Consider the following 230,686-nt stretch of genomic DNA (forward strand, 5'->3'; position numbering starts at 1 on the left):
GCCTGCCAGTCCTGGATCTCCAAGGTCGGCATTGCCCTGGGCACGGGCGCCTCGGGCTGGATCCTGCAGTTCACCGGCTTCGATGCCAAGCTGGAGGGCGCGCAGGCCCCGGACGCCATCTTCATGATCCGCATCCTGCTGTCCACCATCCCGGTCATCGGCCTGGTGCTGGCGCTGTTCTCGCTGCTGCGCTTTGAGCTGACCGAGGCGCGCATGGCCGAGATCCGCGGCAAGCTGGAAGCCACCCGGGGCAAGGTATGACGAAGCCAGCGTTCGGAACATTCTGGCTGGCGTCCTGCCTGGCATTGAGCCCCCTCGCCCACGCCGCGGAATCCGCCAAGCAGGCCGTGGCGTTCGAATGGAAATCCAGCGAGCCGCTGATCAGGCCGCCGGCCGACGCCAAGCACATCTTCGGCGTCAAGGACCCGTCCATCGTCTACCACGATGGCCGCTACCACGTCTTCATGACCACGGCGGGCAAGAACGGCTGGGGCATGGCCTACACGAGCTTTGCCCGCTGGGAAGAAGCGCCGCAGGCGCCGCTGTTCATGCTGGACAAGTCGCCCATCGGCCCCGGTTACCGCGCGGCACCTCAGGTCTTCTACTTCGCGCCGCAGAAGCTCTGGTATCTGATCTACCAGGGCGGCGACCCGCTGTATTCCACGACCCGTGACATCAACGATCCGCGTTCGTGGACGGCGCCGAAGCCCTTTTACCCGAACGTCCCGGAGTCGGTGAAGAACGCCAAGGGCGAGGCCGGCTGGCTGGACTTCTGGAACATCTGCGACGACCGCAACTGCCATCTCTTCTTCACCAACGACGGCGGCAGTTTCTTCCGCGCCGAAACGGCGATCGAGCGTTTCCCTCAAGGCTTCTCCGAACCCGTCGTCGTCATGAAGGAAAAGACCGAGGACCTGTTCGAAGCCAGCAACACCTACAAGATCGCCGGTACTGGCCAGTACCTGACGCTGATCGAGGCCATGCGGCCGGGCGGCCGCTACTTCCGTGCCTGGACGGCGGATCGTCTGGACGGCGCGTGGAAGCCCGTCCCCGGCGAGATGAACGTGTTCGCCGGCGCGGACAACGTCAAGTTCCCCGGCCGAGCCTGGTCCGAAGGCGTGTCCCACGGCGAAATGATCCGCGACGGCGTCGACCAGACGCTGAGCATCGATCCCTGCAAGCCGCTGAGATTCCTGTACCAAGGCCTGGACATGGAAAAGGACAGGAAATACGACTACATCGAACTGCCCTATCGGCTCGGCCTCATCACCGCCACGGCGCCCAACGTCATCAGCCAGATGTGCCGTAAATGAACGACCGTCCCGCCAACCCAGGACCGAACCCATGACCTTTTCCAACCGCCGCCAACTGCTGGCCGCCGCCGCTTCCCTGCCCCTCATGTCCACTGCCATCGCCGCCGCACCGCAGCGCCGCATCGTCTTCGACCTCGCGCTGGCCAAGCAGCCGCTGGACCGCTTCTTCGACCACTGCGTCGGCGCCGACTACCCCGGCACGACCTACCGCGAGGATGCGCTCGCGCAGTTGAAGACGGCCGTGGACGAGCTGGGCTTTCGCTATCTGCGCTTTCACGCCATCTTCCACGATGTCTTCAAGACGGTGACCCGCGACGCCAGCGGCCAGCTGGTCTTCGACTTCAGCGGCATCGACAAGCTCTACGACGCGATGCTGGCCCGCCGCATCAAGCCTTTCGTCGAGCTGGGCTTCACGCCACTGGCGCTGAAGACGTCCGACCTGAAGATCTTCTACTGGGCCGGCAACACCTCCCATCCCGAGCCTACCGGCTGGGTCTCACTGATCGAGGCCTTCACCCGCCACATCCTGCAGCGCTATGGCGCGGCCGAGGTGCACAGCTGGTACTTCGAGGTCTGGAACGAGCCCAACCTGGATGGTTTCTGGGAGAAGGCCGACCAAAAGGCCTACTTCGACCTCTACACGCGCACGGCCAAGGCCATGAAGGCGATCGATGCGCAGCTGCGCGTCGGCGGCCCGTCCACGGCCGGCGCGGCCTGGGTGCCGGAGTTCCTGGCCCACGCCAAGGCGACGGACACGCCGGTGGACTTCATCACCACGCACACCTATGGCGTGGACCACGGCTACCTGGACGAGTTCGGCCAGGAGGACCGCATGCTGTCGCCCAACCCCGACGCCATCGTGGGCGACGTGAAGCGCGTGCGCCAGCAGATCGAGGCCTCGCACCTGCCCGGCCTGCCCCTGTTCTTCACCGAGTGGAGCACCAGCTACAACCCGCGCGACCTCGTGCACGACAGCTATATGAGCGCGCCCTATGTGCTGACCAAGCTCAAGCAGAGCCAGGGCCTGGTCCAACACATGAGCTACTGGGTCTACAGCGACCTCTTCGAGGAACCCGGCCCGCCGGACGCGCCCTTCCATGGCGGCTTCGGCCTGATGACGCGCGAGGGCATCCGCAAGCCGGTGTGGTTCGCCTACCGCTATCTGGCCGCCCTGCAGGGCAAGGAAGTGCCGAGCAGCGACGGCTTCAGCTGGGCCGCGACGGACGGCCAGCAGGTCCAGGCTCTGGTCTGGGACTGGCGCAATACCGAGCAGAAGGTCAGCAACCGCAGCTTCTTCGGCAAGCCGCGGCCGGCGCATGACGTGGGCACGACTACGGTCGAGCTGCGCCACCTGCCGCCGGGCCGCTACCAGCTGACGCAGCGCCGCACCGGCTTCGAGATCAACGATGCCCACACCGCCTACTTGAAGATGGGATCACCGAAGAACCTGGACGCCAGGCAACTGGCCGAGCTGCAGGCGCTGACGACCGACAAGCCCGAAGTGCAGCGCGAAGTGAAGGTCGGCGCCAATGGCAGCGCAACGGTCACGCTGAAGCTGCGCAGCCACGACGTCGTGCTGCTGAGCCTGAAGAAGGTAGCCGCATGAAGCGCCGTGCAGCCCTGCTGGCCCTGTTGATCACCACGGCTGCACAGGCCCAGCAGGCCGACGGCCAGGCCGAAGCCCGGGCCAACTTCAACCGCACCGTGGTGCTGGCGGCAGACGACGTGCGCGCCTTCCCCAAGCCGCCCGCCGGCTTCGATGATGCCAACCCGGCCCTGCCGCAAGGCCAGGTCGTCGAGTTCGGCTATGACTCGGCCGTCACCCGGACCCAGCGCCAGGCCCTGGTCTATCTGCCGCCCGGCTACTCGCCGCAGCGCCGCTACCCCGTGCTCTATCTGCTGCACGGCATCGGCGGCAACCAGCACGAGTGGCGCGGCTATGTGCGCGGCACGGCCGTGCTGGACCGGCTGCTGGCCCAGGGCCAGGCCCAGCCCATGATCGTCGTCATGCCCAATGGCCGGGCCCGGGCCGACGACGCGCCGCCGCCGGCCGAGCGCACCTTCACCCCCGATCACATCGCGGCCTTTGCCAGCTTCGAGGCCGATCTGCTGAATTCGCTGATCCCGGCCATCGACGCGAAATACGCCACCCTCGCCAACGCCGACCACCGCGCCATCGCCGGCCTGTCGATGGGCGGCGGGCAATCGCTGAACTTCGGCCTCAGCCACCGCGAGACCTTCGCCTGGGTCGGCGGCTTCTCCTCGGCCCCCAACACCCGCCCCGCCGCCGAGCTGCTGCACGGCAAGGGCGACTTCAAACTGGTCTATCTGTCCTGCGGCAACCGCGACGGACTGATCAACGTCTCGCAGTCCATGCATCGCGAGTTGAAGGCGCTGGGCGTCGCCCACGTCTGGAACGTCGACGAGTACGGCCACGACCGCGAGAGCTGGGCCGAGAACCTGTACCACTTCGCCCAGCGGCTGTTCCGCTGAGCGCACACACCACAAGGAGACGACATGCGCCGCACCACCTTCCTCGCCCTCGGCCTGCTGCTGAGCCTGGCCCCGTCCGCCGCCGTGCTGGCCCAGGGCAAGGGCACCGTCGGCATCGCCATGCCGACCAAGAGCTCGCAACGCTGGATCGCCGATGGCGAGAACATGGTCAAGGCCTTCAAGGCCTTGGGCTACAACACCGACCTGCAGTACGCCGACGACGAGATCCCCGTCCAGCTGTCCCAGGTCGAGAACATGGTGACCAAGGGCGTCAAGGCCCTGGTCATCGCGTCCATCGACGGCAGCACGCTGTCGAGCACGCTGCAGAAGGCCGCCGAGAAAGGCGTCAAGGTCGTCGCCTATGACCGCCTGATCCGCGGCAGCAAGAACGTCGACTACTACGCCACCTTCGACAACTTCCAGGTCGGCGTGCTGCAGGCCAACTCCATCGTCGACAAGCTCGGCCTCAAGCAGGGCAAGGGGCCGTTCAACCTGGAGGTGTTCGCCGGTTCGCCCGACGACAACAACTCCGGCTTCTTCTACGACGGCGCGATGAGCGTGCTCAAGCCCTATCTGGACAGTGGCAAGCTGGTGGTGCGCAGCAAGCAGCTGGGCGCGATGAAGGTGGGCATCCTGCGCTGGGACGGCGCCACCGCCCAGGCCCGCATGGACAACCTGATGTCGGCCTTCTACGGCAAGGACAAGCTGCACGCCGTGCTGGCGCCGGCCGACATCCTGTCCATCGGCATCATCTCGTCGCTGAAGGGCGTCGGTTATGGCACGCCCAGCCAGCCCATGCCCGTCATCACCGGCCAGGACGCCGACCTGCCCTCGGTCAAGGCCATCCTGCGCGGCGACCAGACCTCCACGGTCTTCAAGGACACCCGCCAGCTCGCCAAGGTGACGGCCGACCTCGTCGACGCCGCGCTTTCGGGTCGCACGCCCCAGGTCAATGACACCAAGACCTACAACAACGGCGTCAAGGTGGTGCCGTCCTATCTGCTCAAGCCGGTGGCCGTCGATTCGACGAACCTGAAGTCGGTTCTCGTCGACAGCGGCTACTACAAGGAAAGCCAGCTGAAGTGATGCAAGCCCCTGTGCAGCCGGGCGCGCTGCTCGAGATGCGCGCCATCGGCAAGAAGTTCCACGGCGTGGTGGCGCTGCGCCATGTCGACCTCGCGGTGCGGCATGGCGAGATCCATGCCGTGATCGGCGAGAACGGTGCGGGCAAGTCGACGCTGATGAAGGTGTTGTCGGGCGTCTATCCGCATCCCGAATACGAGGGCGAGATCTGGTTCGACGGCGAACTGCAGCAGTTCGGCGGCATCCGCCACAGCGAAGCCCGCGGCATCGTCATCATCCACCAGGAGCTGGCGTTGATCCCGCAGCTGTCGATCGCCGAGAACCTCTTCCTCGGCCACGAGCAGGCCCGCGCCGGCGTCATCGACTGGCAGCGCACGCATCGGCGCGCCGTCGAACTGCTCCAGCAAGTCGGCCTGCAGGAGTCGCCCAACACCCTGGTGGGCGACATCGGCGTCGGCAAGCAGCAGCTGGTCGAGATCGCCAAGGCCCTGGCCAAGGACGTGCGGCTGCTCATCCTGGACGAGCCCACGGCCAGCCTCAACGAGGACGACAGCGCGGCGCTGCTGGAGCTGCTCAAGCGGCTGCGCGCCAGCGGCGTGGCCTGCGTGCTGATCTCGCACAAGCTCAACGAGATCGCCGCCGTGGCGGACGCCATCACCGTGCTGCGCGACGGCGCCACCGTCACGACGATGGACTGCCGCCATGCGCCGCCGGCCGAGGCCGAGATCGTCCGCGCCATGGTGGGCCGCGAGATGCAGGACCGCTACCCCCGGCGCCAGCCCAACCCGGGCGAGCTGCTGTTCGAATTGAAGGACTGGTGGGTCGAACACCCGCTGCACGTTGGCCGCGAGGCGGTCAAGGGCGTGAACCTCAACGTGCGCCGCGGCGAGATCGTCGGCATCGCCGGCCTGATGGGCGCCGGCCGCACCGAACTGGCCATGAGCGTCTTCGGCCGCTCCTGGGGGCGGCGCATCCGCGGCTCGGCCTGGATGAAGGGCCGGCAGGTCGATGTCTCCACGGTCCGGCGCGCCATCCAGGCCGGCCTGGCCTATGTGACCGAGGACCGCAAGGCCCTGGGCCTGGTGCTGCAGGACAGCATCGCCCACAACACCAGCCTGTGCCGCCTGGAAGGCATCTCCCGCCTTGGCGTCATCGATGAACCCGGCGAGCATGCCGTGGCCAATGATTTCCGGCGCCGCATGGCCACGCGCTGCGCCGGCGTCGAGCAGCCGGTGGGCGACCTGTCGGGCGGCAACCAGCAGAAGGTCGTGCTGTCCAAGTGGCTGTTCACCGACCCCGACCTGCTCATCCTCGACGAGCCGACGCGCGGCATCGACGTCGGTGCCAAGTTCGAGATCTACAGCCTGATCGCCGAACTGGCCGCCCAGGGCCGCGCCATCCTGATGATCTCCTCCGAACTGCCGGAACTGCTCGGCATGTGCGACCGCCTCTACCTGATGAACGAGGGCGAATTCGTCGGCGAGATGCCGACCGCCGGCGCGACCCAGGAAACCGTCATGCACGCCCTGTTGGGCACCCACTGAATCCCGCCATGCTTCCCTCTTCCCTGCGCAACTTCCTGGCTTCGCATCTGCGCGACTACGGCATGCTGCTGTCCCTGGTCTGCATCATGGGCTTCTTCCAGGTGCTCACCGACGGCACCCTGCTGCAGCCGCTCAACCTGACCAATCTCTTCCTGCAGAACAGCTACATCGTCGTCATGGCGCTGGGCATGCTGCTCGTCATCGTGGCAGGCCACATCGACCTGTCCGTCGGCTCGGTGTGCGGATTCATCGGTGCGCTGGGCGCCGTGCTGATGGTGCAGATGGAATGGCCGGTGCTGCCCGCCATGCTCGCCTGCCTCGTGGCGGGCGCCGTCATCGGCGCCGTTCAGGGGGCCTTCGTGGCCTGGCTGAAGATTCCCTCCTTCATCGTCACCCTGGCGGGCATGCTGGTCTTCAAGGGTCTGGCGCTGGCCCTGCTCAGCGGTCAATCCATCGGTCCCTTCCCCGACAGCTTCCAGGGCCTGGCCAGCGGCTTCCTGCCGGAGCTGGCCGGCACGGTGGGGCACCCGGCATCCCTGGCCCTGGGCCTGGGCGGCGTGGCCCTGCTGGCGCTGCGTGAGCTGCTGGCTCGCCGCAAGGCCGCTTCACTCGGCGCCGCGGCCGAACCCCTGCCCCTGTTCCTGCTGCGGCTGCTCGCGCAGAGTGCGGCGCTGGCCGCCCTGGTCTGGCTGATGGCCTCCTACAAGGGCCTGCCCAATGTGCTGCTGCTGATGGTGGTGTTGATCGCCGTCTTTGTCTTCATCACCCGGCGCACGACGCTGGGACGGCGCATCTACGCCCTGGGCGGCAATGAACGCGCGGCCCGCCTGTCGGGCATCCCGACGGAAAGGCTGACCCTGCTGTGCTTCATCAACATGGGCGTGATGGCGGCTTTGGCCGGCCTCGTCTTCGCTGCGCGGCTGAACACGGCCACGCCCAAGGCCGGCCTGGGCTTCGAGCTCGACGTCATTGCCGCCTGCTTCATCGGCGGCGCCTCGGCCTCGGGCGGCGTCGGCAAGGTGACGGGCGCCGTCATCGGTGCCTTCGTCATGGGCGTCATGAACAACGGCATGTCCATCCTGGGCATAGGCATCGAGTGGCAGCAGGTCATCAAGGGCGTGGTGCTGCTGGCTGCCGTCGTCTTCGACGTCTACAACCGCCGCAAGGGCTGAGGGCCTCAGCGTCGTGATGCAAGCCTGCCGACGGCTGATGCTGGCCGCCGCGCTGCTGGGCGGCGCGACTGCCCAGGCCGCCGACCCGGCGGTGCTGCGCATCGTCGCGCCCACCAACCAGTCCATGCCCTTGCTGAGAATGGCCGGCGCACAGCCCGCCGAAGGCCTGCTCAAGGATGTCGGCGAAGCCCTGGCCGAGCGCGTGGGCCTGAGCGCCCGCTTCATTCCCCTACCCAGCAAACGCGCCGGGCCTGCAGTGGCTTCTGGCGCGGCCGACCTGCTCTGCTATGTCAAGCCGGGCTGGCTGGAGGACAAGGTGCTCTGGACCCATGCCTTCCTGCCGGGCACCGGCATCGTCGCCGCCCATCCGACCGCCCCGCCGGTGACGATGCTGCACGAGTTGAGGGACGAGCCCCTCGGCACGGTGCTGGGCTATCGCTACCCCATCCTCGACCAGGCCTTCATGCAGGCCATACGCCGCGAGGACGTGGCCGACGCAACCACCAATCTGCGCCGGCTGGCCCTGGGCCGCATCCGCTACGCCGTCACCGACCGCGCAGCCCTCGACTATTTCCTGAGAGACAACCCGGACAGCGGCCTGCGCGAGGCCATCGAGGTCGAACGCTACCAGCTGGGCTGCGCCCTGTCTCCCGACAAGGCGGCCCTGCTGGCGCCCCTGAACCGCGCCATCGACCGCATGCAGGCCGACGGCACGCTGGAAGCCCTGGTCAACCGCTACCGCTGAACACACTGACAAGCAACAAGATGGAGACGACATGTCCGAACTGAGCAAACGCACTTTCCTCGCCACCCCGCTGCTGGCGGCCGCCGGCCTCGGCGCCGCACGCCTGGCGCAGGCCCAGGCCTGCGAGCGCCCGGCGCCCGCGGCTTACAAGCCGCCGCCCGCGTCGGCCGGCCCCTTCTCCGCCGCGACCGACTCCCTGCGCTCGTCCGTGGTGCCCACGTGGTTCCGGGATGCCAAGCTGGGCATCTGGTCGCACTGGGGCCCTCAGGCCGTGCCGGGCCAGGGTGACTGGTATGCCCGCTTCATGTATGTGCCCGGCCATCCGCACTACGACCACCATGTGAAGACCTACGGCCACCCCTCGGAGGTCGGCTACAAGGACATCATCCCGCGCTGGAAGGCCGAGCGTTTCGAGCCCGAGGCGTTGATGGACCGCTACGTGGCAGCGGGCGCGAAGTACTTCGTCTCGATGGGCGTTCACCACGACAACTTCGACCTGTGGAACTCCAAGCACCACCGCTGGAATGCCACCAAGCTTGGCCCCATGCGCGACGTGGTGGGCGACTGGGCCCGGGCCGCACGTAAGCGCGGGCTGCGCTTCGGTGTGTCGGAACATCTGGGTGCCAGCCACAACTGGTGGTGGACCAGCCATCAATGCGACCAGTTCTGGCCCAAGCTCGGCGTGGCCTATGACGGCGCCAAGCCGGAGAACTTCGACCTCTACCACGAGCCGCACGACACGCCCTATCTGAACCGCGGCGGCGATTGGTACACGACCAACCCGAAGTTCCACGAGATCTGGTACCGCCGCATCGTCGACCTGATCGACAGCCACCAGCCGGACCTGCTGTACTCCGACGGCGGCATCCCGTTCGGCGAGGTCGGCCGGGCCGCCATCGCGCATCTCTTCAACACCTCGGTGCGCCGCAACGGCGAGATGCAGGCCGTGTACAACCACAAGGCGCTGGGCTCCGGAGATTTCATCCGCGAGATCGGCGTGCAGGACGTCGAGCGCGGGGTGCTCGAAGGCATCAACCCCCTGCCCTGGCAGACCGACACCTCCAACGGCGACTGGTTCTTCTCCGAGCACGACCGCTACAAGACGCCGGCCCAGGTGCTGACCATGCTGGCCGACATCGTCAGCAAGAACGGCAACCTGCTGCTCAACGTGGTGCAGCGCGCCGATGGCTCGCTGGCACCCGAGTCGGATCGGCTGCTGACGGAGATGGCCGCGTGGATGAAGGTCAACGCCGAGGCCATCCACGGCACGCGACCGTGGAAGGTCTACGGCGAAGGCCCGACCCAGGCCGCCAGCGGGGCCTTCCAGGAAGACACGGCCTACACGGCGCAGGACATCCGCTTCACGACCCGCGGCGGCGCGCTGTACGCGCTGACGCTGGGTGAACCCAAGGGAAGCGTGAAGATCGCGTTGCTGCATCGCGGCAATGCCCACGAGCCGCGCCCGGTGCGCCGGGTCGAGTTGCTGGGCGCCGGGCCGCTGCGCTTCCGCCAGGACGCACAGGCGCTGGAGGTCGACATGCCCGAACGGCTGCCCAGCCGCCACGTCAGCGCGCTGCGCGTCACCTTCGATTGAAGGGCACGGTCGCCGCTGACACGCAGCGGCGGCCGTCCCCAAGGCTTCAGCGCCTCACTTCACGAAGCGGGCCAGCAGCCGGATGTAGTTGGTCTGGTAGCCGTTGGACGGCTCGCTGATCGGCCACGATTGCAGCGGCCAGCCATCGTTGAAGTCCAGGTAGGACTTTTGCGGCGGCTGACCGTAGGGCGGCGTCGGCCGGGTCGAGCCGCAGGCCGCGGAGATGCCCGGGCAGCGCGAGTCCCAGTCCCACTGGCCGTAGTTCGGGCCGCCGACGAGATAGCCGGGCGCCGGGCCGTAGGTGGAAGTGGCGGCGCTGTCCCACTGCGCACTGCCATCGGCGAACCAGGTGTGGAAGATCTGGTTCACCGAGTTCTCGGCGCCGAAGCTGACCATGTTGGTCAGGTAGGCCTTGCCGAGAGGATTCACGCCGTGCAGATAGTGCAGATAGTCCAACGCCGCGTTGGACACGTCGTCGGCCGTATGGCGGCTGATGCCGTAGTAGCCCTCCTCGGTGAACAGCGTGCCCGCATTGGCCTTCACGGCATTGCTGCCCCAGGTGTAGCTGTCGATGTAGGCGCGGTAGGGGTCCTTCTTCGCGTCGATGGCGCCCCAGCCGCCGTAGTCGCTGCGGCCCCACAGGTCGAGGTAGCGCGTGCGGATGGCCGTGGCGATGCTCGACGTGGCGCCCGGCAAGGCGGCGTAGTACAGCAGGTTGCGCGCATTGCCGGCGTTGAAGGCCGAGAGGTAGTAGGAGGCGAACATCGGTGCCTCTGTGTAGTGGGCGTCGACGTAGTTGCGGTAGCTCGTGTCGCCGGTGGCGGCGAACAACTTGATGGCGGCGATCAGGCGCAGCTCGGCGCGGCCGGCATCGTCGGTCTCCTGCTGGCCGGCACCCAGGCCGCTGGTGCCATTGGCGGCGTCGTTGTTGCGGAAGACGACGTTGGGGTTGGCCAGGGCCCAGGTCCAGGCGCGCTGGGCGCGCGTCTTCAGGTCGGCGGCATAGGTGTTCATCGCCGTGTTGTTCAGGCTGGCGAAGACCTTGGCTCCTTCCGCATAGGCCGCCGCGCTGGCCAGCGTGGCGGAAGTGCTGGCATCGCCGTAGTAGCTCGGCGCGGTGGCGGCGGACGGCGGGCTGGCGCCGGCCAGGCCGACGATGGACAACACCGAGCCGTCGCTGTTCTGCATGCGCACCAGCCAGTCGAGGCCCCACTTCGCTTCGTCCAGGATGTCGGGGATGCCGTTCCAGGACTCGGGGATGTTGAAGTCGTCGGTGAAGACCGTCGGGTTCTGGACGTAGGCCTCCACCAGGTCCTGCGCGTAGGCCGCTGCCCAGCTGGTGTACTTGTTCAGGTCGCCGGCGTCGTACCAGCCGCCGCGCAGGTCACGTGCCGTGTTGGCGTTGTTGGGGTCGAGGAAGCGCCGCGCCTGCGTGTCCTGGCCGGCTTTCAGGTGGCTCGCAGCATCGGCCCAGCCGGCACCCGCGTTGTTGGCGCTCTTGGTCTGGCCGGCGCGCTGGTAGAAGAACATGCGCACGGCCTGGATCAGCACGTTGCGGTAGATGTTGTCGCCGATCTCGAAACGGGCCGAGCGCTGGTTATTCGTCGAGTCGACGATCTCGTAGGTGCCCGGCGTCGTGATGCTGCTGAAGTCGAAATGCCAGACCTGGTCGCCCGAGGAGGCGTCGGTCTGCAGGCCGTTCCAGTCCTGAGGCCAGGCGGTGTAGACGACGGCGCTCGTGGCGGCATTCACCACCTGGAGCTGCTGGGGCCAGTAGCTCTGGTTGCTGTCATAGCCGACCTTGGGGAAGCGCAGCACGGCCACCTTGCGCGAATTCGGCAAATAGCCAAACTGGTCGACCATGATGAACTTGCCGGCGTTGGAGGCCATGGCCGGCCAGACGGTGAAGTTGTACGACTGGGTAGTCTTGGCGCCGCAGCTGTTGGTGTAGGTCGCCGTGGCGGTGCAGCTGGCGGTGAGCTTGAGGGTCTGCTCGCGCGAGGTGCCGGAGGCGCCGCAACCGCTCCAGGACCAACTGCCCGAGACGGGCTGCGGCCCCAGCACGACGCGGGAGCCGGCGTTCAGCGAGGCTGAGGCTTTCACGGCCCAGGAGGTCGTGCCATTGATGTTGAGATAGGGCGTGGTCGCGCTGGGTTGACATGTCTGCGCCCAGACGGGCGCTCCCAACGTGGCCGCTGCGAGCAGCAGGCTTTTTCTGATGTCCAAGGCTTGTCTCCTGTTTTGATGAGCGTTCCAGGGAACGGCAATTGGTCTTACCAAATTGCAGGCGCAGGATAGGGTTGAGCCCCTGAACGGCTGTGAGAGGGTTTACACTGGTCAGACCAATAACAAAGTGTGTCAAAGTGGAATTACCAAAACACAGGTTCAAAAAGAGATCATGAGTACCCCCTTGCCCGACGATTGGCGGGCGCCGCTGCTGCGCACCCAAGGCGTCTGCAAGCGCTTTGACAACGTCGTGGCGCTGTCCGGCGTGGCGCTGGAAGTGCGCCGCGGCGAGGTGCACGCCATCTGCGGCGAGAACGGTGCCGGCAAGTCCACGCTGATGAAGATCCTCAGCGGCGTCTACACGCCAGACGACGGCGAGATCCACTTCGATGGCGAGCCGGTGCGCATCGGCGGCCTGCGCGAGGCGCAGGCGCTGGGCATCGTCATGATCCACCAGGAGCTCAACCTGGTGCCCCACCTCACGGTGGCCGAGAACATCTGGCTGGGGCGCGAACCGCGCCGCGGTTGGTTCGTCGATCGCGAACGCCAGCGCGAAGGCGCGCGCGCCTGCCTGCAGCGCCTGGGCGTGGACATCGATCCCGACGTCGAGGTCTCGACGCTGTCCATTGCCCAGCAGCAGATGGTCGAGATCGCCAAGGCACTGTCCATGCAGGCTCGCCTGCTCATCATGGACGAGCCGACCTCCTCGCTGGGCGAGGCCGACACCCGGCGCATGCTGCAGGTGGTGCAGGACCTCAAGCGTGAAGGCGTCGGCATCCTCTACATCTCGCATCGCCTCGACGAGCTGGAGCACATCGTCGACCGGGTCACGGTGCTGCGCGACGGCCAGTACATCGCCACGATGGACTGGAAGGACACGAGCATTGCCGAGATCGTCAGCCTGATGGTGGGGCGCGAACTCAACCAGCAGTTCCCTCAGGCCAACCGCCAGCCCGACGACCAGGTGCTGCTGCGCGTGCGCCAGCTGAAGCGGGACGGCGTCTTCGGACCGGTGGATTTCGAGTTGCGCCGCGGCGAGATCCTCGGCTTCGCAGGCCTCGTCGGCGCCGGCCGCACCGAAGTGGCCCGGGCCATCTTCGGTGCCGACCGGCTCGACTCGGGCTCCATCGAACTGGACGGCCAGGCCCTGGCCATCCGTTCGCCGGGCGACGCGATCGCGGCCGGCATCGCCTACCTGTCCGAGGACCGCAAGGCCCACGGCCTGGCGGTGAAGATGAGCGTGGCCCACAACATCACGCTGGCCAATCTGGGCGCGCTGTCCAGCCGGCTCGGCTTCATCGATGCGGCGCGCGAGCACGAGACGGCCGACACCTTCATCCGCCGTCTGAACATCCGCACGCCGTCGCCAAGCCAGATCACCCGCCTGCTGTCCGGCGGCAACCAGCAGAAGATCGTCATTGCCAAGTGGCTCTTCCGCCAGGCGCGGGTCATCCTGTTCGACGAGCCGACACGCGGCATCGACGTCGGCGCGCGCTACGCCATCTACGAGCTGATGGACGAGCTCGCCGCGGCGGGCATCGGCGTCATCATGATCAGCTCGGACCTGCCCGAGATCATGGGGCTGACCGATCGCGTCGCCGTCTTCCGCCAGGGCCGGCTTGCCGCCATGCTCGAGACTCGCCACTGCAGCCAGCAGCACATCATGCACCACGCCTCGGTCGGCCCGGCCGAGGTCTCCGAGCCGCCCCACGCGGCCCTTGCTACCACCGGCCCATGAACGACCGCCAGAAAGACCTGATTCAGAAATTCGCCGCGCTGGCGGGCCTGCTCATCCTCATCCTCGTCTTCTCGATGACGAGCAGTGCCTTCTTCAGCCTGGGCAACGCGATGACGGTGGCCCTGCAGGTCACCTCCATCGTCTACCTCGGCATCGGCGCCACCTTCGTCATCCTGACCGGTGGCATCGACCTGTCGGTGGGCTCCGTGCTGGCCCTGTCGGGTGTCGTGGCCGGCCTGCTCGTCAAGGCCGGCATGCCGGTGGCACCAGCCATGGTGCTGGGCATCGTCGTCGGCGCGCTGTGCGGCGCCGTCAATGGCCTGTGCGTCACCAAGCTCAAGCTGCCGCCCTTCATCGCGACGCTCGGAATGATGCTGGTGGCGCGCGGCATCGCCCTGCAACTCACCGATGCGCGGGCCGTCTCGGGCCTGGGTGAAGCGTTTGGTGCGCTGGGCAACGGCGCGCTGTGGCGCATCGAGGAGATCGACGAGCAAGGCTTTCCCAACGTCGTCTTCCCCGGCATCCCCTATCCGGTATTGCTGATGGTGGCATTGGCCGTCGTCGCCGGCGTCCTGCTGCGGCGCACGACGCTGGGCCGCCACATCCATGCGGTCGGCTCCAACGGAGAAGCGGCGCGCCTGTCCGGCGTGAACGTCGGCCGCGTCGCGATGTTTGCCTACGTCACTTCGGGTGCCCTGGCCGGCCTGGCCGGCTGCGTGCTGATGTCGCGCCTGGTCACCGCACAGCCCAACGAGGGCGTCATGTATGAGCTCGATGCCATCGCGGCGGCCGTCATCGGTGGCACCTCGCTGATCGGCGGCGTCGGCACCGTCTCGGGCACCGTCATCGGCGCCTTCGTCATCGGCGTGCTGCGCAACGGGCTGAACATGAACGGCGTCTCATCCTTCACCCAGCAAATCATCATCGGCGGGGTCATCCTCGTCACCGTCTGGATCGACCAACTCCGCAACCGGCGCTGAAGACCGGTTCCATCCCAGGAGACAAAACATGCCCCATCTGCGCCATGCGCTGCTCAGCGCCTGCCTTGCCCTGCTCGGCACCGCCCATGCCGGCGAGATCGCCGTCATCGTCAAGACCACCAACTCCACCTTCTGGCAGAACGTCAACAAGGGCGCCGCGGCCGGCATGAAGGAGGTGAACGGCCACACGATGACCTTCTCCGGCCCGGCGAGCGAATCCGCCATCGCCGACCAGGTCAACCTGGTCGAGAACGCCGTGAACCGCCGCGTCGCCGGCATCGTGCTCGCCCCCTCCGACCCCGACGCCCTGGTGCCGGCCATCAAGAAGGCCTGGGAGGCACGCATCCCGGTCGTGCTGATCGACTCCCAGGTGTCCGACGCCGGCAAGACCTACTACCAGTCCTTCCTGACGACCGACAACCGCGCTGCCGGCGAGCTCTGCGCCAAGGAGCTGATCGCCAAGGTCGGCACAACGGGCAAGGTGGCCGTGATGTCCTATGTCGCCGGCTCCGGTTCCGAGGTGGGCCGCGTCGGCGGCTTCACCAGCTATCTGAAGGCCCATTCCAAGCTGGAGATCGTCGGCCCCTTCTATTCACAGTCGCAGATGGCCACGGCGCTCAACCAGACCACCGACGTGCTAGCCGCCCATCGCGACCTCAAGGGCATCTTCGGCGCCAACGAGCCGACCGCCGTCGGCATGGGCCGGGCGCTGGTGCAGAGCGGACGCGCAGGCAAGGTGGTGGCCATCGGCTTCGATGGCAACCAGGACCTGCAGAAGTTCGTGGACGACGGCAGCCTCGCGGGCATCGCCGTCCAGGGCTCCTTCCAGATGGGCTTTCTGGGTGTCAAGACCATCCAGGACGTGCTGCAGAAGAAGCCGGTGCCCAAGTTCCGCGACACCGGTGTCGTCTGGGTCACCAAGGGCAATCTGAAGACGCCCGAGGCGCAGGCGGTCCTGTACTGAATGAGCCCGCGACGATCGTCCCTCCTGCGCATGAACAAGTTTTCCAGTCGCCCTCTCGGCCGCACGGACCTGCGGCTGAGCACGCTCGGGCTGGGCGCCGCGGCGCTGGCGGGCCTGTATGACCCGGTGGACGACGCGACCGCCGCGGCGACCCTGCAGGCGGCGTGGGACCAGGACCTGCGCTTCATCGACACCGCGCCCTTCTATGGCTATACGCGCAGCGAAAGGCGCGTGGGTGCCTTCCTGGCAGGCCGCAGGCGCGCCGGCTATGTGCTCGCCACCAAGGTCGGCCGCCTGATGACGCCGGACCCGAGCGTGCAGTGCGGCAGCGACGGCTGGGCCAACCCCCTGCCCTACCGGCCGGTCTTCGACTACAGCTACAGCGGCGTCATGCGCTCCTTCCAGGACAGCCTGCTGCGGCTGGGCGTGGAGCGCATCGACATCCTGCTAGTGCATGACATCGGCCGGCTCACGCACGGCGAGCTGCACGAGGTGCACTGGCGGGCGCTGACCCAGGGCGGCGGCTTTCGAGCCCTCGAAGAGTTGCGCAACCAGGGCCTGGTGCGGGCCATCGGCCTGGGCGTCAACGAATGGGAAATTGCCGAGGAGGCGCTGGCGGCGGCGCCGCTGGATTGCGTCTTGCTCGCCGGGCGCTACACGCTGCTCGAACAGGGCGCCCTGCATTTCCTCGACGCCTGCGCCGCAGCGGGCGTTGGCGTGATCGTCGGCGGCCCCTTCAATTCCGGCCTGCTGGCCGGACAGGCGAAATACAACTACGGCAGCGTGCCGCCCGATGTGATGGCCCGGGCGCGCGCGCTGGCGTCGGTCTGCGCCGAGTTCAAGGTCCCGCTGGAGGCCGCTGCGCTGAACTTCCCGCTCGCACACTCCGCAGTCACCAGCGTGCTGGTCGGCATGCGCTCCCCCGAACAGGTGCAAGCCAATGCAGACTGGGCCCGCCGCCCCTTGCCTGCGGAACTCTGGCAGGCCCTGCGCGCACGCCACCTCATCCACCCCGAAGCGCCGCTGCCGGCGGGCAGCGTGAAGGAGGGTTGATGAAAGTCGACGCGCATCAGCATTTCTGGCGCCTGGCAGACCGCCAGGGCCAATGGCCTCCGGCGTCGCTGGCGGCCATCCACCGCGACTTCGCGCCCGACGACCTGGCGCCGCATCTGAAGGCAGCGGGCGTCGAGGCGACCGTGCTGGTCCAGTCCTTGCCCAGCGTGGCGGACACGCACTGGATGTTGGCGGTCGCGGCCGAGACGCCCTGGGTGCGCGGCGTCGTCGGCTGGGTGGACTTCAAGGCCTCCGACGCCGCCCAGCAGATCGAGACACTGGCCCGCAATCCGCTGCTCAAGGGCCTGCGACCCATGCTGCAGGACCTGCCGGACACCGACTGGATCGCGGACCGGGCCTGCGACCCGGCTGCCGAGGCCATGCAGCGCCATGGCCTCGTCTTCGACGCCCTCGTGCTGCCCCGACATCTGCGCGCCCTGAGGCGCTTCGCCAGTCGCCACCCGGATCTCCCCATCGTCATCGACCACGGCGCCAAGCCCTTCATCGCCCGCGGCGAGATCCAGCCCTGGCACGCCGACATGGCCGCCCTCGCCGTGCTGCCCAACGTCCACTGCAAGGTCTCCGGCCTGTTGACCGAAGCCGGCGAGCGCGGTGATGCGGCCGCGCTGCAGCCCTATGTCCAGACCATGTGGCTGTTGTTCGGCGCCAGCCGCCTGCTGTGGGGCAGCGACTGGCCGGTCCTCAACCTGGCTTCGGACTACGCCGGCTGGTGGGAACTCGCCCACGCGCTGGCCCAAAGACTCTACCCAGCTCCCCAAGCTGACGACCTACGTGCGCTCTTCGGGGGCAATGCCGCCCGCCTCTACCACCTCGACCCATGCTGACCGTTACCTGCGAATCCCCCGGCCGCCTCGTCGCTCTGGACCGCCCTCGCCCCACCCGCCTTGCTGGCGAGGTGCTGCTGCGCGTCAAGCGTGTCGGCGTCTGCGGCACCGACCTGCACATCTTCACCGGCCACCAGCCCTATCTCGAATACCCCCGCGTCATGGGGCATGAGCTGTCGGGCATCGTCGAGGAAGCGGAGCCCGGCAGCGGCTTCACCTCGGGCGATCCGGTCTATGTGATGCCCTATCTGTCCTGTGGCGACTGCGTCGCCTGCCGCCAGGGCAAGACCAACTGCTGCACGCGCATCCAGGTGCTGGGCGTGCACCGCGACGGCGCCTTCACGGAGTTCGTCAGCGTGCCGAGCCGCTTTGTCGGCAAGGCCGAAGGCATCACCCTGGACCAGGCGGCCATGCTGGAGTTCCTGGCCATCGGTGCTCATGCCGTGCGGCGCGGCGAAGTGCAGCCCGGCCAGCGCGTCCTGGTCGTCGGCGCCGGACCCATCGGCCTGGGCGTCATGCTGTTCGCCAAGCTGCGCGGCGCCGTGGTGACGGCCATCGACGGCCGCCCGGATCGGCTCAGCTTCGCGCGCCAGCACATGGGTGCTGACAGCGCTGTACCCCTGGGCGAAGGAGACGAGGCCGAGCTGTCGCGCCTGACGGGCGGCGAGTTCTTCGACCTGGTGTTCGACGCCACCGGCAGCCGCCAGGCCATGGAGCGCGGCTTTCGCTTCATCGCCCACGGCGGGCGCTATGTCCTCGTGTCCATCGTGCAGGGCGAGCTCTCCTTCTCCGACCCGGAATTCCACAAGCGCGAAGCGACGCTGCTCGGCAGCCGCAATGCCACGACCGAGGACTTCGAGACCGTCATGCAGGCCATGCGCGAAGGCCTGGTACCCGATGCGGCCCTCGCCACGCATCGCCTGGCCCTGGTCGACGTGCCCACGGGTTTCCCGAACCTGCTGGACCCCGCCCAGGGCGTGATCAAGGCCTTAGTCGAGTGCTGAACGCCGGCCATCCCATCCTGCAGTTCGGCACCAGCCGCTTCCTGCAGGCCCACGTCGACCTCTTCGTCAGCGAAGGCGATGACGCGCTGGGCGGCATCACCGTCGTGCAGGGCACCGACAACCCGAGCAGCACGCGCCGCCTGCAGGCGCTCGCCGAGGGCTATGACGTCATCATCCGTGGCCTGAGCCAGGGCGAGGCGGTGGAGGTCCGCAAGACCTGCCGTTCGGTGCGCGAGACCCTCCACGCCCGCGCCGACTGGGGCACGGTGCGCGAGCGCGTGCGCGGCCCCGTGCAGGTCATCGTCTCCAACACCGGCGACGGCGGCTGGGTGCTGGACCCCCGCGACAGCGCCGCATCGCTGCGCGAAGGCGCGCCCGCGCCAGCATCCTTTCCGGCACGGCTGCTGGCACTGCTGCATGACCGCTGGCAGGCTCAACCAGCCGCCGAGCTGACACTGCTGCCCTGCGAACTGGTATCCCGCAACGGGGACGCGCTGCGCGATCTGGTCACCGGCCTCGCCGCCGACTGGCGCTGCGCGCCGGCATTCACCGACTGGCTGCGCCACCACGTCGTCTGGGCCAACTCGCTGGTGGACCGCATCGTGTCGGAGCCCTTGGAGCCGGCCGGTGCCATCGCGGAGCCCTACGCCCTCTGGGCCATCGAGGTCCAGCCCGGGCTGCAACTTCCCTGCAGGCATCCATCCATCGTGTTGACCGACGAGCTGGTCAAGTACGAAAGGCTGAAGCTCTTCCTGCTCAACCTCGGCCATTCGCTGCTTGCCGACCTGTGGCTGCGAGGCCGTCTTGGCGCCGACATGACGGTGCTGCAGGCCATGCGCGAACCCAGCCTGCGCGAGCCCCTCGAGCAGGCCTGGCAGCAGGAAGTCCTGCCGGTGTTCGAGGCACTCGGCCAGGGCAAAGACGCGCGCGACTACCTGGTGGATCTGCGGGATCGCCTGCTCAACCCCTTCCTGGTCCACCGCCTCGCCGACATCGCGCAAAACCACGAGTTGAAGAAGCAGCGCAGGCTGCAACCCGTCGTGCAGCTGGCCCAGGTGTATGCCCCTGGCCTGGCCCAGCCGAGGTTGACGGCCGCCCTGGCTCCGTACTGAACAAGGAAAACGCTATGCAACGCATGGGCATGGTCATCGGCATCGCACCGGAACACATCGGCGAGTACAAGCGCCTGCACGCGGCCGTCTGGCCGGGCGTGCTGGCCCGCCTGGCGCAGTCCAACATCCGCAACTACAGCATCTTCCTGCGCGAGCCGGAGAACCTGCTGTTCGGCTACTGGGAATATCACGGCAGCGACTTCGACGCCGACATGGCCGCCATCGCCGCCGACCCCGAGACCCGCCGCTGGTGGACCTTCTGCGGTCCCTGTCAGCGCCCGCTGGAGAGCCGCGCGGCCGGCGAGCACTGGGCCTCGATGGAGTGCGTCTTCCATGTCGACTGAAGCCCTGCCGGCGCATGCGCTGATCCAGCTGCACGGCCGCGACAACGTCGCCGTGGCGCGCGTGGCGCTTGATAAGAATGCCGAGGTCGCACGGCCCGACGGCACCGTGCTGCTCGTCAGCGATGCGGTGCAAGCCGGCCACAAGATCGCGCTGCGCGCCATCGCGCCGGGCGAGCCGGTGTTGAAGTACGGTCAGCCCATCGGCCTGGCGAGCCAGCCCATCGCGGCGGGCGCCCATGTCCATGGGCACAACCTCGAGATGGCGCGCGCCCTCCCCGCCCAGGCCGTCGACGCGGCTTTGTCAGTGCGCATCGAACCAGGCCAGGCGGCCACCTTCGAGGGCTATGTCCGCGCCGACGGGCGCGTCGGCACGCGCAACTACATCGGCGTCGTGTCGTCGGTCAACTGCTCGGCCAGCGTCTGCAAGGCCATCGCGCGCGCCTTCGAAGGCCCGGGCGCCCTGCCCGGTGTCGACGGCGTCGTCGCGATCACGCACGGCAGCGGCTGCGGCATGAGCGACGGCGAAGGCCTGGCCCTGCTGCGCCGCACGCTGCGTGGCTATGCCAGCCATCCCAACTTTGCGGCCGTCCTCGTCATCGGCCTGGGCTGCGAGGTCAACCAGGTCGGCGCCCTCCTCGACGGTGTGGAGACAGGAGGCCGCGTGCACGGCCTGACCATCCAGGCCGAAGGCGGCACGCGCGAGACCATCGAGCGCGGCCAGGCCCTGGTGCGTGAACTGGCGGCCGAGGCCGCCAAGGCCCGGCGCAGCACGGTGCCGGCCTCCCATCTCGTCGTGGGCCTGCAATGCGGCGGCTCCGACGGCTATTCCGGCATCAGCGCCAACCCGGCGCTGGGCGCCGCCGTCGACCTGCTGGTGCAACACGGCGGCACGGCCATCCTGTCGGAGACGCCGGAGATCTATGGCGCCGAACATTTGCTGATCGCGCGCGCCACCCGCCCCGAGGTGGCCGAGCGCCTGCTGGCGCGGCTGCGCTGGTGGGAGGACTACGCGGCCCGCAACGGCGCCGAGCTGGACAACAACCCGTCGCCGGGCAACAAGGCCGGCGGCATCACGACCATCCTCGAGAAGTCGCTGGGCGCCGTTGCCAAGGCCGGCAGCAGCCCGCTGACCGATGTGCTCGGCTATGCCGAGCCGGTGCGCGGCCAGGGCCTGGTCTTCATGGACACGCCGGGCTACGACCCCGTATCGGCCACCGGCCAGGTTGCCGGCGGCGCCAACCTGATCTGCTTCACCACCGGGCGCGGCTCGACCTATGGCTGCAAGCCCACACCCTCGCTGAAGCTGGCCACGAACACGCCCTTGTTCAGGCGCATGGCCATGGACATGGACTTCAACGCCGGCGGCATCGTCGACGGCACGCAGAGCGTTGCCGAGGCCGGCGAGGCGCTGTTCCGCTTGATGCTGGAGACCGCCTCGGGCCGGCCCACGCTCAGCGAGGAACACGGCCTGGGCGACAACGAGTTCGTGCCCTGGCAACTGGGCGCGGTGATGTGATGGCTGTCATGACCGACCGCTGCGGGCGCCGCGCTTTCCTCGGCGGCCTGTTGCTCGCGCCGCTGGCCACGATCGCCGCTCCCACGGGGTGGACAGCCGGCCGGGGCCCTTACCAGGTCGGCAGCAGCTGCCTGCTGGCCGAGCCTGCCTCCGCGGCACCGTCGGAGCATTACCTCATCGGCCGCTGGCAGCCGCAAGGCTCGCTCTACCTTGACCAGCTGATCAAGGACCGCAGCGCCACGCTGGTGATCGACGTGAAGGTGCCCGCGGACTGGCCCGGCGCGGGGCGCCTGGCCGGCTGCAGCCTGCCGGTAGTGCTGTCGGTGCTCTACCCGACGCCGGCCACCAACGACCGACCCGACTACACCTTCCCGGAAGAGCATGGCTGGTACCGCCTGCCGCATATGCAGCGCCCCGGCGAAACGCCCCTGTTCGCCGACGAGAAGGCGCGCTACCCCCTGGTCATCCACTCGGGCGGGCAGAATACGCATGGCCTGTGGCATCTGTCGAAGCTGCAGCACCTGGCCTCGCGCGGCTACATCACGGTCGACGTCTATCACGGCGACGGCCGCACGCCGGGCTTCGGCGAATCGGTGGGGCTGCGCAGCCTGGCCGTGCGCGCGGCCCTGGACCATGTGCTGGCCCACCCCCACTACGCCGACCACATCGATGCCGAACGCATCGGCGCCACCGGCAGCAGCGCTGGTGGCCTGACCGTGCTGACGCTGCTGGGCGGATCGAATCCGGCGCGGCCCGGTCTCTCCCTCGCCGACGAGCGCATCAAGGCCGGCTTCGGAACGGTGCCCTTCGCCGGCTTCTCCGCGGCCGCTGCACGGGCCATGGGCATCCCGCCAGGCGCGAGGCTGGATTTCTGGAACTTCGGCGAAGACTTCGCCGGCCTCGCCGCCGTCAAGCGGCCCTGGTTCGCCGTCAGTGGCGAGCTGGACCGCAACGTGCCCGCGGCCGACGTGCTGGCCGCCGCCCGTGCCATGGGGGGGCCCGCCTGGGTGGTGGAGATGAAGGGCCAGACCCACGGCTTCAACGACGCCGCCAACGCACAGACCTATGACTGGGAGGCGGCCTTCTTCGACGCCCATTTGCGCGGCGACGCGGCCGCCCGCGACCTGCTGCGTCCCGGCGCCGACCCGGCCGGGCCCGGGGCTCTCGGCCGCATGCGGCTTCAGCCGGCCTGATCACGGGCGACCAGCGCGGGGTTGCGGTCGGGCAGCTCCAGGCTGGTCACGAGGACGCATTCCTCGCCGAGATAGGGCATGGGCACCGCGTTGAGGAGGGCCTCGCGCACCTCGCCGTGCACGTCCCGGACCCGCAGCGCGAGGTTGCTGACCCGGCCTTCGGCGCTCAGCACGGCATAGAAGCGCTCACGGTCCTCGGGCAGCAGGCCATAGGCATGCAGGGCCGTGGTTGACCCCAGCAGCGCAGCGCGGTCCAGACTGTAGAGGTCGCACAAGGTCTGGTTGACCTCGACGATGCGGCGCTCCTGGATCGAGACGATGGCCATGGGCAGCGGCGCGCCGAAGAAGAGCGCGCTGAAGCGATCCCGCCCAGCCGCGATCTCCTGCTGGGCGGCCCGCTGGGCCCGCTTGGCGTCGATGTTGTCGAGGGCAAAGGACAGGTCGTCGCCGAGTTCATCCAGCAGCGCCAGCAGCTCGGCGTCGAAGAAGCCGGGCTGGCCGGCACAGAGCATCAGCACGGCGCTGACCTCGCCGGCGCGGCGCAGCGGAATCCAGGCGATGGCGCGCACGCCCTGGGCCACGGCCTCGCTGCGCCAGCGGCCGGCCAGGGGGTCCAGGACATAGTCGTTGCTGACGAAGCGGCGCCCCTCGCGCAGCGCGCGGGCCGTGTAGGAGGCCTGGACTTCCGGCTGCGTCAGGTCCAGCGGGTCGGGCACGTTCTCCAGCACCTGGGCCGCCGGCCCGGCCGTGGCGCCGCGGCGGGCCAAGCTGCCGTCACGGACATAGACGCAGGCCAGCACCGCATGGCCGGTCTGCACGCAGAGCTGGCAGGCCTCGCGCCACAACGTGGCCTCGTCCTCGATGCGCAGTACGGCGCGGTTGGCGCGCGACAGCGTCAACAGGAAGCCGGACAAACGCTCCGCCCGAGCCCTGGCCGCCCGGCCCGCGCGCCGCTGTCGCAGCAGCAAGCCGAGCAGGCCCGCAAACACTCCCGAGATGACGATCGCTGCCACGGCGTCGACCATGCGTCCTCCTCGTAGACCCTGCCGGCTCCCGCCTGGCATTGTGGTCCCGTCAGCGACGCCAGTCTGCGCTCCTTCGCGCATCTAGCGAGGTGCGGGCCCGCTGCCGCAGAACCAACCCAGCGGCCGGGCCGAGCGACTCGTCAGCTGAGCAGATAGAGACCGGCGCCGTGCGACGGCAGGACCGCAGCGAAGCGCCCGGCGGCCGGGGCCAGCGGCCCTCTGGTCCACAGGTCGCGCACCTGGCGCACGCCGTCCAAGCCCAGGTCCCGCAGCGCAACGGAGACCTCACGCGCCTTGTCGGTCGGGTTGAACAGCGCGACGTAGCGGCCCTTGCCGTCGGCCGGCCGTGCCGACCAGATGCGCACGAAGTCCTCGACGAAATGCGGCCGGTTGTCCGAGCTCGACTGGTCCACGGCCAGCACCTCGGGGTTGGTCAGCAGCGCCAGCGTCGCCTCGTCCAGGTGGCGCAGGTCGCCGCCCATGATCAGCGGCGAGCGGGTGATGGCCCACAGCGTCATCAGCGTGCGCTGTTCGTCGGGGGTGAAGCGGGTGTCGCGCTCACCGAGGGCCAGGCGGCCCAGCGGCAGCATGTCCGGGTCCGGCCAGGCGCCAGGCTGCCGCCAGGGGTTCCAGTTTTCCAGGCGGGTGAACTGGGCCTCCAGCATGTGCCACTCGTCCCAGAAGTCGTCGGAGATGCGCCACATCTGCGCATGCCGGCGCACATGCTCGGCGCGGCTCACCGGTGTCTCGCCGGGCGACAGGCTGAGCACCATGGGCCGCTTGGTGCGCTGGATGGCGCGGTGGGCGGCCTCGATCTCCGGCGCATGGGCGTCATAGGGGCGGCTCATGTCGTCCATCTTGATGAAGTCGACGCCCCAGGAGGCATAGAGCGCAAAGACACTGTCGTAGTAGGCCTGGGCGCCGGGCTTGCGCATGTCGACGCCGTACATGTCGGGGTTCCAGGTGCAGATGCTGGTGGTGTCGGCGATGTCGGCGGCGCGATAGGACGTGCCCAGGATGGGCAGGTTGCGCTTCACGGCCAGGCGCGGGATGCCGCGCATCAGGTGGATGCCGAACTTCAGGCTCATGGCGTGAACGTCGGCCGCCAGCGCGGCGAAGCCCTTGCCACCGGCGCTGGACGGGAAGCGGTTCTCGGCCGGGATCAGCCGGCCGTAGCCGTCCAGCGCCGGCTCGGGGTTGGCGGCATAGGTGTAGCTCGACGCCCCGGGCTCGTACCACTGGATGTCGATGGTGAAGACGCTGTAGCCGGCCGGCAGCAGCCTGTCAGCCATGATGCGGGCGGTCTCGCGGGCCTGGGCCTCGTTGATGGTGGTGGCAAAGCTGTTCCAGCTGTTCCAGCCCATCGGCGGCGTGGGCGCCAGCAAGCCCTTGGCGGATGCTGCTGCGGAGGAGGCGGCCTGGGCGGGCAGCGTGGACGCCGCGATGCCGGTGAGGCCTGCGCCGATCAAATTCCTGCGGTTCAATGACATGGGAGGTTTTCTTGTCTCGGTGTTGTCGTGGCTTGCGGTGTACGGGCTTGCGTTCAAAGGTGCCAATCGTGTTTTCGGTCGAGTCGATGCCGGTTTTCGTATCCCCTGGTGGGACGGCCGCTGTTGCTGCTGTGGCTATTCGGCAGCCGCGATGGTGGCATTGGGCGGACGCCCGAACAGGCCCAATAAGGCTATCGAGATGACGATCGCAGCCGCGGTGCCAACCCTATGCCCTCCTCGCCAGGCCGCGCTGGCTGATGCCAGGCATTCCGGCCTCATCCTCGTCGAGGCCGCGTTTCGTCTCCTGCGTCAAGGCGCGCACATGAACGGCTTGGCCGGCAATGCCGTGACGACCGCGGCTGCCTCGACCGCCGGTGCCAGCTTCGGCAAGGCCTGCGTCAGCGCTGCGCGGTCCTGGTCAAGTTCGCGGCGTAGCGCCACCCTGTCGCCGTCCAGCACGAAGTTGCCGATGTAGACGGTGTGGCCGGCGGGCAACTGGAAGGCTTGGTCGATACCATCGAAGCGCACGCCGCTGACCTCGTGCATCCTGTTGAAGGCGCTGTAGATGTAATGCCCCGCCGGCAGTTCGAAGGCGAAGAAGCGGATCGGCGCGCCGGCCCCGGGCACCGCAGCCTCGATCCGGTTGTAGGTCCAGCAGCCGCCGGTGATCGCCTGCCGGGCGATGTCGTATTGGTCCAGGACCACCCTGAAATCCTGGAGGCGCGATGCGCGGTCGACTGTCAGGCCGACGATGGCAATGGCTCGACTGCTGCCGGGGGCGGGTGTCCCGCCGGCATAGAGCCTGGTTGCGTTGACGATGCAGCCGGCCAAGCCGAGGCAACCCGCGGCGAGGGCGAACTTGCGGATGTCGTTGAGAGGGGATCGATGGGCGATGGTCATCGTGAGACTCCGGAAAACGGCTCGTCCGGCCAAGCCGGTACAACGGGGCTATCTCTTCTCGGCGCCACCACCGGGGTTGTTCTGCGGCTGCAGGCCTTGGCTCTGCCGCTGCTGCTCCTTGATGAAGGATTCCGCCGCCTCCAGGCCTGAATTGCGCTCCACCTTCTGCAGCACGCTCTGCTTGTCGATGGTCCATTCCTTGAGCGGGACATCGGGTGCATCGATGCTTCGCATCTCCGCGAGGATGTCAGCGCGGCTGACACCGGTTTCGAGGCGGGCCTGCCATTGCCTGGCCCACTGGACCATGGGCGGGTCGCGCGGGTCCTGTACCAGTGAACCGAGGGTCCGGTAGGCCTCGTCCGCGTTGCCGGCATAGGCGTGGGCCAGTGCCGCGGATCGGCCGACGGCATCGACGTCGCGGGCGGCCTGCCAGGCCGAGATGACGCCTTGCAGCGCGGCGTCGTCCGGCGTCTCGCTCGCGGCCACCTCGGCCTTGAAGAGGGCCAGGGTCGCCTCCGGCGATTGCCGGCTCAGCCCGCTCGCGCGTTGGAGATGGCGCTGCGCGGCCTGCAGCTGCCCGCGCCGCGCCTCGCCCTCGCTGCGCCCGGCCAGACGCAGCCGGGCCATGCCGGCCAGGTACTGGGCCTCGAGGTTCGCGTCGTCGTCCCGCAGGACGGCTTCCAGCCTTGACAGGGCCTGCTGCGCATCGCCCCAGTCGATCTGGGCCCGGCTCAGCGTCAGGCGGGCCGCATCCGAGTCCGGGAACCGGTCCGCCAGGCGGGCGACCTTCTTCAGCAGCGCCTGCCCGGTCTGCCGGCCCGGGCAGGACTTCAACGCGGCGTCGGCCAGCAGCAATTCGCCTGCCGCGAGCGGCAGCGTTCGGAAGCTGACGCGGGCCGCCGGCAGCGCCGGGTGCTCCACCCGCAAGACCTGCGTGCCGCGCAAGCCATAGCGCCACAACACCGCGCCCATGTCGGCCGTCTTCATGTCGAAGGCGCGTTCGAACGCGACCGTTGGCGAAGCCCCGCCGCCGACGAACTGGAGGTAGCGGCCCATGCGCTTGCGGTTGTCCTCCGACGACATCATGTAGTGCGTCAACAGCCAGGATTTCGCCTCGAACTCGAGGCGCACGCCGGCGTCGCCGGCGTAGTTGCGCGCGTTGGCCAGCCTCCCCTCCAGCACGTCCTCCCATTCCAGGCTGTATTTGTGGCCGTCGCCGAGGAATTTCAGGTAGCGGGCGATGGCATGCGGCGACCGGCCCAGCGCCATCTGCTGCTCCGAGAAACGCACGCTGGAAAAGTACTGCGCGAAGCCTTCGATGAAAGACGCCGGCGCACGTATGTCCGTGTGGCGGTAAAGGAAGTGCCGCGCATAGGCCTCGAAGACATGGCTCAGGCTGTCGTTCAGCGGGGACTTCTCGAGCTCCCGGTCGGCCAGGTTGGGAATGCGTTCCAGATGAACCCCGAACCCCTGCACGCCGCAGGCGCTGCTGCTGTACAGGCCGACGGCATCGGCCGGCCCGCTGTCGTCGACCTCGCGCAGGCCCGAAAGGCCGGCGTGGTAGTACAGGGTCAGCTTCGCTTGCTGCGGCTCGGATGGGCGGACCGGCTGGGTGTAGATGCGCAACAGGTGGTCGAGCTTCTCCAGGTTGCCGAGCAGCGGGGTGACGTCTTCTTCCCGGGTGTCCGAGTAGACGACGAAGCGCTGGCTTTCGGCGCGGAACCAGCTGGAGACTTCGGCTCTCCTGCCGGCCACCGCGACACGCTCGAGGTTCGCCGCGCCCGGTTGCTGGGCGTCGGCAGAACCGGCCGAAAGCAGCAGAAAAGCCGTGGCCAGCGTGGTCCAGGGCGCATTGAACATGGGCTTCCTTAGGGGTTGGTGACGGGGCGTCAGTGTGTTCGCGAATGATTGCAGGCGCCGTAGCGCCGCGACCAGGGCGTCCTCGGCGGCGATGAGCCAGCGCAGGCGGCGATGGATGCCGGCCATCCTGTCGGAGTGCGGTTATTGCTCAACTGGAGGTCGCGGCGAGGATCCTGGCATGGAAGTCGTGGATGGAAACCAGAGGGATCAGCGCCCGTTTCTGCGGCGCCAGGCGTCGACCATTCGTGTCGTCAGCGCGTCGGCCTCGCTTTGTTGCGCGGCGGTGAGGGGCGCTGAAGGTGGGAGCTGCGCATCAATGGCCTTTCGCACCTGCGTGGTATCGCCGGGCACGCCATCCACCAGCATGAGCAGCCACGCCTCCTTGAATGCCTGTTGCTGCACGGGTGTGATGCCCAACTGGCGCCCAGTGTCGCCGTCGGCGAAGGCCAGGACGGGCAGCAAGCTCATGTCCCCCGCCTCGGCTGCCAAGCGCACCTCGGCTTGCAACCTGCCCACCAGCGCCGGATCGTCCTTCCCCCGGGCCCTGTCCGAGACTTCGTCGACGGACTGCAACCATTGCAGGTAGGCCAGAGCCGATCCCTGCGCACCCCCCTCATAGGCTTTTTGGAACAACTCGCCGCGGCGCGCCAACGTGGCGGCGTCGAAGACCTGGCAGCGCCGCTGCTCCTGCTGGGCTTGCTCGATCTTCTCTTGGGTCACGTCGCTGGGGCCGTCCACCCTCTGTCTGATCACAGGTGGTACCTCGCGCTGCTGATCGCGGACGATGAACAGCGCATCGACAATCCTGGACGCTTGCACGCAATCGGTCAGCGCATGCGCCGCCCGCAGCGCATCGGCTGCGCTGCCGCCGCTCAGCGCCAGCTGGACCTTGCGTAGCGCCACGCCAGGCAAGTCCTTCGGCGGGAGGAAGGGAGCAGCTGGGCGCGCTTGCGGCGCGAGGGCGCTTGCGGTCGATGCCGGCGTCGGCGAAGCCAATTCGGCGGGCGCCGCCGCCTGTTGGGATGCCGGAACCTGCAAGGCAACCGGCGCGCGGCTGGCCGCGGCGCGGCCGCGCAGCCAGGCCGCGCCGCCGGCCAGCAGCAGCAAGGCTGCTACCGCATATGCGGTGCGGCTGGCACGACGAGTGGGTGCTTTGTTCATCTTGTGCACTCCCTTGGATCGAATCGCCGGCGACGGCCTTTCCTACTGCGGTGCCGAAGCGGCAGCCGGCGGACGCCCGAGCAGCCGGGTCGGGATGGGCTGGTAGTCGGCCTCGCCCGGCTTCTTCCAGCCCAGCATCAAGGCGCCGTCGCCAGGCCCCTGGAAGTAGCGCACGCGCACGTGATGGATGCCCTTGCCGAGGTTCACGGTATCCATCAACGCACGGGGCTGGTGAAGCCCGTCGTTGTTGACGAGGGGCACATCGTCCACGAACAGCACGGCGCCATCGTCACTCAGCAGCAGGAAATCCCGGGGGCCGTCCTGCGGCACGTTGACGGTGAAGCGGATGTCCAGCCCGTACCACTCGCTGAGATCCAGCCCCGGAATGCCCAGGCCCATGTTGCGCGGGGCGAAGTTCAGCTGGGCCAGGCAGACCGTGCGGATGGGCTTGCGCCGGTTCATGTCCTTCACCGACTTGTCGCTGCTGCTCAGCCGGTACACCTCGGCCACCATCATGCGGTCTGGCGCATCGGTGCAGTCCTCGACCAGCTTGGTGCTGCCCACGGCCTTGGCCACGGGCGCAGCGGCAGCACTGGCCGGCGCCGCGGCCACCGGCGCAGCAGCGGGCGCGGCGGTCGGCGCGGCGGCTAATGGCGGCGCCACCACAGTCGCTGCAACCGGCGCGGGTTTCGGGGTCTCCACCACGACGATGGGTGCAGGCTCGGGAATGGCGGGGAGGCTGGGCGGCTGGAACTCCGGCTTGGGCGCAAGCACCGGCGGTGGGAGAGGCTTGGGCTGCTCCTTCAGCGTGATGAGGGTCATGTCGGTGTTGCGCGGTTTGGGGGGCGGCACACGCGTACGCCAGCTCAGCACCACCGCAAGCAACAGCAGGTGGACGAGCACGGTGATGAGCAGCCCGTAGCCGTTGAATCCTCGCCGCCAAGGCGATGAGCCCAGGGTCGGGGCTGCGGCGAAGCTGGGCGAGAGGGCGGGCAAGTTCATGGCAGTTAACAAGAAGGGGCGGCTCAAGGGGTGGCGGAAGGCTTCAAGGCGTCGCCTGGCCGAGCACCTGCTGCAGCAGCTGGTGGTGCAGGGGCATGCGCTCCACCGAAGCCTCGATGGCCCGGCCGCGGCCCTGCAGGGCCTGCAAGGCCCGTTCGCGCGGAATCTCCGCGACCACGGGATCCTCGCGTTCCGGCCAGGAGTCCATGCCGGCGTAGATGGCCAGCCAGCTGTTGGCGTCGGCACATTCCTCGTCGTACTCGTGCAGCACGCCGAAGCGGCGCCACAGCTCCAGCTTGAAGGCCAGCGTCTCGGGCAGCGGCATCGAGGACACGTGGCGCCACAGCTCGCTATCGCGGCGACGGCTCAGGCAGTAGTGCTGGATGATGAAGTCGCGGGTGCGCTCGAAGCGGCGCGTCGAGCCGGCATTGAATTGGGCGCGATCGCCCTCGTTCAGCGGCCGGCCGGCCAACAGCGCCGCCATCAGCCGGCCGATGCCGTCCTGGATGAGGTAGATGCTGGTGGATTCCAGCGGCTCCAGGAAGCCCGAGGACAGGCCGATGGCCACGACGTTGTGGACCCAGAAGCGCTGGCGGTGGCCGGTGGTGAAGCGCAGCAGGCGCGGCTCGGCCAGCGGCTTGCCGTCCAGGCGCGCCAGCAGTTGCTCACGGGCGCGGTCCACGTCGACGAAGCGGCTGGCAAAGACATGGCCGTGGCCGGTGCGGTTCTGCAGCGGGATGCGCCAGGCCCAGCCGCCCTCCAGCGCCGTGGCGGTGGTGTAGGGCGGGATCTCCTCGCCGCTGCGCTCGCAGGGGCAGGCCCAGGCGGCGTCGACGGGCAGCCAGTGGCTGAAGTCGACGAAGGGCTCGGCCAGCGCACCGCCCAGCAGCAGCGAGCGGAAGCCCGAGCAGTCGATGAAGAGGTCACCCTCGATGCGCCGGCCATCGGCCAGCTGCAGGGCAGCCACCCCGCCATCGGCGCGGCGCACCACGTCGACGATATGGCCCGGCGTGTGCCGCGCGCCGCGCTGCATCGCCAGCTTGCGCAGGAAGGCGACGTACAGCACGGCGTCGAAGTGGTAGGCGTAGCGGAACTGCGACTGCTCATCGGGCAGCGTGAAGCGGCCCTTCATCGCCATCACCGTGGGCACGCACTGCAGGCCCAGCGGCCCGTCCTGCTGCGTGCGCCGGTACTGGCCCCACAGCGCCTGCGAGCCGGACAGATTGCCCAGCGGGCCGAAGGTGTGGAAGTAGTCCTGGCCGACCTCCAGCCAGTCGCGAAAGCGGATGCCGAGCTTGAAGCTGCCATGGGTGGCGCGCAGGAACTCGGCCTCGTCGATGCCCAGCGACTGGTTGTAGTTGCGGATCGATGGCAAGGTGGCCTCGCCGACGCCGATGATGCCGACCTCCTCGGCCTCGACCAGCTCGACCGTGGCCCGGCCTTTCAGGCCGCTGGCCAGCACGGCCGCCGTCATCCAGCCCGCGCTGCCGCCGCCCACGACGACGATGCGATCGACCTTCTGCGACATGGGTGGTCTCCTTCAGCCGGCGCAGTTCATCGCCCCAGCACCTGCTGGAGCAAGCGATGGTGGGGCGGCATGCGCTCCACCGAGGCGGCGATGGCGGCGCGCCGGTCGCGCAGCGCGGATGCGGCGAGCTCGGGCGGGACTTCGGCGAAGACCGGGTCCTCCCGCTCGGGCCAGTGGTCCATGCCCGCATGCACGGCCAGCCAGCTGGTGGCGTCGAAACCCTCCTCGTCGTACTCGTGCAGCACGCCGTAGCGCCGCCACAGTTCCATCCGGAAGTTCAGCGTTTCGGGCAGGGCCATCGACGACACATGACGCCACAGCTCGCTGTCGCGGCGGCGGGTCAGGCAGTAGTGCAGGATGATGAAGTCGCGGATGCGCGAGAAGCGCCGCACGGCGCCTTCGTTGAACAGCGCGCGGTCGTTCTCGTGCAGCGGCCGTCCCGCGGTGAGCAGCACCATCAGCCGGGCGATGGCGTCCTGGACCAAATAGATGCTGGTGGACTCCAGCGGCTCCAGGAAGCCGGACGACAGGCCGATGGCAATGACGTTGTCGACCCAGAAGCGCCGGCGGTGGCCGGTCTTGAAGCGCAGCAGGCGAGGCTCGGCGACGGGCTTGCCGTCCAGCTGCGCCAGCAACTGGTCGCGTGCGCGGTCCACGTCGATGAAGCGGCTGGAGAAGACATGGCCGTGGCCGGTGCGGTTCTGCAACGGGATGCGCCAAGCCCAGCCGCCCTCCAGCGCCGTGGCCCGGGTGTAGGGCGTGAGCTCCTCGCCGGCCCTTTCGGTCGGGCAGGCCCAGGCGCCGTCGACGGGCAGCCAGTGGCTGAAGTCGACGAAGGGCTCGGCCAGCGTGCCGCCCAGCAGCAGCGAGCGAAAGCCCGAGCAATCGACGAAGAGGTCGCCCTCGATGCGCCGCCCGTCATCCAGCTGCAGGGCGGCCACATTGCCGTCGGCGTGCCGCGACACGTCGACGATGCGCCCGAGGGTGTGGCGGGCGCCGCGCTGCAGCGCCAGCTTGCGCAGGAAGGCCGCGTACTGCACGGCGTCAAAGTGGTAGGCGTACTTGAACTCTTGCTGCTCCGAGGGCAGCACGAAGCGGCCCTTCATCGCCATCACGGTGGGCACGCACTGCAGGCCCAGCGGTTCGGTCAACCCCAGGCGACGGTGCTGGGCCCACAGGGTCTGCGAGCCGTAGAGGTTGCCGAAGTGGCCGAAGGTGTGGAAGTAGTCCCGCCCCACCTCCAGCCAGTCGCAGAAGTGGATGCCGAGCTTGTAGCTGCCGGTGGTGGCGCGCAGGAACTCGGCCTCGTCAATGCCGATCAACTGGTTGTAGTTGCGGATGGAGGGGAAGGTCGCCTCACCGACGCCGATGATGCCGATCTCCTCGGACTCGACGACCTCGACCGTCGCCCTGCCCTTCAGCCCGGTGACCAGGGCCGCGGCCGTCATCCAGCCGGCGCTGCCTCCCCCGACGACCACGATGCGCTCGTACTTCTGCGACATGACTCTGCTTTCGATGCTGAACCGGTGAGCACCCTGGGGTGGATGCCGCCATGTTCCATGAAACGTCCGAAAAAGGCCAAAAGGCCGGCCGCATCTGCCGGCCGGCCTGCCAACGAGCCGGGGCGGCTGCCCCGGTCCTCATCAGAAGTCGTAGCGACCGGTGAGGTAGTAACTGCGGCCGGGGAAGTTCCAGCTCGTGCCCATGAAGCCCGGCGCCTGCAGGTTGGAGTAGCGCACCGTCACGTTGTTCAGGTTCGTCACGCTGAGCGACATGCCGAACTTGTCCGTGAAGTTGTACGACACGCTGCCGTCCCACTGGCCAAAGCCCTCCTGGTACTGGGGCAGGCCCCACCAGGTGTCTTGCGCACCGATGCGCGCCGGATCGGCGCTCGTGCCGTTCTGGCCGTTCGGGCTGTTGTCGTTGCCGACATTCTTCAGCACGCGGCTGGTCCAGTTGTAGGCCAGGCGGGCGGAGAAGCCATAGCGGTCATAGCGCAGCGCGAAGTTGGCGGCATTCTTCACCAGCCCGGGCACCGGCAAGGCCCCCAGCGGCATGCCATTGGTGTCGCAGCCGTAGACCTTGAGCGCGTCGCTGGTGATCGTGCCGTTGGCCGGGCAGTACTGCACCTGGGCATTGCGATAGAACCTCTGGGCGCTGCCGAGGTAGGTGTAGTCCGCCGAGACGCCGAAACCCAGGGCCCAGTCGGGCAGGTTGTTCTTCAGGAAGTTGAAGTGGTCGAGGTAGGTCTCGGCCTTGAGTTCGATGCCATACACCCAGGCCCGGGCCGCGTTGCGCGGGCCCGTGATCAGGAAGGTCTGCGGATTGCCCGCAATGCTCATGTAGTCGCGGGTGTAGGAGGACTTGTAGATCAGGTCCTTCACGTCCTTGTAGAAGGCCGTGGCGGAGAGCATCTGGCCACTGCGCGGATACCACTCCAGCCCCAGGTCGAAGTTGTCGGCCGTCAGCGGCTTGAGCTTGGCATTGCCGGTGTTCTCGCCGGTGTAGGTGATCTGGTTGTTCGCGGTGTTGATGTTCTGGCTCAGCTTCACCGACTCCTGCAGCTGGTTGAAGCCCGGGCGGTAGACGCTCCTGGCCATGCCGATGCGCCCCAGCAGCTTGTTGTCGCCGCTGAGGTTGAACTTCAGGTTCATCGAGGGCAGCGCATCGACATGGCTGGCGTCCACATCGAGGTCTTCATTGATCGCCGCGAAGCGCGGCGCATCAGGCGGAGTGCGGTTGTCGTACTTGGCGTCGAAGGTGGTGTGGCCGTGCGAAGCGCGCGCCGTGTAGACGAAGCGTACGCCGATGTTGCCTTCCATCGGCACCTTCCAGTCGTCGAAACCGAAGCGCAGGTTGCCGTAGACGGCATGCGTACGCTCGGAGACGTCGCTGATCATGTTCGGGTTCAGGCCGTAGCGCAGCGTGGTATCCCAGATGTAGTCCGACTGATTGCAGGTCGCAACGTTGATCGGCTGAGTCGGATTGTTGGTGTTCCAGTCCCTGGCCCACTTCTGCCCGTCCAGGCACTGGTTGTAGCGCACATCTCCCAGCAGCTTGGCGTAGGTGTTGTAGTCCTTGAGGGCGCCATAGGTGGGAAACACGACGCTCGGCAGGGTGTTGCCTCCCGTGGCCTTGTAGTTGTACACCTCCACCGGTGCAGCGGCCGCATAGCGCGGATCGCTCAGGTAGGCGAAGTTGGCGCGCGACTGCCAGCCGCCGTTGTCCGACCCGTTGGCCAACTGGCCGGGCGTCCTCGTCTGGGTCACGACCCAGGGCTCGGCGATCGACTTCCAGCCCACGCTGCCCGTATCACCCGCATAGACCCCCACTTCCCGCACCGAGGTGCGGTAGGTGGTGCGGAAACCGAACCTCAGGTCGCGCAGCACCGGGTTGTCCTCGAAGAGGAACTTGCCATCGGCCTTCCAGGCGTACAGGTTGGCTTCGCCCTTGTAACGGCCAGGCATCACGGACAACCAGTAATAGTTGCCAGGATCCGCCAGGAAGGTGCGCGACTTGTCGTCGAAACCGAGCTGCACCGGGCTGGTGCCGGAGGTGGTGATGTCCATGCTCGGCAGCGAGGTGGCCGTCTGCACTTCTTCGCCGCGGGTACGGAAGGTGGATTTCACCCACTGCAGATCATTTTGCAGTGCGAAGCGCTCGTTGACGTTCCACTGGAAATTCCAGGCCAGTTCGCTGGTTTTCGTGCGGTGCTGGTTGAATGCACGGCTGGTGCCCATGCTGATGCCGCCATCGGCGAACTGGGCAGCGCCCTTGCCGCCACGACTGAAGTCCGTGATGTTGCCGTTGGCATCACGGGGCAATCGCAACGGATAGCTGTAGTGGCCCGACACCACCACACCGCGATCATCGACCACCGGGTTCTCGACCAGCACGTTGTACGGCGACGCGTTGAAGTTGCCGTCCGAGAAGTTCGGGTAGATGTTCGAGCCGGTGTTCTCCTCTTTGGACTTCGAGACGAAGGCCGTCAGCGACGACTGCATCTCGTTCTTCTTCCACTGCAGGGCACCGTAGAACCCCTGGCGGTCGCTGGTGCCGAGGTTCTGGCCCCAGTTGGCCCCAGTGGGCATCCACACCGTCTTGCCCGCCACGATGTCGGTGCGCGGGAAGTAGGCCCCGACCTGGAGGTTCTGTTGCTCGTAGGTCGAGTGGTTCATCGCCAGATCGACCAGTGCCCCCCAGCGGCCCGAATCAGTCTCCCACCGGGTCGAATAGAGGCCGGAGAGCGCCGGCGACGCCTTCTTCGTCCGCTGCTCGTAGTTGCCGCCGAAGGCGATGGAGCGCTTGGTGCCGGGGAAGTCGAACGGCAGCCAGGTGCGCAGGTCCACCTGACCCGCGACGCCGCCCTCGATCTTTTCCGCCGACGGGTTCTTGTAGACGTCCACGCCAGCCATCAGTTCCGAGGGAACCGCACTCCAGCTCAGGTCGCGCCCCGGCCAGCCGGCAGAGAAGATTTCGCGCCCATTGAGCGTGGACGATCCCCAGGACAGGCCGCGCACGTTGATGCGGTCATCGCTGCCCTCCGAGAAGTGCTTGGGGTCGTTGTTGGTGGAACGCAGGCGCTCGACAGTGACGCCGACGATGCGTTGCAGCACTTCGGTGATGGACTTGTCGGGCAGCTTGCCCGCGTCTTCGGCCGTCACCGAGTCGACGATCTCCTCGGAGTTCTGCTTGATCTTCTGCGCGCTCTGCAGGGCGGCGCGCTGGCCCTTGACGACCACCGTCTCCAGCGCGGTCGGGGTCTTGTCCGCCGCTGGCTGCGTTTGCGCAAACGCGCCCCCACCTGCGCTCAGCAGCGCCAGGTGAATGACACCGCGATAGATCGCGGTGGTCTGGAATTCTTTTTTCATAAGGTGTCTCCGTTGCTTCGATGTTCTGGCGACGCCAGGAAAGCGTCACGAATGCTTGGCACCGTGTAGCCGGCGGCGGCTGTTCGCCCGCTGATGGCCGCCCCGACTGCCGGTCACGAGGGACTACTGGATGGTGATAGCCCCGGTGAGGCCGATGGAGGATGAATAGAACGCCGTGCCCGGATTGGTGTCGTTGATGTCGAAGAGCTTCAACCGCATGCGCACGATGTCGGAGGAGCCCATCAAGGTCATGGCCGAGGTGCGCGCATCCTTGAAGCCATCGAGGGCCGTATTGAAGGCACCGATGTTCGTGGGCATGCCGGTCGCATCCCAGGGGTTGGGCAGCTTGCGGATGTTGTCGTCCACCGAAGCGGCGGTCACGCCCGCGATGCCGCAGTTGTTCGTGACGGCAAAGTTGCTCAGCGGGATGTTGTAGGCCGCAAAGCCAGGCGCCCGCGGCCAGACCAGGGTGGCCAGCTCGACATTGCAGCCGCCGTTGTTCTTGCCCAGATCAAGATAGAGCACGACGGGTTTGCCGGCGGCGTACAGGCCTTGGGGCACGCCCATGGTGAAGCCCAGGGACGTCTCGGTCGTGACCCGAAGGCCACCGGTCGTGTCACCACCGCCGTTGAACGCCGTCTTGCCCGGCGCGAAGATGTCGATCTGGTTCAGGCCGGTGTGCCAGCCGGTCGGGAAGTTGGCCTTCGGCACCTCCAGCGCCGAGACCAGCGTCTTGCCGTCGGACGAGACGGTGTGATAGCACCAGTCAGGCCGATCACTGCCGCACCATTGCCAGCCCGAGTTCAGGGTGCTGTCCCAGGGATTGACCGCGACCCCGCCGCCTTGCGCCGTGCGCAGATCGCTCGAAGAGCCCGCGCCGTTGCCGGTCGCGACATCGAAGCCATCCGCCAGCAGCAGGGGGTCGACGGCGATGAAGCGCTGCGTCGACTGCGCCGCATAGGTGTCGTTGCCAGCTTGAGTGGCCGTCACTGCGCAAGTGCCCTTGCCCAGCAGCTTGAGCTGGTCGCCGGTGATGGAGCAGTTGGCGGGCGTATCTGCCGTGAACGTGACCGGCCCCTTGGATTCCGCCGTTGCAGTGAGGGTGACCGAAGTGGTCGCCTTGCTGAGGACGTAGTCAGGCGGCGCAAACGCGATCTGCTGGGTGTGCTTCAGCACGTTGAACAGCTGGCTGACGTCGTCCGCGGGAGCCCACTGCACGCCATCGGCAGACTTGCCGCCCTGCTGCGTGGCCACCACACGGCACTCGCCCGCCTTGACCAGCGTGAGCTTGTTGCCGGCGACCGTGCAATAGTCGGGCGTGCTGGACTTGAAGGTCACCTCCAGACCTGAGCTCGTGGTGGCTGACAGCGTTGTCGGCGGGTCCAGCAGCATGCCGCCGCCGGGATACTGGAAGGTGATGAATTGCTGGCGCCCGCCAGAAGTCGCTCCCCCTTCACCACCGCCGCCGCATGCGGCCAACAAGGCGCACGTTGCCAACAGTGTCAATTTGCGGGCGTGCGGAACCATTTTCTGCTTCACGGATCTGTCTCCTGGTTCTTCGAAATAGTTGCGGCATCGGGCGCGAGCACCTGCCAGGGCCCCGACCACCGTCCGCAATGCCGCTGAGGACTGGTCGAACCATCATAAATCTGGTCGGACCAGTTTTGACTAGGGCAAACTCCCGGTCTGACCAAACTGGCCTGACCAAAACACACCGGAGGGTTCTTTTCATGGAAAGTCGCGCTCTAAGAAGAGTCGTCATCGTCGGCGGCGGCAGCGCCGGCTGGATCACCGCGGCGCCGCTGGCCCGCATGCTCTGCAGGCCTGATCTGCCGGACCACTGCGACGTCACCGTCGTCGAGTCGGCGGAGATCGGCACGGTCGGCGTGGGGGAGGCGACGCTGCCCACCATCAGCTTCTACAACCAGATGTTGGGCATCGATGAAGCCGACTTCGTGCGCAAGACCAAGGCGAGCTTCAAGCTGGGCATCGAGTTCTGCGACTGGGGCCGCGTCGGTCACCGCTTCTTCCACGGCTTCGGCGGCTTCGGCCCGGCCATCCATAACCGGCCGCTGTGGGCCTTCTGGCTGCGCCTGCGGGAGCTCGACCCCCACCTGCCCTCCTACGAGGAGTGGTCGACCGCGACGATGATGGCGCGCAGCTCGCGCTTTGTGCCACCCCAACCCGGCGAACCGTCACCGGCCAACGCCTTCAACTACGCCTACCACTTCGACGCCTCGCTTTACGGCGCCTATCTGCGCGACTACGCCCTCCGCCATGGCGCCCAACGCATCGAAGCCACCATCGTGCGCGTGGAGACATCCGAGCAGGATGGCTTCGTCACGGCGGTTCACCTGAGCGACGGGCGACGTATCGAGGGCGACCTCTTCATCGACTGCTCGGGATTCCGGGCGCTGCTGATCGGCGGCGCGATGAACTCCCTCTACGAGGACTGGAGCCACTGGCTGCCCTGCGACCGGGCCCTCGCCGTGCCCTGCGAGCGCGTCGATCCGATGACGCCTTTCACGACGTCGACCGCGCGCAGCGCGGGCTGGCAATGGCGCATCCCCTTGCAGCACCGCACCGGCAACGGCCTGGTCTACTGCAGCAGCCACCTCAGCGACGACGGCGCCGCGCAACTCTTGTTGAGCCACCTCGACGGCAAGGCCCTGGACCAGCCGCGCCAGCAGCGTTTCGTCACGGGCCGGCGCAAGCAGGGATGGGTGAAGAACGTCGTCGCCATCGGCCTGTCATCGGGATTCCTCGAGCCGCTGGAATCGACCAGCATCCAATTGATCATGGACGGCGTCGGCCGGCTGACCTCCCTGCTGCCCGACCGGGACTTCGCTCCCAAGCTGGCCGACGAGTTCAACCGCCAGATGGCCTATCGCTACGAGTCGGTGCGTGACTTCATCATCCTGCACTACAAGCTCGGCGAGCGTCGCGACAGCGAGTTCTGGCGGCAATGCGCCGCCATGAGCATTCCGGATGCGCTGGCCCACCAGATCGAGCTGTTCCGCCAGACCGGGCGGGTGGCCATCCTGGAGCCGGAGGGATTCGCGGAGCCTTCCTGGGCCTCGCTGTTCTTCGGCCTGGGCCTCACGCCGCAGCGCTATGACCCCTATATCGACCTGGTCGACCTGGAGCAGATCCGGCGGCACCTCTGGGGCGTTCGTGACGCCATCCAGCACGCGGTGCAGCTCATGCCGTCGCACACCGAATTCGTCGCGAAGCTGGCGAGCAGTCAGCGCCCCTGATCTCTGTCCCGGCGCCGGGGCCGTTCAGAGGCTGGCAGCGCCACTGAGCAACAGCTCGGCGGGCTCGCCAACCCAGCGCCCGTGAGAGGCCAGCAGATGACTGCACAGGGCGGCCGCAGCCGCCTGCGGGTTGCGCGCCTGCAGCGCACGGTAGATCGCCTCATGCTCGCCAAGAGCGACTTGCCAGGCCTGCTGCGAGGACTCGACTTCCCCGCTCATGCGGGCCGCAATCGCGCCATGGCGGCCATCGAAAAGCGCGCCCACCATGTCCACCAACAGGGAATTGCCAGCCATCTCGGCAATGCAGATGTGAAAGCGCCGGTCCGCCTCGACCGGCTTGTTGCCGCGGGCGTGTTCTGCTTGCATTGCAGCCAAGGCATCTCCCAACCGCCGCAGCCCCTCGGCGGTCACGCGGGCTGCCGCCAGCATGATGACAGCCCCCTCGAGCACGACGCGCGCCTGCATGAGCTCGGCGGGACTGTCGCCCAGCGATGACGTCGCGCCGGCGCCTTCATCCGCAGGCGTGCACACATAGACACCCGAGCCGCCGCGGATCTCCACTCGACCATCGATCTCCAGGGCGATGAGGGCCTCGCGCAGCGAGGGCCGCGAGACACCCAATTTTGCCGCCAGCTCCCGCTCGGCGGGCAGGCGCGCGCCGGGCTTCAGCCCCTCCGCTTCGATGAGGGCACGGATGCGGTCGGCGACCAGCTGATATTGGCGGCGACCTTCATCGCCACGATGTTGCGGATTGGACATGACGGTTGAACTTTCTCGCACCGTGGACGCGCTCAACAGCCAAGCCCGGATTCCGGCAGCGCCCGAGGCGGCCGATCCCGACCGATTCGCGCAACCGATGCCTTGTTTACGAGCCGCTGCCGGTTGCCTTGCTGGACCCGTCAGCCGGTTCACCGGTCCAGCGCCCATGCGAGGCCAGCAAATGGCTGCACATCGCCGCGGCCGCGGCCTGAGGGTTGCGTGCTTCCAGTGCGCGGTAGATGGCCTCGTGCTCGCCCACGGCAGCCTGCCAGGTGTGGGTCGACTCCACCTGGCCACTCATACGCGCAGCGATGGGGTCATGGCGGCCGTCGAACAGCGTGCCGACCATATCCACCAGCACGGAATTGCCTGCCATTTCGGCAATGCTGAGATGAAAGCGCCGGTCCGCATCGACCGGCTTGCGGCCACTGGCATGCTCCTCGCGCATGGCTGCCAGTGCCTCTTCGACGCGCTGCAGACCGGCCTTGGTCACGCGAGCGGCGGCCAGCGTGATGACGGCTCCTTCCAGCACGACGCGCGCCTGCATCAATTCGGCCGGACTTTCGCCGAGCGTCGACGTGGCCGCATCACCGGCACCCGCCGGCAACGCACAGACATAGACGCCCGACCCACCGCGGATCTCGACGCGGCCGTCAATCTCCAGCGCGATCAGCGCTTCGCGCAACGAGGGACGCGACACCCCGAGCTGCAATGCGAGTTCACGCTCGGCCGGCAGTCGCGCACCGGCTTCGAGTTCCTCTTCGTCAATCAGGGCGCGGATTCTGTCGGCGACCAACTGATATTGCCTGCGCGATTCGCTGGCGCGGTGATGACTGGGCATGTCCGCTGAGCTCCCTAACAATTGGACTGACCAAATGGTAACGCAACCAGTCGGTCCATTCTGATGTTACCGCGCAAAGCTCTCAAATTGAGTATTGGGGTATGCACTGGTCTGACCACAATCGCCATATGGCAGAGTGGCATGACCAAATTGGTTTGACCAGCGATCGGATTGATGTACGCGCATTGACAGCGCTGCCAATCGCCCGTCAGGCCCGCTTGGTCATCGAATCCGATGCCCATCAAAAGCCCTCGAGAGCTTGAAAGGAGACACAGTGAACAACTATCGGAGAACCGCGATCTCGCTTGCCGCCGCGCAAGCGGCCCTCCTCAGCACGAGCATGGCCTGGGGCCAGGCTGCTCCGGCGCCCGCCTCGGCTGCGTCGGCCCCTGAAGCCAAGCCGCAGAAGATCGAGACCGTCGTCGTCAGCGGCCAGCGTGCGGCCCTGCAATCGGCCCAGAAGATCAAGCAGAACGCCGACGAAGTCGTCGACTCCATCGTGGCCGACGACATCGGCAAGCTGCCCGACAAGTCCGTCACCGAAGTGCTGCAGCGCATCGCCGGCGTCAGCATTGACCGCACGATGAACCGCGCCGATCCCCAGCAGGGCGTCGGCGACGGCGTCATGCACTTCGCGGCCGAGGGCACCGGCGTGAGTGTGCGCGGCTTGAGCTATGTGCGCTCCGAGTTGAACGGGCGCGACTCCTTCTCCGCCAATGGCGGGCGCTCGCTGAGCTTCGAGGATGTGCCGCCGGAGCTGATGGCCGGCGTGGACGTCTACAAGAACCCGTCTGCGGAACAGATCGAAGGCGCCATCGGCGGCCTGGTGAATCTGCGTACCGCCCTGCCCTTCGATTTCAAGGGGCCCAAGGGCGCGTTCTCGGTCGAAGCCTCCCAACAGCAACTGCGTGGCGGCAAGGCCGAGCCCTCATTCTCCGGCCTCGTGTCCAACCGCTGGAAGACCGACCTCGGCGAGATCGGCGCCCTGCTCGACATCGCGCATTCCAAGATCGCCACGCGCGCCAACGGCCTGTTCGTCGAGCCCTATTACCCCCGCACCGACGCCCTCATCGGCGACACCAGCGGGCAGCTGCGCTGGATCAGCAAGGGCGGGTCCTGGACTTCCAGCGACTTCGACCGCACGCGTGACGGCCTGTACGGCGCGCTGCAATGGCGCAAGGACGACATCTCTTCCTCGCTCACGTACTTCCGCTCGAAGTACAAGATGGACACGCGGGAAAACGCCATGTCCGTGGGCGGCACCAACACGCAGTTGACGCTCGACCCCGGCGCGACCTTCGACGCCAACGGCGCCGTGCTGACCGGGACGCTGCGCGCCCCGGGCGATGGCGCGCCAGACCGGAACGTGAGGGGCATCGGCTTCGCCACGGTCGCGCGCCACGCCGGCCGCACGGCGGACACCCGCGACATCGCATGGAACGTCACCGCGAAGGTGTCGCCCAGCCTGACCCTGCGCTCCGACCTGCAGCACATCAAGGCCGTCAGCGACGGCACCGACTACCTGATCGGTACCGGCGGCTGGATGCCCAAGCAGCAGATCGACTTCACGACGTCGACGCCGAGCTTCAACTTCGACGCCGCGGACCGTGCCTACCTCGCCGACGCGAACAACTACTACTGGGGCTCCACGCAGGAACACCGGGACCATGCGACGGCCCATGAAACCGCATGGCGCGTCGATGGCAAGCTGAACTTCGATCATGCGGTGCTCAACGACCTGCGCTTCGGCTTGCGCGTGACCCATCGCGGCGCCCTGACCGAATCGACGCATGACTCCGACTGGGCCCAGATCACCCAGCCGTGGGCCGTGGGCAAAGATGGATGGCAGCCGTTCAGCCAGCTCGCCTGGATGAGTGATCCACGCTTCAAGGCCGACACCCACATCCAGCCGTTCAACGGCTTCTTCAACGGCAAGGGGGCGATACCGCCGTCGGTGGTGATGCCGGACATGAGCCTGCTCAACGACGCCGGCTTCAGGAAGGTCCACGGCTATGCCGACCAGGTCTGCCAGGTCGACCCCTGCTGGGCGAAATGGAACCCGGCCCAATACGGCGACGACAAGGGTCGCAACGAGCAGAACGAGCGCACCCAGGCGATCTACGGCCAGCTGCGCTTCAGCTTCGACGACCTGGCCTACCCGGTGGACGGCAACGTGGGCGTGCGGGCGGTGTACACACAAGCAGATGCGGTGGGCAACACCGTCCTCTCGGTGCCGAACTACCAGCAGAACCCCGGCATTCCCGTACTCGTGCCCAGGGCCGACCTGCAATCCTTCCACAACGCCTACTCCGACGTCTTGCCCAGCCTGAACCTGCGCATGAAGGCGAGCGACAAACTGCAATACCGCCTGGCGCTGTCCAAGGGCTCCTCGCGGCCGGACCTGTACCAGATGCAGGCCTACACGACGATTTCCCAGACCGTGCAGACGCACCAGGAAAATGGCCAGACGGTGATCGACTCGGTCTCCTACACCGGCTCGGCCCGCGGCAATCCCATGCTCAAGCCGGTCAAGTCGAACAATCTCGACCTGACGGGGGAGTATTACTTCGGCCCGACCAGCTCGTTCACGGTGGCGGTGTTCGACAAGCGCATCAAGGACGTCGTCATCGGCCAGACGGGCTACTACCGGGTCGCGGACACGGCCGGCCAGCCGCATGATTTCGCGATCACCGCGCCGGTCAATGGCGCCAAGGGCAAGACGCGCGGCGTCGAGGTGGGCTACCAGCAGTACTTCGACAAGCTGCCGGGCTGGCTGTCGGGCTTCGGGGTGTCGGGCAACTTCACCTACATCGACAGCAAGATGACGATGTACGACAAGATCAACCTCGAATGGTGCACGCCACGGGGCACGGTCGAAACGGAGCTGGCACGCAACCTCTATGGCTGCGATACCAACGGCCACGTCCTCGGCAACCTGCCATTGCCCGGCATGTCGCGCAAGGCGTTCAACATCGCCCTGCTCTACGACTACGGTCCCCTCTCGGCACGCATTGCCTACAGCTGGCGCTCGAAGTATCTGCAGGCGGCCAATGCCTTCGGTACGAACGACGACTTCGGCAACGGCTGGGACTACAACCCCAACAGCCCGAACTACAAGAAGCCGTTCTCGTCGAACTTCTCACTGCCGACCTGGGGTGGAGCCTACGGCCAGGTCGACATGGGCGTGCACTACAAGGTCAACGAAGACCTGGGCGTCTCGTTCGAAGCGCAAAACCTCAACGACGCCCTGTACAAGCAGTACATGCAGCAGGGCATCGGAATGATGCAACGGTCGGCCTTCTACACGGGCCGGCGCTACACGGTGCAGATGCGCTATTCCTTCTGAGCCTTCTTCCCGACCGCGCCACGGCGCGGTCGGGCACGACGACCTATGCCCAAGCCTCATTCCCACCGCCTGTGCCTGGCGGCGCTGGTCCTCCTGTGCTCCCTGTCCCTCGCCGTCGCCGCCCCGGCGCAGCGGCCGCAGCTGGCGCACAAGGAAGGCCGCCACACCCTGCTGGTGGATGGCCAGCCCTTCACCATCCTGGGGGCCCAGGTCCACAACTCCAGCAACTATCCCAAGGCCCTGGACAAGGTCTGGCCGGCCATCGCCGACATCCACGCCAACACCGTCGAAGTGCCCGTGGCCTGGGAGCAGATCGAACCGGTTGAGGGCCGCTTCGATTTTTCCTTTGTCGACACCCTGCTCAAGCAGGCGCGCGAGCACCAGGTGCGCGTCGTGCTGCTGTGGTTTGGCACCTGGAAGAACACCAGCCCGCAGTACACGCCGGCCTGGGTCAAGTTCGACAACCGGCGCTTCCCACGCATGGTCGACGAGGCCGGCAAGGACAGCTACTGCCTGTCGCCCTTCGGCGAAGAGACGCTCAAGGCCGACCGGCGCGCCTTCACGGCGCTGATGACGCATCTCAAGCAGGTCGACGACCCGCAGCACACCGTGCTGATGGTGCAGGTGGAGAACGAGGTCGGCACCTTCGGCCTGGTGCGTGACTTCGGCCCTGCCGCACAGGCCGCCTTCGAGCAACCGGTGCCGGCCGCGGTCATCGCGCACAAGAAGCCGGTGGCCAAGGCCTCGGGCAGCTGGCGCGAGGTCTATGGCGACTACGCCGACGAATACTTCCACGCCTGGGCCATCGCCCGCTACATCGAGGAGATCGCCAAGGCCGGCCGCGCCGTCCACGACCTGCCGATGTACGTCAACAACGCCCTGCGCGACCCGCTGGAGCAGCCGCCCAAGCCCTGGAACAAGGACTTCGCCAGCGGTGGCCCGACCTACGACGTCATCGACATCTACAAGGCCGCAGCGCCCCATATCGACATCGTCGGCCCCGACATCTACCACCCCGAGTCGGCCAAGGTCGCGGCCCACCTCGACAAGTTCCAGCGCCCCGACAACCCGCTGTGGGTGCCCGAGCTGGGCAACGCCTCGACCTATGCCCGCTACCTCTATCTCATCCTCGGCCGCGGCAGCCTGGGGGTGGCCCCCTTTGGCATCGACTACTTCGACTATGCCAACTACCCTTTGGGCGCCAAGACCAACGATAAGGCCACGCTCGAGCCCTTCGCCAAGGTCTACGCCGCCTTCCGTCCCATGCAGCGCCAGTGGGCGCGCTGGGCCTTTGAAGGCCGCACCTGGGGTGTCGCCGAGCCCGACGACCATGCCGACCAGTTCGTTGCGATGACGGGCTGGAAGGCCCACGTCACCTTTGGCCAGTGGCAGTTCGGCGAGCGCGAGTGGCCGGGCAACCAGAAGGAAAAGCCCGCCCATGCCGGCACGCCGTCCGGCGGCGTGGCCATGGCCCAGATCGCCGACGACGAGTTCATCCTCGTCGGCCAACTGGCCCGCGTGCGCATCGACGACGCCGAGGCCAGCGGCAAGGCCCTCATAGCCCACGTCGAGGAAGGCCGCTTCGGTGCCGACGGCCAGTGGGTGATGGAGCGCCGCTGGAACGGCGACCAGGTCGACTGGGGCCTGAACTTCACCGCCAATCCTCGCGTCATCAAGGTCAAGCTCGGCCGCTATCGCTGACTCCGTCCCTCGTTCCCATGCAGTACCGTCACCTCCTCGCATCCACCTTGCTCGCTGCCGCCGGTTTCGCCCAGGCCCAGGACCTCGTCATCCTTCCCGCTCCGGCTGACGCTTGGCGCGTCACCGTCGGCCACTGGGAAAGCCAGGCTGAGCTCAAGGGCGGTGGCGTGGTCGCGCCGACGCCCAAGGCCGACTACGCCAGTGCCAGCCATGCGGGCGCCAGCGCCCATGTGACGGCCGGCAGGCGCGACGCGCTGACCTTCGAGTGGCGCGACCTCTGGCAGTCCATGCTGCGTGTCGAAAGCCGCAGCCCCATGGACCTGCGCCCCTTCGCCGGCGGCACGCTGGAGTTCGACCTCCACGTGGCCGAGTTGGACAAGGGCGGCCTCAGCGTCAAGGTCGGTTGCGGCAGCGGCTGCGAGCGCGCCGTCAACCTCATCGACCCGGCACGCGGCTGGACGGGCAAGGGCTGGCAGCACGTCGCCCTGTCCATGAGCTGCTTCGTCCGCGACGGGGCCGACTTCTCCGCCGTCACCCTGCCCTTCGCCCTCGAAGCCACCGGCAGCGGCCGCGTCAGCGTCGCCAATGTGCGCATCGGCCGCGCCGCCAAGCCGGGTCTGGCCTGCCCCGACTACCGCAGCGAGTCGGTCACGCCGGCCCTGCTGAACGAGTCCTGGTCCATCGACTGGTGGCGGCCCCGCCACGAGCAGAAGCTGCAGGAAAAGCGCCAGCTCGTCGCCGCCGGCACGCCGCCCGAGGTGGTCTTCATCGGCGACTCCATCACCCAGGGCTGGGAGAAGGAAGGCCGCGAGGTCTGGCAGCGCCATTTCGCGCCCCTGCACGGCCTGGCCCTGGGCTTCGGCGGCGACCGCACGGAGAACGTGCTGTGGCGGCTGCAGCACGGCGAGATCGACGGCATCGCGCCCAAGGCCGTCGTGCTGATGATCGGCACCAACAACACCGGCCACCGCGCCGAGAACCCCGAGACCACGGCCGCCGGCATCAAGCGCCTGCTCGACGAGATCCGCCAGCGCCTGCCGCAAGCGCAAGTGCTGCTGCTGGCCGTCTTCCCGCGCGGCGAGAAGCCGGACGATGTCCTGCGCGGCATCAACCAGCGCGTCAACAACATCATCCAGGGCTACGCCGATGGCCGCAGCGTCCACTTCCTGGACATCGGCGCGGCCCTGCTGCAGCCCGACGGCACGCTGAGCAAGGCCGTCATGCCCGACCTGCTGCATCCCAACGAGCGCGGCTACGAGATCTGGCAGCGCGCCATGGCGCCCACGCTGGACAAGCTGATGGGGACCGCGCGATGAGCACCCGTCGCAGCTTCCTCGCCGGCAGCACGCTGGCCTGCAGCCTGGCCGCCCTGCCCGCCTTCGCGCGCAGCGGCGCTGCCCACCTGGCCGACGACGCGCTGACGCTCTGGTACGACCAGGCGGCTGGCCCGTGGATCGAGGCCCTGCCGCTGGGCAACGGCCGTCTGGGAACGATGGTCTTCGGCCGTCCGGCCCAGGAGCGCCTGCAGTTCAACATCGACACCCTCTACGGCGGCGGCCCCTACGTCCCGGACAACCCGAAATTCCGCGAGGCCCTGCCCGAGGTGCGCCGCCTGATCGACCAGCAGCGCTGGAAGGAAGCCAACGAGCTGGTCTCCAAGGCCTTGATGGGCACGCCGATGAAGCAGATGCCCTTCAGCGGTGCCGGCGACCTGCTGCTCGACTTCCCGGGCCTGAAAGGCGTGGAGCGCTACCGCCGTAGCCTCGATCTCGACAGCGCCATCGCGCTCACCAGCTTCTTCGACGGCAGCGCGCGCCATCAGCGCGAGGCCTTCTGCAGCGCGGCCGACCAGGTGACGGTCATCCGGCTGGAGATCGTCGGCGAAGGCGTCATCGACCTCGACCTCGGCTACCGGCACGCTGACTACCAGCCCTATGGTGGCTTCGGCGACACCAAGTACGACGCGCACGGCGTGGTCTACGTCGGCGCGCCCTGGGACCACCGCGAATCCCTCAATGCCGAGAAGCGGTCCGCTTCGCTGGCGATCCGCGCCGATGGCGGCGACGCGCTGCTGATCGAAGGCCGCAATGTGCAGGCGTTCGGTATCCCTGGCCAGCTGCGCTACGCACTGCGCGTACAAGCCGTGGGCGATGGGCAGATCGAGGCCAGCGGCGACCAGCTGCGCGTGCGCGGCGCCCGCCGCCTGACGCTGCTTGTGGCCGGCGAGACCAGCTACGTCAACTACCGCGACACCAGCGGCGACCCGGTCGCAGCCGTGCGCCAGCGCACAACGGCGGCCGCGCGCAAGCCCTTCGCCCAGCTGCGCGACGACCACGTCAAGGCCCACCGCGCCCTGTTCCGCCGCCTGCACATCGACCTTGGCGGCCAGGAGGCCAACGCCCGGCCCACCAACGCGCGCATCCAGGGCGTGCCCCGCCAGCCGGATGCGGCCCTGACGGCCATGTATGTGCAGTACGCGCGCTATCTGCTGATGTCGTCGTCGCGGCCCGGCAGCCAGCCGGCCAATCTGCAGGGGGTGTGGAACGAAGTCCTGCACCCGCCCTGGGAAGGCAAGTACACGATCAACATCAACACCGAGATGAACTACTGGCCCGCCGGGCCGGCCAATCTCGGCGAATGCCTCGAGCCGCTGGTGAAGATGGTCGAGGACCTGGCCGTCACCGGCGCCCGCACCGCCCGCGACAGCTATGGCGCGCGCGGCTGGATGGCCCATCACAACACCGATTTGTGGCGGGCCACCGCCCCCATCGACGGCCCGCTGTGGGGCATGTGGCCCACGGGCGGCGCCTGGCTGTGCACGACGCTGTGGCAGCAGTTCCAGTACCAGCCCGACCCGGCGCTGCTGCGGCGCCTGGTGCCGCTGCTCAATGGCGCCACGCAGTTCTTCCTCGACACGCTGGTTGAAGACCCGCAGGGCCGTGGCCTGGTCACATCGCCCTCGCTGTCGCCCGAGAACGAGCACCATGCCGGTGTGGCCCTGTGCGCCGGGCCGGCGATGGACCGCCAGATCCTGCGCGACCTTTTCGACGCGACGCTGGCGGCCCTGCAGCGCCTGGGCGCATCCGATGCCAGCTTCTCGGATGCCGTTCGAAAGGCGCGCGAACGCCTGCCGGCCGACCGCATCGGCGCCCAGGGCCAGCTGCAGGAATGGCTGGAGGACTGGGACGCGGGCGCCGCCGATCAGCGCCATCGCCACGTCTCCCACCTCTATGCCGTCTATCCCAGCGAGCAGGTCAACGTGCGCGACACGCCCGAACTGGCACAGGCCGCTCGCGTGACGCTGAACGCGCGCGGCGACGAGAGCACCGGCTGGGCCACCGCCTGGCGGCTGGCGCTGTGGACGCGACTGGGCGACGGCGAGCGCGCCTACAAGATCCTGCAAGGGCTGCTGGGGCCGGCGCGCACCTACCCCAATATGTTCGACGCCCACCCGCCCTTCCAGATCGACGGCAACTTCGGCGGCGCGGCGGCCATCCTGGACATGATGGTGCAGTCCTGGGGCGGCGAGATCCATCTGCTGGCCGCCCTGCCCCAGGCCTGGCCCCAGGGCCGGCTGCATGGCGTGCGCGCCCATGGCGGCGTGGAGGTCGACATCGACTGGCAGCAAGGCAAGCTCGCCCGGCTGCAACTGCGCGGACCGGCCGGCGCCCAAGTCGCGCTGCGCTACCGCGGCAAGCGCCTGGCCCTGAAGCTGGACGCACAAGGCCGCGCCCGCGTCATGCCGGCCAGCTTCGGAGGCGCCGCCTGATGTTGTCTCCAGCCACGCCCCTGCAACGCGCCACCTCGGCGTCGCCGCTGCGTGGCCCGCGCCAGGCCGACCGCGGAGACGGCAGCTTCTGCAACCCCATCGTGGCCGGCGACCACCCCGACCCGACGCTGCTGAAGGACGGTGCCGACTACTACATGACGGCCTCATCGCTGCAGTCCTGCCCCGGCGTCGTGATCCGCCATTCCCGCGACCTCGTGAACTGGACGCCCATCGCGGCGGCGCTGTCGCAGCCCCTCGGCAGCGTCGCGGCCGTGGACCTGGTCAGGCACGGTGGCCGCTACTTCGTCTACCTGTCTGCGCTGCAGGGCCGCCGCAGCGCCGTCTACGTGCTCCACGCGGACGACATCCGCGGCCCCTGGAGCGAACCCATCGACCTGGGACTGCCGGACTGCTTCGATCCCAGCCACGTCGTCGGCGAAGACGGCCGGCGCCATCTCTTCGTCAACGGCGTGCGCCGCGTCGAGCTGACGGACGACGGGCTGGCCACTCGCGGCGGGCTGGAATTCGCGCACAAGATCGGCCAGCAGCTGCGCGAAGGCGGCGCCGACCTGCTCAGCTCCGAAGGACCGCGGCTGCTGCGCCGGGGCGAGTTCTTCTACATGATTTCGGCTCTCGCCTCGGCGGACAGCCATGTGCTGGCGGTGGCGAGGTCACGCTCGGTCTTCGGTCCCTGGGAGGACTGCCCCTCCAACGCAATCGCCAGCGCCGGAGGCGCCGACGCGCCCTGGTGCACCAGCGGCCATGCCAGCCTGGTGGAAGGCCCCGGCGGCGACTGGTGGATGGCCTGCCACGGCCACGAGAACGGTCATCGCATCCTCGGCCGCCAGGCCCTGCTGCAGCCCATCGAATGGACCCGCGACGGCTGGTTCCGCACCGCCGGGCTGCGGCTGGACCGGCCGATGCGCAAGCCGCGCGGCGGCATCGGCACCTTTGCGCCGCCGACGCTCTCCGACGACTTCAGCCAGAACCGCATCGGCCTGCAGTGGAGCTTCTTCGACGCCGCACCGGATGAGCTGCGACGCGCGCACTACGACGACCGGGGCTTGGTGCTGCGCGGCAAGGGCATGGGCCTGCAGGACTGTTCGCCGCTGACCTGCCTGGTCGGCGACCACAGCTATGTGGCCGAACTCGATTTCGAACTGGACGGCGCGGTCCAGGGCGGCCTTGCCCTCTTCCACGACGCCCGGGGCTTCGTAGGCATCGGCATCGGCGAGGGCCGCGTCCACACCTACAGCTACGGGCAGGAACACCGCTGGATGCAGCAGCCCACGCAAGGGCGGCGCCAACGCCTGCGCGTGACCCACCGCCGCCATCTCGTCAGCTTCCACCACGCCGTCGGCGACGGCCCGTGGATGCAGAACCCCTGGCTGCGGGACATCTCGGCCCTTCACCAGAACGGTTTCGGCACCTTGCTGAGCCTGCGCCCGGCCCTGTTCGCCGCCGGTGCGGGCGAGGTGCGGCTGCTGCATTTCGCCTACCAGAGGCTGGGCGCATGAAGCCGCGCCCGAACGCCAAGGTCTTCGTCGAGGTCGAGCCCAGACATTGAGCCGATCTCTCCACAACGCCCGCCACCGGAGGAGACAACCGGCCGGGCACCTTCCCCTGAAAGGTAGAACCGTGAGACTGAAGTTGGGAACCCTGATGATCGCCATGAGCGCCGGCTCGGTGGCGCTTGCACAAACCTGCACGCCGACGGCGATCACGCCGTACATCAACGTCAACGGGACGTGGACGCAAACCTCGTCAGCCACGCTCAAGCTCGGCAATTCGGCCATCTTCGGCCCGCAGCCTGTGTCCGGCGGCTCCTGGAGCTGGGCCGGCTGCGGCACTGGCGGCGCCTCGCGCGAGCAGACCATCACGCCGGCCGCGGCCTGCACGGCCACCACCACCTACACCAACAGCTGCGGCGCCAAGACGCAGCAGACGTTCTCGATCAAGGTCGGCACCTGGGCCAGCGTGAAGTTCGGCGGCGGCGGCTACGTCACCGGCCTGGTCTTCCATCCGACGACCGCGAACCTGCTCTACGCGCGCACCGACATCGGCGGCGCCTACCGCTGGAACCCGGGCAGCTCGACGTGGACGCCCATCACCGACGGCCTGGGTTTCGGCGGAGCCGAGGGCTCCTTCCACGGCATCGAGAGCATGGCGGTCGATCCGAACAACGACCAGCTCGTCTACATGGCCGCCGGCATGTATGTCTCCGACAAAGCCGACGCCCGGCTGTACATCTCCAGCAACCGCGGCGACACCTGGACCTACGTCCCCCTGCCCTTCTCCACGGGCGGCAACAACCCCGGACGTGCGATGGGCGAGCGCCTGATGGTCGACCCCAACAAGCCCTCGACGCTGTTCTTCGGCTCGCGCACCGCGGGCCTGTGGAAGAGCACGGACTCGGGCCGCAACTGGGCCCAGGTGACATCGCTGTCGAGCGCCAAGATGACCGCCGACCAGATCAAGGCCGCGGGCGGCAGCGCGATGGGTGTCGAGCTGGTCGTCTACGACACCGGCAGCAAGGGCAGCGGCAACGCCACGCAGACGATCTACACAGCCGTCGCTCCCGACTACGCCGGCGTGGCCGGCCTGAGCGCCAACCTGTACAAGTCCACCAACGGCGGCACGTCCTGGACCCCCGTGTCGACGCCAGTGACGGGCTATCACATCCCGCACATGGTGCGCGCCGCCGACGGCATGTTCTACGTCGTCTTCACCCAGGGCACCGGGCCGGGCGCCGGCGGCCCGGGCCGCCTCTACAAGTTCGACGGCAGCACCTGGACCCTGCTCAAGAGCGAAGACCCGAACGGTGGAACGAACTTCGGCCTCGGCGGCGTTTCCGTGCAGGGCAGCGGCTCAACCACGCGCATCGCGCTGGGCGTCACCAACTCCTGGGGCAACTACAGCGGCCAGCAGATCGTGCAGCTGTCCGACAACGCCGGCCTGACCTGGCGCGAGATCGAGGCCGCCACCCCCGGCGAGACCGCCTCGGGCTGGGTCGACGACGTCGAGATCGATCCGTCCAACCGCGATCACATCCTGCATGTGCACGGCGGCGGCATCATCGAGACCAAGAACGCCTCCGCGACCTCGCCGACCTGGAGCGGCAACATCAACGGCATCGAGGAGACCGCCACCCAGGCCCTCGCCGCGCCGCCGGCCGGCGCGACCTACAAGTTCATCAACAGCGCCGGCGACGTCGGCACCTGGGTGGACACCGACCTCGCCGCCAAGCCCACCCTGAGCCCCGGCCTGGGCTGGAGCAACGGCAATGCGGCCGACATGGCCTGGTCCGATCCGCAGTACATCGCCGCTTCGGGCCTCATCAACTCGAGCGGCGTTGCCGCCGGCTACTGGTCGGGCGATGGCGGCAGGACCTGGGCCAATTTCGCCAGCCTGCCCAGCGGCGCGTCGAGCAACACGAGCGCCGAAACCAGCTTCGCGGTCACGGCGCGCAACAGCGTCGTCTGGGCGCCGGCGAACTCGGTGCCGTCCTACACCACCAACAACGGCGCCAGCTGGACCGCGACCAACCTGCCGGCCTTGGCCGCCGTCGGCTGGAACCGCGGCTACCGCCTGGTCGCCGACCGCAGGAACGCGAGCAAGGTCTATGCGTATGACTCGGGGGGTGCGTGGTGGGCGTCGGCCGGCCGGGTCTACGTCTCGAGCGATGGTGGCCACAGCTTCGCGCTGAGCCAGGGCTCGGTGTCGGCCAATCTCGCCCCCAATGGCTGGTGGGCGACGTCCATGGCCGTCAACCCCAACGCCGAGGGCGACCTCTGGCTGGCCGATGGCAATGCCGTCTACCACTCGGTGAACTCCGGAGCGAGCTGGACCAAGCTCGGCGGCTTCGCGTCGGTCTTCGGCAGCAACGCCTGGCCCGACCTGCAGGGCGCGAGCGCCATCGCACTGGGCAAGGCCAAGACCGGCGCCCCCTACTCGGCCGCGGTCTACGTGGTGGGCACCATGAACGGCGTGTGGGGTGTTTACCGTTCCGACGACGGCGGCGCCAGCTGGGTGCGCCACAACGATGACGCCCACCAGTTCGGCGGCATCGGCGTGATGGCGGCCGACCAGGGCGTCTATGGGCGCATCTACGTCAGCGGCACCGGCCGGGGCCTGCTGTACAGCAACTGATTCAAAACGCCCGGTCCGGTGGAGACAACCGGCCGGGCCCTTCCTCAAGAGTTGAAAGGCAAAACCCCATGAGAACGCTTTTGTCGACCCTGCTGCTGGCCCTCGGCGCCAGCGCCGGCTCGGCCGCCCAGGCCCAGAACTGCGGCAGCGGCGGCGGCGCCACCGTCTGCCTCACGGCCAACGGCACGGCCAGCAATGTGCAGCTGAACTGGACCATCAGCGGTGCCGTCAAGTCGCTGGAGGTCTACCGCGACACCGATGCCGATCCCAACGGCCGCAGCCGCATCGCCATCGTCGACAAGGCCGCCACCAGCTATGCCGACGCGTCGGCCAATACCGGCACGCCCTACTGGTACTGGGTCAAGTTCACGACCGCCGCGGGCAGCTACAGCTCCGGAGCATCCTCGGCCACGCGCGGCGCCAGCTGCACACCGACGGCCGTGACGCCCTGGATCAAGGTCGACGGCAACTGGAACCAGACCGCCAACGCGACAGTCAGCGCCGGAGACTCCGCCGTGCTCGGCCCGCAGCCGGTGTCCGGCGGCATGTGGACCTGGAACGGCTGCGGCACCGCTGGCGGGGCGCGCGAGCAGACCATCCGCCCCACGGCCGCCTGCGCAGCCACGGCCACCTACACCAATGCCTGCGGCGCCAAGACGCTGCAGAGCTTCTCGATCGGCCTCGCTGGCGCGATGCGCAACATGACCAGCCTGCAGATATCCAAGGAGATGTCGCCGGGCTGGAACCTCGGCAACTCGCTGGATGCGCCGACCGAGACCGGCTGGGGCAACCCGCTGGTCAACCAGGCCCTGCTCAACGCGGTCAGGGCCGCCGGCTTCAAGAGCGTGCGCATCCCGGTCACCTGGACGACCCATGTCGACGCCAGCGACAACATCGACCCCGTCTACATGGCCCGCGTGACCGAGGTCGTCAAGTACGTCCGCAACACCGGCATGTACGCCGTCATCAACCTGCACCACGAAGGGCACTGGCTGAACAACGTCTTCTACGCCAGCCAGGCGGCCAACAACGCCCGCCTGGCCAAGCTGTGGACGCAGATCGCCAACAACTTCAAGAACCACGACGACTACCTGCTGTTCGCCGGCCTCAACGAAGTCGGCAAGGAAAACGCCCCCTGGGGCGTGCCACCGCAGCAGGAGTGGGTGGACGTGCAGAACGGCTACCACCAGGCCTTCGTGAACGCGGTGCGCGCCACCGGCGGCAACAACGCCAAGCGCCACCTCGTCGTGCAGGGCTACTTCACGGGCATCGATCCGATCAACCAGACCGTGCTGCCCACCGACACGATCGCCAATCGCCTGTTCTTCGAGTTCCATTTCTACGACCCCTGGACCCTGGCGCTGAACGCCGAAAGCCCGATCTGGCAATGGGGCGCCAAGACCACCGACCCGAGCAAGGCCGACAACTGGGCCGACGAGGCCTATGTCGACGCGCAGTTCCAGAAGGTCAAGTCGCGCTTCGTCGATGCCGGCGTGGCGGTGATCATGGGTGAGTACGGCGTCATCCTGAAGTCCGAGTACGACCCGGCGGGCTTCTACCGCAATGAATGGGCCAAGTACGTGACGAACTCGGCGGTGCGCCACGGCATCGTCCCGATGTGGTGGGACAACGGCTACCAGGACAACCACCAGTTCGGCCTGTTCAACCGCACGACCGGCGCCCAGTACTTCCCCGACCTGGTCAAGGCCATCGTCGACAGCGCCAAGTGACCGACAAGCAAACACCACCATGAGACAAGCGATATGAAATCCGTTGCCTCCCTCTCCTTCCTGCTGGCCGCGCTGAGCGCGGCGGCTCCTTTGGCCCAGGCCCAGAACTGCGGCAGTGGCGGCGGCGCCACTGTCTGCCTGACGGCCAATGGCACGGCCAGCAACGTGCAGCTGAACTGGACCGTCAGCGGTGCCGTCAAGTCGCTGGAGGTCTACCGCGACACCGATGCCGATCCCAACGGTCGCAGCCGCATCGCCGTCGTCGACAAGGCCGCCACCAGCTATGCCGACGCGTCGGCCAATACCGGCACGCCCTACTGGTACTGGGTGAAGTTCACGACCGCCGCCGGCAGCTACAACTCCGGCGCGTCCTCGGCCACGCGCGGCGGCGGTTGCACGCCGACGGCCATCACGCCCTACATCAACGTCAGCGGCAACTGGACCCAGACCGCCTCGGCCTCCGTCCCGGCGGGCGAAGCGGCCATCCTCGGCCCGCAGCCCACAACGGGCGGCATCTGGACCTGGAACGGTTGCGGCACCGCTGGCGGGGCGCGCGAGCAGACCATCCGGCCCACCGCCGCCTGCACGGCCACGGCCACCTACACCAATGCCTGCGGTGCCAAGACGCTGCAGAGCTTCTCGATCGGCCTCGCTGGCGCGATGCGCAACATGACCAGCCTGCAGATGTCCAAGGAGATGTCGCCGGGCTGGAACATCGGCAACACGCTGGACGCCACGCCCACCGAGACCTCCTGGGGCCAACCGCTGATCAACCAGGCGTTGATGACCGGCATCAAGAACGCCGGCTTCAAGAGCATCCGCCTGCCCGTCACCTGGACGCCGCACGTCGACGCCAACGACAACATCGATCCGGTGTGGATGGCCCGCGTGACCCAGGTCGTGAAGTACGCGCGCAACGCCGGCCTCTACGTCGTGCTGAACCTGCACCACGAGGGCGGCTGGTTGAACAACACCACCTATGCCGCCCAGCCGGCCAACAACGCCCGGCTGACCAAGCTGTGGACCCAGATCGCCAACAACTTCAAGGACTACGACGACTACCTGCTGTTCGCTGCCATGAACGAGATCGGCAAGGAGAACACGGTCTGGGGCGCGCCCAAGGACCCCGAGTGGCTGAACGTGCAGAACGGCTACAACCAGGTGTTCGTGAATGCGGTGCGCGCCACCGGCGGCAACAACGCCAAGCGCCACCTCGTCGCCCAGGCCTACGAGACCAATATCGACATCTCCTACGCGTCGGCCGTGCTGCCCACCGACACCATCGCCAACCGCCTGTTCTTCGAGATCCACTACTACGACCCCTACGACTTCACGATCAACGGCCAGAGCAATATGTGGCAGTGGGGGGCGACCGCCACCAACCCGACCGAGACCTGGGCCGATGAGCCTTATGTCGACGCGCAGTTCCAGAAGATGAAGACGCGCTTCGTCGACCAGGGCGTGCCGGTCATCATGGGTGAGTACGGTGCCTACAACAAGCCCAACTACCCGGGCATGCCCCCGTACCGCAAGGCCTGGGCCCAGTACGTCACGCACTCGGCCTGGCTGCACGGCCTGGTGCCCATGTGGTGGGACACCGGCGAGATGATCGACCGCAACACCGGCGCGGTGAAGACGCCTGACGAGATCAGCACCATCGTCAACGCCACCAAGTGAAGTGAACAGCGGGCCCGGTGCCCGCACTTTCCCCAAGCGCGGGACGCCAAGGCCTCCCGCGCATTTCTCCTTCTGACTGCCATGACCGCAAAACTCGCCGGCCCCTGGACGCGCCGTTCCTTCCTCAGCGCTGCCGCTGCCTCTGCCGGCACCACCGGCCTGACAACCGCCCAGGCCGCGCCCGCCCCTTTCCAGCCCACCTGGGATTCCCTCGTCGACGGCTACCGCACGCCTGACTGGTTCCGCGACGCCAAGTTCGGCATCTGGGCCCATTGGAGCGCGCAGTGCGTGCCCGAGATGGGCGACTGGTATGCCCGGCGCATGTACATCCAGGGCAACTGGCAATACGACCACCACGTCAAGACCTACGGCCATCCGACCCAGGTCGGCTTCATGGAAATCCAGAACCGCTGGAAGGCGGAGAACTGGGATCCCGATGCCCTGCTCGACCTCTACGTGAAGGCCGGCGCCAAGTACTTCGTCGCGCTGGCCAACCACCACGACAACCAGGACAACTACGACTCCAAGTACCACGCCTGGAACACCGTGCGCGTGGGCCCAAGGAAGGACCTCATCGGCATCTGGGAGAAGGCCGCCCGCAAGCGCGGCCTGCGCTTCGGCGTCAGCAACCACAGCGCCCACGCCTGGCACTGGTACCAGCCGGCCTACGGCTACGACCCCGAGGGTCCCCACGCCGGCCAGCGCTACGACGCCTACCGCCTCACCAAGGCCGACGGCAAGGGCAAATGGTGGGAAGGCCTGGACCCGCAGGACCTCTACACCGGCCGCAACATCGTCATGCCCGACGGCTTCAAGACCATCCGCAGCGTCGAGGCCTGGCAGCAGGAGCAGACCGCCCACTGGGACGAGAAGCCGCCGCTGCACAACCCGGCCTTCACCCGCCAGTGGTTCCTGCGCTGCCGCGACCTCATCGACAGCTACCGGCCCGACCTGGTCTATTTCGACAACACGACGCTGCCCCTGGGCCAGGCCGGCCTCGACATCACCGCCCACTACTACAACGCCAGCATGGCCTGGAACGACGGCAAGCTCGAAGCCGTCGTCAACGGCAAGGTGATGCCCACGGAATGGCGCCCGGCGCTGGTGGAGGACGTGGAGCGGGGCTTCCGCGAAAACATCGAACCCCTGCCCTGGCAGACCGACACCTGCCTGGGCGACTGGCACTACAGCCGCGGCATCTTCGACAACCACCAGTACAAGCCGGCCAGCACCGTCATCCATCGTCTGTGCGACATCGTCTCCAAGAACGGCAACCTGCTGCTGTCGGTGCCGCTGCGCGGCGACGGCACCATCGATTCGGACGAACGCAAGATCCTGGAAGACATCGCCGCCTGGATGGCCCGCAACGGCGAAGCCATCTACGGCACCCGCCCGTGGCGCACTTTCGGCGAAGGCCCGACCAAGGTGAGTGGCGGCATGTTCAGCGAAGGCAACTCCAAGGCGCTGACGCACGAGGACATCCGTTTCACGACCAAGGGCGGCGCCCTCTACGCCATCGCCCTGGGCTGGCCCAGGGACGGCGTCATGCGCATCCAGACCCTGGCCGAGGATTCCGCCGTTGCGCCCGGCTCCATCGACAGCGTGCACGCCGTGGGCGCGGCCGACGGCCTGACGTTCAAGCGCACGCGCCGCGGCCTGGAGATCAAGCTCCCCGAAGGCCTGGCCGGCTCGCCGGCCGTCGCCGTGAAGATCCGCGGCGCCGGCGTGGCATGAAGACAGCAGCACAGACAGTGACCATGAAGAAGACCACCCGCATCGCCACAGCCCTGCTCGCCCTGGGCGCCTGCGCCGCCCAAGCCGCCGATCTCGTCATCGTCTCTCCCAACGGCAGCATCGCCCTGCGCATCGCCGACGACGCCAGCAGCTTCAGCATCGTTCGCAAGGGCGAGACCGTCATCGCCCCATCGCCGCTGGGTCTTGAGCTGGACGGCCAGCCCGCCTTCGGCCTGCTGAAGCTGGAGTCGCGCCAGGACACCCAGGTGGATCGCGTCATTCCGCTGGTCGCCACCAAGGCCGCCACCGCGCGCGACCACTACCTCGGCGCAACCCTGGCCTTCCGCGAAGCGGGCGGCGGGCGGCGCCGTGTCTTCCTCGATGCCCGCGCCTACGATGACGGCGTCGCTTTCCGCTACCGGCTGGACGGCACCGAGCCGGTGAAGCTGCGCGGCGAGCACACCGCCTTCGTGCCGGCGGGCGACCCGTCCTGCCTGGTCGGCCCTGCCGACGGCGCCCACGAGGTGCAGTTCGAGCGCCTGCGCATCTCGCAGCTCAAGGCCGACGCCGCCTACGACGTGCCCGTCGTCTGCGCCACGCCGTCGGGTCGCACGCACTACGCCATCACGCAGGCCCATCTGCAGGGCTACACCGGCGCCTCCTTCCACCGCGACGGCGAAGCGTTGCGCCTGCAACTGTCGGGCGTGCCCGGGCGCCAGGGTCCCGCCTTCGTCTCCGCCGGCGGCCTGACCACAGCCTGGCGCGCCGTCATGATGGCCGATCAGGCCGGCAAGCTCATCGAGAGCCAACTGGTCGGCAACCTGAACCCGCCGCCGCAAGGCGACTTCGCCTGGGTCAAGCCCGGCAAGGCGGCGTGGGACTGGTGGTCCGGCCCGCTGGTGGGCATGAAGCCCGACATGACGGCCTACAAGCGCTTCATCGACTTCGCCGCCGAGTCCGGCTTCCCCTACTACCTCATCGATGCCAACTGGGCGTCGGGCCCGAGCGGCTGCTGCGACGCCCACCCCAAGACCGACATCACCCGCCCCGCCGACGGCATCGACATGCCCGAGCTCGTGCGCTATGCCCAGGCCAAGGGCGTGAGCCTGCTGCTGTGGGTCCACTGGGTGCATCTGGACGCACGCATGGACGAGGTGCTGGATACCTACGTCCGCTGGGGCATCAAGGGCATCAAGGTCGACTTCATGAACCGCGACGACCAGCAGGTGGTGGACTTCTACCACCGTGCCGCCGCCGCCACCGCCCAGCGCCAGCTGCTGCTGGACCTGCATGGCGCCTACGTGCCCGCTGGCCTGCAGCGCACCTACCCGAACTTCATCACCCAGGAAGGCGTGCTGGGCGCCGAATGGAGCAAGATGGACCGGCGCGTGACGCCCAAGCACAACCTGAACCTGCCCTACACGCGCATGCTGGTCGGCCCGATGGACTACACGCCCGGCGGCTTCCGCAACGAGACGCCTGCCACCTTCGAGGTGCGCGCCGAGATGCCCATGGTGCAGAACTCGCGCGGCCAGACGCTGGCGATGTACGTCGTCTACGACAGCCCGCTGCAGATGGTGTCCGACGACCCGTCGGCGTATCGCGGCGAAGCCGGCTTCGACTTCATCCAGCGCGTGCCGACGGCCTGGGACGAGACCCGCTTCATTCAAGGTGAACCGGGCCAGGACATCGTGCTGGCTCGCCGCAGCGGCAAGACCTGGTACCTGGGCGCGATGACGGCCGACGAGGCCCGCACCGAGAAGGTGTCGCTCGCCTTCCTGCCGCCCGGCCGCTGGAAGGCCACCGTCTGGCAGGACGGTGAAGGCGTGCGCCAGGTGCAGCGCACCCAGCGCACCGTGACCCGCAAGGACACGCTCAGCCTTTCGCTGGCCGCAGCCGGTGGCGCCGCCGTCGTGCTGGAGCCGTTGACCCCGAACTGAACCCAGGTTTCCCTCATGAAGTACAGCAGACAACTCAGCGCCCTCTCCCTCGTCGCCGCGACCCTGGTGGCCGGCTGTGGTGGTGGGGGTGGTGGTGGCAACGCGCCGGCCCCCGCCCCAGCGCCGACTCCCGCGCCCGCCCCGGCTCCTGCCCCAGCTCCTGCCCCCGCGCCGGCTCCCGCACCAGCTCCCGCACCAGCGCCAGCCCCCGCGCCAGCTCCGGCCCCCGCTGCAGCCGCGAGCTGGACGAGCGTGAAGTTCGGCGGCGGCGGCTACGTCACCGGCCTGGTCTTCCATCCGACGACCGCCAACCTGCTGTACGCCCGCACCGACATCGGCGGTGCCTACCGCTGGAACGCGGCCACGTCGTCGTGGACGCCCATCACCGACGGCCTGGGCTTCGGCGCTGCCGAGAGCCGCTTCCATGGCATCGAGAGCATCGCCGTCGACCCCAACGACGACCGGCTGGTCTACATGGCAACCGGCATGTACACCTTCGAAGACAACGGCCGCCTGTACATCTCCAGCGACCGGGGTGACACCTGGACGCACGTTGACCTGCCGTTCAAGCTGGGCGGCAACAACCCCGGCCGCGCCATGGGCGAACGCCTGGTGGTCGACCCCAACAAGCCCTCGACCCTGTTCTACGGCTCACGCACGGCCGGCCTGTGGAAGAGCACGGACTCCGGCCAGACCTGGGCGCAGGTCACGTCGCTGTCCACGGCCAAGATGAGCTCCGACCAGATCGGCGCCGCAGGCGGCGGCATGGGCATCGGCGTGGTCGTCTACGACACCGGCACCAAGGGCAGCGGCTCGGCCACGCAGACCCTCTACGCCGCCATCTCGCCCGACTACGTCAATGTGGCAGGCCTGAGCTCCAACCTCTACAAGTCCACCAACGGTGGCAGCTCGTGGACCGCAGTCACGACGCCCGTCTCCGGCTACCACATCCCCCACATGGTGCGGGCCGGCGACGGCGTCTTCTACGTCGTCTTCACCAAGGACGCCGGGCCCGGCGCGGGCGGGCCCGGCCGGCTCTACAAGTTCGACGGCACGACCTGGACCCTGCTGAAGAGCGAAGACCCCGGCAACGGCATCAACTTCGGCCTCGGCGGCGTGTCCGTCTACGGCAGCGGCGCCACCACCCGCATCGCGCTGGGCGTGACCAACTCCTGGGGCAACTGGAACGGCCAGCAGATCGTGCAGCTGTCCGACGACGCCGGCAAGACCTGGCGCGAGATCGAAGCCCAGACGCCCGGCGAAACCGCCTCGGGCTGGGTGGATGACGTTGAGATCGACCCGTCCGATCGCGACCACATCCTGCATGTCCATGGCGGCGGTGTCATCGAAACCAAGAACGCCTCCTCCGCCACGCCGACCTGGAAGGGCTCGGTCAGCGGCATCGAGGAGATCGCCGCCCAGGCCATCGTCACGCCGCCGGCCGGCGCCACCTACAAGTTCATCAACAGCTCGGGCGACGTCGGAACCTGGGTGCACACCGATCTCGCGACGACGCCGACGCTGAACCCCGGCCTGGGCTGGAGCAACGGCAACGCCGCCGACATGGCCTGGGCCGATCCGCTCTACATCGCCGCCGCTGGCGTCATCAACTCGAACGGCGTCGCCGTCGGCTCCTGGTCGGGCGACGGCGGCAAGACCTGGGCGAGCTTCGCCAGCCTGCCCGCCGGCGCCAAGGAGAACACCGGCAGCCAGGGCGGCATCGCGGTCACGTCGCGCAACAACCTGGTCTGGGCGCCGGCCAACTCCGTGCCCTCCTACACCATCAACAACGGCGCGAGCTGGACGGCAACCAATCTGCCGGCCCTGCCCGTCGTCGGCCAGGGCTGGGGCCGCGGCTATCGCTTGGCCGCAGACCGCAAGAACCCGAACAAGGTCTATGCCTACGACTCGGGTGGCGCCACCTGGAGCGGTTCGCCGGGCAAGGTCTATGTGTCCACCGATGGCGGCCACAGCTTCTCGCTGAGCGCCGGCTCGGCAGCGACGGGCATGGCCCCCGACGCCTTCTGGACCACTGCCATGGCGGTCAACCCCAATGCCGAGGGCGACCTCTGGGTGGCCGACGGCAACGCCGTCTACCACTCGGTGGATTCGGGCGCGAGCTGGACCAAGCTCACGGCCTTCGCGTCGGCCAATGGCGTGTCGGGCGCCAGCCTGATCGCGCTCGGCAAGGCGGCGCCCGGCGCCAGCTATTCGGCGGCGGTCTACGTGGTGGGCGTCGTCAAGGGCGTGTGGGGCGTCTATCGCTCCGACGATGGCGGCGCCACCTGGACCCGCTTCAACGACGACGCCCACCAGTTCGGCGGCATCGGCGTGATGGCGGCGGACCAGAGCGTCTACGGCCGCATCTACGTCAGCGGCACCGGCCGGGGCCTGCTGTACAGCAACTGAGCGCCATGTCCGTTTTCGCCAATGAAAGCCTGATGACCCGCTTCCGTCCCCTCACGGCGGCCCTGCTTGCCCTCGGCCTCAGCGCCGTGGCCCAGCAGGCCGGCTCCAGCCCGCCCCTGAGCTCCTCGATGCAACAGGCCCGGGCCCTGGTGGCGCAGATGACGCTGGCCGAGAAGGCCAGCCAGCTGCAGCACGACTCCCCGGCCATCCCGCGCCTGGGTATCCCGGCCTACAACTGGTGGAGCGAAGGTCTGCACGGCGTGGCCCGCGCCGACGTGGCCACCGTCTTCCCGCAGGCCATCGCCCTGGCGGCGACCTGGGACACACCGCTGGTGCAGCGCGCGGGCGACGTCATCGGCACCGAGTTCCGCGCCAAGTTCCTGAACACGGTCGGCCCTGACGGCTCGTCCGGGCTGTACCGCGGGCTGACGGTGTGGTCGCCCAACGTCAACATCTTCCGCGACCCGCGCTGGGGCCGGGGCCAGGAAACCTATGGCGAAGACCCCTTCCTGACCTCGCACATGGGTGTGGCCTTCATCCGCGGCCTGCAGGGGCCGGATCCCAACCAACCCCGCGTGTCGGCGGCAGTGAAGCACCTGGCCGTGCACAGCGGCCCCGAGGCCGACCGCCACAAGGAGGACGTGAAGGTCGCGCCTCGCGACCTGGTAGACACCTATCTGCCGGCCTTCCACGCGGCCGTCACGGCAGGCCGGGCCGAATCGGTCATGTGCGCCTACAACGCGGTGGACGGCGTGCCCGCCTGTGCCAACCAACCCTTGCTGCAGCACTATCTGCGCGACGAGTGGAAGTTCCAGGGCCATGTGGTGTCCGACTGCGGCGCCGTGGCCGACATCCATGGGGACGGCGCCCACCACTACGTGAAGACGCCCGAGGAGGCCGTGGCCGCGGCCGTCCGCGCCGGCACCGACGTCATCTGCGACTTCGGCAGCAACAAGACCGCCCAGCCCGCCACCACCGTGGCCGCCGTGCAGCAGGGCCTGCTGAGCGAGGCCGAGCTCGACCGCGCGCTGCAGCGGCTGTTCGACGTGCGCCTGCGCCTGGGCCTGCTCGCGCCGGCCGGCCAGCGGCCTTTCCCGGAGATCACGGCGCGTGACTTCGACACCCCGGCGCACCGCGCCCTCAATCTGGAAACCGCCCGCCGCTCGCTGGTGCTGCTGAAGAACGACGGCCTGTTGCCGTTGAAGAGCACGCCGCGGCGCATCGCCGTCATCGGCCCCAATGCCGACAGCGTGGATGCGCTGGTGGGCAACTACAACGGCACGCCGTCCAAGCCCATCACGCTGCTGGCGGGCCTGAAGGCGCGCTATCCCGACGCGCGCGTCGATTTCATCGAGGGCACGGGCTGGGTGGCGCCGCCGCTGGACGACGTGCCGGCGTCCAGTCTTTGCGCCGATGCCGCCTGCAGCCACGCCGGCCTGAACTTCGAGCGCTATGCCAACCTCAAGCTGGAAGGCGCGCCCAGTGCGGCAGCCGTTGCGCCGCAGGCCGTGTTCAAGTGGGGCTGGCCGGATGCCCATGACCGCCAGGAGTCGGCGCGCTGGACCGGTTTCCTGCGCGCCAGCGAGAGCGGCGAGCACCTGTTGCGGCTGAAGGGCAACCGCGGCTACCGCATCTGGATCGATGGTGAACTGGTGGTGGACCTGTGGGACATCGCCTGGCCCACCAGCACCCGCGGCGTGACGCTGAAGGCCGGCCAGACCTATGCACTGCGCGTAGAGGCGCTGCAGACCGGCTGGGACGGTGAGCAGCGGCTGCAGTGGAGCCGCCCCGGCGCCAGCGACGAGGCCGCCCTGGCGGCCGCGCGCGAGGCCGACCTGGTGGTGTTCGCCAGCGGCCTGACCTGGGAGCTCGAAGGCGAGGAGATGACGGTGCTGGCCCCGGGCTTTGCCGGCGGCGACCGCGCGCGCATCGACCTGCCGGCGCCGCAGCTGCGGCTGCTGGAGCGCCTGGCGGCTCTCGGCCGCCCCTTGGTGCTGGTGAACTTCAGCGGCAGCCCGATGGCCTTTGGCGCGGTCACGCAGAAGGTGGCGGCCATCGTGCAGGCCTGGTACCCCGGCGGCGAAGGCGGCCAGGCCGTGGCCGAGCTGCTGGCCGGCGACTTCAGCCCTTCGGGCCGGCTGCCGCTGACCTTCTACCGTTCGGTGGACCAGTTGCCGCCGTTCAAGGACTACGGCATGCAGGGGCGCACTTACCGCTGGTTCAAGGGCGAGGCGGAATTCCCGTTCGGCCATGGCCTGAGCTATGCGCGCTTCGCCTATACCCAGCCCAGGCTGGCCCGCAGCCAGGTGCGCGCCGGCCAGGGGACGCGCTTGTCGGTGCTGTTGAAGAACGAGGGTTCGCGTGAGGCGGCCGAGGTCGTGCAGGTCTATGCCCACCCCTCCGGCGCCCTGGCGCCCGAGCGCACGCTGGTGGCCTTCCGCCGCGTGGTGCTGCGCGCGGGGGAATCGCGCCGGCTCAACTTCGAGCTGGACGCCCAGGCGCTCAGCACCGTCCAGGCCGACGGCCGACGTGTGGTGGATGCCGGGCCGGTGGTGTTGTGGATCGGTGGCGGCCAACCGGTGGCTGCGGCCACGAGCGTGCGCGCCCCGGGGCAGATGCTGAAGCTGCAGGTGACCGGCCGCAAGGAGCTGCCGGCGTTTGGACCGACCGTGATGAATCTGGAGACTCGTGAATGAAACGCCGTGACCTTTTCGGCCTGATGGCCTGCACCCCGGCCGCGGGCATCTTCCCTGCGCCGGCCGGAGCAGCCTCCGGGCCGCCCACAGCCCTGGATGCGGCCGGCCAGATGCAGGCCCTGCCCATGACCGCCGGGGCCGACGGCTTCGCCTGGCAGCGCACGGCCGAAGGCCTGCAGTTCCGCATCGGCGGGCTGACCAAGAGCCTGCTCTTCTACGGCCCGGGCCTGGTGCGCGTGACGGCCCACCTGGGCGAGGTCTACACCACCCAGCCCAGCCTGGCGGTGGTGGCCCGGCCCAAGCCGGTCGCCATCGACGCGCGCGACGACGCCGATGCGCTCACCGTCACCGGCCCCGGCCTGCGCATCACGGTGGACAAGCGCAGCGGCGCCCTCGCCTTCTTTGCCGCCGACGGCCGCCTGCTGACGCGCGAGCGTGCCCAGGCACCGACCGAACTGAAGCGCGTCGACATCAGCGGCGGCCCGACCTATCAGCTCACGCAGACCTTCACGCTGACGCCCGACGAATCGCTGTACGGCCTGGGCCAGTACAACGAGCCCTATATGGACTATCGCGGCCGCGAAGTCCTGATGGTGCAGACCAACATCGGCACCGTGGTGCCCTTCATGATCTCCACGCGCCGCTGGGGCCTGCTGTGGGACGTCTACTCCAAGATGGTCTTCAGCGACGGGCCGGATGGCAGCAGCTTCCGCGCCGAAAGCGCACCGGCGGGGGCCGACTACTACCTGGTGGCCGGCGCCGACATGGACGCCGTGATGGCCGGCTACCGCCAGCTCACCGGCGCGGCGCCGATGTTCCCCAAGGCCGCCTTCGGCCTGTTCATGAGCAAGGAGCGCTACCAGACGCAGCAGCAGCTGCTGGACGTCGTGCGGCGCTTCCGCGCCGATCACTACCCGCTCGACTACATCGTGCAGGACTGGCAGTACTGGGGCGGCGAGAAGAACGGTACCTGGGACGGCCGATGGAGCGGCATGGTCTGGGACGCCGAGCGCTTCCCCGACCCGGCCGCGATGACGCGCGAGCTGCACGGCGAGCTGCACGTCAAGCTGATGGCCTCCATCTGGCCCGGCGTCGGCAACGACACGGCGCTGGCCCGCGAGCTGGATGCCCAGAAGCTGCGCTTCGAGCCCCTGCACTGGATCTCCAAGAAGGCCCGCATCTACGACGCCTTCAGCCCCGAAGGCCGCCGCATCTACTTCAAGCACACCAAGAAGGGCCTGCTGGACGTTGGCGTCGATGCCTTGTGGATGGACGGCACCGAAGTCGAGGTGGGCGGCGCCGCGCACGACCCGCGCGAGGTCGAGGCCGACATCAAGGGCCTGGGCCGCAACGCCATGGGCGACTTCACGCGCTATCTCAATGTCTACAGCCTGGTGACCACCCGCGGCGTCTACGAGGGCCAGCGCGCCGCCGGCCCCAGTGGCAAGCGCGCTCTGACGTTGACACGCTCGGCCTGGGCCGGACAGCAGCGCTACGCCGCCCTGCCCTGGTCCGGCGACACGACAGCGTCCTGGGCCGCGCTGCGCCAGCAGATCGCCGGTGGCCTGAACGTCGGCATGGCCGGCCTGCCCTACTGGTCGCAGGACACGGGCGGCTTCTTCGTCAACTTCGCGGGTGGCGAGCGCAACCCGGCCTGGCGCGAGCTCTATGCGCGCTGGAACCAGTTCGGCATCTTCAACCCGGTCTACCGCATCCACGGCACCAACGTCGAACGCGAGCCCTATCTGTTCAAGACGCTGGACCCCGAGGTCTATCAATCGCTGCTGAGCGCCACCCAGCTGCGCTACCGGCTGCTGCCCTATGTCTACAGCCTCGCCTGGCGCAGCACGCAGCAGGGCTACATCATGATGCGCGGCCTGGCGATGGACTTCCCCGACCAGGCGGCCCTGCGCAAGGTGGACGACACCTATATGTTCGGCCCTGCCTTCCTGGTGCAGCCGATCACGCGGGCGATGTTCCACCCGGAGCTGCCGCCGCCTGCTACCGTGCCGCCGACGCAGTTGCGCACGCCGGACGGCCAACCCGGCCTGCTGCTCGAGTACTTCGACGGAATGAACTTCGAGAAGCCGGCCAGCCGCACCGTCGACACGGTGATCGACCACCGCTGGCCCGATCCGCCGCTGGGCAGCATCCCGCCGGGGCTGAGCCGCCTGAACAAGTTCTCGGCGCGCTGGACCGGCACGCTCACCGCCCTGGAAGGCGGCGAATACGAGATCGGCGCCGAGGGCGACGACGGTTTCCGCGTCTGGCTGGACGACCAGCTCGGCGTGGACGACTGGAACGTCGGCGGCGCGCGCTTCAACGGCCACCGCCTGACGCTGCGCGAAGGCCAGGTGCTGAAGCTGCGCATTGACTTCTTCCAGGACGGTGGCGGGCGCGTGCTGCGCCTGGCCTGGCGCACGCCCCACCAGCGCCGCGAGCTGGCCGAAGCGCAGCCCAAGCTCGACCAACGCCAGGCCACCCTGCTGCCCGCGGGCAGCGACTGGTTCGACTTCTGGACCGGCCAGCGCCACGCCGGCGGCGGCAGCGCCGTGCGCGACTACGCGCTGGAGCAGTTCCCGCTGTTCGTGCGCGCCGGCTCGATCCTGCCGCTCGGCCCCGTGGTGGAACGCACCGGCCAGAGCCCGGACGCACCTTGGGAGATCCGCATCTATCCCGGCGCCGATGCCCGCTTCACGCTCTACGAGGATGACGGTGAGACTTACCGTTATGAACGCGGCGAACGCGCCACGACGACGCTGCGCTGGGACGACGCGCACCGCACGCTGCATGTCGACGCCCGCCAGGGCCGCTACCCCGGCCTGGTGGCGCGTCGCAGGCTCAATGTGCGGCTGATGGCCGCACCCGGTCAGGCCGAGCAGGCCCGCAGCGTGGACTACCAGGGCCAGGCTGCCGAAGTCCGCTTCCCGGCATCGCCTTCATGAACGACACCTCGTTCTCCCGACGCCAGACGCTGCAGGCCGCCCTGGCCGGCGTCGCCACGCCGCTGCTCGCCGCGACGGCCACCGACGCCAGCGCCTCCGGATTCATCCCAGCGGACGCGGCGCGATGGGTGCTGACCTTGCCGCAAGGCGATGTGGAGATCGGCGCCCTCAGCCACCGTGCCCTGCGCATCCGCTTCCTGCCGCCGCGGGGCGCGACGCAGCCGTCGCCGGCCAGCCTGATGCTGCTGCCCGGCCTCGACCAGCCGCTGATGAAGATAAGGTTTGGTGAGGACACGGGCGAATTCGAGCTGGCCGACATCCGCTGCGTGTTCCATCGCGAGACCGGAACGCTGAAGTTCTTCGACCGCAACGGCACCCTGCTGCTCAGCGAGGCGCCGGGCAGCCGGCGCCTGACGCCGTCGAGACTCGACGACGAACCGGTCTTCATCGCCGAGCAGGCCTTCAAGTCGCCCGCTGGCGAGCGGCTCTACGGCACCGGCTGCTTCCAGGACGGCGCCATGGACCTGCGCGGCCTGCCACGGCGCCTCACGCAGGTGAACACGCAGATCAGCCTGCCCTTCATGCTGTCCAGCCGCGGCTATGGCCTGCTCTGGCACAACAACGGCATGGCGGAGCTGAACCCGCCGGAGGAGCGCGTGGTGCTGGACCGCATGGGCACTGACGGCAAAGTCGAGTACGTGGACGTGACGACGACGACTGGCAACGCCCGGGTCGAGCGCAAGGGCGTGCGCTTCGAGGGCCGCTTCCACACCGAGATGTCCGGCCGCCATGCCTTCCTGCTGGACGTGGGCCGCTCGATGGCATCGCGGCATTCGGTGACCATCGACGGCAAGCCCTGTGTCGAGATGACCAACCTGTGGCTGCCGCCGACGAGCGGCTTCGTCGTCGAGCTGCCCGCTGGGGAGCACCACGTCGTCATCGAGGCCGACGAGAAGGACGCGCCGTCGCTGCACTTTGGCCCCGCGCTGGCCCGCACGACTTGGCGTTCGCCGGTCGCCGAGGCCATCGACTACGTCGTCATCGCCGGGCCGAGCGCCGACGAGGTGCTCGAGGGCTACCGCGAGGTCACCGGCGCCACGCCGATGATGCCGCGCTGGGCCTATGGCTATATCCACTGCCGCGAGCGCTTCCATTCGTCCGAGGAGATCGTCGACACGCTGCGCGAGTTCCGCCGCCGCAAGCTGCCGGTCGACGTGATGGTGCAGGACTGGCAGTACTGGGGTCATCACGGCTGGAACGCGATGCGCTTCGACGAGGCCCACTACCCTGACCCGGCCTCGCTGGTTCGCGACGTGCACAGCTTGAACGCGCGGCTGATGTTGTCGGTGTGGGCCAAGGTGGACCGCAAGTCCGAGCTAGGCCGCGCCGCCGCAGCTGCGCGCCACTACATCGGAAAAACCGACTGGATCGACTTCTTCGACCCCAAGTCCGCCGCCTTCTACTGGGAGAACCAGCGCGAGCGCCTGCTCAAGCTCGGCATCGACGCTTGGTGGCAGGACGCGACCGAGCCCGAGAACGACGACCTCGTGGGCCGTCGCACGGCCGCTGGCCGGGGCGAGCGCGTGCGGCTGGCCTACCCCTTCCACGTCACCCGCACCGTCTACGAAGGCCAGCGCCAGGCCCTGCCCGACCAGCGGGTGATGATCCTCACGCGCTCGGCCTTCCCCGGGCAGCAGCGCCATGCCGCGGCCACCTGGTCGGGCGACATCGGCAACGACTGGGACACGCTCAAGCGCCAGATCCCCGCAGGCCTGAACATGGCCGCCGCCGGCTATGCCTACTGGACGGTCGACGCCGGCGGCTTCTTCCGCCCGGGCGATGGCCAGTACACCGACAAGGCCTACCACGAGCGCTTCCTGCGCTGGTTCCAGTACGCGACCTTCCTGCCGCTGCAGCGCGTGCACGGCTACATGACCGACACCGAGTTCTGGCGCTACGGCGACAAGGTGGAGGCCGTGTCGCGCCAGTACCTGGAGCTGCGCTACCGGCTGCTGCCCTACCTCTACAGCGTCGCCCACGAGGTGCATGCCAAGGGCGCGCCCATCATGCGCCCGCTGGTGTTCGACTTCCCCGACGACCCCCAGGCGCTGGACCAGGCGCACAGCTACCTGTTCGGCCGCGCGCTGCACGTGGCGCCGGTCCTGGCGCCCGACGTGTCGAGCTGGCCGGTCTACCTGCCGCAGTCGGCCGGCGGCTGGGTCGATTTCTGGACCGGCGAGCGGCGCGCCGGCGGCCGCACGCACGACGTGCCTTCGCCGCTGGAGCGCATCCCGCTGCACCTGCGCGCCGGCAGCATCCTGCCGCTCGGGCCGGTGCTGCAGTCCACCACCGATGCCACCGGTGAGGTCATCGACCTGTACGTGGTGCCGGGCCGCGACGGCGCCTTCGACCTCTACGAGGACGATGGCCTGGACTACGCCTACGAGAAGGGCGGGTTCAGCGTGATCCGCCTGAGCTGGGACGACAAGCGCGGCGTGCTGCGCCTGGCAGCGCGCCGTGGACGCTTCGACGGCATGTTGAAGACGCGCCGCTTCAGGCTGCACCGCGTCGGCCCCGGCCAGCCGCCGCTGCAATCCGCGCCGCTGCAGGAGCTGGTCTACACCGGCCGCATGACCGAGGTCCGGCTTGCCTGATACCCGACGTGAATGCTTGAAACCCTAGAACTGAAGATGAAGCCAAGAGAGACGAGACCGATCCCGATGAAGAAGACCTTCCTCCCCCTGGTGCTGGCCCTGCTGGGCGCCACGGCGCAAGCCGAAGTGCGCCTGTCCGAAGTGTTCGGCGACCACATGGTGCTGCAGCGCGACCGGCCCCTGCGCGTGTGGGGCCAGGCCACGCCCGGCAAGACACTGACCGTCGAGTTCGCCGGCCGCCAGGCCACCACCCGCGTCGGCGCGGATGGCCGCTGGCGCGTGCAGATGGCGCCCCTGCCCGCGGGTGGCCCGCACCGCCTGTTCGTCAAGGGCGACGGCATCGCGGCGCTGAACGACGTGCTGATTGGCGACGTCTGGCTGCTCGGCGGCCAGTCCAATATGGAATGGCCGCTGGCGCAGACCGACACCGGCCCGCAGGAAGTGGCCTCGCCGCAGAACGCCCAATTGCGCCATCTGCGGGTGCCGCTGCGCGCTAGCGTGAAGCCCGAGGCCGAGATCGCTCCCGCAGCCTGGGTCGTTGCCGAGCCCGGCAAGGTGGCCGAGTTCAGCGCCGTCGGCTACCACTTTGCCAAGCAGGTGCAGGCCGTGCAGGGCGTGCCCATCGGCCTCATTAACACCGCCTGGGGCGGCTCCATGCTGGAGACCTGGATGAGCCGCGAGGCCGCCCTGCGCGACCCCGACCTCGCCCCCGCGGTGCGCGCCCTGCCGGCTGACAACGGGGCCTTCGGCGCCGCCCTGGCGCAGCGCCTGCTGCCGCGCATCGTCGCCTGGCAGAAAGGCCTGCCGCTGGAGAACGTGAACGCCTCGGGCTGGTCGGCCGCCGCCGACATCGACGTCGACTGGCCGACGCTGAATGCCCCGGGCAACTGGGAAGGCCAGGGCCTCCCCGACGTCGACGGCGTGGTCTGGATGCGCAAGCGCGTCGACCTGAAGCCCGCCCAGGCGGCCGGCGCCGCGGAGCTGCACCTGGCCAAGGTGGACGACTGCGACGAGGTCTGGGTCAACGGCCAGAAGGTCGGCGGCCAGTGCGGCTGGGAGCAGGCGCGCCACTACAGCCTGCCCGCCGGCTCGCTGCGCGCCGGCAGCAACTGGATCGCCGTGCGCGTGACGGACAACGGCGGTGGCGGCGGCATCTACGGCGAGGCCGCCGACCTGCGCCTGGACACGGCGGCCGGCTCCGTGTCGCTGGTCGGCCCCTGGAAGGCCCGCGTCGAGAAGCTGCAGATGAGCAGCGGCCCCGTTGCCAACAACGCCCCGGCCCTGGGCCACAACGGCCTCGTCGCGCCGCTGCAAGGGCTGTCGGTGCGCGGTGTGCTCTGGTACCAAGGCGAGGAAAACTCGGGGCGCGCGGCCGCCTATGCCGAGGGCTTCAAGCGCCTGATCCAGGACTGGCGCGGCCAGTTCGACGACCCCAAGCTGCCCTTCTTCTTCGTGCAGTTGGCCTCCTGGTTGCCGATGGCGGACAACCGCCCCGACGGCAATGGCTGGGCCGAGCTGCGCGCCAGCCAGGCCGCTGCCCTGGCCCTGCCCCACACCGGCATGGCCACGGCCATCGACGTGGGCGATGCGGTCGACATCCACCCGCGCAATAAGCGCACGGTCGGTCAGCGCCTGGCGGGGCTGGCCATGCATGAGCTGGGCCTGCGCGCCGCGCCGGCCACCGGCCCGCGCCTGAGCGGCCATGCGGCCAAGGGCGGCGAGTTCGAACTGCGCTTCGACACCACCGTGGGCGGCCTGCGCACCGCACGCAGCGGAGAGGCCGTGCGCGGCTTCTACCTGGCCGGTGCCGACCGCCGCTGGGTGCCGGCCGAGGCCCGCCTCGACGGCGACCGCATCCTGCTGAGCAGCACCGCCGTGGCCGCGCCAGTGGCGGCGCGCTACGCCTGGGTCAACAACGCCAGCGAAGCCAATGTCGTCGGCGGCGACGGCCTGCCCCTGCCGCCGCTGCGCACCGATGACTGGCCTCTCGAATCCGCCGGCCGCCGCTACGGCCGCTGAACCCTCATTTCATCCCACATTGCAGAGATCTCCATGCATCCCCTGATCCAACGCATCGCCCACACGCTGGCCCTGCTCGGCGCGCTGGCCGCCTTGCCCGTGCACGCCCACGAGACCCTCAAGCTCGACGCGCCCAAGCCCAATATCGCGCCCACGCCGCCCATGGGCTGGAACTCCTGGAACAAGTTCGCCTGCAACGTCAGCGAGCAACTGCTCCGCCAGCAGGCCGACGCCATGGCCGCCTCCGGCATGAAGGACGCCGGCTACCAGTACATCGTCATCGACGACTGCTGGCAGAAGAGCCGCGACGCCGACGGCAACATCCAGGCCGACCCCGAGCGCTTCCCCAGCGGCATCAAGGCGCTGGCCGACTACGTGCACAGCAAGGGCCTGAAGTTCGGCCTCTATTCCGACGCCGGATCGCTGACCTGCGGCGGCCGCCCGGGCAGCGCCGGCCACGAGTTCCAGGACGCACGCCAGTACGCCAAGTGGGGCGTGGACTACCTGAAGTACGACTGGTGCAACACCGGCACCCGCAACGCCGAGGCCGCCTACACCATCATGGCCAAGGCCCTGCGCGAGTCGGGCCGCGACATCGTGCTGTCGATCTGCGAATGGGGCACCGACCATCCCGAGCGCTGGGGCCCGAAGGTGGGCCATCTGTGGCGCACCACCGGCGACATCTTCGACGCCTGGGAAGGCCAGAAGGACTGGTCGCTGGGCATGACCAACATCCTGGACCTGCAGGTCGAGCGCGCCGATGCCGCCAGCCCCAACGCCTGGAACGACCCCGACATGCTGGAAGTCGGCAACGGCGGCATGACCACCACCGAGTACGAGTCGCACTTCTCGCTGTGGGCCATGCTGGCCGCGCCGCTGGTCGCCGGCAACGACCTGTCCAAGATGGATGCCGACACCGTGCGCATCCTGACCAACAAGGACGTCATCGCCGTCGACCAGGACCCGCTGGGCAAGCAGGGCCGCCGCGTGCTGCGCCAGGGCGAGCTCGAAGTCTGGGTGCGTCCGCTGCAGGGCGGCGAGTTCGCGGCCGTGCTGTTCAACCGCAGCAAGGCGCCGGCCGACATGAAGCTGACCTGGGACCGCCTGGGCCTGCCCGCCGACCGCAAGGCCGACGTGAAGGACCTGTGGAGCAAGAAGGTCACCAAGGACGTCAGCGGCAGCTACACCGGCAAGGTCGCGTCTCACGGCGTGATCATGGTGCGCGTCACCCCGCAACGGTGATGACAAGGCCAGGCAAAGAACGTCGACATGAACAAGCTCTTCCGTCTCGTCGCGCTGTTCGGCTGTGTTGCAGCTGGCGCCGCCCACGCCCACGAGACGCTCAAACTGGACGCGCCCAAGCCCAATATCGCGCCCACGCCGCCCATGGGCTGGAATTCCTGGAACAAGTTCGCCTGCAACGTCAGCGAGCAACTGCTCCGCCAGCAGGCCGACGCCATGGCCGCCTCCGGCATGAAGGACGCCGGCTACCAGTACATCGTCATCGACGACTGCTGGCAGAAGAGCCGCGACGCCGACGGCAACATCCAGGCCGACCCCGAGCGCTTCCCCAGCGGCATCAAGGCGCTGGCCGACTACGTGCACAGCAAGGGCCTGAAGTTCGGTCTCTACTCCGACGCCGGCGCGCTGACCTGCGCGGGCCGTCCCGGCAGTGCCGGCCATGAGTTCCAGGACGCGCGGCAGTACGCCAAGTGGGGCGTGGACTATCTGAAGTACGACTGGTGCCACACCGGTCCCCGCAACCCCGAGGCCGCCTACACCATCATGGCCAAGGCCCTGCGCGAGTCGGGCCGCGACATCGTGCTGTCGATCTGCGAATGGGGCGACCACCAGCCCGTGCGCTGGGCCCCACCGGTGGGCCACCTCTGGCGCACGACCCCCGACATCGGCGATCTCTGGGACAACAAGGAGCCATGGCCTCTCGGCGTGGTGAACATCCTCGACCGGCAGGCCGAGCTGTGGCCCTACGCGTCACCGAACGCCTGGAACGATCCGGACATGCTGGAGGTGGGCAACGGCGGCATGACGACGACTGAGTACGAGAGCCACTTCTCGCTGTGGGCCATGATGGCCGCGCCGCTGATCGCCGGCAACGACATGTCCAGGATGGACGCCGACACGGCGCGCATCCTGACCAACAAGGACGTCATCGCCGTCGACCAGGACCCGCTGGGCAAGCCAGGCCGCCGCACGGTGAAGGAAGGCGACCTCGAAGTCTGGGTGCGTCCGCTGCAGGGTGGCGAGTTCGCCGCCGTGCTGTTCAACCGCGGCAAGGCGCCGACCGACATGAAGCTGACCTGGGGCCACCTGGGCCTGCCCGCCGACTGCAAGGTCGACGTCAAGGACCTGTGGAGCAAGAAGGTCACCAAGGGCGTCAGCGGCAGCTACGCCGGCAAGGTTGCGCCTCACGGCGTGATCATGGTGCGCATCACACCGGTGCGCTGACGCAGGGGACCCAGAGGCCAGGCTCGCTCGGCGTCCCGACGGACTGCCGACCCCGGGGCTGCGAGTAACGGTTTGTTGAAGCGCGGGAATCCAGCACGCTTGTGTCGCAAAGCCAGAAATTGGTCATGACAGCGCTGTAGTTGGCCTCTAGGTTGCGCCAACTCAACGGATGTTCAAGGAAGAGAAGATGTCGAAGCCATGGGCGGACCGCGCTGATCTCAACGAGGTGCCCGATTCCCAACGACGCAGACTGGCATTGGGGGTGAGCCTGTTCCCGGTGCTGCCACTGCTGCCTGGATGCGGGGGCGGTCCGAGCCATGAGGCCGGCACGCCGTTGCTGGGGGGGGCCTCTGGAAACGACGCGCCAGCCTCACCCGGCCCTGCCACCGCTCCGGCACCGGTCACCGCCCCCGCTCCGCTGCCCGATTCCGACCCCCCGTCACCTTCTGCGCCCCCTCCCGCGCCGGCACCTGTGCCGCCTCCCGCGCCGGTGCCTGTGCCGCCTCCCGCGCCGGTGCCTGTGCCGCCTCCCGCGCCGGTGCCTGTGCCGCCTCCCGCGCCGGTACCTGTGCCGCCTCCCGCGCCGGTACCTGTGCCGCCTCCCGCGCCGGTGCCCGTGCCGCCTCCCGCGCCAGTGCCTGTGCCGCCTCCCGCGCCGGTGCCCGTGCCACCGCCTGCGCCAGTCCCTGCACCGCCACCCGCGCCTGCGCCCGTGGCCAGCGCCCTGGTCCATCCCGGATTGCTGCACACCGCGGCCGACCTGCAACGCATGCGCGACAAGGTCGCCGCCAACGCGCAGCCGTGGCTGGGCAGCTGGAACCAGTTGCTCGGCGCCCGCCGCGCCAATCTGGGCGCCACGACCTACGCCTTGGCCACCGTGAACCGCGGCGGCGGTGACGAGAACTACGGCGTGATGATCACCGACATGATGCGGGCCTATCACCTCGCGCTGCGCTGGAAGATCAGCGGCGACGAGGCCTACGCCAGGGACGCGGTGAGGTTCCTCAACGCCTGGTCGTCGACCTTGAAGCAGCTCGGCGGCGATTCCAACCTCTACCTCGCGTCGGGCCTCTACGGCAACCAATGGGCCAATGCGGCCGAGCTGATGCGCACCTATCCCGGCTGGGCGAAGGAGGATCAGGTGCGCTTCCAGACCATGCTGCTCAACGTGTTCTACCCACGCTGCCACGACTTCCTGACCCAGCACAACGGCACCGAGACCCGCAAGGTCACCCACTACTGGGCCAACTGGGACCTGGCCAATATCTGCGGTATGTATGCCATCGGCGTGTTCTGCGACCGCCCCGACATCACCGCCGAAGCGGTCAACTACTACAAGACCGGCCGGGGCAACGGCGCCAACGACCACAGCGTTTATTACCTGCACCCCGGCTACCTGGGCCAATGGCAGGAAAGCCACCGCGACCAGGGGCATTCGACGCTGGGCATCGCCCTGGCCGGCATGCTGTGCGAGATGGCCTGGAACCAGGGCGAAGACCTCTATGGGCTCGGCAACAACCGCCTGCTTGCGGGTGCCGAGTACGTCGCGAAGACGAACGCCCTGGTGGGGCCCGCGCCTGACTACATCGCCTACCCCATGCCCTTCGCGCCCTATGACGGCGTCCAGGGACCGGCCACTGCAGTGTCCAACGGCTCCAATTCCCGGCCGTGCTGGGAGTTGATCTATCACCACTACGTCAGTCGCAAGGGCCTGTCGGCGCCGTGGACCCAGGTGATGGCAGAGAAGCAGCGCCCGGAGCGGGTAGACGGCGGCGATTCGCCCGGTTTGGGCTCGCTGTTCTTCACGCGCGATCCCGTGCCGCCTGCCAAGCCCAGCGGCCTGAGCGCCGTCCTCCACGACGGCAAGGTGCTTTTGTCCTGGTGGGGCAGCGCCGACGCGACGCAATACATCGTGCAGCGAGCCGCGTTGGCGAACGGCCCCTTCACCGAGATCGCCAGGGTCACCGATCCCCGCAGCTACACGGACACCCCGGCACCGGGCAGTTGGTACTACCGCATCAGCGCCGTCACCGGCTCGGGCAATCGCGTCGGCGCCGACACCCTGCGCGTGGCCGTCCCCGGCGATCTGTGGCTGCACCTGCCGCTGAGCGGCAACGCCAACGACGCCAGCGGCAACGGCCGGCACGGCCGGCTCGTGGGTGGCGCTGCCTGGGGCGCCGGCCGTGCGGCGGCCCAGGGTGCCGTGCAGCTCGACGGCCGTGACGGGCATGTCGCCCTGCCCGACGGCGTCCTGTCGGGCCTCGGTGATTTCACGATCGCCGTGTGGGTCAACTGGGACAAGTCGGCCGTCAACACACGGCTCTTCGACTTCGGCTCCACCGACGTGGCTTACATGGCGATGTCCCCTCGCGATGGCACCGACAAGATCCGCTTCATGGCCTCGCACAACCAGTTCTGGGCCGAGGAGAAGCTGGTCGCGCCGGCGGCGCTGCCCACCGGCCGCTGGGTTCACGTGGCCATCACCCTGGCAGGCAAGGTCGGCACCCTCTATGTCGATGGCCTGCCGGTCGTGACCCAGGACGGTGTCTGGATGGCGCCCTGCCAGTTCGGCCAGACGACACGCAACTGGCTGGGCCGCTCGCAGTACGGCGGCGATCCTTACTTCAAGGGCCGCATGCAGGACTTGCGCGTCTACAGCGGGGCGCTGGGCGCGATGGCCATCGCCCAACTCGCGCGCTGACCCGCTGACTGAACGCAACGCATCCATCCACCACAAGACTCGAATAGCGCATGAAAAATCTCATAGGCCTTGCAGCAGCCCTGTGCATCAGCCTGCTCCCCAACCTCGCTCTGGCGGCCCATCGAAGCAGCGAGCCCATCAATCGCGACTGGACCTTCACGCTCGGCAACGTGGCCGATGGCCAGGCCGTCGCACGCGACACCCCGGGCTGGCAGCGCGTGGACCTGCCGCATTCGTTCTCGCAGCCCTACTTCCTCGGCACCGGCTTCTATGTCGGCCACGGCTGGTACCGCAAGACGCTGGAACTGCCGGCGTCGACTGCAGGCAAGCGGGTGTCCCTCGAGTTCGACGGCGTCTTCCAGGACGCCGAGATCTTCGTCAACGGCCAGAAGGCCGCCCGCCATGTCGGCGGCTACACCGGCTTCAGTGTCGACATCACGCCGCATGTCAAGCCCGGCAGCAACCTGCTGGCCGTGCACGTCAACAACGAGTGGAAGGCCCGCGTGGCGCCGCGCGCCGGCGAGCATGTGTTCTCCGGCGGCATCTACCGCAACGTGCGGCTGGTCGTCACCGACCCCGTCCACGTCGCCTGGTACGGCACCTTCGTGACGACGCCCGAGGTGTCGCAGGAAAAGGCCGCGATCCGCGTGCAGACCGAGGTGCGCAACGAGCGTGCCACGGCGGCCAAGGTGGCGCTCGTCTCCGAGGTGCTCGACGCCGCAGGCAAACGCGTGACCCTGCACCGCAGCGAGCAGACCGTGCCCGCCGCCGGCAAGTTCGACTACGACCAGTCCCTGCCCGCCATCGCCTCGCCCAAGCTGTGGTCGCCCGACCAGCCGACGCTCTACAAGCTGGTCAGCCAGCTCTACGTGAACGGCAAAGCCGTCGACCGCTTTGAGACGCCCTTCGGCATCCGCAGCGTCAAGTTCACGGCCGACCAGGGCTTCTTCCTGAATGGCAAGCACCTCTACCTCATCGGCGCCAACGTCCACCAGGACCAGGCCGGCTGGGGCGACGGCGTGACCGACGGCGCCGCGCGACGCGACGTGAAGATGGTCAAGGACGCCGGCTTCAACTTCATCCGCGGCTCCCACTACCCGCACTCGCCGGCCTTCACGCAGGCGACCGACGAGCTGGGCATCCTTTTCTGGTCGGAGGCGCCCTTCTGGGGCATCGGCGGCTTCGGCGCCGACGGGAGCTGGCTGTCCAGCGCCTACCCGCCCGACCCGGCCGACCGCCCCGAGTTCGAGGCCAGCGTGCTGCAGCAGGTCGAGGAGATGGTGCGCATCCATCGCAACCGCCCGTCCATCTTCGTCTGGAGTGCCAGCAACGAGCCCTTCTTCACCGAGGGCCAGTCGATGGACGCGATGCGCGACTTCCTCAAGCGCGAGGTGGCCTTCTTCCACCGCATCGACCCGACGCGCCCCGTCGCCATCGGCGGCGCCCAGCGTGGCGAGATCGACAAGCTGGGCGATGTGGCCGGTTACAACGGCGACGGCACCACGCTGTTCATGAACCCGGGCGTGCCCTCGGTCGTGTCCGAGTACGGCTCCACCATGGTCGACCGCCCCGGCGCCTTCGAGCCCGGCTTCGGCCTGATGCCCGAGACGCCCGACCAGCAGGCCAACCCGCGGCCCTATTCCTGGCGCTACCCCTGGCGTTCCGGTGAGGCCCTGTGGTGCGCCTTCGACCACGGCTCCATCGCCTCCATCGAGTTCGGCTCCATGGGCTTTGTCGACTACTTCCGCCTGCCCAAGCGCCAGTACCACTGGTATCGCAAGACCTATCGCGGCGTCGAGCCGCCGGCCTGGCCGGTGGAGGGCAAGCCCGCGCAGTTGCAGCTGACCGCCAGCCAGACCACCATCCGCGGCACCCAAGGCCTGGACGATGCCCAGCTCATCGTCACCGTGCAGGACGAGGCCGGCAAGGCGCTGAGCAACTCGCCCGACGTGACGCTGACCGTCGTCAGCGGCCCCGGCCAGTTCCCCACCGGCCGCAGCATCGCCTTCAGCAACAAGTCTTTGGTCGCCATCCGCGACGGCCAGGCCGCGATCAGCTTGCGCTCCTACTTCGCCGGCCAGACCGTCATCGAGGCCAGCTCGCCGGGTCTGAAGCCGGCGCGCCTGACGATCACGACGACCGGCCCTGACCGCTTCATTGCCGGCAAGTCGCCGCTGGCCCCCGACCTGCCCGTCATCACCTACCCGCCCTTCACCCGCATCGCCTTCCCCGGCGATCCGGTCAACGTGACCATCAACCGGCCGACGTCGACCAGCAGCGCCGCGGCCGGCCACGAAGGCCCCAAGGCCAACGACGACCAGACCCAGACCTGGTGGCAGGCCGGCCCCGGCGATGGCACGGCCTTCTGGCTGGTCCACCTGGAGAACGTCTACGCCCTGCACTGGCTGTCCATCGTCATGCCCGACGAGGGCGGCCCCGACTTCGTCGTCGAGATCAGCAAGGACTCGACCAGCTGGCAGCAGGTCGGCGAAGCCAAGGGCGGGCGCAAGAACCACGACTTCGCGCTGTTCGACAAGCCCCTCACCGCGGCCTTCCTGCGCATCCGCTTCCCGGCGGTCACGGCCGACCATCCTGCTGCCCTCAGCGAAGTGCGGGTGATTGCAAAGCCCGCTCACTGAAGTCCCCATCCGCCGTGGCCCAAGGGGCCCGGCGGTCCGCGCTACAGTGCCCGCGCCCTTTCGCTTCGCCTCCCTGTCTTGCCCGATTCCAAGCCGAAGCCTGCCGAGGCCCCCGCCAAGATCCTGCGCCGCAGCAGCCTGCCGACCCTGGCCGACGTTGCGCGCGAGGCCGGCGTGTCCAAGATGGCGGCGTCCTCCGCACTCAACGGCGGCCAGAACTCGGCCCGCGTCTCGGCCGAGACGCGGGAGCGCGTCCTGGCTGCGGCGCAACGGCTGCAATACCGGCCCAACGCCAACGCGCTGGCGCTCACGTCCAGGCGCACGAATGCGATCGGCTTCATCACCACCCTGATGGGCAAGGATCCGAACGCCTACTTCCTCGAAGTGTTCGGCGGCGTCATCCAGGGCGCCATGGCCACCCAGCAGACGACGGCCGTCTTCACGCTTAGCAGTTGGGACGAAGCCCCGACTCGCATCCCGGCCTTGTGCGACGGCCGCGTCGACGGCCTCATCGTGCTGGCTCCGCGGCTGGAAGACGACGGCCAGGCCTGGCTGCCGCAGCACACGCCGATGGTGTCGGTGCATGCCAGCGGCAGCTGGCGCGCGGGTGGCGTGAACTTCGAGACCGACGACGAGGCCGGCGCTTACGAGATGGTGCGGCAGATGTTCGCCCTGGGGCACCGCCGCATCCTGCATGTGGGCGGGCCGGCGGGCTACCCCAGCGCCGACAGCCGCGCCAACGGCTACCTGCGCGCGCACGCCGACGCCGGGGTGGCGCTTCCACCCGACCATGTGCTGCGCGTGCCGTTCACGACCGAAGGGGGCCGCGAGGCGATGCAGGCCTGGCTGCAGCGCCACCGGGGGCAACCGCTGCCTGAGGCGGTGTTCGGCGGCAGCGACGCCATTGCCATCGGCTGCATGGAGGCCCTGGTGGCGCGCGGGCTGAATGTGCCGCGCGACATCTCCGTCGTGGGCTTCGACCACACCCTCCTGGCGCGCACGCTGCAGATGGCCGCCGTGCGCCAGCCGCTGCACGAGATGGGCCATCAGGCCGTCGAAGTGCTGGTGCAACTCATCGAGGCCTCCCGCCGAGATGAAGCCTACGCGGGGCCGTCCAACATCGTGCTGCTGCCCGAGACGGTCGCCGGTCGGACGCTGACCGAGGCGCGCCAGGCGCCGCTGCTGATCTCCTGAAGCTGGGGCGCCCCCGCAGGCTAGGGTGTTCCCTTAAATCCTGCGCCGCCGATCCCACTATTATTCGGCAGTGCGGTCTGACCGCATTTGTTTTTGCGGCTTGATGTACCAGTAAATCACCTGTTCTTGCCGCGAATTCCAAGGGGTCAGACGGAGTCGTATCGAATGCGGACTGACCAAACCCTAGCCACCGCCAGCTTCCAGCCCACATGCTCTTCAACCCCTTTCGTCGCCACATCGCCCTCGGGATGGCCGGTTTGACCCTCGCCTGCGCCGCCATCCTGGACGTCCAGGCGGCCGACCTGCCGCGTGTCGCGAGCCGCGACGGCCGCCACGCGCTGATGGTCGACGGCGCGCCCTTCACCATCCTCGGCGCCCAGGTGCACAACTCCAGCAACTACCCCGAGGCCCTGCAAAAGGTGTGGCCCGCCATCAAGGACTTGCAGGCCAACACCGTGGAAGTGCCGGTGGCCTGGGAGCAGCTCGAGCCCGAGGAAGGCCGCTTCGACTTTTCCTTCGTCGACACGCTGGTGCGCGAGGCGCGCGAGAACAAGGTGCGCGTGGTGCTGCTGTGGTTCGCGACCTGGAAGAACACCCGGCCCCAGTACGCCCCGTCCTGGGTGAAGTTCAACAACGAGCGCTTCCCGCGCATGGTCGGCAAGGACGGCAAATACAACTACTGCCTGTCACCCTACGGCGAGCAGACGCTGGCCGCCGACCGCAAGGCCTTCGTCGCGCTGATGGCGCACCTCAAGCAGATCGACGAGCGCGAGCGCACGGTCATCCTGGTGCAGGTGCAGAACGAGGTCGGCACCTTCGGCATGGCGCGCGACTACGGCGCCAAGGCGCAGGCGGCGTTCGAGCGCGACGTGCCCGCGGCCGTGCTCGCGCGCAAGAAGGCGCCCGTGCCGGGGGCCGCTTCGGGGTCCTGGCGCGCCGTCTACGGCGACTACGCCGACGAATACTTCCACGCCTGGTCCATCGCCCGCTATATCGAGGAGATCGCCAAGGCCGGCCGCGCGGTCTACGACCTGCCGATGTACGTCAACAACATGCTGCGCGACCCGGTGGCGCCGCTGGCCCCGTGGAAGAACGACTTCACCGTGGGCGGCCCGACCTACGACGTCATCGACATCTACAAGGCCGCCGCGCCGCACATCGACATCGCGGCCCCCGACCTCTACATGTCCGAGACGGCCAATGTGCGGGCGGTGCTGGACCAGTTCCAGCGCCCCGACAACGCCCTGCTGGTGCCCGAGATCGGCAATGCGCCGACCTACCCGCGCTATCTCTATCTGATGCTGGGCCGCGGCGCCATCGGCGTCGCGCCCTTCGGTGTCGACTACGCCAACTACACCAACTACCCGCTGGGCTCCCGGTTCACCGACCGCCGCATGGTCGAGCCCTTCGCCAAGGTCTACCGGGCCTTCGCGCCGATGCAGCGCCAGTGGGCGCGCTGGGCCTTCGAGGGGCGCACCCACGGCATCGCCGAAGGCGACGATCGCGCCGCGCAGAGCCTGGACCTGAAGGGCTGGAAGGCCCATGTCAGCTTCCGGGAATGGCAGTTCGGCGAGCAGAGCTGGATCAAGCAGCCCGCCGAAGGCACGGAGCAGCCCTCCGGCGGCATCGCCTTCGCCCAGCTCGGCGACGACGAATTCATCGTCGTCGGCCAGAGCGCCCGGCTGCGCTTCGAACGCAGCCGCGACGACGGCCGCCTCGGCACGATGTTCGAGCGCGTGGAGGAAGGCCGCTTCCTGCCCGACGGCCGCTGGGTGATGGAGCGCAACTGGAACGGCGACCAGGTCGACAGCGAGCTGAACTTCCCTGCGGAACCCACCGTCCTGAAGGTGCGCCTCGGCCGTTATTGAAATGCGAGCAAATCAATCCTCCCCAGCCCCGGCGTGGACGCGCCGCGGCTTCCTGCAGGCCAGCGCCGCGGCGAGCGCCGTGGCCGCGCCCGACGTCCGCGCCGCCTCCCAGCGCTTCGCGCCCACTTGGGAGTCGCTGGTCAGCGGCTATCGCGCCCCCGACTGGTTCCGCGACGCCAAGTTCGGCATCTGGGCCCACTGGACCGCCCAGTGCGTGCCCGAGGCGGGCGACTGGTACGCGCGGAACATGTACATCCAGGGCCATGCCCAGTACGAGCATCACCTGAAGACCTACGGCCACCCGACCCAGGTCGGCTTCATGGAGATGAACCACCGCTGGAAGGCCGAGCACTGGGATCCCGACGCGCTGCTGGACCTGTACGTGAAGGCCGGCGCCAAGTACTTCGTCGCCCTGGCCAATCATCACGACAACTTCGACAACTACGACTCGAAGTACCACGGCTGGAACAGCACGCGCATCGGCCCCAGGCGCGACATCGTCGGCATCTGGGCCCAGGCGGCCCGCAAGCGCGGCCTGCGCTTCGGCGTCAGCAACCATGCAGGCAACGCCTGGCACTGGTTCCAGACGGCCTATGGCTATGACGCGCAGGGGCCGCTCGCCGGCAGGCGCTACGACGCCTTCAAGCTCACCCAGGCCGACGGCCGCGGCAGCTGGTGGGAAGGCCTGGACCCCCAGGACCTGTACACCGGCCGCAACATGGTCATCCCCGACGGCTTCACCGACCCCAAGGCGGCCGCCGACTGGCACGCCGCCAACGACGGCCTGTGGCATGTGCCGCCGCCGGCGAACACCCCGGCCTTCACGCGCCGCTGGTTCCTGCGCTGCCGCGACTTGATCGACAGCTACCGACCCGACCTGCTGTACTTCGACAACGACGGCATCCCGCTGGGCCAGGCCGGCATGGACATCGCCGCCCACTTCTACAACGCCAGCATGGACTGGCACGGCGGCAAGCTGGAGGCGGTGCTGAACGCCAAGGGCCTGTACGGCGAGCGCCGCCTTGCGGTGGTGGAAGACGTCGAGCGCGGCTCGCGCGACGACATCCAGCCGCAGCCCTGGCAGACCGACACCTGCATCGGCGACTGGCACTACAGCCGCAGCGTCTTCGAGAACCACCAGTACAAGTCGGCCGCCACGGTCATCCACATCCTGTGCGACGTGGTCTCCAAGAACGGCAACCTGCTGCTGTCGGTGCCGCTGAAGGGCGACGGCACGATCGACTCGGACGAGCGCCGCACGCTGGAGGGCATCGCCGCCTGGATGGCGCGCAACGGCGAGGCCATCTACGGCACACGGCCCTGGCGCCGCTACGGCGAGGGGCCGACGCGGGTCGGCGGCGGCAGCATGAGCGAGAGCGCGACGCAGCCCTTCACGGCCGATGACATCCGCTACACGAGCAAGGGCGGCGCCCTCTACGCCATCGCTCTCGGCTGGCCCCAGGACGGCCGCCTGCGCCTCACCGCCCTGGCGCAGGACTCGGCGCTGGCGCCCGGTGCCATCGAGCGCGTGGAAGCACTCGGCAGCAGCGCTCCCCTGTCCTTCACCCGCAGCCGCGGGGGGCTGGAGGTGCGCTTGCCCGAAGGCCTCGCCGGCACGCCCGCAGTGGCCTTGAAGATCCGCGGCACCGGCCTCGCATGAAACGTCCCCAACGACAAGACGCACGATGAGAACCATGAAGAAAACCCTGCTGGCCTGCGCCCTCGCGCTGGCCACCCTCCACCCTGCCTTCGCCCAGAGCGCCGAAGGCCACCCCGACTGGCCGGGCGCCGGCCAGCTGTTCGCCGGCGCCAACTACCAGCCTGTCGACCGCACGCTGGAGCAGGTCAGGTACGACGTCGGGCTGATGAAGCAGTCCGGCTTCAAGGTCGTCCGCATGGGCGACCTGTCGTGGGACTATTTCGAGCCCGCCGACGGCAAGTTCGATTTCAAGCACTTCGACGCCGTCATGGACATCGTGCATGCCGCCGGCATCAAGGTCATCCTCGACATCCCCGGCCTGCCGGCGCCGATGTGGCTGCATCACAAATACCCGGGCGTGGACATCACCAACCAGGCCGGTACCCGCCTGGCCCCGGCCGAGCGCTACATGGACAACATCGGCGACCCGAACTATCGCCGCCTGGCCATGCGCATGGCTGACACGTTGACCAAGCGCTACGCCAAGCACCCCGCCCTGCTGGCGGTGGGCTATGACAACGAGATCGGCAACGGCTTCATGTCGTATTCCGAGGCCGACCGCAAGCGCTTCGTCGAATGGCTGAAGAAGCGCTATGGCAACGTCGAGGCGCTGAACAAGGCCTGGGCCACGCAGCGCTGGTCGCGCCGCATCGGCAGCTGGGACGAGGTGCGCCTGCCCTATGCCGACGGCCCCGGCCCCGCCGAGCGCTACCTGGACCTGCGGCGCTTCTGGTCCGACGTGACGATCGCGACCCTCGGCGATCTGGAAGCGGTGCGCAAGAAGAACGCGCCCAACAAGCCGGTGCTGTCCAACTACTGGGACTGGTCGGGCCGCCGCGGCTTCGACTTCCTGGGCAGCTACCGCCAGCACACCACCTATGGCGCGATGGGCTTCTACGCCGGCGACCCCATCAACGGCGGCTGGGAGGCGGCCCTCATCAAGGGCGGCATGACGACGCCCACCTGGTTCAACGAGTTCGCCGCGGGCGGCGGCGGCTCCTACGGCAGCAAGGGCTGGTCGCGCATGTGGGCGCACTTCGTGCTGCTGATGGGCGGCCAGGCGGCCGTGGCCTGGACCTTCAACAGCCATCTCGGCGGCGAGGAGCAGGCGCTGATGGGGCTGATCGACCACGACGACCGGCCGTCGTGGCGCCTCACCGAGTGGGCCGACATCGCGGCGAGCTACGCCAAGCTGGAGAAGCTCGGCTTCCCGCGCAAGGTCGAACCCAAGGTGGCCATCGCCTACTCCTTCGAGAACGTGCACGCCACCAGCCCGAACGGCCCCTCCAACACGGCGCGCCAGTACATCAAGACGCCCTACCTGAAGCAGGCGCATGGCGGTTTCGAGCCGCTGCTGAAGGACAACATTGACGTCGCCGTCATCAAGCTCTCCTACGAGGACCTGAGCCGCTACCGCCTCATCATCCTGCCCGGCATGTACCTGCTGGACAAGGCCTCGACCGACGCGGTGCGCAAGTTCGTCGCCGACGGCGGCACGGTCATCATGACGGCCCAATCGGCCAAGGTGAACGACAACAACCAGTGGCACAACACGCCGCTGCCGGGCCAGCTGACCGACGTCTTCGGCCTGCGCACCAACGAGTTCTATGACTGGACCGGCACGGTCAAGCTGGGCGACGAGGAGATCAAGACGTCCATCGCGCACTTCGAGGTGCTGGAGCCTTCCACCGCCCAGGTGATGGCGCGCTTCACCAACTTCGACGGCAACCCGCCGGCGATCACGGTCAACAGCTTCGGCAAAGGCAAGGCCATCTACGTCGCCACGCCCGCCCAACCGGAGATCATGCGGCCGCTGCTGCGCCAGCTCTACGCCGGCCTGGGCATCGAGCCGGGGCCGAAGACGCCGGACGGCGTGTTCGCCCGCGCCGTCGACGGGCGCGTGCTCTACGTCAACACCAACAATGCGCCGGTCGACGTCGCCATCGACGGCGCGATGAACGGCGTACTGAGTGGCAAGCGCTTCAACGGCACGCTGCGGCTGGAAGCGCGCGGCGCGGATCTGATCGAGAAGTGAAACCGCTGCCGCCGACGACACCCCGCAACTGATGCCATCCATGAAAAAAAACCTCTCGCTGACCTGGCTGCTCGCGATTGCCGCCTTGATCGCCTCCGGAAACACCGCAGCCGACGACGCGCGGCAGCGCACCCGCATCGACGATGGCTGGCGCTTCGCCCTCGGCCACGCCAACGATCCCGCCAGGGACTTCGACCACGGCCTGCGCCCCTTCTTCTTCGCCAAGGCCGGCTACGGCGACGGCCCGGCCGCGGCGGACTTCGAGGACCGGCCCTGGCGCCGCGTCGACCTGCCGCACGATTGGGCGGTGGAGCTGCCGTTCAGCGAGAAGGGCAGCTCGCAGCACGGCTCCAAGGCCATCGGCCGCGGCTTCCCCGAGAACAGCGTCGGCTGGTACCGGCGCGAGCTGGCGATCCCCGCTGCAGCCCAGGGCAAGCGTTACGCGCTGGAGTTCGACGGCGTGTTCCGCGACAGCGTCGTCTGGGTCAACGGCCACTATCTGCACCACGAGGCCAGCGGCTATTCCAGCTTCCGCGTCGACATCACCGACTACCTGAACTACGGCGGCCGCAACGTCGTCGCGGTGCGCGTCGACGCAACGACCCAGGAAGGCTGGTGGTACGAAGGGGCCGGCATCTACCGCCATGTCTGGCTGACGCAGACCGGGCCGCTGCACGTGGCGCCCTCCGGCACCTTCGTGCGCGCGACCGTCAAGGGCGAGCGTGCCGACGTGGCCGTCGACGTCACGGTCCGCAACGACGGCAAGGCGAGCGAGTCCTTCGGCCTGGAGCATGAGCTGCGAGATCCGGCCGGCCGCATCGTCGCGCGTGCCAGCGTCCCGGCCCGCCGCGTGGCCGCTGACGCCAGTATCGACGTGGCGGCGCAACTGCCCGTCAAGGCGCCGCAGCTGTGGTCGCTGGAGACGCCGCAGCGCTACACGCTGACGACGCTCGTCAAGCGCGGCGGCCAGGTCGTCGACCGCGTCGACACGCCCTTCGGCATCCGCACCCTGCGCTTCGACGCCAACCACGGCTTCTTCCTCAACGGCCGCCCCGTCAAGCTGCACGGCACCAACAACCACCAGGACCACGCCGGCATCGGCATCGCCTTGCCCGACGGCATGCACGAAGCGCGGCTGAAGATGCTCAAGGGCATGGGGGTCAATGCGATCCGCTCGGCCCACCACCCCGCCACGCCCGAACTGCTGGACGCCTGCGACCGCCTCGGCTTCCTCGTCATCGACGAGCACCGCATGATGGGCACGGCACCGCAGGTCCGCGACGAGCTGGAGCGCATGGTCAGGCGCGACCGCAACCACCCGTCGGTCATCCTCTGGTCGGTCGGCAACGAGGAATGGGCCATCGAGAACAGCGAGATCGGCACCCGCCTGACCCGCGAGATGCAAGCCATCGTGCGCCGCCTCGACCCGACGCGGCCGGCCACCCAGGCCGCGTCCAGCTCGGGCTACCCCGACGGCACGTCGGTCGGCTCGGAGGTCATCGGCTTCAACTACAAGGGCCAGCACGACATCGACGCCATGCACAAGCGCTTCCCCGACCGACCGATGGTCGTCACCGAGGAAGGCACGACCTTCGCAACGCGCGGCATCTATGCCGATGATCCGGCCCGCGTTCACACCGCCGCCTACGACAAGCGCACCGGCGGCAACTCGACCTCCTCCATCGAGGAGGGCTGGCGCTTCAACGCCGAGCGCCCCTTCCTCGCCGGCATGTTCGTCTGGACCGGTTTCGACTACCGCGGCGAGACCACGCCCTTCGGCTGGCCCGCCATCTCGTCACAGTTCGGCATGATGGACACGACCGGCGCACTGAAGGACAGCGGCTACTACCTCAAGGCCGCCTGGACGACCGAGCCCATGGTGCACCTGCTGCCGCACTGGAACTGGCCGGGCCGCGAAGGCCAGGCCATCGACGTGCGCGTCTACGCCAACACCGACGAGGTCGAACTGCGCCTGAACGGGCGCTCGCTGGGCCGCAAGGCCTTGCAGCGCTACGGCCACCTGCAATGGAACGTGCCCTATGAGGCCGGCAGCCTGACGGCGCTCGGCTACCAAGGCGGCCAACTCGTCACGCTGGAGACCGTGGCTACCGCTGGTGATGGCAGCGCGGTGCGGCTGACCGCCGACCGTGCGCGCCTGCGTGCCGGCGGTGACGAGGTGGCCGTGGTGACGGTGAACGTCGTCGACCGCGAAGGCCGCGTCGTGCCGACCGCCGGCCAGCGCGTCTCGTTCGAGACCAGCGGGCCGGTGCGGCTGCTCGGCATGGGCAACGGCGACCCCGGTTCGCACGAGGCCGACAAGCCGGCCGAACTGCACCGCTATGCGGCCGCCACGCGTTGGCGCTATCGCGGCATTGCACGCCCCGAGGACGCCACTGCGCTGATGGACGACACCGGCAGCGCCGGCTGGCGCGACCCCTTCGCGTGGATCCGGCCCGAGCAGCAACCCGCAGACCCGGCCTGGCACATGGTGCAAGCGACCCTCAAGCGCCCTGCCGCAGCCAGTGAGCGCCAGCAGTTGTTCCTCGGTGATGTCGCCCCGGGCACGCTTTTCTTCCTGGACGGCCGCGCCCTCACGCCGCGCCAGGAGGCCGGCATGTCGGTCATCGACCTCGGTCCCTCCACCAGCGCCCAGGCCACGCTGACGGCCGTCTTCCCGACGCCGGCCGGCGGCACGCGCGCCTTGTTCGACCGCGCCCAGAGCGGCCGCCGCTGGGTCACGCTGCGCAGCAGCGCGCCAGCCGGCCCCTGGCAACGCAGCGTGTTCAACGGGCAGGCACAGGTGATCCTGCAGTCCACCGGCGAAACCGGCCGCGCGACGCTGCGCGCCGTCAGCGCTGATCTGACGGGAGCCGCGCTGGACATCGAGGTGTTCTGAGCAACGCACCGGCTTTTGTCATTGGTGTCCGGCAGGAGGTTGGCCCGTCCGCGGGCCCGGAGCCGGCCGCCGCGGCGGTACCGCATCGTTCCATGCCGGCAATGCATAGGGTTAACCCTTGCGCATCCTGGTAAAAACCCTAAGATGGCGTTGCATCAACAAAGAAAGGGAAACAAATGGAACTGCTGATCGTTGCTCTGACGCTGTCGACCGTGGCCGTCATCGCTCAACTGGCTGACGTCACCACCAAGCGCGACTGAAATCGCATCACCACCGTCCAAAGGGCTGCATCTGCAGCCCTTTTGCTTTTCCTCCACGCAACACCCATACGAAATCCATATAGCTGCCGACAAAGAATCGATATTTCAGAACTAGCTGACCCTCCTAAGCTCACGGCCGTTCCTGTAGCAGACACGGCCCATGCGAATCACCAAGCTGACGACCTACCGCCTCGCCCCGCGGTGGATGTTTCTGAAGATCGATACCGACGCCGGCATCAGCGGCTGGGGTGAGCCCGTCATCGAGGGCAAGGCGCGCAGCGTCGAGGCGGCCGTCCACGAGTTCGAGCCCTATCTGCTCGGCCAGGACCCTTCCCGCATCAACGACCTCTGGCAGGTCATGTACCGCGGCGGCTTCTACCGCGGCGGCGCCATCCTGATGAGTGCCATCGCCGGCATCGACCAGGCGCTTTGGGACATCAAGGGCAAGGTGCTGGGAGCGCCCGTGCACCAGCTGCTTGGTGGCCTGGTGCGCGACAAGATGAAGGTGTATTCGTGGGTCGGTGGCGACCGCCCGGCCGACGTCATCCGCGATATCAAGCGGCTGCGCGAAGGTGGTTTCGACACCTTCAAGATGAACGGCTCCGAGGAAATGGGCCTCATCGACAGCGCCCGCAAGGTGGACGAGGCGGTGGCCCGCATCGCCGAGATCCGCGAAGCCTTCGGCCACGACATCGAGTTCGGCATCGACTTCCACGGCCGCATCGGCGCGCCCATGGCCAAGGTCATGTTGAAGGCGCTGGAGCCTTATCGGCCGCTGTTCGTCGAAGAGCCCGTGCTGGCCGAGCAGGACGAGACCTATGCCCGCCTGGCCGAGCACACGGCCATTCCTCTGGCGGCTGGCGAGCGCATGTATTCGCGCTTCGAGTTCAAGCGCGTCTTCCAGGCCGGCGGCCTGTCCATCGTGCAGCCCGATCTGTCGCATGCCGGCGGCATCACCGAGTGCCACAAGATCGCCGCCATGGCCGAGGCCTACGACGTGGCCTTCGCGCCGCATTGCCCTCTGGGCCCGATCGCGCTGGCGGCCTGCCTGCACGTCGACTTCGTCTCGCACAACGCCGTGCTGCAGGAGCAGAGCATGGGCATCCACTACAACCAGGGTGGGGAACTGCTCGACTATGTGCTGAACAAGGAAGACTTCCACATCGAGAACGGCTATATGAAGCCGCTGACCAAGCCGGGCCTCGGCGTGGTGGTCGATGAGGAAAAGGTCATCGCCGCCAGCAAGCTGGCGCCCGACTGGCGCAATCCGTTGTGGCGCCACGCCGACGGCAGCGTGGCCGAATGGTGATGATGAGCGACGCACGCCTCATCGCACTGGACTGGGGCAGCACGCGGCTGCGGGCCTTCCTGCTGGGCGCCGACGGCGCCGTGCTGGAAACGCGTCAGTCCGGGCAGGGCGCGTCGACGCTGGCAGGCAAGGCGGCCTTCGAGCAGGCCTTCTCCGCGGTGACCGCAGACTGGCCCGGCCTCCCCGCGCTGGCCTGCGGCATGGTCGGCAGCCAGCATGGCTGGCGCGAGGCGCCTTATGCGCCCTGCCCGGCCGATGCCGCGGCCCTCGCCCGACACGCCCTGAAACTCGACGAGCGCATCTCCATCCTGCCCGGCCTGATGCATGACGGCGGCCAGCCCGACGTCATGCGCGGCGAGGAGACCCAGATCGTCGGCGCTCTCGCCCTGCATCCCGACCTGGCGGCGCGGGCCTGCCTGGTGCTGCCGGGCACGCATTCCAAATGGGCGCGTGTCGAAGCCGGCCGGGTGACGGGTTTTGCCACCCACATGACGGGTGAGCTTTACGCGCTGCTGCGCCAGCATTCGGTGCTGGCGCGCTTGATGCCGGCCGACGGCGCGTCGCCGCCCTCTTCCCAGGCTTTCCTGGCTGGGGTCGACGCCGCTCGCAAGGAAGGCGCGTTGAGCCACCAGTTGTTCGCCGTGCGCACCCTGGGCCTCTTCAAGCGCTTGGCCGCAGAACAACTGCCCGACTACCTCTCCGGCCTGCTGATCGGCCACGAGATCGCCCACGAACTGGCTGGCGGCGCGCCCGGGCGCCTGGCCCTCGTCGGCGACCCCGCGCTGTGCGAGCGCTATGCGCTGGCTCTCGGCCGCTTCGGCGTCACGGCGCCGCTGCAACTCGACAACACCGCGCCCGCCGGCCTCTGGCAGCTGGCGCAAACCATGGGGCTTTGATCGTCATGCTCGACCCGGCACTGCAACAAATCCCCCTCGTCGCCATCCTGCGCGGCGTCAAGCCCGACGAGGTCGAGGCCATCGCCGACAGCCTCTACGCCGAAGGTTTCCGCGTCATCGAGGTGCCGCTGAACTCGCCCCAGGCCCTGGACTCCATCGCCCGCCTGGCGCGCCGCATGCCGGGAGACGCTCTGATCGGCGCCGGCACCGTGCTCAGCGCGGATGCGGTGCGCGACGTGCAGATCGCCGGCGGCCGCCTCATCGTCATGCCGCACGCCGACGTCGCCGTCATCCGCGTGGCCAAGGCGCGCGGCCTGGCCTGCGTTCCGGGGGCGGCCACGCCCACCGAGGCCTTCGCGGCCCTGCAGGCCGGCGCCGACGCGCTCAAGCTCTTCCCGGCCGAGCTGGTCACGCCGCCCGTCGTCAAGGCCATGCGCGCCGTGCTGCCCAAGGAGCTGAGGCTGCTACCGGTGGGCGGCATCACGCCCGAGACCATGGCGGACTTCCGCCGAGCGGGCGCCAGCGGCTTCGGCCTCGGCTCGGCGCTCTACGCCCCGGGTCTGGACGCCGCCGAAGTGGCCGCCCGGGCGAAAGCTTTTGTGCAGGCCTGGCGCACCTACTGAGGCGCTACGCACAAAACAACAACAACAACGACAACGACCCGGAGACTTGATGAATCGCATCCGCACGCTTGGCGCGGCGCTGCTGCTGGTTGCACTCGGCCCTCCGGCCGGCGCGGAAACCCTGTTGAAGCTCGATGCCCGCGCCGAGGCCCTGGCCCCGCAGACCGGTTACCTGAAGCTCGGCGCCGCGCGCTCGCCCCAGGGCCACACCCTGGCCGCCAACAGCCAATACCTGCTGCGCGACGGGCAACCCTGGCTGCCGGTCATGGGTGAATACCACTTCAGCCGCGCACCGGCCTCGCAGTGGGCCGACCAATTGCGGCTGATGAAGGCCTCGGGCATCGACATCGTCGCCAGCTATGTGTTCTGGAACCACCACCAGGAGCTGCCCGGCGCCTTCAATTGGAAGGGCAACCACGACCTGCGCCGCTTCGTGCAGCTGGCCCAGGCGGCCGGCCTGCAGGTCGTCGTGCGTCTGGGCCCCTGGGCGCATGGTGAGTCGCGCTACGGCGGCATTCCCGACTGGGTCGTCGACAGGATGCCCACGCGCGGCAATGACGCCGAGTACATGGGCCTTGTCGAGCGCCTGTATGCCGAGATCGGCGCCCAGCTCAAGGGCCTGCTGTGGAAGGACGGCGGCCCCGTCATCGGCGTGCAGCTGGAGAACGAATACAACCTCCGCGGACCGGGCCGTGGCGAGGAACACATCAGCGCCTTGAAGAAGCTGGCCCTGAAGGCCGGCATGGATGTGCCGCTTTACACCGTCACCGGCTGGGACGGCACGGTCTATCCGTCCGGCGAGGTCACGCCCGTCTTTGGTGGCTACCCGGACGAGCCCTGGGCCACCAGCACCCAAGAACTGCCGCCGAAAGAGACGCACGCCTTCCGCTTCGACACCCGCGTCAGCGGCGACCTCGGCGCCCAGACCCGGTCCCATGCGCCGGGCACGGCCGAGACCGACAAGGACAAGGTCCCCTTCCTCGGCGCCGAATACGGCCCCGGCCTGCCGGCCATGTACCGCCGCCGCACCCTGGTCTCGCCCGACGACATCGCGGCCATGCTGCCGGTGCAGCTGGGCTCGGGCGTCAACCTGTTCGGCTATTACATGTTCCACGGCGGGCGCAACCCGGTGGGCGTCGGTGGCACGGGTTTGGAGGAAAGCACGCTCAGCGGTGGCTACAACGACACGCCGCGCATCAGCTACGACTTCCAGGCGCCGCTCGGCCCCGACGGCCAGCAGCGCCCGGTGCTCACCAAGCTGCGCCCCTTCCACTACTTCCTGCGCGACTACGGCGCCCGGCTCGCGACCATGACGGTGCGCCAGCCCGAGCGCACGCCGGCCAACCCCGCCGACCTGCAGACGCCGCGCTGGGCTGTACGCGCGGCGGGCGACAGCGGTTTCCTGTTCTTCAACAACCATGTGCGCCAGTACGCCATGCCGGCGCAGACTGGCGTGCGCTTCGAGGTGCAGCTGCCTGGCGGCACCCTCACGCTGCCTAGCCGGCCCGTCGACATCCCCACCGGCAGCTATTTCATCTGGCCGCTGAACCTCGACCTCGATGGCGTGAAGCTGCGCTATGCCACGGCCCAGCCGGTGGCGCGCCTGGATGCCGGCGCGCAGGGCATCGTGCATGTCTTTGCACCGACGGCCGGCGTCGAGGCCGAGTTCGCGCTGGCCGATGGCGCCAAGACCATGTCCTCCCAGGGCGGCCAGCTGCTGACCATAGGCAAGGCCGGTGGCCGCCCGGTCAGCGTGCTGTTGCTGTCGCAGCAGGAAGCTGCCGAGCTGCAGATCCTCGACATCGCCGGCCAGCGCCGCCTCGTCTTCAGCGCGCAGCAGGCCTGGGTGGCAGACGGCAAGCTGCAGTTGCGCGGCCCGGCCACGCAGCCTCTGCATGCCGCCGTCTTCCCTGCCCTGGCCAAGCCCAAGGCGCCTGGCCTGCAGATGCGCCAGGACGGTCCTCTGCAACACCTCGAGTTCAAGCCCGAGACCAGCGAGCCGACGCTGCAGATCACGGCCTCTCGTCCCGCCCTCACTGCACCGCCCGTGTTGAAAGGCGGCCTGGCCAAGGCGGCCGTGCAGCCCATCCCCGAGGCCTTTGCCACGGCGGCGACCTGGTCGCTGAAGCTGCCCCAGCCGCTGGCGCCGAATGCCGAGGACGTGCTGCTGGAGCTGGACTTCGTCGGTGACATCGGTCGCGTCTTTGCCGGTGCCCGCATGCTCGACGACTGGTACTACAACGGCCAGCGCTGGCAGATCGGCCTGCGCCAGTTCGCCCTCAAGCCCGGCGCCGAACTCCAGCTCAGCGTGCTGCCGCTGCGCGCCGACGCCCCCATCTATATCGACGCCGCCCATCGCCCTGCCTTCGCCGCCGGCCAGACCCAGATCGCCGAGCTGCGCGGCGCGCGCCTGCTGCCCATCCGCCGCGTCGCCATCACGCCATGACGCAGCCGCTTGACCTCGTCCTGCCCCACAGCGCCACGCTGGGTGAAGGCCTGCTGTGGCGCGACGGGCGCTGGTGGTGGACCGACATCGAGGCCGCCACCCTCTACGCCTGGCGCCCCGGCGAGACGGGCCCTCAGTTCTGCCGTCTGCCGGACCGCCTCGGCAGCTTTGCCCATTGCCGCTCGGGCCGGGTGCTGCTGGGCCTGGCCAAGCGGCTGGCACTGGCGACGCTGAGCGAGGACCTGGAGCTGGGCCAGTTGCAGACGCTGGCGCCGGTGGACGCCGCCGAGGCGCGAACCCGCGTCAACGATGGCCGTACCGACCGCAGCGGCCGCTTCGTGTTCGGCACGTTGAACGAGGCCAAGGAGAAGCGTGCCATTGGCAGCTTCTACCAGTATTCGATGGCCCACGGCCTGCGCCGCCTGGCCTTGCCTGCGGTGGCCATCGCCAACAGCATCTGCTTCAGCCTCGATGGCCGCACCATGTATTTCTGCGACACGCTGACCCAGCGCATCCAGCAGTGCGACTACGACGCCGAGACCGCCCAGGTCGACAACATCCGCCTGTTCACCCAGATGGACCGCAGCGACGCCTGGCCCGACGGCTCCGTCATTGACGCCGAAGGCTGTCTGTGGAATGCCCAGTGGGGCGCCGGCCGCGTGGCGCGCTATGACCCCAGCGGTGAGCTGATGGGCGCATGGACCGCCCCGGCCGCCCACACCAGCTGCCCCGCCATCGGCGGCGAGGGTCTGGACCAATTGATGCTCACCACCGCCCGCACCGAGCTGGGCCGCGAGGCCCTGGCCGCCCAACCCCTGTCCGGCAGCCTCTTCGGGCTGCGCCTGCCGCAGGCGCTGGGGGTGGCCGACGCCCTGTTTGAAGATTGAAGCAAGACAAGGAGACAAGACCATGAAGATGCAACGCCGCGCCGCTTTCGCCCTGGCCCTGCTGGCCAGCCCCTTTGCCCTGCAAGCCGCCGAACCGGTCAAGGTCGGCTTCCTCGTCAAGCAGGCCGAGGAGCCCTGGTTCCAGGACGAATGGCGCTTCGCCGAACAGGCCGCCAAGGACAAGGGCTTCACCCTCGTGAAGATTGGCATCCCCAATGGCGAGAAGATGATGGCCGCCATCGACAACCTGGCCGCGCAGAAGGCCGTCGGCTTCGTCATCTGCGCGCCCGACGTGAAACTGGGCGTGGCCGTCAACCGTGCCGCCAAGCGCCACAACCTCAAGGTCATGTCGGTGGACGACCAGCTCGTCGATGGCGCCGGCAAGCCCATCGCCGACATTCCCCACATGGGCATCTCGGGCTACGAGATCGGCAAGCAGGTCGGCCAGGGGCTGCTGGCCGAGATGAAGGCGCGCGGTTGGAAGCTCGACGAGGTCGGCGTGCTGCGCGTGGCCTTCGACCAGCTGCCCACCGCCAAGAATCGCACCATGGGCGCCGTGGACGCGCTGAAGGCCGCGGGCGTGCCGGCCGCCAATGTCGTCGATGCGCCGCAAGCCAAGACCGACACCGAAAGCGCCTTCAACGCCGCCAACATCGCCTTCACCAAGAACGCCAAGTTCAAGCGCTGGGTGGCCTTCGGCCTGAACGACGAAGCGGCGCTGGGCGCCGTGCGCGCCGCGGAAGGCCGCGGCATCAAGCAAGACGCCATGCTGGCCATCGGCATCGGCGGCAGCCAGACGGCGCTCAACGAATTCACCAAGCCGACGCCGACGGCCTTCTACGGCACGGTGCTGATCAGCCCCAAGCGCCATGGCTACGAAACCGCCGTTGCCGTCTACGAGTGGGCCACCGCCGGCAAGGCGCCTGCCCCCGTCACGCTGACCGCCGGCACGCTGATGACGCGCCAGAACCAGGCTGAACTCAGAAAGCAAATGGGCCTCTGAAATGGCTTCCCTGCAGTTCGACAACATCAGCAAGGTCTTCCCCGGCGTCAAGGCGCTGAACGGGGTGAGCTTCGAGGCGCGTGCCGGCCAGGTGATGGGCCTGCTCGGCGAGAACGGCGCCGGCAAGAGCACGCTGCTGAAAATCCTCGGCGGCCAGTACAAGCCCGACGGCGGCCGCCTGCTGCTCGAAGGCCAGGAGCGCCATTTCACGTCCGCCGGCGATGCGATCGCCGCCGGCGTGGCCATCATCCATCAGGAGCTGCAATACGTGGCCGAGCTGACCGTGGCCGAGAACGTGCTGCTGGGCCGCCTGCCCACGCGCTTCGGCCTCGTCGACCACAAGGCCGCACGCCGCCTCGTCGCCGAACAGCTTGCTGCGATCGGTGTGGACCTGGACCCGGCCGCGCGCCTGTCCGAGCTGTCCATCGCCCAGCGCCAGATGGTGGAGATCTGCAAGGCCGTCATGCAGGACGCCAAGGTCATCGCCTTCGACGAGCCCACCAGCAGCCTGTCCCACCGCGAGACCGAGATCCTGTTCCGTCTGGTGAAGCGCCTGCGTTCCGAGGGCCGCACGCTGATCTACATCTCGCACCGGCTCGAGGAGTTGTACGAACTCTGCGACGCCTGCACCATCTTCCGCGACGGCCGCAAGATCGTCACGCACGAGGTGATGGCCGAGGTGCCGCGCGAACGGCTGATCGCCGACATGGTCGGCCGCGAGCTGCAGGACATCTACGACTACCGCAGCCGCCGGCATGGCCCCATGCGCCTGGAAGCCCGCGGCCTGCACAGCGCGCGCCTGCCCGAGCCGCTGAGCTTTGCCATGCGGGGCGGCGAGGTGCTGGGCTTCTTCGGGCTGGTGGGCGCCGGCCGCAGCGAGCTGATGCGCCTGCTCTACGGTGCCGATGCCCGCCGCGGCGGGGAGGTGCTGCTGGACGGCAAGACCGTCTCCGCGGCCGGCCCGTCGGCAGCGATTGCGGCCGGCATCGTGCTCTGCCCCGAGGACCGCAAGGAGCAGGGCATCCTGGCGCATAGCTCGGTGGCAGAGAACATCAACATCAGCTGCCGCCGCCATGGCCTGGCGGGCGGCATCTTCCTTCGCCATGGCCGCGAGGCTCAGCGCGCCGACGACTTCATCCAGAAGCTGCGCATCAAGACACCCAGCCGCGAGCAGGAGATCCGCCTGCTGTCCGGCGGCAACCAGCAGAAGGTCATCCTCGCGCGCTGGCTGGCCGAACCGGGGCTGAAGGTTCTCATCCTCGACGAACCGACGCGCGGCATCGACGTCGGCGCCAAGAACGAGATCTACAAGATCATCCACGACGTGGCGGCTGAAGGCTGCTGCGTCATCGTCATCTCCAGCGAGCTGCCCGAGGTGCTGGGCATCTCCGACCGCCTCATCGTCATGCGCGACGGCCGCATCAGCGGCGAGCTCTCGCGCGAACAAGCCAGCGAGACCGCCGCGCTTGCCCTGGCACTTCCGGACGGAGCGCCTGCCGCGCCCCTGCACTGATCATGAACACCACCACCCTTGCTCAACGCCCCGCCATGACGTCTCCTGCCCGTGCCCTGCTCAAGGAACACAGCATGACGCTGGGCTATGCCCTGCTCTTTGCTGTGCTGGCCTTCAGCGTCGAGAACTTCTTCTCCGGCGCCAACATCGTCGGCCTGCTGCTGTCGGTGGCCCAGATCGGCATGGTGGCCTGCACCATGATGCTGTGCCTGGCCTCGCGGGACTTCGACCTCAGCGTCGGCTCGACCATCGCCTTCGCCGGCGTGCTGGGCGCCATGGTGCTGGAGCGCACCGGCAGCGTCGGCCTGGCCATCGGCAGCGGGCTGCTGGCCGGCGCGCTGATCGGTGCGGGCAACGGCGTGCTGATCGCCTATCTGCGCGTCAATGCGCTGATCGCCACGCTGGCCACCATGCTGATGGTGCGCGGCCTGGCCTTTATTGCCTCCAAGGGCCAGGCCGTGGGCATTGCCGACGAAGGCTTCATCAGCTTCGGCGACACCACTTTCCTGAACCTGCCGCTGCCGATCTGGATGACGGCGCTCTGCTTCCTCGTCTTCGGCGTGCTGCTCAACCACACCGTGTTCGGCCGCAACACCCTGGCCATCGGTGGCAACCCCGAGGCCGCGCGACTGGCGGGCGTGAAGGTCGAGCAGCTGCGCGTGTGGATCTTCCTGCTGCAGGGCGTCGTCACGGCGCTGGCCGGGCTGATCCTGTCGGCCCGCATCACCAGCGGCCAGCCCAATGCGGCCACCGGCTTCGAACTGGACGTTATCTCGGCCTGCGTGCTGGGCGGCGTGTCGCTGCAGGGCGGCAAGGCGCGCATCTTCGGCGTCGTCATCGGCGTGCTCATCATGGGCACGGTCGAGAACGTCATGAATCTGTTGAACGTCGACGCGTTCTACCAGTACCTGGTGCGCGGCCTGATCCTGTTGGCTGCGGTCCTCCTCGACCAATTGAAGACCCGAGGCGAACGCCGTGGCTGATCGACTGCAAGGCAAGGTCGCCCTGGTGACCGGTTCCACCCAGGGCATTGGCAAGGCCATCGCCCGACTCTTTGTCGCCGAGGGCGCCAAGGTCATCCTCAACGGCCTGGCGGCCGACGAGGCGCTGGGCGCAGCCCTGGTGCAGGAGCTGGGCGAGGAGAACGCGCTCTTCATCGCCACCGACATCGCCGACGAAGCCGCCGTGCGCGCCATGGCCGCCCACGGCGCCGAGCGCTTCGGCACCATCAACGTCCTCATCAACAACGCCGGCATGGACGTCTTCGCCGAGCCGCTGGCGATGACGACGGCGCAGTGGCAGCGCTGCTTTGCCGTGGACCTGGACGGCGCCATGCACTGCAGCCGCGCCGTGCTGCCCGGCATGCTGGAACAGGGCGGCGGGAGCATCGTCAACGTGGCGTCCGTGCACGGCCACCGCATCATCCCCAACGCCTTCCCCTACCCGGTCGCCAAGCATGCGCTGATCGGCATGACCAAGGCCCTGGGCATCCAGTACGCGGCCCACAACATCCGCGTCAATTCGATCTCGCCGGGGCTGATCCTGTCCGAGCGCGTCGTCGAATGGCTGGCCAGGTCGCCCGAGGACGCCAGACGCCAGGTCGAGCTGCTGCCGCCCAAGCGCATCGGCGAGCCCGTCGAGGTTGCCTACACTGCCCTCTTCCTCGCCAGCGACGAAGCCCGCTTCATCAACGCGACCGACATCCTCATCGACGGCGGCCGGTCGCAGCTCTATCACGAATGACTGACCCACGTTCGGACCGCTTCGTCCGCTCCCACCTGAAAACCCGCCAGCTGGTGCTGCTGGTGGAGCTGGGGCGGCACGGTTCGATCCTGCATGCGGCCCAGGCCGCCAACCTGACCCAGCCAGCGGCGTCCAAGCTGCTGGCCGACCTGGAGCACGCGCTGGGCGTCAAGCTCTTCGAGCGCCTGCCGCGCGGCGTGGCGCCCACCTGGTATGGCGAAGTCATGATCCGCCGCGCCGGTGCCGCCCTGGCCGAACTGGACGCCGGCCACCAGGAGGTCATGGAGCTGCTGTCGGGCCTGTCCGGGCGCGTGGCGGTCGGCGCCGTGCTGACGCCGTCGACGACGCTGCTGCCCGCCGCCATCACCCTCCTCAAGCAGCGCCAGCCGCGCGTGCATGTAGCCATCTCGGTCGACACCAGCAAGATCCTCATCCAGCATCTGCAGAACGGCGAGCTCGACCTCGTCATCGGCCGCGTGCTGGACAGCGAGTCCGCCGCCCAGCTCAGCTTCGAGCCGCTGAACGACGAGCCCCATTGCCTGGTCGTGCGCGCCGGCCACCCGCTGGCCGGCCGCGACGACCTCAGCCTGGCCGAACTGGCCCGCCAGAGTTGGATCCTGCCGCCCGGCGGCAGCATCCTGCGCGACCGCCTGACCGCCCTCTTCCTGTCGGCCGGCCTGGACCAGCCGCAGCAGACCGTCGAGACCCTGTCCCTGCCCGTTGTGACCAGCCTGCTGAGCCAGTCCGACATGGTCTCGGCCCTGCCCGACGAGCTGGTCAAACCCTATCTGGCGGCCGGACTGCTCGAGGTCTTGCCGTTCGACCTCGGCCTGCGCATGGACGTCTACGGCATCGTCACCCGCCGCGGCCACCAGCTCTCGCCGGGCGCCGAGCTGATGCTGAACTGCCTGCGCGAGCAAGCCGTACGGCGTGGCCTGACAGGCAGGGCCTGATCAGGACGCGAGCCGGCCCATTTCTCCGATCTGGGTACAAAGGACCAACTTGCAACTGGCCGCCGGCAGCGTCCAGGTCCGTCGGCGCGATCAGAAATGATCGGCAGATACTGTAAAGATCCGTGAATTCGCGATACAAGGTGGACAAGGCGCTCGACCCGATATGAGGGTCTGGGCACCTAACGCGACGGTCCCCGGCCGGGCCGTGTACTACGCGTGGAGGCATCATGAGGCAGCTTGGCCTGGTTCTTCCCGTCGCCGGCGCCGTGCTGCTGGCGCCCGCTGCGCTTTGGGCGCAGAAGCTCGAGCCCGTGATCGTGACCGGAACGCGCGCCAGCGTCGAGTCGGCCGCCGAACGCAAGCGCCGAAGTGACGACCTCATCGATGCCGTCCTCGCCGAGGAGATCCATCGCCTGCCCGACCTCAGCGTGGCCGACGCGGTGCAGCGCATCACCGGCGTGCAGATCACGCGCGACCGGGGCGAGGCCTCGGTCGCATCGGTGCGCGGCCTCGTCCAGGTCGAGACCACGCTCAATGGTCGCGAGCTGTTCACGGCGGGCTTCGGGCGGGCGCTGGACTATGCCGACCTGCCCAGTGATCTGCTCGCCGGCATCGATGTCTACAAGAGCTCGGCGGCCTCGCGTATCGAAGGTGGCCTGGGCGGCACGGTAGACCTTCGCACCCGCCGGCCCTTCGACTTCCGCGCCTCCACGCTGGCGCTTTCCGCACGCCAGCTGTACGGCGACCTCGTCGGCCGGGGCGCGGGCCAGTTTTCCCTGCTCTACGGAGGTCGCACCGTCACCGGCGCGGGTGAGGCCGCCGTGCTGTTGAACCTGGTGCTGCAGGACCGCGCCTACCGCGAGGACCAAAAGGGCACGGGCGCGCCCATGCTCTGCAGCGCCCGCGCAGCCTCGGGCTGCCGGCTGGACCTGGTGGCCGGAGAGGACACCGTCGCCCCCAGCAGCACCAGCGAGAGCGCCAGCCTGGGACGGCGCCGGCGCAGCGCGGCCAGCCTGATGCTGGGCTGGCGACCGGCAGCGGCCTTCGACCTCTACGCCGAGGCTCATTTCGCTAAACTGAGCACGCGGCAGGACACGCAGCAGATCAACGTCGGCCCGAACTTCGCGGCCGGCAGCGGCTTCGATCCGGCCAGCGTCGCCCTCTTTGCCGGCACGCACGACGTGCAGCGCATCAGCTGGACCAACGCGCCGGTCTCCATCCTTGGCTTCGCGCGCGACACGGTGGACCGCACGCACCAGGTCGCCGCGGGTGGCACGTGGTCGGGTGATGGCGGCCTGCGCCTGAGTGCGGACCTCAGCCACACCCGCAGCTTCAACCGCCTGTTCTTCGCCGGCCCGACGCTGGCCGCCACGGCAGCGCGCTTCAGCCATGACCTCGCGGGCGACGCGCCTGGCACGGCGGTGGCGGGCACCGACCTCGCCGACCCGGCCAAGCTGCGCTACGTGTCCCTCGCCTACCGCGTGCGGCCGCTGCGCGGCAGCCTGCTGGCCGGCCGCACCGACGCCGAATGGCAGCTGGACGGCGGAATGCTGGAGCGCGTAGCCGTCGGTTGGCGGCATTCGCGCCGCGAGGCCGACAACGCGCCCAACCTGATCTTCGGCGACGTCGCCGTGCCCGGTGTGTCGGCGGCCATTCAGCCGGGCCGCACCGCCATCTACCCCTACGCCCCCTTCCTCGACGGCCGCGCCGTCAGCATCGAGGGTTATCTCACAGACACGCTGGCCGATGCGCGCGACCCGGTCGCGCTGCGCCAGGCCTTCGGCATCACAACGCCTCTGCCGACGGCCGGCGGCCCGCTGGGCGTGTGGCGTATCCGTGAAACCACGGACGCGGCCTATGCCGAGACCGGCTGGCGGGTGCCAGCCCTGGCGCTGGACGGCCAGGCCGGCCTGCGCCTGGTGCACACGCGCGCAACGCTGTCGGGCAACCGGAGCGTGCCCTCCAGCGCCAGCATCGAGCCGCTCGCCATCGACACGGCGACCACCGACTGGCTGCCCAGCGCCAGCCTGCGCTGGCGCCTCGACGGAGCCTGGCAGCTGCGGGCCGCCGCCTCGCGCACGCTCACGCGCCCTGACTTCAACCTGCTTTCGCCGTCGATCACGCTGACGCCCAACAGCGTCAACCCGCAGCTCAATCAGGGCACCGCGGGCAACCCCGCGTTGCGGCCGATGCGCTCGACCAATGCCGACCTGGCGGCCGAGGCCCACTTCGGCGCCGGCCACGCGGCCGCGCTGACGTTGTTCTGGAAACATGTGGACGGCTTCGTCGCCACGCTCAGCCAGGCCGAACAACATGATGGCCAGCTCTACCAGGTGAGCCGCCCCTACAACGCCGACGCCGGCCGCATCCGCGGCGCCGAGCTGTCCTACCAGCGCTTCCTCGACTTCCTGCCCGGCGCATGGCGCGGCCTGGGCCTGCAGGCCAACGCCACCTTCGTCGACAGCAGCACCTACGACCGCGTGCTGCGCGCCAACGTGGCGCTGCCCAACCTGTCGCGCCGCAGCGCCAACCTTATCGGCCTGTACGAGTACGGCGCCTGGTCGGCGCGGCTGGCCTGGAACTGGCGCAGCAACTTCCCCAGCGGCACCGTCAGCGTCGTCGGTATCGGTGCCCTGCAGGCCACGACCCACGCCTACGGCTGGCTGGACGCCTCGCTGCGCTGGCGTCTGAGCGAGGGCCTGAGTCTGTCGCTGGATGGCGGCAACCTGCTGGGCACGCTGCGGCGCTCCTACTTCGGCGTCCCCACGCGGCCACAGACCGCCTGGGCCAATGACCGCCAGGTCGGCATCAGCCTTGGCCTGCACCTATGAAGGCCTGCGCCATCCGCTGCGCAGCCGTTCTCGGTGCCTGGATGATCGTGCTGGCCACCGCCAGCGCTGCGCCCATCGACGACTGGCGTCTGCGCGCCGCCGCGGTGCGCAGGCTGGCCGACAACGACGCCACGGCCGCCTATGCGCAGGCGCAGAACCTGCGCAACGAGTTGCCACCGGCCGCGCCGGCCGCCGACGGCATACGGATGCTGAACCTGCTGGCCCGCATCGAGATCCACCTCGGGCGCACGACCGAGGCCATCGCGCGCGCCGAGCAGGCCCTGAGCGAGGCCACGGCAGCCGGTGACCGCGCCGGCCAGGCCGAAGCCGACATGAACCTCTCGCTCGGCGCGGTCAACCTCAACAACGTCGAACGCCTCGTCGAGGTCACATCGCACAGCATCGCGGTGCTCGAAGGCGCGGACCGGCCCGACCTGCTGGCCGAGGCGCTGTTCCGCGGCGCCCTGGTGTCGCGGCGCATCGGCCGCCTCGAGGAGGCCGCCACGATGGCGCTGCAGGCCATGGACGCGGCCCAGCGCTCGGGCAACCCCCTCGCGCTGGCCTATGCCCACCATGGGCTGGCGGTGTCCTATATGCAGAGCGACCGCCATGCCGAAGCGGTGGAGGAACTGGAGCAGATGCGCCGGCAGGCACTGGCCGCGGGCTCCCGGCTGCAAGAGGGGTTTGCGCTGCTGGGCCTGTCCAACGAAGCCCACCGGCGCGGCGACCGGGGCGAGGGTGAGCGGCTCGTCGTGCAGGCCATCGCCGCCTTCACCACGGTGGCCTCGCCGATAAACCTGGCCAACGCCGTGCACAACCATGCCGACCAGCTGCTTGCTCAGGGGCGCACGATGGAAGCGCTGGTGGAAAGCGAGCGTGCGCGCGCCATCCTCGATGTGACGCAGCTTCGCACCGGGCGCTTTCACGGTGCGCAGCTGCGCAGCCGAATCCAGGAGGCGCTGGGGCACGCGACCGCGGCACTCGCCGAGGCCGAGGACGCCTATGCCGAGTCGCTCACGCTCGGGCAGCCGGTGTACCAGGCCAGCGCCGCGCAGCGGCTGGCCGATCTGGCCGCCGCCGGCGGCGACCACAAACGTGCCTACCGGCTGGCCATCGAGGCAGCGAATATGCAGGCCCGCGCCAGCACCGAGCGCAGCGCCGAACGCCTGCTCGAGGCCGCGCAGCGGCGCCGCGATGAAGGCCGCCGGCGCGAACTGGCCGAGCTGCAGCGCCGCGACGAGCACCAGACCATCGAGCTGCAGGCGCGCGGGCAGCAGCAGCGCTGGCTGTGGACGGTGCTGGCCGGCAGCCTGCTCGCGTTGGGCGGCACGGTGTTCTTCCTGATGCGGCTGCGCCGCTCGCGCGCCGAGGTGCGCAGCCTGGCCGCCACGCTGGAGCAGCGCGTGCACGAACGCACCGGGCAGCTGGAGCGGGCCCAGCACGCCGCCGAGGCGGCCACCCAGGCCAAGAGCGAATTCCTGGCCAATATGAGCCACGAGATCCGCACGCCGATGAATGCCATCCTCGGCATGTCCTACCTGGCGCTGCAGAGCGGCCTGGACGCCAAGCAGCGCAACTACGTCGACAAGGTCCACCGCGCGGCCGAGTCTCTGCTGGGCATCATCAACGACATCCTCGATTTCTCGAAGATCGAGGCCGGCAAGCTGGAGATCGAGGCCATCCCCTTCGAGCTGGGCGACGTGTTCGAGCAGCTGGCCAACCTCGTGGGCATGCCCGCCGAGGAGAAGGGGCTGGAGCTGCTGTTCTCCCTGCCGACGGACCTGCCCACGGCCCTGGTCGGCGACCCGTCGCGGCTGGGCCAGATCCTGCTGAACCTGGGCAACAACGCCGTCAAGTTCACCGAACGCGGCGAGGTGACCCTGGCGGTTTCCGTTGTCGAGCAGGCCGCAGAGCGCGCGTTGCTGCGCTTCGAGGTGCGCGACACCGGCATCGGCATGGGCGCCGCAGCCCGCGAGCGCCTGTTCCAGCCCTTCATGCAGGCCGACGCATCCACCAGCCGGCGTTTCGGCGGCTCGGGCCTGGGGCTGGCGATCTGCCGCCACCTCGTCGAGCGCATGGGAGGCGAGATCGGCGTGGACAGCGAGCCCGGCCGCGGCAGCTGCTTCCACTTCATCCTGCCGTTCGGTCTGCAGCGTGGCGCCCAGCCGCTGCTCCAGGCGGGCGAACTGCGCGGCACCCGGCTGCTTGTCGTCGACGACCATCCGGCGGCGCGCGACCTGCTGTGCACCCTGGTGGCTTCGCTGGGCCTGCAGGCCGAGATGGCCGCCGACGGCGAAGCGGCGCTGGCCGCTGTGGCCTGCGCCGACGCGGCCGACCGTCCCTTCAGGCTGGTGCTGCTGGATTGGCGCATGCCCGGCATGGACGGCATCGAGTGCCTGGCCCGGCTGACCGGCAGCGCCGGCCGCCACGCGCCGCCGGCGGTGCTGATGGTCACGGCCTTCAGCCGCGATCAGGCCGAACACCAGCTGCAGGCGCGTGGGCTGCAGGTCGCGGCCCTGCTGCCCAAGCCCGTCACGCCATCGTCGCTGCTGGATGCCTGTGTCACGGCCCTGGGCCTGCGGGCCGTACATGAGCGTCGCAGCGAACAGCGCCAGGAGAGGCTGCAGGCCCACCAGGCCAGCCTGGCCGGCGCCCGCATCCTGCTCGTCGAGGACAACCCCATCAACCAGGAGCTGGCCTGCGACCTGCTCGAGCGCGCCGGCATCGCGGTCGACATCGCCGCCGACGGCAGCCAGGCGCTTGCGGCCCTGGAGGGCGGGCGCTTCGATGCCGTCCTCATGGATTGCCAGATGCCGGTGATGGATGGCTACGAGGCCACGCGCGCGCTGCGCCAGCGTCCCGGGCTGCAGGACCTGCCCGTGATCGCGATGACCGCCAATGCCATGGCCGGCGACCGCGAGAAGGTGCTGGAGGCGGGCATGAACGACCACGTCGCCAAGCCCTTCCGCGTGGACGAGCTGTTCTCGACGCTGGCACGCTGGATACGCCCGGCTGCGGCCCAGCCGACGCCATCGGGGCTGGACGTTCGCGCCGGGTTGGCGGCCGTCGATGGCAACGAGGCGCTGTACCGGCGCCTGCTGGGCATGTTCCGACAGCGCGAGGCCGACTTCGAGATCCGCCTGCGCGACGCTTGCACACGCGGCGACGCGGCCGCCGCGCTGCGCTACGCCCACGACCTCAAGAGCGTCGCCGGCACCCTGGGCATGCCGTCTTTGCAGAGGGCGGCGGCGGCGCTGGAGGCAGCTTGCGCACGGGGCACCGAGGGGGCAGCGATCGAGCCGCTGCTGGCGGATGTCGCGCGGCTGCTGGAGGCCATGCTGAACGCCTTGCCAAGTCCAGAGCAAGTTTGAGCGCCGCCCACCGCAGCCGATTGCCAAGGGGATGCCTCGCCCGGCTTCCTTCTCAGCCGGTGGGGGCGCCCCCCGGCTGCGCGTTGGCCCAAATCGGCAAAACCTGGCAGCCGCGGGGCAGGGGGCCGGCGGCTATCCTTGTCCGCATGGCGATCCGCCCCGACGTCGTCGACGACTTCCACCTGCACTGCGCCTGGGCGCCGGAGTGGGAGCAGCGCTGCCTCCCCTTGCGGCGCCAGCGCTTGCCGGCGGCGCCCGCAGTCGAGCTCAGCGTGTCGCAGGCCGCGGGCGATGCCGGCTTCGAACACCTGGGCCATTTCGGCACGCGCTACCGCGACGTCTTCGGCGAGTTGCCCTCGCAGACCCTCAGAAAGACCCTTCCATGACCCTCTCCTGCGATGTCGCCATCATCGGCGCCGGCACTGCCGGCATGGCCGCTTACCGCGCCGCGCGCGTGCATACCGACAAGGTGCTGCTCATCGAGGCAGCCCATTACGGCACCACCTGTGCCCGCGTCGGCTGCATGCCGAGCAAGCTGCTGATCGCCGCGGCCGAGGCGGCTGAAAGCGTGCGCGAGGCGCATCGATTCGGCGTGCAGGCCGAGGCGCCGCGCATCGATGGTCGCGCCGTCATGCAGCGCGTTCGCAGCGAGCGCGACCGCTTTGTCGGCTTTGTGCTTGAGACCATCAACGGCTGGCCCGAGGCGACGCGGCTGTTCGGCCGCGCGCGCTTCACCGGCCTGGGCACGCTGGACGTGGAAGGCCAGCAGATCAAGGCCAGGACCGTCGTCATTGCCACCGGCTCGCGCCCTTTTGTGCCGGCGGGCTGGCGCGAGCGGCTGGGCGCCAGGCTGATCGTCAACGACGATGTCTTCGACTGGGTCGACCTGCCGAAGTCGCTGGCCGTCGTCGGTGCCGGCGTCATCGGCCTGGAGCTGGCTCTGGCCCTGCACAAGCTCGGCGTGCGCGTGCGCCTGTTCGCGCGCGGCAACCGCGTCGGCCCGTTGACCGACCCTGAGCTGCAGCCCCTGGCCCAGAAGCTGTTCGCCGAGGACGTGCCGCTGACGTTGAATGCCGCCGACATGAACCCGGTGCTGGACGGCGACGAGGTCGTCATCGGCGGTGAGCGCTTCGAGGCCCTGCTCTGCACGGCTGGCCGCCAGGCCAATCTCGACCACCTGGGGCTGGAGACCCTGAACCTGCCGCGCGATGACCAAGGCCACCCGGTCATCGACCGTCACACCAGCCAATGGGGCGGCATGCCGGTCTTCATCGCCGGCGACGTGACCAATGACAGGCCGCTGCTGCATGAGGCGTCCGATGCCGGCCGCATTGCCGGCGACAACGCGGCGCGCTGGCCCGATGTGCACCACCGCCCACGCCGCGCGCCGCTGGCCATCGTGTTTAGCGAGCCGCAGATCGCCATTGCCGGCGCCAGCCATGCCGAGTTGGTGGCCACCGGCCGCGAGTTCGATATCGGCCGCGTCAGCTTTGCCGACCAGGGCCGCAGCCGCGTCATGCTCGTCAATCGCGGCGGCCTGCATGTCTACGCTGAGCGCGGCACGGGTCGGCTGCTGGGCGCCGAGATGATCGGCCCGGCGGCCGAGCACCTCGGCCATCTGCTGGCCTGGAGCGTGCAGCGCGGCGACACCGTGCAGCAGATGCTGGACTGTCCCTTCTATCACCCGGTCGTCGAGGAAGGCCTGCGCACAGCGCTGCGCCAGTTGCACAGCGACCTGCACCTGCCCGCACCGCCCATCGAGGACTGCATGGACTGTGACACCGAGGCCGAGGTGGGCGGCTGATGCGCTGTCCTTGATCGATCTCAAGCCGCGCGGCGGGCCGCGGCGCGACATTGAAGGACATCCTTCAGGAGATCGACATGGACAGGCTCAAGGGCAAGGTGGCGCTCGTCACCGGCGGTGCGATGGGCATTGGCGAGGCGATTTGCCGGCTGATGGCGGCCGAAGGCGCCAGGGTGGCGGTCACCGACCTCGATGACGAGCGCGGCGAGGCGGTCGCGGTGGCCATCCTGGCACGCGGCGGCCAGGCGGCCTACTGGCATCTGGACGTCAGCGACGAGGCCCAGGTCAGGCGCGTCTTTTCCGAGGTGAGGCAGCGCTTCGGCCCCGTCACCGTGCTGGTCAACAACGCCGGCATCGCCGGACCCAACAAGCCGACCCACGAGCTCAGCGTGGAGGAGTTCGAGCGCGTGCAGGCCGTCAACGTGCGCGGCGTCTTCCTCGGCACCAAGCATGTCGTCGCGCAGATGCGCGAGGCGGGTGGCGGCAGCATCGTCAACCTGTCCAGCATCTATGGCCTCGTCAGCGCGCCGGACGTGCCGCCCTATCACGCCAGCAAGGGCGCGGTGCGCATGATGACCAAGACCGACGCCCTGCTCTACGCCGCCGATCGCATCCGCGTGAACAGCGTCCACCCCGGCTTCATCTGGACGCCCATGGTCGACGGCTTCCTGAAAACCCAGGTCGACCCCGTTGCCGCCAAGGCGGCCACCGCCGCCCTGCACCCGCTGGGCCATATGGGCGAGGCCGACGACATCGGCTGGGCCTGCGTCTACCTGGCCAGCGAGGAGAGCAAGTTCGTCACCGGCAGCGAGCTGGTCGTGGACGGCGGCTACACCTGCCGTTGAGGCTCAGCCAGCCAGCAGCGGACTCTTGTCGAGCGCGGCCGTTTCGAGGCGAGACTGCAGGCCAAAATGCCTGACCGTCCAACGCCCTGAGACCCACGCGATGAAGAAGTTCGCCACCTGGAACGTCAACTCCCTGTCCATCCGCCTGCCCCAGGTGCTGGACTGGCTGGCCGCCCACCCCGTCGATGCGCTGGTGCTGCAGGAGACCAAGCTCACCGACGACAAGTTCCCGACGATGGAAATCGGCGAGGCGGGCTACCAGGTGCAGTGGTTCGGCCAGAAGACCTACAACGGCGTGGCCCTGATCAGCCGGGAGACGGCGACCGACGTCGTCAAGAACATCACCGGCTTCGCCGACGAGCAGGCCCGCGTCATCGCCGGCACCGTGGGCGGCGTGCGCGTCATCGGCGGCTATTTCCCCAACGGCCAGGCGCCCGACAGCGAGAAGTTCGTTTACAAGATGAACTGGCTGACCGGTCTGCGCAACTGGCTGACCGAGGAGATGAAGGCCCACGAGAACCTGGTGCTGATGGGCGACTTCAACATCGCCCCCGAGGACCGCGATGTCTACGATCCCATCGCCTGGGCGGGCCAGATCCACTGCACGCCGCAAGAGCGCGAGCATTTCCAGCAGTTGATCGGCCTGGGCCTGACCGACGCCTTCCGCCTCTTCGAGCAGCCGCCCAAGAGCTGGAGCTGGTGGGACTACCGCAACCTGGCCTTCCGCAAGAACCAGGGCCTGCGCATCGACCACATCCTCGTCAGTGAAGCGCTGAAGCCCCGCGTGACGGCCTGCGAGATCGACAAGCTGCCGCGCAAGAACGAGCGGCCCAGCGACCACGCGCCGGTCATCGTGACGATCGACGGCTAGGTCGTTGCCGGCCTGGGTGTCGCAACCTGATGGTGGCGACGCCCCAGCGATGACAGGATCAGCACGGCCGCGCCGGCGAGCGCGGCCCATTTGAGCGCGCTTGCCGCGAACAATGCAGTGCGCACGGCAGCGGCAAGCGGCCAGGGCGGCAGTGGATCCTGGCCGCCGCCCGCGACGGCCAGGGCCACGAAAGTCAGCAGGTCTTCCGCCAGATCGGCACCCACGGCGACCGCCAAGGCCCAACCAGCGCGGTTCAACCAGACGGGCGGGGTCATGCCGACCTGGATCAGCCCCGCATGGCGAGCGAAGCCACGGCAGAACCAGGGGGCCAGCAGCCAGGACCAGGTGGCTATCAGCAGGAAGTCGAGCAGCAACGCCCTGCCCGGCCTGGCGAATCCGCGCGCCTGCGATGACCAATCGGCCGTGGCGGCCAGGCTGAGCTGCCAACGTTGGAAGTCGGTGTTGGCGTCGAAGACGGCGCCGAGTTGGCCGAGCGGCGGCAGCCAGCCCTCGGAACTCAGGTGCGACCAGCCCATCAAGGCCATCAACGCGACGAGCAACAGCAGCCCAAGCAGCAGCTTGCCCCATGAGGCGGCACTGGCGCGCTCGCCCCAGGCTGTGCGGGCCGGGAAGGCATGCGCCCATTGCAGCACCGATGCATGCGCCTCCATCCTGACCAGGGTGCAGGCGCCCTCGTCCACTTCGGCGTGCGCCGTGTCGCGCACCTTGAGCCCGGTCAGCGCCCACAGCGGCGTGGCGCGGGTCTCGCTGTTGATGCGGGCCGCATGGCGCTGGGGCGGATGCGGGTCGAGCACGGGCATCAGTTCGAACACCTCGGCCTCGCTGGCAGGCGTGGCGTGCGCCTCGCTGGCAGGCGTGGCGTGCGCCGCGCTGGCCGGCAGGCTGAGGCCGCATTGCACCGCCTCGCTCACCATCCAGGCGAAGGGAGCGCGGGACAGCTCGCTATAGGGGTAGACATTGCCGCCGCCGACGTCGCAATGCGAGCCGCGGAACCAGAACTGCTTGATGTCGCCGGGCTGGTGGCCGGCCATCTCGTAGCCGCCATTGTTCTGGGCATAGGCGCGGGGCAGGAACTGGGCGCGTTGCTCGTCCAGGGCCATGGCCTGGCGCACATGGCGGAAATGCTTGCCATCCAGCGTTGGCCGGGCCGTGATCTTCAGGCCAAAGGGTGGCAGGCCGACGCTGGCCACCGTGTCCCAGACGCCGACGAAATGCACCACGGGCCAGGGCTGGCCCGCACCAGACTGGCCGAACAGGCGCGCCGCCTGCTCGCGGATGGCGGCGTGGGCCGGTGACGGGTTGGAGAAATAGGTGGCGACGAGGCTGGCCACCAGGGTGTCCTGATGGCTGTCGATGATGCCGAACGCATTCACCATGCCGGCGATTGAGCGCGCCGTGAAGGCGCCGCGTGAGAAGCCGAAGATGAAGATCTGATCGCCCGGCTGCCAGTTGGCCATCAGGAAGCGATAGCCCTCGGCGACGTTGTCATACAGCCCGCGGCCAAAGGCCAGGCCGGTGAGGCGGTCACGCGCGCGGCCAATCTTGTCGGCAAAGGTCGTGCCGGGCAGCTGGCCCGGGTTGCCGACACCGGGGTCGTAATAGACGAGACGCCGCGGGTCGGGGAAGAGGCGCAGCAGCTCGGCCAGCAGCACCACATGCGTGTCGGCGTGGCGGCCGCTGAGGTTGTTGTTGGTGCCGTCGCACAGCAGCACCAGTTGACGCGGCGGGTTCATGCAGCAAGCCTCTTGTCGAAAGAGGCAGTCTTGCATCCGCGCCGCTGTCCCTTCATCCCCAGAAACCTGGAGAGGTCGCCCCTAGTTGCGCTGGGCCAGCACCCAGGCCACCAGCGCGTTGGCGTGGCCATGACCCATGGCGTGCTCGGTCTTCAGCAGGTTCACCAGCTCCATATGCTTGAGCGGCCCGGCCTGCTTGATGAGCTTCTCCCAGTGGGCGATGGGCTGGCCATAGGTCTTCTCGATGGAGGGGAAGTAGGAGGCGGGGCCCTTGACCTTCTCGGGGGTGCTTGCCATGTCGGATCCTTGAAAAGTGGCGGATGTTCAGGACGACGAAGGAGGCGGCCCGATTTCGACAATCATGTGGCCTTGCCGGCCGCCTGGCGGGCGCGGAAAGACGCCGCCTTGACACGGTTCTGGCAGGCCTGGGAGCAGAAGCGCCGGCTGGCGTTCTTGGACACGTCGACGAAGACACGGCCACAACCCGGCCTTTCGCACGTGCCCAGGCGCTGGGCGCTGGGCAGGCCGACGACACGGGCCAGGCCCTCGGCGCAGATGGCCGTCCACATCGGCACCAAGGGGGCGTCCGCGGGGTGGTGGTGCAGGCGCCAGACGCCGTCCTCCTTGGCCAGATGCGGCTGGGCCGGGTGCCGGGCCAGCAGTTCGTTGAGACCGCGCGCAGCCGCGTCGACATCGCCGCGGGCCAGCCCGGCGAAGACGGCGTGCAGGCGCTGGGCGAGCTGCGTCAGTTCCGGGACATGGGCGGCCTTGACGCCGGCGACCGACGGCGGGTCGATGGCGAAGATGCGCTTGAGCGTCGCGACCAGCGCGCGGTCGGGCTGCGCCGCTTCAGCCTGGGCGACGACCAGCTCGTTGACGAGGTCCACAGAAACCAGGACACCCGCATCCCGATAACTGTCTAAATCGACTTGACCGGTCACTTTTTCGCGCCTAGAGTTGTCACCGTCTAAGTACTTTACACCGGTTATTGACATGCATCTCGGCCGCCCTCCCCTGACCTGCACCCACGAGCCCGGCCTCGATGTGCGCGAATTCCGCCGCGTGCTGATGGACTCCGGCCTGGGCAGCATCCGGCCCGTGGACGATCTCGAGCGCCTGCAGCGCATGCTGGACGCCGCCGACGTGGTGCTGACGGCGCGCGATGCCAGCGGGCAGCTCGTCGGCGTGGCGCGCTGCATCACCGACTTCAGCTGGTGCGCCTATCTGTCCGATCTGGCCGTGAGCGCTTCGGCCCAGGGCCTGGGCGCCGGCCGTGCGCTGCTGGACGGCTTGCGCGATCACCTGGGGCCGCGCGTGACGCTGGCCCTGCAATCGGTGCCGGCGGCGGTCGGCTTCTATGAACATGCCGGCATGGCCCGCATGGCGGACACCTTCTGCCTGCGGCGCAGCCACTGAAAGGAGACTTCCATGGACAAGACCTTGGCCGGAAAAGTGGCCCTGGTGGCCGGCGCGACGCGCGGCGCGGGCCGCGGCATCGCGGTGGCCCTGGGTGAAGCGGGCGCGACGGTCTATTGCACCGGGCGCAGCACGCAGGAGAGGCGTTCAGAAATGGACCGGCCCGAGACCATCGAGGAGACCGCGGCCCTCGTCAGCGCCGCGGGCGGCCAGGGCATCGCGGTGCGCGTCGACCATCTGGTGCCCGATGAAGTGCGCGAGCTCGTCGCCCGCATCGAACGTGAGCAAGGCGCCCTGCACATCCTCGTCAACGACATCTTCGGCGCCACCCGCATCGAATGGGGCAAGACGGTCTGGGAGTCGGACCTGGAGTTCGGCCTGCACAGCCTGCGCCTGGCCATAGACACGCATGCCATCACCAGCCATTTCGCCATCCCGCTGCTGCTGAAGACGCCGGGCGGCCTGGTGATCGAGATCAATGACGGCACCGAGGCATACAACGGCACGCGCTACCGCAACTCCTTCTTCTACGACCTCAGCAAGGCCGCCGTGCTGCGCATGGGTTTCGCACTCGGTCATGAACTGAAGTCGCGCGGCGCGACAGGCCTGTCCTTGACACCGGGCTGGCTGCGTTCCGAGGCCATGCTGGAGGCCTTTGGCGTGCGCGAGGACAACTGGCGCGAGGCCATCGCCCGCGTGCCCGGCTTCGCGATCGCCGAGAGCCCGGCCTTTGTCGGACGCGCTGTTGTCGCGCTGGCCAGCGACCCCGAGGTGGCGCGCTGGAGCGGCCAGTCGCTGTCCAGTGGCCAGCTCGCCCGCGTCTACGGCTTCACCGACCTCGACGGCAGCCAGCCCGATGCCTGGCGCCATATGCTGGACAGCGAAAAGGGCGAGGTCGACGTGGCCGCCTACCGCTAGATCGCGTCCAGCTGCGCCTGCAGCTGTTCGAAGAAGCGGCCGACATGCACGCCATCGCACAGCGCATGGTGCACGTCGACGGCCACCGGCATCAGCAGCCGGCCGCCCTCCTCCTTGAAGCGGCCAAAGGCCACCTTGGGCCGGTCGTCCCCCTGGCCGCGCGCATGCGTGAAGGCGGTGAAGGCAATCCAGGGCAAGGCCGTCATGTGCACCAGGGTCTCCTCGCGCACATCGCCGGGCTCGTCGGCGGCGAACAGATCGCCGCTGGCCTGGCGCACGCGCTCGAGGTTGGGCCTGGCGCGCGCCGCAAAAGCCGCCAGCGAAGCATCGCGAGGCAGCGTGAGGAAGCCGAAGCTGGCGTCGTCGCGCAGCACCGTCGTGCTGGCATGGATGACGGCGAACTCGCGCACGCCGCTGCCGTCGGCCTTCAGGGTCTGGCGCATGGCGTCTATGCCATTGGCCGCCTCCAGGGCGGCATGGTGATAGGCCAGCCAGGGCGTCGCTCCATGGGCGGCAGCGCGCTCGCGCAGGCCGGTCACGTCGACTGGGGCCGTGATGCTGAAGGCCGGCTGGGCCATGCGGCGGAAATGTTCGAGGGCGGCGCGGCGCGGCCAGGCGTCCAGAGGGATGTCGCGGTCTTGCATACAGGCCACATGCTCGCACGGCACCGGCGAACAAAAAAAGAGCCCGGCCTGCCGAGGCAGTGGGCTCCAAGGAGTTGAAGGTTGTTTGCGCGTCAGTCGCTCAGCTCGCCGGCCTGGGTCGGGCGCATGCCGAAGTCGTAGAGGGCGCGTTGCAGTTCCTCGGCGCGGTCCTCGCCCAGATCGGCGAAGAGGCGGTTGTTGGGCGTGCTGCGGATCTGGCCGATCTGGTTGTAGCCCAGCGTCTTGGCATAGGCCAGGGTGCGAGACGTCAGCGGCAGGCAGTCGAGGGGCGCCTGATCGGCGAGGCTCAAAAGCCGGGCGTAGGTTTCTGCGGAGATGGACACGGTGCCGTGACTGCTGGAGGGCATCGAGGGGGGTGTTGGACGCGGCGGCTTCAGAAGGAGCGGGGAGCGGAGTTCGTTGTCTGGAACTGGTCACCCAGGATTTCTGTCGCCGCAGGCATGGCGTGAGTCGATCAGCCGCCGGTGCGCGGTAGTCCGAAAATTTCTAGCAGCAGATCAATGATGGACATGGGGAGCTCCTGGGAGACGGGGCTGAAGTTCGCTTGCCCGGACTGTCTCCGTTTTCACCCCCCTAGAAACCTAGCAAGTCTGCTAGGTTGTGCGACGTCAGAGGATGCCCGCCGCCACGCACTTGAGCACCGCCTGGTGCTTGGAATTGACCTCCAGCTTGCGCATCGCGTTGCCCAGATGGAAGTTCACGGTCTTCTCGCTCATGCCCAGGATGACGCTGACCTCCCAGGCCGTCTTGCCCTGGGCCGTCCAGCTCAGCACATCCAGCTCACGCTTGGTGAGCTTGGGCATGTCACCCTTGTTGAGCTTGGGGCTGAGCAGCCGGTCGGCTGCGGTCAGCGCATGGGCCGCCAGAAGTTGCAGGCCTGCCACCATTGGCATCAGTTGCGCCCCTGAGGCAGGCAGGGCTTCTTCGCGGTCCACGCCGAGCAGGAAATGCTTGTCGCCGGGCAGATGCAGCTTCACGGCGATGCCGGTCTTGTAACCATAGGGGGCCTGGGTTTCCCACAGCTCGCCGACGCCCGCGTCGACATAGGTCCCCTGGTCATAGACGACGGGGATGGAGTCCGTCATCAGCCGCGTCATGACCGGGTCGCGCCTGGCGTCGCCCAGGTCCCGGGCGGCCTGCAGATAGGCATCGGGCGTGTTGCCCAGGGAGGTGATCTGCACATCGGCGTCCTGCAGGCGGCCACGGATCAGCGCGCCGGTAATCATGGAGAACCCCAAGGCATTCGCCGTCTCGACGAGGCGGCGCTCGAAGACCTCGAAGTCTTCGCTCAGACCGACGTCGATCAACTGCTGGTAATTCATTTCGGGCTTGCCCATACCTGCCAAGTCTGCCAGCTTGTTCCGCCCCGGCGCTGACCAGAGACTGCGCTCCCGTTCGAATCACACGACCGCGAGGTGCTGTTATGCCGACCTTGATCCAACTGCCCGAAGGCAGCGTCTGCTGGCCCGTTGCCGCCCTCTCCAGCGCTGCCCAGGACGTCAGGCACGCCCAGACCCATGTGCACCGCTCGCGCGGCGGCGAGGGCCGCCTCGGCGGCTCCACGCGCTGGGAACGCTGCTATGCCGACAGCTGCGCCTGGGTGGAGTGGGACTGGGTCAGCATGGGGGATGGCGCCGTCGCCCAGGCCGACCCCCTCAATGTGCGCTCCAATGTGTTGCTGCTGGATGACCGCGGCCGCCCGCTGTTGTCGTCGCGCCGGCGCGCCACGCTGGCCACCCTGGTCTATCTGCTGCCCTGGCAGGGCCCGGTGCTGGACAAGCTGCGCAGCTCCGAACTGCTGCACCGCGCCGCCGTGCCTATGCAGCGCCTGGCGGCCTGAACCCGGGCGACAGCGCAAGGCTTCGGCTTTGCGCAGAATCGGCGGCTTCATCGCTCGAAGCCGCTGACATGACTTCTTCCTCTCCCGACGACATCCTCAGCCAATGGCAGGCCGACGAGGCCGCGCTGCGTGCCCGCCAGCAACTGCAGACCGGTCTGGCCTCGCGCGAGATGCTGGCCGGCAAGACGGGGCTGCAGCAGATGCAGGCCATGATCGACGGCCTGGCGCCGCGACCGCCCATCAGCGAGACGCTGGACTTCCTGCTGATCGCGGTCGAGGACGGCCGGGCCATCTTCCAGGGCCGGCCGCAGTTCAAGCACTACAACCCGCTGGGCAGCGTGCATGGCGGCTGGTTCGCGACCCTGCTGGACTCGGCCCTGGGCTGCTCGGTGCACACGACGCTGCCCATGGGCCGCGGCTACACGACGCTGGAGTTCAAGGTCAATCTCGTGCGCGGCCTGAGTGACAAGGTGCCGCTGGTACGCGCCATCGGCCATGTGGTGCACCGCGGCCGCCAGGTGACGACGGCCGAGGCCGAGCTCGTCGGCCATGACGGCAAGCTCTACGCGCATGCGACGACGACCTGCCTGCTGTTCGATCCGCCGTCGGCCTAGACGCGTTCCAGCCTGAGGTGCGGCAGTGGCGGCAGCCGCACGGTGATGGCGTCGCCCGGCTTCACGACGCCGCCGGCCAGCACGATGCTCATGACGCCCGCCTTGCGCACGACCCCACCATCGGCATCGTGGCCGACGACGGCTTTCAGCAGGCCGGCCTCGAAGTTCTCGATCTGCGGGCAGGGATTGCGCAGGCCGGTCACGCGCAGCACGACGTCGGCGCCGATGTGCAGCTCGGTGTCACGCGGCAGGGCCAGCAGGTCGATGCCGCGCGTCGTGAGGTTCTCGCCCATCCCACCCGGTTGCACGCCAAAGCCCTGGGCGGCGAGCTCGTCGAAGAGCTCGCCCTGGATCAGATGCACCTGGCGCAGATTGGGCTGGGTCGGGTCCACCGCCACGCGCGAGCGGTGCTTGACCGTCACGCCGCAATGGGCATCGCCTTCGACGCCCTGCCCTTCGATGAGGCGCAGCTGATCCCTCGCAAACTTGGAGAAGCTGTGCGTCGCGCTGGACCAGACCTGCGTGACGACAGCCGCCGTCATGCGCGCAGGGCGGCGGCCTCGGCGGCCAGCTTGGTGATGCGGGCCCAGTCCTTGGCGTCGACCGCGTCCTGAGGCGTCAGCCAGGAGCCGCCGCAGACCTTGACATTGGGCAGCTTCAGGAAGTCCGGCGCGGTCTGCAGGGAGATGCCGCCGGTGGGGCAGAAGGCCACGTCCGGGAAGGGGCCGCTCAGGGCCTTCAGCAGGTTCACGCCGCCCACGGCGGTGGCGGGGAACAGCTTCAGGAAGCCGAAGCCGGCCGAGTTGGCCTGCATGACTTCAGAGGCTGTCGACACGCCCGGCAGCAGCGGCAGGCCCTCGGCCTTGCAGGCGGCGGCCAACGCATCGGTGTAGCCGGGGCTGACGCCGAACTGGCAGCCGGCGTTCCTGGCGTTCAGCACATCCTGCGGCGTGCGCAGCGTGCCGGCACCGACGATGGCGCCGGGCACCTTGGCCATGGCTTCCATGGCCTGCAGGGCGACGGGAGTGCGCAGCGTCACCTCGAGCACCTTGACGCCACCGGCCACCAGGGCCTCGGCCAGCGGCACGGCGTCTTCCAGGCGCTGGATGACGATGACGGGGATGACGGGGCCGTGGCTGGCCAGGCTCAGGGTTTCAAGCATCTCTGAATTCTCACAGCCAGGTGATGGCGCCTTCCTCGGCGCTCAGGACATTGCGGCGCAAGCCGGCAAAGAGCTCGCGGCCCAGGCCGTGGCCATTGACGTCGGCTTCGGCGGGGTCGAGGGTCACGGCCTCGCGCGCCGCCCAATCGGCCTCATCGACCAGTGCCGCCAATACGCCGTTGACGGCGCAGACGCGCACCACGTCGCCATCGCGCAGCTTGGCCAGCGGGCCGCCGGCCAGGGCCTCGGGGCTGACGTGGATGGCGGCCGGCACCTTGCCGGATGCACCGCTCATGCGGCCGTCGGTGACCAGGGCGACGCGGAAGCCCTTGCCCTGCAGCACGGCCAGCGGCGGCGTCAGCTTGTGCAGCTCGGGCATGCCGTTGGCATGCGGCCCCTGGAAGCGCACGACGACGACGACATCCTTCTCCAGCTCGCCGTTCTTGAACGCGGTCAGCATGGCTTCCTGCGTCGTGAAGATGCGGCAGGGGGCCTCGATGGTGTGGCGGTCCTCAGGCACGGCCGAGGACTTGATGACGGCGCGGCCCAGGTTGCCATCCAGCAGCTTGAGGCCGCCGGTGGCGCTGAAAGGCGCGGCGGCCGTGCGCACCACGCCGTCGTCGCCGCTGGCGGCCGGCAGGGCTTCGCGGATGACTTCCCCGCCCTGACCCACCGCGCGCGGCACAAAGCCATAGGGGCGCAGGCTGTCGCCGGCGACGCTGAGGACGTCCTCATGCATCAGGCCGGCGCCCATCAGCTCGCGGATGACGAAGCCCGGGCCGCCGGCGGCCTGGAACTGGTTCACGTCGGCGCTGCCGTTGGGGTAGACGCGGGCCAGCAGCGGCACGACGGCGGACAGGTCGGAGAAGTCCGTCCAGTTGATCAGGATGCCGGCCGAGCGCGCCACGGCGACCCAGTGGATGAGGTGGTTGGTCGAGCCGCCGGTGGCCAGCAGGGCCACCATGGCGTTGACGATGCAGCGCTCGTCGACGAGGTGGCCGATGGGCTTGGCGGCCTTGCCTTCGATGCGGCCGCTGATGTTGAGCGCCGTGGCGACGGCCTCGCGCGTCAGCGCCGTGCGCAGGTCGTCGTGCGGATGCACGAAGGCGCTGCCCGGCGTGTGCAGGCCCATGGCCTCCAGCAGCATCTGGTTGCTGTTGGCCGTGCCGTAGAAGGTGCAGGTGCCGGCGCCGTGATAGGCGGCGGACTCGCTCTTCAGCAACTCGTCGCGGCCGACCTTGCCCTGGGCATAGAGCTCGCGGACCTTGGCCTTGTCGCTGTTGGAGATGCCCGAGCTCATCGGGCCCGCCGGCACGAAGACGCAGGGCAGATGGCCGAAATGCAGGGCGCCGATCAGCAGGCCCGGCACGATCTTGTCGCAGATGCCCAGCAGCAGGGCAGCATCGAAGACGTCATGGGTCAGCGCGATGGCGGTGCCCATGGCAATGGTGTCGCGCGAGAACAGGCTCAACTCCATGCCGGGCAGGCCCTGGGTCACGCCATCGCACATGGCCGGCACGCCGCCGGCGACCTGCACGGTGGCGCCCAGGCGATGGGCCTCGGCGCGGATCTGCTCCGGGTAGCCCTCATAGGGCTGGTGGGCCGACAGCATGTCGTTGTAGGCCGTGACAACGCCCAGATGGGGCGCCTTCTCGGCGACGATGCGCAGCTTGTCGTTGGCTGGCAGGGCCGCAACGGCGTGGGCGACATTGGCGCAACCCATGCGCTCGAAGCCGCGCTGGCGGCCGCTGAGCTTGGCGATGCGGGCGAGGTAGTCGCCCCGCAGCTTGGCACTGCGTTCGCGGATGCGTTCTGTAACTTGATCGAGTGTGGCGTGCATGCGGGTCTCCTGTGGCTCTCGTAACTGGCCCTTTGGAAATTAGGTAACCATATTACTTCGCTCCCGGGCCGAGCGGGTTACGGGCTGGGTACGATGGAGGGTGATGGCTTCACAGGCAATCAACATTCCTCACGGGCCGGCACGCAGCGCCCATCTGCTGCAGAGAACGGCCGCCGAATGGCGGGCCAGCGGCGACGATCTGCTGCTGTTTGCCTATGGCTCGCTGATCTGGCGCCCCGAATTCGAGTATGCCGAGGCCTTGCAGGCCAAGGTGCTGGGCTTTCACCGCGTGCTGCGCATGCGTTCGCGCGTGAACCGCGGCTCGCCGCAGCAGCCGGGCCTGGTACTGGCCCTGATCTCGGGAGGCAGCTGCCGCGGCCTGGTCTATCGCATCCCGCGTGCCATCGGCGAGGAGGTGCTGCTGCGCTTGTGGGCCCGCGAGATGCCCAATGGCGTCTATGAGCCGCGCTGGCTGAATTGCGACACGGCTTCGGGCCGGCTGCGGGCCCTGGCCTTCACGCTGTCGCGCCAGAGCCCCAACTGGACCGGACCGCTGCACGAGCCCGAGTTGCTGCACATCTTCCAGCACGCCAGCGGCCGCTACGGCACGACGCTGGACTATCTGCTGCGCACCGTACAGGGTTTGCGCGAGCACGGGATCCGGGACATGGAATTGGAGCGCCAGGCCCACCTGGCCGCGCAGCACGGGCTGTGCGCGCCGCTTTGACTAGTTTTTGAGCCGCGCCAGGTCTTCGGCGGTATCGACGTCGATGTGCACGCCGGGGTCGTCGACGGCGATGGGCTGTGCCGCATAGCGCGCCACGATGCGCCGCGCGCCCTCGTCGCCCTGCAGGGCCATCAGCTCGGAATAAAGCTCGGTGCCAAAGCCCACCGGATGGCCCTGGATGCCGCGGTACTGCGCGTAGCAGACGGGATAGCGCTCCAGGCCTTCGGCCACGGCCATGATGGTGTTGGGCTGCACGAACGGCATGTCGGCCGGCAGGATGAGCCAGCCATCGGCGTCGCCGGTCGCGCTGACGCCGGCCACGATGGAATGGCCCATGCCTATGGGCTGGGGCCGGCCCAGGGCATCGCGCTCGGGCAGGGTCACGACGTCGCGTGCGGCGATCAGCTTGTGCACGGCCGGCGCCAGGGCGGGTGTCGTCACGACGACGACGGGCAGCTGGGTGGCAATCGCGTGGCGCAGGGTGCGCGCCAGCATGGTGTCTCCGCCGGGCGCGCTGCCCAGGTGCTGCTCAAGCTTGTGGCCCGAGCCGCGAAAGCGTGAGCCGCGTCCTGCGGCCAGCACGACGACGGCGGGGCGTCGTTTCATCATTCGTTGGTCGTCCTTGGAAAACTGCTGCCGCAACGGGCATGAAGCCCTTTGCTGCGGTGCCACAAGCATGCCGAGTGACCTTGCTCTTGAAACTGGGAGGTTCACTTAAGGGAAGGTCTGCATACTTCGGCCCCATGAGCAAGCTGAGTGAATTCCGAAAGAGCTACGAACTAGGGGAGCTGGACGAGGCGCAGGCCGCCGATGGGCCGCTCGCCCTCTTCAATCGCTGGATGGACGAGGCCATTGCCCACGATGTGTCCGAGCCCACGGCCATGACGGTGGCGACCGTCGGCGCCGACCAGCGGCCCTCGACGCGCGTCGTGCTGCTGAAGGGCTGCGATGCCCGCGGCATGGTCTGGTTCACCAATTACGAAAGCCGCAAAGGTGAGGAGTTAGCAGGCAATCCTTTTGCGGCCCTGCAATTCCACTGGGTGGAGATGGAGCGCGTGGTGCGCATCGAGGGCCGCGTCGAAAAGACCTCCAGCCAGGAGTCGGACGAGTATTTCAAGAGCCGGCCGCTGGATTCGCGCCTCGGTGCCTGGGCCTCGCCGCAGAGCCGCGTCATCTCCTCGCGCGCCGTGCTGGTGGCCAATGCGGCCAAGGCGGCCGTCCAGCATGGGCTCAACCCCGACCGTCCGCCGCATTGGGGCGGCTACCGCCTGGTGCCGGACCGCTATGAGTTCTGGCAGGGGCGCCGTTCGCGCCTGCACGACCGGCTGGTGTTCACGCGTGACGCCGACCGCTGGATCAGGGAGCGGCTCGCGCCCTAGTTGACGGCGTTGCCGTCTTCGACGCGGTAGTAGAGGCCGTAGGGATCGTCCATCAGCACGGCCAACTGGCCTTCGACGACGACCGGCTCCAGCGTGTAGCGCACCGGCTTCTTCGTGCGCACTTCCACCAGGCCTTCCGGGCCGGCCGGCACGCAGAAGGAGCAGGTGGTCGGCACCGAGGACAGCAGGAAGTGTTGCTGCTTGTCGCCGGCTTCCAGCGGCATCATGAAGCCCTGCACCTTGACCGTCTTGCGGTCCAGGGCCTGCACGGCGGCCGGGAAGGTCGGCACGATCTTTTTCTTCTCGGCCTTGGCCGTGACCTGGGACAGCAGCTTCCAGGACAGGATGTCGGCGCGTTCTTCCAGCGGCTTGAAGGGGCTGCGCGGGTCGTGGAAGCCTGGGCCCTGGCCGATGGAGGGCGCGGTCTGGGCGAACACGGCCGCGGCGGCCAGGCAGAGAACGAGAAGGGGCTTGAACTTCATGATGGTGGGATTGTCGTCCTTGCTCAGCGCGGAGCTTGCAGCAGGGTTGTGACATCCAGCCGGTAGGCCCGCCAGGCCGGCCAGGCGGCGGCCACGAGGGCCAGGCCGCCGGCCAGAGCGGGCACCAGCCACTCCGCATCGCTCCAGCCCAGGGGCCCCAGGCGCAAGGATTGGCGCTCGGCCAGCAGGCGCTCCAGGACGGCGACCAAGCCATGGCCGGCGGCCAGGCCCAGCGCGGCAGCCAGAGCCGCCAGCAGCAGGGCCTCCAGGGCGATCAGCGTGGCCACGCGCCGCGCCGGTGCACCCAGCATGCGCAGCATGGCCAGATCGCCCTGGCGGGCCCGCACCGCATGCAGCAGCGCCACCCAGACCGACAGCCCGGCCGCCACCAGCAGCACGATGCCAAAGCCGCGCAGCACCTCGGTGCCGGCACCCACCAGCCGCATCAGCCGCGCCGTCTCCAGGGCCGGCGCGGCCGACTGCAGGCCGTCCTGGGCATTGACCCAGCGCGGCAGCATGACGGCCGCCAGCGGGCTGCGGTAGCGCACCAGGGCCAGCGTGATCTCACGCTTGTCGTCGTCGCCGGCCTCGCCGGCATGGTGTTCCTCGTGCACCTCCCAGACCGAGGCCAGGTCAGTCAGCACCAGGCGGTCCAGCACACTGCCCGATTCGGCCAGCACGCCGACGACCTCGAACTGGTGGTCGCCATGCGCACCACCGCCCTCGGCCAGGCCATGCCTGCCCGCAAAGCGGTCGCCGAGCTTGAGCCCGCTGACGCGTGCGACCTCGGCGCCGAGCACGGCCTGCATGGGCTTGACCCACAAGGCACCCTGCCCCAGCTTGCCGCCATAGAGGTCGAGATAGTCCGGCGTCGTGCCGGCGATGCGGTAGCCGCGGAAGGAGTCCCCCAGGGAAAGCGGCACGGCCTGGGCCACCAGGGGTTGCTGCTTCAGCAGCTCCAGCGTCGCCAGCGGGATATTGCCGGTCGGCGCATCGAGGTGGAAGACGCCGGCCAGCATGATCTGCATGGGGCTGCCCTTGGCGCCGACGACGAGGTCGATGCTGGCGAGGTCGCGCCTGAGCCCGGCCTCGACCTGGGCGCTGGCGCGCAGCACAAAGGTCATGGCGGCAAGGCCCAGGGTCAGCAACAGCAGATTCAGCGCCGTGGTCAGCGGGCTGGACCAGAGATAGCGCCAGGCCAGGCGAATCATCGCGTCACCCCACTGGACCAGAAGGTCGTCGGGTCCGACGACGCGTCGCCGGCCTGCCCGGGCAGCACCAGCTCGGCCACGTCATCCCGCTCACCCAGCGCGTCGATGACGCGGCTGTCGTGGCTGGCGATGATCAGCGTGCAATCCTCGCGCTCGGCCGTGGTCAGCAGCAGGGCCAGCATGTGCAGCGCGTGCTCGTCGTCCAGGCTGGCGGTGGGCTCATCGGCCAACAGCAGGCCGGGGCGGCGCATCAGCGCCCGAGCAAGGGCCACACGCTGGGCCTGGCCGACGCTGAGCTGGTGGGGTCGGCGTCCGGCAAATTCGGTGAGGCCCAGCGCTCCGAGCAACTCGGCCGCACGTTCGCGGTCGACACCCTGCCCTGCCGCCAGCGCCGGCAGCGCGAGGTTCTCCGCCACCGTCAGCGCTTCGCTCAAATGCAGGCGCTGCGGCACGACGCCCAACGTCGCACCGCGCCAGGCATCCAGCTCACGCGGGCTCATGCCCTGCAACTCCGCGCCGGCGACGATCAGCTCACCCTGCTGCACGCGCAGCAGGCCGGCCAGCAGGGCCAGCAAGGTCGACTTTCCCGAACCCGAGGCCCCACGCAGCAGCAGATGCCGCCCCGGGGCGAGCGCGAAATCGGCATAGGCGATCTCAGCGCCGCCGGCATAGCGATGACGCAGGCCGCCCCAGGCCAGCATCACTTGACCAGGCGCTTGAAGCTGGCCAGGAACTTCTCCACCTTGCCGGCGACGACGAAGGCGCAATAGCCCTGGTCCGGATTGCGGGCGTAGTAGTGCTGGTGGTAGGCCTCGGCCGGGTGGTAGTTGGTCTCGGGCAGCAACTCGGTCACGGCGCGGCCGGCGTGGTGGTCGTTGACCTCCTTCAGCACTTCAGCCGCCAGCTGCCTCTGCGCCTCGGTATGCCAGTAGATGCCGGAGCGGTATTGGGTGCCGACATCGGCGCCCTGGCGGTTCAGCGTCGTCGGGTCGTGGATGGTGAAGAAGACTTCGAGCAGCTCGCGCAGCGAGACCTCGGCCGGGTCGAAATCGATGCGCACCACCTCGGCGAAACCGGTGTTGCCGCCGCAGACGGCCTCATAGGTGGGCTTGGCGCCCTGGCCGTTGCTGTAGCCGTTCTCGACGTGGTGGACGCCGCGCACGCGCTCGTAGACGGCCTCCAGGCACCAGAAGCAGCCGCCCCCAAGGGTGATGCGTTCAAGATTGGGCTGGGTCATCGCTTAACTCCATCATTCGTTTTACGGCCGGACGAGACGCGGACGAGTGCCTTACCCAGCGGCCGCCGTGGATCTGGCTTTGCCAGGCCACCAGCGGCGCCCCCTTGAGGGGGCTCGCGAAGCGAGTAGGGGGTGGGCTCATTGCGCGGCAAGGGAAAGTTCAACATGGGGGCGCCAGGTCTCGTCGCAACCCTGGTCGCAGAGCTTGGGGGCGGCGAGGAAGACGCGGGCGTTGGGCGCGCCGCGGGCCAGCAGGGCGTCGCGCACGGCGGTAGCGCGGGCCACGGCGAGCTGGCGCAGCGCCTCGTCGTCGATGGCATAGCTGCCCATCAACAGGCCGCGCATCTGCGCCGGCGGCAGATCCTTGGCCAGGCCGATCAGGTTCTTGGGTTTGTTGGGCAGCTTGGTGGCGTCGTACAGGCGCTTGAGGGCCGCATCGGGTGAGGCCGCGTTCTCTGCCTTCAGCGCACTGGCCAGGCGTTGCTCGCGCAGGGCCTGGCCCTCGGCGGCGATGCCGGCCCAGCCCGTCAGCGTCAGCTGCACGCCAGGCTTGTCGATGAGCAGCTTGGCGATGCGGTCGAGCTTGGCCACATCGCCCAGCTCGGTGCCGCCGGGCGCAAAGGCGATCTGGGCCTCCTCGGGGGCGTCGCTGCCGCTGAAGAGGGCAAAGGGCGAGGTCAAGGCCTTGCCGATGAGGTTCAGGAAGAGCCGCCAGACCAGACCGCCGACGCTGAAATCGGGATCGTTCAGCGAGCCGCTGACCGGCAGGTTGATGTCGATGACGCCATTGCCGTCCTTCAACAGAGCGACGGCAAAGCGCACCGGCAGCGAGGTTGCGTCGGGGCTGTCGACGCGCTCGCCAAAGGTCAGCTGGTTCAGGATGATCTGGTTGCTGGCCACGAGCTGGCCGCCGGGTTCGACCTTGTAGCGCAGCTTGGTGGACAGCTTGCCGCGCTCGATGGCGTAGCCGGCGTATTTGGCGGCATAGGGCGACAGCGGCACCAGTTCGATGTCGGTCGCGTTGGCCGCGATGTCCATGGCCAGCGGCGCGCCAGGCTTGAGCTGGCCGTCGATCTCCAGCAGGCCGGTGCCGGCGACCTTGCCCTTCAGCGTCAGCGGCGCCATTGCGGTACTCGTCGACGAGAAGGCGCCCAGGGACCCCTGCAGCTCGGTCAGGCGGGCGCTGTAGTTGGGTTTCACGAAGCGGTCGTTGAAGTCGACGATGCCGCGGTTGACGCGGATGCGTTCGGCGGCGAACTCGGCAGGCGGCGCCGACGCAGGGGAAGCCGGCGCAGCCGCCGCTTCGGCGGGGCCGATGTCGCGCAGATTGAAACGACCCTGGTCGCTGACGATCAATCGCGCGTACACGTCGTCCAGCAGCGCGTCCTTCACAGCCAGCTTGGGCGGCGCGCCGGGCGCCAGGGCGAGCTTGAGGCCGTCCAGCTGCAGGGCCTGCCAGCTCAGCAGGTCTTCGCCGACGACGCGCTGGCCATCGACGACACGCGTCTGCAGCAGGGCCAGCGGCCCGACGCGCACATCGCCACCAACGCTGGCCGTCCAAGCATTGCCGGCTTGCTGGGCCGTGACTTCGGCCTTGAGCCCTAGCTCGGCGCGCTGCAGCTGCAGGCCCCAGGCGGGGTCGAGATAGGCGTTGAGCAGATGCAATGGCAGGGCCTTGGCCTGCACCGTGCCGGTGGCCGACAGCGGCGCCAAGCCGAACTTGCCGTTCCACTGCAGGCTGCCCGCGCTGGCGGCCATGGGCTGGTCATTCGCGCCCAGGGCAGCGAGCTGGGCGGTGACCTGGGCCTGCACCGGCGCGGTGGTCGGCCAGCTCAGTGCAGCCAATTGCAGGCGCAGCGGCTCGACAGCCAGGGCCACCGGCGGCACACCCGCCGGCACGGCGGCGTCCTGCCAGCGCAGCGCGCCGCGTTCGACGTTCAGCGCAGCCAACTGCAGCTTCCAGACCGGGCCGGCGGCAGAGGCGGCGCTGTCGGGCGGCATCAGCCCGGCGATATTGAGGCGGCCACCGGCTTCGCGGGCCAGCTGGGCGCGCGGGGCGTCCAGCGTCAGCGTGCCCAGGGTGATGGTGTGGGCAGCGGGTTCGATACCGGCCTTGTCGAGCTGGGCCGAGGCCAGGGTCACAAGCTTGGGCGCACCGGGCAGGCCGAGCCTGGCGTCATTGACGCGCAGCTCCGCAAGGCTGAGCTGCAGACGATCGGCAGCGCCTTCGGCCAGCGGGTTCTTGATGCTGAGCCCGGCCTTGGTGGACACGCCGGCCGTCAGCCTGGCGCCACCCGGCAGCGGCAGCCAGTCGGCCACGCGCTCGAGGGCGAGGCCCGTCAATTCGGCATCGGCCTGCAGCAGTTCGGGTGCCAGCTGGGCCTTGGCCGTCAGCGTGGCCTGGTCCAGGCGCAGGCTGACATCGAGCCGGGCGGGCGCCTTCAGGGGCCAGGCCGTAGCGCCGAGCTTGAGCTGGACGGCCTCCAGGGCGAGGTCCTTGTTGACGTTGAAGCGGCCCTCCCTGACCTCCAGCCCGGCCAGGCTGAACTGCCAGGGTGTCGCCGCTGGCGTGGAAGCTTCGGCCGACGCCTTGGGCAAGGGGCGCAGCCAGGCATGGGGCGATTCCAGCAGGATGGCGCCAAAGCCAAGCTGGCGCCGCAGTGGCTGCACGTCGGCCAGCGGCAGGCTGAGCTTCTTGAAGCCCAGCAGGGGCTGGCCATCGGGCTGGTTCAAGGCCAGCTCATGCAACTGGACCAGGCCGCTGAGCTTCACGCCCGGCGGTTGCTTGGGACGCTCGGCAAAGTCCAGGGCCAGGTCGACATCGAGCTTGCCGCCAGCCACTCGCACCGGCGCGCTGGCGGGCACATAGGCCGCCAGCGTCTCGAGATCCAGACCGGCGAACTTGAAGGACAGGCGCGCGCTGACGTCCTCGTCGAAGGGCAAAGCCTCGCCGCGGCTGTCGAAGGCGACGCCGTCGAGCTTGCCGCTCAGATGCGGCTGCACCTTGACCTTGACGTCGGCCGGCAGCGTCGACATGAAGGGCAGGGCCAGGTGCAGGCCGGCCAGTTCGTGCTTGCGTTGCACGGGGCGGTCGTCGAAGACCACCCGACCGTCGGCCAGCTCGATGTTGTAGACGGCGAATTCGGGATCGGGCTCGTCCGTCGCGCCCGGCTTGGCGGCGAAGCGCTGGATCAGGTCGTCGATGTCGTAGCGGCCCTCGGCCACGCGGGCCACACGCAGCTCGGGCTGGGTCAGGGCCAGGGACTCGATGACGGCCCGGCCGCGCAGCAGGGAGCGCAGCGACAGGGCGGCGTCCATCTTCTTCAGCTTGAACAGGGGCGGCTGCTTCGGCTCAGCGCCGGCAATGCTCAGGCCTTCGACGACCAGGGCCAGGCGCCAGGGCTGGAAACTGGCCTCCTCGATGCTGACCGGCCGGCCCAGGGCCTCGGTCGCCAGGGCCGCGCCGCGGCCGGTGACCCAGCCCGGCAGGGCCAGCGTCACGATGAGCAGCAGCAGCGTGACCAAGGCCGAAAGGGCGGCCAAAGTCCAAAGGGTGATGCGGAGGGGGGAGCGGGCAGCAGTCGTCACGGCAGACACATTATTGATGTCGGCGATGATGATGCCGTGAGCTTCTCCCTCGACTATTCAGGCTTCAAGACGGTGCTGCTCGCGGCCGCCCTCCCCCCTGTTCCCCTGCTGCTGCTGGCAGCATGGGGTGGCTGGCGTCTGCGGCGGGGGCCACGCCTGGGTGGGCTGCTGCTCGGCCTGGGTCTGATGGGGGTCTGGCTGTCGGCCACCGAGGCCGGTGGCGAGCTGCTGAGCCGGGCCGCGGGCCGGCCGGCAGTCCTCAAGCCGCACCAGATCGACGCCCTGCGCGGCCGCAGCGATGGTGCCGTGCTGGTGCTGGGTGGTGGCGTGAAGCGCCATGCGCCGGAGTTCGACGCCGGGGCCCCCGCGCGCATGACGGCCGAGCGCCTGGCCTATGGCGTCTGGGCCGCACGGCGCAGCGGCTGGCCGCTGGCTTTCTCGGGTGGCATCGGCTGGACGGCCACCGAGCTGGAGCAGCCCGAGGCGGAGATCATTGCCCGCGTGGCCGCCGAGGACTACGGCCTGCCGCTGCGCTGGGCCGAGGCCAGTTCGCGCGATACGCGGGAAAACGCCGCCCATACCCTGCCCTTGCTGGCGAGGGCGGGCGTGAAGCAAGTCGTGCTGGTCACGCATGAGGCCCATATGCGCCGCGCCATGCGCGCCTTCGAAGCCGAGGCAGCGCCGCTGGGGATCCGGCTGCTGCCGGCACCCGTGGGCCTGCGCGACGATGCGTTGAGCAGCTTCGACGACTGGTGCCCCAGCGTCGAAGGCTTTGCGCGCGTGCGCTATATCGTCTACGAAACCCTGGCCTGGTGGGCAGGACGCTAGAAATAGAAACCCCGCCGGGCTTGAAGGCCGGGCGGGGTGGATGGCTATGCCACCTTGGGGCTCCACGGCGATTTGCCGAAGGGCTCCTGGCGCGCAAGGGATTGCGCCAGAGGTTGCGCCTGAATAGGCAACTCAACAGTAGGCGAGTGCCTTCAGGGCTTCAAGAAGAGTTGCCCGAATAGCGCCTCGGCACGCTTTGTGACCTCGGGCGGCAGGGTGATGCCGCGGCCCCATTCACGGCTGGTCTCACCGGGCCATTTGTTGGTGGCGTCCAGCCCCATCTTGCCGCCCAGCCCGCTGACGGGCGAGGCGAAGTCGAGATAGTCGATGGGCGTGTTGTCCACCAGCGTGGTGTCGCGCACCGGGTCCATGCGGGTTGTGATGGCCCAGATCACTTCCTGCCAGTTGCGCGTGTCGATGTCGTCGTCCACGACGACGATGAACTTGGTGTACATGAACTGGCGCAGAAAGCTCCAGATGCCGAACATCAGCCGCTTGGCATGGCCCGGGTAGGCCTTCTTGATCGACACGACGGCCATGCGGTAGCTGCAGCCTTCAGGCGGCAGGTAGAAGTCGACGATCTCCGGAAACTGCTTCTGCAGGATGGGCACGAAGACCTCGTTGAGGGCCACGCCGAGGATGGCGGGCTCGTCCGGCGGCTTGCCGGTGTAGGTCGAGTGGTAGATCGGGTTGTTGCGCTGGGTCAGCCGCGTGACCTCGAAGACGGGGAACCAGTCCTGCTCGTTGTAATAGCCGGTGTGGTCGCCGAATGGCCCCTCCAGCGCATGCAGATAGCCACCCTTCTCCTTCAGTGGCACGCCGCGCTCGCTGGCCCCGGTGTAGCCGGGCGCTGCGGGGGGGATATGGCCTTCCAGCACGATCTCGGCCGAGGCCGGCGCCTGCAGCGGCCGCTCGCCGCCGACCCCGGTGTTGACCAGCTCGGTCCGCGAGCCGCGCAGCAGGCCGGCGAACTGGTACTCCGACAGGCTGTCTGGCACCGGCGTGACGGCGCCGAGGATAGTGGCCGGGTCGGCGCCCAAGGCCACGGCAATGGGAAACGGCTCGCCGGGATGGGTTAGAGAGAAGTCTCTGAAATCGAGCGCACCACCACGGTGCGCCAGCCAGCGCATGATGACCTGGCGGGGCGAAATCAGCTGCTGGCGGTAGATGCCGAGGTTCTGGCGAGTGCGCGTCGGGCCCCGGGTGATGACCAGACCCCACGTGATCAGGGGGGCTGCGTCGTCCGGCCAGCACTTTTGGATGGGCAGGCGGCCAAGGTCGATCTCGCTGCCCTCGAACACCTCTTCCTGGCAGGGCGCGCGGCGCTGCACGGCGGGCTTCATGTCCCACAACGCCTTGGCCATCTGCAACAGCTTGCCCGCGTCCTTCAGGCCCTTGGGCGGGTCGGGCTCCTTGAGGCTGGCGAGCACCCGCCCGACATCCCGCAAATCGGCCAGAGACTCAGCGCCCATGCCGAGTGCGACGCGACGCGTTGTCCCGAAAAGATTGGTCAAGGCGGGGGTGGAGTGGCCCTCGGGCGACTCGAACAGCAGGGCTGGTCCGCCGGCCCGCAGGACGCGGTCGCTGAGGGCCGTCATCTCCAGCACCGGCGAGACTTTTTCGCGCACGCGCTTGAGCTCTCCGAGGCCTTCCAAGCCGGCGATGAAGTCCCTCAGATCGCTATATTTCATAACCAAAAGTAGTTTTGAAGAGTCTAAACAGCCTTGACTGGTTATCTTCGACTCGTAAAATTCGCCGCTTCGGGTTTTTACTGAAACCCAACCGGCCGGGTCCTCCGGGCACAGAGATGCCACAGACCAAAGCAATCGGCCGGGAAATTATCACCGTCGCCCCACCCAGACCGCCTCACACCGAGGCAGCCTGAGGCGGGCCGCGACACAAGGAGTCGCATGACGACACGTCAAGACCTGTTCAGCCTGGCTCGCCACACGCGGGATTCGGCGTCGCTGTTCGTGAAGGACATCGGCAACGGCCTGCTCGTGGTCAGCCACAACACGCTGGCCCTCGTCGGGCTGGCCGTGGTGTCGGTGCTGCTGGTGTTCACGAGCCAGGCTGGCCTGCGCGAGAAGCTGGAATCCGCCACCCTGGGCTGGCTCAGCGCCCGCCAGGAAGCCCGCGCCGAAGCCGAGGGCAACACCCTGATGGCGGCTGCCGAGCCGGACGCCATCGCCCGCGCCACCGCCACTGATCCGCGCGAGCTGAGCCGCCAGCAGGCCGCTGTCGCCCACTGGCTGGCGCGCCGCTACAGCGTGGCCCCCGAGCCCATCAGCCGCCTCGTGCAGGAAGCCTGGGCCGTGGGCCAGCGCGCCAAGGTCGAACCGACTCTGATCCTGGCCATCATGGCCATCGAGTCGCGCTTCAATCCGTTTGCGCAGAGTTCCGTGGGCGCCCAGGGCCTGATGCAGGTCATGACCCGCGTTCATGACGACAAATACGAGGCCTTCGGCGGCACACTGGCGGCCTTCGACCCGGTCACCAATCTGCGCGTCGGCGTGCAGGTGCTCAAGGAGTGCATCCAGCGCGCCGGCGGCCTCGAGGAAGGCCTGCGCTATTACGTCGGCGCCGCCAACCTGGCTGAGGACACGGGCTATGCCGCTCGCGTGCTGTCCGAGCATGAAATGCTGAAGGCTGTCGCAGCGGGCCGTACCGTGCCGACGATGACGACCACCGTCCGCCCGGTGCGCGAAGCGGCCTCTGCCCCCTCGACCGGCGACTCCGCGCAAGTGGCTCTGCTGCGCTAGGCGCCGCCGCTGGCATACACTGGGTGTTCACGCGACTGGCGATCAGGGTCACGAGCTGACCCGAGGTGGGCCACCACCGGGGAGCGTGAGGCGGTTGTCCTAGCCGCTTTCAGCCGTTCGCCTGGGCAGCCTTGGCCTCACGCTCGCTCGTGGGCGCCGGGGATTCACCGCCTGACCTTCGGAACACCAGCATGTTTGACCGCAACACCTCCACCCTCGCCCTGGTCGACCCCGAGCTCTGGACCGCCGTCCAGAACGAGAACCGCCGCCAGGAAGACCACATCGAGCTGATCGCCAGCGAGAACTACACCTCGCCGGCCGTCATGCAGGCCCAGGGCAGCCAGCTGACCAACAAGTACGCCGAGGGCTACCCCGGCAAGCGCTATTACGGCGGCTGCGAGTACGTCGACGTGGTCGAGCAGCTCGCCATCGACCGCCTGAAGCAGCTTTTCGGCGCCGAGTACGCCAACGTGCAGCCCAACTCCGGCTCGCAGGCCAACCAGGGCGCCTTCTTCGCGCTGCTGCAGCCCGGCGACACCATCATGGGCATGAGCCTGGCCGAAGGCGGCCACCTGACCCACGGCATGGCCCTGAACATGAGCGGCAAGTGGTTCAACGTCATCTCCTACGGCCTGAACGCCAAGGAAGAGATCGACTACGACGCCATGGAAGCCCTGGCCCGCGAGAAGAAGCCCAAGCTCATCATCGCCGGCGCCTCCGCCTACTCGCTGCGCATCGACTTCGAGCGCTTCGGCAAGATCGCCAAGGAGATCGGCGCCTACTTCATGGTCGACATGGCCCATTACGCCGGCCTGATCGCCGCAGGCGTCTACCCCAATCCCCTGCCCCACGCCGACGTCGTCACGTCCACCACGCACAAGAGCCTGCGCGGCCCGCGCGGCGGCATCATCCTGACGAACAAGGAAGACATCGCCAAGAAGATCAACTCGGCGATCTTCCCCGGCATCCAGGGCGGCCCGCTGATGCACGTCATCGCCGGCAAGGCCGTGGCCTTCAAGGAAGCGCTGACGCCCGAGTTCAAGACCTACCAGGAGCAGGTCGTCAAGAACGCCAAGGTGCTGGCCGACACGCTGATCGAGCGCGGCCTGCGCATCGTCTCCGGCGGCACCGAGAGCCACGTCATGCTGGTGGACCTGCGCCCCAAGGGCCTGACCGGCAAGGAAGCCGAGGCCATCCTGGGCGCCGCCCACATGACCTGCAACAAGAACGGCATCCCCAACGACCCGCAGAAGCCCATGGTCACCAGCGGCATCCGCCTGGGCACGCCGGCCATGACGACGCGCGGCTTCAAGGAGGAGCAGGTTCGCCAGACGGCCCACCTGATCGCCGACGTGCTGGACAAGCCGCATGACGAGGCCAACCTGGCCGCCGTGCGCGAGAAGGTCGCCAAGCTGACGGCCGCCTTCCCCGTCTACCGCGGCTAGGCCGATCCCATGCGCTGCCCGTTCTGCTCTCACACCGAAACCCAGGTCGCCGAGACCCGGGAATCGGACGAGGGCGACGTCGTCCGGCGCCGGCGCCGCTGCCTGTCCTGCGACAAGCGCTTCACGACCTATGAGCGGCCGGACATCGCCCTGCCCTCGGTCGTCAAGAAGGACGGGCGACGCGCCGACTTCGACGCCTCCAAGCTGCGCGCCTCGATGCAGCTGGCCCTGCGCAAGCGACCGGTCAGCGTCGAGCAGATCGATGCAGCCATCAACCGCATCGAGGAAAAGCTGCTCGCCAGCGGCGCCCGCGAGATCGCGTCCACCCGCCTGGGCGAGCTGGTCATGCGTGAGCTCAAGCGCATCGACAAGGTCGCTTACGTGCGCTTTGCATCCGTCTATCGCAGTTTCGAGGACGTTGACGAGTTCCGCCAGCTGATCCGCGAGATCTGACCCCCTCGGGTTGACCCTATCCCCCGGCAGGGGGAGATGAGGGGGAGACGCCCTCCACCCTCCCCCATCGCTCCGCCCAAAGGAGGAAAGACGTCACGGTCGGCGCTTTCTAGAGTTCGTTCCATCAGCAACGAACCCAGGGAGCCGCCATGAACCGCATCGCCAACACCCGCCGCCAAAGCCGTGGGTTCACCCTTGTCGAACTCTGCACCAGCGTCGGCATCTGCGCCGCCCTGGTCGGCCAGGCCGTGCCCGCCATGGGCAAGCTGCGTCAGGAGCAAAAGCTGCGTGTCAGCGCGGAAGCCCTGGCCAGCGACCTGCGCTTGGCGCGCAGCGAGGCGGCCCGCCTGGGGGATTCGGTCTACTTCCGCATCAGCGGCCGGGGCGCCAATGCCTGCTATGTGATGTACATCGGCCGCAGGGATGACTGCGATTGCGCGGGTGGTCGGCCCGTCTGCCTGCGAGCCGGCAGCCAGATCATCAAGGCCGAATGGCTGCCGACGGGCCAGTCCCTGCGCCTCAGCAGCAATGCCGAGACCCTGCAATTCCAGCACCGCCAGGGCCTGGTCACCCAGACGGGCAGCATCGATCTCGGCCTGAGCGGCGGCCAGACCATCCGCCAGGTCGTCGCCATCACCGGGCGCGTGCGCAGCTGCTATGTGGGCACCCAAAAGGTCGGTGGCATGCCCCGGTGCGCCTGAGCGCCCCTCATTCGTGGTGGATGCCGACCAGCGGCGCAACTCGGCGGACAAGCGGCATTTGTAACAGCTGGTCACTGTGAACGACTGCCGAAAATCGGTCCATGCGCACCTGTTCACACCCGAGACACCTAGGCTTCTCCCTGATCGAGCTGATGGTCGCGCTCGTGGTGGCCGGCATCCTGGCCGCGATCGCTTACCCCGTCTACACGTCGCATGTGCAACGCGGCCGCCGTGCGGACGCCATCAACGCGTTGACGGCCGTCATGCAGGCGCAGGAACGCTATCGCGGCAACAACTCCGCCTATGCCTCGACGCTGACTGCCCTGAATGTCAACGTCTCGACGATCGCGCCCCTTTACAGCATCACCCTAGCGGGAATTGGCACGCCGGCCAGCTTTGCCTCCGGCTATATCGCGACGGCCGCTCCCGTCGCTGGCGGCAAGCAGGCTTCCGACGTGACTTGCAAGACCCTGGTCGTGACGCTGCAGGGTGCGACGCCCGACTATTCGGCGACCGGCGATCCGACCAACAGCGGGACCGACAGCGACACCACGGCGCAATGCTGGCCTCGATAGCCATGAAAAGACGTTTTCATACCCTCAAGGTCCGGGTAGCGGGGCTGACGCTGATTGAAATTCTGGTTGGGGTGGCCATTCTCGGCGTCATCGTGGCAGTGGCAGTCCCTTCGATGTCGGATTTGTTGGAAAGGCGCCGCGTTATCGCTGCCGCAGAAGAAGTGGCCGGCATATTGAATTACGCCAAGGCAGAAACCAATGCCACCAATTCCGAATTGGATGTGAATTTTCAGCCTGATTCAGCCATGAGCTGTGCGGTTGTGGCGCCGGCGGTAGGTTACAACCGATGCCAGTGCAACCGCACCCCGAGCACGGTATGCCAGAACTCGGGCGCAGTGGCGCTGCGTCTTTTTCAGCTGCCCAAGACCTATGTGAAATTCGAGGCTGCAGCGACCTGGGGAAGTCTGGCAAATCGCTACTACCTCAAGTTCAGCCGGGAACAATCGATCATCAAGATGGAAGATTTCCGAGTGAATGTGACGGGTTTGAAGAAGGGCTACAACTTGCGCGTCGAAGTCAACACCATCGGCCGCGTCAAGATCTGCAGCCCTTCGTCGGCTAACGCAATCACCGGGTATGGCGCTTGCACCCCTCTTTCGCCGTGATGGACAGAGTTCATGCAGTTAGAAAATAGTCGTGCCGGTCTCAGCAAAACCCAGAGAGGCTTGGGTCTTGTCGAGTTGATGGTGGGTATTACGGTCGGTTTGATCGTGACAGCCGGCGCAGCCATGGTCGCGACCCGGCAGATCAACGAGCACCGCCGGCTGATGCTGGAAGTGCAGATGCAGCAGGATTTGCGCATCGCTGCCGATTTGATCCAGCAAGATCTGAAGCGGGCCGGATATCGTGGCGGTTCACCGGAAAATGGCGTGTGGGAACCCGAGCGCGACGGTGGCGCCACCGCGGCCAAGGCGGCAGTTGCGAGTCCTTATTTCGCAGCTTCCAGCAATCAAGCGGGTAACGAGTTCTACTACCGGTATGCCAAGAAAGAGAACTTGACGAACACGGTGGCGAACGACGAAAAGTTCGGTATTCGTTGGGACCAAGCGGAACAGAAGCTCTATATCCAATTGGGGATGAAGGCCAACGGCACCGATCCCAACTGGCAGCCCATCACCGATCCTGACGTCGTCAAGATCGAGAACTTCACTTCGAATGTCGTGAAGCAGCAGATCTCGCTGGCCGATCTTTGCGATCCCACCATCAGTTGCGCAGGCGGCACTTGCCCCACCCTGGACGTCAGGCGGGTCGTGTTCACGATCACGGCCGTTGCCAGGGCCGACAGCAATGTCCGGCGGACTCTGACCGTCGGTGAAAAGCTGCGTGCAGACGAAATCAGCGGGGCCTGCCCGACATGAAGCCTACTCTTCGCACCTCTCCCAAGAGCCGGCAAGACGGCGCCGCCACGCTCGTCGTGGTCATGGTGCTTTTCCTTGTCATGGCCCTGCTCGCGGCCTATGCCAACCGCAGCCTGATGTTCGAGCAGCGCATCTCCGGCAGCTATTACCGGGCCAGCATGGCTCAGGAGATGGCGGAAGGCGGCATCGAGTGGACCGTGGCGATGTTGAACGGCACGGCCATCGATGACAGTTGTGCGGCAGTCAGCACGGGTGGGACGCGCTTCGTCGACAAATACCTGAACGTCTCGGCCGTGGATCGCGCCACCAACAGCAAGTTGTCGTCGACCACCGACATCGTTGCCGACTGCGCGCGGACCTCGACTGGCCTGGTCTGCCGTTGCCCGGCATCCGGTGGGCGGGTGACCCAGCCCAGCACGGCATCGACGGGCACCCTGATTCCGAGCGTCGGCATCGCCCTGGGCACCGATCCGGCGACACCCAGCGCCACGCGCTATGGAAATTTCCAGCTGGCCGCCAAAGGGTGCTCGGACAGCAGCGTCGACACCTGCGTCACGGGAGGCGTACAGACACGCAGTGCCCAGGCGGTGGCCATGTCCGAGCAAAAGGCATCGGTCGGCTTCATTGCGGCGGTGCCGTCGTCGCCAGCTGCGCCGCTGACGGTCAAAGGCACGCTGACAACCACAGGCGCCGGCGGCCTGGGCCTGCACAACAACGATCCCAAGTCGGGCGGCGTGTTGGTGGTTTCCGGCGGCGCGATCGCGCCGCTGGATGACACCCGCATGGACAGCGTGCCGGGCACGCCGCTCAGCCAGGCCCAGCTCTTCAACGATTCTGCACTGCAGGATCTTGTCGCCGCCGGCGCCGCTGGCGACAAGAAGTTCTTCCGGACCTTCATGGGCATGGTGCCGAGTCGCTACAAGGATCATCCGGCGGCACGCACCGTGACCTGCGCCGGGGGCGCGGGCTGCGAGACGGAACTGGTGAACGCCTATGCCGCCGGCAAGCGCATCGTGTGGGTCGAAGGCCCCATGGCCATCAGTTCCAACGTCGTCATTGGCACTGTCATGGCGCCCATGCTCATCATCGTGAATGGCGCCGTCACGATCAACGGGCCCATGCAGTTGAACGGCATGCTGGTGGTGCTCGGTCAACTGGACTGGACCAACAACGCGGCCGGCCTCTCTCAGGTCAATGGCATGGTGGTCGTGCAGGGCAACATGAACACGACAGGGCGCATGGACATCGTCTATCAGCAGTCCGTTGCCAGCGAACTGCGCAATCGCCTGGGTAGCTATGCCCGGATCTCCGGCGGCTGGATTGACGGCAACACGTTTTGAACATGCGCATCATGACGCCATCGCATCCTGACCGCAGCCCGTCGGCTTCTCGGCGCCAACGCGGTGTCACGCTGATCGAAGCCCTCGTCGCCTTGCTGGTGATGTCATTCGGCATGCTGGCTCTCGTCGGCCTGATGAGCAATCTGCGCCGCGGCAGCGACCTGGCCAAGCAGCGCAGCGAGGCCATGCGGATTGCGCGCGCCGATATCGCCGAAGCGAAGACCTTCGCTGAGTTGACCCGATCAGCGACGACGCCAACAGCATCCAAGGTCTATGACGGAATCAATGGCGGCACCCGCAGCGAGACGCCAGTGGACTCCAACACCACCTACACGGTGTCGCGCACGGTCTCGGCGCTTGCCAACGCTGAAGGCCTCGTGGTCCGCGTGAACGTGGGCTGGAGGGACCGCGCCGGCGATACACAGTTCATCAACCTGGATTCGGTCATCGCGAAGGTCGACCCCTTGTTCAGCGCCGCCATCGGCTTCGCGCCGCCTGCAGGTCCCGTCACCCTGCCGTCGGCCCGCAGCCCCGCCATCCCGGCAGGCGCCAAGCAACTGGACGGCAAGACCAGCGCCTTCATTCCCAGCAGCACCGCAACCCGGCTCTGGGTCTTCAACAATTTCACCGGCGTCATCACGGGCCTTTGCAACATCACGCCCGGCGTGTCGCTGTCGACGATCACCGCAGCCGACGTCGAAAGCTGCAAGAACAACACGATCGGCTATTTGCTCAGCGGCGTGATCCGCTTCTCCAACACCAACCCGGCCAATCCCAGCCAGCCCGAGGCCTTCGCCATCCCGATGACGAATCCAACCCTCGTCACCGGCAGCTACTCGCTTCCCCACCTTGACCCGGCGACGCAGCAGCCCCAGATCAGCGGCGGCGCCATGGTGCTGGACAGCTTCACGGCCACACCGCCCACGGTGGCTTCCGCAGGGAACCTGCCCGAGTGTTTCCAGGATGCGCCCGCCACGTCGCCGAGTACCCAGCCCTTCGTCACCTACAACTGCATCGTCTACCCCGACACCGCGACCCGATACTGGTCGGGCAAGCTCGAACTGACGGGGCTCACCATCGGCACGACGGCATCCGAATACAAGGTCTGCCGCTACAGCGCCGACTACAACGGCAGCGGCGGCATGTTCACGGCGGATTGGAAGGCGCTGGAGAACGAGGAGCATCCGGCGGTCTATGGCCGGGTCGGCACCTCGCTGGCGCGCCAGAACTTCCTGGTCGTGCGCGGCAATGTCAGCTGCCCCACGGCACCCGGGGTCGATCCGAGCGCTGGCGTGTTCGCCAACTACTCGACCGTCCAGTTGCAGCCCTCCAGCCCCTAGTCCGGGCGTCGGGCCGCTCTAGACTGCGGGCATGAATTCGCCCGCCATCGCAGCGGCGCTGCGACAAGCGCTATCCCTGGCCGAGCAGGCCATCGGCCTCACCGACCCCAACCCCCGTGTCGGCTGCGTCATCCTGGCACCCGACGGCCGCGAGCTCGGGGCCGGGCACACCCAGCCGGCCGGCCAGGCCCATGCCGAAGTCATGGCCCTGCGCGACGCGGCCGCGCGCGGCCATGACGTGCGCGGCGCAACCGCCGTTGTGACGCTGGAGCCCTGCTCCCACCACGGCCGCACACCGCCCTGCTGCGACGCGCTGATCGCTGGCGGCATCGCGCGTGTCGTCGCCGCCGTCGAGGATCCCAATCCGCAGGTTGCCGGCCAGGGACTTGCGCGCCTGAAGGCGGCGGGCATCCAGGTCGAGTTGGCCGACGCGGCCGCTGCCGAAGCGGCCAGCGAGCTCAATATCGGCTTCTTCTCGCGCATGCGGCGCGGCCGGCCCTTTGTGCGGCTGAAGTCGGCCATCTCGCTGGACGGCCGTACCGCCCTGCCCGACGGCCGCAGCCAGTGGATCACCGGCGAGGCCGCCCGCGCCGATGGCCATGCCTGGCGCAAACGCGCTGGCGCCGTGCTGACGGGCATTGGCACCGTGCTGGCCGATGACCCACGCATGGATGTGCGCCTGGTGCCGACGGCTCGCCAGCCGCTGCGCATCGTGCTCGACCCGCAAGGCCGCATGCCGCCCGGCGCGCGCATCCTGCAGCCGCCCGGCGAGGCCCGTGTCATCGGCCCCGGCCGGCACGATCTTGCGGCGCTGATGGCCGAACTGGGCGGCCAGGGCATCAACGAGTTGCATGTCGAAGCGGGTCCGACCTTGTCCGGCGCCTTCCTCGATGCCGGCCTGGTGGACGAGCTGCTGGTCTACCAAGCACCGATGCTGATCGGCGCGGGCAGACCGCTCGCTGATCTGGCGGACTTGACCGGCCTGGATGCGGCCAGGCGTTGGCGCTTCATCGAGGCCGCACAGATCGGCCAGGATCTGCGCTTGCGCCTGCGCCCAAAGTAACGCCCCACGCGGCACAAGCCGCTAGGGTCGCCACCTACAATCACCGGCTATGTCCATCTCCCCCATTCCCGAGCTGGTGGCCGAGCTGGCCGCCGGCCGCATGGTCATCCTCGTTGACGAGGAAGACCGCGAGAACGAAGGCGATCTGGTTCTGGCGGCCGACCTCGTCACGCCGGAAGCCATCAACTTCATGGCCAAGTACGGCCGTGGCCTGATCTGCCTGACCCTGCCCCGCGAGCATTGCGAACGCCTGCAGCTGCCGCCGATGACGCGCCGCAACGGCACCCAGCATGGCACGGCCTTCACGGTCTCCATCGAGGCCGCCACCGGCGTCACGACCGGCATCTCGGCCGCCGACCGCGCCCGCACCGTGCAGGCCGCCGTCGCGCCTGACGCCAAGGCCAGCGACCTCGTCCAGCCCGGCCACATCTTCCCGCTGCAGGCCCAGGACGGCGGCGTGCTGATGCGCGCCGGCCATACCGAGGCCGGCTGCGACCTGGCCCGCATGGCCGGCCTGTCGGCCACCTCCGTGATCTGCGAGATCATGAAGGACGACGGCACCATGGCCCGCCTGCCGGACCTGGAGATCTTTGCCGCCGAGCATGGGCTGAAGATCGGCACCATCGCCGACCTCATCGAATACCGCAGCCGCAACGAGAGCCTGATCCTGCGCGTCGCGCAGCGCAAGCTCAACACGGCCCAGGGCGAGTTCGACTGCCAGGTCTTCACCGACCGCACCGGCGCCACCCACCTGGCGCTCAGCCACGGTGAATGGACGGCCGACAGCGAGGTGCTGGTGCGCGTGCACGAGCCGCTGTCGGTCATGGACCTGCTGGAAGCCGGCTCCTGCGGCCATTCCTGGGGCCTGCCCGCCGCGCTGGCGGCCATCCAGGCCAGCCCGGGCGGCGTCGCCGTGCTGATGAACTGCGGCGAAGATGCGGCTGGCGTGCTGGCCCGTGCCCAGTCTGAAAAGGCCTCACCGCCCGTCAAGGGCGCCATGGACCTGCGCACCTACGGCGTCGGCGCCCAGATCCTGAAGTCGCTGGGCGTGCACCGCATGAAGCTGCTCGGCAGCCCGCGCCGCATGCCCAGCATGACGGGCTACGGCCTCGAAGTGACCGGCTTCACCGCCCCGCCCAACTGCTGACCCCGAAAGGCCCGCGATGCAAGATTCCGAACAAGGCCTGCCCAGCTTCGAGGGTGCCCTCGACGGCAGCGCGCTGACCATCGCCATCGTGCAGGCACGCTTCAACGATGCCATCACCTCGTCGCTGGCCAGCGCCTGCCTGGCCGAGCTCTCCAGGCTGGGCGTGCCCACCGAGGCCATCCGCCACATCACCGTGCCGGGGGCGCTGGAAGTGCCGCTGGCCCTGCAGGCCCTGGCCGAAAGCAATGACTACGACGCGCTGATCGCCCTGGGCTGCATCATCCGCGGCGAGACCTACCATTTCGAACTGGTGGCCAACGAGAGCGGCTCGGCCGTGACCCGTGTCGGCCTGGACCATGGCATTCCGATCGCGAATGCCATCCTGACCGTCGAGAACGAAGCCCAGGCCTGGGCCCGCGCCGAACCCAAGGGCCGCGACGCGGCCCGCGTCGCCGTCGAGATGGCCAATCTGCTGAAAGAGATCGAGTGAACGCACCCCAGAAGACCGCATCCAAGACGGCCGCAAAGCCCGGTGCCAAGCGCGCCCCCGCCAAGTCGGCACGCCGCCGTTCTCGCGAAGCCGCCGTCCAGGGCCTCTACCAATGGCTGCTGACCGGCGAGGACATCGGCGCCATCAACGCCCTGGGCCGTGAGCAGGAAGGCTATGCCAAGCTCGACGTCAAGCATTACGACGCCTTGCTGAGTGGCTGCGTCAACGAGGCCGCCGACCTGGACGCCATCCTGTCCCGCCACGTCGACCGCAAGACCACCGAGCTCTCGCCCATCGAGCACGCCATCCTGATGATCGGCGCCTACGAGCTCAAGCACTGCGTCGACATCCCCTACCGCGTCGCCATCAACGAGGCGGTCGAGCTGGCCAAGTCCTTTGGCGGCACCGACGGCCACAAGTACGTCAATGGCGTGCTCGACCGCGCAGCCGTCGATCTGCGCCCCGTTGAGGTGGCCGCCAAGCGCTGATGAAGCTCGCCGCGCGGCTCGACCGCATCGAGCCCTTCTATGTGATGGAGCTGGCCAAGGCCGCGGCCCAGGTCGCGGCCGGTCCCTTGTGCGACCCGGCTCAGGGCGGTCGGCGCATGATCCGCCTCAATATCGGCGAGCCCGACTTTGGCGCGGCACCTGCGGTGCGCGAAGCCGTGACCCGTGTCGCCCAGGGCCCTACGCCCTATACCGACGCTCTCGGCCTGCCCGCCCTGCGCGAAACGATCTCGCGCTGGTATGGCCAGCGTTTCGGCCTCGACATTTCCCCTTCGCGCATCGCCGTCACCGCTGGCGCCTCGGCCGCCTTGCAGCTCGCCTGCCTCGCCCTCTTCGAGCGCGGCGACGAGGTGCTGATGCCCGACCCCTGCTACCCCTGCAACCGCCACTTCGTGACGGCTGCGGACGCAACGCCGCGGCTGCTGCCTACCGGCGCTGCCGAGCGCTTCCAGCTCGATGCGACCCAGGTGCGCCAGGCCTGGACGCCGGCCACGCGCGGCGTGCTGCTCGCCTCGCCGAGCAACCCGACCGGCACCTCCATCGCCCCCGAAGTGCTGGCCGACATGGTGGGCTTCGTGCGCGAGCGCGGCGGCGTCACCGTCATCGACGAGATCTATCTGCCGCTGAGCTACGAGGCCCACTTCGGCCACAGCGCACTCGCGCTGGGCGAAGACATCGTCTCGGTCAACAGCTTCTCCAAATACTTCGGCATGACGGGCTGGCGCCTGGGCTGGCTGGTCTTGCCCCCTGCCCTGGTGCCCGCCATCGAGCGCCTCGCCCAGAACCTCTACATCTGCCCGTCGACGCTGGCCCAGAAGGCCGCCCTGGCCTGCTTCGAGCCCGAGTCCATCACCGAGTTCGAACGCCGCCGCGCCGTGCTTAAAGAACGTCGCGACTTCATCGTGCCGGCCCTGAACAAGCTCGGCCTGACCGTGCCCGTGCCGCCCGATGGCGCCTTCTATGCGTGGATGGACGTGAGCCGCTTCCACGCCGACAGCTGGGCCTTCGCCCACGAACTGCTGCAAAGCGCCCAGGTCGCACTGACGCCCGGTCGCGACTTCGGGCTGGCCGACCCGCAGCGCTGGATGCGCCTGTCCTTCGCCTCATCCATCGAGGATCTGCAGGAAGCGGTCACTCGCCTGCGCGGGGTGCTTGTGTGAGCGAATTCCAGTTCCCCATCCGCGTCTACTGGGAAGACACCGATGCCGGCGGCATCGTCTTCTACGCCAACTACCTGAAGTTCTTCGAGCGTGCGCGCACCGAGTGGCTGCGCGCGGCGGGTGTCGAGCAGCACCAGCTGCGTGAAGAGACCGGCATCATCTTCGTTGTCGCCGCCACCAGCCTGCGCTACCTGGCGCCGGCCAAGCTGGATGATTTGCTGACCGTCTCCGTCGAACCCCAACCGGCCGGCCGCGCCAGCCTCGTCGTGCGCCAGCGCGCCATGCGCGGCGACACCCTGCTGTGCGAAGGCGAGATCCGCATCGGCTGCGTGCGCGCCGAGGACCTGAAACCCCAACGCCTGCCCGACTCTGTTGTCGCAGCGATCACCGCATGAACCAAGACCTCTCCATCGTCTCCCTGATCCTGCATGCCAGCTTTGCGGTTCAGCTCGTCATCGCGGGCCTGCTGCTCGTGTCGCTCGCGAGCTGGAGCGTCATCTTCGGCAAGCTGATCGGCCTGGGCCAGATCAAGCGCCGCAACGACGCCTTCGAGGCCGAGTTCTGGAGTGGCAAGAACCTCAATGACCTCTACCAGTCGGTCGGCAACCGCAGCGACGGCGCGCCGCTGGAGCGCATCTTCGCCTCCGGCATGCGCGAGTTTCTGAAGCTGCGCGAGAAGCGCGTGACCGACGCCGGCGCCCTGCTCGACGCCGCCCGCCGCGCCATGCGCGCCAGCTTCCAGCGCGAACTGGACGCGATGGAGCACAACCTGTCCTTCCTGGCCTCGGTCGGCTCGGTCTCGCCCTATGTGGGCCTGTTCGGCACCATCTGGGGCATCATGCACGCCTTCGTCGGCCTGTCCAACCTGACCCAGGTGACGCTGGCCACGGTGGCACCCGGCATCGCCGAGGCCCTGGTGGCCACGGCCATCGGCCTGTTCGCCGCCATCCCCGCCGTGCTGGCCTACAACCGCTTCGCGCGCCAGATCGACCGCAGCGCCATCACGCTGGAGACCTTCATCGAGGAGTTCTCCAACATCCTGCAACGCAACGCCACGCAACATTAAATGGCTGCCGTCTCAAGCCGTGGCGGCCGCCGGCGCCGCACGATGAACGAGATCAACATGGTCCCCTTCATCGACGTGATGCTGGTGCTGCTCATCATCTTCATGGTCAGCGCACCGCTGATCACGACCGGCCTCGTCGACCTGCCCAGCGTGGGCAAGAGCCGCCAGCAGCCCGAGCATGTCATCCAGATCATCGTCGGCACCGACGAGAAGCTGAAGATCAAGGTCGACCAACTCGAGCCCGAATCCATTCCGGTGAATCGCCTGGCCGAGCGCGTCAAGAAGGCGCAGGGCCGCGACGAGACCAGCCCCGTCGTCATCTCGGCCGACAAGAACGTCAAGTACGAGGCCGTCGTGCAGGTCATGGACACGCTGCAGCGCGCCGGCATCCAGCGCGTCGGCCTGGCCGTGAAGAGCGGTGCCGCTGCCAAGTGAGATGACAAGCGCCACGCTGCGTCCACCCGAGGTCGCCGGCATGGGCCGGGGCCTGAGCCTGGCCCTGGTCGCCCATGGTCTGCTCATCCTCGCCCTCAGCTATGGCCTGAACTGGCACAGCGATTCCTCGCCGGCCTTCGAGGCCGAGCTGTGGTCGTCCGTGCCCCAGGTCGCCGCGCCGCGCGAGGAAGCACCGCCGGAGCCGGAACCCGAGGCACCCAAGCCCGATACCCGAGCCCAGCAGCGCGCCGCCGAAGAGGCAGCCGCCGAGCAGCAGCGCGAGGCCGAGATCGCCATCGCCAAGGAAAAGAAACGCAAGCAAGAGAAGGCCCGTGAGGAAGCGGCTCAGCTCGAGCGCGAGAAGGCCGCCAAGGAAGCCAAGGACAAGGCCGCGAAGGACAAGGCCGCCAAGGAAGAACAGGAGCGCGCCAAGAAGGACAAGGCGGCCAAGGACGCCAAAGAGGCGAAGGAAGCCAAGGACGCCGACGCCAAGCGCGAGGCCCAGCGCCAGGAATTCCTGCGTCGCATCCAGGGCATGGCCGGCGGCCAGCCGAATTCGACGGGCACCGCAGCCCAGAACGCCGCACCGTCGGCGGGCTGGGTGGGCCGGGTCAAGGGCAAGATCCGGCCGCTGATCATCTACGCCGACGACGGCGCGGCCAACCCGACGGCCGAGATCCAGGTGACGCTGGGGCCCGATGGCCGCATCCTTGGCAGCAAGGTGCTCAAGGCCAGCGGCGATGCCGAATGGGACCGGGCCGTGCTTCGCGCCATCGACAAGGCCGAGGTCTTGCCGCGTGACGATGGGCGCGTGCCGCCCGTCATCATCCTGACCTTCCGGCCGCGCGAATAGTCCCGAAACAGTCCCGAGGCTAGGGCTTCAGATCTCCAGGGAGATCGGCCGCCCCGGCAGCACCCGGTGCAACTCGTCGGCCAATGCCTGCAGGTTCATGGGCTTGCTGAGGTAGCCATCCATGCCGGCGCTCAGGCAGAGGCTGCGCCGCAAGTCACTGTCGCCGGCCGTCGCCGCGACGATGGGAAACGGTGGCAGCGTGCCGATGCGCTGCAGGGACCTCAGGTGCTCGCTGGCCTCCAACCCGTCCATGACCGGCATGTCCACGTCCATCAGCACCATGTCGGGCGGCTCATCGCAGCAGGAGTCGAGCGCCTCGATCCCGTCGCCGGCGACCACCACCTCATAGCCCAGCGCTTCAAGCTGACCGCGCGCGACGATCTGGTTCACCACGTTGTCGTCGACCACGAGCACACGGCGGCATTCCTGGACATACAGCGGTGTCGGCGACGACAGCCGCGACAGCGCCGTCGAGGTTCGCTCGTCAACGTGAGCCGTGAAGCGCTCCAGCTCCAGCGGGCTGAGCGGCAGCACCCGGATGTCGACCGGGCCACGGCCACGCATGCGCAGCGTCTCGGAGCCCAAAACCACGGCCAGCACGGTCCAGAGGCTGGGCAGGGCCTGCGCAATCTGTTCGAGCAGCGACAGATCCTCGCCGCTCTGTTCCGCGACGATCATCAACATCGGCGCCAGTCCGGCAGTCGTCGCCGCAGCGGCGTCTTCCAAGGATCCGAATGACATCACATGCCAGCCCAGCTGCCGCAGCCGCGCCTCGACCGAGTCCAGTGCACCGGGCAAGGGACTGACCAGCCATGCCACGCTGCCGGCGGCGTCCGGCGGGTGTTCGACCGCCACCTCCTGCGCGGCGACCTCGCCGCTCAGCGAGATCACCAAGCCATCCCGCCCAGCGTCCACGAACTGGACCAGGCCGGCCGTGGCCGGGCACGGCGCCTCGGCCCGCGCCACCAGCCCCTGGGCGGCATCGGCATCCTCTGCCACCAGATGCAGGCGTTGCAAGACGCCCATGACCTCGGCCGGGCTGTGCTTCCCGGTGCCGGCAGCGTGGATGACGATACTGCTGCGGCCGAACACGGGCGGCTCGACTTCCGCGCGGAACATGACGAAACCCGACTCAAAGCAGTCGACGATGCCAAGCAGGATCCGATGGACGCCGGCCCGAAGAAAAGGCCCGGGATCATGGAGTTCAAGGCGCGGGCCTTGATAGTCGAAGTAGGCGACCAGCCCCTTCCTTCTGGCGTGCGGCAGCACGTCGCGCGCGCTTTGCGTGAACAGCTCTGAAAATTCCATGGACGGACAGCTACTGACTGTCCGCCAGATTAGGACAAACCCGGTTTCCTCGTCGTTTCCAAATGTGGCGCCTGCTTACCAATGGGCAGGGTCAGCGTGAGCGATCGGGTGCCGGCTTCAAGACCGTGCCATCGACGGACCAGCGGCCCGAACCCCACAGGGCAATGACCAGGGCCAGCACCCCCCACAGGATGTGCTGGGCTTCGCCGGCGGGCGACAGGTCTTCGGCCGGCAGCGACAGCGCCGCCATCAGGTTGACGACGAACAGCCCGGCCCCGGCGAAGCGCCCTGCCAGGCCGAGCACCAGCAGCACCGGGATCGCCAGTTCACCCGCAGCGCCCATATAGGCCGCCAGCGCCGGCGGCAGCAGCGGCACCTGGTAGTAGTCGTTGAACAGGGCCAGCGTGGCCGACCAGTCGCGCAGCTTGGTCAGGCCCGACATGAAGAAGATCTTGGCCACGTACAGCCGCGCCGCCAGCAGGGCGAGCGACTGCAGATGGCTGACCAGCGTGTCCAGCGGTGCGGGCAGGCGGGTCGGCTGCAGGCCCGGGTCGGTGAAGGCACGCAGGGCGGTGGAGATCAGAGCTTTCATGGCGTCGAAGTCGGGTGAGGGTTGGGCATCGTCCTGACCCCTAGCAGCCAGGCGTTCTGTAGCGCGGCCTGCAGCCAGGCGCCGAAGTCAAAGTCGGCTTCAGCGGCAGAACCTTTCACTTCCGAGGCTTCCAGGGCCTGGGCCAGATTCACATCGCGCAGCAGGGCGGCGAAGAAAGCCGCCTCGGCCGTCGACAACGCCTGCCATTCGCCGCGCCAGCCGCGGCGCCAGACCAGCACCGGCCCGTCCTGCTGGGTGATCAAGGCCACGCCAGGGCGCAGCCGCAGGCCCAGGGACTCGGGCGCCGTCGTGCCCAGCAGCGTCAGCGACTCGACGTCCAGGTCCGCATCCGCGGCGCGCTCGGCTTGATGCAGGGCCCAATCCAGCCGCGCCAGATCGGGCAGGCCCGAGGCCTCGCCGGCGCGCTCGACCAGAAAGGCCTCCAACGCCCCGCCCCACTGGCCCAAGTCGCCGCTCTCGGGCGGATGCGTACGCCAGAAGGTCCAGGCCAGCGAGGCGAACTCGTCCTCGCCCAGCGCTTCGCGCAGGCGCGCAAAGGGCACGGCCAGGGCCTGGGCCGACAGGGCCTGCAAGTTGCGGCGATAGGCGGTGAGGCCGCGAGCGGTGCCGGTCAGCGTCACGGGCGCATCGCCGCGACCCAGCAGGGCGTCGACGAAAGCCTGTTGCTCCGCCTTCATGCGGCCACCGCCCTGGCCCGCGCGGCTTCGGCCAGCAGCACGCCGAGATCGGGCACATCGGTATCCCATTCGATCAGCGTCGGCACCGGCCCCAGGCGCCGCAGGGCATGCTGATAGACGCGCCAGACTTCGTCGCGCACGCAGCTGCCGTGGTCGTCGATGACCAGGCCGTCCTCGCGCTCACAGTGGCCGGCCAGATGGATCTCGCCAACGTGGCCAGGCCGGATGGCATCGACCCAGCGCATGGCTTCGAGGGCCGCGGCCGTGGGCGCCAGGCCGTCGTTGCGGGCGTTGACGAAGAGGTTGTTGACGTCCAGCAACAGGCCGCAGCCGCTGCGCCGCGCCAGCTCGTTGAAGAACTCGGGCTCGGCCAGGGTGTCGCCGGCCCAGCCGACATAGGCGCTGATGTTCTCGACCAACAGGGGCCGGCCCAGGCGCTCCTGCACCTGTTGGACATGGCTGACCATCAGCGCCAGCGACTCGTCGGTGAAGGGGATGGGCAGCAGGTCGGCCGCGTGCAGCCCCGAACCCACGCGGGCAAAGCAGGCGTGGTCGGACACCCAGCGCGGCTGCATGCGTTCGACCAGGCGGGCCAGGCGCTGCAGATGGGCATGGTCCAGCCCCGCGGCCGAGCCCAGGGCCAGGCCGACGCCGTGCAAGCTGAGCTCATAGGCCGCGCGGCCGGCTTCCAGCACGGCCAGGGCGATGCCGCCGTCGGCGAAGAAATTCTCGGAATGGACCTCGATGAAGCCGAGCGCCGGGCGCTCGGCCAGCAAGGTCTCGTAATGCGGCTGGCGCCAGCCAATTCCCACGCAATCCACGCAGGGATCGGCCGGCGCCATGGTCATGGCCGTCAAGCGGTCACTTCTTGGGGGCGGTCAGCTTGCCGCCTTCCTTCTCGCACGTGCCCTTGGCGACGTACTTCCATTCGTTGGCGTCCTTGTCGGCCTTGGACTGGCCGGCGCAGGAGTGGCTGCCGTTGGCGGTGGCGCAGTCGTTCTGGCCGGCCTTGGCGATGCCGTAGCACTTCTCCTTGGCGGCGTCGGCGGCCTGGGCCTGGGCGACGAGGCCCAGGGACAGGGCGGCGGCGAGGGCGGAGGACACGAGGGCTTGGTTCTTCATGGACAGGTCTCCAAAAGGTTGGGGGGTGAAAGGCGGCCGATGATGCGGCGGCAAGGACGAAGTCGCAAGACGCTGTCGAGTCCTTACACTGCCCGCCGTCATGACCGCAACGCCCGATTTCTGCCGCCAGATCGAGACCCTGCGCCCGGCCCTGCTGAAATACGCACGGCTGCAGCTGCGCAACCCCGCCTGGGCCGAGGACGCCGTCTCCGAGACTCTGCTGGCGGCGCTGGAAAAGCCCCAGGCCTTTGCCGGCGCCAGCCAGCTCAAGACCTGGCTCGTGGGCATCCTCAAGCACAAGCTCGTCGACCAGATCCGCAAGAACAGCCGCGAGATGTCGACCACGGCCACGAGCGACGACGGCGAGGACCTGGACGAGTTGCTCTTTGCCGGCGACGGCCATTGGCGCGAGGCCCAGCACGACTGGGGCAACCCCGAGGACGTGCTGCGCCAGGTCGACTTCATGAAGGTGCTGGAAGCCTGCGTCGAGAAGCTGCCCGGCCAGCAGGGGCGGCTGTTCATGATGCGGGAGTGGCTGGAGCTGGAATCCGACGAGATCTGTAAGGAACTGGCGATCACGCCGACGAATCTCTGGGTCATGCTGCACCGCGCCCGACTGCGGCTGAGGGACTGCCTGCAGGCAGGCTGGTTCACTGCAGCGCCCAATGGAGGAGCGTCTTGATCAAGCTGAAGATCACTTGCCGGGAGGCCACGCAGATCACGTTGCAGGCCGAAGACCGCCGCGTGCCGCTGGCCGAGCGCCTGTCGCTGCGCCTGCACCACCGGATCTGCAGCAACTGTCGCCGCTTCTTCCGCCAGGTCCACCTGATGCGCCACGCCAGCGCGCGCTGGCGCCAGTACAGCGAAGAATAGGGCCTGCTGACGCTACGACAATGGGCCGCGTTGTGGCCAGAAAGGCCGCAGGCACGACAGCAAACCGCAAGCTGGGCTCCTCGCCCAGCGAGGATTTGCAACACAGCATGCGGCCTTTCTGGCCACAACCCTTCGGGAAGGCCCGCCGCAAGGGCCACTCGTTGTTGCAGCCCTGGCCCGCACACGAGTGCGGGCGGCGCGCTGCGTCTAGATTGGCCCCTTGCGTCGGGCCTTCGCGACCCATCGCCGTAGCGTCAACAGGCCCTACTCAGGCCACCGGCGCGCCTTCATCCGGCTCGCCCGAGGCCAGGGCCTCGTCGCCCGTCAGTGCGATGGCGATCGCCAGCTTGATGGCCTCGACCTGGGCCGCCAGGCTCATGCTGGGCAGCGTCGGCTGGCTGCGCGCGGCCTGCTCGGGCAAGGCGGGGATGTGGATGAAGCCGCTCTTCACGTCGCGGCCGGCGAGCTGGTGCTGCAGCTCGAAGAACACCTGGTTGCAGACAAAGGCGCCGGCCGACAGCGACAGCCCGGCCGGATGCCCGGCCGCACGCAGGCCGTTGCGCATGGCCTTGATGGGCAAGGTCGAGAAATAGGCGGCCGGCGCTCCCGCACGCACCGGCACGTCCTGGAGCCGCTCGCCGGCGTTGTCGGCGATGCGGGCATCGATGAGGTTGACGGCCACGCGCTCGATGGAGATCTCGGTGCGGCCGCTGGCCTGGCCCAGGGCAATGACCAGCCCGGGCTGCACTTCGGCCAGCGCCTCGGCCAGGGCGACGGGGGCGGCGCCAAAGCTGGTCGGCAGGCAGCGTGCCTGCACCAGGGCGCCCGCGATGATGTGGCCCTGCACGGCGCGCGCGACTTCCCAGGAAGGATTGATGGCTTCGCCGCCAAAGGGTTCGAAACCGGTGAGCAGGATGTTCATGCCGCCATTCTCGCCAAGCCGGCTCGAGGCCGCAGGCCGTGGGTCTATGGCGCCAGCACGGTGCTTCTTCGGGGCTGGCCCCGGGTGGCGGCCCTCCATAATCGTCGGCAACCCCTGCTGCCCCAGCCCATGAACGACCCGTCCCAGCCCCTGCCCTGGCCCCATGTCGATGCCGACACTGCTGCGGCTGGCCCGGCCTCCGGCTTCCTCTGGCCCACCCCGCCCTACGCCGCCTACCCCCAGCCGCAAGTGCAGCGCGGCGCCGAGGCCTGCGAGATCCTGGGGCTGAACAACAGCCGCAGCGTCGGACAGGTGCTGAAGCTGGATGCCAGCGACCGCATCGTGCAGATCAATGTGCCGCCGGCGCGCAACAGCATGCCGTTGAAGTTCAGCCAGTTCCGCGCCATCAAGTTGCTGAACCCGCTGACGGTGCCACCGCGCGATACCGGCGACCTGAACGCGCCGCTGAGCGTCGACCAACGCCCGCGCAGCGATTTCCGCATCGTCTTCAACGGCGGCGACGAGCTCAAGGGCGTGACCATCGGCCACCATCACGACGGCTTCGGCCTCTTCCTGTTCCCGCCGCTGGCCGACGACGACGACTCGGTGCGGCGCGTCTTCGTGCCGCGCGAGGTGCTGGCGCATTTCGAGATCGGCGAGCGCCTGGGCGACATGCTGCTGAAGGACGAGCTCGTCACGCCCGAGCAGCTCAACGCCGCCGCCGTCGAGCAGAACAGCCTGCGCCAGCGCCGCGTTGGCGACATCCTCGTCAACCAGCAGATCGTCACCGCCGACCAGTTGCTGCAGGCCATCGAGCAGCAGGCCAAGATGCCCATGGTGCGCATCGGCGAGGCCCTGCTGGCCCTGGCGCTGGTCACGCCCGAGCAGCTCGAGCAGGCCCTGGTGCAGCAGCGCGACGACCGCTCCGTCCCGCTTGGCGAGCTGCTGGTGCGCAGAAACGTCATCAGCCGCGCCCAGCTGCAGTCGGCACTGGCGCGCAAGATGGGCTATCCGGTCGTCGACGTCGAGAACTTCACCATCGAGCCCGACGCGGTGCGCAAGCTGCCCCATGCCGTGGCCAAGCGCCTGGAGGTGCTGCCCCTGGTGCTGCGCGACGGCCGCCTCATCGTCGCCATGGAGGACCCGACCCGGCGCGACGCCCTCGACGAGGTCGAGTTCATCACCCAGCTCAAGGTCGTGCCGACGCTGACCAAGCTCGGCACCCTGCAGTTCGCCATCCCATCAACCTTCGAGCGCTATGGCGCCGAGGCCCTGCCGCGCGCCCACGTCGACAACCTGCCCGACTTGACGCCCGACTTCACGCTGGAAAGCTCCAACAAGCTCATCGAGAGCCTGGAGCGCGACAGCAGCGAGCGCACGGCCAAGGAAGAAGAGTCGCCCATCGAGCAGAGCGACAACTCGCTGGTGCGCCTGATCAACTCCATGATCATCGAGGCGCACAACCAGGGCGTGTCGGACATCCACATCGAGACCTACCCGGGGCGCGAGAAGCTCAAGATCCGCTTCCGCCGCGACGGCGTGCTGCAGCCCTATCTGGAGCTGCCCCACACCTATCGCAACGCCATGATCGCCCGCATCAAGATCATGTGCGACCTCGACATCTCCGAGCGCCGCAAGCCCCAGGACGGCAAGATCAACTTCGCGCGCTTCTCGTCCCAGCACAAGCTGGAGCTGCGCGTGGCGACCATCCCGACCAACAACGGCCTGGAGGACGTCGTCATGCGCCTGCTGGCCAGCAGCAAGCCCATACCGCTGGACCGCATCGGCCTCACGCCGGCCAACCTCGCCGCCCTGCAGGGCGCGGTGGCCCGCCCCTATGGCATGGTGCTTTGCGTCGGCCCGACCGGCTCGGGCAAGACGACGACCCTGCATTCGGCCCTGAGCCACATCAACACGGCCGAGCGCAAGATCTGGACGGCCGAAGACCCCATCGAAATCACCCAGGCCGGCCTGCGCCAGGTGCAGGTGAATCCCAAGATCGACTGGACCTTCGCCAAGGCCCTGCGTGCCTTCCTGCGTGCCGACCCCGACGTCATCATGGTCGGCGAGATCCGCGACCAGGAGACGGCCGAGATCGCCATCGAGGCCTCGCTGACCGGCCACCTGGTGCTGTCCACGCTGCACACCAACAGCGCGGCTGAGACCATCACCCGCCTGCTCGACATGGGCATGGACCCCTTCAACTTCGCCGACTCGCTGCTGGCCGTGCTGGCCCAGCGCCTGGTGCGGCGCAGCTGCCCGACCTGCCGCACCAGCGAACCCATGACCGAGGCCGAGCTGCAGGAACTGCTGGACGACTACCTGCATGTCTTCCCGGCCGAGGGGCGGCCCAGCAAGCTGGCGCTGATGGCGGACTGGATCAAGTCCCATGGCCAGGGCGGCCGGTTGTTGAAGCACCACAGCCCGGGCTGCACGGCCTGCGGCGGCAGTGGCTACAAGGGTCGAGCCGGCCTGCACGAATTGCTGACTGTGTCCAAAGACATACGACGCATGATCCAGACCGGGGCCCGCGCCGAGGAACTACATCACGCCGGCCTCGCCGAAGGCATGCGTTCGCTGCGCCAGGACGGCATCATCAAGGTCTTGCAGGGCATCACCACCCTCGCCGAGGTCCACGCCACCAGCAACGTATGACAGAAGCCACCGAGACCGCAGCCGCCGCCCCCCGCCCCAAGCTGCGCCTGGGCGACGTCCTCGTCGAGCAGCAGCTGATCTCGGCCGAGCAGCTCGGCCAGGCCCTGGAGCTGCAGCGCGCCACCGGCAAGAAGCTGGGCCGCATCCTGATCGAGGCCAATCTCATCACCGAGGAGGCCCTGGCCCATGTGCTGGCCCGCCAGCTGCGCGCGCCCTTCGTCAACCTCAAGACCTTCCCGCTGAAGACCGAGCTCGTGCGCCTGCTGCCCGAGACCCCGGCGCGGCGCTTCCGTGCCCTGGTGCTGGAGGAGCGCGGCGACACCCTGCTGGTCGCCATGGCCGACCCGCTGGACCTGTTCGGCTTCGACGAACTGGCCAAGATCCTGAAGCGCCGCCTGGCCATGGCCGTCGTCGCCGACAGCCAGCTCGCCGCCGTCTTCGACAGGCATTACCGCCGCAGCGACGAGATCTCCGGCCTGGCCAAGGCGCTGGAGAAGGACATCGGCGACGCCGTCGACTTCGGCACCCTGCAGGCCAGCGTCGGCCAGGAAGGCGCGCCCGTCGTGCGCCTGCTGCAGTCGGTGTTCGAGGACGCGACCCGCGCCGGCGCGTCGGACGTGCACATCGAGCCCCAGGAGGGCGAGCTGCTGATCCGCAACCGCGTCGACGGTCTGATGCAGACGCTGACGCAGGCCGATAAGCGCATCGCGCCGGCCCTGGCCCAGCGCCTGAAGCTGATGGCGGGCCTGGACATCTCCGAGAAGCGCCTGCCCCAGGATGGCCGCTTCACGCTGCGCCTGAGCGACCGCACGCTGGACGTGCGCCTGTCGACCATGCCCAGCCAGTACGGCGAATCCGTCGTCATGCGCCTGCTGGGCCAGGGCTCGGCGCTGCGCCGCCTGGACGCCATCGGCATGCCGGACGACATGCTCAAGCGTTTTCGCGAGCTGCTGGGGCGCGACTCCGGCATGATCCTCGTCACCGGCCCGACCGGTTCCGGCAAGACCTCGACCCTCTATGCGGCCCTGGCCGAGCTGGACTCCGAGAAGCTCAAGATCATCACGGCCGAAGACCCCATCGAATACCGCCTGCCGGGCCTGACCCAGGTGCAGGTCAACGACAAGATCGAGCTGGACTTCGCCAAGGTGCTGCGCGCCGCGCTGCGCCAGGACCCCGACGTCATCCTGGTGGGCGAAATGCGCGACGCCGAGACGGCCGAGATCGGCCTGCGCGCCGCCATCACCGGCCATCTGCTGCTGTCCACCCTGCACACCAAGGACACGGTCTCCACGCCCTTCCGGCTGCTGGACATGGGCGCGCCGCCCTTCATGGTGGCCACCTCGCTGCAGGCCGTGCTGGCCCAGCGCCTGCTGCGCGGCGTCTGCAAGCATTGCGCCGAACCCCATCTGGCCACGCCCCAAGAGCAGGCCTGGCTCAACGAGGTCATGGCCCTGAACGGCGAGGCACCCGGCCCGGTGAAGAGCGTCGCCGGGCGCGGCTGCGCCGAGTGCAACGGCACGGGTTACCAGGGCCGGCGCGGCATCTACGAGATGCTGGAAATGGACCCCGACATGGCCCTGGCCATCCAGAACAGCGATGCCGGCGCCTTCCTGACGGCGGCGCGCAGGTCGCTGAAGGGCAAGACCCTGGCCGACCGCAGCCTGGCCCTCGTGCGCGAAGGCAAGACCTCGCTGGCCGAGGCGGTGCGCATCAGCGTGGACGCTGAATGAACTTCGCGTTCAAGGGCCGCAATGGCCGCGGTGAACTGGTCGAAGGCATCGTCGATGCCCTGAACAGCGATGCCGTCGCCGCCCAGCTGATGGCCGGCGGCGTCGTGCCCGTCAGCATCGAGGCCACGACCGAGGCCGTCAGTGTGGCCGGCGGCAGCAACTGGCTCGAAGCCCTGCTCGCCAAGCCCATCACCCAGGAAGACGCCCTGGTGCTGACGCGCCAGCTCTACACCCTGCAGAAGGCCGGCGTGCCCATCCTGCGCGCCCTGGCCGGCCTGGAGGCCTCCACCAGCCATCCCGGCATCATCGCCCTGCTGCAGGACGTGCGTGCCAGCCTCGACCAGGGCCGCGAGCTGGGCACCGCCTTCGCCCGCCACCCCACCGTGTTCAGCACCTTCTACGTCGCCATGACCCGTGTCGGCGAGCTGACCGGCAAGCTGACCGAGGTCTTCCAGCGCCTGGCCGAGCATCTGGAGTTCGAGCTCGACATCCGCGCCCGCATCAAGCAGGCCCTGCGCTATCCCATCATGGTCATCATCGCCATGGCCATCGCGCTGATCGTCATCAACATCTTCGTGCTGCCCAAGTTCGCCGACGTCTTCGCCCACTTCAAGAGCGAACTGCCGCTGATGACGCGCATCCTGCTCGGCTTCTCGCGCTGGACGGTGAAGTGGTGGCCCATGGTGGTGGCCGTCGGCATCGGCCTCGGGCTGATCTGGCGCAACTGGATCGCCACGCCCGGCGGCCGCTACGCCTGGGACCGCTTCAAGCTGCGCCTGCCGATCGCCGGAGATATCGTGCTGAAGGCCACACTGGCCCGCTTCGCCCGCAGCTTCGCGCTGGCCAGCAGCTCCGGCGTGCCCATCAGCCAGGCCCTCACGGTCGTGGCCCAGACGGTGGACAACGCCTACATCGGCGCCCGCATCGAGCAGATGCGCGACGGCGTCGAGCGCGGCGAGAGCATCTCGCGCTGCGCCACGGCCACCGGGGTCTTCACGCCGATCGTGCTGCAAATGATTGCGGTCGGCGAGGAGACGGGCGAGCTGGACACGCTGATGACCGAGATCGCGCAGATGTACGAGCGCGAGACCGATTTCGCCATCAAGGGCCTGTCCGCCGCCATCGAGCCCATCCTGCTGACCATCATCGGCGGCATGGTGCTGGTGCTGGCCCTGGGCGTCTTCCTGCCGCTGTGGAACCTGGGTCAGGCGGCGATGGGGCGCTGAAACCACGTTTGTGGCGTGAACCTTGCAACGGTTTGCAGCCTGATGTGAGCCCCTCATAAAACTCGTGCGCTATTCACTTCTCATCGCTGGGGCGGTGGCCGATAGTCCAGCCACATCGCACCACAGCGCAGAAAGCGCAGGAAGGCCTCCATGAACAAGTCCCAGCAAGCCGGCTTCACCCTGATCGAGTTGGTGATGGTCATCGTCATCCTCGGCGTGCTGTCTGCCGTCGCGCTGCCCAAGTTCGTGGCCGTCGACGACGACGCCAAGGCCGCCGCCCTGAAGGGCATCGGCGGCGCGCTCAGCTCCGCCTCCGCCATCAACTACGCCGCCCGCAAGGCCAATTCCGGCAACGGCGTCGCCGTCAGCGACTGCACCCACGTCGCCAGCGCCCTGCAAGGTGGCCTGCCCAGCGGCTACACCATCGACACCGGCACCACCGTCGCCGCCAATGCGACCGTGACGACCTGCGTCGTGCGCCAGCAGGGCACCACGGCCGCCGTCACCGCGACCCCGGTCGTCGCCGTGAACTTCACGGCAACCGGCATCTGATGACCAAGGCGCCGCCCCATGCGGCGCAAGGCTTCACGCTGATCGAGCTCATCCTCGTCATCGTGATCACAGCCGCCCTGGCGGTGTTCGCCCTTCCCAAGGTGGTGGACACGACGCTGTGGCGGCTGCGTACTTTTGGCGACGACCTGCAGGCCCGCCACCAGGCCATGCTCAGGCTGGCCCTGCAGCAGCGCCGGCCCATCGCCGAGACCATCACGGGGACGGGTGTCACCTGGGCCTATGCCTTGGGCAGCGGGACGGTCATCGACTCCCTGCCCTGCCCTGCCACCGAAAGCCCCTGCATCGCCGAAGGCGGCAGCCGCACGGTCACCTTCAACAACGCCAACAGCGGCGCGACGGCGACGAGCACCGGAGCCGCCATGGCCGTCACCGTCGCCTACGGCGGCTACACCCAGGTCTACCGCATCGAGGCGGATACGGGCCTGATCTACCCGACTCCTTGAGGCTTGATCCATGAGGCGCTCGGCTAGCATCCCCCGCATGCCGGCCATGCACCGCAGGCGGCGCGCGCGCGGCCTGACCCTCATCGAACTGCTGCTCTTCATCGTCGTCGTCGGTATCGCGCTGGCCGCGATGCTGAAGGTCTTCGTCACCGCAACGACCTTCAGCACCGACCCCATGGTGCGCCGCCAGCAGCTGGCCATCGCGGAATCGCTGCTGCGCGAGGTCGAGCTGATGCCCTTCACCTGGTGCGATCCGACCGACGCAAACGTCGAGACGGCCAGCACGGCGACCCTCTCGCCCACCAATGGCTGCGCCTCTCTCGTCGAAGCCCCGGGCCCCGAGAGTGGCCAGACCCGCGACGGACCGAGCAACTTCTTCAACAACGTCAACGACTACAACGGCTTCGCCATGACCGGCATCCGTGACGTGACGAACACGGCGGTCGCCGGGCTGTCGGGTTACAGCGCCTCGGTGGTTGTCAGCGCCGCGGCGCTGGACAACATCCCTGCCGCGGGCGATGCCTTGAAGATCACCGTGACCGTCAGCGGCCCCGACAGCAGCAACGTCAGCCTGCAGGGCTGGCGGACGCGCTACGCGCCCAACGCGCCGGATTGAGCATGAGAGCAGAGCGCGGTTTCACGCTGATCGAGTCGGTGATGGTGATTGCCATCGCCGGCATCGTCATCGCCATCGTCGCCATCTTCATCGTGCCGGCCACGACGGCCTATTTCGCCAGCAGCGACCGCGCCCAACTGGGCGACCAGGCCGACACCGCCCTGCGCCGCCTGGCGCGCGACCTCAGCCAGGCCCTGCCCAACAGTGCCCGCGTGTCCGCCAGCGGCATGAGCGTGGAACTCATCCCGGTCAGCGGCGCCGCCCGCTACGCCGTCGAGAGCGGCGACACCCTGCGGTTCGGTGTCGTCGACGGCAGCTTCGCCATCGTCGGGCCTGCCCTCAATCTCAGCCACGCCGCCCAGCAGCTGGCCTGGTACAACCTCGGCGCCGGCATCCCGGACGCCGATGCCTACACCCTCAACAATGTGCGCACCTCCAGCAGCGGAGCCGGCAACGCGGCCAGCGTGGACATCATCGGTGCCGCCCTGCCCACTTCGCTGCTGGCGCCGCCCTACCGCGTCTACGCCATCGAGCCGCCGGTCAGCTACCGCTGCGACCTCACGGCCAAGACGCTGACGCGCTACACCGGCTACGGCTTCAAGGCCGTGCAACCCGACCCGCCCGTCGGCGGCAGCAGCGCCGTGCTGGCCAAGGACGTGTCCGCCTGCAGCTTCAGCTTCAATGCCGGCGCGGTGGCCGCCCGTTATGGCCTGGTCACGCTGCAGATCTCGCTGAGCCGCAACAACGAGACGGTGACCCTCTATCACGCCGTCCACGTGGACAACATGCCATGACCCAGCGCGGCTTCACGATGATGTCCATGCTCTTCATCCTGGTGGCCCTGGCCGCCATGGGTGTGGCCCTGGCCTCGCTGAGCCAGCGCCAGCAACTCGGCTCGGCCGGCGAACTGGCCGCGTCCAAGGCCTACCAGGCGGCCCTGGCCGGGCTGGACTGGGGCAGCTACCAGGTCTTGCGCAACGCCACCGCCCAGCCGGCCTGCTTTGCCACCAAGAGCTTCGTGCTGCCCGACCAGCTGTCGGACTTCACCGTCACCGTGACCTGCACGCGCACACCCGGGGCGGGTGTCGTCAACGACGGCGACACCCAGCTGGCCTTCTACACGCTGGTCGCGACGGCCTGCAACATCCCCGCCGCCGGCGGCGCCTGCCCGAACGGCGCCACCACCGAGCCGGCCTACGCGGAACGCCAGCTGAGCCGGAGCCTGTCCAAATGAAGACCTGGCGTGTCATCTTCGTGCTGCTGCTCGCGCTGGTGGGCGGCCTGGCCCAGGCGGCGTCCAGCTACACCTTCCGCAGCGACAGCTTTGCCTGGGAAACGGCGGCGACGGCCGTCAGCTGGGACCGCGCCTGCACGAGCTATCCCGGCGACGACGACAAGGCCATCCTGACCTTCAGCGGCGGCTTCAAATTCAGGTTCGCCGGCACCGACTACACCTCGGTGCGCGTGCTGGCCAATGGCGGCCTGCAGTTCGGCAGCGACACCGGCTTCTACCGCACCTACAGCAACACTGCCCTGCCGGCAGGCACCGCCGGCGCGCAAAGCGGCTGTACGGCGGCAGCCACGACCAACGTCATTCTGGCCTACTGGACCGACCTCAACCCCAGCCAGAACGGCAGCGGCGGCGTGACCTGGGAGCAGAAGGGCACCGCCCCCAACCGCTATGTCGTCGTGTCCTGGAACGGCGTCTACCAGTACAACACCAGCACGCCCTACACCTTCCAGATCATCCTTTACGAGAGCGCCGCCGGTGTCAACGGTGAGTTCAAGTTCCAGTACGGCAACGCGAATGCGAGCGGCTCCAACGCCACCATCGGCGTGCAGGTCAGCAGCACGGACTACACCCAGTACTCCTACAACAGCGGCTACAACGCCAACGGCAGCGCCATCCGCTGGTTCGTACCCAGCGGCACGCCGACGCGCCGCGCCGAATACCGCTTCGACGAATGGAACTACAGCGGCCGTGTCGGCGAAGTGGCGGATAGCAGTGGCAACAGCAACAACGGGGTGCGCATCGGCAATGCGACGACCTCGGCCACGGCCCGCATCTGCCGTTCGCTCAGCATCCCCCTCGACACGACGAGCGCCAGTCATGCCGTCGACACCCTGCTCGATGTCAACTCCGGCGTTGGCGACAAGGGTGCCGTGACCCTCTGGTATCAGGCCGCCACGGCCTGGAACAACTCGGCGGCCATGCTGCTGGACGCCACCTCGACGACGAGCCGGCCGTTCTTCCTGGTGCGCCAGAGCGACGGCTCACTGCGCGCCACCGTCACCGACAGCAACGGCCTCGTCGTCTCGGTGGCCACGCCGGCGCAATCGGTCACCGCCAGCACCTGGAAGCACATCGCCTTCACCTGGCGCCTGGCTGCCGGCAGCAACCAGAGCATCCTGCGCATCTACATCGACGGCCTCCAGGTGGCGGCCACGACGACGACGACCTCGGGCACGCTGGACAACAGCATCGCCACCCTCTTTGTCGGCGACAACCGCAGCAGCACCGCGCCCACCAACGCAACGCTGCGCTCGGCCAACGGCCTCATCGACGAGCTGCGGGTCTACAACTACGAGATCAGCGCGCTGGAGCTGACGGCCGACATGGCGACGGTCGCGCGCGTCTGCCTGCCGCCGCTGGATCACTACGAGCTGTCGGTGCCGACCACCAGCCTGACCTGCCAGCAGAGCACCATCACCGTCAAGGCCTGCTCCACGAATGCCAGTTCCTGCAGCGTCGAGACCTCCATCAACGGCACCGCGGCGCTGACCACCTCGGCCGGCGCCCTCAGCCCCAGCACGGTCAATTTCGTCAATGGCGTCGCAACAGCCACGCTGAGCTGGCCGGGCGGCACCGACGGCAGCAATGTCACCGTCACCCTGGACGCCGAATCGACGGCGGCGTCCAACCCGCGGCGCTGCTGCCCGGACGGTGTCAACTGCACGGCCGCCAACAGCTGCACGACCAACTTCAAGAATGCCGCCTTCATCGTCTCCGACAGCGCCGGCGGCACGGAGGTGGCGCTGCCCACGCACACGGCGGGCACGCAGAGCGGCAACTTCTACTACCTGCGAGCCGTCAGGAAGAGCAGCAGCACCCAAGCCTGCGAAGCCGCACTGACCGGCACCAAGACCGTCAACTGGGGTTATGAGTGCCATGACCCCGCCAGCTGCAGCGCCAGCAACCTGATGACGGTCGCGAGCTTTTCGCCGGCAACCGCGCCGAGCACGCCGGCGCCAAAGGCCAGCACCCTCATCCAGCGCAACAACAAGAACGCCACGCTGGGCTACACGGCCGTGTCCATGGAGTTCGACAGCAATGGCAACGCGCCCTTCAAGCTGAGCTTCGCCGACGTCGGCAAGACCCTGCTGTACTTCAACCACAGCGTCACTGTGGGCAGCAGCGGCAGCGACAGCATCAGCGGCAAGAGCCTTGCCTTCGTCACCAAGCCCTTCGGCTTCACGGTCAGCAACATCACCAAGCCCGCCAGCCCCTATGCGCCCAATCCTGCGGCCAGCGACGCCAATGGCCTGGCCTTCGTGGCGGCGGGCAGCCCCTTCCGTGCACGCATCACCGCCACCACGTCCAGCGGCGCGGCGGCGCCGAACTTCGGCAACGAAGACACGCCCGAAGGCGTGCTGCTGAAGCCGCTGCTGACGGCGCCCTCGCCGGGCGGCATCGCCGGCAGCGTCGACAACGCCACCGTCACCGGCGACAAGTTCACCACGGGCTTCGCCGACGTCGCCAACCTCAGCTACAGCGAGGTTGGCATCATCAGGCTCACGCCTTCGCTGGCCAGTGCCGACTACCTGGGCGCCGGCACCGGTGCCATCACCGGCACCCAGACAGGGACCATCGGCCGCTTCATCCCCGCCGGCTTCACCGTCGCCGCCAAACCCGTCACGAACCGCAGTGCCATGGCACCGGCCTGCAACCCGGCCTCGGTGTTCACCTATCTCGACGAGGACTTCAAGCTCGAGTTCAAGCTGACGGCCGTCAATGCCGCCAACGTGCCAACCCAGAACTACAGCGGCAGCTTCGCCAAGCTGGACCTGACGGACCCGGCCAAGTTCAGGCTCGCCGGCGTGGCCGCAGCCACGACCTTCAAGACGACCGACAGGCTGTCGGTATCGACGCCGACGGGCAGTTGGGCCGCCGGGCAGGCCGACGCCTCGCTGACGGCGCGGGTCGCCCGCATCGCCAACCCCGACGGCCCCTTCGCCACGGCGCAATTCGGCATCGCTCCCGTCGACACCGATGGCGTGACCCTCACCACCCCCAATCTGAACACCGACCCGGCGATCGCCGGCGACGAAACTGCAAACGTCGGGCAAATCCCCCTGCGCTATGGTCGGCTGCGCCTACAAAATGGCATGAGCGGCGCCGATAGGACGCTGAGCCTGCCGCTGACCGCGCAGTACTGGGACAGCAGCAGCAACACCTTCAAGACCAACGATTTGGATTCCTGCACCCGCGTGACCGCCGCCAACCTCAGCTTCGGCAACTTCCGCAAGACGCTCGCGGCGGCCGACGCCGTCACGGCGGGAGACGCCGTCATGAATCCGAACACGGTCACCGTCAACCCAGCGGGCAATACCTTCATCACCTTCAACAAGCCCGGCAGCGGCCATGTGGGCAGCATGGACGTCGCCATCGCGCTAAGCCCTGGCGCCAGCCCGGCAGACGCATCCTGCATGCCCAGCGGCTGGCGCACGAAGGCCGCCACGACCGGTGCCAACTTGGTCGGCCTGCGCGGCGCCTGGTGCGGCGGCACCAACGACCCCAGCGCCCGCGCGACCTGGGGTCTTTATCGCGGCAGCAATGGCATCGTCTATCAGCGGGAGAACTATTGATGCGTTGGCCCTGGTCCCATCGCAGCAGCGGCCAGCGCCTGCTGCTGCGCCGCGTTGGCGACCAGCATGCCTTCGTGCTGACCGATGGCGCGCCGGGTGATGAGCCGGCACGGCTGCTGCGCTGGGGCCTGCTGGCCGAGGCAAAACCCGTCACCGCGGGCGACGCCATCGCGCTGCTGGACCCCGCCGACTACCAGATCCTCAAGGTCGACACGCCCAATGTGCCGCCGGAGGAGCTGAAGGCCGCGGCGCGCTGGCAGATCAAGGAGATGGTCGACGTCGATGTCGGCGAGCTGACGCTGGACGTCATGCACGTCGGTGGCGACGTCGAGCGGGCACAGCGCCAGCTCTTCGTCGTCGCCGCCCGCAACAGCGCCATCAAGGCGTTGACCGACGGTACCGCCGCCATCAGCGACAACATCACCATCGTCGACGTCTGGGAGACGGCCCTGCGCAATCTGCTGGCGGCCCAGGCCCGCGTCGACGACCTGGCCGCGCGCGCCTGCGCCGCCGTCCTCATCGACGAGCGCCATTGCCTGCTCGTCGTCTGCGCCGGCGATGAGCTCTTCTACACCCGCCGCCTCGAAGGCGATCCGGCCCTGCTGGCGCGCGCGCGCGGCGAGCAGGGGGAGGCGGGCGTAGCCGAGCTGCCACTGGGCTTCGAATACCAGCCCGGCGGCGCCTTCGACGCCAGCAACGCCCAGGAGTCGCCCCTGGTCGTCGAACTGCAGCGCTCCATCGACGTCTGGGAGCGCAGCTGGCCCGAGCTGCCGCTGGCGCGCCTGTATGTCGTCACGGCCGAGCATGGGGCCGAGGTCGCGACGCTGATCCAGCGCGAGCTCGGCCAGCGCACCGTGGCCCTGAATGCGCTGGCCGCCTTCGCGCCTGATGCGCCGCCCCCCGAGGGCGACCCGGCCCTGGCCCTGGGCGCCTGCCTGCCGCTGCTGGGCGCAGCCCTGCGCACCGAGACCCGAAAGCTGTAGACGCCGATGGCCCAGCAAATCAACCTGCTCACGCCCATACTGCTGGCACCCAAGCGCTATTTCTCGGCGCTGACGCTGGTACAGGCCACCGGCCTGCTGCTCGTCGCGGGCCTGGCCGCGGCCTTGTGGCTGCAACAGCGGGATCGCAGCGCCGAGGCCCAGCATCAGGCCCTGCTGGCTCAGTACACCACCGAGCGCCAACAACTGGCGGTCGCCCAGGCCGGCCTGCCTGCCCCACTGGACGCCGCCACGGTACAGCAGCAGTTGCTGCCGCTGACGGCCGGCAACGCCGACCTGCGCGCGCTGCTGAAGGTGCTGGGCGTCGACACGGCCGGCCAGCATCACTCCGACCTGCTGGCCCTGCTGGCCACCACCCTGCCCGAATCGGCCTGGCTCACCGAGCTGCGCTACACGCCGGGCCGCGTCGAACTCGTCGGCGGCACGCTGGACACGGCCGTGCTGCGCCCCTGGCTGGCCCGCCTGGCCTCCCATCCGCTGCTGGCTGGCCAGGAGCTGTCGGCCCTGCGCGTCGAGCGCCTGGGCGCGCCCGGCACCCAGGCCGGCGGCGACCCCCTGCTGTCGCGCGGCAGCCCGCTGATGGCCAGCGGCCTGCCGGTCTGGGCCTTCCGCGTCGTCAGCGCCCCGGCCCAGGCGGCCTCCGCCGCTCCCGGAGTCGCGCGATGAAGGCTCAGACTCCCATCGACCTCGCCCTGCTGCGCCGCCGCTTCGCGCCGCTGTTGGCGCGCTGGGAGCGCCAGGCCAAGCGCATCGACGCCCTCAGCCTGCGCGAACGCGCTTTCCTCTTCCTGTGCGTCGTCGCCGTGCTGGTGCTGCTGTTCGACAGCCTGGTGCTGTCGCCCCTGGCCGCCCGCGCCAAGCTGCGCAGCGACGCCCAGGTCCAGCAAGCCACCGAGATCAGCAAGCTGCGCGAGCAGTTCATCAGCGCCAGTGGCAGCAGCGCCGCCACGCCGGCCGCGCAATTGCAGCTCCAGCTCGAGGCGGCGCGCAACGAGCGCCGCCGGCTCGAGGACGAGCTGCGCCGAGTCAGCGCCGTCAGCCCCGCCGAGGGCCTGTCCCAGCTGCTGCAGCGCGTGCTGGCCCAGCAGCCCGGCCTGGTGCTGGAAAGGCTGACGCTGCTGGACGACAGCCCCGTCAGCCTGTCTTCCTCCGCTGCATCGGCGGCCGCCCCCAGTTACACCCCTCCCGGCAGCATGCCCGGTATGAGCTGGCAGGGCGTGCAACTGCAGCTGCAGGGCAGCTACCGCGACACCCAGCGCTATCTGCAGGCCCTGGAACGCGAGCTGCCGACCCTGCGCTGGGGCGAGATGCGCCTGATCAGCGGCAGCTCCTCCAGCGAGGCGCCGCGCCTGATCGTCCAGGTCTATCTATTGAAGGTGCAGCCATGAGAGCGGCATTCATCCTCCTGCTGTGCGCCACCGCCCAGGCCGCCGACGAGCCCGGCCGCGACCCGACAGCCTGGCCGCCGGCGCTGCGCAGCGCCATGGCCGCGGCTTCGGCCGCATCGGCAGCCTCCGGCGTCGAGGCCGTCACCGACAACGCTATCCGCCAAGTCGTCTTCGCGGGTGGGCGAGCCTATGTCGTGCAGCGCGGCCGCCGTTACGGCGTCGGCGAGCAGCTCGAGGGCGCCCGCATCGAGCGCATCACCGAACAGGCCGTCTGGCTGCGCGAGGCCGGCCAGCTCAGGCGCGAGCCGCTGTACGCCGGCGTCGAAAAACGCCAGCCCCAAGAGGCCCCAGCGGCTGCATCGGGCATCAAGAAATCCAAGGAGAAGCCATGAAGGCCCCCGTCCAACGACCGCTGCTGGCCGGCGTCGCCGCCGCGCTGCTCGCAGCCGGACTGTCAGGTTGTGCCGACAAGCCTTTGCGCGTGGCCCAGCCCAGCCAGGCGCTGCGCGAGGAACTGCAGGCTCAGCGCGCCGCCCCGCCGGCTTCGGCCGCCTCGGCCGCGCCTGCACCGGCCGTCGTCGCCACACCCGTGCCCGTGGCCCCGGCCCTGCCACCCGAGCCGCGCTTTGACCTCATCGTCAACGGCGCGCCGGCCCGCGATGTCTTCCTGTCCCTGGTCAGCGACACACGCTACAGCATGATCGTGCACCCCAGCGTGTCGGGCCAGCTCTCGGTCACCCTCAAGGGCGTCACGGTGCGCGAATCGCTGGACGCCATCCGCGACGTCTACGGTTTCGACTACTCCATCGACGGCCGCCGCATCACCGTCTTCCCGCCGACGCTGCAGACCCGCGTCTTCACCATCAACGCCCTGGCCCTGCAGCGCAGCGGCCGCAGCGAAGTGCGCGTCAGCTCGGGCGCCGCACCGGCCGGCAGCTCCAACAACCAGGCCAACAACAACGGCAGCCCGCCTGCCGCGGGCAACGCCGGCGGCAACGGCGGCAGCAGCAATACCGTGCTGCAGCAGGAAAGCAGCCAGCTCAGCACCAAGGTCGCCAACGACTTCTGGGGCGAGACGACGACGGCCCTGAAGGCCCTGGTGGGCAATGGCGAGGGCCGCACCGTCATCATCAGCCCGCAGACCGGCACGGTGGCCGTGCGCGCCATGCCCGACGAGCTGCGCCATGTCGAAGCCTGGCTGAAGGCGACGCGCATCTCGGTCGAGCGCCAGGTCATGCTGGAGGCCAAGATCGTCGAGGTCGAACTGCGCGAGGGCTACCAGAGCGGCATCGACTGGTCACGCATCGGCGACCGTGGCGCCATCGGCCAGACCAGCGTCAACCCCTCCATCCCGAGCGGCGTCAGCAGCATCGTCAACCCGCTGGTCAGCAACACGCGCGGCCTGCCCGTGCTGTCCTCGGGCACCCAGACCCCGTCCTGGCCCGACCTCATCCCCCTGCCCTCGGCTGGCGGCGGCACCCTGGGCCTGGCGCTGGCGCGCGGCGGCTTCCAGGCGCTGCTGGCCTTCGTCGAGAGCCATGGCGACACACAGATCCTGTCCAGCCCGCGCATCGCGACGCTGAACAACCAGAAGGCCGTCCTCAAGGTCGGCACCGACGACTACTTCATCACCGGCATCAGCGGCAGCAACAGCGGCACCAACACCGGCAACACCGGCAACAGCAGCACGACCAACCAGATCCCGACGCTGACGCTGACGCCCTTCTTCAGCGGCATCGCCCTGGACGTCACGCCGCAGATCGACGCGGCCGACATGATCACCCTGCACATCCACCCCTCGGTCTCCAACGTGACCGAGAAGATCAAGCAGGTCGACCTCGGCTCGGTCGGCAACTTCCGCCTGCCCCTGGCCAGCGCCAGCGTCAACGAGAGCGACACCGTCGTGCGCATCCCCGACGGCCATATCGTCGCCATCGGCGGCCTGATGCAGATGGAGGCCACGCGCCGCGGTTCCGGCGTGCCTGGCGCCGACAGCAACCCGCTGACGTCCATGCTGTTCGGCAACCGCGCCAACAACGGCCGCAAGCGCGAGCTCGTCGTCCTCATCAAGCCCAGCATCATCCGCAGCGCCGAGGACTGGGAGCAGCACAACCGCCTCGTCAGCGAGTCCCTGGACGACACCGAAGGCCGTTCGCGGCGCGTGATCCGGCTGGACGGCTCGGCGGCGGAATCCAAGCCCAAGTAAGCCCCCTGGACAACCAGGGGCGGCCGATCACCAGTCGGCTTCCATCGTGCCGCCGAGCAGTTGCATGCTCTGATCGGTATAGCGGTGGACCTCGAACTTGTTGCCGTCCGGATCCTGCAGCCAGATCTGCCAGGTGAAGTCGCCACCCAGCTTGGCGGGCGTGTAGGCCACACCCTGGGCATCGAGATGGGCCATCAGGCCCTCCAGGTCGTCGGTCTCCAGGCAGAAGTGGGCGATGCCGTTGTTGACCACGGGGCCGCGCCCCGCCTCCTCGAAGATTTCGAGATAGCACTGGTCCGCGACACGCAGATAGCGGCCAAAGTCCCTGCCCTTGCGGGTGAAGTGGAAGACTTCGGTGAAGCCGAGCTTGGCGTAATAGGCCAGCGAGCGCTGCAGGTCGCTCACATGCAGGCAGACATGGGCAATGCGCTTGAAGTCCATGGCCGGCCCCGGGTCAGCGGACCGCGGGCAGCGCACCCGGCAGATGGGTCGCCTCCCAGCCCAGCAATTTGCGCACGTCGGCAGCCACCGGCAGGGGCTGCACGCCTTCTGGCACGCGCGCCAGCTCGAAGCGGCGCAGCTCGGGGCTGCTGAACACGGCGCCTTCGTGACCCAGCAGCGCCCGGCCCTTGGCCTCAGCACCGGGCAAGGCCTGGCGCAGGGCGTCGAGGTTGGCGAACGTCGTCTGGCAGGCTGTACCCGCGACCGGTGCCCAGCTGACCAGCGGCTGGCCGCTGCCGGCACGCAGATAGACATTGCCGTCGGCCCGACTGACCATGGCCTCGGTGACCTTGCCGCAGGTGACGGGCGCCTGCTCGACGCGCAGCAGTGGTCCCTTGACGCCGGCATCGGCTACCAGCAGATTGCCCTCGAAGACATGGCCGACGCGCTCGTTCACATCGGGCCCGGTCTGCGGATGCCAGCCGAAGTGGTCGCCCTGGGCGCTGCGCTCGTTGCGGTCGATCAGCACCGGCGAGTTGACGAAGGTGTTGTGGACGACCTTGGCCCCGGCGCTGTTCAGCACGCGAACGCCTTGCTGGTTGTTGACGAAGACATTGCCGGCCACCGTGATGCCCTTGGAGATCTCGAAGAACAGCCCGGCCTGGGTGCCCTCCACGTAGTTGTTGATGAACACGCCGTCGACATTGCCGACGTCGTACCAGACGCCGTTGGAATTGGGCTGCTCGACGATGAGGTTGTCGCGCACCGTGACACGGTGGGACTGGTTGAAGATCTTCACCGCCGCCGGGTAGTAGCCGGTCAGCTTCTCGACGTTGTTGCGGCGGATCAGGTTGCGCTCCAGCAGCACGTCGGATGAGCCGATGACGTAGATGCCCTCCGTGCTGGTGTCGCTGATCAGCGAGTTTCGGATGACGAGCTTGTCGCCGCGGAAATAGCCGGCCACGCGCGAGCAATGACTGATGGTGACGTTCTCCAGCAGCGTGCCGACGACTTCCTTGCCATGCTGGCTTTCGGGCGACGGGCCGACCGGGTCGTCGGTCGGCTCCTCGGACACCTTGGTGGCCGGCTTCTTGCCCTCGATGTCGATGGCGCGGTAGGCGTATTGCGTGAAGGTCAGGCCGCGCAGCGTCGGGCCCTTGCGATCCGGGGCCTTGCCATGAACCTCGCGCGAGGGCCGGTGCAAGGCGATGTCATGGGCCGTGATCTCGACGAGGCGGCCGGCCGGATCGGATCCAATGTAGACAAAGCCCTTGTCGTAGTCGACGTAGAAGGCGCGGGCCGAGACCTCGCCCTCCCAGCCGGCCGACTGCAGGGCCTCGCCATCGATGAAGACCATGTCGTTGTTGAAGCGGTAGAGCGGCGTCTTCATGCCTTCGCGCTCACGCTGCCACCAGCCCATGGGCTGAGCTGGGAACAGCGTCGCCCACTTGGTGCGCCAGACGTTGCTGCCCAGGTTTTGCCAGTCGGCCGCCACCTTGGTGCCCTTCAGCACCGGCACCTCATCCAGATAGGGCTGGATGGTGATGCCCTGATTGAGCTGCAGGCCGCCGGTCCGGTAGGTGCCGCCGCGCATGACGATGGCGTCACCCGTCACCACGCGGGCAATGGCCGCCTCGATGGTCGTCGGCGCTGTGATCGATGCGCCCACAGCCTCGGCCCTGCCATCGGGTGCGACGAAATAGACATGGGCCGCCTTGGGCACCGCATAGCGCTGCGGCACCGGGCCATAGGGGCCGCCGGAAGGCTGGGCCGAGGCGGCGCCGCCCAGCATCTGTGCGGCCAGCAGGCCAAGGACGCCGACCCAGCGGCGCAGGGGGAACGAGGGCCTCATGCAGTCTCCTGATACGCGACGGTAGCGCTACCAATTCTTGAGGGGCGAACGCTACCACGGCGGCGCTGGCCAAGGAAAGGCATCGCTCAGACCACAAATTTGTATTTATCACTACACACCTGTAGTCTTCGATACATGAATTCATTCGAGGAATCCTGGCTGCTGCTGGTGGTCTCCCTGCCCAGCTCCGGCGCCACCGCCCGCATGCGCGTCTGGCGGGGCCTGAAGGCGCTGGGCTGCGCGGCCCTGCGCGATGGCGCCTACCTGCTGCCCGGCGCCCCCGAACGCGCGCATGCTCTGCAGGCCCTGGCCGACGATTGCCTGCGCGAAGGCGGCAGCGCCTGGCTGATGGCCGTGCAGCCCCGCTCAGTGGACGACGCAGCCGCCTTCCGTCATCTCTTCGACCGCCATGCCGACTACGCCGAACAGCGCCAGGCCTGGAAGGCCGCCAACGCCGGCCTCGCCGACCTGGCGCCCGCGGAATTGATCCGGCTGCAACGCAAGCTGCAGCGCGAGTTCGACGCGCTGCGCGCCATCGACTTCTTCCCCGGCGAGGCCGCCGTGGAGGCCGAGGCGGCCTGGACCGACTTCGGCAGGCGCATCGAGGGTCTGCTGTCGGCCGACGAGCCGCAGGAGACCGCGGGCCGCATCCCCAGCCTGCGCATCGCCGACTACCAGGGCCGCAGCTGGGCCACGCGTCGACGGCTTTGGGTGGACCGTGTCGCCAGCGCCTGGCTGATCCGCCGCTTCATCGATGGCCAGGCCCGCTTCCTGTGGCTGGCGCAGCCCTCGGATTGCCCTGCCGACGTGCTGGGCTTCGACTTCGACGGCGCCGCCTTCACCCATGTCGGCAATCGCGTGACCTTCGAGACGCTGATGGCCAGCTTCGGCCTGGAGGGCGATGCCGCGCTCGTGCGCCTGGCAGCCATCGTCCATGCGTTGGACGTCGGTGGCGATCCGGTGCCCGAGGCCCGCGGTTTCGAGGCCGTCATGTCCGGCGCCCGCGAGCGCCTCAACGACGACGACGCGCTGCTGGCCGAGATGAGCGCGGTGCTGGACTCGCTGTACGCCCACTTCCAGCGCGACACGGCCTCCACACACGACAAGAGCAGGACCCGATGATCGAGACCTCTTCCAACGCCACCGCCACGCCCGGCTACACCCTCTGGCAGCTGGTTCGCTACATGCTGGCCCTGGGCACCTGGGGCTTCGGCGGCCCGGTGGCGCTGGTGGGCTATATGTACCGCGACCTGGTCGAGAAGCGGGTCTGGATTTCCGAGAGCGACTACAAGGAGGGCATGGCCCTGGCGCAGTTGATGCCGGGGCCGCTGGCAGCCCAGCTCGCCATCTATCTGGGCTATGTGCATTACCGCGTTGTCGGTGGAACGCTGGTGGGCATCGCCTTCGTGCTGCCTTCGTTCCTGATGGTCGTCGCCATCGGTGCGGCCTACACGGCCTTCGGTGGCATCGCCTGGATGCAGGCCGTGTTCTACGGCGTCGGTGCAGCGGTCATCGGCATCATCGCGATGAGCGCCTACAAGCTCACGACCAAGAACATCGGCAAGGACAGGCTGCTGTGGGCCATCTTCGCGGTCAGCGCCGGCGTGACCGTCATCACCAGGTCCGAGGTCATCTGGGTCTTCCTCGGCGCCGGCGCCCTGGTCTGGCTGCTGCGCGCGCCGCCCAGGTGGCTCTCTCGCGGCCAGGTCAACGATTTTGCTGCACCGCTGCTGGCCTTCTTCGCCATGGACCCCCTGGACTGGCACAAGCTCGGCCAGATCGGTGCCTACTTCGCCTACGCCGGCAGCTTCGTCTTCGGCAGCGGCCTGGCCATCGTGCCCTTCCTGTATGGCGGCGTGGTGCAGGACTACCACTGGCTGAATGACAGGCAGTTCGTCGATGCCGTGGCCGTCGCGATGATCACGCCGGGGCCCGTGGTCATCACGACGGGCTTCATCGGCTTCCTGGTGTCAGGCTTCTGGGGCGCGGTCGTCGCCGCGGCCGCCACCTTCATTCCCTGCTATCTGTTCACCATCCTGCCGGCGCCCTATTTCAAGAAGCACGGCAAGCGGCCCGGCATCGTGGCCTTTGTCGACGGGGTGACGGCGGCGGCCATCGGCGCGATCAGCGGCGCCGTCATCGTCATCGGCCAGCGCTCCATCACCGACCTCGCCACCGCTGCGCTGGCGCTTGTCACGGTCGCGGTGCTGTGGCGCTTCAAGAAGCTGCCCGAGCCTGTCGTCGTGGCCGTTGCCGCCCTCGCGGGACTGCTGCTGTACCCGCTTGCCCACCCCTGACTCCTGGAGCTTGCATGGACCTGCAAACCCTTCCCCTGCCCTTCGACCCGACGGGCCTGCGCGGCCTGTCCGAGAAGCTGATCGTCAGCCACCACCAGAACAACTACGCCGGCGCCGCCAAGCGCCTGAATGCCATCCGCGCGCAATTGGCCGGGATGCCGTTCGGCCAGACCCCGGGATTCCAGCTCAACGGCCTCAAGCGCGAAGAGCTGATCGCGACCAATTCCGTGCTGCTGCACGAGCTGTATTTCGCAGGCCTGGGGGGCGACGGTGTCACGATGGCGCCGGCCATGCAGCTGGCCCTGGACGCCAACTTCGGCAGCTTCGCGCGCTGGCGGGAGGAATTCGTCGCCTGCGCCAAGGCCCTGGGCGGTGGCTCGGGCTGGATGCTGCTGGTCTTCCAGCCGCGCGAAGGCACGCTGATGAACCAGTGGGCGGCCGACCATACGCATGCCGTCGCCGGAGGCGTGCCCATCCTCGCGCTGGACATGTACGAGCACGCCTACCACCTCGACCACGGCGCGGCGGCCGGTGCCTACGTCGACGCCTTCATGGCCAACATCAACTGGGGCCAGGTCTACGAGCGCTACCAGCTGGCGGTGTATGCCGCGAGCGACCCGCTGGCGGTGCAAGCCGAGGCGCTGCAAGGCGCGCTGGTGCTCGACGTCAGGCGCCAGGGCGTCTTCGCCCAAGCCACGTCCATGATCCCGGGAGCCCGGTGGCGCGATCCGGCCGAGGTCGCCACCTGGGCCGCCGAGTTGCCTGCCGACAGGCCGGTCGTCGTCTACTGCGTGTACGGCCACGAGATCGGCCGCTCCACGGCGATGCGCTTGCGGGCCGCCGGGCGCGACGCGCGCTTCCTGAGCGGCGGCATCGACGGCTGGGCGGCTGCCGGCCGCGCGGTCATGGACAAGCAGCTTGGGTGAGCGTCATGACAAGCCCGCCCACCATTGCCTTGCTCTACCCGGGCGACCGCGCCGCACGTGACCGCAGCGACCCGGCGGAGAGTCGCTTCGCCGCCCTCTTCGACGCCTTCAACGCCGCGGGCGTGTCTGCCGAGCCGGCCGTCTACAACGACGATTTCGCCGACGAAGTGGCCGCCCAGCTGAGGCGGGTCGACGGTGTGCTGGTCTGGTGCAATCCCATCGAGGCCGGCCGCCGTCGCGACCGGCTCGATGCGCTGCTGCGCGAGGTGGCCCAAGCCGGCGTCTACGTCAGTGCGCACCCCGACACCATTCTCAAGCTCGGCACCAAGGACGTGCTCGTCGACGTCCGCGACCTGCCTTTCGGCAGCGACGCCGTCCGCGTCGACAGCTGGGCGCGGTTGGCCGGCGAACTGCCGCAGCGGCTGCAGCGCGGCCCGCGCGTGCTCAAGCAGCACCGCGGGCAAAGCGGCAACGGCGTCTGGCGTGTCGAGGCGAGCGGTCCAGCGCTGCTGAAGGTGCGCCACGCGCAACGCGGCAGCGAGGAGGAACTGCTCAGCCTGCAGGAACTGCAACAGCGGCTGGCGCCCTACTTCGAGCCGGAGAACGGCGGCCACATGGTCGACCAGGCCTGGCAGCCGCGCCTCGTCGACGGCATGGTGAGGGCCTATCTCGTCGGGGATCGCGTTGCGGGCTTCGGGCACCAGGCGATCAATGCCCTCCATCCCGCGAAGGACGGTGAACCGCCTCCGGCCACCAGCCCACGGCTCTATCACCCGGCGGATCTGTCGCAGTTCCAGGTGCTGCGTCAGCAGCTTGAGTCCGGATGGATAGACCTGTTGCGCGAGCGCGTCGGCCTCGACCGAGACCAGCTGCCCATGCTGTGGGACTGCGACTTCATGTTCGGCGAGCAAGCGGGCAGCCACGTGCTCTGCGAAATCAACGTCAGCAGCGTGTCGCCGTTTCCGCCATCGGCGATTGGCCCGCTGGTGGCGGCGGTGCGGGCGCGACTCAGCGCGGCTTAGGCCCCACCAGGCCCAGGGCCAACGCAATGCCCACCAGCACGATGGCGCCGCCCGCCACCATCTGGGCCGTGATGGCCTCCTGCAAAAAGATCGCTCCCCACAGGATGGCGAAGAGCGGGATCAGAAAGGTCACCGAGACCGCATTCGTCGGCCCGACCCGACTCATCAGCCGGAAATAGAGGATGTAGGCCAGGGCCGTGCACAGGCCAGCCAGGGCGAGGGCGGCGCCCCAGGCACCACCGCTCGGCATGGCCGCCGGCCACAACCAGGCCGCCGGCAGGGCCAGTAGCAGGGCCGCCGCGAACTGGCTGCCGGTCGCAACGGCCAGCGGCGAAGCGCCCGTCAGATAGCGCTTGGTCGCATTGGCCGCCACGCCATAGCAGAAGGTCGCCGCCGCGCAGGCCAGCACGGCCCACAGGCCGCTGTGATCCGCCCCGGGCTTGAAGCTGGCCTTGTCCCAGGCCAGGAAGGCGACACCGGCAAAGCCGATGACGAGGCCCAGCACCCGCCACGGCGTCAGGCCCTGGCGCAGCCAGACGAAGGCGACGACGGCCGTCCACAGCGGCGTCGTCGCATTGACGATGCTGGACAGCCCGGCCGTGATGGACAGGGCCGCGAAGGAGAACAGCGCAAACGGGATGGCGCTGTTCAGGGCGCCGACGACGAGCAGGCCCTTCCAGTGCTTGCGCAGTTCGGCCAACTGGCCGCGCGAGGCCAGCAAAGGGATCAGCATGGCGCTGGCCAGGCCGACGCGCACGGCCGCCAGGGCAATGGGGCCGAATTCATAGGCCCCCAGACGCATGAAGAGAAAGGACGCGCCCCACAGGGCCGCGAGCAGGACGAGCTCGCCCATATCGAAAGCCTTCATGCAGCACAACCTTCCAGGCTCAACAAGGCCTTCTTGCGTTCCAGCCCGCCGGCATAGCCGGTGAGTGAGCCATCGGCGCCGACGACGCGATGGCAGGGAATCAGGATGGAGATGGGATTGCGGCCGACGGCCGCCCCCAGGGCCCGCGCCGCCTGGGCTCGACCCAGGCGTCCGGCCAGATGGCCATAGGTGTCGGAAGCGCCCGGCGCGATGGCCAGCAGGGCCTGCCAGACCTCGCGCTGGAAGGCCGTGCCGGCCGGGTCCAGCGGCGGCAGCGTGAAGTCACGGCCGGCGAAATAGGCCTTCAATGCCGCCTCGGTGGCCGACAGGACGGGGTCGCGGCCATCATCTTCGGGCACATCCAGCGCCCCCGGATGATGTTTCTGGCCGTCGAACCACAGGCCGGACAGACCGGTGGCACTGCGGGCGGCCGTCAGCGGGCCGAGAGGCGTCGCGATGCGGCGCTGCAGGATGTGATGCTGGGTGTTCATGCGTGTCTCCAGAGATGCAGGACGGCATAGCTGCGGAAGGGGCGGTAGCGCTCCGCAGCTTGCGAGTAGGCCTTGGGTGAAACAGGAGGTCCGTCGCCGCTGAGGGCCTTGCGCAGGGCCACGTCACCGGGCGGGAACACATCGGGCCAGCTCCAGCCGCGCATCAACATATAGCTGGCCGTCCAGGGGCCGATGCCGGGGATGGTCGTCAATTCCTCGGCCGCGGCCTCGGGCGTGCCCTCGCGGCGGGCAAAGGCCAGGGTCGGCCAGGCCTGGGCCAAGGCGATGAGGCTGTCGGCACGGCGGCCGATGATGCCCAGGGACGCGATGTCGTCGCGCGTCGCGCTCGCGATGCGCTCGGGCGTCGGGAAGAGGCGCTGGCAGCCTTCGGGAGCGTCGGGCAATACCTCGCCGAAGCGCTCGACAAAACGGCCCGCCAGCGTGCGCGCGGCAGCGACCGTGACTTGCTGGCCGAGAACGGCCCGGACCGTCAACTCGAAACGGTCCAGGCAGCCGGGCAGGCGCTGGCCCGGCACGCCGTCCGCGCCCAGGGCCGTTGCGATGGTTTCGGGGTCGGCATCCAGGTCCAGCCAGCGCCGCAGCAAGGGCAGCAGGGAACCGACGGCCGGCCACAGCGTGGGCGACAGCTCGACGCCGATCTCGCCGGGCTTGTCGAAGCTGACGCGCAGCCAGCCGGCATGGCACTCGCCGGCATGCGTCAGGGCCAGGGAGCGCGTCACGCCGCCCTCCCCCACGACCTCGACGCCGGCAACGGCCCGCGGCGCCAGGAAGGCGAGGACGCCGGCGACGTCATAGGGCTGGCGATAGCTCAGCCGCAATCGCGACACCGTTGCCGTGCCCCCGCCCTCGCGGCGCAAGGCCGTCGGCTGCAGGCGGTAGTGCTCGACAAAGGCGGCGTTGAAGCGGCGCAGGCTGGCAAAGCCGGCCGCGTACGCGATCTCGCTGACGGGCAGGGTGCTGTCGGTCAGCAAGGCCTTGGCGAGCAGGAGGCGGCGCGTCTGCAGGTATTGCAGGGGCGAGACGCCATGCTCGGCCTGGAAGATGCGGCGCAGATGGCGGCTCGTGATGCCGAGGTGCCCGGCCAGATCCTCGACGCTCGCTTCGGCGTCGTCGCAGGTATCCAGCCACGCGGCGGCCTGGTGGGCCAGAGTGCGCGAAGCGTCCATCGTCGTCCACGGCAGAGCCCGCGGCGCCAGTTCGGGCCGGCATTTCATGCAGGGGCGAAAGCGCTCGGCCTCGGCCTGGGCCGCCGTCGTGAAGAAGCGGCAGTTCTCGCGCCTGGGCAGCCGGACGCGGCAGACGGGGCGGCAGTAGATGCCTGTCGACGTGACGCCGACATAGAGCCGGCCATCGAAGCGGACGTCATGCGCCTGGAGCACGGCGTAGGCGGCGTCGGGAGGCAGGAGTTCGGAGGACATGCAGCCAGTCTAGGCCGGGCTCCTGTCAGATCCTGGCAGTTTTCGGACATGCCGCTGTGGCCACCCCTAATCGTCAAAGAAAGCGTCAGGGTGGCGTTTCCTCAATTGGGCGACGAAACCGCTGTCGACGAGCTGCTGGTAGGCCGTGCGCAGGCGCGCGACGTTTTCCTCCGGCATGGCCTCGGCGGCCGCGGCATAGACCGCACGATTCTGGTTGAGGAGGGTCATGCGGAGGTCGCCGCCGCCCACGGCCGTGTCCAGCGAGCGCATGACGGAGTCGGGCCCGATGATGGCATCGACGACGCCGCGGCGCAGCAAGGCGATCAGGTCGTTGTAGTCCTTGCCCTCGACGACATGGGAGGCGCCGGCTTCGGCGAGCATGCTCCGGCTCGCCGAGGCCCGCATGGAACCGACGCGCAGCTTGCGCAGGCCGGCGACATCCGCTGGCACGGGGCGGTCGTCAGCGGCCCGCGTGACGAGGACGAAACGGAAGTTGCCCACCGGAAACAACCAGCGGAACCTGGCTTCACGGTCTGCCGTCCGCGCGATGACGAGGGCGGCCTGGGCCTGCTGGACCTCCAGCATGCGCAGGGCTCGCGCCCAGGGATAGAAGCGCAACTCGGCCTGGAGGCCGGCCTGCTTGAGGACGGCTTGGAAGATTTCGTAGGCGTAGCCTTCCGCGCCATTTTTGCCATCGCGCAGGAATGGCGGCACCTCGCCGCTGACCCATAGCGCCGTCCCACCGGAGCGGGCCTGAGCGGAGAACAGGCTCGCCGGGATCAGGGCGAAGGCACGGCGTGACAGCATCGGCGGGGCATGGCGTGACGCCCCGACTCTAGCCGCAGCGCCCCACGCTCACATGGCCTTGAAGAGATGGACGTAGGCGCGACTGACGGGGAGCTCCCGGGCCTGGCCGCGGATGCGCACGAAAAGCCGGCTCTGCTCGTCGCGGCGCGTGCCGGCGAGGTGGTCGAGGTTGATGATGGTGGAGCGGTGGACCTGCCAGAAGCGGTCGGGGTCGAGCTGGCCGCTGAGCTCGAAGATGGGCGTGCGGATCAGATGCTCGGCCGTGGCCGTCCGCACGACGGTGTATTTGTCGTCGGCGTGGAAGTACAGCACGTCGTCGACGGGGATCTGGTGCATCAATTCGCCCTGGGCGGCGCGGATATAGCGCAGCCGGGCCGGCGCGGCGGCGGCCGGCAGCAGGCGTTTCAGCGTCTCGGCCAGGCGGCCTTCGTCCGCCGCAGGCGCCTCGCGCAGCCGGGCCACACAGGCAGCCAGGCGCTCGGCCTTCAGCGGCTTGAGCAGATAGTCGACCGCGCGCGCCTCGAAGGCCTCGATGGCGTATTGGTCATAGGCCGTCACGAAGACGACGCGGGTCGAACCCTCGATGCCCTGGGCCACTTCCAGGCCGGTCAGTCCGGGCATCTGGATGTCGAGGAAGGCCAGGTCGGGCTCGAGCTCGGCGATGGCTTCGGCGGCTTCGACGCCGTTGGCGGCCGTCTTGATGACGTCGAGCTCGGGCCAGGCCTGGGCGAGCTGGGCCTTCAGATACTGGACCAGATGGGGTTCGTCGTCGGCGATCAGGGCTGTCGTCATGGAGCGTTGGCGGGTAAAGGGATCTGGATGCGGGCAAGGGTACCGCCGCCGTCGCGGGGCAACAGTTCGAGGTGGGCCGAGGGACCGAAGCGGGCCTTCAGGCGCTCGCGGATGTTGCCGAGGGCGACGCCGTTGCCGCCACGGCGCTTGGGACCGTCCAATCCCTGGCCGTCGTCGGCGACCTCGATCCACAGCCGGCCATCGACGCGCCGGGCGCTGACGGCGACCGTGCCGCCAGCGATCTTGGGCTCCAGGCCATGGTGGATGGCGTTCTCGACCAGGGGCTGGGCCAGCAGCGGCGGCACTTCGACGCCGCCAAGGTCGGCCGGCAGCGACAGCTCCACCTTCAGCCGCTCGCCCATGCGCAACTGCATCAGCTCCAGATAGGCCTGCAGCATCGCGAACTCCTGGGCCAGCGTCGTCGACTCTCCGCGCAACTGGCCGAGGCTGGCGCGCAGATAGTCGGTGAAGCGCTCCAGCATCAGCTTGGCCCGCTCGGGGTCGAAGTCGATGAGGCTCTGCACATTGGCCAGGGTGTTGAACAGGAAATGCGGCTCGATCTGGCCCTGCAGCAATTTGAGCTGGGCCTCGGTGACACGGGCCTGCAGGGCCTCCTGCTTCCAGCGCGCCCGGTAGCGCCAGCCCAGGATGATGGAGATCACGGCCGATACGGCGAGGAACTGGCGCCAGAAACCCAGATTGCCCAGGGCCTGGGTCAGGTTCTGGCCCGACCAGATGCGGTCGACGAACCACAGCCCGACGATGACGCCCAGCAGGGCGCAGAAGATGGACGAGACCGTGAAGAACATGCCGGAGCGCCAGTCGCGCCAGCCCATGATGGTGTCCAGCCAGCGCTGCGGGGCCAGCTTCTCGAAGCCGCGGAAGCAGACGAAGAAGCTCACCATGACGCACAGGCTCACCAGGAAATTGCCCGGTACCTGCTGCTGCCACCAGGCCGGCGAGCCCAGATTGCCGCGCTGCAGACCCGCGATAACGGCGAAAAACGTGCCGAAGCCCACGGTCCAGAGCAGATAGATCAGCAGCCTGAATTGCCAGCGGTCCGGCCGGTGCTTCATCAGCATGCGCTGGTGGCGCAGGGCCTGGGCGAGTTCCTCTTTGAATGTCATGGGGCGCGAGTGTAGGAAGGGGTGCCGCCTTGCCCCCTGGATGGGCGACGGATCGACAGCCGGCGCGACGGATGGCGACCCGCACTCCCTGCCTACAATCCGCCGCGATTTCAAACCCAGTTTTCGAGGGCATTCATGCAGGTCAACGCAACCATCTTCAAGGCCTATGACATCCGCGGCGTCGTCGGCAAGACCTTGGACGAGCAGCTCGCCGAACACCTGGGCCGGGCCTTCGGCACCGAGGCCAAGGCCCTGGGCGAGAAGGCCGTCGCCGTGGGTCGTGACGGCCGCCTGTCCGGCCCCGGCCTCGTCGCCGCGCTGATCCGCGGCCTGGCCAGCACGGGCCTGGACGTCGTCGACATCGGCGCCGTGACGACGCCCATGCTCTATTACGTCGCCGCCACGCGCATCAAGCATGGCTGCAACTCCGGCATCATGGTCACGGGCAGCCACAACCCCAAGGACTACAACGGCTTCAAGATGGTCCTGAAGGGCGCCGCCGTCTATGGCGAGCAGATCCAGGGCCTGCGCCGCCGCATCGAGGCCGAGGACTACGCCGGCGGCAAGGGCCGCGTCGGCAAGATGGACGTGGGCGCCGAGTACTCGGCCCGCATCGTCAAGGACTGCAAGCTGGCCCGGCCGATGAAGATCGTCGTCGACAGCGGCAACGGCATCCCCGGCGCCTCGGCCCCGGCCATCCTGCGTGCCCTGGGCTGCGAGGTCGTCGACATCTTCTCCAAGGTCGACGGCGACTTTCCCAACCACCACCCCGATCCCTCGCGTCCCGAGAACCTCGAGGACCTGAAGAAGATCGTCCACGCCACCGACGCCGAGCTGGGCCTGGCCTTCGACGGCGACGGCGACCGTCTGGGCATCGTCACCAAGGACGGCGAGATGATCATGCCGGACCGCCAGATCATGCTGCTGGCCGCCGACATCCTGAAGCGCAACAAGGGCGCCGAGATCATCTTTGACGTCAAGTGCACCCAGCGCCTGGCCCCGTGGATCAAGGAGCATGGCGGCAAGCCGCTGATGTGGATGACGGGCCATTCCCTGGCCAAGGCCAAGCTGAAGGAAACCGGCGCGCCGCTGGCCGGCGAGCTGTCGGGCCACATCTTCTTTGCCGAGCGCTGGTATGGCTTCGACGACGCCATGTACACGGCCGGCCGCATGCTGGAGATCCTGTCGCGCAGCGCCGACCCGAGTGCCGTGCTGAAGGCCCTGCCCAACAGCTTCAACACGCCCGAGATCAACGTGCCCTGCGCCGAAGGCGAGCACCACGAGGTCGTCAAGAAGCTCAAGGAGCTGGTGACACCGGGTGATCTGCCGGGCGTGCAGGAAATCATCACCATCGACGGCATGCGCTTCGAATATGCGGACGGCTTTGGCCTGATCCGCCCGTCCAACACGACGCCCGTCCTGGTGCTGCGCTTCGAAGGCCACACGCCCGAGGCCCTGGAGCGCATCCAGCACGACGTGCTGGAACAGCTCAAGCGCGTGAAGCCGGACGCCACCTTCGCGGCCGGGCATTGAGGCCAAGGCGGCCGCAGAGCCGCCTTCCATGCATCACTACAGGGAGAACTGTCATGCCATTGATCGGAGGCCTGCACATCCTGATTGCGCTGTTCTGCGCGGTCCATGTCGTGCGCAGCGGCCAGCAGCTGTACTGGCTCTTCATCCTGTTTGCCTTCCCCCTGCTGGGCAGCGCGGTGTATTTCTTCGCCGTCTATCTGCCCAATTCGCGGCTGGAGCGCGGTGCCTTCAAGGCCGTGTCGGCCGCAGCGCGGGCCCTGGACCCGGGGCGCGATGTGCGCGAGGCCCGCGCGGCCTTTGACGTCTCGCCCTCGGCCCAGAACCAGATGCGCCTGGCCGAGGCCCTGCTGAACAACGGCGAGGCGCCCGAGGCCGCGCGGCTGTATGAAGGCGCGCTGAAAGGCCCCTTCGCCAGCGACCCCGACCTGCGCTTCGGTGCAGTCCGCGCCTACGTCGAATCCCAGCGCTTCGATGCCGCCCTGCCGCATCTGCAGACGCTCAAGGCCGAGCGCCCCGACTACCGACCCGACCAGGTCCTGCTGCTGCTGGCACGCTGCTATGCCGGCACCTCGCGTTCGGCCGAGGCGCGCGAGAACTTCGAGGCGGCGGTGCGCCAGTACGGCAGCTTTGAGGCCCATGCCGAGTATTCGATCTGGGCCCTGGCCACCGGCGACGCCGCCACGGCTGCCAGACTGCAGACCGAGATCGACCGCCAGGTCAGGCAATGGAATCCCGTCAGCCGCCAGCTCAATGAGCCGGTCATGCGCCGCCTGAAGGCCGCGCATGAGCTGGCAAGCAAGGGTGGTTGATGCCTGAGGGCCTCGCGCTGGCCCTGTACGCGACCGCGCTGCGGCTGCTGACGCCCTTTTATCTGCTGCGGCTGTGGCGGCGCGGTGCCAAGGAGGCGCTGTATCGCTTTGCGATGGGAGAGCGGCTCGGTTTCTACGGCGCTGCAGCCGAAGCCGGCCGGCTGTGGATCCATGCCGTATCCCTGGGCGAGACCCGCGCGGCCAGCGCCTTGATCGACGCGTTGCGCGCTCGAGACCCGGCGCTCAAGTTCCTGCTGACGCACTCCACCGCCACCGGCCGCGACGCCGGCCAGCCTCTGCTGCGCGAGGGCGACGCCCAGGCCTGGCTGCCCTATGACACCCCCGGCGCCGTGCGCCGCTTCCTGCGCCACTGGCAGCCCAGGACGGGGGTGCTGATGGAGACCGAGGTCTGGCCGACGCTGCAGCGCGAAGCTCGCAAGGCCGGGCTGCCGATGGTGCTGGCCAATGCGCGCCTGTCCGCGAAGAGTCTGCGCCAGGGCCAGCGCCTGGCCGCGCTGATGCGGCCGGCAGCGCAGCGCATGACGCTCGCCCTGGCGCAGACCGAGGCCGATGCCGAACGCATCCGGGCCATGGGCACGGCGCGCGTCGAAGTTGCGGGCAACCTGAAGTACGACATCGCCATGGACCCGGCCCTGATCGCCCGCGGCCAGGCCTGGGCGCAGCAGCTGGGCCGGCCCGTGCTGATGCTGGCCGTCAGCCGCGAAGGCGAAGAAAAGGCGCTGCTGGACGAGTGGATCAAGCAATCCTCCCCTCGCCCGCTGCTGGCCATCGTGCCGCGCCATCCCCAGCGCTTCGACGAGATCGCCGGCCTCATCGAGGCCGCCGGCCTGTCGCTGGCGCGCCGCAGCCGCTGGGCCGACGAACCGCCGGCCGAGGCGCTGCGCGCCGACGTCTGGCTGGGCGACTCCATGCGCGAGATGCCGCTGTACTACGGCCTGGCCAGCGTCGCCCTGCTGGGTGGCAGCTTCGAGCCCCTGGGCGGCCAGAACCTCATCGAGGCTGCGGCCTGCGGCTGCCCGGTGCTGGCCGGACCGCACACCTTCAATTTTGCCGAAGCGGCGGAACTGGCCATCGCCGCGGGCGCTGCGCGGCGCTGCGCGGATCTGCCTGAAGCCGTCGGCCAAGGCCTGGCGCTTTGCGCCGATGCGTCTTCGCGCCAGGCCATGGCGTCCCAGGCGCAGGCCTTCGCCCGCGCCCACCAGGGTGCCGCCGCCCGCATGGCAGCCGCCCTGCTCTCCCTCAAGCCCTGACGACCATGAAGACGTATTCGGGCCAATGCCTTTGCGGCCGGGTGAAGCTGGCGGCGCAAGGCGAGCCGCTGCGCGTCGGCATCTGCCATTGCATGGACTGCCGTGGCGAAAGCGGCTCGGCCTTCACTTTCTACGCGGTCTGGCCAGCCGGGCAGTTCGAGCATTCGGGCGACACGGCCGAGTTCCGTGACCAGCGCTTCTGCCCCCACTGCGGCTCGCGGCTGTTCTCGCTGGACGACGAGGAGGCCGAGATCAAGCTCGGCGTCCTGTCGCAGGCGCCGACGCCGCTGGTACCGAGCTATGAACTCTGGGTCAAGCGCCGCGAGCCCTGGCTTCAGGCCGTGCCGGGCGCCAAGCAGTTCGACGAGAACCGGCGCTGAAGCTCAGCGCAATCTGGCCGACAGGCAGGCGCCCATCAGCTGTTCCCGATAGTCCGCCAGGCGCTCGGGATCGTCCAGCGCGAAAGCCTTGGGGATGATCCGGTCCAGCATCTCCTGCGGGTAGCGAGCGGGGTCCTTGAGATAGTTCCTCGCGTAACGCTTGGTGCCGGCGACACCGCCGCCGCCCGCCTTGTACTGGCGCGCATGCAGGACCACGTCGAGCTCGGCGTAGCAGCCCACCAGGCTCTCGGGCGCCGGCAGCTTCGCCGTCGTGGCCGCGCCCTGGCAGGCCAGGAATTTCTCCGCGCCGAACAGATCGAAGTCGCGCAAGCCCTCCTGCTTGCGCCGATACAGCTCGTCGAGAAAGGAGTACTGGTACTCCGATGTGTTGGGCTCGACGCGCCAATGCTGCATCGACACATTGCGCTGCAAGGCCTCGCGCGCCGTGCCATGGGCGACAAAGCCCTTCAGCAGACACTCGCGATCAACGGCTGCCGGGGCTTGGGCTTGGGCGCCAACGCCAGGCAGCGCCAAGGCTGCGGCGGCTCCAAGAGCAATCAGGTAGTTCATGGCAAGGCGGTTGTTGAAGGCCGCGCCCACTATCACCCAAGTTCAGCAGCGGGCCGACGGCAATAAAACCGTCGGCTGCGCGCCAATCCGTCAACCGCCCTGTGCTTCGACCTTGGCGCCCCAGCCACCGCCCAGCGCCTTGACCAGCTGCGCCGTCGCCGCCCACTGCGCCCCGCGCAACTGGGCCAGGGCGCGTTCCGTCGCCAGCGGCGTGCGCTCGGCTTCGGTGACGTCCAGATAGCTGACGGCGCCCTTGTCGTAGCGGCTCTTGGCGACGCTCAGAGCCTGGCCGCTGGAGGCCAGCGTGCGGTTCTGGGCCTCCACCACGGTGGCACGGCCTTGCAGTTCAGCCAGAGCGTCGTCGACCTCGCGCAAGGCCTGCAGCATGCGACCGCGGAAGGCCGCGAGCGACTCGTCGACCGAGGCCTTGGTGCCCGCGAGGTTGGCCTTGTTGCGGCCGCCTTCGAAGAGGGGCAGCGAGATGCTGGGGCCGATGTTGTACAGACGTGCCGGCGCCGAGATCAGCGAGCCCAGGTCTTCGCTGGAATAGCCGAAGCTGCCGGTCAGCCGGATGGACGGGTAGAAGGCCGCTTCGGCGATGCCGACCTGGGCCGTCGCGGCATGCAGCTGGGCCAGGCTCTGGGCCAGGTCGGGGCGGCGCTGCAGCAGCTCCGACGGCAGGCCGGCGCGGATCTGCGGCGGGGCCGGCAGCGAGTACGTCGCCTGCAGTTTGAGCTCGGCGGCGGCCTGGCCGGTCAGCGCGGCGATCTGGTTCATCACCAGGGCCTGGCGGCGCGGCAGGTCTGCGACGTCGGCGTCCGCTGCGGCGAGTTCGGCGCGCACGCGCTCCAAGTCCTGGGTCGTCGACGAGCCCGCGTCGAAGCGCGTCTGGGCGACCTGGAAGGCCTTGGCGCGGCTGTCGCGCAGGCGCTGCAGGGCCGCGGCCTCGTCGGCCAGGGCACGCCATTGCCAGTAGGCGGCAGCGACGTCGGCCGTCAGCGCGACGCGGGCGGCAGCGGCATCCAGCGTGGAGGCATCGAGCTGGGCCTGGGCGGCTTCGTTCTGGCGCTTCACGCGGCCCCAGAGGTCGATTTCCCAGCCGATGCTGGCCGACAGGCCGAAGGTCTCGCCTTCGAAGACGACGGGGTGGCCTTGCAGCACCGGCGTCGTCGTGGCCTTGGCCGAGGTGCGCAGGCCGCCGGCATTGGCGCCGACGTCCACACGCGGCAGTTGGTCGGCCTTGGTCGCGCCGAAGACGGCACGGGCACGCTCGATGCGCGCCGCGGCGGCGGCGAGCGTCGGGCTGGCCTGCAGGGCTTGCGCTTCCAGCGCATTGAGCTGGGCGTCGCCAAACATCAGCCACCAGTCGCGCTGCAGCTCGGCGCCGGCCGCGGGAGCAGCCGCGCGATAGGCGACCGGGGCGTTGGCGGCGGGCGCCTGGTAGTTGGGGCCCAGCGTCGTGCAGGCGGCCAGGGCCGCGGTGGCGACAAGGGTGAGGACGGTCTTGAGTTGGAACATCTTGTTCTCCCGAATTCAGTGGGCGGCTTCGGCGGAGGCAGCGCCGCCCATCACCTTCTTGCTCATCCAGACGATGGCGACGCAGGCGAGCAGCGCGATGCCGAGGATGAGGAAGGCGTCGTTGTAGGCCATGACGAAGCTGTCGCGGCGCACGACGTTGTCCAGGGCCTTCATGGCCATGTCCTGGGCGGTGGCGAGGTCGAAGCCCTTGGACGCGAAGTTCTGCGCCAGCGTGTCCAGGCGGGCCTGCGTGGCCGGGTCATAGAGGCTGACGGACTCGCCGACGCGGGCGCTGTGCAGATGCTCGCGGTTGGTCAGCAGCGTGGCCAGCGTGGCGATGCCGACCGAGCCGCCGAGGTTGCGCATCATGTTGAACATGCCCGAGGCGCTCGGCAGCAGGTTCGGCGGGATGCCGTTCACCGCGAAGTTGGTCAGCGTGATCATGATCAGCGGCTGGCCCAGGGCGCGCACGATCTGCGCAGCCAGCAGCTCGGGGCCGGCTGTGTCGGCGCTCATGTGGGTGTTCATGAAGCAGGACAACGCGAACAGCGCCAGGCCCAGGCTCATCATCACGCGGTTGTCCAGCTTGGTGGACAGCTTGGCCGCGAAGGGCATGATGAAGAGCTGGGGCAGGCCCATCCACATGATGACCAGGCCGATCTGCATCGGCGTGTAGCTGGCGATCTGGCCGAGATACAGCGGCAGGATGAAGGCCGAACCGTAGAGGCCCATGCCGGTCGTGAAGGCGATGATGCCGGCGATCAGGAAGCTCGGGCGGCCGAGGATGTGCAGGTCGATGAAGGTGTTCTTGCGCGTCAGGCCGCGCCAGGCCCAACCATAGATGCCGCCGATGGCCAGCACGGCCGCCGTGATGATGAAGGGACTCTGGAACCAGTCCTTGGCATTGCCCTCTTCCAGCATCGCGGTCAGTGAGCCCAGGCCGATAGCCATGAAGGCAACGCCCCACCAGTCCACCTCGCGCAGCAGCTTGAGCTGCATGGGTTCCTTGTCCAGGCCGTAGCTGACGCCCAGCATCAGCAGCACGCCGGGCACCCAGTTGATGTAGAAGATGCTGGGCCAGCCGTAGAGCTCGGTCAGGTAGCCGCCGACGGTCGGACCGAGGGTCGGCGCCAGCGTCGCCGTCATGCCGAACAGGGCGAGGCCGATGGGCCGCTTGTTCAGCGGCAGCTTGCGCGTGACCAGCGTCATCGCCATCGGGATCATGACGCCGCCGGTGAAACCCTGGGCCGCACGGAAGGCGATCATGGACTCCAGACTCCAGGCCATGCCGCACAGCGTGCTGAAGAGCAGGAACAGCGCGACATTGATGACCAGGTAGCGGCGCGTCGAGAACACCATCGCCAGGAAGCCGGCGAGCGGGATGACGACGATCTCGGCGACGAGGTAGGCGCTGGAGATCCAGCTGCCCTCTTCCTGCGTGGCCGACAGCGCGCCGAGGATGTCCCGCAGCGAGGAGTTGGTGATGGCGATGTCCAGCACCGCCATGAAGGCGCCCAGCAGGCTGGCCAGCACGGCGATCCAGGTGCGGCCGCTGACCTTCTGGTCGGGCGGCGGCGGGAGGTAGTTTTCGTTGCCCATGGCGAATTACTCGCTCAGTTCAACTTCCACCTGCACCGACAGGCCCGGCACGATGCGGTTGGCCTGCTCGCCGAGGGCCTTCAGGCTTTCGGGCTCGAAGACGACCTTGACCGGCACGCGCTGGACGATCTTGGTGAAGTTGCCGGTCGCGTTGTCCGGCGGCAGCAGCGCGAAGCTGGCACCCGAGGCGGGGGCGAAGCTGTCGACGTGGGCGAGCAGATCCTTGCCCGGGAAGGCGTCGACCTTGACGTGCACCTTCTGGCCCGGCTTCATCCGGGCCAGCTGGGTTTCCTTGAAGTTGGCGACGATCCAGGTCTCGGGCTCGACGATGGCGGCCAGCTGCTGGCCCGGCTGGACGCGCTGGCCGACCTCGACCGTGCGCTTGCCGATGCGGCCGTCGCTGGAGGCTTTCAGTTCGACATAGCCGAGCTGGTTCTGCGCATCCTTCAGCTGGGCCTGGGTGGCGCCCTTCTGCGCATTGGCCGACTGGCGAGCGCTCTCGGCAGCGACGACGGCTTCCTTGGCGGCGTTGGCGCTGGCCTTGCGGGCAGCAAGGTCGGCGCGGGCCACGTCGCGCGCGGCCAGGGCGGCGTCCAGCTCCTGCTTGGAGGTGGCGCGCAGTTCGGCGCCGAACAGGGCCTGGCTGCGCTTGGCCTCCAGTTCAGTGCGGGCCAGCACGGCTTCCGCTTGCGTCACCTGCGATCCCGTCACCGCCGCTTGCGCCTTGGCCTGGGCGATCTGGGCGGCGCTGGTGGCGATGGTCGCGTCGGCCTGGGCGATCTGGGCCTTCAGGCGCTCGATCTGCACGGCGGCGTCGGCCGGGTCCAGGCGTAGCAGCACGTCGCCGGCCTTCACCACGGCGTTGTCCTGCATGCGCATCTCGGTGACGACGCCGGCCACGCGGGTCGCGACCGGATGGATGCGGCCGGCGACGAAGGCGTTCTCCGTCTCCACCAGGTGCTGGCTGCGCCACCACATGCGGCCACCCAGGCCGATGCCGCCAATCAGCAGGATGGCGCCGACGATGAGCAGGGGCACGGGCGGGCCGCTCTTGGTGGGCTTGGGGGCGACGGCGTTTTCTTGTGGTGCGTTCACGACAGGACTTCCTTGTTGTTGCTTGGGGTTGTTCTTGGGCTGAGGCGGCCCATGCCGCCGGACTGGAATCGCTGCAGGGCGGCCACGACCTGGCCTTCGTCGCTCATGACGAAGGGGCCGTGGCGCACCACGGGTTCATGCAGGGGCCGGCCGCAGAAGCAGGCCAGGCGCAGGGCCTCGTCGGCCTCGATGCGGGCGCTGCCGGACACGGGCAGGCTGAGGGCCCGGCCGGCCGCCAGCGGCAGCGCTTCGGTACGGCCGCTGCCCTGGATGACGAAGGCAAAACCCTGCTCGCCCTCGGGCAGCACCAGATCAAAGGCCGCGCCGGCTTCGATGTCGACGAGGACCAGGGAGGTCGACCAGGGCAGATCCAGGCCGCTGTCGCCGCCGAAGACCTGCACCGCCTGCCAGCCCTCGCTGGCGCGGCGCGGCATCTGCTCGGGGCCCAAGCGCATGACGCTGGGCGCGCGCAGCTTCTGGTCCGCCGGTAGGTTCACGAAGATTTGCAGGCCATGGGCCTCGCGGCCGGCTTCGGCCGGGTATTCGTCGTGCATGACGCCGCGGCCAGCCAGGGTCCAATGCAGTCCGCCGGGCGGGATGGCGTGCTCGCCGCCCAGGGAGTCGCGGCTGATGAGGCCGGTGGCCGAGTCGTCGAAGAGATAGGTCACCGCCGAGAAGCCGGCATGGGGATGCGGCGCGAACACCGACTCGCTCATGCGGAAGTGGTCGACCATGATGAAGGGGTCGAGCAGGGCCAGCGGCTCGCGCAGGCCATCGGCCTGGAAGCCGGCACCGATGCGGTGCCTTTGGGGCTGGAGGAGTCGCGCGGTTGACATGATGGCCGCGACTGTAGAGAGTTCCATTTATGGCGAATAGCCACAAAACTCAAACTCACCGTTCCGGAAACGAAACGAAATAAAAAGAGATAAACCCACCCATGAAGATCGACGACCTGCTGTTGCTGGCCCAGGTTCACAAGGCCGGATCCCTGTCCGAGGCCTCCCGCCAGCTTGACCTGCCCAAGGCCACCCTGAGCCGCCGCCTCACCGCGCTGGAGAGCTCGGTGGGGGCCCGCCTCTTCGTGCCGGGCGCCAGCCGGCTGACGCTGACCGAGCTGGGCGAGCAGCTCGCCGAGCGCGCCTCCCGGCATGAGGAGGACATCACCGAGACGCGCGAATGGCTGGCCTCGCGCGACGCCACGCCGACCGGCCGGCTGCGGGTGTCGGTGCCGGCCGAGTTCGCCATGCTGGTGCTGGCGGACAGCTTCGCGCGCTTCGTGCGGCGCTACCCCAAGGTGGAGCTGGAGGTGGACACGACGCCGCGCCGCGTCGACCTTTTCAACGAACCCTATGACGTGGCCGTGCGCATGGGGCCCGTGGACGAACCCGACCTCGTCGCCCGCCGCTACATGCTGCTGGAGCGCGGCCTCTATGCCAGCCCCGTCTACCTGCAGGCCCGCCCTGCCCCGCTGACGCCGGCCGAGCTGGCCGAGCATGACTTCGTCGTGCTCAGCCAGGCCAAGGGCATGTACCGCACGCTGCTGAACGGCAAGCAGACGGCCGAAGTGCAGATGCGCGGCCCCCTGGAGGCCAATTCCATCGGCCTGGTGCTGTCACTGACGCGGGCCGGCGGTGGCATCGGCAGCTTCCCCTTCGGCATGGTGGCCAGCGATGTGGAGGCTGGCACCCTGGTGCCGGTGCTGCCTGAATGGAGCTATGAACCGCTGCCGGTGACGCTGCTGACGGCCGGCCGGCGCCTGATGCCGGCCAAGACGCGCGCCTTCATCGACCACCTGTTCGAGACCGTGCCCGAATGGGCCCATGTGAAGGGCGTGCTGGGGCCGGACGCGACGCCGGCACGCAAGCTCTAACCAGGCAAGAGCCGGCCGGGCGTCACGTCCAGGATGCGGCGCAGCGAATTCGTCAGATGGGCCTGATCGCTGTAGCCCAGCTCGGCCGCCACGTCCGCCGGCCGCAGCCCCTGCTGCAACAGCTTGGCGGCGGCATCGGCGCGGATGATCTGCTGCAGCTTCTTGGGGCTGAGCCCCGTCACATGGGCGCTGTGGCGCTGCAGGCTGCGGTCGTCCACGCCTTGCCAGCCAGACTGGCCGGCGCGCAGCACATGGCGGTCGACTTCGATCAGGCCGCGGCTCGCCAGGGCCATGACGAAGCGCTCGGCGTTGTCGAATCTCGGCAGCTCCAGCTTCTCGCCGTCGATGAGGCAGCCGCGCTGCCCGGCCAGTTCATGCACGTGGCCCAGATTGGTCATGCGGGCGCCGGGCCGGCGCGGCATATAGACCTCGGGCCGGAAGGCGATGTTGAAGTAGCGGTCGCCGGCCTCCCCGGGCAGCTGCACGACGCGATCGGTCTGGCCGGTCTGCAACACCATCAGGCCATGGCGGGTCTGGCGGAACACCAGGTCCCAGGTGCCATCGGGCCGGGCCACCTCCACCGCCGCGGCCGTGTATTCGACCTGCTCGATGCGAGCGATGAAGCGCGCGGCCGACGGGGAGTCGGCTTCGCGCGTCTCGCGGCGGATGTCGGCGGGCATCCGCCCATGCTAATCGTCAACCCAGGCGGGCAAAGAAGCGGCGGATGTCGTCGACCAGCAACTGCGGCGCGTCAGTCGCGGCAAAGTGGCCACCCTCCGGCATTTCGGTCCACTGCACGATGTTGCTGTGCGAACGCTCGGCGAAGGCGCGCACGGAGCGGAAATCGTTGGGAAAGGACGCTACTGCAGTCGGCGCTGCGTTGGGCAGCTCCCGGTAGCCGGCACCGGTCTGGGCGTTCTCGTAATAGGACTCGGCGGCCTGTCCGCCCGTGGCAGTGAACCAGTAGAGCGACACATGCGTCAGGAAGCGCTCACGGTCCATGCTGTCGGCCGCCTCGCCTTCGAAGCCGAAGAAGAGTTCGGCATTCCACGCCAGCAGGCCAACGGGTGAATCGACCAGCCCGAAACCCAAGGTCGCCGGCCGCTTGGACTGGATCTCGACATAGCCGTTGTGTTTCTGGAAACGCTCCAGGCTGGCCAGGCCGGCCTGCTCGAAGGGCGACAGCTTCTCCATCTCGCCCGGTGCGCCGCTGGGGAAGGCGAAGATCTGCTGCAGGTGCACGCCAACCAGGCCCTGCGGGTTCAGGATGCCGAGCTCGCGCGTGACCAGGGCACCCACGTCGCCGCCCTGGGCGCCGTAGCGCTCATAGCCCAGACGTTTCATCAGCCTGTCCCAGGCGGCCGCCGTGCGCGCCGCGTCCCAGCCCGGTCCCGCCAGCGGTGACGAGAAGGCAAAGCCCGGCAGCGACGGAATGACGAGATGGAAGGCCTGCGCGGGGTCGAGGCCGTGGGCGCGCGGATCGCTCAGCGGGCCGATGACGTCGAGGAACTCGGCCACTGTGCTGGGCCAGCCATGCGTCAGCAGCAGCGGCAAGGCGTGCGGCTCGGGCGAGCGCACATGCAGGAAGTGGATGGTCTGGCCGTCGATGTCGGTCGTGAACTGCGGGTGGCGGTTCAGCTCGGCCTCGTGCTGGCGCCAGTCATGGGCATTCAGCCATTGATCGGCCAGTTCGCGGATGAAGGCCACCGGCTGGCCGCGGCTCCAGTCCTCGGTGAAAGTCTGCGGCCAACGCGTCCGGCGCAGGCGCTGCCTCAGGTCGTCGACGGCGGCTTGCGGGATCTCGATGCGGAAGGGGCGGATGGCAGCGGTCATGGTGGGCTCCAGGTGGGGTGAATCGATGGAACCCAGTGTCTGCAGCAGCCAGTTGGAGGTCTTGTAAAAAACCGCCACAAGCCGTCACGCCCCGCACCCGCCTAGCCCACCAGCAGGGCCCGCAGCCCCTCCTCGTCCAGCACCGTCACGCCCAGCGTCCTGGCCTTCTCCAGCTTGCTGCCCGCCTCCTCGCCCGCGATGACGTAGTTCGTCTTCTTGGACACCGAACCGCTGACCTTGCCGCCCGCCTCTTCAATCAAGGCCTGGGCCTCGTCGCGGCTCAGCGTCGGCAGCGTGCCGGTCAGCACCAGGGTCTTGCCAAGCAGTGGCCGCGGCCGGTCATCGCCCTGGCCTTCGCTTTCCTTCGGGCTCACGCCGGCCGCCAGCAATTGCTCGACCACCTCGCGGTTGTGCGGCTGGGCGAAGAAGGTGTGGATGCTGGCCGCGACGATGGGGCCGACATCGGGCACCTCCAGCAACTGCTCGACGCTGGCATTCATCAGCTTGTCCAGGGTGCCGAAATGCCGCGCCAGGTCCTTGGCCGTCGTCTCGCCGACCTGGCGGATGCCCAGCGAGAACAGGAAGCGCGCCAGCGTCGGCGTCTTGCTCTTCTCCAGCGCATCGACGATGTTCTGAGCGCTCTTCTCGGCCATGCGGTCCAGGGCCGCGAGCTTGGCGACGCCGAGCTTGTAAAGGCCCGGCAGGCTCAGCACGATGCCGGCATCGACGAGCTGCTCGACCAGCTTGTCGCCCAGGCCCTCGATGTCCATGGCGCGGCGGCCGGCGAAGTGCAGCATGGCCTGCTTGCGCTGGGCCGGGCAGAAGACGCCGCCGGTGCAGCGGTATTCGATGCTGCCTTTCTCACGTGCCGCCTCGCTCTTGCAGATGGGGCAGGCGCGCGGCATGTGGAAGTTGGGCACGTAGCTCGGCCGCTCGCCCGGCACGCGGCCGACGACCTCGGGGATGACGTCGCCGGCTCGGCGGATGATGACCTTGTCGCCGACGCGCACGCCCTTGCGGCGCATCTCGAAGACGTTGTGCAGGGTCGCGTTGGACACCGTCGTGCCGCCGACGAAGACCGGCTCCAGCCGCGCCACCGGCGTCAGCTTGCCGGTGCGACCCACCTGCACGTCGATGGCCAGCAGCGTCGTCACCTGCTCCTGGGCCGGATATTTGTGGGCGACGGCCCAGCGCGGCTCGCGGGTCTTGAAACCCAGCCTCGCCTGCAGCTCGCGCGAGTTGACCTTGTAGACGACGCCGTCGATGTCGAAAGGCAGGCCGTCGCGCGCCTCGGCCACGCGCTGGTGGAAGGCGACCAGGCCGGCCGTGCCGCTTGCCACCGTGCGCAGATCGTTCACCGGTATGCCGAAAGCGGCCAGCGCGTCCAGCAGCCCCGATTGCGTCGTCGGCAGGTCCCAGCCCTGCACCTCGCCCAGCCCATAGGCATAGAAGCTCAACGGCTTGTCACGGGCCTGGCGCGAGTCGAGCTGCCGGATGGCGCCGGCTGCCGTGTTGCGCGGATTGACGAAGGTCTTGCCGCCCTTGCTGCGCTGGCGCTCGTTCAGCGCCTCGAAGGCGTCGCGGCGCATATACACCTCGCCGCGCACTTCCAGCACCGCCGGGACCTCGCCCTTCAAGCGCAGCGGAATCTGCCCGATGGTGCGCACGTTGTGCGTGACGTCCTCGCCGGTCTCGCCGTCGCCACGCGTGGCGGCCTGCACCAGCACGCCGGCCTCGTAGCGCAGATTGATGGCCAGACCGTCGAACTTGAGCTCGGCGTTGTAGTCGATGGGGGCGTCGCCCTCCTTCAACCCGAGCTCGCGGCGCACGCGGGCGTCGAAGGCGATGGCGCCGCCCTCGGTCGTGTCGGTCTCGGTCGTGATCGACAGCATGGGCACGACATGGTGCACCGGCGTCAGGCCCGGCAGCACGGCGCCGATGACGCGCTGGGTCGGCGAGTCCGGTGTCAGCAGCTCGGGATGGGCGGCCTCGATGGCCTGCAGCTCCTGGAAAAGCTTGTCGTACTCGGCGTCCGGCAGGGCCGGCTGGTCCAGCACGTAGTAGAGGTGGGCGTGGTGGTTGAGCTGGGCGCGCAACTCGGCGGCGCGTTCGGCGGGCTTGGCGGTCATGGGGGCATTTTGTCGCGGCCGGACAATGCTCCGCATGAGCTCCCGCGTCGACCTCCTGCATGCCGGCCCGGCGGTCGGCTTTGACGAGCCCTTCGAGATGCTGGCCGCCTGCCACGAGCGGGTGCGGCGCAGCCTGGATCTGCTGCTGCGCCTGCAGGCTCACGTCGCGCGCTACGGCGCCGACGCGCAGGCCCGCGGCGCGGCCACCGACGTGCTGCGCTATTTCGACATCGCCGGACCCGCCCACCATGAGGATGAGGAGCGCCACGTGCTGCCCAGGCTGCGCGCGGCCGGCGAAGTGGCGCTGGCGGATCGGTTGCAGGCCGAGCATGCGGCCATGAACCGGACCTGGGCAACCCTCAGGCCGGTCTTGCTGGAGCTTGCAGAAGGCCGTCCAGCGCATCTGGACGCCACAGCCTGCCAGGCCTATGCGGATCTCTATGCCAGACACATGGCGGCCGAGGAATCGCAGGCCTTCCCCTCGGCGAGTGCCGGCCTCGAGGCTCACGCTCTGGCCGCCATGGGCGAGGAAATGGCGGGCCGACGTCGCGCCTAGCCAACCGGCCGTTGTGCCCTGCCGGCGCCGATGCCATCATGGCCGCACCGGCCCACGTCCGGGCCGCAGGGAGAGATCAAGATGCTGTCGAATCTACGTGTGGGCCCACGCATGGCGTTGGGCTTTGGTCTGCTGCTGGCCCTGATGCTGCTGATGGGCGGCTTTGCCAGCAACCGCGTCGCCCGCGTGCAGGACAACGTGCTCGATCTGTCCGACAACTGGGTGATCAGCACCCAGCAGCTGGCCGGCATGAGCGAGGCGCTGAACCTGATGCGGCGCTCCGAGCTGCAACTGGCCCTGGGCGGCACACCGGAGTTCATGAAGAACGAGCAGGACCGCCTGGCCAAGCAATGGCAGGCCATGCCGCCGCTGCTCAAGGGCTATGCCGAAAGCCTCAGCGCTGGTGAGGAGGCGAGTCAATTCGAGGCTTTCAAGGCTGCCCTGTCGGCCTACCAGGGCAGCCAGCCGCGCCTGGTCGAGTTCTTCCTCGGCGGCCAGGCCGATGACGGCCTCAAGCTGTTGCGCGGCGATTCGCGCAAGCAGTTCGCCGCCGCGTCGGAAGCCGTGCGCAAGCTCATCGAGATCAATGCCGCCGGCGCCAAGCAGGCGCGCGCCGACGCCATCGACAGCTATCGCGCCGTGCTGTGGGGCATCTGGTCCATGGTGACCATCGCCATGGCCATCGGTGCCGGCGTGGCCTGGCGCCTGACCCACTCGGTCACCCAGCCCCTGCGCCGCGCGGCGTCGGCGGCCGAGCAGATCGCCGGCGGCGACCTGACAGCCGAGGTCGGCAGCCAGTCCCGCGACGAGCTGGGCGATCTGCTGCGCGGCCTGTCCCGCATGCGCGACGCCTTGCACGAGTCGGTCAGCACCGTCAGGGCCAGCGCGGATGCCATCGCCCACGCCAGCGGCGAGGTATCGGCCGGCAGCCTGGACCTGTCCTCGCGCACCGAGCAGGCCGCAGCCAGCCTGGAAGAGACGGCGGCGGCCATGCAGCAGATCACCGAGAGCGCCCACGCCAATGCCCGTGCGGCCGGCGAGGCCAACCAAATGGCCAATGGCGCCTCCGGCGTGGCCGAGCGCAGCGGCGTGGCCGTCGGCGAAGTCATCCGCACCATGGAAGGCATCCAGCAGTCGTCCAACAAGATCGCAGACATCATCGGCGTCATCGACGGCATCGCCTTCCAGACCAATATCCTGGCCTTGAACGCCGCCGTCGAGGCAGCGCGGGCCGGCGAGCAGGGCCGTGGTTTCGCAGTCGTTGCAGCGGAGGTGCGCACGCTGGCCCAGCGCAGTGCCCAGGCGGCGCGCGAGATCAAGACGCTGATCTCGGGCTCGGTCGAGCAGGTCGAGGCCGGCTCGCGCCAGGTGGCGCAGGCGGGTGAAACGATTCGCGAAGTGGTGGCCGCCGTCGGCCGCGTGACGCAGATCATTGGCGAGATCAGCACCGGTGTGCAGACCCAGACGCAGAGCCTGGGCGAGGTCAACACCGCGGTGAATCAGCTCGACAGCATGACCCAGCAGAACGCCGCCCTCGTGGAGGAATCGGCGGCCGCATCCGAGGCTCTCAAGGGCCAGGCGGCAACGCTGGCGGAGGTCGTTTCACGCTTTCGCCTGCAGCGCGGCTAAAGCCAGAAAATCGCCAATGCGTAACCCAACTACATCGAGAAACAACTGAGTTTTCGCGGTTCTAGGGGATTTTTGAGCAGTTAAGTAGTTTTCCTACGTCTGCAGAAGTTTTGACTGTCTAGAGTTGCCGCACTTTCCCAGACCGGGAAAGGCGGCCATGGCTTGTTGTCGATTGGCCGAAACCAGCCGCCCCGCAACGAGGGCGGCGGTCGATCCAAACCGGAGACAACATGTTCAAGCTGCCGCACCCGAGCCGCCGGCTCGCCCTCGCCCTGACGCTGGCCCTGACGGCCGGCGCCACCTCCCCTGCCTTCGCGCTGAACCCGAACTCGACCTCGGTGCAGATGTTCGAGTGGAGCTGGCCGGACATCGCCACCGAATGCACCCAATGGCTGGGGCCCAAGGGCTTCGGCGGCGTGCAGATCTCGCCGCCCGGCGCGTCCAAGAACGCGGGCGGCTGGTGGGGCGTCTATCAGCCGGTCAACTACACCAACCTGACCAGCCGCATGGGCACGCCGAGCCAGCTGCAGACCATGATCAACACCTGCCACACGGCCGGGGTGCGGGTGTATGCCGACATCGTCGTCAACCAGATGGCCGACGGCAGCGGCACGGCCACCGACGGCTCGACCTGGAACGCCGCGACGCTGAGCTACCCCTTCTTCAGCGCCAACGACTTCCACGCCAACTGCAACATCAACGACAGCGACTACAACTCGCCGTCGGGCCGCTGGAACGTCCAGAACTGCCGCCTCGGCGGCCTGCCCGACCTGGCGACCGAGAACAGCTATGTGCAGGGCCAGATCGTCAACTACCTGAAGGCCTTGCTGGCCATGGGCGTGGATGGCTTTCGCATCGATGCCTCCAAGCACATGCCGGCCAGCGCCTGGACGTCCATCATGAATGCGGTCAAGGCCGCCTACCCGACCAATCTGCAGGGTGAGCCCATCTGGGTCACGCAGGAGATCATCAACGACGGCGAGGTGGACCGGCCCAGCTATTTCCCGGTTGGCACCTTGAACGAGTTCCAGTTCACGTCGGCGATGCGCGACGTCTTCCGCAACAACAACGGCCTCAACCTCGCCAGCATCCCCAGCGTCATGGGCACCTGGGGCAACTGGGGCGGCAGCTGGGGCTTCATCCAGCCGCAGAACGCCACCATCTTCGTCACCAACTGGGATACCGAGCGCAACGGCGGCTCGCTGAACATCGACAACAACGGCGGCGCCGACGCGGGTGGCCAGCGCTACACCCTGGCCCATGTCTTCATGCTGGCCCAGGGCTATGGCGAGGCCCAGCTCTATTCCGGCTTCAAGTTCACCGACACCGGCGCCGACCGGCCCAGCACCAGCCCCTACAGCGGCGGCGTGCCGCAGATCAACGTGGTCTGGGACTTCGCCCACCGCTGGACGCCGCTGGCCAATATGGTGGCCTTTCGCAACGCCAGCATCGGCCAGGCCCAGCAGAACTGGATCGTCGGCAACAACGGCAACCAGGTCGCCTTCAGCCGCGGCAATGTCGGCTTCGTGGCGCTGAACAACAGCGGCAGCGCCTGGACGCGCACCTTCGCCACCGGCCTGCCCGCCGGCACCTACTGCAATGTCATCAACGGCACCAAGAACGCGGCGGGCAGCGGCTGCACGGCCGACTCGGTGACGGTGGACGCCAGCGGCAACGCCAGCATCACCGTGCCGGCCAACAGCGGCAGCCCCACGCCGGCCGTGGCCATCTACACGGGACAGAAGACCAGTGGCGGCGGTGGCAGCAGCTGCGCGGTGACCTTCACCATCGCCAATGCCAACACGGTGGTCGGCCAGAACCTGCGCGTCGTCGGCAATGTGAGCGGCCTGGGCGCCTGGGCACCGGGCTCGGGCTTTGCGCTGACCATCCAGGGCTCGGGCGCCAACGTGCCGTGGACGGGCACCGTCAGCCTGCCGGCCGGCACGGCCGTCCAGTACAAATATGTGAAGTGGAACGGCTCGACGGCCGTCTGGGAAAGCAACCAGGCCACCGGCAGTGGCAACCGCGAGTTCACCAGCTGCGCCAGCGGCTCTCAGTCCCGCGCGGACGGCAACTTCAAGTTCTAGCGGCAGGCGCCACCGAGGTGATCATGACCTGGTCGACGCGGTAGCTGTCCACGTCGACCACCTCGAAGCGCCAGCCCTCCCATTCGACGACGTCGGTGCGCCGCGGGATGCGGCGCAGCATGACCATCAGGAAGCCGGCCAGGGTGTCGTAGGTGCCGGCATGGGGCCAGCTCTCGATGCCCAGCGAACGCTCGATATCGGGGATGGGCGTGATGCCGTCGGCCAGGAAGGAGCCGTCCTCGCGGCGCACGATCTGCTCCTCGTCATGCGGCGCCACCAGGGCGCCCATGACGGTGCTCATGACGTCGTTCAGCGTCACGACGCCGACGACGCGGCTGTACTCGTTGACGACGACGGCAAAGTCCTCGTGGGCCTCGCGGAACTGGGTCAGCATCTCGGACAGGGTCAGCCGGTCCGGCACGATGAGCACCTTCTTGACGATGGCGGCCGGCTCGCGCAGCGAGATCGCCTCGTCGCGCAGCACGCGCTGGAACAAATCGGTCGCGTCCACATAGCCGACCACCTCGTCGACCTCGCCGGCGCAGACCAGATAGGTCGAATGCGGTGCATCGGCGATGCGGTTGCGGATCAGCACGTCGTCGTCGTCGCGCGAGAAGAAGACGATGCGCTCGCGGTTGGTCATCACCGTCTCGACGGTGCGCGTGTCCAGCTCGAAGACATTGGCGATGACCTGCTGCTCCTCGTCGGCGACGACGCCGGCCTGGTAGCCGGCCTCGGTCAGGGCCAGGATGTCGCGATAGCTGATGGTCTCGTCGCGCTTGGCCGGCAGGCCGAGGATGCGGATCAGGCCTTCGGTGATGCCGCTGAAGAACCAGGCCAGGGGCTTCAGCACCTTGCACAGCAGCAGCATGGGCCCGACCAGGGTCATGGCCACGCGCTCGGGCTCGTTCATGGACAGGCGCTTGGGCACCAGGTCGGCCAGGACGATGAAGAGGGCCGTGATGCTGATGAAAGAGGCGGCGAAGCCCAGCGTCGCCGCGGCTTCGGCGGACATGACGAGGCTCAAGGCGGCGTCGAAATGAGGCGTGAAGGCGCCCTCGCCGACGATGCCGGCCAGGATGGCGACGGTGTTGACGCCGATCTGCACGACGGTGAAGTAGTCGCCCGGGTGCTCCTGCACGGCCAGCACCTTGGCGGCGCGGGCGTCGCCGCCATCGGCGCGCTGCTGCAGGTTCAAGCGGCGTGATGCGGCCAGCGACAGCTCGGCCATCGAGAAGAAGGCGCTGGCGGCGATGAGGAGGGCAATCAGCAGCAGGCTGGTGGTCAAACGCCGATACCGGGATCTGGACAGATGGGCAGTTTATGCCGCGCTTTCGGCCCCGCGGCCGCACTGCCCCGCCATGAAGGCCGTCGCGTCGGCCACCGGCACCGGGCGCGCATAGCCAAAGCCCTGCATCACATCGCATTGCCAGCCGCGCAGGCAGGCTTCCTGGCTGGCATCCTCGACGCCCTCGGCCACGACCGTCAGTCCCAAGCTGTGCGACAGCTGGATCATGGCCTGCACGATGGCCGCCCCGCCCTCGTGATGGCCGAGGTCGCGCACGAAGGCGCGGTCGATCTTCAGGCGGTTGATGGGAAAACGCTTCAGGTAAGCCAGGCTGGAATAGCCCGTGCCGAAGTCGTCGATGGCCAGATGCAGGCCGAGTGCCCGCAACTCCGCCATCTTGGCGATGGTGGACTCCGCGTCGTCCATCATGGCGCCCTCGGTGATCTCCAGCTCGATGAAGCGCGGGTTCATGCCGGTGCTGTCCAGTGCGTCGTGCACCGTGGCCATGAACTCAGGATGCTGGAACTGCCGCGGCGAGATGTTGACGGCCACGATGGGTCTGCCCAAGCCGCTGTCATGCCAGGCCTTGGCCTGGCGGCAGGCCTGCAGCAGCACCCAGCGGCCGATGGGCACGATGAGGCCGGATTCCTCGGCCAGCGGGATGAAGCGGTCCGGCGGGATCAGGCCTTCGGGGCTGCGCCAGCGCAGCAGGGCCTCGAAGCCCGAGAGCTTGCGCGTGCGCAGATCGCACTGCGCCTGGTAGAAGAGTTCGAGTTCGCCGCGCTCCAGGGCCTGCGACAGGCGCGCCTCCAGTTGCAGCCGGTCCTGCTGGTGGTCCAGCAGGCCTTGGGTGAAAACAACGGCGCTGTTGCCGGGCTGGCCCTGGGCCTGGCGCATGGCCAATTGGATGGCCTTGGCGATGTCGGCGGTCTGGGCGCCGTCGCGCGGGTATTCGGCCGCGCCAATGCTCAGCGTCACGGCGAGTTGCTGGCGTTGCACCTCGAAAACCGGCTGCATGACCTGCAGCAACTGGTCCAGCAGGCCGCGCAAGGCGGCATCGTCCCCCAGGGCGGGCACGATGGCGCCGAAGGACAGGCCGTCCATGCGGTAAAGACGGCCGCCGGCCGCCTCGACGACGGACTTCAGCCGACCCGCCACCTGGCACAGCAGATCGTCGCCAGCGGCATGGCCCAGGCTGCCCATGATGCGACTGAAGCGGTTGATGGCGATGCCCAGGCCAGTGAAGCTCTCACTGCTGAGCTCCTTGGCCCGCTGCTCCAGCGCACGCCGGTTGGGCAGGCCCGTCACGCGGTCGTGCAGGCCGACATGGGCCAGCTCGGCGTTGTGGGCCTGCAGCGTGCGGTTGGCCTTGCGGGCGCGGCGATACAGGGCCACCGTCAGCAGCACGACGACGAGCATGGCCAGGGCCAGGCCCAGCGTCAGCCGCCTCTCGCTGCGGTGGCGCTCAAGCTGGCTGGCCTGCAGCTCGTTGTCATGCTTGAGGCCCTCCAGGGCGCGCTGGTTCTGCTCGAAGCTGGAGCGCCGCTGCAGCTCCAGCACCGTGCTGACGCGGTCGCTGCGCACCAGTTCGGCCTCGAGGGCCAGCGCCTTGCGCGACTGGCGCACCGCCCCCGCCACATCGCCCAGGGCTTCCAGCAGGTCGGCATGGCGGTTCAACTGCTCCAGCAGGCGCACCTTGCGGCCCTGCTTCTCCAGCGCCGCCAGGCCCTGGCCCACCAGCTGCTCTCCAGCCGCCTTCTGGCGCAGGCCCAGCCGCGCCAGCCCCGCGCTGATGGTGGCCACGGCCACGGCATCCTCGTCGCCGCCCTCCTGGCGGGCCAGCTTCAGCGCCCGCTCGGCATAGCTCAGGGCGGCCACGAAGTTGCGCGCGCTCAGATGCAGGTCGGCGAGCTCCTGCACGATCTCCGCTTGCGTGTTGAACCAGGTCGCTCCCCTGGTGGCGGGGTTCACGGCGGCGGCACTCGCGGCCAGCGCGGGCTCGATGCTGGCTGCCAGCCGGCGCGCCAGCTGCTGGGCCCTATCCCTTGCCATGGGCCGGCCGGCCTCTTCCTCGGCCAGGGACTCGATCAGCTTGGCCGCGAGCTGCAGGGGCTTGCTGCCCGCGGCCTCGGCCAGGCGGAAGGCCTGCTGGGCGTCGGCGCGGGCGCCGTCGATGTCATGCAGGGCCAGGCGTATGGGTGCCAGCGCGCTGTGCGCCTGCGCGCCGCGCCGCGGATTGGACTGGGCCAGCGCCGAGCGGCTCGCCGCCGCGTAGGCGCGCAGGCCCTCCTGCAGATGTCCCGTCGCCAGGCTGATATTGCCCGCCGTCATGAACACCCAGTAGCGCAGCGGCTCGTCCTGGGTCTTCTCGACCCAGGGCAGGGCCTCGTTCATCCAGCCATAGGCGGCGCTCAGGCGGCCTGACAGCTGCAGCATGGTTGCGCGCAGCGCATAGGCCGAGGCCATGGCGGCGGCATTGCCTTCACGCTCGCCCAGGTCGATGAGCTCGGCTGTCGCCGCGTCGACGACGGTGAACTGGTCCATCAGGCCGTGGGCATAGCCCCAGGCGGCGAGAAAGACGCGCAGGTTGTCGCCGCCCAGGGCGCGGGCCTGGGCCTCCAGCGGCCGCAGGCGCGCCACCACCTCGGGTGGCTCGCTGCCATGGCTGGCTTCGATGGCTTCGATCTGCTGGGCGAGTGCCGGGGCGGCAAGGCAAGGCCGGACGAGCAGCGCCAGCAGCAACAGCCCGCCCACCAGCCACAACCGGATGGCCGGGAAAAGGACGGGACCAAAGAAGGGGGGAAAGCCGTCGCTGCGCATCAGGCTGGTGGAGCCGTGGAACGCGCCGACTTTAGGAGCTTAGGCTTTGCAGCGGTCAGTCCGACCACGCCGTTTGCGCGGCCAATGTCACGCCATCAGCTGAACAGCCGTCGCGCCGCAGGCGAGCCGGCTGCCAGATCGCGCTCGGCCAGGGCCTCGTAGAGCTTCTTCAGCTCGACGTCAATGGCCGCGAAGGCATGCAGGCCCAGCACCTGGCCGCGGTCGTCGCAGACCTCGGCCTCCAGGTCGCGGGACAGGGAGCGGGCCGATTCCTGCCAGAGGGCAAAGGGCTCCTGCTCGGCCGCCGTCTGCGGCACGTCCAGGGCCAGGGTCAGCTCGCGCAGCGACAAGGCCTCGGGGTCCTCGGCCAGGGCTGCCTGGGCGTCGAATTGCAGGGTTAGCACCGGCGGCGCCCCCTCCTCGCCCGAAGGCAGCACCAGGCGCCCCGGCAAGGCGCCGGCGACAAAGCCGTGGCGGCCCGCGGCCTGCTGCACAAAGCCGGGCGTCCAGGCGGCGGCCTTGGCGCGCAGCAGCAGGGCCAGCTGGGCGTCGTGGCTGGCAGCGAACTGGTCCAGCTCGCGGGCGCGGGCGACGACGTCCAGCATGTCGGGGAACTGCACAAAGCCGCCGATGCCATCGGCAAAGGCCTGGATCTTCTGCACGAACTCCGAATACTCGATCTCGTTGACGGCGCCGCTGCGGTTGGCCATCTTCAGGCCGGCCTGGAACTCGCTGTAGCGCTGGCCGGGTGCGGGCAGCTCCCAGTCGCCGGTCTCGGTGTTCAGGCCTTCGATCTGCAGCGGCTTGGTACCGGCGCGGCGGCTGCCGGGCTGGTGCTGCAGGGCCATCTCGCCGGAGACAGGTCCCTCGACGGTGATGGCGGCGATGGCATCGATCAGGGCGTCGATCCGGGCCGACTGGCGGCGCAAGGGGCGGGCCACAGCAGGGAGCGTCACCTCCAGGGACTCAGCTTCGGCAGCGCCCTCGGTCGGCATGGCAGGCGGCGCGTCGAAGGAAGGTTCTTCCATCGGCGGCACGGCGCGCTTCGGGCCGGCCTTGCGCGCCTGCCAGGCGCCGTGGGCGATGACGCCAGCCAGCACCACGCCGCCGGTCATGGCCAGGAGTTGGGTCAGCGTGATGCTCATTGGTGCACCCTTCGGCCTGCGGCCTGTCCCGCCAAGCGGGAGCGAGCTTGCTTGGGGCGGCCCGGCGCGGCGCTCATGCTGCTTCAGCCATGGCCAGGGCCTTGTCCATGTCGACGGCCACGATGCGCGACACGCCCTGCTCCTGCATGGTGACGCCGATCAGTTGTTCAGCCATTTCCATCGCGATCTTGTTGTGCGAGATGAAGAGGAATTGCGTGCCGGCGCTCATCTTGGTGACCAGCCGCGCATAACGCTCGGTATTGGCGTCGTCCAGCGGCGCGTCCACCTCGTCCAGCAGGCAGAAAGGCGCCGGGTTGAGCTGGAAGATGGCGAACACCAGGGCGATGGCGGTCAGCGCCTTCTCGCCGCCCGACAGCAGGTGGATGGTGCTGTTCTTCTTGCCCGGCGGCTGGGCCAGCACCTGCACGCCGGCGTCCAGGATCTCGTCGCCCGTCATGACCAGCTTGGCCTGGCCACCGCCGAAGAGCTCGGGAAACATGCGGCCGAAATGGTCGTTGACCTGGTTGAAGGTCGAGCCCAGCAGGTCGCGCGTCTCGAGGTCGATCTTGTGGATCGCATCCTCCAGCGTCTTGATGGCCGAGTTCAGGTCGGTGCACTGGGCGTCGAGGAAGGTCTTGCGCTCGCGGGCCGCCGTCAGCTCGTCCAGGGCCGCCAGGTTGACGGCACCGAGTGCGGCGATCTCGCGGTTGATGCGGTCGATCTCGCCCTGCAGGCCGTAGAGCTTGACGCCGCCTTCCTCGATGGTCCTGGCCAGCGCCTCGAGGTCGACTTCGGCGGCTTCCAGCTGCTCGCGGTATTGGGCGCCGCCGAGCTGGGCGGCCTGTTCTTCCAGCTGCAGCTTGGTGATGGCCTCGCGCAGCGGGTCCAGGCTGCGCTCGAAGGTCATGCGCTGCTCGTCGGCCTTGCGCAGGCGCAAGGACAGGTCGTCGTAGTTCGCGCGGACGGCGGCCAGGGCCTGCTCGCGCTCGACCTTGAGGGCCAGGGCATCCTGCAGGCCGGCCTGCGCGGCGGCGTCGTTCAGCGTGTCCAGCTCGGCCTGCAGGCTGGCGGCGGACGTGGCCACCTGGCCGATCTGGGCCTGGGCCGTCTCGATGCCGCGCTGCAGCTCGCCGCGGCGGGCCGCCAGCGTCTGGGTGGCAAAGCGCGCCTCCTGCGAGCGGCGCTCCAGGCTGCGCAGCTGCTCGCGGGCATCGGCCAGCTTGCGCTCGGCGGCGATGACGCCGTCATCCAGCTCGGCATGGCGCTGCTGGGCGTCGCCGAGCTGGATGTCCAGCTCCTCGAAGCGGGCCTCGCCGACGGCGCGGCGCTCCTGCAGGCCTTCCTGCTGGGCGGCGATCTCGGCCAGCTCGGCGTCCAGGGCGCTGCGGCGCTGCTGGCTGGCCTCGGCCTGTTGGGACAGGCGCAGCAGCTCGACATGGAGCTGGTGGGCGCGGGTCTGGGCCTCGCTGGCCTCGCGGCGCAGCGTCGTCAGTCGGCCATTGGCGTCGTTGAACTGATGCTCGACGCGAGAGAGAGTGAGGCGGGCTTCGTCGGCGATCAGGTTCTGGGCGCGCTGGGCCGTCGTCAGCTGCTCGATCTCCTGGGCGCGGGCCAGCAGCCCCGCCTGCTCGGAGTCGGGCGCATAGAAGGTCACCGAGAACTGGCCGACGGCGTGGCCGGCCGGCGTCAGGATCAGCTCACCATGCGTCAGCCTGCCGCGGGCGGCCAGCGCCTCGTCCAGCGTCGGCGCGGTGTAGACGCCTTCCAGCCAGTCGTTCAGCAGCGCGGACAGGCCGGCGTCGTCCAGGCGCAGCAGCTCGCTGAGCTTGGGCAGGGTCTCATGCGTGTTCGCAATCGCGCCGGGTGGCGTCGAATAGAAGGCCAGCCGGGCCGGCGGCGCATCGGCCTCGAAAGCCCGCACGGTGTCCAGGCGGCCCACGCTCAAGGCGCCCATGCGCTCGCGCAGCGCGGACTCCAGCGCGTTCTCCCAGCCCTGGGCGATGTGCAGCTTGGTCCACAGGCCTTGCAGGCCGTCGAGGCCATGCTTGGCCAGCCAGGGCTTGAGCTTGCCCTCGGTCTGCACCTTTTCCTGCAGGGCCTTCAGGGCCTCCAGGCGGGCCGTCAGTTCGGACTGTCGGGCGAGCTGGGCGTTGGTGTCCTGCTGGGCGTTGCGGCGCTGCTCTTCCAGCTGGGGCAACTGCTCGGCCAGCTCGTGCAGGCGGGCGTCGGACAGGTCACGGGCCTCGTCGGCCGCGGCGCTGCGGGCCTTCAAGTCTTCCAGTGCCTCGTGGTCGGGCGCACCGAGGGCGCGGGACTCGGCCGTCAGCTTGTCCTCGCGCTGGCGCAGCGCCCTCGCCTGCTCGTCCACGCTGCGGCTTTCGGCCGCCAGCACCTGGATCTGCTGCTGGACCTGGGCGACCAGCGTGCGCTGCTCGTTGGCGCGGGCCTGGGCGGCGCGCAGGGCGTCCTCGGCCACGGGCAGCTGGCCCTGCTGCTCCTCGGCCTGGGCGGCGAGGATCTCGCTCTGCTCGTCGGCACCGGCGATCTGCTCGGCAATGCCCTCCAGCTCGGCGGTGGACTGCTCGACGCGCTCACGCCACTGGCCGTCCTGGGCGTGCAGCTCGGCCAGGCGCTGCTGAGCCCGGTTGCGGCTCTCGACGACGAAACGGATGCGCTCTTCCAGCCGGCTCACTTCCAGCTGGGCGTCGGCAAAGCGGCCCTGGCTGGCGTGCAGCTCATCGCCGGCGGCGTAATGCTGCTGGCGCACTTCCTCCAGCGTGGCCTCGACGGCGCGCAGCTCGGCGGTGCGGGACTCCAGCGCGTTCAGGGCCTCGGCGTGCGCCGTCTTCACGCGGGCCGCCTCGCTGCCCGCGTCGCGCAGCTTCAGCCACCAGAGCTGGTGCAGCTTCAGCGTGCCGCTGTCCTGCAGGCTGCGATAGCTGGCCGCCACCTCGGCCTGGCGCTCCAGCTTCTCGAGGTTGCTGTTGAGTTCGCGCAGGATGTCGTCGACACGGGTCAGGTTCTCGCGCGTGTCTTTGAGGCGGTTCTCGGTCTCGCGGCGGCGTTCCTTGTACTTGGAGACGCCGGCCGCTTCTTCCAGGAACAGGCGCAGCTCTTCGGGCTTGCTCTCGATGATGCGCGAGATGGTGCCCTGGCCAATGATGGCGTAGGCCCGCGGCCCCAGGCCCGTGCCGAGGAAGACGTCCTGCACGTCGCGGCGACGCACCGGCTGGTTGTTGATGAAGTAGGAGCTCGTGCCGTCGCGCGTCAGCACGCGCTTGACGGCGATCTCGGTGAACTGGTTCCAGGGGCCGCCGGCGCGCGCGGATTGGTTGTCGAACACCAGCTCGACGCTGGAACGCCCCGCCGGCTTGCGGTTGCCCGAGCCATTGAAGATGACGTCCTGCATGGACTCGCCACGCAGCTCGCTCGCCTTGCTCTCGCCCAGCACCCAGCGCACCGCGTCCATGATGTTGGACTTGCCGCAGCCGTTGGGGCCGACGACGCCGACGAGTTGCCCGGGCAACTGGAAGGTCGTGGGTTCAGCGAAGGATTTGAAGCCGGCCAGCTTGATCGAATTCAGCCGCATGTAGCTCGGACGTAAGCCCTTGATTTGGCTAAAGAAAAGCGCCTTTCAGGGGCGCTTCGACGGGGTCGGATGATAGCATTCGCACCCTCTGTGATTGACCCTGCACCATGGCCACCAAGAAGTCCGCCTCCGCCCCCGCCGCCAAGAAGAACAACAAGCCCAAGATGCGCGAGGTGCCCCCGAACCCGCCGAGCAAGCCCAGCAAGGACATCCTGGTCTTCCCGAACCCGAATCCCGAGCGCGACTACGTCATCCAGTTCCAGGTGCCCGAGTTCACCTGCCACTGCCCGCTGACCGGCCAGCCCGACTTCGCCCACTTCACCATCGACATGATTGCGGATGAGCTCTGCGTGGAGCTCAAGAGCCTGAAGATGTACTTCTGGAGCTACCGCAACGAGGGCGCCTTCCACGAGAAGGTCACCAACAAGATCCTGGACGACATCGTCAAGGTCACCGACCCGCGCTTCATTCGCATCACGGCCAAGTGGTATGTGCGCGGCGGCATCTACACCAATGTCGTCGCCGAGCACCGCAAGCCGGGCTGGACGCCGGCGCCGCGCGTGGACCTGCCGGCCCATGGCTTTGAGTCGGGGATGCTGGGCTAACGCTTCATCACGGGGTTGCGACGCCAGGCTTCCTGGTTCTCATCGACCAAGCGGCCCGGGTTCATCGCCGCGAGATAGCGCTTGAGCATGGCGTCGAACTCATGCAAACGGCCCAGGCAGGCGCTGCGGCGCGACCAGCCGACATAGTTCAGCGCCTCGGCCACATGGGGCTTGAGGGCGACGAACCTGCCCTCATTGCCGCTGGTGATCAGATGCGACAGCGCCGGGTAGTGCGGCGAGATGAAGTAGTCGATGCGGCCGGCATCGAGCTTGAGGAAGTTTTCCTTGATGCCCGGGCCGGTCTCGACGTTCAGATTGGCTTCGATGAATTCGTCCAGCCCGTCGCCGAAGCGCGTGCCATGGGTGGCGCCGCCCCGCAGCCCGCGCAGGTCTTCGCGTTTGGTGAACTTCAGGTTCTGGCCTGCGCGCACGAAGACCGAGCTGGGATTGGTGAAGATGGGCGTCTCGGCATAGGCCAGGTAGTCCTCGCGCTCGGCGTTGCGCTTGAGCTCGGTGATGATGTCCACTTCGCCGATGCGGGCGTTCTGCAGCACGCGCACAAACGGCCCGACATAGCGCAATTCATAGGGCAATTTGATGGCCTGCAGCACGGCCAGCACGACATCGACGCTGGCACCGCGCAGGGTCTGGCCGTCATACCAGGCATAGGGTGGGTATTCGGGGTCGGCCGTCACGACGACCTTGGTGCAGGCGCCCTGGGCCAGGGCGCCGCCGCTCATGACGAGCAGCCAGGCAGCGAGCCAACCTTGCTTCATCTTGTGCCTCCCCAGGCTGCGGCCCTTGGGCCGCGCCCTATCATCGCCGCATGAGTTTTCCCGTCAATCCGCGGCTCGACCGGCTGCACCCCTATCCCTTCGAGCGCCTGCGCGAGCTGACCGCGGGCATCACGCCCAATCCCGACCTGGCCCCCATCTCCCTGGGAATCGGCGAGCCCCGCCATGCGGCGCCGGCCCTGATCGCCGAGGCCATCAACGCCTCGATGAAGAGTCTGGCGGCCTACCCGGCCACCGCCGGCACGCCGGCCCTGCGTGAAGCCATCGCCGGCTGGATCTCGCGCCGCTACGGCCTGACGCTGGACGCCGGCACGCAGATCCTGCCGGTCAACGGTTCGCGCGAGGCCTTGTTCGCCATCGCCCAGACCGTCATCGACTCCGGTCGCCCGGGCGCCACGGTCGTCTGCCCCAATCCCTTCTATCAAATCTACGAAGGTGCGGCCCTGCTGGCGGGCGCCGAGGTGGCCTATGCCAACTCCGACCCGGCGCGCAATTTCGCCGTTGACTGGCGTCAGATAGCCGACGCGACCTGGGCCCGCACCCAGCTGCTCTATGTCTGCTCGCCCGGCAACCCGAGCGGTGCCGTGATGCCGCTGTCCGAGTGGCAGGCCTTGTTCGAGCTGAGCGACCGCCATGGCTTCGTCATCGCGTCCGACGAGTGCTATTCGGAGATCTATTTCCGTGACGAAGCGCCGCTGGGCGGCCTGGAAGCGGCCGCCAAGCTGGGCCGCCAAGATTTCCGCAACCTGATCGCCTTCACCTCGCTGTCCAAGCGCTCCAATGTGCCGGGCCTGCGTTCGGGCTTCGTGGCCGGCGACGCGGCCCTGCTGAAGAAGTTCCTGCTCTACCGCACCTATCACGGCAGCGCCATGAGCCCCATCGTGCAGGCCGCCAGCATCGCGGCCTGGGGCGACGAGGCCCATGTGGTCGAGAACCGGGCCCGCTACCGCCACAAGTTCGGCGCCGTCACGCCGCTGTTGGCAGGCGTGCTGGACGTGGCCCTGCCCGACGCCGGCTTCTATCTGTGGGCGGCAGTTCCAGGCGGTAACGACATCGACTTCGCCCGGGGCCTGCTCGCTCAATACAATCTCGCCGTCCTGCCGGGCAGCCTGCTGGCCCGCGAAGCCCATGGCAGCAACCCTGGCGCTGGCCGTATCCGCCTGGCCCTGGTGGCCGACGAGGCCGAATGCCTCGAGGCTGCGCACCGCATCGTCTCCTTCACCCAATCTCGCCGATGAATACCGCTGAACTGCAAAGCCTGATCGACCTCGCCTGGGACAACCGCGCGTCCCTGGACCCCGTCAACGCGCCCGAAGTGCGCCAGGCCGTCGACCACGTCATCGCCGAGCTCGACGCCGGCCGCCTGCGCGTGGCCACGCGCGAGGGCGTGGGCCAGTGGACGGTGCACCAGTGGATCAAGAAGGCCGTGCTGCTGTCCTTCCGCCTGAATGACAACCGCATCATGGGCGACAAGGAGCTGACCTTCTTCGACAAGGTGCCCACCAAGTTCGCCGGCATGAGCGAAGCCGAGCTGCGTGCCACCGGTGTGCGCGTCGTGCCCCCGGCCGTCGCGCGCCGCGGCAGCTTCCAGGCCAGGAACGTCGTGCTGATGCCCAGCTACGTGAACATCGGCGCCTATGTCGACGAAGGCGCGATGGTCGACACCTGGGCCACGGTCGGCTCCTGCGCCCAGATCGGCAAGAACGTGCACCTGTCGGGTGGCGTCGGCATCGGCGGCGTGCTGGAGCCGCTGCAGGCCAACCCGACCATCATCGAGGACAACTGCTTCATCGGCGCCCGCTCCGAGGTCGTCGAAGGCGTCATCGTCGAGGAGAACTCGGTGATCTCCATGGGCGTCTACATCGGCCAGAGCACGCCGATCTACGACCGCGCCACCGACACCGTGAGCTACGGCCGCATCCCGGCCGGCTCCGTCGTCATCTCGGGCTCGCTGCCCAAGGACGGCGGCCGCTACTCGCTGTACGCGGCCATCATCGTCAAGCGCGTCGATGCCCAGACGCGTTCCAAGACGAGCATCAACGAACTGCTGCGCGCCTGAGGAAGCCATGAGCACGTTTAGCCAACCCCAGCGGGCCGAGCGCCGGGCCGCTCCCCAGCCGGCCCGCATCCCCTCGGGGGATCGGCAGACGTACTCGACCGACGAGGGGCACTGATGTCGGGCGGCAACATGGAGCGCATCCTGCGGCTGATGGCCGACAAGGGTGCTTCGGACTGCTATCTGTCGGCCAATATGCCGGTGCTGATCCGCATCAACGGGCAGACCGTGCAGCTCTCCGACCAGCTCCTGACGCCGCCCCAGCCGCGCCAGCTGATCTCCGAGGTCATCGACCCCGCCAGCCTGGCCGAGCTCGACAACTCCGGCGAGCTCAACATGGCCGTGTCGGTCAGCGGCGTCGGCAGCTTCCGCCTGTCGGGCTTTCGCCAGCGTGGGTCGATTGCCGGCGTGTTCCGCCACATCCCGCACGACATCCCGACGCTGGAAAGCCTGCAGCTGCCGCCCATCCTGGGCACGATGATCAAGGAAAAGCGCGGCCTCATCCTGATGGTGGGCGCCACCGGCACCGGCAAGAGCACGACGCTCGCTTCCATGCTGGAGATGCGCAACCAGACGATGACGGGCCACATCCTCACCATCGAGGACCCGATCGAATACCTGTTCAGCAACAAGCGCTCGGTCGTCAACCAGCGCGAGATCGGCCGCGACACGGCCTCGCTGCAGATCGCGCTGAAGAACGCCTTGCGCCAGGCACCGGACTGCATCCTGATCGGCGAAATCCGCGATCGGGAGACGATGACGGCGGCCATCTCGTATGCGCTGTCGGGCCACCTGGTGCTGGCCACGCTGCACGGCAACAACACCTATCACGCGCTGAACCGCATCCTGTCCTTCTACACGCCGGAATCCCGCCCGGCCCTGCTGAACGACCTGGCGGCCGGCCTCAAGGCCGTCGTGTCGCAGCGCCTGGTGCGCGCCACCGCCGGTGGCCGCGTGCCCGTCGTCGAGATCCTCTTCAACACCAAGCTGACGGCCGAGCTCATTGAGCAAGGCGACTTCGCCGGCGTGAAGGAGGCCATGGAGAAGTCCATCGCCGAGGGCTCGCAGACCTACGAAGAGCATTTCGCCAAGCTCATCACCGACGGCACCATCACCCGCGAGGAAGGCCTGGCCTTTGCCGACTCGCCGACCAATCTGTTGTGGCGTCTGCAGAACGAGGCGCCGGGCGCCCGACTGACGAACGCGCCGCGCAAGGAAGAGAAGGCCCCCGACGAGGCCAGCTTCACCGAAATCACCCTGGACGTCCGCGCCACTTGAAGCTGATTGACTGCATCGAATCCCAAGCCGCCCGCCTCGCCCAGGCGGGCTTGTTTTTTGGCCATGGCACGACGAACGCGTTCGACGAAGCCATGTGGCTGGCGCTGTGGCGCCTGGGCCTGCCGCTGGACGCGCTGGACGACCACGAAGAGCGCGAGTTGACCGCCGCCGAAGTCGCATCCATCGTCGCCTTGATGGATGAGCGCATCTCGACGCGCAAGCCGGCCGCCTACCTGACCGGCGAGGCCTGGCTGCAAGGCGTGCCCTTCACCATCGACGAGCGCGCCATCGTGCCGCGCAGCTTCATCGCCGAGCTGATCGCCGACGCCAGCATCGACCCTTGGCTCAACCCGGCCAGCCGCCGCGTGCTGGACCTGTGCACCGGGAACGGCAGCCTGGCCGTGCTGGCGGCCATGGCTTGGCCCGATGTCGAGGTGGACGCCCTGGACATCGACATCAACGCCCTGGCCGTGGCCAAGCTCAATGTGGAGCGGCATAACCTGGCGCTGCGCGTGCGCCTGCTGCAGGGCGACGGCCTGGCCGGCGCCGAAGGCCGCTACGACCTGATCCTCTGCAACCCGCCCTACGTGAACAGCGCCAGCATGGCCGCCCTGCCTGCCGAATACCGCGCAGAGCCCGAACTGGCCCTGGCCGGCGGCAGCGACGGCATGGACTTCATCCGCGAGCTGCTGCGCGCCGCGCCCGCCGCCCTCAACGACGAGGGCGTGCTGGTGCTGGAGATCGGCAACGAGCGCCCCTTCTTCGAGGCCGCCTTCCCCGCGCTGGAAGTCGTCTGGATGGAAACCTCCGCGGGGGCTGACCAGGTCCTCCTCGTGACCAGGGAGGCTCTGCCGTGATCACCATCCGTGACATCACGCTGCGCCGCGGCGTCAAGGTGGTGCTGGACGGCGCCTCCGCAACCCTGCAGCCGGGCGAGAAGATCGGCCTGGTCGGCCGCAACGGCGCCGGCAAATCCAGCCTGTTCGCGCTGCTGACCGGGCGCCTGTCCAACGACAAGGGCGAGGTCGAGGTGCCCAGGCACTGGCGCCGCTCCGAGGTGGCCCAGAACATGCCCGAGACCGAGGACGGTGCGACCGACTTCGTGCTGCAGGGCGACCTGACCCTGGTGGCGGCCCGCGTCGCCCTGGCCGAGGCCGAAGCGGCCGAGGACGGCCATGCGATGGCCGACGCCCATGCCGCCCTGGCCGATGCCGGTGCCTTCGACGCCCGCTCGCGCGCCCAGGCGCTGCTGATGGGCCTGGGCTTCAAGACCGAACAGCTCGACGCCCCGGTCAACAGCTTCTCCGGCGGCTGGCGCATGCGCCTGCAACTGGCTCGCGCCCTGATGTGCCCGGCCGAGCTGATGCTGCTGGACGAGCCCACCAATCACCTGGACCTCGATGCCCTCGTCTGGCTGGAAGCCTGGCTGCAGCGCTACGACGGCACGCTGATCATCATCAGCCACGACCGCGAATTCCTCGACGCCATCACCAAGGTCACCCTGCATCTGGACGAAGGCAAGCTGGTGCGCTACGGCGGCAACTACACCAGCTTCGAGACGCAGCGCGCCGAGCGCATGGTCCTGCAGCAGGCGTCCTATGAACGCCAGCAGGAGAAGGTCGCCCATCTGCAGAAGTTCATCGACCGCTTCAAGGCCAAGGCCAGCAAGGCCAAGCAGGCGCAAAGCCGCGTCAAGGCGCTGGAGCGCATGGAGAAGCTGGCGCCGGTGCTGGCCTCGGCCGACTTCAATTTCGAGTTCCGCGAGCCGATCAGCCTGCCCAACCCGATGCTGATGTTCGACGAGATGTCGGCGGGCTATGGCACCACCACCATCGTGCGCAACGTCGACCGCTCCGTGCTGGCCGGTCAGCGCATCGGCATCCTCGGCGCCAACGGCCAGGGCAAGTCGACACTCGTGAAGACGATTGCCGGCGCGCAGCCCGCGCTGGCCGGCAAGCTGACGCAAGGCAAGGGCCTGTCCATCGGCTACTTCGCCCAGCAGGAGCTGGACGTGCTGCGCCTGGACGAAGGGCCGCTCGAGCACATGGTGAGGCTCGCACGCGAAGTGGGTCCGGCGGGAAGAGAGCAGGAGCTGCGCGACTTCCTCGGCCAGTTCCGCTTCACCGGCGACATGGTCAACCAGCAGGTCGGCAGCCTGTCCGGCGGCGAGAAGGCGCGCCTGGTGCTGGCCATGCTGGTCTGGCAGCGCCCCAACCTGCTGCTGCTGGACGAGCCCACCAACCACCTGGACCTGAACACCCGCGAGGCGCTGTCGATGGCGCTGAACGAGTTCGAGGGCACGGTCATGCTGGTCAGCCACGACCGCGCACTGCTGCGCGAGGTCTGCGACGAGTTCTGGCTGGTGGCCGACGGTGTCGTCAAGCCCTTCGACGGCGATCTGGACGACTACCAGAAGTGGCTGCTGGACCAGAGCAAGGAAGCGGCGCGCGCGGCCAAGAAGGGCAGCTCCGCACCCGCTGCGGCGCCGGCTCCGGTGGTCGTTGCCGCCGCTGCGGCGCCAGCGCCCCGCGAGGACCGCAAGGCCTCAGGCCAGGCCCGCGCCAAGCTGGCCGAGCAGACGCGGCCGCTGCGCAAGGAGATGGAAGCCATCGACAAGCGCCTGCATGCCCTGGCGTCGGAACGCGCCGAGATCGAGGCCCAACTGGCCGAAGGCGCTGCCGCGTCGGCCATCGCCGAGATGGGCAAGCGCCTGAAGGCGATTGCCGACCAGCTCGAAGCCGACGAGATGCGCTGGCTGGAGCTGGGCGAGCAGATCGAGGCGATGAGCGCTTAAAGCGCGAGCACGGCCGCCAGGGCCACTGCGCCCGGGATGGCTTGCACGAACAGGATCTTCTTCGAAGCCGTGGCCGCGCCGAACAGGCCGGCCACGACGACGCAGCCCAGGAAGAACACCAGCCACGGCTTGCCCGCGCCCGCGGCGCCCAGCATCAGCCCGTAGACCAGGCCCGCCACCAGGAAGCCGTTGTACAGGCCCTGGTTGGCCGCCAGTGCCTTGCTGCGCTCGGCGAAGTCCTTGTCCAGCCCGAAGGCCTTGCGGCCCAGCGGCTTGGTCCAGAAGAACATCTCCAGCACCAGGAAGTACAGGTGCAGCAGCGCCACCAGCGCCGCCAGCCCGATTGCGACCATCTGCATAGCCTCTCTCCTCGTCTTTTCGTGATTGGGGGTGGCGCATCGTCTCAGATCACCCTAGCGTCCGGTGTCACCCAAAAGACCATTTAACTTGTGTGCAATTGAATTGCGAGCTACATTAATAGCCATGGCACGCAGCAAGACCCGCACCCCAGTCACCGCCGACCCGCGCGGGGAGTGGCTGCAGCTGGACCGCCAGCTGTGCTTTGCGCTGTACAGCAGCTCGCTGGCCATGACCCGCATCTACAAGCCCTTGCTGGCACCGCTGGGCCTGACCTATCCGCAATACCTCGTCATGCTGGTGCTGTGGGAGGTCGAGGGCCAAAGCGTCTCCCAGCTCGGCCAGCGCCTGTCGCTGGACTCGGGCACGCTGACGCCGCTGCTCAAGCGCCTCGAGGCCCTGGGCCATATCGAGCGCCGCCGCGCCAGCGACGACGAGCGCCGCGTCGACATCTTCCTAACGCCCCAGGGCCGCCAACTGCGCCAGCTGGCCCTGGACATTCCCAGCCATCTCGCCTGCGCCAGCGCCTGCGAGCTGGACGAAGTCATCGCGCTGACGCAGCGGCTCACGCAGCTGCGCCAGCAACTCAACAAGGCCGCCGACGCCGCGGCCTGATTCCTTCCCCACCCACCGACCACCCCAAAGGAGCCCACCATGGCCATCGAAAAAGCCCTCTACACCGCCACCGCCACTGCCACCGGCGGCCGCGCCGGCACCGCCAAGTCGTCTGACGGCGCCATCGACGTGACCCTGTCCACGCCCAAGGAACTGGGCGGCGCCGGCGGCCCGGGCACCAACCCCGAGCAGCTGTTCGCGGCCGGCTATTCCGCCTGCTTCATCGGTGCCATGAAAGCCGTCGCCGGCAAGCAGAAGATCAGCCTGCCCGCCGAGGTCTCCATCACCAGCGACGTCGCCATCGGCCCGCACGCCAACAAGCCGGGCGCCTTCGGCATCCAGGTCGACATGCGCATCTCCGTGCCCGGCATGGACCACGCCGCCCTGGAAGCCCTGGTCAAGACCGCCCACGAGGTCTGCCCGTACTCGAACGCCACGCGTGGCAACGTCGACGTCTCGCTGACCATCGTCTAAGAAGCACGTCACGCCGGCGTCACATACGCCGGCCAGCATCGCGGGTTTTCCAAACGACCGGAGACCCGCGATGCGCACCTTCCTGACCACCGCCGTCGCCAGCGCCCTGCTGGCCCTCGCCGCCCAAAGCCGTGCGGCCGAACCGGTGTTGATCGGCATGGGCAATCTCAGCGGTTCGCTGAGCGATCTGTCCGGCCTGAACTACAACCTCGAGAGCGGCCTCGCGGCCAATCTGCTGGGCGGCATGGGCTCGGGCCTGGCCTGGGCGGGCGGCAACACCTTCCTGGCACTGCCCGACCGCGGCCCCAACGCCAATGACTGGGGCGCCTCGCAGCTGGACAACACAACGTCCTTCATCAGCCGCTTCCACACGCTGCAGCTCAACCTCGTCGCGACCCCGGGCGGCGCCCTGCCCTACACCATCGCCCCGACGCTGCAGTCCACCACGCTGCTGTCCAGCACGACAGCCCTGAACTACGGCCCCAGGGCGCCGACGCTGAACGGCATCGTCAACAGCAACACGCTGAGCGCGAGCAGCACCCAGTACTTCTCGGGCCGCTCCGACAACTTCGCCGCCGGCCTGTCGACGAATCCGAACAATGCCCGCCTCGACCCCGAAGGCATCCGCGTCTCCAACGACGGCAGGAGCGTGTTCATCTCGGACGAGTACGGCCCCTATGTCTACCAGTTCGACCGCGCCACCGGCCAGCGCATCCGCACCTACACGCTGCCGAACAGCTTCGCCGCATCCAATCTGAGCAGCTCGGGCGCCGCCGAGATTTCGGGCAACACGACCGGCCGCGTCGCCAACAAGGGCATGGAAGGCCTGGCCATCTCGCCCGACGGCAAGACCCTGTTCGGCTTCGTGCAGAGCCCGCTGGCCCAGGACGGCGGCGATGGCGGCCGCTACAACCGCATCGTCAAGATCGACGTCGCCACCGGCGCCGTCAGCCAGTTCGCCTTTGACAACCAGATCAACGGCAAGGCCTACAACAGCAGCGAGCTGCTGGCCCTGAACGACCACGAGCTCCTCGTGCTGGAGCGCGACGGCAAGGGCATGGGCGACGGCTCGCCCGGCTCCAAGGCCGCCGTCAAGCAGCTCGTCAAGATCGACCTGACCGGCGCCACCGAGGTCAGCGGCATTGCCAACCTGCGCAACCAGCCCGGCGCCGCCATCGTCGGCACCCGCTTCCTCGACATCAAGGCGGCACTGAATGCTGCCGGCATCCCGGACGCGCAGATCCCGTCCAAGCTCGAAGGCATCGCCTTCGGCCAGGACGTCACCGTCAACGGCAAGACCATGCACACGCTGTATCTGGCCAATGACAACGACTTCCTGGCCACTGCGGTGCCCAACGGCAGCAACACGGCCGTGGCCTATGGCAACCAGTTCTACGTCTTCGCCTTCGAAGGCAATCTGGTCAACCAGACCATCGCCGCAGTGCCTGAACCCAGCCAGTACGCGATGCTGCTGGCCGGCCTCGCAGCCATGGGCTTCATCGCCCGCCGCCGCCGAGGCTGATCAGCTCTCGGCCAGCAACGCCAGGATCAACTCGATCCTGGCCTTGACCGGACTCAGGGCGCCGGCGCTGGGCAGCAGGCCCGGCAGCTCCATGACGGGGCCGGCGTCGCAGCGCGTGCTGCGCACGACCCTGACGCCGCCGGCCTGGGCCTCGCGCAGGGCCGCGTCCAGGCCGCGGCTGAGCGTGCCATTGCCGGTGCCGGCCGCCACGAGGCCGTCGATGCCGCTGGCCCACAGAGCGCGCACGACGGCGCCGTCCGCGCCGGCATGGTTCATGACGATCTCGACGCGCGGCCAACGCTCGGACGGCGCCGCGATGCGCGCCAGACCCAGGGCCTTGCCCATTGGCCAGCGACCGACCAGGCGAACGGCGCCCTCCTCCACGCGCGCCACCAGGCCGCCGTCAACCGACTCGAAGGCGTCGACGCGATAGCTGTGCGTCTTGCGCACCTGGACGGCGTCATGCACGCGGCCCGCGAAGGCGATAACAACGCCGCGCGCATCCGGCTCCACGGCCACCTGCACAGCATCGAAGAGGTTCTGCGGGCCGTCAGGCGCCAGTGCCGTCGCGGGCCGCATCGCCGCCGTCAACACCACAGGCTTGGCCGGTGCCAGCACGCGATGCAGGAAGTAGGCTGTCTCCTCCAGCGTGTCGGTGCCGTGGGTGATGACGATGCCAGCGACGTCGGGGCGATCCAGTTGCTGCTGCACGGCGTTCGCGAGCCGCTGCCAGGTCGCGAAATCCATATCCTTGCTGTCAAGCTGGGCGACCTGATGCGCCTCCAGCTGCTGGCCCGACAGCGCCGGCACCGCGGCCAGCAAATCCTCGACGCTCAGTTGCGCGGCCGTGTAGCCGACACCGTCGCTGGCGGTTTTGGCAGTGCCGGCAATCGTGCCGCCCGTCCCCAAAATGACGATCAAACGATCAGAGGTTTGCAATTTCTTGGTTTCCTGGATGAAAATACAGGTGCTGGACAAATTGCCAGCCCCATCAAAAGGCCGCCCGTGCAAGACCGACCCAAGCTTACCGCCCGCCAGCAGCAGATCTTCGACCTGGTCCGCAACGCGATCGAAAGCACCGGCGCCCCGCCGACCCGCGCCGAAATCGCCGCCGAACTGGGTTTCAAATCCGCCAACGCGGCCGAGGAACATCTGCAGGCCCTGGCCCGCAAAGGCATGCTGGAACTCGTTGGCGGCACGTCGCGCGGCATCCGCCTCAAGTCCGAAGTGCTCGGCGCCGTCAACCGCGCCCGCCAGTTCAGCCTGCCCATTGCCAGCCTGGCGCAGCTGACGCTGCCGCTGATCGGCCGCGTCGCCGCCGGTGCGCCCATCCTGGCACAGGAGCATGTCGAGCAGACCTACAGCGTCGAGCCCGGCCTGTTCTCCAAGAAGCCCGACTACCTGCTCAAGGTCAAGGGCATGAGCATGAAGGACATCGGCATCCTCGACGGTGACCTGCTCGCCGTGCAGTCGGCCAAGGAGGCCCGCAACGGCCAGATCGTCGTCGCGCGCGTCGGCGAAGAGGTCACGGTCAAGCGTTTCAAGCGCGGGCCCGACGGCATCCAGCTGCTGCCCGAGAACCCCGACTTCGAGCCCATCCTCATCAACGAGAACAGTGAAAGCTTCAGCATCGAGGGCCTGGCCGTGGGCCTGATCCGCGGCCAAGGGTTCAACTGAAGCAGCCGCAGCCGAAACGAAGGCCCGATCCGCAGCGATCGGACCTTTTTCTTTTAGCCAGCACCCATCCTGCCGTTGCCCGACCTAGATCTGGACGCGTGTGCCCAGTTCGACCACGGCGTTGTCCGGCAGGCGGAAGAACCTGGCCACGCCGCTGGAGTTGCGGCTCAGGGCGGAGAACAGGCGCTCGCGCCAGTTCGCCATGCCGCCGCCGGGCGTCGGCACCACGGTCTCGCGGCTGAGGAAATAGCTCGTCTCGAATGGCTCCACCCGCAGACCCTTGGGCTCGCACAGGGCCAATGCGGCGGGGACGTCCGGCTCTTCCATGAAGCCGTAATGGACGACAACGCGCCAGAAGCCGGGCGCCAACTGGGCCAGTTCCACGCGGCCGGCCTCGTCGACGCTGGGATGGTCGTGGAACTGCACGTTGAGGATGACGTTGGTCTCGTGCAGCACCTGGTTGTGCTTGAGGTTGTGCAGCAGGGCCTGCGGCACGAGCGTGGGGTCGGCCACGGCATAGACGGCCGTGCGCTGGGCGCGGTGGGCACCGCCGTGGGCAAGGCTCTCGATGAAGGGCTCCAGCTCCAGCCCTTCGTTGCGCAAGCTGTCCATCAGCAGCTGACGGCCGCGGGCCCAGGTGCTCATCATGATGAAGAGCATCAGGCCAAGGGCCAGCGGGAACCAGCCGCCGTCGAAGAACTTGATGGCGCAGCCGGCCACGAGCAGCGCGTCCACGGCGAGAAAGAAGATCGTCGCGCCAATGGCCAATGGAGCGGGCAAGCGCCACCCGTCGCGGATGACGAAAAAGGTCAGCACGGTGGTGATCAGCATGGTCAGCGTCACAGCGATGCCATAAGCGCCGGCCAGGGCCGATGAGCTGCCGAACATGAACACGGCGCCCAGCACACCGGCCAGCAGCGCCCAGTTGACGGCCGGCACATAGATCTGGCCCGACTCGCTGGCCGAGGTGTGGCGCATCGTCAGGCGCGGCAGGAAGCCGAGCAGGATGGCCTGCTTGGTCATGGAATAGGCGCCCGAGATGACGGCCTGCGAGGCGATGACGGCGGCCAGCGCAGCCAGACCCACCATGGGCAGCACAAGGGCCGCCGGGAAGAGGCGGAAAAAGGGGTTCTCGATGGCCGAGGCGTCACCCATCAGCAGGGCGCCCTGGCCGAGGTAGTTCAGCGCCAGCGCCGGGAAGACCAGGCCCGTCCAGGCCAGGCGGATGGGCTTGACGCCGAAGTGACCCATGTCGGCATAGAGGGCCTCGGCACCGGTCAAAGCCAGCACGATGGCGCCGACCGCCGCGAACAGATGCCAGCCGCGCTGGCTGAAGAAAGCCCAGGCCTCCAGCGGGTTCAGCGCCGCGAGGATCTGCGGTTGCTGGGCGATGTGGACGACACCGATGGCACCCAGCACGCCGAACCAGATCACGATGATGGGGCCGAACACCTTGCCCACCGCAGCCGTGCCGTAGCGCTGCACGACGAAGAGGCCCACGAGGATGGCCGCCGAGATGGGCAGCACATAGGGTTTGAGCGTGGGCGTGATGACCTCCAGGCCCTCGATGGCGCCCATGACCGAGATGGCCGGGGTGATGACGCTGTCGCCATAGAACAGCGTCGCGCCGAACAAGCCCAGCAGCAGCAGGGCGTTGCGCAGACGGGGCCGCTGCTGCACGGCGTGGGCCGCCAGCGCGGTCAGCGCGAGCGCGCCGCCTTCGCCACGGTTATCGGCGCGCAGGATCAGGATGACGTACTTGAGCGTGACGACGAACATCAGCGCCCAGACGATCACGGAGGTCGCGCCGATCAGGTTGTGGGTGTTCAGTTCGACGCCGGTCGCCGGCAAGAAAACTTCCTTGAGGGTGTAAAGGGGGCTGGTGCCGATGTCGCCGTAGACGACACCGATGGCACCCAGCGTGAGAGCGGCCAGGCCGCTGCGTTTGTTGTCCAGGCTCATGCGGTGTAGACCCGTAGGGGGACCGCAGTTTGCTGGGTTTCGTATAAAGAACTTATAAAGATGGACGGCAGCCCGCGACAAGACGACGTGCTGCTGCGGTGACGCTGCTCAAGAAAAAAGCGCCTAAGTCGTTGATTTACTTAGGCGCTTTAGTGGTTGTGAACCCTTGTGATTCACTGAGATGGTGGAGCCGGGGGGAATTGAACCCCCGTCCGCAAGCCATCACCGGGCAGATCTACATGCTTAGCCGGCTGATTTGAATCTCACGGTCAACTCGCGCAGTGGCACGCTAGCTTTCCCGCCAGTCACTTGATCTCACGCCCCACCGAGTGACCCGGTCGGACGCCAGCCGATGTGAGTGACTTCTCAGCCTTGCCCCTTGCGGAACTCAGCCCGGCCCATCGGCCTGCCGTTGAGAAGCTCATCCGCAATTAAGCGGCGAGTGCGAACGTAGAGTCGTTTGCAGTTACTTTGTTTCCAGTGGTTTTACGAGCGAACTGGTGCTCGGCATGCCCTACTCCGGATCCGCACCCACGTCGAAACCAGGTCGGCCCCAGGAGTGCGTAGTTTAGGCCAGGCCCAGCTGTTTCAAGAGCTCGCCGGGTGCCGTCAACTCGATATCTGCGCCCCAATGACGGAATTCGCCGCTGTGGCCCAGGTAGCCCCAGGTCGCGGCCGCCGTCGCCATGCCCGCGGCGCGGCCGGCGAGGATATCGCGCTCATCGTCTCCGACGTAGAGACAGGTCTCGGGCGGCACGCGCAGGCGGCGCGCAGCCTCCAGCAGCGGCGCGGGATGCGGCTTGGTATGGCCGGTCGTGTCGCCACCGACGACGGCAGCGGCAGCCAGGCCCAAGGCCTTGGTGAGCGGCAAGGCAAAGCGCTCGGCCTTGTTGGTGACAATGCCCCAGGCCAGGCCGCTGCCGGCTAAGCCGAGCAACTCGGCCTCGATGCCGTCGAACGGCCGGGTGCTGTCGTACATGAGCAGTTCGTAGCGGTCGAGGAATTCGCGCTTCAGCTCTTCATAGCCGGCTTGACCCGGCGCCACTGCAAACGCCTGGCTCAGCATGCCGCGCGCGCCCGAGCCGCCGTGCGGTCGGTACTGCGAGAGCGGCAGTACAGGCAGGCCGCGATCCACGCGCATGGCGTTCGCCGCCGCGGCGAGATCGGCGGCACTGTCGATCAGCGTGCCGTCCAGGTCGAACAGCACGGCCTGCAGATGAGACCAGGGCGGTGCGAGCCTCAAGCGGGTCGCCGGCAGGCCAGCAGATAGTTCACGTCGGTGTCGCTGCCCAGGGTGTAGCGCTGGGTAAGCGGGTTGTAGCTCAGGCCACGGCTGCCCTGCAGCTCGAGCCCGGCATCGCGGCAGAACTGGGCCAGCTCCGAGGGCTTCAGGAAGCGGGCGTATTCGTGGGTGCCCTTGGGGAGCATCTGCAACACGTATTCGGCGCCGACGATGGCCAGCAGGAAGGACTTGGCGTTGCGATTCAGCGTCGACAAAAAGACCCAGCCACCGGGCTTGACCAGCGTGGCCAGCGCGCGCACGACCGACGCCGGGTCGGGCACATGCTCCAGCATCTCCATGCAGGTGACGGCATCGAAGCTGGCCGGCTGCTCGGCGGCCAGCGCCTCGACGGCGATCTCACGGTACTCGACGCCTTCGGTGCCGGCTTCCATCGCATGCAGTTCGGCCACGCGCAGCGGCTTGGTCGACAGGTCGATGCCCAGCACCTGGGCGCCGGCGCGTGCCATGGAGTCGCTCAGGATGCCACCGCCGCAGCCGACGTCGACGACGCGCTTGCCCGCCAGGGGGCAAAGCTGCTGGATCCAGCCCAGGCGCAGCGGGTTGATCTGGTGCAGAGGCTTGAAGTCGCTCTCGGGGTCCCACCAGCGGTGGGCCAACTCGCCGAATTTGGCGAGCTCTTGCGGGTCGGCATTGATCGTCATGACGGAATCGGAAAAGAGAAAAGCCCCGGACGGCGGGCCGTGCGGGGCTTTGAGCAAAGCGCCCGAGGGCGCTAGAGCTTACTTGTTGCGCGTACCGACGACTTCGATCTCGGTGCGGCGGTTCTTGGCGCGACCTTCAGCGGTCTTGTTGTCGGCCACAGGCTGCTTCTCGCCCTTGCCTTCGGTGTAGACACGGTTCGGTTCCACGCCCTTGCTCACCAGGTACTGCTTGACGGCTTCCGAGCGGCGGATCGACAGCTTCTGGTTGTACTCATCGCTGCCCACCGAGTCGGTGTGGCCAACGGCGATGATGACTTCCAGGTTGATGCCCTTGGTCTTGCTCACCAGATCATCCAGCTTGGCGGTGGCTTCGGGCTTCAGCGTCGACTTGTCGAAATCGAAGAAGGCGTCAGCAGCGAAGGTGACCTTTTCGCTGACCGGGGCCGGCGGCGGAGTCACGGGCTTGGGAGCGACCGGAGCGGGTGCCGGCGGCGGGGGAGCGACAGGAGCCGGGGGAGCCACAACGGGTGCCGGCTTGATTTCGCCGTCGCAACCCTTGGCAGCCGTGGCCGGCGTCCAGAAATTGTCGCGCCAGCAGTATTCGTTGGTGCCGTTCTTCCAGACGGTGCCGTCGGTTGCGCGCCAGTTGTCGATGGCCTGGGCCGATGCGCCAGACGTAGCAACGGCGACAGCGGCCACCGCAAACAGCGACGCCACACGATTCAGTTTCTTCATGATTCTCCTCTCAAGGAATGCCGCAGTTGCCCTGCGAGAGTCAGTACTCAACCTCTAACCACAGGAGAGACTTTAGGGTTTCTCCTAGGGACTCGACGATTGTGCCATGGGGGCACCGAGACGAACGCATTGTGGCGGCCTACGTTCATGGCCATGGTGACGATGTTGCGCTGCTGCTACAGGGAGGCGCGGCCCTTAGAATTCGCGCCTTTCACCTACCTCTAAGGACGCCGCGACCGTGTAGCGCGCGCGTAATCCTGCCGCATGACTCAGTTCGCCAAGGAAACCCTGCCGATCAGCCTCGAGGAGGAGATGCGCCGCTCCTATCTCGACTACGCGATGAGCGTGATCGTGGGACGCGCCCTGCCCGATGCCCGTGACGGGCTGAAGCCGGTCCATCGCCGCGTGCTGTACGCGATGAACGAGATGGGCAACACCTACAACGCCAAGTACCGCAAGAGTGCGCAGGCCGTGGGTGAGACCATGGGTAAGTATCACCCGCACGGCGACTCGGCCATTTACGACACCATCGTCCGCATGGCCCAGCCATTCAGCCTGCGCCACATGCTGATCGATGGCCAGGGCAACTTCGGTTCCATCGACGGCGATAACGCCGCGGCGATGCGATACACCGAGATTCGTCTCGACAAAATCGCTCACGAAATGTTGGCCGACATCGACAAGGAAACCGTCGATTTCGGACCCAACTATGACGGCAGCCATAAGGAACCCCTGGTTCTGCCGACCCGTTTGCCGCAATTGCTGGTGAATGGTTCTGCGGGTATTGCCGTGGGTATGGCGACAAATATTCCGCCGCATAACCTGAACGAAGTCGTCGATGCCTGCCTGTTCGCGCTGAACAACCCGCAAGCCACCGTCGACGAGCTGATGGAGATCATTCCGGCGCCCGACTTCCCGACCGCCGGCATCATCTACGGCCTCGCCGGCGTGCGCGACGGCTACCGCACCGGCCGCGGCCGCGTGGTGATGCGCGCCAAGGTGCACTTCGAGGACATCGACAAGGGCAACCGCCAGGCGATCATCGTTGACGAGATTCCCTACCAGGTCAACAAGAAGACCCTGCTCGAGCGCATCGCCGAGCTGGTTCAGGAAAAGAAGATCGAGGGCATCAGCCACATCCAGGACGAGTCCGACAAGTCCGGCATGCGCGTGGTCATCGAGCTCAAGCGCGGCGAGGTGCCCGAGGTCGTCCTGAACAACCTCTACAAGCAGACCCAGCTGCAGGACAGCTTCGGCATGAACATGGTCGCCCTCGTCGACGGCCAGCCCAAGCTCTGCAATCTGCGCGACATGATCGTCGTCTTCCTGGAGCACCGCCGCGAGGTGGTGACCCGCCGCACGATCTATGAGCTGCGCAAGGCCCGCGAGCGCGGCCACGTGCTGGAAGGCCTGGCGGTTGCGCTGGCCAACATCGATGAGTTCATCGAGACCATCAAGACCTCGCCGACCCCGCCCGTCGCCAAGGCCGCGCTGATGGCCAAGAGCTGGGACTCTTCGCTGGTGCGCGAGATGCTGGCCCGTGCCGAAGGCGGCAGCGCCGCCTACCGCCCGGAAGGCCTGGAGGCCGAGTACGGCATGCAGGCCGATGGCCTGTACCGCCTGTCCGAAGCCCAGGCCGGCGAAATCCTGCAGATGCGCCTGCAGCGCCTGACCGGACTGGAGCAGGACAAGATCGTCGGCGAGTACAAGGAAGTGATGGCCGAGATCGCCGACCTGCTCGACATCCTCGCCACGCCCTCGCGCGTGACGACCATCATTGCCGACGAGCTGAACCAGCTGAAGACCGAGTTCGGCCAGACCAAGCTGGGCGCCCGCCGCAGCGTCATCGAGCACAACGCCCAGGAGCTGGGCACCGAAGACCTGATCACACCGACCGACATGGTCGTGACGCTGTCGCACACTGGCTACATCAAGAGCCAGGCCCTGAGCGAGTACCGTTCGCAGCGCCGCGGTGGCCGCGGCAAGCAGGCCACGGCCACCAAGGAAGACGACTGGATCGACCAGCTCTTCATCGCCAACACCCACGACTGGATCCTGTGCTTCTCCGACCGCGGCCGCGTCTACTGGCTCAAGGTTTGGGAAGTGCCGCAGGGCTCGCGCAACTCGCGCGGCAAGCCCATCGTCAACATGTTCCCGCTGCAGGCCGGCGAGAAGATCACCGTCGTGCTGGCGCTGACCGGTGAATTCCGCAGCTTCCCCGAGGACCACTTCATCTTCATGTCCACCGCCATGGGCACGGTCAAGAAGACGTCGCTGAAGG

The 230,686-nt window shown here is 68.4% G+C and carries 185 protein-coding genes, 1 other RNA gene, 2 pseudogenes and 1 riboswitch (1 of these 189 cut by a window edge); of the genes and pseudogenes, 125 read left to right on the forward strand and 63 right to left on the reverse strand.

What is annotated here, in order from left to right; genetic code table 11:
* The 9 genes from J2X20_RS00005 to J2X20_RS00045 form a co-directional block, all read left to right on the forward strand.
* Positions 1-261, forward strand: a 261-nt coding sequence (locus J2X20_RS00005) for an MFS transporter (protein ID WP_310259040.1), incomplete at its 5' end; no start/stop codon positions are given.
* Positions 262-305: 44 nt separating this feature from the next.
* A complete protein-coding gene (locus tag J2X20_RS00010; RefSeq protein WP_310259043.1) occupies positions 306-1,313 on the forward strand; it encodes a glycoside hydrolase family 62 protein in 1,008 nt (335 codons plus the stop codon).
* Positions 1,314-1,344: 31 nt separating this feature from the next.
* A complete protein-coding gene (locus tag J2X20_RS00015; RefSeq protein WP_310259045.1) occupies positions 1,345-2,919 on the forward strand; it encodes a GH39 family glycosyl hydrolase in 1,575 nt (524 codons plus the stop codon).
* The gene (locus J2X20_RS00020) at positions 2,916-3,806 is read left to right on the forward strand and encodes an alpha/beta hydrolase (protein ID WP_310259048.1); all 891 of its coding nucleotides are present in this window, start codon (positions 2,916-2,918) and stop codon (positions 3,804-3,806) included. Before J2X20_RS00015 ends, J2X20_RS00020 begins: the two co-directional genes overlap by 4 nt.
* 24 nt (positions 3,807-3,830) lie before the next feature.
* Complete coding sequence (gene chvE / locus J2X20_RS00025) at positions 3,831-4,892, forward strand: multiple monosaccharide ABC transporter substrate-binding protein (RefSeq protein WP_310259050.1); 1,062 nt, start codon at positions 3,831-3,833, stop codon at positions 4,890-4,892.
* On the forward strand, positions 4,892-6,433 hold the full coding sequence (gene mmsA / locus J2X20_RS00030; protein WP_310259053.1) for a multiple monosaccharide ABC transporter ATP-binding protein: 1,542 nt from the start codon (positions 4,892-4,894) through the stop codon (positions 6,431-6,433). Before chvE ends, mmsA begins: the two co-directional genes overlap by 1 nt.
* Positions 6,434-6,441: 8 nt before the next feature.
* Entirely contained in the window at positions 6,442-7,605 is a 1,164-nt protein-coding gene (gene mmsB / locus J2X20_RS00035) for a multiple monosaccharide ABC transporter permease (protein ID WP_310259055.1), read from the forward strand.
* Between the two features lie 16 nt (positions 7,606-7,621).
* A complete protein-coding gene (locus tag J2X20_RS00040) occupies positions 7,622-8,350 on the forward strand; it encodes a substrate-binding periplasmic protein (protein WP_310259057.1) in 729 nt (242 codons plus the stop codon).
* A 31-nt stretch (positions 8,351-8,381) separates the two neighbouring features.
* Positions 8,382-9,944, forward strand: coding sequence for an alpha-L-fucosidase (locus J2X20_RS00045; RefSeq protein WP_310259059.1), 1,563 nt, complete (start codon positions 8,382-8,384; stop codon positions 9,942-9,944).
* 54 nt (positions 9,945-9,998) lie between these two features.
* Here the strand turns inward: J2X20_RS00045 and J2X20_RS00050 are convergent, their stop codons facing one another.
* Positions 9,999-12,170, reverse strand: coding sequence for a glycoside hydrolase family 9 protein (locus J2X20_RS00050; protein WP_310259060.1), 2,172 nt, complete (start codon positions 12,168-12,170; stop codon positions 9,999-10,001).
* A 172-nt stretch (positions 12,171-12,342) separates the two neighbouring features.
* On the opposite strand from J2X20_RS00050, the gene J2X20_RS00055 reads away from it, so the two are divergent.
* From J2X20_RS00055 to J2X20_RS00100, 10 genes are read left to right on the forward strand one after another with little or no spacing between them, the layout of a single operon-like run.
* Positions 12,343-13,908, forward strand: coding sequence for a sugar ABC transporter ATP-binding protein (locus tag J2X20_RS00055; protein ID WP_310259062.1), 1,566 nt, complete (start codon positions 12,343-12,345; stop codon positions 13,906-13,908).
* Entirely contained in the window at positions 13,905-14,888 is a 984-nt protein-coding gene (locus J2X20_RS00060) for an ABC transporter permease (protein WP_310259064.1), read from the forward strand. The genes J2X20_RS00055 and J2X20_RS00060 overlap by 4 nt, the downstream gene beginning before the upstream one ends.
* A 28-nt stretch (positions 14,889-14,916) precedes the next feature.
* Entirely contained in the window at positions 14,917-15,852 is a 936-nt protein-coding gene (locus J2X20_RS00065) for an ABC transporter substrate-binding protein (RefSeq protein ID WP_310259066.1), read from the forward strand.
* Positions 15,853-15,882: 30 nt separating this feature from the next.
* Positions 15,883-16,905, forward strand: coding sequence for an aldo/keto reductase (locus J2X20_RS00070; RefSeq protein ID WP_310259068.1), 1,023 nt, complete (start codon positions 15,883-15,885; stop codon positions 16,903-16,905).
* The gene (locus J2X20_RS00075) at positions 16,905-17,750 is read left to right on the forward strand and encodes an amidohydrolase family protein (RefSeq protein ID WP_310259070.1); all 846 of its coding nucleotides are present in this window, start codon (positions 16,905-16,907) and stop codon (positions 17,748-17,750) included. The genes J2X20_RS00070 and J2X20_RS00075 overlap by 1 nt, the downstream gene beginning before the upstream one ends.
* Positions 17,744-18,754 carry a zinc-binding alcohol dehydrogenase family protein gene (locus tag J2X20_RS00080; protein WP_310259072.1) on the forward strand — a complete coding sequence of 337 codons (1,011 nt, stop codon included), beginning with the start codon at positions 17,744-17,746 and terminating at the stop codon, positions 18,752-18,754. The genes J2X20_RS00075 and J2X20_RS00080 overlap by 7 nt, the downstream gene beginning before the upstream one ends.
* Entirely contained in the window at positions 18,748-19,866 is a 1,119-nt protein-coding gene (locus J2X20_RS00085; RefSeq protein ID WP_310259074.1) for a mannitol dehydrogenase family protein, read from the forward strand. The genes J2X20_RS00080 and J2X20_RS00085 overlap by 7 nt, the downstream gene beginning before the upstream one ends.
* Before the next feature lie 14 nt (positions 19,867-19,880).
* A complete protein-coding gene (locus J2X20_RS00090; RefSeq protein ID WP_310259076.1) occupies positions 19,881-20,210 on the forward strand; it encodes an L-rhamnose mutarotase in 330 nt (109 codons plus the stop codon).
* Positions 20,200-21,726, forward strand: a complete 1,527-nt coding sequence (locus J2X20_RS00095) for a UxaA family hydrolase (RefSeq protein WP_310259078.1) — start codon at positions 20,200-20,202, stop codon at positions 21,724-21,726. The genes J2X20_RS00090 and J2X20_RS00095 overlap by 11 nt, the downstream gene beginning before the upstream one ends.
* Positions 21,727-21,734: 8 nt before the next feature.
* Positions 21,735-22,919, forward strand: coding sequence for an alpha/beta hydrolase family protein (locus J2X20_RS00100; protein ID WP_310259080.1), 1,185 nt, complete (start codon positions 21,735-21,737; stop codon positions 22,917-22,919).
* On the opposite strand, the gene J2X20_RS00105 is transcribed toward J2X20_RS00100, so the two are convergent.
* From J2X20_RS00105 to J2X20_RS00150, 10 genes are all read right to left on the reverse strand, one after another.
* The gene (locus tag J2X20_RS00105) at positions 22,907-23,944 is read right to left on the reverse strand and encodes a GAF domain-containing protein (protein WP_310259082.1); all 1,038 of its coding nucleotides are present in this window, start codon (positions 23,942-23,944) and stop codon (positions 22,907-22,909) included. The two genes, J2X20_RS00100 and J2X20_RS00105, sit on opposite strands and share 13 nt — an antisense overlap.
* 140 nt (positions 23,945-24,084) lie before the next feature.
* A complete protein-coding gene (locus J2X20_RS00110) occupies positions 24,085-25,434 on the reverse strand; it encodes a glycoside hydrolase family 27 protein (protein WP_310259084.1) in 1,350 nt (449 codons plus the stop codon).
* Between the two features lie 309 nt (positions 25,435-25,743).
* Complete coding sequence (locus tag J2X20_RS00115; protein ID WP_310259086.1) at positions 25,744-26,334, reverse strand: hypothetical protein; 591 nt, start codon at positions 26,332-26,334, stop codon at positions 25,744-25,746.
* 48 nt (positions 26,335-26,382) lie between these two features.
* Entirely contained in the window at positions 26,383-28,320 is a 1,938-nt protein-coding gene (locus J2X20_RS00120; RefSeq protein ID WP_310259088.1) for a hypothetical protein, read from the reverse strand.
* Between the two features lie 81 nt (positions 28,321-28,401).
* On the reverse strand, positions 28,402-29,355 hold the full coding sequence (locus J2X20_RS00125; protein ID WP_310259090.1) for a hypothetical protein: 954 nt from the start codon (positions 29,353-29,355) through the stop codon (positions 28,402-28,404).
* Between the two features lie 42 nt (positions 29,356-29,397).
* Positions 29,398-30,357: a PA14 domain-containing protein gene (locus J2X20_RS00130; RefSeq protein ID WP_310259093.1), complete on the reverse strand. Its 960-nt coding sequence runs from the start codon at positions 30,355-30,357 to the stop codon at positions 29,398-29,400.
* Between the two features lie 43 nt (positions 30,358-30,400).
* A complete protein-coding gene (locus J2X20_RS00135; protein ID WP_310259094.1) occupies positions 30,401-31,885 on the reverse strand; it encodes a tryptophan halogenase family protein in 1,485 nt (494 codons plus the stop codon).
* Between the two features lie 26 nt (positions 31,886-31,911).
* A complete protein-coding gene (locus J2X20_RS00140; RefSeq protein ID WP_310259096.1) occupies positions 31,912-33,387 on the reverse strand; it encodes a tryptophan halogenase family protein in 1,476 nt (491 codons plus the stop codon).
* Between the two features lie 141 nt (positions 33,388-33,528).
* The gene (locus J2X20_RS00145; RefSeq protein ID WP_310259098.1) at positions 33,529-36,756 is read right to left on the reverse strand and encodes a TonB-dependent receptor; all 3,228 of its coding nucleotides are present in this window, start codon (positions 36,754-36,756) and stop codon (positions 33,529-33,531) included.
* A 123-nt stretch (positions 36,757-36,879) separates the two neighbouring features.
* Positions 36,880-38,148, reverse strand: coding sequence for a hypothetical protein (locus tag J2X20_RS00150; RefSeq protein ID WP_310259100.1), 1,269 nt, complete (start codon positions 38,146-38,148; stop codon positions 36,880-36,882).
* 338 nt (positions 38,149-38,486) lie between these two features.
* Between J2X20_RS00150 and J2X20_RS00155 the strand changes: the two genes are divergently transcribed.
* Positions 38,487-40,013: a tryptophan halogenase family protein gene (locus J2X20_RS00155; protein ID WP_310259102.1), complete on the forward strand. Its 1,527-nt coding sequence runs from the start codon at positions 38,487-38,489 to the stop codon at positions 40,011-40,013.
* Positions 40,014-40,037: 24 nt separating this feature from the next.
* Here the strand turns inward: J2X20_RS00155 and J2X20_RS00160 are convergent, their stop codons facing one another.
* Together J2X20_RS00160 and J2X20_RS00165 are read right to left on the reverse strand one after the other, a co-directional pair.
* A complete protein-coding gene (locus J2X20_RS00160) occupies positions 40,038-40,772 on the reverse strand; it encodes a FadR/GntR family transcriptional regulator (RefSeq protein ID WP_310259105.1) in 735 nt (244 codons plus the stop codon).
* 106 nt (positions 40,773-40,878) lie between these two features.
* Positions 40,879-41,613, reverse strand: coding sequence for a FadR/GntR family transcriptional regulator (locus J2X20_RS00165; RefSeq protein ID WP_310259107.1), 735 nt, complete (start codon positions 41,611-41,613; stop codon positions 40,879-40,881).
* A gap of 274 nt (positions 41,614-41,887) precedes the next feature.
* On the opposite strand from J2X20_RS00165, the gene J2X20_RS00170 reads away from it, so the two are divergent.
* From J2X20_RS00170 to xth, 40 genes are all read left to right on the forward strand, one after another.
* Positions 41,888-44,959 (forward strand): TonB-dependent receptor, encoded by a 3,072-nt coding sequence (locus J2X20_RS00170; protein WP_310259109.1) that lies wholly within the window; start codon positions 41,888-41,890, stop codon positions 44,957-44,959.
* A 45-nt stretch (positions 44,960-45,004) separates the two neighbouring features.
* Entirely contained in the window at positions 45,005-46,660 is a 1,656-nt protein-coding gene (locus tag J2X20_RS00175) for a GH35 family beta-galactosidase (protein ID WP_310259111.1), read from the forward strand.
* Positions 46,661-46,677: 17 nt separating this feature from the next.
* On the forward strand, positions 46,678-47,976 hold the full coding sequence (locus J2X20_RS00180) for a GDSL-type esterase/lipase family protein (RefSeq protein WP_310259113.1): 1,299 nt from the start codon (positions 46,678-46,680) through the stop codon (positions 47,974-47,976).
* The gene (locus tag J2X20_RS00185; RefSeq protein WP_310259115.1) at positions 47,973-50,429 is read left to right on the forward strand and encodes a glycoside hydrolase family 95 protein; all 2,457 of its coding nucleotides are present in this window, start codon (positions 47,973-47,975) and stop codon (positions 50,427-50,429) included. The genes J2X20_RS00180 and J2X20_RS00185 overlap by 4 nt, the downstream gene beginning before the upstream one ends.
* Entirely contained in the window at positions 50,429-51,946 is a 1,518-nt protein-coding gene (locus J2X20_RS00190) for a family 43 glycosylhydrolase (protein ID WP_310259118.1), read from the forward strand. The genes J2X20_RS00185 and J2X20_RS00190 overlap by 1 nt, the downstream gene beginning before the upstream one ends.
* Before the next feature lie 121 nt (positions 51,947-52,067).
* Positions 52,068-54,578, forward strand: a complete 2,511-nt coding sequence (locus J2X20_RS00195; protein WP_310259120.1) for a WD40/YVTN/BNR-like repeat-containing protein — start codon at positions 52,068-52,070, stop codon at positions 54,576-54,578.
* Between the two features lie 68 nt (positions 54,579-54,646).
* Entirely contained in the window at positions 54,647-56,308 is a 1,662-nt protein-coding gene (locus J2X20_RS00200) for a glycoside hydrolase family 5 protein (RefSeq protein ID WP_310259122.1), read from the forward strand.
* Between the two features lie 33 nt (positions 56,309-56,341).
* On the forward strand, positions 56,342-57,985 hold the full coding sequence (locus J2X20_RS00205) for a glycoside hydrolase family 5 protein (RefSeq protein ID WP_310259126.1): 1,644 nt from the start codon (positions 56,342-56,344) through the stop codon (positions 57,983-57,985).
* A gap of 81 nt (positions 57,986-58,066) precedes the next feature.
* Entirely contained in the window at positions 58,067-59,719 is a 1,653-nt protein-coding gene (locus J2X20_RS00210) for an alpha-L-fucosidase (RefSeq protein ID WP_310259128.1), read from the forward strand.
* A 23-nt stretch (positions 59,720-59,742) separates the two neighbouring features.
* Positions 59,743-61,659, forward strand: a complete 1,917-nt coding sequence (locus tag J2X20_RS00215) for a glycoside hydrolase family 97 protein (RefSeq protein ID WP_310259130.1) — start codon at positions 59,743-59,745, stop codon at positions 61,657-61,659.
* Positions 61,660-61,911: 252 nt separating this feature from the next.
* The gene (locus J2X20_RS00220; protein ID WP_310259132.1) at positions 61,912-64,068 is read left to right on the forward strand and encodes a dockerin; all 2,157 of its coding nucleotides are present in this window, start codon (positions 61,912-61,914) and stop codon (positions 64,066-64,068) included.
* 5 nt (positions 64,069-64,073) lie between these two features.
* The gene (locus J2X20_RS00225) at positions 64,074-66,764 is read left to right on the forward strand and encodes a glycoside hydrolase family 3 C-terminal domain-containing protein (protein WP_310259135.1); all 2,691 of its coding nucleotides are present in this window, start codon (positions 64,074-64,076) and stop codon (positions 66,762-66,764) included.
* Positions 66,761-69,709: a glycoside hydrolase family 31 protein gene (locus J2X20_RS00230; RefSeq protein ID WP_310259137.1), complete on the forward strand. Its 2,949-nt coding sequence runs from the start codon at positions 66,761-66,763 to the stop codon at positions 69,707-69,709. The genes J2X20_RS00225 and J2X20_RS00230 overlap by 4 nt, the downstream gene beginning before the upstream one ends.
* Positions 69,706-72,363 carry a glycoside hydrolase family 31 protein gene (locus tag J2X20_RS00235; RefSeq protein ID WP_310259139.1) on the forward strand — a complete coding sequence of 886 codons (2,658 nt, stop codon included), beginning with the start codon at positions 69,706-69,708 and terminating at the stop codon, positions 72,361-72,363. Before J2X20_RS00230 ends, J2X20_RS00235 begins: the two co-directional genes overlap by 4 nt.
* A 66-nt stretch (positions 72,364-72,429) precedes the next feature.
* Entirely contained in the window at positions 72,430-74,382 is a 1,953-nt protein-coding gene (locus J2X20_RS00240) for a sialate O-acetylesterase (RefSeq protein ID WP_310259141.1), read from the forward strand.
* A 33-nt stretch (positions 74,383-74,415) separates the two neighbouring features.
* Positions 74,416-75,624, forward strand: coding sequence for a glycoside hydrolase family 27 protein (locus J2X20_RS00245; protein WP_310259143.1), 1,209 nt, complete (start codon positions 74,416-74,418; stop codon positions 75,622-75,624).
* Positions 75,625-75,651: 27 nt separating this feature from the next.
* Entirely contained in the window at positions 75,652-76,848 is a 1,197-nt protein-coding gene (locus J2X20_RS00250; RefSeq protein ID WP_310259145.1) for a glycoside hydrolase family 27 protein, read from the forward strand.
* A 712-nt stretch (positions 76,849-77,560) separates the two neighbouring features.
* A complete protein-coding gene (locus tag J2X20_RS00255) occupies positions 77,561-79,549 on the forward strand; it encodes a LamG-like jellyroll fold domain-containing protein (RefSeq protein ID WP_310259147.1) in 1,989 nt (662 codons plus the stop codon).
* Positions 79,550-79,599: 50 nt separating this feature from the next.
* Positions 79,600-82,188: a glycoside hydrolase family 2 protein gene (locus J2X20_RS00260; RefSeq protein ID WP_310259149.1), complete on the forward strand. Its 2,589-nt coding sequence runs from the start codon at positions 79,600-79,602 to the stop codon at positions 82,186-82,188.
* Positions 82,189-82,266: 78 nt separating this feature from the next.
* Positions 82,267-83,382 (forward strand): LacI family DNA-binding transcriptional regulator, encoded by a 1,116-nt coding sequence (locus J2X20_RS00265; RefSeq protein WP_310259151.1) that lies wholly within the window; start codon positions 82,267-82,269, stop codon positions 83,380-83,382.
* 248 nt (positions 83,383-83,630) lie between these two features.
* Positions 83,631-85,250 (forward strand): DUF5597 domain-containing protein, encoded by a 1,620-nt coding sequence (locus J2X20_RS00270; protein ID WP_310259153.1) that lies wholly within the window; start codon positions 83,631-83,633, stop codon positions 85,248-85,250.
* Between the two features lies 1 nt (position 85,251).
* On the forward strand, positions 85,252-86,910 hold the full coding sequence (locus tag J2X20_RS00275; protein ID WP_310259155.1) for an alpha-L-fucosidase: 1,659 nt from the start codon (positions 85,252-85,254) through the stop codon (positions 86,908-86,910).
* Between the two features lie 34 nt (positions 86,911-86,944).
* On the forward strand, positions 86,945-88,984 hold the full coding sequence (locus J2X20_RS00280) for a beta-galactosidase (protein WP_310259157.1): 2,040 nt from the start codon (positions 86,945-86,947) through the stop codon (positions 88,982-88,984).
* Positions 88,985-89,024: 40 nt separating this feature from the next.
* Positions 89,025-91,880 (forward strand): beta-galactosidase GalA, encoded by a 2,856-nt coding sequence (gene galA, locus J2X20_RS00285; RefSeq protein ID WP_310259159.1) that lies wholly within the window; start codon positions 89,025-89,027, stop codon positions 91,878-91,880.
* 420 nt (positions 91,881-92,300) lie between these two features.
* Positions 92,301-93,449, forward strand: coding sequence for a galactonate dehydratase (gene dgoD, locus J2X20_RS00290; protein ID WP_310259160.1), 1,149 nt, complete (start codon positions 92,301-92,303; stop codon positions 93,447-93,449).
* Positions 93,450-93,451: 2 nt separating this feature from the next.
* Positions 93,452-94,345 (forward strand): 2-dehydro-3-deoxygalactonokinase, encoded by an 894-nt coding sequence (locus J2X20_RS00295; RefSeq protein WP_310259162.1) that lies wholly within the window; start codon positions 93,452-93,454, stop codon positions 94,343-94,345.
* A 5-nt stretch (positions 94,346-94,350) separates the two neighbouring features.
* Positions 94,351-94,968, forward strand: a complete 618-nt coding sequence (locus J2X20_RS00300; protein WP_310259164.1) for a 2-dehydro-3-deoxy-6-phosphogalactonate aldolase — start codon at positions 94,351-94,353, stop codon at positions 94,966-94,968.
* 49 nt (positions 94,969-95,017) lie between these two features.
* Positions 95,018-97,414, forward strand: a complete 2,397-nt coding sequence (locus J2X20_RS00305) for a beta-galactosidase (protein ID WP_310259167.1) — start codon at positions 95,018-95,020, stop codon at positions 97,412-97,414.
* Positions 97,411-98,301: an SMP-30/gluconolactonase/LRE family protein gene (locus J2X20_RS00310; protein ID WP_310259169.1), complete on the forward strand. Its 891-nt coding sequence runs from the start codon at positions 97,411-97,413 to the stop codon at positions 98,299-98,301. Before J2X20_RS00305 ends, J2X20_RS00310 begins: the two co-directional genes overlap by 4 nt.
* A 28-nt stretch (positions 98,302-98,329) precedes the next feature.
* Positions 98,330-99,304 (forward strand): arabinose ABC transporter substrate-binding protein, encoded by a 975-nt coding sequence (locus tag J2X20_RS00315; protein WP_310265049.1) that lies wholly within the window; start codon positions 98,330-98,332, stop codon positions 99,302-99,304.
* A 1-nt stretch (position 99,305) separates the two neighbouring features.
* Positions 99,306-100,817: an L-arabinose ABC transporter ATP-binding protein AraG gene (gene araG / locus J2X20_RS00320; protein WP_310259171.1), complete on the forward strand. Its 1,512-nt coding sequence runs from the start codon at positions 99,306-99,308 to the stop codon at positions 100,815-100,817.
* 74 nt (positions 100,818-100,891) lie between these two features.
* On the forward strand, positions 100,892-101,800 hold the full coding sequence (gene araH / locus J2X20_RS00325) for an L-arabinose ABC transporter permease AraH (RefSeq protein WP_409034150.1): 909 nt from the start codon (positions 100,892-100,894) through the stop codon (positions 101,798-101,800).
* Entirely contained in the window at positions 101,793-102,560 is a 768-nt protein-coding gene (locus J2X20_RS00330; protein ID WP_310259175.1) for an SDR family oxidoreductase, read from the forward strand. Before araH ends, J2X20_RS00330 begins: the two co-directional genes overlap by 8 nt.
* Positions 102,557-103,513, forward strand: coding sequence for a LysR family transcriptional regulator (locus J2X20_RS00335; RefSeq protein WP_310259176.1), 957 nt, complete (start codon positions 102,557-102,559; stop codon positions 103,511-103,513). Before J2X20_RS00330 ends, J2X20_RS00335 begins: the two co-directional genes overlap by 4 nt.
* A 227-nt stretch (positions 103,514-103,740) precedes the next feature.
* Positions 103,741-106,344 (forward strand): TonB-dependent receptor, encoded by a 2,604-nt coding sequence (locus J2X20_RS00340; protein ID WP_310259178.1) that lies wholly within the window; start codon positions 103,741-103,743, stop codon positions 106,342-106,344.
* Positions 106,341-109,715: a response regulator gene (locus J2X20_RS00345; RefSeq protein ID WP_310259180.1), complete on the forward strand. Its 3,375-nt coding sequence runs from the start codon at positions 106,341-106,343 to the stop codon at positions 109,713-109,715. Before J2X20_RS00340 ends, J2X20_RS00345 begins: the two co-directional genes overlap by 4 nt.
* A gap of 146 nt (positions 109,716-109,861) precedes the next feature.
* Positions 109,862-110,101, forward strand: coding sequence for a helix-turn-helix domain-containing protein (locus J2X20_RS29460; RefSeq protein ID WP_409034118.1), 240 nt, complete (start codon positions 109,862-109,864; stop codon positions 110,099-110,101).
* Entirely contained in the window at positions 110,098-111,519 is a 1,422-nt protein-coding gene (locus J2X20_RS00355; RefSeq protein WP_310259181.1) for a dihydrolipoyl dehydrogenase, read from the forward strand. Before J2X20_RS29460 ends, J2X20_RS00355 begins: the two co-directional genes overlap by 4 nt.
* A gap of 77 nt (positions 111,520-111,596) precedes the next feature.
* On the forward strand, positions 111,597-112,364 hold the full coding sequence (locus J2X20_RS00360) for an SDR family NAD(P)-dependent oxidoreductase (RefSeq protein WP_310259183.1): 768 nt from the start codon (positions 111,597-111,599) through the stop codon (positions 112,362-112,364).
* A gap of 100 nt (positions 112,365-112,464) precedes the next feature.
* On the forward strand, positions 112,465-113,235 hold the full coding sequence (gene xth / locus J2X20_RS00365) for an exodeoxyribonuclease III (protein WP_310259185.1): 771 nt from the start codon (positions 112,465-112,467) through the stop codon (positions 113,233-113,235).
* On the opposite strand, the gene J2X20_RS00370 is transcribed toward xth, so the two are convergent.
* The 3 genes from J2X20_RS00370 to J2X20_RS00380 all read right to left on the reverse strand — a co-directional run bounded on the left by J2X20_RS00370 (position 113,232) and on the right by J2X20_RS00380 (position 115,876).
* Entirely contained in the window at positions 113,232-114,989 is a 1,758-nt protein-coding gene (locus tag J2X20_RS00370) for a phospholipase effector Tle1 domain-containing protein (RefSeq protein WP_310259187.1), read from the reverse strand. The two genes, xth and J2X20_RS00370, sit on opposite strands and share 4 nt — an antisense overlap.
* 81 nt (positions 114,990-115,070) lie before the next feature.
* Complete coding sequence (locus J2X20_RS00375) at positions 115,071-115,286, reverse strand: DUF4287 domain-containing protein (RefSeq protein WP_310259189.1); 216 nt, start codon at positions 115,284-115,286, stop codon at positions 115,071-115,073.
* A 62-nt stretch (positions 115,287-115,348) separates the two neighbouring features.
* Entirely contained in the window at positions 115,349-115,876 is a 528-nt protein-coding gene (locus J2X20_RS00380; RefSeq protein WP_310259191.1) for a CGNR zinc finger domain-containing protein, read from the reverse strand.
* Between the two features lie 106 nt (positions 115,877-115,982).
* Between J2X20_RS00380 and J2X20_RS00385 the strand changes: the two genes are divergently transcribed.
* Positions 115,983-116,405: a GNAT family N-acetyltransferase gene (locus J2X20_RS00385; protein ID WP_310259193.1), complete on the forward strand. Its 423-nt coding sequence runs from the start codon at positions 115,983-115,985 to the stop codon at positions 116,403-116,405.
* 12 nt (positions 116,406-116,417) lie between these two features.
* Positions 116,418-117,323, forward strand: a complete 906-nt coding sequence (locus tag J2X20_RS00390) for an SDR family oxidoreductase (protein WP_310259194.1) — start codon at positions 116,418-116,420, stop codon at positions 117,321-117,323.
* Here J2X20_RS00390 and J2X20_RS00395 read toward each other — a convergent pair.
* The 3 genes from J2X20_RS00395 to J2X20_RS00405 form a co-directional block, all read right to left on the reverse strand.
* A complete protein-coding gene (locus J2X20_RS00395; protein ID WP_310259196.1) occupies positions 117,320-117,967 on the reverse strand; it encodes a CatA-like O-acetyltransferase in 648 nt (215 codons plus the stop codon). The genes J2X20_RS00390 and J2X20_RS00395 overlap by 4 nt on opposite strands.
* A 92-nt stretch (positions 117,968-118,059) precedes the next feature.
* Positions 118,060-118,335, reverse strand: coding sequence for a hypothetical protein (locus tag J2X20_RS00400; protein WP_310259199.1), 276 nt, complete (start codon positions 118,333-118,335; stop codon positions 118,060-118,062).
* A gap of 261 nt (positions 118,336-118,596) precedes the next feature.
* Positions 118,597-119,325, reverse strand: a complete 729-nt coding sequence (locus J2X20_RS00405; RefSeq protein ID WP_310259203.1) for a helix-turn-helix transcriptional regulator — start codon at positions 119,323-119,325, stop codon at positions 118,597-118,599.
* Between the two features lie 86 nt (positions 119,326-119,411).
* Between J2X20_RS00405 and J2X20_RS00410 the strand changes: the two genes are divergently transcribed.
* On the forward strand, positions 119,412-119,828 hold the full coding sequence (locus tag J2X20_RS00410; protein ID WP_310259207.1) for a hypothetical protein: 417 nt from the start codon (positions 119,412-119,414) through the stop codon (positions 119,826-119,828).
* Positions 119,829-119,896: 68 nt separating this feature from the next.
* Positions 119,897-120,442: a PaaI family thioesterase gene (locus J2X20_RS00415; RefSeq protein ID WP_310259210.1), complete on the forward strand. Its 546-nt coding sequence runs from the start codon at positions 119,897-119,899 to the stop codon at positions 120,440-120,442.
* Here J2X20_RS00415 and J2X20_RS00420 read toward each other — a convergent pair.
* From J2X20_RS00420 to edd, 3 genes are read right to left on the reverse strand one after another with little or no spacing between them, the layout of a single operon-like run.
* Positions 120,439-120,984: an MOSC domain-containing protein gene (locus tag J2X20_RS00420; protein WP_310259213.1), complete on the reverse strand. Its 546-nt coding sequence runs from the start codon at positions 120,982-120,984 to the stop codon at positions 120,439-120,441. The two genes, J2X20_RS00415 and J2X20_RS00420, sit on opposite strands and share 4 nt — an antisense overlap.
* The gene (eda, locus tag J2X20_RS00425) at positions 120,981-121,604 is read right to left on the reverse strand and encodes a bifunctional 4-hydroxy-2-oxoglutarate aldolase/2-dehydro-3-deoxy-phosphogluconate aldolase (protein ID WP_310259217.1); all 624 of its coding nucleotides are present in this window, start codon (positions 121,602-121,604) and stop codon (positions 120,981-120,983) included. Before eda ends, J2X20_RS00420 begins: the two co-directional genes overlap by 4 nt.
* Positions 121,605-121,614: 10 nt before the next feature.
* Entirely contained in the window at positions 121,615-123,444 is a 1,830-nt protein-coding gene (edd, locus tag J2X20_RS00430) for a phosphogluconate dehydratase (RefSeq protein ID WP_310259222.1), read from the reverse strand.
* A gap of 103 nt (positions 123,445-123,547) precedes the next feature.
* Between edd and J2X20_RS00435 the strand changes: the two genes are divergently transcribed.
* Positions 123,548-124,171 (forward strand): gamma-glutamylcyclotransferase, encoded by a 624-nt coding sequence (locus J2X20_RS00435; protein ID WP_310259225.1) that lies wholly within the window; start codon positions 123,548-123,550, stop codon positions 124,169-124,171.
* Here J2X20_RS00435 and J2X20_RS00440 read toward each other — a convergent pair whose 3' ends face one another.
* Entirely contained in the window at positions 124,172-124,780 is a 609-nt protein-coding gene (locus J2X20_RS00440) for a nucleotidyltransferase family protein (RefSeq protein ID WP_310259228.1), read from the reverse strand. It abuts the gene before it with no gap.
* A gap of 134 nt (positions 124,781-124,914) precedes the next feature.
* Here J2X20_RS00440 and pdxH point away from each other — a divergent pair, with 134 nt between their 5' ends.
* Entirely contained in the window at positions 124,915-125,550 is a 636-nt protein-coding gene (gene pdxH, locus J2X20_RS00445; protein WP_310259230.1) for a pyridoxamine 5'-phosphate oxidase, read from the forward strand.
* On the opposite strand, the gene J2X20_RS00450 is transcribed toward pdxH, so the two are convergent.
* From J2X20_RS00450 to J2X20_RS00470, 5 genes are all read right to left on the reverse strand, one after another.
* Positions 125,547-126,032, reverse strand: coding sequence for a DUF3299 domain-containing protein (locus J2X20_RS00450; protein WP_310259233.1), 486 nt, complete (start codon positions 126,030-126,032; stop codon positions 125,547-125,549). The genes pdxH and J2X20_RS00450 overlap by 4 nt on opposite strands.
* A gap of 23 nt (positions 126,033-126,055) precedes the next feature.
* Entirely contained in the window at positions 126,056-127,243 is a 1,188-nt protein-coding gene (locus J2X20_RS00455) for an FtsX-like permease family protein (protein ID WP_310259236.1), read from the reverse strand.
* Positions 127,240-127,944: an ABC transporter ATP-binding protein gene (locus tag J2X20_RS00460; protein WP_310259239.1), complete on the reverse strand. Its 705-nt coding sequence runs from the start codon at positions 127,942-127,944 to the stop codon at positions 127,240-127,242. The genes J2X20_RS00455 and J2X20_RS00460 overlap by 4 nt, the downstream gene beginning before the upstream one ends.
* Positions 127,944-128,480, reverse strand: a complete 537-nt coding sequence (msrA, locus tag J2X20_RS00465) for a peptide-methionine (S)-S-oxide reductase MsrA (RefSeq protein ID WP_310259242.1) — start codon at positions 128,478-128,480, stop codon at positions 127,944-127,946. The genes J2X20_RS00460 and msrA overlap by 1 nt, the downstream gene beginning before the upstream one ends.
* A gap of 138 nt (positions 128,481-128,618) precedes the next feature.
* Positions 128,619-132,077 (reverse strand): DUF748 domain-containing protein, encoded by a 3,459-nt coding sequence (locus J2X20_RS00470; protein WP_310259243.1) that lies wholly within the window; start codon positions 132,075-132,077, stop codon positions 128,619-128,621.
* Between the two features lie 27 nt (positions 132,078-132,104).
* On the opposite strand from J2X20_RS00470, the gene J2X20_RS00475 reads away from it, so the two are divergent.
* Positions 132,105-132,896, forward strand: a complete 792-nt coding sequence (locus J2X20_RS00475; protein WP_310259245.1) for a YdcF family protein — start codon at positions 132,105-132,107, stop codon at positions 132,894-132,896.
* 152 nt (positions 132,897-133,048) lie between these two features.
* Here J2X20_RS00475 and ubiD read toward each other — a convergent pair whose 3' ends face one another.
* On the reverse strand, positions 133,049-134,587 hold the full coding sequence (gene ubiD / locus J2X20_RS00480) for a 4-hydroxy-3-polyprenylbenzoate decarboxylase (protein WP_310259247.1): 1,539 nt from the start codon (positions 134,585-134,587) through the stop codon (positions 133,049-133,051).
* Between the two features lie 219 nt (positions 134,588-134,806).
* Between ubiD and J2X20_RS00485 the strand changes: the two genes are divergently transcribed.
* From J2X20_RS00485 to tolA, 18 genes are all read left to right on the forward strand, one after another.
* Positions 134,807-135,658: a lytic transglycosylase domain-containing protein gene (locus tag J2X20_RS00485; RefSeq protein WP_310259249.1), complete on the forward strand. Its 852-nt coding sequence runs from the start codon at positions 134,807-134,809 to the stop codon at positions 135,656-135,658.
* 21 nt (positions 135,659-135,679) lie between these two features.
* Positions 135,680-135,792: riboswitch (ZMP/ZTP riboswitch) on the forward strand.
* Positions 135,793-135,849: 57 nt separating this feature from the next.
* The gene (gene glyA, locus J2X20_RS00490; RefSeq protein WP_310259252.1) at positions 135,850-137,103 is read left to right on the forward strand and encodes a serine hydroxymethyltransferase; all 1,254 of its coding nucleotides are present in this window, start codon (positions 135,850-135,852) and stop codon (positions 137,101-137,103) included.
* Positions 137,104-137,112: 9 nt separating this feature from the next.
* Positions 137,113-137,556: a transcriptional regulator NrdR gene (gene nrdR, locus J2X20_RS00495; protein WP_119046304.1), complete on the forward strand. Its 444-nt coding sequence runs from the start codon at positions 137,113-137,115 to the stop codon at positions 137,554-137,556.
* A gap of 149 nt (positions 137,557-137,705) precedes the next feature.
* Complete coding sequence (locus J2X20_RS00500; RefSeq protein ID WP_310259258.1) at positions 137,706-138,257, forward strand: GspH/FimT family pseudopilin; 552 nt, start codon at positions 137,706-137,708, stop codon at positions 138,255-138,257.
* A gap of 101 nt (positions 138,258-138,358) precedes the next feature.
* Positions 138,359-138,832, forward strand: coding sequence for a type IV pilin protein (locus tag J2X20_RS00505; protein WP_310259260.1), 474 nt, complete (start codon positions 138,359-138,361; stop codon positions 138,830-138,832).
* A 2-nt stretch (positions 138,833-138,834) separates the two neighbouring features.
* Entirely contained in the window at positions 138,835-139,437 is a 603-nt protein-coding gene (locus tag J2X20_RS00510) for a pilus assembly FimT family protein (RefSeq protein ID WP_310259262.1), read from the forward strand.
* 12 nt (positions 139,438-139,449) lie between these two features.
* Positions 139,450-140,190, forward strand: a complete 741-nt coding sequence (locus tag J2X20_RS00515; protein WP_310259265.1) for a PilW family protein — start codon at positions 139,450-139,452, stop codon at positions 140,188-140,190.
* Positions 140,187-141,530 carry a PilX N-terminal domain-containing pilus assembly protein gene (locus J2X20_RS00520; protein ID WP_310259267.1) on the forward strand — a complete coding sequence of 448 codons (1,344 nt, stop codon included), beginning with the start codon at positions 140,187-140,189 and terminating at the stop codon, positions 141,528-141,530. The genes J2X20_RS00515 and J2X20_RS00520 overlap by 4 nt, the downstream gene beginning before the upstream one ends.
* An 11-nt stretch (positions 141,531-141,541) precedes the next feature.
* Complete coding sequence (locus J2X20_RS00525; protein ID WP_310259271.1) at positions 141,542-142,870, forward strand: prepilin-type N-terminal cleavage/methylation domain-containing protein; 1,329 nt, start codon at positions 141,542-141,544, stop codon at positions 142,868-142,870.
* Between the two features lie 31 nt (positions 142,871-142,901).
* Entirely contained in the window at positions 142,902-143,933 is a 1,032-nt protein-coding gene (gene ribD, locus J2X20_RS00530; RefSeq protein ID WP_310259274.1) for a bifunctional diaminohydroxyphosphoribosylaminopyrimidine deaminase/5-amino-6-(5-phosphoribosylamino)uracil reductase RibD, read from the forward strand.
* Between the two features lie 49 nt (positions 143,934-143,982).
* Positions 143,983-145,080, forward strand: a complete 1,098-nt coding sequence (gene ribBA, locus J2X20_RS00535; RefSeq protein WP_310259277.1) for a bifunctional 3,4-dihydroxy-2-butanone-4-phosphate synthase/GTP cyclohydrolase II — start codon at positions 143,983-143,985, stop codon at positions 145,078-145,080.
* Between the two features lie 16 nt (positions 145,081-145,096).
* Positions 145,097-145,570: a 6,7-dimethyl-8-ribityllumazine synthase gene (gene ribH, locus J2X20_RS00540; protein ID WP_310259279.1), complete on the forward strand. Its 474-nt coding sequence runs from the start codon at positions 145,097-145,099 to the stop codon at positions 145,568-145,570.
* Positions 145,567-146,058 (forward strand): transcription antitermination factor NusB, encoded by a 492-nt coding sequence (nusB, locus tag J2X20_RS00545; RefSeq protein WP_310259284.1) that lies wholly within the window; start codon positions 145,567-145,569, stop codon positions 146,056-146,058. Before ribH ends, nusB begins: the two co-directional genes overlap by 4 nt.
* Positions 146,058-147,236, forward strand: coding sequence for a pyridoxal phosphate-dependent aminotransferase (locus J2X20_RS00550; RefSeq protein WP_310259287.1), 1,179 nt, complete (start codon positions 146,058-146,060; stop codon positions 147,234-147,236). The genes nusB and J2X20_RS00550 overlap by 1 nt, the downstream gene beginning before the upstream one ends.
* On the forward strand, positions 147,233-147,631 hold the full coding sequence (gene ybgC / locus J2X20_RS00555; protein WP_310259292.1) for a tol-pal system-associated acyl-CoA thioesterase: 399 nt from the start codon (positions 147,233-147,235) through the stop codon (positions 147,629-147,631). Before J2X20_RS00550 ends, ybgC begins: the two co-directional genes overlap by 4 nt.
* Positions 147,628-148,302, forward strand: coding sequence for a protein TolQ (tolQ, locus tag J2X20_RS00560; RefSeq protein ID WP_310259295.1), 675 nt, complete (start codon positions 147,628-147,630; stop codon positions 148,300-148,302). Before ybgC ends, tolQ begins: the two co-directional genes overlap by 4 nt.
* The gene (gene tolR / locus J2X20_RS00565) at positions 148,303-148,737 is read left to right on the forward strand and encodes a protein TolR (RefSeq protein WP_310259297.1); all 435 of its coding nucleotides are present in this window, start codon (positions 148,303-148,305) and stop codon (positions 148,735-148,737) included.
* A gap of 1 nt (position 148,738) precedes the next feature.
* Positions 148,739-149,590, forward strand: coding sequence for a cell envelope integrity protein TolA (gene tolA / locus J2X20_RS00570; RefSeq protein ID WP_310259302.1), 852 nt, complete (start codon positions 148,739-148,741; stop codon positions 149,588-149,590).
* Between the two features lie 27 nt (positions 149,591-149,617).
* Here tolA and J2X20_RS00575 read toward each other — a convergent pair whose 3' ends face one another.
* The 5 genes from J2X20_RS00575 to J2X20_RS00595 all read right to left on the reverse strand — a co-directional run bounded on the left by J2X20_RS00575 (position 149,618) and on the right by J2X20_RS00595 (position 153,310).
* Positions 149,618-150,898: a response regulator gene (locus tag J2X20_RS00575; protein ID WP_310259306.1), complete on the reverse strand. Its 1,281-nt coding sequence runs from the start codon at positions 150,896-150,898 to the stop codon at positions 149,618-149,620.
* A 91-nt stretch (positions 150,899-150,989) separates the two neighbouring features.
* Positions 150,990-151,490, reverse strand: coding sequence for a DoxX family protein (locus J2X20_RS00580; protein ID WP_310259309.1), 501 nt, complete (start codon positions 151,488-151,490; stop codon positions 150,990-150,992).
* Positions 151,487-152,188 (reverse strand): HvfC/BufC N-terminal domain-containing protein, encoded by a 702-nt coding sequence (locus tag J2X20_RS00585; RefSeq protein ID WP_310259312.1) that lies wholly within the window; start codon positions 152,186-152,188, stop codon positions 151,487-151,489. The genes J2X20_RS00580 and J2X20_RS00585 overlap by 4 nt, the downstream gene beginning before the upstream one ends.
* Entirely contained in the window at positions 152,185-153,036 is an 852-nt protein-coding gene (gene bufB, locus J2X20_RS00590; RefSeq protein WP_310265051.1) for an MNIO family bufferin maturase, read from the reverse strand. The genes J2X20_RS00585 and bufB overlap by 4 nt, the downstream gene beginning before the upstream one ends.
* Positions 153,037-153,049: 13 nt before the next feature.
* A complete protein-coding gene (locus J2X20_RS00595) occupies positions 153,050-153,310 on the reverse strand; it encodes a BufA1 family periplasmic bufferin-type metallophore (RefSeq protein WP_310259315.1) in 261 nt (86 codons plus the stop codon).
* A gap of 100 nt (positions 153,311-153,410) precedes the next feature.
* Here J2X20_RS00595 and J2X20_RS00600 point away from each other — a divergent pair, with 100 nt between their 5' ends.
* Together J2X20_RS00600 and J2X20_RS00605 are read left to right on the forward strand one after the other, a co-directional pair.
* A complete protein-coding gene (locus J2X20_RS00600; RefSeq protein WP_310259318.1) occupies positions 153,411-153,992 on the forward strand; it encodes a sigma-70 family RNA polymerase sigma factor in 582 nt (193 codons plus the stop codon).
* A complete protein-coding gene (locus J2X20_RS00605; RefSeq protein WP_029755571.1) occupies positions 153,989-154,183 on the forward strand; it encodes an anti-sigma factor family protein in 195 nt (64 codons plus the stop codon). Before J2X20_RS00600 ends, J2X20_RS00605 begins: the two co-directional genes overlap by 4 nt.
* 268 nt (positions 154,184-154,451) lie before the next feature.
* Here J2X20_RS00605 and pcp read toward each other — a convergent pair whose 3' ends face one another.
* Positions 154,452-155,105 carry a pyroglutamyl-peptidase I gene (gene pcp / locus J2X20_RS00610; RefSeq protein ID WP_310259324.1) on the reverse strand — a complete coding sequence of 218 codons (654 nt, stop codon included), beginning with the start codon at positions 155,103-155,105 and terminating at the stop codon, positions 154,452-154,454.
* 129 nt (positions 155,106-155,234) lie between these two features.
* Here pcp and J2X20_RS00615 point away from each other — a divergent pair, with 129 nt between their 5' ends.
* From J2X20_RS00615 to J2X20_RS00680, 14 genes are all read left to right on the forward strand, one after another.
* The gene (locus tag J2X20_RS00615; protein WP_310259327.1) at positions 155,235-157,760 is read left to right on the forward strand and encodes a GspE/PulE family protein; all 2,526 of its coding nucleotides are present in this window, start codon (positions 155,235-155,237) and stop codon (positions 157,758-157,760) included.
* On the forward strand, positions 157,757-159,490 hold the full coding sequence (locus J2X20_RS00620; RefSeq protein ID WP_310259330.1) for a GspE/PulE family protein: 1,734 nt from the start codon (positions 157,757-157,759) through the stop codon (positions 159,488-159,490). The genes J2X20_RS00615 and J2X20_RS00620 overlap by 4 nt, the downstream gene beginning before the upstream one ends.
* A complete protein-coding gene (locus J2X20_RS00625; protein ID WP_310259333.1) occupies positions 159,487-160,716 on the forward strand; it encodes a type II secretion system F family protein in 1,230 nt (409 codons plus the stop codon). Before J2X20_RS00620 ends, J2X20_RS00625 begins: the two co-directional genes overlap by 4 nt.
* 150 nt (positions 160,717-160,866) lie before the next feature.
* Complete coding sequence (locus tag J2X20_RS00630; RefSeq protein ID WP_310259336.1) at positions 160,867-161,268, forward strand: prepilin-type N-terminal cleavage/methylation domain-containing protein; 402 nt, start codon at positions 160,867-160,869, stop codon at positions 161,266-161,268.
* Complete coding sequence (locus tag J2X20_RS00635; protein ID WP_310259338.1) at positions 161,268-161,732, forward strand: type II secretion system protein; 465 nt, start codon at positions 161,268-161,270, stop codon at positions 161,730-161,732. Before J2X20_RS00630 ends, J2X20_RS00635 begins: the two co-directional genes overlap by 1 nt.
* Before the next feature lie 10 nt (positions 161,733-161,742).
* Positions 161,743-162,348, forward strand: a complete 606-nt coding sequence (locus tag J2X20_RS00640; RefSeq protein ID WP_310259341.1) for a type IV pilus modification PilV family protein — start codon at positions 161,743-161,745, stop codon at positions 162,346-162,348.
* Positions 162,349-162,350: 2 nt separating this feature from the next.
* Complete coding sequence (locus tag J2X20_RS00645; RefSeq protein ID WP_310259344.1) at positions 162,351-163,142, forward strand: prepilin-type N-terminal cleavage/methylation domain-containing protein; 792 nt, start codon at positions 162,351-162,353, stop codon at positions 163,140-163,142.
* Positions 163,139-163,582 (forward strand): agglutinin biogenesis protein MshP, encoded by a 444-nt coding sequence (locus J2X20_RS00650; protein ID WP_310259347.1) that lies wholly within the window; start codon positions 163,139-163,141, stop codon positions 163,580-163,582. Before J2X20_RS00645 ends, J2X20_RS00650 begins: the two co-directional genes overlap by 4 nt.
* Positions 163,579-167,214, forward strand: a complete 3,636-nt coding sequence (locus J2X20_RS00655) for a DUF6701 domain-containing protein (protein ID WP_310259349.1) — start codon at positions 163,579-163,581, stop codon at positions 167,212-167,214. The genes J2X20_RS00650 and J2X20_RS00655 overlap by 4 nt, the downstream gene beginning before the upstream one ends.
* Positions 167,214-168,197, forward strand: coding sequence for a hypothetical protein (locus J2X20_RS00660; RefSeq protein WP_310259352.1), 984 nt, complete (start codon positions 167,214-167,216; stop codon positions 168,195-168,197). Before J2X20_RS00655 ends, J2X20_RS00660 begins: the two co-directional genes overlap by 1 nt.
* Before the next feature lie 6 nt (positions 168,198-168,203).
* The gene (locus tag J2X20_RS00665) at positions 168,204-168,881 is read left to right on the forward strand and encodes a PilN domain-containing protein (protein ID WP_310259355.1); all 678 of its coding nucleotides are present in this window, start codon (positions 168,204-168,206) and stop codon (positions 168,879-168,881) included.
* Entirely contained in the window at positions 168,878-169,603 is a 726-nt protein-coding gene (locus J2X20_RS00670) for a hypothetical protein (RefSeq protein WP_310259358.1), read from the forward strand. The genes J2X20_RS00665 and J2X20_RS00670 overlap by 4 nt, the downstream gene beginning before the upstream one ends.
* Positions 169,600-169,995 carry a hypothetical protein gene (locus J2X20_RS00675; RefSeq protein ID WP_310259361.1) on the forward strand — a complete coding sequence of 132 codons (396 nt, stop codon included), beginning with the start codon at positions 169,600-169,602 and terminating at the stop codon, positions 169,993-169,995. The genes J2X20_RS00670 and J2X20_RS00675 overlap by 4 nt, the downstream gene beginning before the upstream one ends.
* Entirely contained in the window at positions 169,992-171,809 is a 1,818-nt protein-coding gene (locus J2X20_RS00680; RefSeq protein WP_310259364.1) for a secretin N-terminal domain-containing protein, read from the forward strand. Before J2X20_RS00675 ends, J2X20_RS00680 begins: the two co-directional genes overlap by 4 nt.
* A gap of 27 nt (positions 171,810-171,836) precedes the next feature.
* Here the strand turns inward: J2X20_RS00680 and J2X20_RS00685 are convergent, their stop codons facing one another.
* Together J2X20_RS00685 and J2X20_RS00690 are read right to left on the reverse strand one after the other, a co-directional pair.
* Positions 171,837-172,250 carry a VOC family protein gene (locus tag J2X20_RS00685; protein WP_310259367.1) on the reverse strand — a complete coding sequence of 138 codons (414 nt, stop codon included), beginning with the start codon at positions 172,248-172,250 and terminating at the stop codon, positions 171,837-171,839.
* Between the two features lie 13 nt (positions 172,251-172,263).
* Entirely contained in the window at positions 172,264-174,102 is a 1,839-nt protein-coding gene (locus J2X20_RS00690; protein WP_310259370.1) for a right-handed parallel beta-helix repeat-containing protein, read from the reverse strand.
* Between the two features lie 135 nt (positions 174,103-174,237).
* Between J2X20_RS00690 and J2X20_RS00695 the strand changes: the two genes are divergently transcribed.
* From J2X20_RS00695 to J2X20_RS00710, 4 genes are read left to right on the forward strand one after another with little or no spacing between them, the layout of a single operon-like run.
* Entirely contained in the window at positions 174,238-175,224 is a 987-nt protein-coding gene (locus J2X20_RS00695; protein WP_310259373.1) for a chromate resistance protein ChrB domain-containing protein, read from the forward strand.
* Entirely contained in the window at positions 175,221-176,399 is a 1,179-nt protein-coding gene (locus J2X20_RS00700; RefSeq protein WP_310259376.1) for a chromate transporter, read from the forward strand. Before J2X20_RS00695 ends, J2X20_RS00700 begins: the two co-directional genes overlap by 4 nt.
* A gap of 14 nt (positions 176,400-176,413) precedes the next feature.
* The gene (locus tag J2X20_RS00705) at positions 176,414-177,325 is read left to right on the forward strand and encodes a Fe-Mn family superoxide dismutase (RefSeq protein WP_310259379.1); all 912 of its coding nucleotides are present in this window, start codon (positions 176,414-176,416) and stop codon (positions 177,323-177,325) included.
* Positions 177,326-177,330: 5 nt separating this feature from the next.
* Positions 177,331-178,347, forward strand: a complete 1,017-nt coding sequence (locus tag J2X20_RS00710; RefSeq protein ID WP_310259381.1) for a Cj0069 family protein — start codon at positions 177,331-177,333, stop codon at positions 178,345-178,347.
* Here the strand turns inward: J2X20_RS00710 and J2X20_RS00715 are convergent.
* The 6 genes from J2X20_RS00715 to J2X20_RS00740 all read right to left on the reverse strand — a co-directional run bounded on the left by J2X20_RS00715 (position 178,334) and on the right by J2X20_RS00740 (position 183,871).
* Positions 178,334-179,215 carry a DMT family transporter gene (locus tag J2X20_RS00715; RefSeq protein ID WP_310259385.1) on the reverse strand — a complete coding sequence of 294 codons (882 nt, stop codon included), beginning with the start codon at positions 179,213-179,215 and terminating at the stop codon, positions 178,334-178,336. The two genes, J2X20_RS00710 and J2X20_RS00715, sit on opposite strands and share 14 nt — an antisense overlap.
* A complete protein-coding gene (locus J2X20_RS00720) occupies positions 179,212-179,706 on the reverse strand; it encodes a methylated-DNA--[protein]-cysteine S-methyltransferase (RefSeq protein ID WP_310259389.1) in 495 nt (164 codons plus the stop codon). Before J2X20_RS00720 ends, J2X20_RS00715 begins: the two co-directional genes overlap by 4 nt.
* Positions 179,703-181,145, reverse strand: coding sequence for an Ada metal-binding domain-containing protein (locus J2X20_RS00725; protein ID WP_310259392.1), 1,443 nt, complete (start codon positions 181,143-181,145; stop codon positions 179,703-179,705). The genes J2X20_RS00720 and J2X20_RS00725 overlap by 4 nt, the downstream gene beginning before the upstream one ends.
* A 66-nt stretch (positions 181,146-181,211) precedes the next feature.
* Positions 181,212-181,952, reverse strand: a complete 741-nt coding sequence (locus tag J2X20_RS00730; protein WP_310259393.1) for a substrate-binding periplasmic protein — start codon at positions 181,950-181,952, stop codon at positions 181,212-181,214.
* A 48-nt stretch (positions 181,953-182,000) separates the two neighbouring features.
* Entirely contained in the window at positions 182,001-182,744 is a 744-nt protein-coding gene (locus tag J2X20_RS00735) for a LytR/AlgR family response regulator transcription factor (protein WP_310259395.1), read from the reverse strand.
* The gene (locus tag J2X20_RS00740; RefSeq protein WP_310259397.1) at positions 182,741-183,871 is read right to left on the reverse strand and encodes a sensor histidine kinase; all 1,131 of its coding nucleotides are present in this window, start codon (positions 183,869-183,871) and stop codon (positions 182,741-182,743) included. The genes J2X20_RS00735 and J2X20_RS00740 overlap by 4 nt, the downstream gene beginning before the upstream one ends.
* Before the next feature lie 135 nt (positions 183,872-184,006).
* Here J2X20_RS00740 and J2X20_RS00745 point away from each other — a divergent pair, with 135 nt between their 5' ends.
* From J2X20_RS00745 to J2X20_RS00760, 4 genes are read left to right on the forward strand one after another with little or no spacing between them, the layout of a single operon-like run.
* Positions 184,007-185,404: a phosphomannomutase/phosphoglucomutase gene (locus tag J2X20_RS00745; protein WP_310259399.1), complete on the forward strand. Its 1,398-nt coding sequence runs from the start codon at positions 184,007-184,009 to the stop codon at positions 185,402-185,404.
* 53 nt (positions 185,405-185,457) lie between these two features.
* On the forward strand, positions 185,458-186,213 hold the full coding sequence (locus J2X20_RS00750; RefSeq protein ID WP_310259401.1) for a tetratricopeptide repeat protein: 756 nt from the start codon (positions 185,458-185,460) through the stop codon (positions 186,211-186,213).
* Positions 186,213-187,484: a 3-deoxy-D-manno-octulosonic acid transferase gene (locus J2X20_RS00755; protein WP_310259403.1), complete on the forward strand. Its 1,272-nt coding sequence runs from the start codon at positions 186,213-186,215 to the stop codon at positions 187,482-187,484. Before J2X20_RS00750 ends, J2X20_RS00755 begins: the two co-directional genes overlap by 1 nt.
* A gap of 5 nt (positions 187,485-187,489) precedes the next feature.
* Entirely contained in the window at positions 187,490-187,864 is a 375-nt protein-coding gene (locus J2X20_RS00760; RefSeq protein ID WP_310259406.1) for a GFA family protein, read from the forward strand.
* A gap of 3 nt (positions 187,865-187,867) precedes the next feature.
* Here J2X20_RS00760 and J2X20_RS00765 read toward each other — a convergent pair whose 3' ends face one another.
* The 5 genes from J2X20_RS00765 to J2X20_RS00785 all read right to left on the reverse strand — a co-directional run bounded on the left by J2X20_RS00765 (position 187,868) and on the right by J2X20_RS00785 (position 193,482).
* Entirely contained in the window at positions 187,868-188,434 is a 567-nt protein-coding gene (locus tag J2X20_RS00765) for a hypothetical protein (RefSeq protein WP_310259409.1), read from the reverse strand.
* Between the two features lie 90 nt (positions 188,435-188,524).
* Positions 188,525-189,952, reverse strand: coding sequence for an efflux transporter outer membrane subunit (locus J2X20_RS00770; protein ID WP_310259412.1), 1,428 nt, complete (start codon positions 189,950-189,952; stop codon positions 188,525-188,527).
* Between the two features lie 15 nt (positions 189,953-189,967).
* A complete protein-coding gene (locus tag J2X20_RS00775; RefSeq protein WP_310259415.1) occupies positions 189,968-191,551 on the reverse strand; it encodes a DHA2 family efflux MFS transporter permease subunit in 1,584 nt (527 codons plus the stop codon).
* A gap of 6 nt (positions 191,552-191,557) precedes the next feature.
* On the reverse strand, positions 191,558-192,646 hold the full coding sequence (locus tag J2X20_RS00780; RefSeq protein ID WP_310259418.1) for an HlyD family secretion protein: 1,089 nt from the start codon (positions 192,644-192,646) through the stop codon (positions 191,558-191,560).
* Complete coding sequence (locus J2X20_RS00785; RefSeq protein WP_310259420.1) at positions 192,643-193,482, reverse strand: pirin family protein; 840 nt, start codon at positions 193,480-193,482, stop codon at positions 192,643-192,645. The genes J2X20_RS00780 and J2X20_RS00785 overlap by 4 nt, the downstream gene beginning before the upstream one ends.
* 101 nt (positions 193,483-193,583) lie before the next feature.
* On the opposite strand from J2X20_RS00785, the gene J2X20_RS00790 reads away from it, so the two are divergent.
* On the forward strand, positions 193,584-194,516 hold the full coding sequence (locus J2X20_RS00790; protein WP_310259422.1) for a LysR family transcriptional regulator: 933 nt from the start codon (positions 193,584-193,586) through the stop codon (positions 194,514-194,516).
* Here the strand turns inward: J2X20_RS00790 and J2X20_RS00795 are convergent.
* The 3 genes from J2X20_RS00795 to ligA all read right to left on the reverse strand — a co-directional run bounded on the left by J2X20_RS00795 (position 194,513) and on the right by ligA (position 198,478).
* Positions 194,513-195,196: a helix-turn-helix domain-containing protein gene (locus J2X20_RS00795; RefSeq protein WP_310259425.1), complete on the reverse strand. Its 684-nt coding sequence runs from the start codon at positions 195,194-195,196 to the stop codon at positions 194,513-194,515. The two genes, J2X20_RS00790 and J2X20_RS00795, sit on opposite strands and share 4 nt — an antisense overlap.
* A 16-nt stretch (positions 195,197-195,212) precedes the next feature.
* Positions 195,213-196,349 (reverse strand): epoxide hydrolase family protein, encoded by a 1,137-nt coding sequence (locus J2X20_RS00800; protein ID WP_310259428.1) that lies wholly within the window; start codon positions 196,347-196,349, stop codon positions 195,213-195,215.
* 101 nt (positions 196,350-196,450) lie between these two features.
* Positions 196,451-198,478 carry an NAD-dependent DNA ligase LigA gene (gene ligA / locus J2X20_RS00805; RefSeq protein WP_310259431.1) on the reverse strand — a complete coding sequence of 676 codons (2,028 nt, stop codon included), beginning with the start codon at positions 198,476-198,478 and terminating at the stop codon, positions 196,451-196,453.
* Between the two features lie 34 nt (positions 198,479-198,512).
* Here ligA and J2X20_RS00810 point away from each other — a divergent pair, with 34 nt between their 5' ends.
* The 3 genes from J2X20_RS00810 to J2X20_RS00820 all read left to right on the forward strand — a co-directional run bounded on the left by J2X20_RS00810 (position 198,513) and on the right by J2X20_RS00820 (position 202,750).
* Positions 198,513-199,034: a hemerythrin domain-containing protein gene (locus J2X20_RS00810; RefSeq protein WP_310259434.1), complete on the forward strand. Its 522-nt coding sequence runs from the start codon at positions 198,513-198,515 to the stop codon at positions 199,032-199,034.
* An 81-nt stretch (positions 199,035-199,115) separates the two neighbouring features.
* A complete protein-coding gene (locus J2X20_RS00815; RefSeq protein WP_310259438.1) occupies positions 199,116-200,663 on the forward strand; it encodes a methyl-accepting chemotaxis protein in 1,548 nt (515 codons plus the stop codon).
* Positions 200,664-200,893: 230 nt separating this feature from the next.
* On the forward strand, positions 200,894-202,750 hold the full coding sequence (locus J2X20_RS00820; RefSeq protein ID WP_310259441.1) for a carbohydrate-binding module family 20 domain-containing protein: 1,857 nt from the start codon (positions 200,894-200,896) through the stop codon (positions 202,748-202,750).
* Here the strand turns inward: J2X20_RS00820 and paeA are convergent.
* The 4 genes from paeA to smc form a co-directional block, all read right to left on the reverse strand.
* Complete coding sequence (paeA, locus tag J2X20_RS00825; RefSeq protein ID WP_310259443.1) at positions 202,740-204,038, reverse strand: polyamine export protein PaeA; 1,299 nt, start codon at positions 204,036-204,038, stop codon at positions 202,740-202,742. The genes J2X20_RS00820 and paeA overlap by 11 nt on opposite strands.
* A 33-nt stretch (positions 204,039-204,071) precedes the next feature.
* Complete coding sequence (locus J2X20_RS00830; RefSeq protein ID WP_310259446.1) at positions 204,072-206,858, reverse strand: putative bifunctional diguanylate cyclase/phosphodiesterase; 2,787 nt, start codon at positions 206,856-206,858, stop codon at positions 204,072-204,074.
* A gap of 95 nt (positions 206,859-206,953) precedes the next feature.
* The gene (locus J2X20_RS00835; RefSeq protein WP_310259449.1) at positions 206,954-208,003 is read right to left on the reverse strand and encodes a cell division protein FtsZ; all 1,050 of its coding nucleotides are present in this window, start codon (positions 208,001-208,003) and stop codon (positions 206,954-206,956) included.
* A 73-nt stretch (positions 208,004-208,076) separates the two neighbouring features.
* On the reverse strand, positions 208,077-211,592 hold the full coding sequence (gene smc / locus J2X20_RS00840; protein ID WP_310259452.1) for a chromosome segregation protein SMC: 3,516 nt from the start codon (positions 211,590-211,592) through the stop codon (positions 208,077-208,079).
* A 164-nt stretch (positions 211,593-211,756) separates the two neighbouring features.
* Between smc and queF the strand changes: the two genes are divergently transcribed.
* Positions 211,757-212,197, forward strand: coding sequence for a preQ(1) synthase (gene queF, locus J2X20_RS00845; RefSeq protein WP_310265053.1), 441 nt, complete (start codon positions 211,757-211,759; stop codon positions 212,195-212,197).
* Here the strand turns inward: queF and J2X20_RS00850 are convergent.
* Positions 212,194-212,973 carry a substrate-binding periplasmic protein gene (locus tag J2X20_RS00850; RefSeq protein ID WP_310259456.1) on the reverse strand — a complete coding sequence of 260 codons (780 nt, stop codon included), beginning with the start codon at positions 212,971-212,973 and terminating at the stop codon, positions 212,194-212,196. The genes queF and J2X20_RS00850 overlap by 4 nt on opposite strands.
* A gap of 50 nt (positions 212,974-213,023) precedes the next feature.
* Here J2X20_RS00850 and dapC point away from each other — a divergent pair, with 50 nt between their 5' ends.
* The 5 genes from dapC to J2X20_RS00875 all read left to right on the forward strand — a co-directional run bounded on the left by dapC (position 213,024) and on the right by J2X20_RS00875 (position 219,119).
* Positions 213,024-214,229, forward strand: coding sequence for a succinyldiaminopimelate transaminase (dapC, locus tag J2X20_RS00855; protein ID WP_310259459.1), 1,206 nt, complete (start codon positions 213,024-213,026; stop codon positions 214,227-214,229).
* Complete coding sequence (dapD, locus tag J2X20_RS00860) at positions 214,226-215,050, forward strand: 2,3,4,5-tetrahydropyridine-2,6-dicarboxylate N-succinyltransferase (RefSeq protein ID WP_310259462.1); 825 nt, start codon at positions 214,226-214,228, stop codon at positions 215,048-215,050. The genes dapC and dapD overlap by 4 nt, the downstream gene beginning before the upstream one ends.
* Before the next feature lie 114 nt (positions 215,051-215,164).
* The gene (locus J2X20_RS00865; RefSeq protein ID WP_310259466.1) at positions 215,165-216,325 is read left to right on the forward strand and encodes a PilT/PilU family type 4a pilus ATPase; all 1,161 of its coding nucleotides are present in this window, start codon (positions 215,165-215,167) and stop codon (positions 216,323-216,325) included.
* Positions 216,322-217,182, forward strand: coding sequence for a 50S ribosomal protein L3 N(5)-glutamine methyltransferase (gene prmB, locus J2X20_RS00870; protein WP_310259468.1), 861 nt, complete (start codon positions 216,322-216,324; stop codon positions 217,180-217,182). The genes J2X20_RS00865 and prmB overlap by 4 nt, the downstream gene beginning before the upstream one ends.
* On the forward strand, positions 217,179-219,119 hold the full coding sequence (locus tag J2X20_RS00875) for an ABC-F family ATP-binding cassette domain-containing protein (RefSeq protein ID WP_310259469.1): 1,941 nt from the start codon (positions 217,179-217,181) through the stop codon (positions 219,117-219,119). The genes prmB and J2X20_RS00875 overlap by 4 nt, the downstream gene beginning before the upstream one ends.
* On the opposite strand, the gene J2X20_RS00880 is transcribed toward J2X20_RS00875, so the two are convergent.
* A complete protein-coding gene (locus tag J2X20_RS00880) occupies positions 219,116-219,478 on the reverse strand; it encodes a DUF1304 domain-containing protein (RefSeq protein WP_310259472.1) in 363 nt (120 codons plus the stop codon). The genes J2X20_RS00875 and J2X20_RS00880 overlap by 4 nt on opposite strands.
* A gap of 124 nt (positions 219,479-219,602) precedes the next feature.
* Between J2X20_RS00880 and J2X20_RS00885 the strand changes: the two genes are divergently transcribed.
* The 4 genes and pseudogenes from J2X20_RS00885 to J2X20_RS29465 all read left to right on the forward strand — a co-directional run.
* Positions 219,603-220,091 (forward strand): MarR family winged helix-turn-helix transcriptional regulator, encoded by a 489-nt coding sequence (locus tag J2X20_RS00885; protein WP_310259475.1) that lies wholly within the window; start codon positions 219,603-219,605, stop codon positions 220,089-220,091.
* 39 nt (positions 220,092-220,130) lie between these two features.
* Entirely contained in the window at positions 220,131-220,565 is a 435-nt protein-coding gene (locus J2X20_RS00890) for an organic hydroperoxide resistance protein (protein WP_310259478.1), read from the forward strand.
* Positions 220,566-220,809: 244 nt separating this feature from the next.
* Positions 220,810-221,889, forward strand: a pseudogene (locus J2X20_RS00895) (esterase-like activity of phytase family protein); the annotation flags it as partial.
* 108 nt (positions 221,890-221,997) lie between these two features.
* A pseudogene (locus J2X20_RS29465) lies at positions 221,998-222,087 on the forward strand (PEP-CTERM sorting domain-containing protein); the annotation flags it as partial.
* On the opposite strand, the gene J2X20_RS00900 reads toward J2X20_RS29465, so the two are convergent.
* Positions 222,088-223,008 (reverse strand): asparaginase, encoded by a 921-nt coding sequence (locus J2X20_RS00900; RefSeq protein WP_310259484.1) that lies wholly within the window; start codon positions 223,006-223,008, stop codon positions 222,088-222,090.
* A gap of 84 nt (positions 223,009-223,092) precedes the next feature.
* Here J2X20_RS00900 and lexA point away from each other — a divergent pair, with 84 nt between their 5' ends.
* Entirely contained in the window at positions 223,093-223,764 is a 672-nt protein-coding gene (gene lexA / locus J2X20_RS00905) for a transcriptional repressor LexA (protein WP_310259487.1), read from the forward strand.
* A gap of 84 nt (positions 223,765-223,848) precedes the next feature.
* Here lexA and J2X20_RS00910 read toward each other — a convergent pair whose 3' ends face one another.
* The 5 genes from J2X20_RS00910 to ompA form a co-directional block, all read right to left on the reverse strand.
* Positions 223,849-225,726 (reverse strand): potassium transporter Kup, encoded by a 1,878-nt coding sequence (locus tag J2X20_RS00910; protein WP_310259490.1) that lies wholly within the window; start codon positions 225,724-225,726, stop codon positions 223,849-223,851.
* Between the two features lie 182 nt (positions 225,727-225,908).
* Positions 225,909-226,281: a transfer-messenger RNA gene (gene ssrA, locus J2X20_RS00915) on the reverse strand.
* 13 nt (positions 226,282-226,294) lie between these two features.
* On the reverse strand, positions 226,295-226,969 hold the full coding sequence (locus J2X20_RS00920) for an HAD family hydrolase (protein WP_310259493.1): 675 nt from the start codon (positions 226,967-226,969) through the stop codon (positions 226,295-226,297).
* Entirely contained in the window at positions 226,966-227,670 is a 705-nt protein-coding gene (gene ubiG / locus J2X20_RS00925) for a bifunctional 2-polyprenyl-6-hydroxyphenol methylase/3-demethylubiquinol 3-O-methyltransferase UbiG (RefSeq protein ID WP_310259495.1), read from the reverse strand. Before ubiG ends, J2X20_RS00920 begins: the two co-directional genes overlap by 4 nt.
* 78 nt (positions 227,671-227,748) lie before the next feature.
* Positions 227,749-228,405 carry an outer membrane protein OmpA gene (gene ompA, locus J2X20_RS00930; RefSeq protein WP_310259496.1) on the reverse strand — a complete coding sequence of 219 codons (657 nt, stop codon included), beginning with the start codon at positions 228,403-228,405 and terminating at the stop codon, positions 227,749-227,751.
* A 264-nt stretch (positions 228,406-228,669) separates the two neighbouring features.
* On the opposite strand from ompA, the gene gyrA reads away from it, so the two are divergent.
* Positions 228,670-230,686, forward strand: the 5' portion of a protein-coding gene (gene gyrA / locus J2X20_RS00935) for a DNA gyrase subunit A (RefSeq protein ID WP_310259499.1). The gene runs 626 nt beyond the window's last position; the window shows 2,017 of its 2,643 coding nt (coding positions 1-2,017); it begins with the start codon at positions 228,670-228,672; its stop codon lies off the right edge, out of view.

The organism is Roseateles saccharophilus (assembly GCF_031458095.1).
GTDB classification, from domain to species: domain Bacteria; phylum Pseudomonadota; class Gammaproteobacteria; order Burkholderiales; family Burkholderiaceae_C; genus Pelomonas; species Pelomonas saccharophila_A.

What these genes read in the sequence shown, in the direction of transcription:
- J2X20_RS00230 (WP_310259137.1), top strand. Translation starts at nt 66,761, where the DNA reads ATGAAACGCCGTGACCTTTTCGGCCTGATGGCCTGCACCCCGGCCGCG.
- J2X20_RS00105 (WP_310259082.1), bottom strand. Translation starts at nt 23,944, where the DNA reads ATGGTCGACGCCGTGGCAGCGATCGTCATCTCGGGAGTGTTTGCGGGC.
- J2X20_RS00090 (WP_310259076.1), top strand. Translation starts at nt 19,881, where the DNA reads ATGCAACGCATGGGCATGGTCATCGGCATCGCACCGGAACACATCGGC.
- J2X20_RS00310 (WP_310259169.1), top strand. Translation starts at nt 97,411, where the DNA reads ATGACGCAGCCGCTTGACCTCGTCCTGCCCCACAGCGCCACGCTGGGT.
- xth (WP_310259185.1), top strand. Translation starts at nt 112,465, where the DNA reads ATGAAGAAGTTCGCCACCTGGAACGTCAACTCCCTGTCCATCCGCCTG.
- J2X20_RS00835 (WP_310259449.1), bottom strand. Translation starts at nt 208,003, where the DNA reads ATGAGCATCACGCTGACCCAACTCCTGGCCATGACCGGCGGCGTGGTG.
- J2X20_RS00405 (WP_310259203.1), bottom strand. Translation starts at nt 119,325, where the DNA reads ATGGGCAAGCCCGAAATGAATTACCAGCAGTTGATCGACGTCGGTCTG.
- J2X20_RS00045 (WP_310259059.1), top strand. Translation starts at nt 8,382, where the DNA reads ATGTCCGAACTGAGCAAACGCACTTTCCTCGCCACCCCGCTGCTGGCG.
- J2X20_RS00865 (WP_310259466.1), top strand. Translation starts at nt 215,165, where the DNA reads ATGTCGGGCGGCAACATGGAGCGCATCCTGCGGCTGATGGCCGACAAG.
- dapC (WP_310259459.1), top strand. Translation starts at nt 213,024, where the DNA reads ATGAGTTTTCCCGTCAATCCGCGGCTCGACCGGCTGCACCCCTATCCC.
- J2X20_RS00110 (WP_310259084.1), bottom strand. Translation starts at nt 25,434, where the DNA reads ATGTCATTGAACCGCAGGAATTTGATCGGCGCAGGCCTCACCGGCATC.
- J2X20_RS00730 (WP_310259393.1), bottom strand. Translation starts at nt 181,952, where the DNA reads ATGCTGTCACGCCGTGCCTTCGCCCTGATCCCGGCGAGCCTGTTCTCC.
- J2X20_RS00800 (WP_310259428.1), bottom strand. Translation starts at nt 196,349, where the DNA reads ATGACCGCTGCCATCCGCCCCTTCCGCATCGAGATCCCGCAAGCCGCC.
- ubiG (WP_310259495.1), bottom strand. Translation starts at nt 227,670, where the DNA reads ATGACGATCAATGCCGACCCGCAAGAGCTCGCCAAATTCGGCGAGTTG.
- J2X20_RS00115 (WP_310259086.1), bottom strand. Translation starts at nt 26,334, where the DNA reads ATGACCATCGCCCATCGATCCCCTCTCAACGACATCCGCAAGTTCGCC.
- eda (WP_310259217.1), bottom strand. Translation starts at nt 121,604, where the DNA reads ATGCTTGAAACCCTGAGCCTGGCCAGCCACGGCCCCGTCATCCCCGTC.
- J2X20_RS00140 (WP_310259096.1), bottom strand. Translation starts at nt 33,387, where the DNA reads ATGTCGCAGAAGTACGAGCGCATCGTGGTCGTCGGGGGAGGCAGCGCC.
- J2X20_RS00200 (WP_310259122.1), top strand. Translation starts at nt 54,647, where the DNA reads ATGAGAACGCTTTTGTCGACCCTGCTGCTGGCCCTCGGCGCCAGCGCC.
- tolR (WP_310259297.1), top strand. Translation starts at nt 148,303, where the DNA reads ATGGCTGCCGTCTCAAGCCGTGGCGGCCGCCGGCGCCGCACGATGAAC.
- J2X20_RS00515 (WP_310259265.1), top strand. Translation starts at nt 139,450, where the DNA reads ATGCAGTTAGAAAATAGTCGTGCCGGTCTCAGCAAAACCCAGAGAGGC.
- J2X20_RS00795 (WP_310259425.1), bottom strand. Translation starts at nt 195,196, where the DNA reads ATGCCCGCCGACATCCGCCGCGAGACGCGCGAAGCCGACTCCCCGTCG.
- J2X20_RS00645 (WP_310259344.1), top strand. Translation starts at nt 162,351, where the DNA reads ATGAGAGCAGAGCGCGGTTTCACGCTGATCGAGTCGGTGATGGTGATT.
- dapD (WP_310259462.1), top strand. Translation starts at nt 214,226, where the DNA reads ATGAATACCGCTGAACTGCAAAGCCTGATCGACCTCGCCTGGGACAAC.
- J2X20_RS00095 (WP_310259078.1), top strand. Translation starts at nt 20,200, where the DNA reads ATGTCGACTGAAGCCCTGCCGGCGCATGCGCTGATCCAGCTGCACGGC.
- J2X20_RS00055 (WP_310259062.1), top strand. Translation starts at nt 12,343, where the DNA reads ATGAGTACCCCCTTGCCCGACGATTGGCGGGCGCCGCTGCTGCGCACC.
- J2X20_RS00070 (WP_310259068.1), top strand. Translation starts at nt 15,883, where the DNA reads ATGAACAAGTTTTCCAGTCGCCCTCTCGGCCGCACGGACCTGCGGCTG.
- J2X20_RS00420 (WP_310259213.1), bottom strand. Translation starts at nt 120,984, where the DNA reads ATGACGGCGGCTGTCGTCACGCAGGTCTGGTCCAGCGCGACGCACAGC.
- J2X20_RS00455 (WP_310259236.1), bottom strand. Translation starts at nt 127,243, where the DNA reads ATGATTCGCCTGGCCTGGCGCTATCTCTGGTCCAGCCCGCTGACCACG.
- J2X20_RS00210 (WP_310259128.1), top strand. Translation starts at nt 58,067, where the DNA reads ATGACCGCAAAACTCGCCGGCCCCTGGACGCGCCGTTCCTTCCTCAGC.
- J2X20_RS00505 (WP_310259260.1), top strand. Translation starts at nt 138,359, where the DNA reads ATGCGCACCTGTTCACACCCGAGACACCTAGGCTTCTCCCTGATCGAG.
- bufB (WP_310265051.1), bottom strand. Translation starts at nt 153,036, where the DNA reads ATGACCATGGCGCCGGCCGATCCCTGCGTGGATTGCGTGGGAATTGGC.
- queF (WP_310265053.1), top strand. Translation starts at nt 211,757, where the DNA reads ATGCGCGAGGTGCCCCCGAACCCGCCGAGCAAGCCCAGCAAGGACATC.
- J2X20_RS00395 (WP_310259196.1), bottom strand. Translation starts at nt 117,967, where the DNA reads ATGCAAGACCGCGACATCCCTCTGGACGCCTGGCCGCGCCGCGCCGCC.
- J2X20_RS00640 (WP_310259341.1), top strand. Translation starts at nt 161,743, where the DNA reads ATGAGGCGCTCGGCTAGCATCCCCCGCATGCCGGCCATGCACCGCAGG.
- J2X20_RS00080 (WP_310259072.1), top strand. Translation starts at nt 17,744, where the DNA reads ATGCTGACCGTTACCTGCGAATCCCCCGGCCGCCTCGTCGCTCTGGAC.
- J2X20_RS00440 (WP_310259228.1), bottom strand. Translation starts at nt 124,780, where the DNA reads ATGATGAAACGACGCCCCGCCGTCGTCGTGCTGGCCGCAGGACGCGGC.
- J2X20_RS00615 (WP_310259327.1), top strand. Translation starts at nt 155,235, where the DNA reads ATGAACGACCCGTCCCAGCCCCTGCCCTGGCCCCATGTCGATGCCGAC.
- J2X20_RS00790 (WP_310259422.1), top strand. Translation starts at nt 193,584, where the DNA reads ATGAAGATCGACGACCTGCTGTTGCTGGCCCAGGTTCACAAGGCCGGA.
- J2X20_RS00435 (WP_310259225.1), top strand. Translation starts at nt 123,548, where the DNA reads ATGGCTTCACAGGCAATCAACATTCCTCACGGGCCGGCACGCAGCGCC.
- J2X20_RS00815 (WP_310259438.1), top strand. Translation starts at nt 199,116, where the DNA reads ATGCTGTCGAATCTACGTGTGGGCCCACGCATGGCGTTGGGCTTTGGT.
- J2X20_RS00665 (WP_310259355.1), top strand. Translation starts at nt 168,204, where the DNA reads ATGGCCCAGCAAATCAACCTGCTCACGCCCATACTGCTGGCACCCAAG.
- J2X20_RS00695 (WP_310259373.1), top strand. Translation starts at nt 174,238, where the DNA reads ATGAATTCATTCGAGGAATCCTGGCTGCTGCTGGTGGTCTCCCTGCCC.
- J2X20_RS00335 (WP_310259176.1), top strand. Translation starts at nt 102,557, where the DNA reads ATGACTGACCCACGTTCGGACCGCTTCGTCCGCTCCCACCTGAAAACC.
- J2X20_RS00755 (WP_310259403.1), top strand. Translation starts at nt 186,213, where the DNA reads ATGCCTGAGGGCCTCGCGCTGGCCCTGTACGCGACCGCGCTGCGGCTG.
- J2X20_RS00580 (WP_310259309.1), bottom strand. Translation starts at nt 151,490, where the DNA reads ATGAAAGCTCTGATCTCCACCGCCCTGCGTGCCTTCACCGACCCGGGC.
- J2X20_RS00125 (WP_310259090.1), bottom strand. Translation starts at nt 29,355, where the DNA reads ATGAACAAAGCACCCACTCGTCGTGCCAGCCGCACCGCATATGCGGTA.
- J2X20_RS00130 (WP_310259093.1), bottom strand. Translation starts at nt 30,357, where the DNA reads ATGAACTTGCCCGCCCTCTCGCCCAGCTTCGCCGCAGCCCCGACCCTG.
- J2X20_RS00015 (WP_310259045.1), top strand. Translation starts at nt 1,345, where the DNA reads ATGACCTTTTCCAACCGCCGCCAACTGCTGGCCGCCGCCGCTTCCCTG.
- ligA (WP_310259431.1), bottom strand. Translation starts at nt 198,478, where the DNA reads ATGACCGCCAAGCCCGCCGAACGCGCCGCCGAGTTGCGCGCCCAGCTC.
- galA (WP_310259159.1), top strand. Translation starts at nt 89,025, where the DNA reads ATGAAAAAAAACCTCTCGCTGACCTGGCTGCTCGCGATTGCCGCCTTG.
- J2X20_RS00150 (WP_310259100.1), bottom strand. Translation starts at nt 38,148, where the DNA reads ATGCTGCTGGACCCGCCGACAACGCTGTCAGCCACCACGAGCTCAGGT.
- J2X20_RS00525 (WP_310259271.1), top strand. Translation starts at nt 141,542, where the DNA reads ATGACGCCATCGCATCCTGACCGCAGCCCGTCGGCTTCTCGGCGCCAA.
- J2X20_RS00250 (WP_310259145.1), top strand. Translation starts at nt 75,652, where the DNA reads ATGAACAAGCTCTTCCGTCTCGTCGCGCTGTTCGGCTGTGTTGCAGCT.
- tolA (WP_310259302.1), top strand. Translation starts at nt 148,739, where the DNA reads ATGACAAGCGCCACGCTGCGTCCACCCGAGGTCGCCGGCATGGGCCGG.
- J2X20_RS00660 (WP_310259352.1), top strand. Translation starts at nt 167,214, where the DNA reads ATGCGTTGGCCCTGGTCCCATCGCAGCAGCGGCCAGCGCCTGCTGCTG.
- J2X20_RS00850 (WP_310259456.1), bottom strand. Translation starts at nt 212,973, where the DNA reads ATGAAGCAAGGTTGGCTCGCTGCCTGGCTGCTCGTCATGAGCGGCGGC.
- J2X20_RS00595 (WP_310259315.1), bottom strand. Translation starts at nt 153,310, where the DNA reads ATGAAGAACCAAGCCCTCGTGTCCTCCGCCCTCGCCGCCGCCCTGTCC.
- dgoD (WP_310259160.1), top strand. Translation starts at nt 92,301, where the DNA reads ATGCGAATCACCAAGCTGACGACCTACCGCCTCGCCCCGCGGTGGATG.
- smc (WP_310259452.1), bottom strand. Translation starts at nt 211,592, where the DNA reads ATGCGGCTGAATTCGATCAAGCTGGCCGGCTTCAAATCCTTCGCTGAA.
- J2X20_RS00450 (WP_310259233.1), bottom strand. Translation starts at nt 126,032, where the DNA reads ATGAAGTTCAAGCCCCTTCTCGTTCTCTGCCTGGCCGCCGCGGCCGTG.
- J2X20_RS00700 (WP_310259376.1), top strand. Translation starts at nt 175,221, where the DNA reads ATGATCGAGACCTCTTCCAACGCCACCGCCACGCCCGGCTACACCCTC.
- J2X20_RS00295 (WP_310259162.1), top strand. Translation starts at nt 93,452, where the DNA reads ATGAGCGACGCACGCCTCATCGCACTGGACTGGGGCAGCACGCGGCTG.
- J2X20_RS29460 (WP_409034118.1), top strand. Translation starts at nt 109,862, where the DNA reads ATGGCGATCCGCCCCGACGTCGTCGACGACTTCCACCTGCACTGCGCC.
- J2X20_RS00910 (WP_310259490.1), bottom strand. Translation starts at nt 225,726, where the DNA reads ATGAGCCTGGACAACAAACGCAGCGGCCTGGCCGCTCTCACGCTGGGT.
- msrA (WP_310259242.1), bottom strand. Translation starts at nt 128,480, where the DNA reads ATGACCCAGCCCAATCTTGAACGCATCACCCTTGGGGGCGGCTGCTTC.
- J2X20_RS00630 (WP_310259336.1), top strand. Translation starts at nt 160,867, where the DNA reads ATGAACAAGTCCCAGCAAGCCGGCTTCACCCTGATCGAGTTGGTGATG.
- J2X20_RS00175 (WP_310259111.1), top strand. Translation starts at nt 45,005, where the DNA reads ATGCCCAAGCCTCATTCCCACCGCCTGTGCCTGGCGGCGCTGGTCCTC.
- J2X20_RS00385 (WP_310259193.1), top strand. Translation starts at nt 115,983, where the DNA reads ATGCATCTCGGCCGCCCTCCCCTGACCTGCACCCACGAGCCCGGCCTC.
- pcp (WP_310259324.1), bottom strand. Translation starts at nt 155,105, where the DNA reads ATGAACATCCTGCTCACCGGTTTCGAACCCTTTGGCGGCGAAGCCATC.
- J2X20_RS00725 (WP_310259392.1), bottom strand. Translation starts at nt 181,145, where the DNA reads ATGTCCTCCGAACTCCTGCCTCCCGACGCCGCCTACGCCGTGCTCCAG.
- J2X20_RS00675 (WP_310259361.1), top strand. Translation starts at nt 169,600, where the DNA reads ATGAGAGCGGCATTCATCCTCCTGCTGTGCGCCACCGCCCAGGCCGCC.
- J2X20_RS00040 (WP_310259057.1), top strand. Translation starts at nt 7,622, where the DNA reads ATGCAAGCCTGCCGACGGCTGATGCTGGCCGCCGCGCTGCTGGGCGGC.
- J2X20_RS00275 (WP_310259155.1), top strand. Translation starts at nt 85,252, where the DNA reads ATGCGAGCAAATCAATCCTCCCCAGCCCCGGCGTGGACGCGCCGCGGC.
- J2X20_RS00100 (WP_310259080.1), top strand. Translation starts at nt 21,735, where the DNA reads ATGACCGACCGCTGCGGGCGCCGCGCTTTCCTCGGCGGCCTGTTGCTC.
- pdxH (WP_310259230.1), top strand. Translation starts at nt 124,915, where the DNA reads ATGAGCAAGCTGAGTGAATTCCGAAAGAGCTACGAACTAGGGGAGCTG.
- J2X20_RS00270 (WP_310259153.1), top strand. Translation starts at nt 83,631, where the DNA reads ATGGCCGGTTTGACCCTCGCCTGCGCCGCCATCCTGGACGTCCAGGCG.
- ribBA (WP_310259277.1), top strand. Translation starts at nt 143,983, where the DNA reads ATGTCCATCTCCCCCATTCCCGAGCTGGTGGCCGAGCTGGCCGCCGGC.
- J2X20_RS00205 (WP_310259126.1), top strand. Translation starts at nt 56,342, where the DNA reads ATGAAATCCGTTGCCTCCCTCTCCTTCCTGCTGGCCGCGCTGAGCGCG.
- J2X20_RS00390 (WP_310259194.1), top strand. Translation starts at nt 116,418, where the DNA reads ATGGACAAGACCTTGGCCGGAAAAGTGGCCCTGGTGGCCGGCGCGACG.
- J2X20_RS00065 (WP_310259066.1), top strand. Translation starts at nt 14,917, where the DNA reads ATGCCCCATCTGCGCCATGCGCTGCTCAGCGCCTGCCTTGCCCTGCTC.
- J2X20_RS00500 (WP_310259258.1), top strand. Translation starts at nt 137,706, where the DNA reads ATGAACCGCATCGCCAACACCCGCCGCCAAAGCCGTGGGTTCACCCTT.
- J2X20_RS00280 (WP_310259157.1), top strand. Translation starts at nt 86,945, where the DNA reads ATGAAGAAAACCCTGCTGGCCTGCGCCCTCGCGCTGGCCACCCTCCAC.
- J2X20_RS00240 (WP_310259141.1), top strand. Translation starts at nt 72,430, where the DNA reads ATGAAGAAGACCTTCCTCCCCCTGGTGCTGGCCCTGCTGGGCGCCACG.
- J2X20_RS00215 (WP_310259130.1), top strand. Translation starts at nt 59,743, where the DNA reads ATGAAGAAGACCACCCGCATCGCCACAGCCCTGCTCGCCCTGGGCGCC.
- J2X20_RS00370 (WP_310259187.1), bottom strand. Translation starts at nt 114,989, where the DNA reads ATGAACCCGCCGCGTCAACTGGTGCTGCTGTGCGACGGCACCAACAAC.
- mmsB (WP_310259055.1), top strand. Translation starts at nt 6,442, where the DNA reads ATGCTTCCCTCTTCCCTGCGCAACTTCCTGGCTTCGCATCTGCGCGAC.
- J2X20_RS00180 (WP_310259113.1), top strand. Translation starts at nt 46,678, where the DNA reads ATGCAGTACCGTCACCTCCTCGCATCCACCTTGCTCGCTGCCGCCGGT.
- ubiD (WP_310259247.1), bottom strand. Translation starts at nt 134,587, where the DNA reads ATGAAATATAGCGATCTGAGGGACTTCATCGCCGGCTTGGAAGGCCTC.
- J2X20_RS00135 (WP_310259094.1), bottom strand. Translation starts at nt 31,885, where the DNA reads ATGTCGCAGAAGGTCGATCGCATCGTCGTCGTGGGCGGCGGCAGCGCG.
- J2X20_RS00625 (WP_310259333.1), top strand. Translation starts at nt 159,487, where the DNA reads ATGAACTTCGCGTTCAAGGGCCGCAATGGCCGCGGTGAACTGGTCGAA.
- J2X20_RS00245 (WP_310259143.1), top strand. Translation starts at nt 74,416, where the DNA reads ATGCATCCCCTGATCCAACGCATCGCCCACACGCTGGCCCTGCTCGGC.
- ribH (WP_310259279.1), top strand. Translation starts at nt 145,097, where the DNA reads ATGCAAGATTCCGAACAAGGCCTGCCCAGCTTCGAGGGTGCCCTCGAC.
- J2X20_RS00160 (WP_310259105.1), bottom strand. Translation starts at nt 40,772, where the DNA reads ATGTCCAATCCGCAACATCGTGGCGATGAAGGTCGCCGCCAATATCAG.
- J2X20_RS00375 (WP_310259189.1), bottom strand. Translation starts at nt 115,286, where the DNA reads ATGGCAAGCACCCCCGAGAAGGTCAAGGGCCCCGCCTCCTACTTCCCC.
- araG (WP_310259171.1), top strand. Translation starts at nt 99,306, where the DNA reads ATGGCTTCCCTGCAGTTCGACAACATCAGCAAGGTCTTCCCCGGCGTC.
- J2X20_RS00520 (WP_310259267.1), top strand. Translation starts at nt 140,187, where the DNA reads ATGAAGCCTACTCTTCGCACCTCTCCCAAGAGCCGGCAAGACGGCGCC.
- J2X20_RS00830 (WP_310259446.1), bottom strand. Translation starts at nt 206,858, where the DNA reads ATGCGCAGCGACGGCTTTCCCCCCTTCTTTGGTCCCGTCCTTTTCCCG.
- J2X20_RS00145 (WP_310259098.1), bottom strand. Translation starts at nt 36,756, where the DNA reads ATGAAAAAAGAATTCCAGACCACCGCGATCTATCGCGGTGTCATTCAC.
- J2X20_RS00345 (WP_310259180.1), top strand. Translation starts at nt 106,341, where the DNA reads ATGAAGGCCTGCGCCATCCGCTGCGCAGCCGTTCTCGGTGCCTGGATG.
- J2X20_RS00655 (WP_310259349.1), top strand. Translation starts at nt 163,579, where the DNA reads ATGAAGACCTGGCGTGTCATCTTCGTGCTGCTGCTCGCGCTGGTGGGC.
- J2X20_RS00185 (WP_310259115.1), top strand. Translation starts at nt 47,973, where the DNA reads ATGAGCACCCGTCGCAGCTTCCTCGCCGGCAGCACGCTGGCCTGCAGC.
- chvE (WP_310259050.1), top strand. Translation starts at nt 3,831, where the DNA reads ATGCGCCGCACCACCTTCCTCGCCCTCGGCCTGCTGCTGAGCCTGGCC.
- J2X20_RS00620 (WP_310259330.1), top strand. Translation starts at nt 157,757, where the DNA reads ATGACAGAAGCCACCGAGACCGCAGCCGCCGCCCCCCGCCCCAAGCTG.
- J2X20_RS00760 (WP_310259406.1), top strand. Translation starts at nt 187,490, where the DNA reads ATGAAGACGTATTCGGGCCAATGCCTTTGCGGCCGGGTGAAGCTGGCG.
- araH (WP_409034150.1), top strand. Translation starts at nt 100,892, where the DNA reads ATGACGCTGGGCTATGCCCTGCTCTTTGCTGTGCTGGCCTTCAGCGTC.
- J2X20_RS00075 (WP_310259070.1), top strand. Translation starts at nt 16,905, where the DNA reads ATGAAAGTCGACGCGCATCAGCATTTCTGGCGCCTGGCAGACCGCCAG.
- J2X20_RS00550 (WP_310259287.1), top strand. Translation starts at nt 146,058, where the DNA reads ATGAAGCTCGCCGCGCGGCTCGACCGCATCGAGCCCTTCTATGTGATG.
- J2X20_RS00735 (WP_310259395.1), bottom strand. Translation starts at nt 182,744, where the DNA reads ATGACGACAGCCCTGATCGCCGACGACGAACCCCATCTGGTCCAGTAT.
- J2X20_RS00190 (WP_310259118.1), top strand. Translation starts at nt 50,429, where the DNA reads ATGTTGTCTCCAGCCACGCCCCTGCAACGCGCCACCTCGGCGTCGCCG.
- nrdR (WP_119046304.1), top strand. Translation starts at nt 137,113, where the DNA reads ATGCGCTGCCCGTTCTGCTCTCACACCGAAACCCAGGTCGCCGAGACC.
- ribD (WP_310259274.1), top strand. Translation starts at nt 142,902, where the DNA reads ATGAATTCGCCCGCCATCGCAGCGGCGCTGCGACAAGCGCTATCCCTG.
- J2X20_RS00235 (WP_310259139.1), top strand. Translation starts at nt 69,706, where the DNA reads ATGAACGACACCTCGTTCTCCCGACGCCAGACGCTGCAGGCCGCCCTG.
- J2X20_RS00720 (WP_310259389.1), bottom strand. Translation starts at nt 179,706, where the DNA reads ATGAACACCCAGCATCACATCCTGCAGCGCCGCATCGCGACGCCTCTC.
- J2X20_RS00745 (WP_310259399.1), top strand. Translation starts at nt 184,007, where the DNA reads ATGCAGGTCAACGCAACCATCTTCAAGGCCTATGACATCCGCGGCGTC.
- J2X20_RS00880 (WP_310259472.1), bottom strand. Translation starts at nt 219,478, where the DNA reads ATGCAGATGGTCGCAATCGGGCTGGCGGCGCTGGTGGCGCTGCTGCAC.
- J2X20_RS00155 (WP_310259102.1), top strand. Translation starts at nt 38,487, where the DNA reads ATGGAAAGTCGCGCTCTAAGAAGAGTCGTCATCGTCGGCGGCGGCAGC.
- J2X20_RS00165 (WP_310259107.1), bottom strand. Translation starts at nt 41,613, where the DNA reads ATGCCCAGTCATCACCGCGCCAGCGAATCGCGCAGGCAATATCAGTTG.
- J2X20_RS00650 (WP_310259347.1), top strand. Translation starts at nt 163,139, where the DNA reads ATGACCCAGCGCGGCTTCACGATGATGTCCATGCTCTTCATCCTGGTG.
- J2X20_RS00575 (WP_310259306.1), bottom strand. Translation starts at nt 150,898, where the DNA reads ATGGAATTTTCAGAGCTGTTCACGCAAAGCGCGCGCGACGTGCTGCCG.
- J2X20_RS00685 (WP_310259367.1), bottom strand. Translation starts at nt 172,250, where the DNA reads ATGGACTTCAAGCGCATTGCCCATGTCTGCCTGCATGTGAGCGACCTG.
- tolQ (WP_310259295.1), top strand. Translation starts at nt 147,628, where the DNA reads ATGAACCAAGACCTCTCCATCGTCTCCCTGATCCTGCATGCCAGCTTT.
- edd (WP_310259222.1), bottom strand. Translation starts at nt 123,444, where the DNA reads ATGCACGCCACACTCGATCAAGTTACAGAACGCATCCGCGAACGCAGT.
- J2X20_RS00680 (WP_310259364.1), top strand. Translation starts at nt 169,992, where the DNA reads ATGAAGGCCCCCGTCCAACGACCGCTGCTGGCCGGCGTCGCCGCCGCG.
- J2X20_RS00510 (WP_310259262.1), top strand. Translation starts at nt 138,835, where the DNA reads ATGAAAAGACGTTTTCATACCCTCAAGGTCCGGGTAGCGGGGCTGACG.
- J2X20_RS00315 (WP_310265049.1), top strand. Translation starts at nt 98,330, where the DNA reads ATGCAACGCCGCGCCGCTTTCGCCCTGGCCCTGCTGGCCAGCCCCTTT.
- J2X20_RS00750 (WP_310259401.1), top strand. Translation starts at nt 185,458, where the DNA reads ATGCCATTGATCGGAGGCCTGCACATCCTGATTGCGCTGTTCTGCGCG.
- J2X20_RS00690 (WP_310259370.1), bottom strand. Translation starts at nt 174,102, where the DNA reads ATGAGGCCCTCGTTCCCCCTGCGCCGCTGGGTCGGCGTCCTTGGCCTG.
- ompA (WP_310259496.1), bottom strand. Translation starts at nt 228,405, where the DNA reads ATGAAGAAACTGAATCGTGTGGCGTCGCTGTTTGCGGTGGCCGCTGTC.
- J2X20_RS00120 (WP_310259088.1), bottom strand. Translation starts at nt 28,320, where the DNA reads ATGGCCGGCATCCATCGCCGCCTGCGCTGGCTCATCGCCGCCGAGGAC.
- J2X20_RS00775 (WP_310259415.1), bottom strand. Translation starts at nt 191,551, where the DNA reads ATGGGCAACGAAAACTACCTCCCGCCGCCGCCCGACCAGAAGGTCAGC.
- J2X20_RS00485 (WP_310259249.1), top strand. Translation starts at nt 134,807, where the DNA reads ATGACGACACGTCAAGACCTGTTCAGCCTGGCTCGCCACACGCGGGAT.
- J2X20_RS00225 (WP_310259135.1), top strand. Translation starts at nt 64,074, where the DNA reads ATGTCCGTTTTCGCCAATGAAAGCCTGATGACCCGCTTCCGTCCCCTC.
- mmsA (WP_310259053.1), top strand. Translation starts at nt 4,892, where the DNA reads ATGCAAGCCCCTGTGCAGCCGGGCGCGCTGCTCGAGATGCGCGCCATC.
- J2X20_RS00355 (WP_310259181.1), top strand. Translation starts at nt 110,098, where the DNA reads ATGACCCTCTCCTGCGATGTCGCCATCATCGGCGCCGGCACTGCCGGC.
- J2X20_RS00260 (WP_310259149.1), top strand. Translation starts at nt 79,600, where the DNA reads ATGAAAAATCTCATAGGCCTTGCAGCAGCCCTGTGCATCAGCCTGCTC.
- J2X20_RS00810 (WP_310259434.1), top strand. Translation starts at nt 198,513, where the DNA reads ATGAGCTCCCGCGTCGACCTCCTGCATGCCGGCCCGGCGGTCGGCTTT.
- J2X20_RS00415 (WP_310259210.1), top strand. Translation starts at nt 119,897, where the DNA reads ATGACTTCTTCCTCTCCCGACGACATCCTCAGCCAATGGCAGGCCGAC.
- J2X20_RS00820 (WP_310259441.1), top strand. Translation starts at nt 200,894, where the DNA reads ATGTTCAAGCTGCCGCACCCGAGCCGCCGGCTCGCCCTCGCCCTGACG.
- J2X20_RS00635 (WP_310259338.1), top strand. Translation starts at nt 161,268, where the DNA reads ATGACCAAGGCGCCGCCCCATGCGGCGCAAGGCTTCACGCTGATCGAG.
- J2X20_RS00715 (WP_310259385.1), bottom strand. Translation starts at nt 179,215, where the DNA reads ATGAAGGCTTTCGATATGGGCGAGCTCGTCCTGCTCGCGGCCCTGTGG.
- J2X20_RS00670 (WP_310259358.1), top strand. Translation starts at nt 168,878, where the DNA reads ATGAAGGCTCAGACTCCCATCGACCTCGCCCTGCTGCGCCGCCGCTTC.
- J2X20_RS00400 (WP_310259199.1), bottom strand. Translation starts at nt 118,335, where the DNA reads ATGCCCTCCAGCAGTCACGGCACCGTGTCCATCTCCGCAGAAACCTAC.
- J2X20_RS00410 (WP_310259207.1), top strand. Translation starts at nt 119,412, where the DNA reads ATGCCGACCTTGATCCAACTGCCCGAAGGCAGCGTCTGCTGGCCCGTT.
- J2X20_RS00740 (WP_310259397.1), bottom strand. Translation starts at nt 183,871, where the DNA reads ATGACATTCAAAGAGGAACTCGCCCAGGCCCTGCGCCACCAGCGCATG.
- J2X20_RS00885 (WP_310259475.1), top strand. Translation starts at nt 219,603, where the DNA reads ATGGCACGCAGCAAGACCCGCACCCCAGTCACCGCCGACCCGCGCGGG.
- J2X20_RS00785 (WP_310259420.1), bottom strand. Translation starts at nt 193,482, where the DNA reads ATGTCAACCGCGCGACTCCTCCAGCCCCAAAGGCACCGCATCGGTGCC.
- J2X20_RS00705 (WP_310259379.1), top strand. Translation starts at nt 176,414, where the DNA reads ATGGACCTGCAAACCCTTCCCCTGCCCTTCGACCCGACGGGCCTGCGC.
- J2X20_RS00020 (WP_310259048.1), top strand. Translation starts at nt 2,916, where the DNA reads ATGAAGCGCCGTGCAGCCCTGCTGGCCCTGTTGATCACCACGGCTGCA.
- glyA (WP_310259252.1), top strand. Translation starts at nt 135,850, where the DNA reads ATGTTTGACCGCAACACCTCCACCCTCGCCCTGGTCGACCCCGAGCTC.
- J2X20_RS00585 (WP_310259312.1), bottom strand. Translation starts at nt 152,188, where the DNA reads ATGAAGGCGGAGCAACAGGCTTTCGTCGACGCCCTGCTGGGTCGCGGC.
- J2X20_RS00360 (WP_310259183.1), top strand. Translation starts at nt 111,597, where the DNA reads ATGGACAGGCTCAAGGGCAAGGTGGCGCTCGTCACCGGCGGTGCGATG.
- J2X20_RS00060 (WP_310259064.1), top strand. Translation starts at nt 13,905, where the DNA reads ATGAACGACCGCCAGAAAGACCTGATTCAGAAATTCGCCGCGCTGGCG.
- J2X20_RS00890 (WP_310259478.1), top strand. Translation starts at nt 220,131, where the DNA reads ATGGCCATCGAAAAAGCCCTCTACACCGCCACCGCCACTGCCACCGGC.
- J2X20_RS00460 (WP_310259239.1), bottom strand. Translation starts at nt 127,944, where the DNA reads ATGCTGGCCTGGGGCGGCCTGCGTCATCGCTATGCCGGCGGCGCTGAG.
- J2X20_RS00340 (WP_310259178.1), top strand. Translation starts at nt 103,741, where the DNA reads ATGAGGCAGCTTGGCCTGGTTCTTCCCGTCGCCGGCGCCGTGCTGCTG.
- J2X20_RS00710 (WP_310259381.1), top strand. Translation starts at nt 177,331, where the DNA reads ATGACAAGCCCGCCCACCATTGCCTTGCTCTACCCGGGCGACCGCGCC.
- J2X20_RS00765 (WP_310259409.1), bottom strand. Translation starts at nt 188,434, where the DNA reads ATGAACTACCTGATTGCTCTTGGAGCCGCCGCAGCCTTGGCGCTGCCT.
- J2X20_RS00305 (WP_310259167.1), top strand. Translation starts at nt 95,018, where the DNA reads ATGAATCGCATCCGCACGCTTGGCGCGGCGCTGCTGCTGGTTGCACTC.
- J2X20_RS00600 (WP_310259318.1), top strand. Translation starts at nt 153,411, where the DNA reads ATGACCGCAACGCCCGATTTCTGCCGCCAGATCGAGACCCTGCGCCCG.
- J2X20_RS00300 (WP_310259164.1), top strand. Translation starts at nt 94,351, where the DNA reads ATGCTCGACCCGGCACTGCAACAAATCCCCCTCGTCGCCATCCTGCGC.
- J2X20_RS00770 (WP_310259412.1), bottom strand. Translation starts at nt 189,952, where the DNA reads ATGTTCCAACTCAAGACCGTCCTCACCCTTGTCGCCACCGCGGCCCTG.